The 227155-nt window shown below is 72.0% G+C and carries 203 protein-coding genes, 1 tRNA gene and 3 pseudogenes (2 of these 207 only partly in view); 94 read left to right on the top strand and 113 right to left on the bottom strand.

The features are described from left to right. From KY5_RS35250 to KY5_RS35215, 8 genes are all read left to right on the top strand, one after another. Positions 1-62 carry the final stretch of a helix-turn-helix transcriptional regulator gene (locus tag KY5_RS35250; protein WP_098246002.1) on the top strand. The gene continues 685 nt to the left of window position 1, outside the view, so the window shows 62 of its 747 coding nt (coding positions 686-747); the start codon falls outside the window, past its left edge; the stop codon is at positions 60-62. A gap of 70 nt (positions 63-132) precedes the next feature. Further along, a complete protein-coding gene (locus tag KY5_RS35245) occupies positions 133-1323 on the top strand; it encodes an NAD(P)/FAD-dependent oxidoreductase (protein ID WP_098246001.1) in 1191 nt (396 codons plus the stop codon). Next, the gene (locus KY5_RS35240; RefSeq protein WP_098246000.1) at positions 1320-1646 is read left to right on the top strand and encodes a (2Fe-2S)-binding protein; all 327 of its coding nucleotides are present in this window, start codon (positions 1320-1322) and stop codon (positions 1644-1646) included. The genes KY5_RS35245 and KY5_RS35240 overlap by 4 nt, the downstream gene beginning before the upstream one ends. Further along, positions 1627-3234, top strand: coding sequence for an NAD(P)/FAD-dependent oxidoreductase (locus KY5_RS35235; RefSeq protein ID WP_098245999.1), 1608 nt, complete (start codon positions 1627-1629; stop codon positions 3232-3234). Before KY5_RS35240 ends, KY5_RS35235 begins: the two co-directional genes overlap by 20 nt. Continuing rightward, on the top strand, positions 3231-4139 hold the full coding sequence (locus KY5_RS35230; RefSeq protein ID WP_098245998.1) for a dihydrodipicolinate synthase family protein: 909 nt from the start codon (positions 3231-3233) through the stop codon (positions 4137-4139). The genes KY5_RS35235 and KY5_RS35230 overlap by 4 nt, the downstream gene beginning before the upstream one ends. Positions 4140-4198: 59 nt before the next feature. After that, the gene (locus KY5_RS35225) at positions 4199-5203 is read left to right on the top strand and encodes a proline racemase family protein (protein WP_098245997.1); all 1005 of its coding nucleotides are present in this window, start codon (positions 4199-4201) and stop codon (positions 5201-5203) included. A gap of 130 nt (positions 5204-5333) precedes the next feature. Beyond that, positions 5334-6005 carry a GntR family transcriptional regulator gene (locus KY5_RS35220; protein WP_098247690.1) on the top strand — a complete coding sequence of 224 codons (672 nt, stop codon included), beginning with the start codon at positions 5334-5336 and terminating at the stop codon, positions 6003-6005. Positions 6006-6107: 102 nt separating this feature from the next. Continuing rightward, the gene (locus KY5_RS35215) at positions 6108-6494 is read left to right on the top strand and encodes a nuclear transport factor 2 family protein (protein WP_098245996.1); all 387 of its coding nucleotides are present in this window, start codon (positions 6108-6110) and stop codon (positions 6492-6494) included. Positions 6495-6528: 34 nt separating this feature from the next. Here KY5_RS35215 and KY5_RS35210 read toward each other — a convergent pair whose 3' ends face one another. Both KY5_RS35210 and KY5_RS35205 read right to left on the bottom strand, forming a co-directional pair. Next, positions 6529-6732, bottom strand: a complete 204-nt coding sequence (locus KY5_RS35210) for a heavy-metal-associated domain-containing protein (RefSeq protein ID WP_234363017.1) — start codon at positions 6730-6732, stop codon at positions 6529-6531. A 331-nt stretch (positions 6733-7063) separates the two neighbouring features. Next, positions 7064-7151: transfer RNA gene (locus KY5_RS35205), tRNA-Leu, on the bottom strand. Between the two features lie 138 nt (positions 7152-7289). Between KY5_RS35205 and KY5_RS35200 the strand changes: the two genes are divergently transcribed. Further along, on the top strand, positions 7290-8633 hold the full coding sequence (locus tag KY5_RS35200) for a DUF2254 domain-containing protein (RefSeq protein WP_098245994.1): 1344 nt from the start codon (positions 7290-7292) through the stop codon (positions 8631-8633). A gap of 10 nt (positions 8634-8643) precedes the next feature. Here KY5_RS35200 and KY5_RS35195 read toward each other — a convergent pair whose 3' ends face one another. From KY5_RS35195 to sucC, 3 genes are read right to left on the bottom strand one after another with little or no spacing between them, the layout of a single operon-like run. Next, a complete protein-coding gene (locus KY5_RS35195; RefSeq protein WP_098245993.1) occupies positions 8644-10203 on the bottom strand; it encodes an aldehyde dehydrogenase family protein in 1560 nt (519 codons plus the stop codon). A 43-nt stretch (positions 10204-10246) separates the two neighbouring features. Continuing rightward, positions 10247-11119: a succinate--CoA ligase subunit alpha gene (gene sucD / locus KY5_RS35190; RefSeq protein WP_098245992.1), complete on the bottom strand. Its 873-nt coding sequence runs from the start codon at positions 11117-11119 to the stop codon at positions 10247-10249. A gap of 12 nt (positions 11120-11131) precedes the next feature. Further along, positions 11132-12256, bottom strand: coding sequence for an ADP-forming succinate--CoA ligase subunit beta (gene sucC / locus KY5_RS35185; protein ID WP_098245991.1), 1125 nt, complete (start codon positions 12254-12256; stop codon positions 11132-11134). Positions 12257-12421: 165 nt separating this feature from the next. On the opposite strand from sucC, the gene KY5_RS35180 reads away from it, so the two are divergent. The 5 genes from KY5_RS35180 to KY5_RS35160 all read left to right on the top strand — a co-directional run bounded on the left by KY5_RS35180 (position 12422) and on the right by KY5_RS35160 (position 20396). After that, entirely contained in the window at positions 12422-14107 is a 1686-nt protein-coding gene (locus tag KY5_RS35180; protein ID WP_098245990.1) for a thiamine pyrophosphate-binding protein, read from the top strand. Between the two features lie 15 nt (positions 14108-14122). After that, positions 14123-15352, top strand: coding sequence for a formyl-CoA transferase (frc, locus tag KY5_RS35175; RefSeq protein WP_098245989.1), 1230 nt, complete (start codon positions 14123-14125; stop codon positions 15350-15352). A gap of 3 nt (positions 15353-15355) precedes the next feature. Further along, the gene (locus KY5_RS35170; RefSeq protein ID WP_098247689.1) at positions 15356-17509 is read left to right on the top strand and encodes an acetate--CoA ligase family protein; all 2154 of its coding nucleotides are present in this window, start codon (positions 15356-15358) and stop codon (positions 17507-17509) included. Positions 17510-17626: 117 nt separating this feature from the next. Next, positions 17627-19015 (top strand): OFA family MFS transporter, encoded by a 1389-nt coding sequence (locus KY5_RS35165; RefSeq protein ID WP_098245988.1) that lies wholly within the window; start codon positions 17627-17629, stop codon positions 19013-19015. A 1-nt stretch (position 19016) separates the two neighbouring features. Further along, positions 19017-20396 (top strand): OFA family MFS transporter, encoded by a 1380-nt coding sequence (locus tag KY5_RS35160; RefSeq protein ID WP_098245987.1) that lies wholly within the window; start codon positions 19017-19019, stop codon positions 20394-20396. A gap of 68 nt (positions 20397-20464) precedes the next feature. Here the strand turns inward: KY5_RS35160 and KY5_RS35155 are convergent, their stop codons facing one another. From KY5_RS35155 to KY5_RS35060, 21 genes are all read right to left on the bottom strand, one after another. Continuing rightward, positions 20465-21529 (bottom strand): sugar phosphate isomerase/epimerase family protein, encoded by a 1065-nt coding sequence (locus KY5_RS35155; protein ID WP_098245986.1) that lies wholly within the window; start codon positions 21527-21529, stop codon positions 20465-20467. Positions 21530-21665: 136 nt separating this feature from the next. Next, positions 21666-23042, bottom strand: a complete 1377-nt coding sequence (locus KY5_RS35150) for a nucleotide pyrophosphatase/phosphodiesterase family protein (RefSeq protein ID WP_098245985.1) — start codon at positions 23040-23042, stop codon at positions 21666-21668. Beyond that, the gene (gene eboE, locus KY5_RS35145; protein WP_098245984.1) at positions 23039-24208 is read right to left on the bottom strand and encodes a metabolite traffic protein EboE; all 1170 of its coding nucleotides are present in this window, start codon (positions 24206-24208) and stop codon (positions 23039-23041) included. The genes KY5_RS35150 and eboE overlap by 4 nt, the downstream gene beginning before the upstream one ends. A 3-nt stretch (positions 24209-24211) precedes the next feature. Beyond that, a complete protein-coding gene (locus tag KY5_RS35140; RefSeq protein ID WP_098245983.1) occupies positions 24212-25060 on the bottom strand; it encodes a TatD family hydrolase in 849 nt (282 codons plus the stop codon). A gap of 8 nt (positions 25061-25068) precedes the next feature. Next, entirely contained in the window at positions 25069-25764 is a 696-nt protein-coding gene (locus KY5_RS35135) for an EboA domain-containing protein (RefSeq protein ID WP_098247688.1), read from the bottom strand. After that, positions 25728-26687: a sugar phosphate isomerase/epimerase family protein gene (locus tag KY5_RS35130; RefSeq protein WP_098245982.1), complete on the bottom strand. Its 960-nt coding sequence runs from the start codon at positions 26685-26687 to the stop codon at positions 25728-25730. The genes KY5_RS35135 and KY5_RS35130 overlap by 37 nt, the downstream gene beginning before the upstream one ends. Beyond that, on the bottom strand, positions 26684-27724 hold the full coding sequence (locus KY5_RS35125; RefSeq protein WP_098245981.1) for an SCO3242 family prenyltransferase: 1041 nt from the start codon (positions 27722-27724) through the stop codon (positions 26684-26686). Before KY5_RS35125 ends, KY5_RS35130 begins: the two co-directional genes overlap by 4 nt. Next, positions 27721-28866: an inositol-3-phosphate synthase gene (locus KY5_RS35120; RefSeq protein WP_199843375.1), complete on the bottom strand. Its 1146-nt coding sequence runs from the start codon at positions 28864-28866 to the stop codon at positions 27721-27723. The genes KY5_RS35125 and KY5_RS35120 overlap by 4 nt, the downstream gene beginning before the upstream one ends. Before the next feature lie 186 nt (positions 28867-29052). After that, the gene (locus KY5_RS35115; protein ID WP_098245980.1) at positions 29053-30447 is read right to left on the bottom strand and encodes a ThuA domain-containing protein; all 1395 of its coding nucleotides are present in this window, start codon (positions 30445-30447) and stop codon (positions 29053-29055) included. A gap of 16 nt (positions 30448-30463) precedes the next feature. Further along, entirely contained in the window at positions 30464-32929 is a 2466-nt protein-coding gene (locus tag KY5_RS35110; protein WP_098245979.1) for a PQQ-dependent sugar dehydrogenase, read from the bottom strand. Between the two features lie 181 nt (positions 32930-33110). Beyond that, entirely contained in the window at positions 33111-34109 is a 999-nt protein-coding gene (locus tag KY5_RS35105; protein ID WP_098245978.1) for a sugar phosphate isomerase/epimerase family protein, read from the bottom strand. Between the two features lie 58 nt (positions 34110-34167). Beyond that, complete coding sequence (locus KY5_RS35100) at positions 34168-35394, bottom strand: Gfo/Idh/MocA family protein (RefSeq protein ID WP_098245977.1); 1227 nt, start codon at positions 35392-35394, stop codon at positions 34168-34170. Positions 35395-35442: 48 nt separating this feature from the next. Continuing rightward, a complete protein-coding gene (locus KY5_RS35095) occupies positions 35443-36483 on the bottom strand; it encodes a substrate-binding domain-containing protein (RefSeq protein ID WP_098245976.1) in 1041 nt (346 codons plus the stop codon). A gap of 16 nt (positions 36484-36499) precedes the next feature. After that, positions 36500-37519: an ABC transporter permease gene (locus KY5_RS35090; protein WP_098245975.1), complete on the bottom strand. Its 1020-nt coding sequence runs from the start codon at positions 37517-37519 to the stop codon at positions 36500-36502. Next, positions 37516-39057, bottom strand: coding sequence for a sugar ABC transporter ATP-binding protein (locus KY5_RS35085; protein ID WP_098245974.1), 1542 nt, complete (start codon positions 39055-39057; stop codon positions 37516-37518). Before KY5_RS35085 ends, KY5_RS35090 begins: the two co-directional genes overlap by 4 nt. A 187-nt stretch (positions 39058-39244) precedes the next feature. Beyond that, positions 39245-40426: an ROK family transcriptional regulator gene (locus KY5_RS35080; protein ID WP_098245973.1), complete on the bottom strand. Its 1182-nt coding sequence runs from the start codon at positions 40424-40426 to the stop codon at positions 39245-39247. 176 nt (positions 40427-40602) lie between these two features. After that, positions 40603-41199 carry a GNAT family N-acetyltransferase gene (locus tag KY5_RS35075; protein WP_098245972.1) on the bottom strand — a complete coding sequence of 199 codons (597 nt, stop codon included), beginning with the start codon at positions 41197-41199 and terminating at the stop codon, positions 40603-40605. A 49-nt stretch (positions 41200-41248) separates the two neighbouring features. Continuing rightward, positions 41249-41926, bottom strand: coding sequence for a GntR family transcriptional regulator (locus KY5_RS35070; RefSeq protein ID WP_098245971.1), 678 nt, complete (start codon positions 41924-41926; stop codon positions 41249-41251). 94 nt (positions 41927-42020) lie between these two features. Then, the gene (locus KY5_RS35065) at positions 42021-42968 is read right to left on the bottom strand and encodes a beta-ketoacyl-ACP synthase III (protein ID WP_098245970.1); all 948 of its coding nucleotides are present in this window, start codon (positions 42966-42968) and stop codon (positions 42021-42023) included. A 125-nt stretch (positions 42969-43093) separates the two neighbouring features. After that, the gene (locus tag KY5_RS43305; protein WP_418952841.1) at positions 43094-43228 is read right to left on the bottom strand and encodes an MFS transporter small subunit; all 135 of its coding nucleotides are present in this window, start codon (positions 43226-43228) and stop codon (positions 43094-43096) included. Further along, entirely contained in the window at positions 43197-44534 is a 1338-nt protein-coding gene (locus KY5_RS35060; protein ID WP_098245969.1) for an OFA family MFS transporter, read from the bottom strand. The genes KY5_RS43305 and KY5_RS35060 overlap by 32 nt, the downstream gene beginning before the upstream one ends. A gap of 235 nt (positions 44535-44769) precedes the next feature. Here KY5_RS35060 and KY5_RS35055 point away from each other — a divergent pair, with 235 nt between their 5' ends. From KY5_RS35055 to fdhD, 5 genes are read left to right on the top strand one after another with little or no spacing between them, the layout of a single operon-like run. Further along, a complete protein-coding gene (locus KY5_RS35055; protein WP_098245968.1) occupies positions 44770-45741 on the top strand; it encodes a 2-dehydropantoate 2-reductase in 972 nt (323 codons plus the stop codon). Between the two features lie 19 nt (positions 45742-45760). Next, positions 45761-47683 (top strand): molybdopterin oxidoreductase family protein, encoded by a 1923-nt coding sequence (locus KY5_RS35050; protein WP_098247686.1) that lies wholly within the window; start codon positions 45761-45763, stop codon positions 47681-47683. Between the two features lie 13 nt (positions 47684-47696). Next, complete coding sequence (locus KY5_RS35045; protein WP_098245967.1) at positions 47697-49682, top strand: NADH-ubiquinone oxidoreductase-F iron-sulfur binding region domain-containing protein; 1986 nt, start codon at positions 47697-47699, stop codon at positions 49680-49682. Beyond that, positions 49679-50539 carry a 2Fe-2S iron-sulfur cluster-binding protein gene (locus tag KY5_RS35040; protein ID WP_098245966.1) on the top strand — a complete coding sequence of 287 codons (861 nt, stop codon included), beginning with the start codon at positions 49679-49681 and terminating at the stop codon, positions 50537-50539. The genes KY5_RS35045 and KY5_RS35040 overlap by 4 nt, the downstream gene beginning before the upstream one ends. Before the next feature lie 7 nt (positions 50540-50546). Next, entirely contained in the window at positions 50547-51395 is an 849-nt protein-coding gene (fdhD, locus tag KY5_RS35035; protein WP_098245965.1) for a formate dehydrogenase accessory sulfurtransferase FdhD, read from the top strand. A 75-nt stretch (positions 51396-51470) separates the two neighbouring features. Here the strand turns inward: fdhD and KY5_RS35030 are convergent, their stop codons facing one another. Continuing rightward, positions 51471-51932: a MarR family winged helix-turn-helix transcriptional regulator gene (locus KY5_RS35030; protein WP_098245964.1), complete on the bottom strand. Its 462-nt coding sequence runs from the start codon at positions 51930-51932 to the stop codon at positions 51471-51473. A 103-nt stretch (positions 51933-52035) separates the two neighbouring features. On the opposite strand from KY5_RS35030, the gene KY5_RS35025 reads away from it, so the two are divergent. From KY5_RS35025 to KY5_RS35015, 3 genes are all read left to right on the top strand, one after another. Continuing rightward, positions 52036-52959: a quinone oxidoreductase family protein gene (locus KY5_RS35025; RefSeq protein ID WP_098247685.1), complete on the top strand. Its 924-nt coding sequence runs from the start codon at positions 52036-52038 to the stop codon at positions 52957-52959. Between the two features lie 141 nt (positions 52960-53100). Next, positions 53101-54981: a sialidase family protein gene (locus KY5_RS35020; protein ID WP_098245963.1), complete on the top strand. Its 1881-nt coding sequence runs from the start codon at positions 53101-53103 to the stop codon at positions 54979-54981. Between the two features lie 10 nt (positions 54982-54991). Further along, the gene (locus tag KY5_RS35015; RefSeq protein ID WP_234363015.1) at positions 54992-56242 is read left to right on the top strand and encodes a DUF4185 domain-containing protein; all 1251 of its coding nucleotides are present in this window, start codon (positions 54992-54994) and stop codon (positions 56240-56242) included. On the opposite strand, the gene KY5_RS35010 is transcribed toward KY5_RS35015, so the two are convergent. Continuing rightward, complete coding sequence (locus tag KY5_RS35010) at positions 56181-57233, bottom strand: bile acid:sodium symporter family protein (protein ID WP_098245962.1); 1053 nt, start codon at positions 57231-57233, stop codon at positions 56181-56183. The two genes, KY5_RS35015 and KY5_RS35010, sit on opposite strands and share 62 nt — an antisense overlap. Before the next feature lie 127 nt (positions 57234-57360). Between KY5_RS35010 and KY5_RS35005 the strand changes: the two genes are divergently transcribed. After that, on the top strand, positions 57361-58245 hold the full coding sequence (locus KY5_RS35005) for a LysR substrate-binding domain-containing protein (protein ID WP_098245961.1): 885 nt from the start codon (positions 57361-57363) through the stop codon (positions 58243-58245). An 83-nt stretch (positions 58246-58328) separates the two neighbouring features. On the opposite strand, the gene KY5_RS35000 is transcribed toward KY5_RS35005, so the two are convergent. Beyond that, positions 58329-59315 (bottom strand): Lrp/AsnC family transcriptional regulator, encoded by a 987-nt coding sequence (locus KY5_RS35000; RefSeq protein WP_098245960.1) that lies wholly within the window; start codon positions 59313-59315, stop codon positions 58329-58331. Between the two features lie 124 nt (positions 59316-59439). Here KY5_RS35000 and KY5_RS34995 point away from each other — a divergent pair, with 124 nt between their 5' ends. After that, positions 59440-60936: an MFS transporter gene (locus KY5_RS34995; RefSeq protein ID WP_098245959.1), complete on the top strand. Its 1497-nt coding sequence runs from the start codon at positions 59440-59442 to the stop codon at positions 60934-60936. Between the two features lie 112 nt (positions 60937-61048). Further along, positions 61049-61246, top strand: a complete 198-nt coding sequence (locus tag KY5_RS34990) for a DUF2304 domain-containing protein (protein ID WP_098245958.1) — start codon at positions 61049-61051, stop codon at positions 61244-61246. A 4-nt stretch (positions 61247-61250) separates the two neighbouring features. On the opposite strand, the gene KY5_RS34985 is transcribed toward KY5_RS34990, so the two are convergent. Continuing rightward, on the bottom strand, positions 61251-61862 hold the full coding sequence (locus KY5_RS34985) for a hypothetical protein (protein WP_234363014.1): 612 nt from the start codon (positions 61860-61862) through the stop codon (positions 61251-61253). Between the two features lie 302 nt (positions 61863-62164). Between KY5_RS34985 and KY5_RS34980 the strand changes: the two genes are divergently transcribed. The 5 genes and pseudogenes from KY5_RS34980 to KY5_RS43295 all read left to right on the top strand — a co-directional run bounded on the left by KY5_RS34980 (position 62165) and on the right by KY5_RS43295 (position 68904). Next, positions 62165-63964: an AMP-dependent synthetase/ligase gene (locus tag KY5_RS34980; RefSeq protein ID WP_199843681.1), complete on the top strand. Its 1800-nt coding sequence runs from the start codon at positions 62165-62167 to the stop codon at positions 63962-63964. A 116-nt stretch (positions 63965-64080) separates the two neighbouring features. Continuing rightward, positions 64081-65349: an ABC transporter substrate-binding protein gene (locus tag KY5_RS34975; RefSeq protein WP_098245956.1), complete on the top strand. Its 1269-nt coding sequence runs from the start codon at positions 64081-64083 to the stop codon at positions 65347-65349. A gap of 55 nt (positions 65350-65404) precedes the next feature. Further along, the gene (locus KY5_RS34970) at positions 65405-68116 is read left to right on the top strand and encodes an ABC transporter permease subunit (RefSeq protein WP_098245955.1); all 2712 of its coding nucleotides are present in this window, start codon (positions 65405-65407) and stop codon (positions 68114-68116) included. A gap of 86 nt (positions 68117-68202) precedes the next feature. Further along, positions 68203-68613 (top strand): annotated as a pseudogene (locus tag KY5_RS43300) (ATP-binding cassette domain-containing protein); the annotation flags it as partial. After that, entirely contained in the window at positions 68611-68904 is a 294-nt protein-coding gene (locus tag KY5_RS43295; protein ID WP_418952888.1) for a hypothetical protein, read from the top strand. The pseudogene KY5_RS43300 and the gene KY5_RS43295, both read left to right, overlap by 3 nt. Before the next feature lie 13 nt (positions 68905-68917). Here the strand turns inward: KY5_RS43295 and KY5_RS34960 are convergent, their stop codons facing one another. The 7 genes from KY5_RS34960 to pqqA form a co-directional block, all read right to left on the bottom strand. Further along, positions 68918-70030 (bottom strand): PQQ-dependent sugar dehydrogenase, encoded by a 1113-nt coding sequence (locus tag KY5_RS34960; RefSeq protein ID WP_098245953.1) that lies wholly within the window; start codon positions 70028-70030, stop codon positions 68918-68920. A gap of 1 nt (position 70031) precedes the next feature. Continuing rightward, the gene (locus KY5_RS34955) at positions 70032-71072 is read right to left on the bottom strand and encodes a chitinase (RefSeq protein WP_234363012.1); all 1041 of its coding nucleotides are present in this window, start codon (positions 71070-71072) and stop codon (positions 70032-70034) included. Between the two features lie 90 nt (positions 71073-71162). Beyond that, positions 71163-72278 carry a pyrroloquinoline quinone biosynthesis protein PqqE gene (gene pqqE / locus KY5_RS34950; protein WP_234363011.1) on the bottom strand — a complete coding sequence of 372 codons (1116 nt, stop codon included), beginning with the start codon at positions 72276-72278 and terminating at the stop codon, positions 71163-71165. After that, positions 72275-72553 (bottom strand): pyrroloquinoline quinone biosynthesis peptide chaperone PqqD, encoded by a 279-nt coding sequence (gene pqqD, locus KY5_RS42795; RefSeq protein ID WP_234363010.1) that lies wholly within the window; start codon positions 72551-72553, stop codon positions 72275-72277. The genes pqqE and pqqD overlap by 4 nt, the downstream gene beginning before the upstream one ends. After that, entirely contained in the window at positions 72550-73260 is a 711-nt protein-coding gene (pqqC, locus tag KY5_RS34945) for a pyrroloquinoline-quinone synthase PqqC (RefSeq protein ID WP_234363009.1), read from the bottom strand. The genes pqqD and pqqC overlap by 4 nt, the downstream gene beginning before the upstream one ends. After that, entirely contained in the window at positions 73257-74165 is a 909-nt protein-coding gene (gene pqqB / locus KY5_RS34940) for a pyrroloquinoline quinone biosynthesis protein PqqB (RefSeq protein WP_098245951.1), read from the bottom strand. Before pqqB ends, pqqC begins: the two co-directional genes overlap by 4 nt. A 10-nt stretch (positions 74166-74175) precedes the next feature. Further along, positions 74176-74316 carry a pyrroloquinoline quinone precursor peptide PqqA gene (gene pqqA / locus KY5_RS34935; protein ID WP_098245950.1) on the bottom strand — a complete coding sequence of 47 codons (141 nt, stop codon included), beginning with the start codon at positions 74314-74316 and terminating at the stop codon, positions 74176-74178. 325 nt (positions 74317-74641) lie between these two features. Between pqqA and KY5_RS34930 the strand changes: the two genes are divergently transcribed. Further along, complete coding sequence (locus tag KY5_RS34930; RefSeq protein ID WP_098247680.1) at positions 74642-75433, top strand: aldo/keto reductase; 792 nt, start codon at positions 74642-74644, stop codon at positions 75431-75433. Between the two features lie 61 nt (positions 75434-75494). On the opposite strand, the gene KY5_RS34925 is transcribed toward KY5_RS34930, so the two are convergent. The 5 genes and pseudogenes from KY5_RS34925 to KY5_RS42320 all read right to left on the bottom strand — a co-directional run bounded on the left by KY5_RS34925 (position 75495) and on the right by KY5_RS42320 (position 84033). Beyond that, complete coding sequence (locus KY5_RS34925; protein ID WP_098245949.1) at positions 75495-79835, bottom strand: tetratricopeptide repeat protein; 4341 nt, start codon at positions 79833-79835, stop codon at positions 75495-75497. Continuing rightward, a complete protein-coding gene (locus KY5_RS34920; protein WP_098245948.1) occupies positions 79825-80889 on the bottom strand; it encodes an AAA family ATPase in 1065 nt (354 codons plus the stop codon). The genes KY5_RS34925 and KY5_RS34920 overlap by 11 nt, the downstream gene beginning before the upstream one ends. Beyond that, positions 80882-82609: a trypsin-like peptidase domain-containing protein gene (locus tag KY5_RS34915; RefSeq protein WP_159072672.1), complete on the bottom strand. Its 1728-nt coding sequence runs from the start codon at positions 82607-82609 to the stop codon at positions 80882-80884. Before KY5_RS34915 ends, KY5_RS34920 begins: the two co-directional genes overlap by 8 nt. A gap of 8 nt (positions 82610-82617) precedes the next feature. Further along, positions 82618-82992: a CU044_2847 family protein gene (locus KY5_RS34910; RefSeq protein WP_324965837.1), complete on the bottom strand. Its 375-nt coding sequence runs from the start codon at positions 82990-82992 to the stop codon at positions 82618-82620. 105 nt (positions 82993-83097) lie between these two features. After that, positions 83098-84033, bottom strand: a pseudogene (locus tag KY5_RS42320) (class I SAM-dependent methyltransferase). A gap of 231 nt (positions 84034-84264) precedes the next feature. On the opposite strand from KY5_RS42320, the gene KY5_RS34900 reads away from it, so the two are divergent. Together KY5_RS34900 and KY5_RS34895 are read left to right on the top strand one after the other, a co-directional pair. After that, positions 84265-84837 (top strand): TetR/AcrR family transcriptional regulator, encoded by a 573-nt coding sequence (locus KY5_RS34900; RefSeq protein WP_098245945.1) that lies wholly within the window; start codon positions 84265-84267, stop codon positions 84835-84837. 58 nt (positions 84838-84895) lie between these two features. Continuing rightward, the gene (locus tag KY5_RS34895) at positions 84896-86095 is read left to right on the top strand and encodes a GDSL-type esterase/lipase family protein (RefSeq protein WP_098245944.1); all 1200 of its coding nucleotides are present in this window, start codon (positions 84896-84898) and stop codon (positions 86093-86095) included. Positions 86096-86104: 9 nt separating this feature from the next. On the opposite strand, the gene KY5_RS34890 is transcribed toward KY5_RS34895, so the two are convergent. Beyond that, positions 86105-86848, bottom strand: coding sequence for a class I SAM-dependent methyltransferase (locus KY5_RS34890; protein ID WP_098245943.1), 744 nt, complete (start codon positions 86846-86848; stop codon positions 86105-86107). 5 nt (positions 86849-86853) lie between these two features. Next, on the bottom strand, positions 86854-87159 hold the full coding sequence (locus KY5_RS34885; RefSeq protein ID WP_098245942.1) for a 4a-hydroxytetrahydrobiopterin dehydratase: 306 nt from the start codon (positions 87157-87159) through the stop codon (positions 86854-86856). 118 nt (positions 87160-87277) lie between these two features. Between KY5_RS34885 and KY5_RS34880 the strand changes: the two genes are divergently transcribed. Then, a complete protein-coding gene (locus KY5_RS34880) occupies positions 87278-88120 on the top strand; it encodes a helix-turn-helix domain-containing protein (protein WP_098245941.1) in 843 nt (280 codons plus the stop codon). On the opposite strand, the gene KY5_RS34875 is transcribed toward KY5_RS34880, so the two are convergent. Further along, the gene (locus KY5_RS34875) at positions 88117-88539 is read right to left on the bottom strand and encodes a hypothetical protein (protein WP_098245940.1); all 423 of its coding nucleotides are present in this window, start codon (positions 88537-88539) and stop codon (positions 88117-88119) included. The genes KY5_RS34880 and KY5_RS34875 overlap by 4 nt on opposite strands. A 128-nt stretch (positions 88540-88667) precedes the next feature. On the opposite strand from KY5_RS34875, the gene KY5_RS34870 reads away from it, so the two are divergent. From KY5_RS34870 to narI, 4 genes are read left to right on the top strand one after another with little or no spacing between them, the layout of a single operon-like run. Then, a complete protein-coding gene (locus KY5_RS34870) occupies positions 88668-92459 on the top strand; it encodes a nitrate reductase subunit alpha (RefSeq protein ID WP_418952840.1) in 3792 nt (1263 codons plus the stop codon). After that, on the top strand, positions 92459-94114 hold the full coding sequence (narH, locus tag KY5_RS34865; RefSeq protein ID WP_234363008.1) for a nitrate reductase subunit beta: 1656 nt from the start codon (positions 92459-92461) through the stop codon (positions 94112-94114). Before KY5_RS34870 ends, narH begins: the two co-directional genes overlap by 1 nt. Continuing rightward, complete coding sequence (gene narJ / locus KY5_RS34860; protein ID WP_098245937.1) at positions 94111-94707, top strand: nitrate reductase molybdenum cofactor assembly chaperone; 597 nt, start codon at positions 94111-94113, stop codon at positions 94705-94707. Before narH ends, narJ begins: the two co-directional genes overlap by 4 nt. Then, complete coding sequence (gene narI, locus KY5_RS34855) at positions 94704-95429, top strand: respiratory nitrate reductase subunit gamma (protein ID WP_098245936.1); 726 nt, start codon at positions 94704-94706, stop codon at positions 95427-95429. Before narJ ends, narI begins: the two co-directional genes overlap by 4 nt. Positions 95430-95477: 48 nt before the next feature. Here the strand turns inward: narI and dnaK are convergent, their stop codons facing one another. Beyond that, entirely contained in the window at positions 95478-97331 is a 1854-nt protein-coding gene (gene dnaK, locus KY5_RS34850) for a molecular chaperone DnaK (protein ID WP_098245935.1), read from the bottom strand. A 149-nt stretch (positions 97332-97480) separates the two neighbouring features. Further along, positions 97481-97906, bottom strand: a complete 426-nt coding sequence (locus tag KY5_RS34845) for an OsmC family protein (RefSeq protein ID WP_055555944.1) — start codon at positions 97904-97906, stop codon at positions 97481-97483. Between the two features lie 318 nt (positions 97907-98224). On the opposite strand from KY5_RS34845, the gene KY5_RS34840 reads away from it, so the two are divergent. Next, positions 98225-99850, top strand: coding sequence for a DUF6345 domain-containing protein (locus tag KY5_RS34840; RefSeq protein WP_234363007.1), 1626 nt, complete (start codon positions 98225-98227; stop codon positions 99848-99850). A gap of 22 nt (positions 99851-99872) precedes the next feature. Here KY5_RS34840 and KY5_RS34835 read toward each other — a convergent pair whose 3' ends face one another. The 3 genes from KY5_RS34835 to KY5_RS34825 form a co-directional block, all read right to left on the bottom strand. After that, positions 99873-101264, bottom strand: a complete 1392-nt coding sequence (locus tag KY5_RS34835; protein ID WP_098245934.1) for an amino acid permease — start codon at positions 101262-101264, stop codon at positions 99873-99875. Positions 101265-101348: 84 nt separating this feature from the next. After that, a complete protein-coding gene (locus KY5_RS34830; RefSeq protein WP_098245933.1) occupies positions 101349-103565 on the bottom strand; it encodes a phage holin family protein in 2217 nt (738 codons plus the stop codon). Positions 103566-104193: 628 nt separating this feature from the next. Further along, on the bottom strand, positions 104194-104598 hold the full coding sequence (locus KY5_RS34825) for a hypothetical protein (protein ID WP_098247678.1): 405 nt from the start codon (positions 104596-104598) through the stop codon (positions 104194-104196). A 158-nt stretch (positions 104599-104756) separates the two neighbouring features. On the opposite strand from KY5_RS34825, the gene KY5_RS34820 reads away from it, so the two are divergent. Together KY5_RS34820 and KY5_RS34815 are read left to right on the top strand one after the other, a co-directional pair. Further along, positions 104757-105533, top strand: a complete 777-nt coding sequence (locus tag KY5_RS34820) for an MBL fold metallo-hydrolase (protein WP_098245932.1) — start codon at positions 104757-104759, stop codon at positions 105531-105533. Continuing rightward, the gene (locus KY5_RS34815; RefSeq protein WP_098245931.1) at positions 105533-106147 is read left to right on the top strand and encodes a DedA family protein; all 615 of its coding nucleotides are present in this window, start codon (positions 105533-105535) and stop codon (positions 106145-106147) included. Before KY5_RS34820 ends, KY5_RS34815 begins: the two co-directional genes overlap by 1 nt. Before the next feature lie 62 nt (positions 106148-106209). Here the strand turns inward: KY5_RS34815 and KY5_RS34810 are convergent, their stop codons facing one another. Continuing rightward, complete coding sequence (locus KY5_RS34810) at positions 106210-107298, bottom strand: MBL fold metallo-hydrolase (protein ID WP_098247677.1); 1089 nt, start codon at positions 107296-107298, stop codon at positions 106210-106212. Between the two features lie 26 nt (positions 107299-107324). Beyond that, positions 107325-108572 (bottom strand): aminotransferase class I/II-fold pyridoxal phosphate-dependent enzyme, encoded by a 1248-nt coding sequence (locus KY5_RS34805; protein ID WP_098245930.1) that lies wholly within the window; start codon positions 108570-108572, stop codon positions 107325-107327. Positions 108573-108816: 244 nt separating this feature from the next. Here KY5_RS34805 and KY5_RS34800 point away from each other — a divergent pair, with 244 nt between their 5' ends. Further along, positions 108817-109473, top strand: coding sequence for a DedA family protein (locus KY5_RS34800; protein WP_098245929.1), 657 nt, complete (start codon positions 108817-108819; stop codon positions 109471-109473). Positions 109474-109588: 115 nt separating this feature from the next. Here KY5_RS34800 and KY5_RS34795 read toward each other — a convergent pair whose 3' ends face one another. Further along, the gene (locus KY5_RS34795; RefSeq protein ID WP_098245928.1) at positions 109589-110425 is read right to left on the bottom strand and encodes an RNA polymerase sigma factor SigF; all 837 of its coding nucleotides are present in this window, start codon (positions 110423-110425) and stop codon (positions 109589-109591) included. A gap of 612 nt (positions 110426-111037) precedes the next feature. Here KY5_RS34795 and KY5_RS34790 point away from each other — a divergent pair. The 3 genes from KY5_RS34790 to KY5_RS34780 all read left to right on the top strand — a co-directional run bounded on the left by KY5_RS34790 (position 111038) and on the right by KY5_RS34780 (position 114245). Then, a complete protein-coding gene (locus KY5_RS34790; RefSeq protein WP_098245927.1) occupies positions 111038-111478 on the top strand; it encodes a CBS domain-containing protein in 441 nt (146 codons plus the stop codon). 92 nt (positions 111479-111570) lie between these two features. After that, the gene (locus KY5_RS34785; RefSeq protein ID WP_098245926.1) at positions 111571-112125 is read left to right on the top strand and encodes a type 1 glutamine amidotransferase domain-containing protein; all 555 of its coding nucleotides are present in this window, start codon (positions 111571-111573) and stop codon (positions 112123-112125) included. Next, positions 112122-114245: a catalase gene (locus KY5_RS34780; protein ID WP_098245925.1), complete on the top strand. Its 2124-nt coding sequence runs from the start codon at positions 112122-112124 to the stop codon at positions 114243-114245. The genes KY5_RS34785 and KY5_RS34780 overlap by 4 nt, the downstream gene beginning before the upstream one ends. Positions 114246-114293: 48 nt before the next feature. Here the strand turns inward: KY5_RS34780 and KY5_RS34775 are convergent, their stop codons facing one another. The 3 genes from KY5_RS34775 to KY5_RS34765 all read right to left on the bottom strand — a co-directional run bounded on the left by KY5_RS34775 (position 114294) and on the right by KY5_RS34765 (position 116924). Continuing rightward, on the bottom strand, positions 114294-114896 hold the full coding sequence (locus tag KY5_RS34775) for a TIGR03086 family metal-binding protein (RefSeq protein ID WP_098247676.1): 603 nt from the start codon (positions 114894-114896) through the stop codon (positions 114294-114296). A 74-nt stretch (positions 114897-114970) separates the two neighbouring features. Next, the gene (locus tag KY5_RS34770) at positions 114971-115204 is read right to left on the bottom strand and encodes a DUF6158 family protein (protein WP_418952839.1); all 234 of its coding nucleotides are present in this window, start codon (positions 115202-115204) and stop codon (positions 114971-114973) included. A 100-nt stretch (positions 115205-115304) separates the two neighbouring features. Then, positions 115305-116924 (bottom strand): ABC-F family ATP-binding cassette domain-containing protein, encoded by a 1620-nt coding sequence (locus KY5_RS34765; protein WP_098245923.1) that lies wholly within the window; start codon positions 116922-116924, stop codon positions 115305-115307. A gap of 137 nt (positions 116925-117061) precedes the next feature. Between KY5_RS34765 and KY5_RS34760 the strand changes: the two genes are divergently transcribed. The 3 genes from KY5_RS34760 to KY5_RS34750 all read left to right on the top strand — a co-directional run bounded on the left by KY5_RS34760 (position 117062) and on the right by KY5_RS34750 (position 119733). Further along, a complete protein-coding gene (locus KY5_RS34760) occupies positions 117062-118600 on the top strand; it encodes a bifunctional phosphatase PAP2/diacylglycerol kinase family protein (protein ID WP_098245922.1) in 1539 nt (512 codons plus the stop codon). An 89-nt stretch (positions 118601-118689) separates the two neighbouring features. Further along, on the top strand, positions 118690-119520 hold the full coding sequence (locus KY5_RS34755; RefSeq protein WP_098245921.1) for a class I SAM-dependent methyltransferase: 831 nt from the start codon (positions 118690-118692) through the stop codon (positions 119518-119520). A 42-nt stretch (positions 119521-119562) separates the two neighbouring features. Beyond that, positions 119563-119733 (top strand): hydrophobic protein, encoded by a 171-nt coding sequence (locus KY5_RS34750; RefSeq protein ID WP_098245920.1) that lies wholly within the window; start codon positions 119563-119565, stop codon positions 119731-119733. Between the two features lie 54 nt (positions 119734-119787). On the opposite strand, the gene KY5_RS34745 is transcribed toward KY5_RS34750, so the two are convergent. The 11 genes from KY5_RS34745 to ligD all read right to left on the bottom strand — a co-directional run bounded on the left by KY5_RS34745 (position 119788) and on the right by ligD (position 126263). Beyond that, entirely contained in the window at positions 119788-120051 is a 264-nt protein-coding gene (locus tag KY5_RS34745) for a gas vesicle protein K (RefSeq protein ID WP_098247675.1), read from the bottom strand. A gap of 53 nt (positions 120052-120104) precedes the next feature. Next, a complete protein-coding gene (locus KY5_RS34740; protein WP_098245919.1) occupies positions 120105-120293 on the bottom strand; it encodes a gas vesicle protein in 189 nt (62 codons plus the stop codon). After that, the gene (locus KY5_RS34735) at positions 120290-121132 is read right to left on the bottom strand and encodes a GvpL/GvpF family gas vesicle protein (protein WP_234363005.1); all 843 of its coding nucleotides are present in this window, start codon (positions 121130-121132) and stop codon (positions 120290-120292) included. Before KY5_RS34735 ends, KY5_RS34740 begins: the two co-directional genes overlap by 4 nt. Next, the gene (locus KY5_RS34730) at positions 121113-121535 is read right to left on the bottom strand and encodes a gas vesicle protein (RefSeq protein WP_098245918.1); all 423 of its coding nucleotides are present in this window, start codon (positions 121533-121535) and stop codon (positions 121113-121115) included. The genes KY5_RS34735 and KY5_RS34730 overlap by 20 nt, the downstream gene beginning before the upstream one ends. Continuing rightward, positions 121532-122695 (bottom strand): SRPBCC family protein, encoded by a 1164-nt coding sequence (locus KY5_RS34725; RefSeq protein ID WP_098245917.1) that lies wholly within the window; start codon positions 122693-122695, stop codon positions 121532-121534. Before KY5_RS34725 ends, KY5_RS34730 begins: the two co-directional genes overlap by 4 nt. After that, entirely contained in the window at positions 122688-123407 is a 720-nt protein-coding gene (locus KY5_RS34720; protein WP_098245916.1) for a DNA primase, read from the bottom strand. The genes KY5_RS34725 and KY5_RS34720 overlap by 8 nt, the downstream gene beginning before the upstream one ends. A gap of 1 nt (position 123408) precedes the next feature. Then, the gene (locus tag KY5_RS34715) at positions 123409-123648 is read right to left on the bottom strand and encodes a gas vesicle protein GvpG (RefSeq protein ID WP_098245915.1); all 240 of its coding nucleotides are present in this window, start codon (positions 123646-123648) and stop codon (positions 123409-123411) included. Positions 123649-123652: 4 nt separating this feature from the next. Continuing rightward, positions 123653-124393: a GvpL/GvpF family gas vesicle protein gene (locus tag KY5_RS34710; RefSeq protein ID WP_098245914.1), complete on the bottom strand. Its 741-nt coding sequence runs from the start codon at positions 124391-124393 to the stop codon at positions 123653-123655. Then, on the bottom strand, positions 124390-124815 hold the full coding sequence (locus KY5_RS34705; RefSeq protein ID WP_098245913.1) for a gas vesicle structural protein GvpA: 426 nt from the start codon (positions 124813-124815) through the stop codon (positions 124390-124392). Before KY5_RS34705 ends, KY5_RS34710 begins: the two co-directional genes overlap by 4 nt. 113 nt (positions 124816-124928) lie before the next feature. Continuing rightward, on the bottom strand, positions 124929-125255 hold the full coding sequence (locus KY5_RS34700) for a gas vesicle protein (RefSeq protein WP_098245912.1): 327 nt from the start codon (positions 125253-125255) through the stop codon (positions 124929-124931). Between the two features lie 66 nt (positions 125256-125321). After that, positions 125322-126263 (bottom strand): non-homologous end-joining DNA ligase, encoded by a 942-nt coding sequence (gene ligD / locus KY5_RS34695; protein ID WP_098245911.1) that lies wholly within the window; start codon positions 126261-126263, stop codon positions 125322-125324. Between the two features lie 181 nt (positions 126264-126444). Here ligD and KY5_RS34690 point away from each other — a divergent pair, with 181 nt between their 5' ends. After that, positions 126445-127005, top strand: coding sequence for a hypothetical protein (locus tag KY5_RS34690; RefSeq protein WP_159072670.1), 561 nt, complete (start codon positions 126445-126447; stop codon positions 127003-127005). 6 nt (positions 127006-127011) lie between these two features. Here KY5_RS34690 and KY5_RS34685 read toward each other — a convergent pair whose 3' ends face one another. Continuing rightward, positions 127012-128862: a transketolase gene (locus KY5_RS34685; RefSeq protein ID WP_098245909.1), complete on the bottom strand. Its 1851-nt coding sequence runs from the start codon at positions 128860-128862 to the stop codon at positions 127012-127014. Positions 128863-128918: 56 nt separating this feature from the next. Next, positions 128919-130241, bottom strand: a complete 1323-nt coding sequence (locus tag KY5_RS34680) for an NAD(P)/FAD-dependent oxidoreductase (RefSeq protein WP_098245908.1) — start codon at positions 130239-130241, stop codon at positions 128919-128921. Between the two features lie 308 nt (positions 130242-130549). Between KY5_RS34680 and KY5_RS34675 the strand changes: the two genes are divergently transcribed. Together KY5_RS34675 and KY5_RS34670 are read left to right on the top strand one after the other, a co-directional pair. After that, positions 130550-131644 (top strand): enolase C-terminal domain-like protein, encoded by a 1095-nt coding sequence (locus tag KY5_RS34675; RefSeq protein WP_098245907.1) that lies wholly within the window; start codon positions 130550-130552, stop codon positions 131642-131644. A 28-nt stretch (positions 131645-131672) separates the two neighbouring features. After that, the gene (locus KY5_RS34670; RefSeq protein WP_098245906.1) at positions 131673-132230 is read left to right on the top strand and encodes a hypothetical protein; all 558 of its coding nucleotides are present in this window, start codon (positions 131673-131675) and stop codon (positions 132228-132230) included. Positions 132231-132279: 49 nt separating this feature from the next. On the opposite strand, the gene KY5_RS34665 is transcribed toward KY5_RS34670, so the two are convergent. Further along, positions 132280-132654 (bottom strand): phage holin family protein, encoded by a 375-nt coding sequence (locus KY5_RS34665; protein WP_098245905.1) that lies wholly within the window; start codon positions 132652-132654, stop codon positions 132280-132282. A 170-nt stretch (positions 132655-132824) separates the two neighbouring features. Between KY5_RS34665 and KY5_RS43290 the strand changes: the two genes are divergently transcribed. The 5 genes from KY5_RS43290 (at position 132825) to KY5_RS34645 (ending at position 137083) form a co-directional block, all read left to right on the top strand. Then, positions 132825-132902 (top strand): 50S ribosomal protein bL37, encoded by a 78-nt coding sequence (locus KY5_RS43290; RefSeq protein ID WP_370443954.1) that lies wholly within the window; start codon positions 132825-132827, stop codon positions 132900-132902. A gap of 195 nt (positions 132903-133097) precedes the next feature. Next, the gene (locus tag KY5_RS34660; RefSeq protein ID WP_098245904.1) at positions 133098-133454 is read left to right on the top strand and encodes a VOC family protein; all 357 of its coding nucleotides are present in this window, start codon (positions 133098-133100) and stop codon (positions 133452-133454) included. A gap of 55 nt (positions 133455-133509) precedes the next feature. After that, positions 133510-134208, top strand: a complete 699-nt coding sequence (locus tag KY5_RS34655; protein ID WP_234363004.1) for a GntR family transcriptional regulator — start codon at positions 133510-133512, stop codon at positions 134206-134208. A gap of 192 nt (positions 134209-134400) precedes the next feature. Next, the gene (locus tag KY5_RS34650; RefSeq protein ID WP_098245902.1) at positions 134401-135696 is read left to right on the top strand and encodes an amidohydrolase family protein; all 1296 of its coding nucleotides are present in this window, start codon (positions 134401-134403) and stop codon (positions 135694-135696) included. Between the two features lie 88 nt (positions 135697-135784). After that, complete coding sequence (locus tag KY5_RS34645; RefSeq protein WP_098245901.1) at positions 135785-137083, top strand: amidohydrolase family protein; 1299 nt, start codon at positions 135785-135787, stop codon at positions 137081-137083. Positions 137084-137137: 54 nt separating this feature from the next. Here KY5_RS34645 and KY5_RS34640 read toward each other — a convergent pair whose 3' ends face one another. From KY5_RS34640 to KY5_RS34585, 12 genes are all read right to left on the bottom strand, one after another. Beyond that, positions 137138-139111: a DUF5107 domain-containing protein gene (locus KY5_RS34640; RefSeq protein ID WP_199843373.1), complete on the bottom strand. Its 1974-nt coding sequence runs from the start codon at positions 139109-139111 to the stop codon at positions 137138-137140. Positions 139112-139151: 40 nt separating this feature from the next. Beyond that, positions 139152-140048 (bottom strand): arginase family protein, encoded by an 897-nt coding sequence (locus KY5_RS34635; protein ID WP_098245900.1) that lies wholly within the window; start codon positions 140046-140048, stop codon positions 139152-139154. A 33-nt stretch (positions 140049-140081) separates the two neighbouring features. Then, positions 140082-140627, bottom strand: a complete 546-nt coding sequence (locus KY5_RS34630; RefSeq protein ID WP_098245899.1) for a GNAT family N-acetyltransferase — start codon at positions 140625-140627, stop codon at positions 140082-140084. Between the two features lie 43 nt (positions 140628-140670). Then, on the bottom strand, positions 140671-141156 hold the full coding sequence (locus KY5_RS34625; RefSeq protein ID WP_159072669.1) for an RICIN domain-containing protein: 486 nt from the start codon (positions 141154-141156) through the stop codon (positions 140671-140673). A gap of 114 nt (positions 141157-141270) precedes the next feature. After that, complete coding sequence (locus KY5_RS34620) at positions 141271-141591, bottom strand: hypothetical protein (protein ID WP_234363261.1); 321 nt, start codon at positions 141589-141591, stop codon at positions 141271-141273. Between the two features lie 2 nt (positions 141592-141593). After that, entirely contained in the window at positions 141594-141839 is a 246-nt protein-coding gene (locus tag KY5_RS34615; protein WP_098247671.1) for a DUF1049 domain-containing protein, read from the bottom strand. Between the two features lie 121 nt (positions 141840-141960). Further along, the gene (locus KY5_RS34610) at positions 141961-143730 is read right to left on the bottom strand and encodes a CocE/NonD family hydrolase (RefSeq protein WP_234363003.1); all 1770 of its coding nucleotides are present in this window, start codon (positions 143728-143730) and stop codon (positions 141961-141963) included. A gap of 184 nt (positions 143731-143914) precedes the next feature. Further along, positions 143915-144859 carry a S66 peptidase family protein gene (locus tag KY5_RS34605; protein WP_098245896.1) on the bottom strand — a complete coding sequence of 315 codons (945 nt, stop codon included), beginning with the start codon at positions 144857-144859 and terminating at the stop codon, positions 143915-143917. Further along, on the bottom strand, positions 144856-146841 hold the full coding sequence (locus KY5_RS34600; RefSeq protein WP_098247670.1) for a prolyl oligopeptidase family serine peptidase: 1986 nt from the start codon (positions 146839-146841) through the stop codon (positions 144856-144858). Before KY5_RS34600 ends, KY5_RS34605 begins: the two co-directional genes overlap by 4 nt. A gap of 26 nt (positions 146842-146867) precedes the next feature. Continuing rightward, positions 146868-148226, bottom strand: coding sequence for a M20/M25/M40 family metallo-hydrolase (locus KY5_RS34595; RefSeq protein WP_098245895.1), 1359 nt, complete (start codon positions 148224-148226; stop codon positions 146868-146870). After that, positions 148219-149052, bottom strand: coding sequence for a M55 family metallopeptidase (locus KY5_RS34590; protein ID WP_098245894.1), 834 nt, complete (start codon positions 149050-149052; stop codon positions 148219-148221). The genes KY5_RS34595 and KY5_RS34590 overlap by 8 nt, the downstream gene beginning before the upstream one ends. 66 nt (positions 149053-149118) lie before the next feature. Then, the gene (locus tag KY5_RS34585; protein WP_098245893.1) at positions 149119-149388 is read right to left on the bottom strand and encodes a hypothetical protein; all 270 of its coding nucleotides are present in this window, start codon (positions 149386-149388) and stop codon (positions 149119-149121) included. Positions 149389-149627: 239 nt separating this feature from the next. On the opposite strand from KY5_RS34585, the gene KY5_RS34580 reads away from it, so the two are divergent. Continuing rightward, a complete protein-coding gene (locus tag KY5_RS34580; protein WP_098245892.1) occupies positions 149628-150782 on the top strand; it encodes an agmatine deiminase family protein in 1155 nt (384 codons plus the stop codon). Positions 150783-150818: 36 nt separating this feature from the next. Here the strand turns inward: KY5_RS34580 and KY5_RS34575 are convergent, their stop codons facing one another. Both KY5_RS34575 and KY5_RS34570 read right to left on the bottom strand, forming a co-directional pair. Next, entirely contained in the window at positions 150819-151250 is a 432-nt protein-coding gene (locus tag KY5_RS34575) for a PPOX class F420-dependent oxidoreductase (RefSeq protein WP_098245891.1), read from the bottom strand. A 2-nt stretch (positions 151251-151252) separates the two neighbouring features. After that, complete coding sequence (locus KY5_RS34570) at positions 151253-152167, bottom strand: NAD(P)-binding domain-containing protein (RefSeq protein ID WP_199843679.1); 915 nt, start codon at positions 152165-152167, stop codon at positions 151253-151255. Positions 152168-152250: 83 nt separating this feature from the next. Between KY5_RS34570 and KY5_RS34565 the strand changes: the two genes are divergently transcribed. Next, positions 152251-152610 carry a MerR family transcriptional regulator gene (locus tag KY5_RS34565; protein ID WP_098245889.1) on the top strand — a complete coding sequence of 120 codons (360 nt, stop codon included), beginning with the start codon at positions 152251-152253 and terminating at the stop codon, positions 152608-152610. Between the two features lie 87 nt (positions 152611-152697). After that, entirely contained in the window at positions 152698-153534 is an 837-nt protein-coding gene (locus tag KY5_RS34560) for an NAD(P)H-dependent oxidoreductase (protein ID WP_098245888.1), read from the top strand. Here the strand turns inward: KY5_RS34560 and KY5_RS34555 are convergent. Further along, positions 153520-154497 (bottom strand): kinase, encoded by a 978-nt coding sequence (locus tag KY5_RS34555; protein WP_234363260.1) that lies wholly within the window; start codon positions 154495-154497, stop codon positions 153520-153522. The genes KY5_RS34560 and KY5_RS34555 overlap by 15 nt on opposite strands. A 166-nt stretch (positions 154498-154663) precedes the next feature. Between KY5_RS34555 and KY5_RS34550 the strand changes: the two genes are divergently transcribed. The 6 genes from KY5_RS34550 to KY5_RS34525 all read left to right on the top strand — a co-directional run bounded on the left by KY5_RS34550 (position 154664) and on the right by KY5_RS34525 (position 160706). Then, complete coding sequence (locus KY5_RS34550; protein ID WP_098245886.1) at positions 154664-155656, top strand: pyridoxal-phosphate dependent enzyme; 993 nt, start codon at positions 154664-154666, stop codon at positions 155654-155656. Between the two features lie 50 nt (positions 155657-155706). Further along, complete coding sequence (locus KY5_RS34545) at positions 155707-156546, top strand: Rossmann-like domain-containing protein (RefSeq protein ID WP_098245885.1); 840 nt, start codon at positions 155707-155709, stop codon at positions 156544-156546. Further along, positions 156543-157811, top strand: a complete 1269-nt coding sequence (locus tag KY5_RS34540) for an MFS transporter (protein ID WP_234363002.1) — start codon at positions 156543-156545, stop codon at positions 157809-157811. The genes KY5_RS34545 and KY5_RS34540 overlap by 4 nt, the downstream gene beginning before the upstream one ends. A gap of 86 nt (positions 157812-157897) precedes the next feature. Continuing rightward, positions 157898-158917, top strand: a complete 1020-nt coding sequence (locus KY5_RS34535; RefSeq protein WP_098247668.1) for a FecCD family ABC transporter permease — start codon at positions 157898-157900, stop codon at positions 158915-158917. A gap of 1 nt (position 158918) precedes the next feature. Next, complete coding sequence (locus KY5_RS34530; protein ID WP_098245884.1) at positions 158919-159692, top strand: ABC transporter ATP-binding protein; 774 nt, start codon at positions 158919-158921, stop codon at positions 159690-159692. Between the two features lie 15 nt (positions 159693-159707). Beyond that, the gene (locus KY5_RS34525; RefSeq protein ID WP_098245883.1) at positions 159708-160706 is read left to right on the top strand and encodes an ABC transporter substrate-binding protein; all 999 of its coding nucleotides are present in this window, start codon (positions 159708-159710) and stop codon (positions 160704-160706) included. 1 nt (position 160707) lies between these two features. On the opposite strand, the gene KY5_RS34520 is transcribed toward KY5_RS34525, so the two are convergent. Then, positions 160708-161565 (bottom strand): SMP-30/gluconolactonase/LRE family protein, encoded by an 858-nt coding sequence (locus KY5_RS34520; RefSeq protein ID WP_098245882.1) that lies wholly within the window; start codon positions 161563-161565, stop codon positions 160708-160710. Beyond that, complete coding sequence (locus KY5_RS34515) at positions 161565-162332, bottom strand: IclR family transcriptional regulator (protein WP_098247667.1); 768 nt, start codon at positions 162330-162332, stop codon at positions 161565-161567. Before KY5_RS34515 ends, KY5_RS34520 begins: the two co-directional genes overlap by 1 nt. 218 nt (positions 162333-162550) lie before the next feature. On the opposite strand from KY5_RS34515, the gene KY5_RS34510 reads away from it, so the two are divergent. The 6 genes from KY5_RS34510 to mmsB all read left to right on the top strand — a co-directional run bounded on the left by KY5_RS34510 (position 162551) and on the right by mmsB (position 169779). Next, positions 162551-163729, top strand: a complete 1179-nt coding sequence (locus KY5_RS34510; RefSeq protein ID WP_098245881.1) for a mandelate racemase/muconate lactonizing enzyme family protein — start codon at positions 162551-162553, stop codon at positions 163727-163729. Next, positions 163726-164739, top strand: a complete 1014-nt coding sequence (locus tag KY5_RS34505; protein WP_098247666.1) for a zinc-dependent alcohol dehydrogenase — start codon at positions 163726-163728, stop codon at positions 164737-164739. The genes KY5_RS34510 and KY5_RS34505 overlap by 4 nt, the downstream gene beginning before the upstream one ends. 147 nt (positions 164740-164886) lie before the next feature. After that, entirely contained in the window at positions 164887-165855 is a 969-nt protein-coding gene (locus KY5_RS34500; protein WP_098245880.1) for a hypothetical protein, read from the top strand. Between the two features lie 3 nt (positions 165856-165858). Next, positions 165859-166968: a multiple monosaccharide ABC transporter substrate-binding protein gene (chvE, locus tag KY5_RS34495; protein ID WP_098245879.1), complete on the top strand. Its 1110-nt coding sequence runs from the start codon at positions 165859-165861 to the stop codon at positions 166966-166968. Further along, positions 166965-168530, top strand: a complete 1566-nt coding sequence (gene mmsA, locus KY5_RS34490; protein ID WP_199843371.1) for a multiple monosaccharide ABC transporter ATP-binding protein — start codon at positions 166965-166967, stop codon at positions 168528-168530. The genes chvE and mmsA overlap by 4 nt, the downstream gene beginning before the upstream one ends. 7 nt (positions 168531-168537) lie before the next feature. Then, positions 168538-169779, top strand: coding sequence for a multiple monosaccharide ABC transporter permease (gene mmsB / locus KY5_RS34485; RefSeq protein WP_234363001.1), 1242 nt, complete (start codon positions 168538-168540; stop codon positions 169777-169779). Positions 169780-170040: 261 nt separating this feature from the next. Here the strand turns inward: mmsB and KY5_RS34480 are convergent, their stop codons facing one another. After that, positions 170041-171075, bottom strand: a complete 1035-nt coding sequence (locus KY5_RS34480) for a methyltransferase (protein WP_234363258.1) — start codon at positions 171073-171075, stop codon at positions 170041-170043. Positions 171076-171318: 243 nt separating this feature from the next. Between KY5_RS34480 and nadE the strand changes: the two genes are divergently transcribed. After that, complete coding sequence (gene nadE, locus KY5_RS34475) at positions 171319-172155, top strand: ammonia-dependent NAD(+) synthetase (protein WP_098245878.1); 837 nt, start codon at positions 171319-171321, stop codon at positions 172153-172155. Between the two features lie 25 nt (positions 172156-172180). On the opposite strand, the gene KY5_RS34470 is transcribed toward nadE, so the two are convergent. The 7 genes from KY5_RS34470 to KY5_RS34440 form a co-directional block, all read right to left on the bottom strand. Further along, the gene (locus KY5_RS34470; RefSeq protein WP_098245877.1) at positions 172181-172609 is read right to left on the bottom strand and encodes a YybH family protein; all 429 of its coding nucleotides are present in this window, start codon (positions 172607-172609) and stop codon (positions 172181-172183) included. A gap of 88 nt (positions 172610-172697) precedes the next feature. Continuing rightward, positions 172698-173420 carry a class I SAM-dependent methyltransferase gene (locus KY5_RS34465; protein WP_098245876.1) on the bottom strand — a complete coding sequence of 241 codons (723 nt, stop codon included), beginning with the start codon at positions 173418-173420 and terminating at the stop codon, positions 172698-172700. Between the two features lie 132 nt (positions 173421-173552). Then, the gene (locus tag KY5_RS34460; protein WP_098245875.1) at positions 173553-176036 is read right to left on the bottom strand and encodes a SpoIIE family protein phosphatase; all 2484 of its coding nucleotides are present in this window, start codon (positions 176034-176036) and stop codon (positions 173553-173555) included. A 141-nt stretch (positions 176037-176177) separates the two neighbouring features. Then, a complete protein-coding gene (locus tag KY5_RS34455; protein ID WP_199843369.1) occupies positions 176178-178613 on the bottom strand; it encodes an MFS transporter in 2436 nt (811 codons plus the stop codon). Between the two features lie 203 nt (positions 178614-178816). After that, entirely contained in the window at positions 178817-179260 is a 444-nt protein-coding gene (locus tag KY5_RS34450) for an SRPBCC family protein (RefSeq protein ID WP_098245874.1), read from the bottom strand. A gap of 97 nt (positions 179261-179357) precedes the next feature. Further along, positions 179358-180605 (bottom strand): SLC13 family permease, encoded by a 1248-nt coding sequence (locus KY5_RS34445; protein ID WP_098245873.1) that lies wholly within the window; start codon positions 180603-180605, stop codon positions 179358-179360. A gap of 91 nt (positions 180606-180696) precedes the next feature. Next, the gene (locus tag KY5_RS34440) at positions 180697-180885 is read right to left on the bottom strand and encodes an antitoxin (protein ID WP_098245872.1); all 189 of its coding nucleotides are present in this window, start codon (positions 180883-180885) and stop codon (positions 180697-180699) included. Between the two features lie 128 nt (positions 180886-181013). Between KY5_RS34440 and KY5_RS34435 the strand changes: the two are divergent. Further along, a pseudogene (locus KY5_RS34435) lies at positions 181014-181232 on the top strand (aminoglycoside 6'-N-acetyltransferase); the annotation flags it as partial. Between the two features lie 38 nt (positions 181233-181270). Further along, positions 181271-181669, top strand: coding sequence for a RidA family protein (locus KY5_RS34430; RefSeq protein ID WP_098245870.1), 399 nt, complete (start codon positions 181271-181273; stop codon positions 181667-181669). 21 nt (positions 181670-181690) lie between these two features. Here the strand turns inward: KY5_RS34430 and KY5_RS34425 are convergent, their stop codons facing one another. After that, entirely contained in the window at positions 181691-182260 is a 570-nt protein-coding gene (locus KY5_RS34425) for an adenylosuccinate lyase (protein ID WP_098245869.1), read from the bottom strand. A 618-nt stretch (positions 182261-182878) separates the two neighbouring features. Between KY5_RS34425 and KY5_RS34420 the strand changes: the two genes are divergently transcribed. The 9 genes from KY5_RS34420 (at position 182879) to pssA (ending at position 193756) form a co-directional block, all read left to right on the top strand. Then, positions 182879-184660, top strand: coding sequence for a 3-hydroxyacyl-CoA dehydrogenase family protein (locus KY5_RS34420; RefSeq protein WP_098245868.1), 1782 nt, complete (start codon positions 182879-182881; stop codon positions 184658-184660). Positions 184661-184754: 94 nt separating this feature from the next. Further along, the gene (locus KY5_RS34415; RefSeq protein WP_199843367.1) at positions 184755-185579 is read left to right on the top strand and encodes a TetR family transcriptional regulator; all 825 of its coding nucleotides are present in this window, start codon (positions 184755-184757) and stop codon (positions 185577-185579) included. A gap of 390 nt (positions 185580-185969) precedes the next feature. Then, positions 185970-187313, top strand: coding sequence for a crotonyl-CoA carboxylase/reductase (ccrA, locus tag KY5_RS34410; protein WP_098245866.1), 1344 nt, complete (start codon positions 185970-185972; stop codon positions 187311-187313). 22 nt (positions 187314-187335) lie between these two features. After that, positions 187336-189384: a protein meaA gene (locus tag KY5_RS34405; RefSeq protein WP_098245865.1), complete on the top strand. Its 2049-nt coding sequence runs from the start codon at positions 187336-187338 to the stop codon at positions 189382-189384. After that, positions 189381-190346 carry an HpcH/HpaI aldolase/citrate lyase family protein gene (locus KY5_RS34400; RefSeq protein WP_098245864.1) on the top strand — a complete coding sequence of 322 codons (966 nt, stop codon included), beginning with the start codon at positions 189381-189383 and terminating at the stop codon, positions 190344-190346. The genes KY5_RS34405 and KY5_RS34400 overlap by 4 nt, the downstream gene beginning before the upstream one ends. 6 nt (positions 190347-190352) lie before the next feature. After that, the gene (locus KY5_RS34395) at positions 190353-190880 is read left to right on the top strand and encodes a MaoC family dehydratase (RefSeq protein ID WP_098245863.1); all 528 of its coding nucleotides are present in this window, start codon (positions 190353-190355) and stop codon (positions 190878-190880) included. Positions 190881-190882: 2 nt separating this feature from the next. Then, positions 190883-192088 (top strand): acyl-CoA dehydrogenase family protein, encoded by a 1206-nt coding sequence (locus KY5_RS34390; RefSeq protein ID WP_098245862.1) that lies wholly within the window; start codon positions 190883-190885, stop codon positions 192086-192088. 170 nt (positions 192089-192258) lie between these two features. Further along, on the top strand, positions 192259-192915 hold the full coding sequence (locus tag KY5_RS34385) for a phosphatidylserine decarboxylase (protein WP_055555195.1): 657 nt from the start codon (positions 192259-192261) through the stop codon (positions 192913-192915). Further along, positions 192902-193756 (top strand): CDP-diacylglycerol--serine O-phosphatidyltransferase, encoded by an 855-nt coding sequence (gene pssA, locus KY5_RS34380; protein WP_079043980.1) that lies wholly within the window; start codon positions 192902-192904, stop codon positions 193754-193756. Before KY5_RS34385 ends, pssA begins: the two co-directional genes overlap by 14 nt. Positions 193757-193839: 83 nt before the next feature. Here pssA and KY5_RS34375 read toward each other — a convergent pair whose 3' ends face one another. Together KY5_RS34375 and KY5_RS34370 are read right to left on the bottom strand one after the other, a co-directional pair. Next, complete coding sequence (locus tag KY5_RS34375) at positions 193840-194871, bottom strand: zinc-binding dehydrogenase (protein WP_098245861.1); 1032 nt, start codon at positions 194869-194871, stop codon at positions 193840-193842. Next, complete coding sequence (locus KY5_RS34370) at positions 194868-196046, bottom strand: LLM class flavin-dependent oxidoreductase (RefSeq protein WP_098245860.1); 1179 nt, start codon at positions 196044-196046, stop codon at positions 194868-194870. The genes KY5_RS34375 and KY5_RS34370 overlap by 4 nt, the downstream gene beginning before the upstream one ends. A 108-nt stretch (positions 196047-196154) precedes the next feature. Between KY5_RS34370 and KY5_RS34365 the strand changes: the two genes are divergently transcribed. Further along, positions 196155-196982, top strand: coding sequence for a PaaX family transcriptional regulator C-terminal domain-containing protein (locus KY5_RS34365; protein ID WP_098245859.1), 828 nt, complete (start codon positions 196155-196157; stop codon positions 196980-196982). Here KY5_RS34365 and KY5_RS34360 read toward each other — a convergent pair. The 3 genes from KY5_RS34360 to KY5_RS34350 form a co-directional block, all read right to left on the bottom strand. After that, positions 196979-197734: a DUF4239 domain-containing protein gene (locus KY5_RS34360; protein WP_098245858.1), complete on the bottom strand. Its 756-nt coding sequence runs from the start codon at positions 197732-197734 to the stop codon at positions 196979-196981. The genes KY5_RS34365 and KY5_RS34360 overlap by 4 nt on opposite strands. Continuing rightward, positions 197731-198336: a hypothetical protein gene (locus tag KY5_RS34355; protein ID WP_098245857.1), complete on the bottom strand. Its 606-nt coding sequence runs from the start codon at positions 198334-198336 to the stop codon at positions 197731-197733. Before KY5_RS34355 ends, KY5_RS34360 begins: the two co-directional genes overlap by 4 nt. Before the next feature lie 152 nt (positions 198337-198488). Then, entirely contained in the window at positions 198489-199658 is a 1170-nt protein-coding gene (locus KY5_RS34350) for a glycerate kinase (RefSeq protein WP_098245856.1), read from the bottom strand. 157 nt (positions 199659-199815) lie between these two features. Between KY5_RS34350 and KY5_RS34345 the strand changes: the two genes are divergently transcribed. The 7 genes from KY5_RS34345 (at position 199816) to KY5_RS34315 (ending at position 210714) form a co-directional block, all read left to right on the top strand. Beyond that, positions 199816-201540: a BCCT family transporter gene (locus KY5_RS34345; protein ID WP_098245855.1), complete on the top strand. Its 1725-nt coding sequence runs from the start codon at positions 199816-199818 to the stop codon at positions 201538-201540. Positions 201541-201650: 110 nt separating this feature from the next. After that, positions 201651-202721 carry an ADP-ribosylglycohydrolase family protein gene (locus KY5_RS34340; RefSeq protein ID WP_098245854.1) on the top strand — a complete coding sequence of 357 codons (1071 nt, stop codon included), beginning with the start codon at positions 201651-201653 and terminating at the stop codon, positions 202719-202721. Between the two features lie 4 nt (positions 202722-202725). Beyond that, positions 202726-203130 (top strand): CU044_2847 family protein, encoded by a 405-nt coding sequence (locus KY5_RS34335; RefSeq protein WP_098245853.1) that lies wholly within the window; start codon positions 202726-202728, stop codon positions 203128-203130. 2 nt (positions 203131-203132) lie between these two features. Continuing rightward, on the top strand, positions 203133-205364 hold the full coding sequence (locus tag KY5_RS34330; protein ID WP_098245852.1) for a trypsin-like peptidase domain-containing protein: 2232 nt from the start codon (positions 203133-203135) through the stop codon (positions 205362-205364). Further along, positions 205361-206359: an AAA family ATPase gene (locus KY5_RS34325; protein WP_098245851.1), complete on the top strand. Its 999-nt coding sequence runs from the start codon at positions 205361-205363 to the stop codon at positions 206357-206359. The genes KY5_RS34330 and KY5_RS34325 overlap by 4 nt, the downstream gene beginning before the upstream one ends. Before the next feature lie 2 nt (positions 206360-206361). Then, entirely contained in the window at positions 206362-210186 is a 3825-nt protein-coding gene (locus KY5_RS34320) for an SAV_2336 N-terminal domain-related protein (RefSeq protein WP_098245850.1), read from the top strand. Positions 210187-210213: 27 nt separating this feature from the next. Then, positions 210214-210714: an NUDIX domain-containing protein gene (locus KY5_RS34315; RefSeq protein ID WP_098245849.1), complete on the top strand. Its 501-nt coding sequence runs from the start codon at positions 210214-210216 to the stop codon at positions 210712-210714. 18 nt (positions 210715-210732) lie between these two features. On the opposite strand, the gene KY5_RS34310 is transcribed toward KY5_RS34315, so the two are convergent. The 5 genes from KY5_RS34310 to KY5_RS34290 all read right to left on the bottom strand — a co-directional run bounded on the left by KY5_RS34310 (position 210733) and on the right by KY5_RS34290 (position 217676). Beyond that, positions 210733-211233 carry a methylated-DNA--[protein]-cysteine S-methyltransferase gene (locus KY5_RS34310; protein WP_098245848.1) on the bottom strand — a complete coding sequence of 167 codons (501 nt, stop codon included), beginning with the start codon at positions 211231-211233 and terminating at the stop codon, positions 210733-210735. A 27-nt stretch (positions 211234-211260) separates the two neighbouring features. Next, positions 211261-212760, bottom strand: coding sequence for an AlkA N-terminal domain-containing protein (locus tag KY5_RS34305; protein WP_098245847.1), 1500 nt, complete (start codon positions 212758-212760; stop codon positions 211261-211263). Between the two features lie 78 nt (positions 212761-212838). Then, entirely contained in the window at positions 212839-214248 is a 1410-nt protein-coding gene (locus tag KY5_RS34300; RefSeq protein WP_098247661.1) for a phytoene desaturase family protein, read from the bottom strand. 639 nt (positions 214249-214887) lie between these two features. Then, positions 214888-215715, bottom strand: a complete 828-nt coding sequence (locus tag KY5_RS34295; protein ID WP_098245846.1) for an inositol monophosphatase family protein — start codon at positions 215713-215715, stop codon at positions 214888-214890. Positions 215716-215834: 119 nt separating this feature from the next. Beyond that, entirely contained in the window at positions 215835-217676 is a 1842-nt protein-coding gene (locus tag KY5_RS34290; protein ID WP_098245845.1) for a gamma-glutamyltransferase family protein, read from the bottom strand. Positions 217677-217810: 134 nt separating this feature from the next. Here KY5_RS34290 and KY5_RS34285 point away from each other — a divergent pair, with 134 nt between their 5' ends. Further along, positions 217811-218875 carry a lipoate--protein ligase family protein gene (locus tag KY5_RS34285; RefSeq protein ID WP_098245844.1) on the top strand — a complete coding sequence of 355 codons (1065 nt, stop codon included), beginning with the start codon at positions 217811-217813 and terminating at the stop codon, positions 218873-218875. On the opposite strand, the gene KY5_RS34280 is transcribed toward KY5_RS34285, so the two are convergent. The 3 genes from KY5_RS34280 to KY5_RS34270 are packed head-to-tail and all read right to left on the bottom strand — an operon-like array spanning position 218841 to position 221485. Beyond that, positions 218841-219599, bottom strand: coding sequence for a DUF4232 domain-containing protein (locus KY5_RS34280; protein WP_098245843.1), 759 nt, complete (start codon positions 219597-219599; stop codon positions 218841-218843). The genes KY5_RS34285 and KY5_RS34280 overlap by 35 nt on opposite strands. Positions 219600-219650: 51 nt before the next feature. Further along, positions 219651-220319, bottom strand: coding sequence for a response regulator (locus KY5_RS34275; protein WP_098245842.1), 669 nt, complete (start codon positions 220317-220319; stop codon positions 219651-219653). Then, positions 220316-221485: a sensor histidine kinase gene (locus tag KY5_RS34270; RefSeq protein ID WP_098245841.1), complete on the bottom strand. Its 1170-nt coding sequence runs from the start codon at positions 221483-221485 to the stop codon at positions 220316-220318. The genes KY5_RS34275 and KY5_RS34270 overlap by 4 nt, the downstream gene beginning before the upstream one ends. Positions 221486-221724: 239 nt before the next feature. Between KY5_RS34270 and KY5_RS34265 the strand changes: the two genes are divergently transcribed. Next, entirely contained in the window at positions 221725-222633 is a 909-nt protein-coding gene (locus KY5_RS34265; RefSeq protein ID WP_098245840.1) for a class I SAM-dependent methyltransferase, read from the top strand. A 10-nt stretch (positions 222634-222643) separates the two neighbouring features. Here KY5_RS34265 and KY5_RS34260 read toward each other — a convergent pair whose 3' ends face one another. Both KY5_RS34260 and KY5_RS34255 read right to left on the bottom strand, forming a co-directional pair. Further along, a complete protein-coding gene (locus tag KY5_RS34260) occupies positions 222644-223642 on the bottom strand; it encodes a TIGR03842 family LLM class F420-dependent oxidoreductase (protein WP_098245839.1) in 999 nt (332 codons plus the stop codon). 118 nt (positions 223643-223760) lie between these two features. Next, positions 223761-224222 (bottom strand): hypothetical protein, encoded by a 462-nt coding sequence (locus KY5_RS34255; protein ID WP_098245838.1) that lies wholly within the window; start codon positions 224220-224222, stop codon positions 223761-223763. A gap of 118 nt (positions 224223-224340) precedes the next feature. On the opposite strand from KY5_RS34255, the gene KY5_RS34250 reads away from it, so the two are divergent. Beyond that, positions 224341-225243 (top strand): alpha/beta fold hydrolase, encoded by a 903-nt coding sequence (locus KY5_RS34250; protein WP_098245837.1) that lies wholly within the window; start codon positions 224341-224343, stop codon positions 225241-225243. A gap of 62 nt (positions 225244-225305) precedes the next feature. Here the strand turns inward: KY5_RS34250 and KY5_RS34245 are convergent, their stop codons facing one another. Both KY5_RS34245 and KY5_RS34240 read right to left on the bottom strand, forming a co-directional pair. Continuing rightward, complete coding sequence (locus tag KY5_RS34245) at positions 225306-226430, bottom strand: alpha/beta hydrolase (protein WP_098245836.1); 1125 nt, start codon at positions 226428-226430, stop codon at positions 225306-225308. Next, positions 226427-227155, bottom strand: partial view of a thioester reductase domain-containing protein gene (locus KY5_RS34240; RefSeq protein WP_098245835.1) — the final stretch only. The gene runs 1677 nt beyond the window's last position; the window shows 729 of its 2406 coding nt (coding positions 1678-2406); its start codon lies off the right edge, out of view; it ends in the stop codon at positions 226427-226429. Before KY5_RS34240 ends, KY5_RS34245 begins: the two co-directional genes overlap by 4 nt.

Below are 227155 nucleotides of genomic sequence, written 5' to 3'. Positions count from 1 at the left end.
TCATCGACGTCTTCCGCCGCGCATTCGGCTACACCCCGGGCGCGCATCAGCGGCGCGACTGATCGGCAAGCGCCAACTTCCATCCGTGCACGACCACTTGGCAGCCTCTGTGCCATGTGAAATATTACTGCCGTGCTCACGAGAACCCCCTCGGAACGCCCAGACCTGATCGTCGTCGGCGCGGGCGTAGTCGGCGCCGCCTGCGCCCACTACGCCGTCCGTTCCGGCCTGAACGTCACCGTGATCGACCGCGGCCCCGTCGCGGGCGGCACCACGGGTGCGGGCGAGGGCAACCTCCTCGTATCCGACAAGGAACCCGGCCCGGAACTCGAACTCGCCCTGCTTTCCGCCCAGTTGTGGCGCGAGCTGGCGAAGGAACTTCCGGCCGCGGTCGAGTACGAGACGAAGGGCGGCGTCGTCGTCGCGTCGACCGAGGCGGACCTGTCGGCACTGCGCGACTTCGCCGCGAGCCAGGCAGGGGCAGGCGTCGAGACGTACGAGGTACCGCACGATCGCCTCGCCGACCTCGAACCGCACCTCGCCCCCGACCTCGCGGGCGGCATCCACTACCCGCAGGACGCCCAGGTCCAACCCGCCCTCGCCGCAGCACACTTGCTCCGGACCGCGGCGGATCCACAGCAGGGAAGCGGACGGCTGACGCTGCGGCTCGGCGAAGAGGTCACCGACGTCCTCAAGGGCCCCCGCGGCGAGATACGCGGCGTGCGCACCCCCGCGGGCGACCTCCTCGCGCCCCACGTGGTGAACGCGGCGGGCACCTGGGGCGGACAGGTCGCCCGCCTGGCGGGAGTCGGCCTGCCGGTCCTGCCCCGGCGCGGATTCGTCCTGGTCACCGAGCCGTTGCCCCGTGTCGTACGGCACAAGGTGTACTCCGCCGACTACGTCGCCGACGTGGCGAGCGGCTCCGCGGCCTTGCAGACCTCCGCCGTGGTGGAGGGCACCCCGGCAGGTCCCGTACTGATCGGGGCGAGCCGTGAACGCGTCGGTTTCGACCGGACGTTGTCGGTGGAGGTGCTGCGGCGCCTCGCCGCACAGGCGACCCGGCTGTTCCCCGCCCTCGCGGAGGTGCGGGCGATCAGGACGTACGCGGGGTTCCGCCCCTACCTCCCCGACCACCTCCCGGCGATCGGCCCCGACCCGCGCGTCCCCGGCCTCTTCCACGCCTGCGGCCACGAAGGCGCGGGTATCGGCCTGGCCCCGGCGACGGGCCTGCTCGTCGCCGCACAACTGACGTCCCGACAACTCCCCATGGACACAGCCCCCTTCGCCCCAGAACGCTTCACCGAGGAGTCGGCCACGGCATGAGCATCCAACCCGAGCGGACCCCCGCCGACCTGGTGGGCGCCGCGACCGACTCCGCCTTCGAGTTCACCTTCGACGGGCGCACGCTCACCGCCCTGCCGGGGCAGTCCATCGCCGCCGCGCTCTGGTCCGCCGGGATCTTGTCCTGGCGCACCACCCGCGTCGGCGGCCGCCCGCGCGGCGCGTTCTGCGGCATCGGGCAGTGCTACGACTGCCTGGCCACCGTCAACGGCCGCCCCAACAGAAGGGCTTGCCTGGTCACCGCACGCCCCGGCGACGCGATCACCACCCAGGAAGGACACGGCCATGCCGGGCTCGACACCTGACGCTTCCGCGGCCCGTGAGGCCCGCGCGGTGTCCGATCCGTACGACGTGGCGGTCATCGGCGCGGGACCGGCGGGCCTCGCGGGTGCCGTCACCGCCGCCGAACTCGGCTTGTCAGTGGCCTTGTTGGACGCATCGCCAGGACCGGGCGGCCAGTTCTACCGGCACCCGCACCCCGCGACGGGCGCGGCGCGCCCCGAGGCTCTGCACCACGACTGGCCCGCCTTCGCCGCGCTGCGCGACCGCCTGAACTCCCGCGAGGTGGACCGCTTCTTCCAGCACCACGTCTGGACGGTGACGCGCGAGTCCGAGACCGAGTGGACGGTGCACGCCCTCACCGGAGAAGACGGCGCCGACAGCGCGGACGGCGACGACCGGCAGCCGGTGACCGTACGCGCTCGTGCCGTCCTCCTCGCGACCGGCGCGTACGAGCGCCAACTCCCCTTCCCCGGCTGGACCTTGCCGGGCGTGGTCGGCGCGGGCGGCGCCCAGGCGATGCTCAAGTCCGGCCTCGCCCTGCCCGGTCGGCGCATCGTCGTCGCGGGCAGCGGCCCGCTCCTGCTCGCCGCGGCCTCCTCGCTCACCGCCGCGGGCGCGCACGTTCCTGAGGTGATCGAGGCGTCCGGCTATCTCGGCTACGCCAGGAATCCCGCCGTACTCGCCGCCAATCCAGGCAAGTTGGCGGAAGCGGCACTCCACGGCAGCGCCCTCCTTCGCCACCGGGTCCGGCTTCGCACCCGCAGCGCGGTGATCGAGGCACACGGCACGGACAGGGTGGAGGCGGTGACGGTCGCACGGCTCGACCGCGACTGGCGTCCGGTGCCGGGCACGGCGCGCCACGTCCCTTGTGACGCCCTGGCGGTGGGCCACGGCCTGGTCCCGCGGATCGAGACGGCGACCGCCCTGGGCTGCGCCACGCGTCGTACCGCCGACGGCACGCACGCCCTCGCCCTCAGCCCGCTCCAGGAAACATCCCTGCGAGGCATGTGGGCCGCAGGCGAGGCGGGCGGCGTCGGCGGTGTCCAACTGGCTTTCACAGAGGGAGCTTTGGCAGCCCTCGCGATCTCCGCACGCTTGACGGGCCGCCGCCCCGCAGCACGCGGCGGCGGCCCCGGCGCCCACTCCTCGCTGCCCGGCATCGGCGCCCTCCGCACCCTGCGCCGCCGCCGTGACCGCATGCGCGCCTTCGCCGAGGCGATGGCACGCGCGCACGCGCCCGGCCCGGGCTGGACGGAGTGGCTCACGGACGAGACGGACGTGTGCCGCTGCGAGGAGGTGCCGGCCGGCCGCGTGCGCGAGGCGGTCACCGAGTACGGCGCGCGCGACACCCGCACCGTCAAGCTCCTCACCAGGGCGGGCATGGGCTGGTGCCAGGGCCGCATGTGCGACGCGGCGGTGACCTGCCTGGCCGCCACCCCGACCGCTCCCCCGCCGCCACCGCCCCGGCTCCCCCTGGCCACCCCGATCCCGCTCGGCACGCTCGCTTCCCTGCCCGCACCGGACGCCACGGCTCCGGACGCCACTGCCCCGCACGCCACCACTACTCCGGACATCACCGTCCCGGACGCCACAGAAGGGCACGCCTCATGACCTCTGCCACCTGGACCACGGACCGACCCTGGCGCGGCATCATGGTCGCCACCGCGCTGCCCCTGCGCGACGACCTCTCCGTCGACCACGACGCGTACGCCGAGCACGTACGCCACCTCATCGCGAACGGCTGCGACGGGGTCGTGCCCAACGGCTCCCTCGGCGAGTACCAGACCCTCACCCCCGACGAGCGCGCCCGCGTGGTCCGTACCGCAGTCGACGCGGCGGGCGACGGCGCCCGCGTGATGCCGGGCGTCTCCGCCTACGGCAGCGCGGAGTCCCGCCGCTGGGCCGAGCAGGCCGCAGAGGCGGGCTGCGGCTCCGTACTCCTGCTGCCGCCGAACGCGTACCGCGCCGACGACGACGCCGTGCGCGCCCACTACGCCGAGGTCGCCCGCGCCGGGCTGCCCGTGGTCGCGTACAACAACCCGCTCGACACGAAGGTCGACCTGGTCCCCTCCCTGCTCGCCCAACTCCACACCGAGGGCTCCGTGGTGGCGGTGAAGGAGTTCAGCGGCGATGTGCGCAGGGCGTACGAGATCGCCGAACTCGCCCCGGATCTCGACCTGTTGATCGGGGCGGACGACGTCCTGCTGGAACTGGCCGTCGCGGGCGCGGTCGGCTGGATCGCCGGCTACCCGAACGCCTTCCCCGCCACCTGCGCCGAGCTCTACCACGCGGCCTGCGCCGGGGACCTGGACACGGCACTCCCCCTGTACCGCGCGCTGCACCCGCTCCTGCGCCAGGACTCCAAGACGGAGTTCGTGCAGTCCATCAAGCTGTCGATGGACATCGTGGGCCTGCGCGGCGGCCCGACCCGTCCGCCGCGCACGCCGCTGACGGGCCAGGTCGAGTCGCTGGTCCGCGCGGCCACCGAAAAGGCGCGAGCGGCGGGCCACCACTGAGCGGCAGCTCCCCGCCGAGTACCGGTTGCACCAACCCCCCACCTTCCGAAGGGAGTTCCATGCGCACCCGGCACGTCTTCCACGCCGTCGACTCACACACCGAGGGCATGCCCACGCGGGTGATCACCGGGGGCGTCGGGGTGATCCCCGGCGCCACGATGGCCGAACGCAGGCTGCACTTCATCGAGCACATGGACGCGCTGCGGACCCTCCTGATGTACGAGCCCCGGGGCCACTCCGCGATGAGCGGGGCGATCCTCCAGCCCCCGACCCGCCCCGACGCCGACTACGGCGTCCTCTACATCGAGGTGTCCGGGCTGCTCCCGATGTGCGGCCACGGCACGATCGGCGTGGCCACCGTCCTGGTGGAGACCGGCATGGTCCAGGTCACCGAGCCGGTCACCACGGTCCGCCTGGACACGCCCGCGGGACTGGTCTCCGTCGACGTGGACGTCCTGGACGGCGCGGCGAGGTCCGTCACCCTCACCAACGTCCCGGCCTTCAGCGTCGCCCTGGACCGCAAGGTCGACGTCCCGGGCCACGGCACGGTGACGTACGACCTGGCCTTCGGCGGGAACTTCTACGCGTTCGTGCACCTCGACGCGCTGGGGCTGCCGTTCGACCGCGAGCGCAAGGACGACCTGCTCGCGGCGGGCCTCGCCGTGATGGCGGCGATCAACGACTCACCGGACCGCCCCGTCCACCCCGAACAACCGGAGATAGCGGGCGTGAAACACGTCTACCTGGCCGCCCCCGGCTCGGACGCGCACCGCTCGCGCCACGCCATGGCCATCCACCCGGGCTGGTTCGACCGCTCCCCGTGCGGCACGGGCACCTCGGCCCGGATGGCGCAGTTGCACGCCCGCGGCGAACTCCCCCTGAACCGCGACTTCGTCAACGAGTCGTTCATCGGGACGGAGTTCACGGGCCGACTGATCGAGGAGACGACGGTGGCCGGACTCCCCGCGGTCGTCCCGCAGATCACCGGCAGGGCGTGGATCACCGGCACCGCCCAGTACTTCCTGGACCCGGACGACCCGTTCCCGGCGGGCTTCCGCCTCTGACCGGCGCATATCACTTCCCGCCCGAGGGGCCCAACTGACAACGTCACATTGTACTTTGGTGATCCGCAACGACTCCGCGACGAGCCCGGGGCCGGTGGGCGAGCACGGCGGGAACACCGGAGGGGACACCATGGGGCACCTGAAGCAGAAGAACCTCATCACCACCAGGGAGCGGCTGCGCGACCAGGTCGCCCACGCCCTGCGCGCCGCCCTGATCTCCGGAGAGCTGCGCCCCGGCGAGATCTACTCGGCGCCCGGTCTCGCCGAGGACTTCGGCATCTCGGCGACGCCGGTGCGCGAGGCGATGCTCGACCTGGCCCGCGAGGGCCTGGTCGAGCCCGTCCGCAACAAGGGCTTCCGGGTCACGGAGGTCAACGAACGCGACCTCGACCAGTTCACCGAGATCCGCGGCCTGATCGAGATCCCCATGATCGGCCGGATCACCCGCACCGCCGCCCGCGAGGACCTGGAGGTGCTGCGCCCGATCGCCGAGGAGATCGTCCGCGCCGCCCGCGACCACGACCTCATCGGCTATCTGGAGGCCGACCGGCGCTTCCACCTCTCGCTCCTGGCCCTCTCGGGCAACGACCGCCTGGTCGAAACGGTCGGCGACCTCCGCAAGCGCTCCCGCCTCTACGGCCTCACGACCCTGGACGAACGCGACCAGCTGACCCCGTCCGCCGAGGAGCACATCGAACTCCTCGACCTGATGCTGGCGGGCGACGCGGCGGGCGCGGAGCGGTGCATGGCGCGGCACTTGGGACATGTGCGGTCGCTGTGGGCACAGGACGGCACCGCCTGAGACGTCGGCGTCCGGTGTGGTTGCAGGGCCTCCCCGCGCCTGATTGACTGACCGCGTCGTACACATACCCCCTGGGAGTACCTAGATCGCTCAAGGAGCATCATGGACGCCACGATCACGGCCGACCCGCGAGCCTTCCTCGAGAAGCTCTACAACGACTTCCAGAACGAGATCTTCAGCGAAGAGGACGCGGGCGAGGTCATCGACCGCTACTACGCGCCCGGCTTCCTCCAGGTGAGCGACGGAATCGTGATCGACAGGGACCGCCTCATCAAGCACATCCGCCCGGTGAAGAAGAGCGTCGCGGGCGGCAGTTACGAAGTCCTCGAGGCCCTCGTGGACGGCAACCGCCTCGCGGCCCGCTTCGTGATCCGCGCCGTCACCAAGCAGGGCAAGGAGACGGAGAACGACGTGCACATGTTCTGCGAGATGACGGACGACGGCAGGTTCCTCCGCATCGACCAGATCACGCGCAGCATCAAGGGCTGACGCCCCTCAGTCGCACCCCCTCAATCCCAACCCCTCACACACGACCCGCCAACTCGTATCCGATGTCATCAAGAACCTGCCGAACCACGCCCTCCTCGAGCTCACGCTCGGAGCGGACGGCCACGCGACTGCCCTGAACATCGACGTTCACGTCACGCACCCCCTCAAGCCCGACGAGCACCTCGGTCACGGAAGCGGCACAGTGCCCGCAGACCATGCCCTCGACGAGGTAGGTCACGGTGACGCCCCCTGTCGCGGGGGCTTCACCGTGGGGAGTCGCAGGGAAGGCCATGAGCTACTCCTGTCGTAGACGCCTCGGTTCACCACATCGACTTAATACCCTCTAGGGGTATCTAGGCAACCCCACGCGACACCTGAGTACGCGGGTAAGCGGGTAAGCGGGTAAGCGGGTAAGCATCTCGATGTCCGCGATGCGCTTGGCGCACTCGGCACTGACAGGCTTCTCGGGCTCCGACGCCGAGTCGACTTGGACATCCACGCACCCCAAGACCGCCAAAACGCCAGCGAGTGCTGACCGAAGATCGGTCAGCACTCGCTGGTGTACTGCATGGTGTCCGAGGGGGGACTTGAACCCCCACGCCCGATAAAGGGCACTAGCACCTCAAGCTAGCGCGTCTGCCATTCCGCCACCCGGACTAGGTGTCTGCCGCCCTGGGGTGTTCCCCGCGGCGACATGGACAACAATACCAAGGTTTCGGAGTGCCTTTCACCTGCGTATCCGCCCTCGGCCGTGGGATGCGCGGCGGCCCGCGTCACCCCGCCTAGAGTCTCACCATGAGTGACGGGTTGATTACCGGTATGGCCGGGGCGCTGGACGGCGTGAAGGTGCGGCGGCCCCGCGTCCTGTCCCCGCTGCGCGAGCATCTGCGGGACACCATGTGGTTCGCGCCGACGGCGGGGCTCGTGGGGATCATGATCCTTTGGCTGCTCGCGGCGGAGCTGGACACGCAGCTCGTGGACGCGCTGCGAGCCGACGAGGACTACGACACGATCAAGGACCTGATCGGCATCGCGGACGACGCGAAGACGGTGATCAGCACCATCGGCAGCGCGATGATGACCTTCATCGGTGTCGTCTTCAGCATCTCGCTGGTGGCCGTACAGATGGCCAGTGGCCAGTTCAGCCCCCGTGTGGTGCGGCTCTACGTCCGGTCGCGGATCACCAAGGCCACCCTGACGGTCTTCATGGCGACGTTCCTGTTCTCCCTCCTGACGCTGACGTCGTTCGACAGCGAGCAGGATCCACGGCTCGTGACGACCGTGCCGCTGGTCGAGTCGATCGTGGCGATGGTCATGGTGCTCCTGAGCCTGCTGCTGTTCGTGGCCTACGTGAACGGGACGGTCCGGATGATGCGGATCGGCTTCGTCATCGACCGGATCGCCCGCGAGTCGTTCCGGGTCGCGGCGAAACAGCCGACCGATCTGCCCGTGGGCACCGAACAGCTCGGTCCAGAGACGGCGCGGATCACCCACCACGGCAGGGCGGGCGTGCTGCGCGACGTGAACATCGCGCGGACCGTGCGTGCCGCCCGGCGCCAGGGCGTCGTCCTGCGGCTGATCCCCCGGATCGGCGACTTCGTGGTGCCGGGGACCCCTGTCTTCACGGTGCACGGGGGCGCGGCACCCTCGCGGCGCGCCCTCGGCTACACCGTTTCCGTCGGAGTGGAGCGGACCTTCCACCAGGACCTCGCCTTCGGTCTGCGCCAGCTGTCCGACATCGCGCTGCGCGCCCTGTCACCCGCGGTGAACGATCCGACCACCGCCGTACAGGCCCTGGACCGCATCGTGCAGTTCCTCGCGGCGATCGCCCCTCACCCGCTGGGCGCGCTCGGTCACCGCGACCGGCGCGGGGAGATGCGCCTCGTCCAGTCGGTGCCGGACTGGACGGCCCTCGTCGATCTCGGATTCGCCGAGATCAGAGGGTGCGCGGTCGGCAATCCGCAGGTGACGCGGCGCATGGTGGCGGGCCTCGACGACCTGCTGCTGCTCGCCCCCGCCGAGCGACGCGAGCCACTGCTGCGCCATCGGGAGCTCCTCGCACAGGCCGTCGAGCGCTCGGTCCCGGAAGCCGCGGACCGCGCGTTCGCGCTCCTGCCCGACCGTCAGGGCATCGGCTGAGCTCTGTACGTCACGCCATGAGGTGGTAGCCCGGGAAGTTCCCCGGCGCCCGCTCCCCCGCCGAGCCCTGTGTGACCGCGCGCACCAGCAGCTCGCCGCCGACGAAGGCACCGCGCCAGGACGCGCCGAAGCCGCCGAAGAGCTCATCGCGGTCACCGCGCGAGCGCGGCTTCCCCCTGCCCGTCTTGAACGCCCGGATCTGGGGCGCGAGGCGTTCGTAGGTCGCCGGGTCGTCGGTGGAGAGCGTGGCGACGAGCGCCCCGTTCGACGCGTTCATGGCGGCGAGCAGCTCGGCCTCCGTGTCGACCAGGACGATCGTGTCGACCGGCCCGAACGGCTCCGCGTGGTGCAGCGGGGAGGACGGTGGTGGGTTGAGGAGGGTGACGGGGTGGACGTACGCGCCGGTGTCCTGTCCCGGCAGGAAACGGCCGTGCGTCGTATCACCGCGGTGCAGCGGGACGGCACCCCGGTCGACGGCCTCGGTGACCTGGTCGGTGAGTTCCTTGGCCTTGGCCGCGTTGATGAGCGGCCCGAAGTCGAGGTCGGGGAAGTCGTCGTCGGGCCGGGCCACGGCGAGCGGATGCCCCACCCGTACGGTGCGGACCGCCGGGAGGTACGCCCCGAGGAACTCGTCGAACAGCGCGCGCTGCACGACGAAGCGCGGGTAGGCGGTGCAGCGCTGCTTGCCGTAGTCGAAGAGCTTGGGGACGACGGCGCCGAACGCGTCCCAGTCGCTGTAGTTCCAGATGCCCCAGGTGTTGAGCCCTTCCTGTTCGAGAATGTGTCGCTTGCCGAGGTCGGCGACGGCCGTGGCCACCGCCGCGCCCGTGTCACGGCCGCCGACGAAGGAGACGCAGCCGATCTCGGGCGCGCGGACGAGTGCTTCGGACAGCTCGCCGCCGCTGCCGCTGACGAGGGTGAGGGGCACTCCTTCGCGAACGGCGAGGGCGCACGCGAGGGTGAGGCAGGCGACGCCGCCGTCGGTCGGGGTCTTGGCGATGACCGCGTTCCCTGCCAATGCCTGTACCAGCATGGTGTGAACGAGCACGCTCATCGGATAGTTCCAGCTCGCGATGTTCGAGACGGGCCCGTCGAGCGGGGCCCTGCCCTCGACCATGGAATCGATGCCGTCGACGTACCACCGCACGCCGTCGATGGCCCGGTCGACGTCGGCCTGAGCGAGGCGCCACGTCTTGCCGATCTCCCAGACGAGGAGCAGCGCGAGCAACTCCCGGTGCCGGGTGAGGGAGTCGAGGGTCGCCGCGACGCGGGCGCGCCGTTCCGGCAGGGCGATGTGGCGCCAGGCGCGGTGCTGGTCGAGTGCGGCGCGTACGGCGTGCCGGGCCGTGTCGGCGTCGAGCCGCGGCGGGCCCGCGATGGGGCTGCCGTCGACGGGGCTGGTGGCGGGCAGGGGCCTGCCGTCGGCCTGCCAGGTGCCGTTCCAGAGGTTCAGGACGCGGTCGTCGCGGAACGCCTCGGGCGCCGTCGCGAGACAGCGCTGCCAGGCGTCGGTCCAGGCGGTGCCTGCTTTGCGGACGAGTGCGTCGCGGGACGTGCTGCGGGATGTCATCTGGTGGTCTCCGCTCACGGTGCACAGTCGGGGCGGGAAGGAATCACAGGAGGCCGAGCACCAACCGCGCCGTCTCGGTCGGGGTGTCGCCCACGCGTACGCCGACGGCCTCAAGGGCGGCCTTCTTGGCCTGTGCGGTGCCGGAGGAGCCGGAGACGATCGCGCCCGCGTGGCCCATCGTCTTGCCTTCTGGCGCGGTGAACCCGGCGATGTAGGCGACGACGGGCTTGGTGACGGATTCCTTGATGTACGCGGCGGCGCGTTCCTCGGCGTCGCCGCCGATCTCGCCGATGAGGACGATCAGTTCGGTGTCGGGGTCGTCTTCGAAGGCGGCGAGGCAGTCGATGTGCGTGGTGCCGATGACGGGGTCGCCGCCGATGCCGACGCAGGTGGAGAAGCCGATGTCGCGCAGCTCGTACATGAGTTGGTAGGTGAGCGTCCCGGACTTGGAGACGAGGCCGACGCGGCCCGCCTTGGTGATGTCGGCGGGGATGATGCCCGCGTTGGACTGGCCGGGCGTGATCAGACCGGGACAGTTGGGCCCGATGACGCGGGTGCCGCGCTCCTTCGCGTACGAGAGGAAGGCGACGGAGTCGTGGACGGGGACGCCCTCGGTGATGACAACGGCGAGCCCGATGCCCGCCTCGGCGGCCTCGACGACGGCCGCCTTGGTGAAGGCCGGCGGCACGAAGACGACCGTGACATCGGCCCCCGTGGCGTCGATGCCGTCGCGCACGGAGCCGAAGACGGGCACGGCGCGGTCGTCGAAGTCGACGCTGCGGCCCGCCTTGCGGGGGTTGACGCCGCCGACCACGTCGGTGCCCGCGGCGAGCATGCGGCGGGTGTGCTTCATGCCCTCGGCACCGGTCATGCCCTGGACGAGGACCTTGCTCTCCTTGGTGAGGTGGATCGCCATGACGGTCCTTCCCTAGTGGGCGCGTTCGGCGGCGCGCCGTGCGGCGCCGTCCATCGTGGTGGCCTGCTGGACGAGGGGGTGGGCGCGGGCATTGAGGATGGCGCGGCCGCGCGCCGCGTTGTTGCCGTCGAGACGGACGACGAGGGGTTTGGTCAGCCGTACCGATTCCAGCGCCTGGACGATGCCGTCGGCGACGGCGTCGCAGGCGGTGATGCCGCCGAAGACGTTCACGAGGACGGAGGCGACCGAGGGGTCGGAGAGGATGACCGCGAGGCCGTCGGCCATGACCTGCGCCGAGGCGCCCCCTCCTATGTCGAGGAAGTTGGCGGGGCGGGCGCCGCAGCCCGCGACGACGTCGAGGGTCGACATGACGAGCCCTGCGCCGTTGCCGATGATGCCGACGTCGCCGTCGAGCTTCACGTAGGTGAGCCCCTTGGCGGCCGCCGAGGCTTCCAGTTCCTCGTCGTACGTCTCGCGCTGCGCTCCCCAACGTTCCTGCCGGAAGCGCGCGTTGTCATCGAGGGTGATCTTGCCGTCGAGGGCGACGATCTCCCCGTGAGGGGTCCTTACGAGCGGATTGACCTCCACCAGGAGGGCGTCTTCACGGACCAGAACGCGCCAGAGTTTGACCAGAGTGTCCGCTGTGTCGGCAGGGAGCCCTGCGGCGGCCGCGATCTCGGCGGCCTTCGCCCGCGTGACTCCTTCCACCGGGTCGACCGCCAGGCGCGCCACGGCCTCGGGGCGCCGGGCCGCCACGTCCTCGATCTCCATGCCGCCCTCGGCCGAGGCGATCGCGAGGAAGCGCCCCGCCGCGCGGTCCAGCACGTAGGAGACGTAGAACTCGGCTTCGATGTCGACGGGTCGGGCCACCATCACCGAGCGCACGGTGTGGCCCTTGATGTCCATGCCGAGGATCTGCCGTGCCGTGATGTGGGCGGCCGCGGGGTCCGCGGCGAGCTTCACGCCGCCTGCTTTTCCGCGCCCGCCGGTCTTGACCTGGGCCTTCACGACGACGCGACCGCCGAGGCGGGTCGCGGCGGTGCGGGCTCCCTCGGCCGTGTCGACGACCTCGGCGCATGGCACCACGATGCCGTGTTCTTCGAAGAGTTGCCTTGCCTGGTGCTCGAACAGGTCCATTTCGGCTCCTGACTGAAAGTGCCGCACGCCCCCTGGACACCACTCACCGGATGCGGGATAACAAGCTTCATACAGTATTCGTCGACTGTATGCAATCTGCCGCGAGAGCACTCCACCAGCGTGCGAGCGCACTCCAACTCCCCTACGAAGGGACAGGACTTCGACATGCCCGACGACAACAGCCAGGACCACATCTCCGGTGGACACCTGGTCGCCAAAGCACTCAAAGCGGAGGGCGTGGAGGTCATCTACACCCTCTGCGGCGGCCACATCATCGACATCTACGACGGCTGCGTCGACGAGGGCATCGACGTCGTCGACGTACGCCACGAACAGGTCGCCGCCCACGCGGCCGACGGCTACGCGCGCATCACGGGCAAGCCGGGCTGTGCGGTGGTGACGGCGGGCCCCGGCACGACCGACGCCGTCACCGGTGTCGCCAACGCCTTCCGCGCCGAGTCCCCCATGCTCCTGATCGGCGGTCAAGGGGCCCACACCCAGCACAAGATGGGCTCCCTCCAGGACCTGCCGCACGTCGACATGATGACGCCGATCACCAAGTTCGCGGCGACCGTGCCGGACACGGCACGCGCGGCGGACATGGTGTCGATGGCCTTCCGCGAGTGCTACCACGGCGCTCCTGGGCCGTCCTTCCTGGAGATACCCCGCGACGTCCTGGACGCCAAGGTGCCCGTCGACAAGGCCCGTGTCCCCCAGGCCGGGCAGTACCGCGCGTCGACCCGCTCGGCGGGCGACCCCGAGGCCGTGGAGAAGCTCGCCGACCTCCTCGTCCACGCGGAGAAGCCCGCGATCCTGCTCGGCAGCCAGGTGTGGACGACTCGCGGCACCGCATCCGCCGTCGACCTCGTCCGCACCCTCAACGTGCCCGCGTACATGAACGGTGCGGGGCGCGGCACGCTGCCGCCCGGGGACCCGCACCACTTCCAGCTCTCGCGGCGCTACGCCTTCTCCAATGCCGACCTGATCGTCATCGTCGGCACCCCCTTCGACTTCCGCATGGGATACGGAAAGCGGCTCTCTCCGGACGCCACCGTCGTCCAGATCGACCTCGACTACCGCACCGTGGGCAAGAACAGGGACATCGACCTCGGCATCGTCGGAGACGCCGGGCTCATCCTGAAGTCGGTGACCGAGGCCGCCTCGGGGCGCCTCAACGGAGGGGCGTCCCGGCGCAAGGAGTGGCTCGACGAGCTGCGCGCCGCCGAACAGATCGCCATCGAGAAGCGGCTCCCGAGCCTGCGCTCCGACGCCTCGCCCATCCACCCGTACCGCCTGGTGAGCGAAATCAACGACTTCCTTACCGAAGACTCGATCTACATCGGCGACGGCGGCGACATCGTCACCTTCTCCGGACAGGTCGTCCAGCCCAAGTCGCCGGGGCACTGGATGGACCCGGGACCGCTCGGCACGCTCGGCGTCGGCATCCCCTTCGTGCTCGCCGCGAAGCAGGCACGGCCCGACAAGGAAGTGGTGGCCCTCTTCGGAGACGGCGCCTTCAGCCTCACCGGCTGGGACTTCGAGACCCTGGTGCGCTACAACCTGCCCTTCGTCGGGATCGTCGGCAACAACTCCTCCATGAACCAGATCCGTTACGGCCAGAAGGCCAAGTACGGCGAGCAGCGCGAGCGCGTCGGCAACACCCTCGGCGACGTCCACTACGACAAATTCGCCCAGATGCTGGGCGGCCACGGCGAAGAGGTCCGCGACCCCGCCGACATCGGCCCCGCGCTGCGCCGCGCGCGCGAGTCCGGCAAGCCCTCGCTGATCAACGTCTGGGTCGACCCGGACGCGTACGCCCCCGGAACCATGAACCAGACCATGTACAAGTGAGGAGCCCTGACGGCCATGACCAAGGCTCTTGAAGGCATTCGCGTCCTCGACATGACGCACGTCCAGTCCGGCCCCTCGGCCACCCAGCTGCTCGCCTGGCTCGGCGCGGACGTGGTGAAGCTGGAGGCACCGTCCGGTGACATCACGCGCAAACAGCTGCGCGACCTCCCCGACGTCGACTCGCTGTACTTCACGATGCTCAACTGCAACAAGCGGAGCATCACCCTCAACACCAAGACCGAACGCGGCAAGGATCTCCTCACCGAGCTGATCCGGCGCTCCGACGTGATGGTCGAGAACTTCGGCCCGGGTGCCGTGGACCGGATGGGCTTCACCTGGGACCGCATCCAGGAGATCAACCCGCGCATCGTCTACGCCTCGATCAAGGGCTTCGGAGAGGGCCCCTACACGAAGTTCAAGGCCTACGAAGTGGTCGCCCAGGCGATGGGCGGCTCCATGTCGACGACGGGCTTCGAGGACGGTCCGCCGCTGGCCACCGGCGCCCAGATCGGTGACTCCGGAACGGGCATCCACGCGGTCGCCGGCATCCTCGCCGCCCTCTTCCAGCGCGAGCACACCGGGCGTGGGCAGCGCGTGAACGTGGCCATGCAGCACGCCGTCCTCAACCTGTGCCGGGTCAAGCTGCGCGACCAGCAGCGGCTCGCGCACGGACCGCTCGCGGAGTATCCGAACGAGGACTTCGGCGACGAGGTCCCGCGCTCCGGCAACGCCTCCGGCGGCGGGCAGCCCGGATGGGCCGTCAAGTGCGCTCCGGGCGGCCCCAACGACTACGTGTACGTCATCGTGCAGCCGGTGGGCTGGCAGCCGATCACCGAGCTGATCGGGCGTCCGGAGCTGTCGGACGACCCCGACTGGGCGACTCCGGAGGCACGCCTGCCCAAGCTCGGCAAGATGTTCCAGCTGATCGAGGAGTGGTCCTCGACGCTGCCCAAGTGGGACGTCCTGGAGCGGCTCAACGCCCACAACATCCCCTGCGGTCCGATCCTCTCCACCAGGGAGATCATCGAGGACGCCTCGCTGGTCGCCAACGAGATGGTCGTCGAGGTCCCCCACGCCGAACGCGGCACGTTCACCACCGTCGGCTCCCCGCTGAAGCTCTCCGACTCCCCCGTGGACGTGGTCAGTTCGCCGCTGCTCGGCGAGCACAACGCGGAGGTGTTCATCGGGGAGCTCGGCCTCGGCCACGAGGAACTGCGCCTGCTCAAGTCGAACGGAGTGATCTGAGTGATGGCCGAAGACCGCGTACTACGGGTGCGCACGCTCCTCGACTCGGTGCGCGCCGAGGGACGCACGTCCCTGACGGCGCCCGAGGGCAAGGTGATCGCGGACGCCTACGGAATCGCCGTACCCGGCGAGGAGCTGGCGACCGACGTCGAGGAGGCCGTGGCACACGCCGCCCGCTTCGGCGGGCCGGTCGTCATGAAGATCGTCTCCCCGGACATCCTGCACAAGACCGACGCGGGCGGCGTGGTGGTCGGTGTGGAGGGCGCCGCCGACGTGCGGGCGGCCTTCTGCCGGATCGTCGAGAACGCCCGCGCGTACGCCCCACAGGCCAGTCTCGAGGGCGTACAGGTGCAGGAGCTCCTGCCGAGCGGCCCATCGGCTCAGGAAGTCATCGTCGGGGCGGTGACGGACCCCACCTTCGGGAAGGTCGTCGCCTTCGGACTCGGCGGTGTCCTGGTGGAGGTCCTCAAGGACGTCACGTTCCGCCTCGCGCCCCTCGACGCCGACGAGGCCCTCTCGATGCTCGACTCGATCCGCGCCGCGGAGGTCCTGCGAGGGGTGCGCGGCGCGCGACCGGTGGACCGCTGGGCGATCGCCGAACAGATCCGCCGGGTCTCCCAACTGGTCACCGACTTCCCCGAGATCGCCGAGGTGGACCTCAACCCGGTGATCGCCACTCCGGAGAGCGCGATCGCGGCGGACATCCGGATCATCCTCTCCGAAGGGGCCCCGAAACCCCGGCGCACCTACACGCGCGAGCAGATGCTCGCCTCCATGCGCCGCCTGATGCAGCCGCGCTCCGTCGCCGTCATCGGCGCCTCCAACGAACAGGGCAAGATCGGCAATTCGGTGATGCGCAACCTCATCGACGGCGGCTTCTCCGGAGAGATCCATCCGGTGAACCCCAGGGCCGATGACATCTTGGGCCGCAAGGCGTACAAGAGTGTCACGGACGTTCCCGGTGAGGTGGATGTGGCGGTCTTCGCGATCCCCGCCAAGTTCGTGGCCTCGGCCCTGGAAGAAGTGGGCCGCAAGGGCATCCCTAACGCGGTGCTGATCCCCTCGGGTTTCGCGGAGACGGGTGAACACGCCCTCCAGGACGAGATCGTGGCGATCGGCGAGCGGCACGGGGTGCGGCTGCTCGGCCCGAACATCTACGGCTACTACTCGACGTGGCACGACCTGTGCGCCACGTTCTGCACGCCCTACGACGTGAAGGGCGGGGTCGCCCTGACCAGCCAGTCGGGCGGCATCGGGATGGCCATCCTCGGTTTCGCGCGCGCTACGAAGACGGGTGTTTCCGCGATCGTCGGGCTCGGCAACAAGTCGGACCTGGACGAGGACGACCTGCTCACCTGGTTCGGCGAGGACCCCAACACCCAGTGCATCGCGATGCACCTGGAGGACCTCAAGGACGGCCGCGCCTTCGTGGAGGCCGCCCGGGCGACCGTTCCGAAGAAGCCGGTCGTGGTCCTCAAGGCAGGGCGCACGGCGGCGGGCGCGAAGGCCGCGGGGTCGCACACGGGGGCCCTCGCGGGCGACGACGCCGTGTACGACGACATCCTGAGGCAGGCGGGCGTGATCCGGGCGCCCGGACTCAACGAGATGCTCGAGTACGCGCGCGCGTTGCCGGTCCTGCCCACTCCCCGGGGCGACAACGTCGTCATCATCACGGGCGCGGGCGGCTCGGGCGTGCTGCTCTCCGACGCGGTGACCGACAACGGTCTGCGGCTGATGGACATCCCGGAGGACCTGGACGCGGCCTTCAAGGCGTTCATCCCCCCGTTCGGGGCCGCGGGCAACCCCGTGGACATCACCGGGGGCGAGCCCCCCTCGACGTACGAGGCGACGATCAGGCTCGGCCTGGAGGATCCGCGCATCCACGCGCTGGTCCTCGGCTACTGGCACACGATCGTCACCCCTCCCATGGTCTTCGCCGAGCTCACGGCCCGCGTGATCGCGGAGTTCCGCGAGCGCGGCATCGAAAAGCCCGTGGTGGCGTCCCTGGCGGGCGACGTCGAGGTGGAGGAGGCCTGCCAGTACCTCTTCGAGCGGGGCGTCGTGGCGTACCCGTACACGACGGAGAAGCCGGTCGCCGCGCTCGGCGCGAAGTACCGGTGGGCCAGGGCCGCGGGGTTGTCGGGGGGCGATCGATGAGGTGACCGGTGCGAGGTCGGCCGACGGTGCGCGTCGGCCGGCCCGGGTCCCATGCGCGCACGAAGGAACGGACAGGGGGCGCTGGCCGGCTCATTCGACGCAAGGGGTACGACAGACATGACAACCACCGACCTCACGACGCCCCTCCCCTACAGGGAGGTGACGGACCGCAACGGCCGCCTGTACCGGATCGGCGAGAGCGACCGGGACATCATGGGACGACCACGATGGACCATGGTGCTCTTCCCATGGATGGGCATGATGGGCATCAGCTCGTCGGAGTACGCGTTCACCTCCGCCGAGGACACCCTGCACGACGCGCATCTGTGGAGCAGCGGGCACATCTTCTGGCTGATGGGCGTGTGGGTCTTCTTCCAGGCCGCCGTGGCCTTCCCCGCGGGACAGCTGCGGGAGAGCGGGCGGCTGCCCGCACGGTACGCGATGCTCCTCGGAGCGCTCGGCACGGTCCTCGGCTACGTCTCGCTCGCCTATGCGCCGCAGGTGACCTTCGCCTACGTCGGATTCGGCATGTTCAGCGGCATCGGCGCCGGTCTGGTCTACGCGACCTGCGTGAACATGGTCGGCAAGTGGTACCCCGAGCGCAAGGGCGGCAAGACCGGCATGGTCAACGGCGGCTTCGCCTATGGCTCCGTGCCCTTCGTCTTCCTCTTCACCTCGTACATGGACCTGAGCAACTACCAGGGCGTGCTGGTGTCCGTGGGCGTCCTGTGCGCGCTGGTCGTGGCCGTCGCGGGATGGTTCTTCAAGGACCCGCCCAAGGGGTGGTGGCCCGCGCACGTCGACCCCTTGAAGGTGTCGGAGGACCCTCGCATCCGGCGGGCCCTCGAGAAGAACCCACCCGCCGTCAAGCAGTACACTCCCAAGGAGGCCGCCCACACCCCTGTGCTCTGGATGATGTGGTTCTGTCTGCTCTGCACGGCGGGGATCAACATCTTCGGGATCGCCTTCCAGGTGCCGTTCGGCAAGGACATGGGGTTCGCGGGCGGAATCGTGGCCACGGCGATGTCCTTGAAGGCGATCGTCAACGGCACGGGGCGCGGTGTGATCGGCTGGATCTCCGATCGCTACGGCCGCCGCAACACCCTCGTCATCGTCTGCGTCGTCCTGGGCTGCGCCCAGTTCGGCGTGCTGATCTCCGGGTCCATGGGGAGCATGCCGTTCTTCCTCTTCTGCTCCATGGTCTCCGGCTTCGGCGGCGGGGCGATCTTCCCTCTGTTCGCGGCCATGACGGCCGACTACTTCGGTGAGAACAACAACGCCACCAACTACGGAATGGTCTACAGCTCGAAGTTGATCTCGGGCCTTGTCGGCTCCGGCATGGGTGCCGTGGTGGTCAACGCCTGGGACTACGAAGGCGCGTTCGTGATCGCCGGCTCCATCGGCCTCGCCTCGGCCGTACTCGCACTCTTCCTGAAATCGCCGGGCAGGCCCCGGGCCCGGCACATCGCACCCAACCCGCACCCGATCGGTGAGGAGATGGCTTGACATGACGGCGGAGCCCATCGCCGCACGACACGCGTCGGCAGACCCCGACGCGACGTACAGAGAAGTCACGGACGCGCGCGGTCGCGTCTACCGCATCGGCGAGAGCGACCGGGAGATCCTCGGCCGCCCGCGCTGGACCATGGTGGCGCTGCCCTGGGCGGCCATGCTCGCCATCAGCGTCTTCGAGTACGCCTTCGGAGCGGCCGAGAACACCCTCTCCGCGGCCCACCACTGGACGTCGTCGAACACCTTCTGGGTGCTCAGCGTCTGGATCTTCTTCCAGGCCGCGGTCTCCTTCCCCGCGGGCAAGCTGCGCGAGAAGGGCATCCTGACCAGCAGAGCGGCGATGCTGACGGGCTCGGTCCTCTCGCTGCTCGGCTTCGTCAGCCTCAGTCACGCGCCGAACGTGGCGACGGCCATGGCGGGCTTCGGCCTGCTGGGCGGCGTCGGATCGGGGCTGATCTATTCGACCTGCGTGAACATGGTCGGCAAGTGGTATCCGGAGCGGCGCGGCGGCAAGACGGGCTTCGTCAACGGCGCCTTCGCCTACGGGGCGGTGCCCTTCATCTTCCTGTTCTCGTACGGCTTCGACACGTCCAACTACCGGACCGTGCTCGACCTCGTCGGCCTCTACGTGCTCGCCGTGACCCTGGTGGCGGGCCTCTTCTTCAAGGACCCGCCGAAGAACTGGTGGCCCGCCGAAGTCGACCCGCTACGGCTCGACGGTGACGCGCGCACAGCCGTGGCACTGGCCAAGAACCCGCCCGCCGCACGGCAGTTCACTCCAGGAGAGGCCCTGCGCACCGGAGTGGTCCCCCTCATGTGGGTGTGCATGCTGTGCTGCGCGGGCGTCTCGATCTTCGGGATCTCCTTCCAGGTGCCGTTCGCGAAGGAGATGGGCTTCGGCCCGCTCATCGCGGCGTCGTCGATGGGCGTGATGTCGGTGATCAACGGCACGGGGCGCGGCGTGGTCGGCTGGCTCTCCGACCGGCTCGGCAGGCAGCGCACCCTCACGTACGTGTGTCTGGTGCTCGCGGTGGCGCAGTTCGGCGTGCTGTGGGCGGGCGAGATGGGCAACCAGCCGCTGTTCCTGTTCTTCGCCTTCCTCTCCGGCTTCTCCGGGGGCGCGTTCTATCCGCTGTTCGCGGCACTCGTACCGGACTACTTCGGAGAGAACAACAACGCCTCCAACTACGGCATGGTCTACAGCGCGAAGCTGGTCTCCGGCCTGTTCGGCGGCGGCTTGGGCGCCATGGTCGTGGACTCCTGGGGGTACGTCGGCGCCTATACGACGGCCGGCGTGGTGTCACTGGTCGCGGCGGGCCTCTCCTTGCTGCTGCGGCAACCGGGAGCGCCACGCGCGCGTGGCGCGCTGGCCTAGCGGCCGCGCTCCCCGGTACCGGATGGGGCCCTTCCACCGCGTGGCGGAAGGGCCCCATCCGTGTGCGGTCAGTCGCCGCAGCGCCCGGTGCGCAGCGCGTGCAGGTGCGCGCTCGACTTGCGGGCGAAGGCGTAGGACTCGGCCGGGTTGTCGTGTTCGGTCTGCCAGTGGTGGTAGCGGCGGCCGTGAGGAGTGCGGGCGGTCACCTTCGACAGGAACTTCTTGTAGTCGATGTCGCCGTCCCCGACGTCCGACATGCGGTAGCCGTCGCGGGTGGTCTCGTCACGGACGCCGTCCTTGACGTGGAACAGCGGATAGCGGTGCGGCTGCTTGAGCACGTAGTCGAGCGGTTCGAAGGGGGCCGGGGTGCCGTCGGGTCGCTTGCCGAAGCGGAACTGGGCGCAGAAGGCCCAGTAGATGTCCATCTCCAGGTACACGGCGTCGGGGTCGGTCTCGGCGAGCAGCACGTCGTAGAGGCGGACGTTCGGCTTGTCGGTGGCGAAGGAGAACTCCTCGGCGTGGTTGTGCTGGTAGAACTTCATGCCCCGCTTGCGTGCCGCTTCGCCATAGGTGTTGAAGTCCTCGGCCGCGCGCTTCCATCCGTCGACGGTCGAGCCGTAGCGGAAGGGCCCCGACGCGGTGCCGATGTGCTTGAGGCCGAGCGCCTCGGCGTCGTCGAGGACCTTGGTCAGGTTCTGCGCGAAGGTGTACGCGTTGGGGTTGTTGTCGTCGTAGTAACCGACGTGCGAGCCGATGGGGTGCAGTCCGTGGTCGCGGGCCAGCCGCTTGAGCTGGGCGAGGGTGATGGCCCCCGCGGAGCCCTGGGTGTATCCGGCGAACTCGATCTCGTCGTATCCGTACTTCTCCAACTCGGCGAAGACCGGGGCGAATCCGGCGGTGGAGACCTTGTCGCGGAGGCTGTAGAGCTGGATGCCGAGGCGGCCGGGCGGCAGGACGGGGCGGCCGCGGCCCTTGCCCGCCGCCGCGTCCGCCGCGGTGTCCGCGGCGGCGGCCGGTGTGGCGGTCGCGCCGATCAGGGCGGCGGCGGTGGCTCCCGCGGCCACGCCGAGCATGCCGCGTCGGCTCAGTCTCTGGGCGATTTCGGGGTCGGCGGACAGGGGATTGCGGCTCATGCGGTCTCCCGGGGTCACATCAGGGATGGGTTCGAAGGAGGGATCAGGGATCACTCGGGGTCGGACCCTGATGGCAAGGTCCGAGCCGTCTGGTTCAGTGGAGATCAAGCAGATTCAGCGGCGCGGGCCTTCGAGCTCAGTGCAGGCCCGCGAGCTGGAGCAACAGCGATTTCACTTCGGTGGCCGCGACACGGCCGCCAACGGCGCGGGGGGTGGAGCACAGAATGAGCGGACTGTTGTCCTCGCTCGTGGGGAGGCGGCCATGGCTGCCGCGAATAGGTGACGGGTCCAGCGGCACGACCGCCATGCGGTAGCGCATGCCGAGCTTCTTGCGGGCCAGCGCGCTCGCGGCCTTCACGCGGACGTAGGGGTCCTCGGGGTCCATGAAGAGCTCGACGGGGTCGTAGCCGGGTTTGCGGTGGATCTCGACGAGCTGCGCGAAGTCGGGCGCGCGGGCGTCGTCGAGCCAGTAGTAGTACGTGAACCAGGCATCCGGATCCGCGACGGCGACGAGTTCACCGGAGCGCGGATGGTCCAGGTGGTGTGCCTTCTTGCCTTCGTCGTCGAGGAGTTGCTCGATGCCGGGGAGACCTTCGAGGGCGGCGCGGGTGGCGTCGAGGTCCTCCGGTCGCCGCACGTAGACGTGGGCGATCTGGTGGTCGGCGACGGCGAAGGCGCGGGACGCCATCGGATCGAGGTACTCCATGCCGTCCTGGGTGTGGACCTCGAGCAGGCCCGCGCGGCGCAGTGCGCGGTTGATGTCGACGGGCCTGTTCACCCGCGTGATGCCGTACTCGGACAGCGCGACGACCGTGCGGCCCTCGGCCTCGGCGTCGTCGAGCAGCGGGGCGAGGGCCGCGTCCAGGTCGGCCGCCGCTTGATGGGAGCGCGGGTCGTCGGGGCCGAAGCGCTGCAGGTCGTAGTCGAGGTGGGGGAGGTAGCTCAGGGCCAGGTCGGGGTGGCGCGTGGCGAGGATGTGGCGGGTGGCGTCGATGATCCAGCGGCTGGACACGAGGTCGGCGCCGGGTCCCCAGAAATGGAAGAGAGGGAAGGTACCGAGCTTGTCGGTGAGTTCGTCGTGCAGGGCCGGGGGCCGGGTGTAGCAGTCGGGTTCCTTGCGGCCGTCGGCGTAGTAGACGGGGCGGGGCGTGACGGTGAAGTCGGTGTCGGCGCCCATCGCGTACCACCAGCAGATGTTGGCGACGGTGTAACCGGGGTGCGCGCGGCGGGCGGCGTCCCACAGCTTGTCGCCCGCGACCAGGCCGTTGTGCTGACGCCACAGGAGGACGTCGCCGAGTTCGCGGAAGTACCAGCCGTTGCCGACGATGCCGTGTTCGGCGGGGGTGGTGCCGGTGAGGAACGTGGACTGGGCCGCGCAGGTGACGGCGGGCAGGACGGTGTCGAGCCGGGCTCTGGCGCCGGACCGGCCGAGGGCCTTGAGGCGCGGCATGTGGTCGAGGAGGCGCGGGGTGAGGCCGACGACGTCCAGGACCAGCAAGGGGGTTGGGGTCATGGCAGTTCCTTCAGGCCGAGGTCCGTGAGGAGGTCACGGGCGAGGGTCAGTTCCGCGGCGATGCCCTCGGCGAGCTGCGGGCGGCCACGCGGGCGCAGTGCGGGCGGCAGCGCCTGCCAGGTATAGGTCTCGACCTCGAGATGACGGGTGAGTGGACGCGGGCCACCGACGAGGCGGGTCAGGGTGTCCTGGAGCACGGGGAGAGTGGAGGTGAGCGGCTCGGCGGGGGCCGCGTGCAGGGGGACGTGGAAGTGCGCGCGCCACGGGCCGGTGTCGGGCAGGGCCTGGTCGGTGAGGGCTTCGCCGAGGTCGTCGGTGCCGCGCAGCCCGGTGCCGTTGACGGTGCGGGTCTGGTGCAGGAAGCGGGGTTCGTCGAAGGCGGCGAGGGCCTCGCGCACGGCGGGGAGATGGGGGTGTTCGGCGTGCAGGGCGGCGGAGAGCTGCGATTTGACGACGGGGATGCCCGCGGCGGTCAGGGCGTCGAGGGCGGTCCTCGGGTCCTCGAAGGAGGTGGCGAGGTGACAGGTGTCCACACAGATGCCGATGCGGTCGTGGCCGACCGCGGTGAGGGGGGCGATCGCGTCGGCGGTCGTCTCGACGGTGCAGCCGGGCTCCGGTTCGAGGCCGATGCGGATGGAGCGTCCGGTCAACTCGGCGAGTGCGTCCAGGCGTTGGGCGAGTGCGGTGAGAGCGGCCCGGGCGGCTTCGGCCCGGGCGCTGTCGAAGGGGGTGCGCCACGCGATGGGGAGCGTGGAGATGGTCCCCTCGGTGACGTCGTCGGGGAGCAGGGTCGCGAGGAGCCGCGCCAGGTCGGTGGTGTGGGCCAGGCGCTCCGGGTCGGTCCAGTCCGGCTTGTACACGCGGTACTTGACCTCTTCGGCGCCGAAGCCCTCATAGGGAAAGCCGTTGAGCGTGACGACTTCGAGGCCGCGCCGGTCGAGCTCGGTGCGCAGTCCGCGCAGCGCCGCGGGGTCGGTGGTCAGGGCGCGCGCGGCGTCCTTGGCGAGCCACAGGCCGATGCCGAGCCGGTCCCTGCCGAGGCGTCTGCGCACCGGCTCGCAGTGGTCGCGGAGTTGGGCGACGACGCCGTCGAGGGTCTCCGCGGGGTGCACGTTGGTGCAGTACGCGAGGTGGACGGTGGAGCCGTCGGGGTGCCGGAAGCGCATGGCTCACGCCCCGCCGCGCAGGATGGAGTTGCCCTCGTGGGTGGCCTCCGTACCGGCGACGTCCAGGACGAGGCGGCCGCTGAGCCCGTAGAAGGCGACCGGGTTGCGCCAGAGCACGAGATCGACGTCGTCCTCGTCGTACCCGGCGGCCAGCATCGCGTCGGCGACCTTGCGGGTCTTGAGGGGGTCGCTCTTTCCCCAGTCGGCGGCCGAGTTGACCAGGACCTTCTCCGGGCCGACGTCCCGCAGGATCGCGATCATCCGTTCTTCGTCCATCTTGGTGTCGGGATAGACGGAGAAGCCGAGCCAGCAGCCGCTGTCCTTGGCCTCCTTGACCGTGGTCTCGTTGAGGTGGTCGATCAGGACGCGTTCCAGCGGCAGAGCGGACTCACGGACGACGTCGATCGTGCGGCGCAGCCCCGCGAGCTTGTCGCGGTGCGGGGTGTGCACGAGCGCGGGCAGTTCGTGGTCGGCGGCCAGTTGCAGTTGGGCGGCGAGCGCGGTGTCCTCGGCGGGCGTCATGGAGTCGTAGCCGATCTCGCCCACGGCGACGACGTTGTCCTTGACGAGATAGCGGGGCAGCGCGGCGAGGACGGGGGTGCAGCGGGGGTCGTTCGCCTCCTTGGGGTTGAGCGCGATCGTGCAGTGGTGGGCGATTCCGTACTGGGCGGCACGGAAGGGTTCCCAGCCGAGGAGGGAGTCGAAGTAGTCGAAGAAGGAGGCGGGCGAGGTGCGGGGCTGGCCGAGCCAGAAGGCGGGCTCCACGACCGCGCGGACACCCGAGGCGTACATCGCCTGATAGTCGTCGGTGGTGCGGGAGGTCATGTGGATATGGGGGTCGAAGATGCGCATGGGCACTCCTACTCCTCGCCGGGCGAGGGGGCCGTGGGGGCGGTCAGGGCGAGGACGCGGTGCAGGTCGCCGGGGACGGGACGGCCCGCTGCGGTGCGTTCGTTCGCGTAGTCGCCGAGCATCCGGGCCAGTTCGGCGTCGCCGTGGGCACGGCGCGCGAGATCGGTGACGGCCTCCACGGGGACGCCGGTGAACAGGCACTTGAGGACGGCGTGCCGCCAGTCGTGCGGGGAGAGGTGCTCGGCGGCGTAGGGGCCGACGGCCGCGGCGACCAGGCGGGTGTCATTGGCGCGCAGGGCATCCTCGACCAGGGGCAGGGCTTCGGGGCCCGGCACCAGATGGGGCAGGGAGTGCAGGACGGCACGGCGTTCGGCCGCGGTGCCCTGGGCGTAGACGCGGGTCAGGGTCTCCGGGTCGGCGGCGGCCGTGTGCAGGAGGAGGACGCGGGCTGCGTCGGCGTGGTCGGGGCCGCAGCGGCGTCCGGCTTCGGCGAACCTCAGCTCCCACGTGGGCACGTCGCCCTCCGCCGAAAGTCCCTGCCCGGGCGCCCGGGAGGCGGTGGCCGCGGCGCCCGCCTCGGCGGTGGCCTGGTCGAGCCAGGCGCGGGCGGCCCCGCCGAGATGGGATTCGAGGCGGGTGCGGAGGGCGGCGATCCCGGTGGTGTCGGTCACGGGGTTCCTCCTTCGGCGACGCGGCGCAGGAATTCGATCGAGTGCGCGGCGAGTTGGGGTCCCGCGTGGGAGTGACGGGGCAGTTCGACGACGGTCAGGCCCTGGTATCCGGTGGCTGCCAGCGCTTCGAGGACGGGCGGGAAGTCGATCTCGCCGTCGCCGAAGGGCAGGTGTTCGTGGACGCCGCGGCGCATGTCCTCGATCTGGACGTGCCGCAGCCAGGGCGCGGCGGCCTTGACGCAGTCGGCGGGAGGGAGTGGTTCGAGGCACTGACAGTGGCCGATGTCGAGAGTGAGCCCGAGGAGTTCGGGGTCGCCGAGGGCGTGACGGAGGTGGTGGAAGTCGGCGAGTGAGGAGAGGAGATGGCCGGGCTCGGGCTCGACCGCGAGCGGAACACCGGCGCCGGACGCGGCGTCCAGAACCGGATCGAGGGCGTCGGCGAGGCGTTTCCACGCGGTGTCGTCGTCCGTGCCCTCGGGGGTGATGCCGCTGAAGCAGTGCACGGCGTGGGCGCCCAGGTCTGCGGCGACCCGGACGGCCCGGATGAGCAGCCTGACCCGGTCGGCGCGCCGTTCCGGATCGGGGTCGAGAAGGGAGGGGCCGTGTTTGCGGCGCGGGTCGAGGACGTAGCGGGCACCGGTCTCGACGGTGGCGGTGAGACCGAGCTGGTCGAGCCTGCGGGCCACGTGCCGGGTGCGGGTGGCGAGATCGGGATCGAGGGGGTCGAGGTGCATGTGGTCGAGGGTCAGTCCGACCCCCGCGTAGCCGAGGTCGGCGAGGAGACCGAGGGCGTCGTCGAGGCGGAGGTCGGTGAGTCCGTTGGTGCCGTAGCCGAAGCGGAGTCCGCCTGGCGGCGGGCTGTCGCCGGATGCGCGACCGACGGGTATGGCGCCATCGCCGGGTATCGCGCCACCGCCGGGTGCGGCGTCCGGCGGCCGGGAGTCGGATTCGCTCATGTCACGCTCACCTTCCGTGCGAACTTCCGGGCCGCGGGGGCGAGTGCGGCGGTCACGAGGGCGGTTCCCGCGGCGCCCGCGCGGGCGGCCAGGGCGGCCTGCAACGGGATCATGGCGCGGATTCCGCCGCCGACGGCTCGTTGGGTGAGAGGAGGTGAGGGATTGAGGACGGCGTGGAACAAGGGCTTGGCCACGGTGCCGACGTACGCGGCGGTGAGAGCGCCGCGCAGGGCACGCTGAGCGGTGCCTCGCTCGGCGCTTCCGGCGGTGACCGCTGCCGAGGAGACGGCGCTCGACAGGTTCGGACCGCTCGACAGGTTCGGACCGCTCAGCCCGGTCGGAGCGTTCGACGTGGCGCGCAGGCTCGGCGAGCCGGGGGTCGGGGATCGGCCCACTCGATGGGCCAGCACCGTGGTCGCCGCGAGGGCCGCGAGGGGCGCAGCCGTGGAGCCGCCCTGGGCCTCGCGGCGGGAGACCGCGGTGACGGCCAGGGTGTGGGCGGCAAGCACCCCGGCGGACGACAGCGCGGCAGACGGCACACCGCCGCCGCCCACACCACGCCTCACGCCGGCGGTGGCGCCGGCGCCACCGCTCGTAGCCACCGCCCCCAACACCAGATCGAGCCCTCGTGCCGCCGCCATGGCCACCGGACCCGCGGGGGTGTGCTTGAGGCCCAGGTCGTAGGCCCAGACCGTGCCCGCAAGAGCGGCGGCCGTGGTCAGGGCGGGGCGGCCTGCGCTGGAGGCCAGGGTCAGGCCCGTCGCCGTGAGGGCCGTCGCCGCGGCGAGGGCGGCGGGTGGGGTGATGCGGCCCGAGGGCAGGGGGCGTTCAGGGCGTTCGACGGCGTCGTCCGCCCGGTCCGCCCAGTCGTTGAGGGCCATGCCCGCTTCGTACAGACACAGGGAGGAGGCGATGGCGAGGAGGGTGCGGTGGTTGGGGTGCAGGCCGGTGGCCGCCGCACCGGCGAGGGCGTCGCCGGGGACGGTGAACAGGGCCGGGAGGCGCAGGAGTTCGGCCCAGTCGCGCGGGGTACTCATCGGGTCTCCCGCAGGCGCTGCGCGAGGTCGAGCAGTTGGCCGTACTGCTCGCCGAGGGCGGCGGGCGAGCCGTCGTCCGGGTCCTTGAAGTAGAAGGCGAGGGAGGGGAGAGGACCGCGCAGGCCGCGTTCGTGGGCGCGGGAGGTGAGGCGGGCCAGGTCCAGGATCAGGGGGGCGGCGAGCGCCGAGTCGCAGCCCTGCCAGGTGGTCTGCAGGACCATGCGGGTGCCGAGGAAGCCGTCGAAGGCGATGTGGTCCCAGGCCGTCTTCCAGTCGCCGAGCGAGGGCACGTCGTCGATGTGGACCGCGCCCTCGGGGGTGGTGCCGAGGGTGTCGGCGAGGACGCGTTCCTTGCCCGCGTTCTTCGCGGCGGCGGCGGCCGGGTCGGCGAGGGCGGCGCCGTCGCCGCCGCCGAGGAGGTTGGTGCCGGACCAGGCCCGTACGGCCAGCGCGCGCTGGGCGAACATCGGGCCGAGCACGGAGCGCAGCAGGGTCTGTCCCGTCTTGCCGTCACGGCCCGCGTGGGGCAGGGCGGAGGCGCGGGTGGCCTCGGCGAGAGAGGGGTGGTGCAGACCGGACGAGGGGGTGAAGTTCACGTAGGGACAACCGGCCCGGAGTGCGGCCGCGGCGTAGAGGGAGCTGGCGGGCAGGCGTGGGTCGCCGTCGGCGGGGAGGGGTTCCGTCGAGGCGACGTTCACCACGACCGCGCGGGCCAGGCCCCGGCGGCGTACGAAGCCGCGCAGGTCCGCGGCGAAGGAGTCGATCAGCTCGTCGTCGGTGCGGGTGTCGCCGGGCAGGGGGCCGCCGGGGCGTATCTCGGCGTCGGCGGCGGTCAGTTCGGCGCGGACCGCGGAGGGGAGGTCGTAGGGCAGGACGCCGCCCGCGGCCAGTTCCTCGGCGCGTTTGGGCAGGGGGCAGCTCGTGGTGTCGTGGCCGCCGAAGACGAGCGAGGACAACGTTGGCAGTCCGCAGTCCGTGAAGGGAGGCGTCTCGGTGACCATGCCGGTCGGCGCGTGCAGTCCGGCCGCCAGTGCCGCGCAGCCCGCGACGGTCGTGGTCGCGACCGAGCCGCGCGCACCGATGAGCCAGACCCCGACCAGTGGCGTCCCGACGGAAGAAGTAGAGAGCGCGGTTGTGGACACGGCTGCCTCCTGCCATGGCTCAAAGAACAGACGAACTGACGAACAGGCGAACGACGGAACTGAGGATCATCGGAGCAATGGAGCGATGGAATCATGGGGTCGCGATGGCGCGGCTATGGAGCGGCTATGGAGCCGCTATGGAGCAAGACGGCGGGCGGAGGTCCGGCGTCCTCCGCCCGCCGCCGTCTAGCGACCCGCGCCCGAGGTGGTCGGTGCGGGTGGACCGAAGTGGCGCGCGGGCAGGTCCTTCAGCCGGATGTCGCGGAAGGAGACCTCGTCGGCGTCACCGTGGTTCTGGATGCCGATGTGCCCCTGGCGCAGGCTGCGCGCCGGATCGGAGTTGGTGAAATCGTTGATCTTCACGCCGTTGAGATAGACACGAAGGCGCTCGCCCTCGACACGGATCTCGTAGGTGTTCCACTCCCCCGGCGGGTTGAGGGCCTTGTCCCGCTTCTTCAGGTCGGCGGACTTGAAGCCGTAGACGGAGCCCGTGGTCTTCTCGGGGACGTCGGTGGCGTCGATCTGGATCTCGTAGCCCTTGTCGACGGCGGACCAGGGGTCGTCGGAGGGCGGGAACCCCACGAAGATTCCGGAGTTGTCGTCACCGGCCATCCGCCAGTCGAGCTTGAGGGAGTACGAGCCGAGCTCACGCCGGTCGTACCAGAGCATGCCCATCCCGCCGGTGGTCGTCAGCGTCCCGTCCTCCTCCTTCAGCGCGAAGGAGCCGGGGCCCGCCTGTTTCCACCCCGCGAGGGAGGCCGCCGTGCCGTCGAAGATCGGCGTGTAGCCCTTCTCCGGGCGGCAGTCGGCCTGGGCGGCGCCGACCGCCCAGCGGATTCCGCCGAGCAGGTGCCGACGGAAGGCCGGTTCGGCGTAGGACTCCTTGGTGTGGCCGCCGCCCGTGTAGAAGGAGCGGCCGCCCTGGTAGTCGCCCTGGCACCAGGCGATGGGGTGGTCTCCCGCCATGGTGCCGCCGGTGTACGACGACTCGTCGAGCGAGGCGAGGACGCGGGCCTTGCCCCGGGGGTTGGCGCGGTAGTTGTACCACTCGTCGGTGCGGTCCCAGCTGGCCGTGCCCAGGTGGGCCGTGGCCGGGTGCGCGTGGTCCTCCACCCGCACCTTCGCGGGCTGGATCGCGGGGTGCGACTGGAAGTACGCGCCCGCGAGCCCCCCGTAGAAGGGCCAGTCGTACTCGGTGTCGGCGGCCGCGTGCACGCCGACGTAGGCGCCGCCGCCCCGGATGTACTTCTCGAACGCCGTCTGCTGCTCGGCGTTCAGCACGTCACCGGTGGTGGACAGCCAGACCACGGCGTCGTAGCGCGCGAGGTTCTTGGCCGTGAAGGCGCCCGCGTCCTCGGTCGCGTCGACGGCGAAGCCGTTCGCGGCACCGAGTTCCTTGACGGTCGCGACGCCGGTGGGGATCGAGTCGTGCCGGAATCCCGCGGTCTTGGAGAAGACCAGGACCCGCTCCCCCGCCTTGCCGCCGTCCGGTCCGGGTCGTGAGGCCGCCGGGCCCGAGGCGCACCCGATGAGGAGTGCGGCCGCCGCGGTCGCGGTCATGAGTCGTGCGCGTCTGCGCATGGTGCTCGCCCCTTCCTCAGCTGGTGGTGAAGGTGAAGTCGTCCACGTCGTAGAGCGCTCCGGTGCCCGAGCCCTTGAAGACGAGGAACAGGGTGGTGGTCGTCTTGGGCGGCTTGGAGAGGGCGGTGCTGACGTCCGCGTACGTCTCCCACGAGCCGGTCGGCGCGACCTTCGCGCTGCCCAGGAGCCTGCCGCCGACCGAGCCGCTGCGGACCTCCAGGGTGCCGCCGGAACCGGCGGACGCGACGCGCGCGGTCAGCTTGGTGGCGTTGCCGAGGACGTACGGCTTGAACGAGACCCAGTCGCCGTTGTGGATGTCGCCGACGGTCTTGCCGCCGTGCGCCGGGGCGTGGTTCACGATCGAGACGCCCTTGGAGTCGCCGTAGTGCTCGCCCTGGCGGTGCTTGGGCTGGACGACGTTCTGGTCGTGGGTGGTCAGCGCGGGCTGGCCGTTGGCGCCCTTGTCGGTGTACTCGGCGTCGAAGACCCCGAAGATGTTGGCGTTCGGGTCGTGCTCACCGTCGGCCGAGGTCTGGATGGTGCCCGAGCAGCCGTTCGCGGAGGTCACCGGGTGGCCGTGGCTGTCGTGGCCGAGGATGTGCGTGACCTTGACCTTGGCGCAGTCGATCGCGCCGTCCTCCGGATCGGTCACCTTCACCTTGAAGGGCACCTTGTCGCCGAAGGTGAACAGTTGCCCGTCGGCGGGGAGTTCGAGGGTCACCTTGGGCGCGGTGTTGCCGACGGTGAGGTGCGCGCTCGCCGAACCGGTGCGCCCGGTGGAGTCCTTGACGGTCACGGTCGCCGTGTAGACGCCGTTCTTCTTGTACGTGTACGTGGGGTTCTGCTGGGTCGACTTGCCGCCGTCGCCGAAGTCCCAGGCGTAGGTGAGCGTCCCGCCCTCGGCGTCCGTGGCCTTGGCGGTGAACTGGGTCCGCAACGGAGCCTGACCACTCGTCTTGGACGCGCCGGCCTCGACGACCGGGGAGTGGCCCTCGGTGGCGTTCTCGATGCGGTAGAGGCCGGAGTTCTCGTCGCCGCCGAACCAGGCGGTGCCGTAGTCCAGGACGTAGAGCGCGCCGTCGGGGCCGAACTCCATGTCCATGACCTGGGTGCCGGTCCACGGGAACGGGTTGATCTTCGAGACGGTGCCGTCCGCGCCCTGCTCGATGCGCTTGATCCAGCGCCTGCCGAACTCGCCCGCGAAGAAGTCGCCGTCGTACGCCTCGGGGAACTTCACCGGGGAGGTGTTCGCGGCGTCGTAGCGGTAGACGGGTCCGCCCATCGGGGACTCGGACCCCGAGCCGAACTCGGGGAGGGATCCGCCGTCGTACGGAATCCATGCCTCCTGCGCGGGCGGCAAGTCGGTCAGGCCCGTGTTGTGCCGGGAATCGTTCTTCGGCGCCGCGCAGTCGAAGGCGGCGCCGGAGGTCTTCGTCGCGAAGTCGTAGTCGACGTAGGCGTCGTTCTTGCCGGTGCAGAACGGCCAGCCGAAGTTGCCCGCCTTGGTCACGCGGGCGAACTCGACCTGTCCGGCGGGTCCGCGCTTGGGGTCGGCCGCGCCCGCGTCGGGCCCGTAGTCACCGACGTAGACGATGCCCGTCGGCTTGTCGACGCTCATCCGGAAGGGGTTGCGGAAGCCCATCGCGTAGATCTCGGGGCGGGTCTTCTCGGTGCCCTTGGCGAAGAGGTTGCCGTCCGGCACGGTGTAGGAGCCGTCGTCGGCGACCTTGACGCGCAGGATCTTGCCGCGCAGGTCGTTGGTGTTGCCCGCGCTGCGCCGCGCGTCGAAGGCGGGGTTGCGGTCGGCGCGCTCGTCGATGGGCGTGAAGCCGTCGGAGGCGAAGGGGTTGGAGTCGTCGCCGGTCGAGAGGTAGAGGTTGCCGTCCTTGTCGAAGTCGATGTCACCGCCGACGTGGCAGCAGGTGCCTCGGCTCGCGGGGACGTCGAGGACCTTCTTCTCGCTGGCGTTGTCGAGCGTGCCGTCGGCCTTCAGGACGAAGCGGGAGAGGCGGTTGACGCCGTCGAACTTCTTGAAGTCCTCGGCGGTGCCGTTCTCGGGGGCGTCGCCCGCGGGGGTGTCGAGCGGCGGCGCGTAATAGAGGTAGATCGCGCGGTTCTCGCTGAACTTCGGGTCGAGGCCGACGCCTTGGAGGCCCTCTTCGTCGTGCGAGTAGACCGGTATCTTGCCCGCGACCTTGGTGTTGCCCGCGGCGTCGGTGAGGCGCAGCGTGCCGTCGCGCGAGGTGTGCAGGACCGAGCGGTCGGGGAGCACGGTGAGCGTCATGGGCTCGCCCGTCTCCGGCGCGCCCTTGGCCAGGGTGACCTGCTGGAAGTCCTCGGCGACGGGGGCGGCGGCCGTCGAGGACGGGTCCGCTGGGACGGCACCCGCCTGCGGTACGGCGATGGCCAGTGAGGCGCCGGTGAGCAGCGTGCCGGTGGCCAGGGCGAGGGCTTTGTGGAGTCTCAGGCGTTTCCTGTGCACGGGGGTTCCTCCGGATGGGGGCGGGTGTCGTGCGGTGCTCCGTGCGCCGGGGTGCGCCGTCACCCCGGAGTCCTATGTCCTGTACATCCCAAGGACGGTAGCGAGCTTTGTCCTTGGCCGAAAGCCTTTGCACAGGAGTGGAGTTGAGCTTCTTCCTGGAGCAGGACAAAGTGGGGGCGAGCTACCGGTTGAACGCCGCGTCGAACGACGCGGTCGGCGGCTCGAAGTCGAACGCCTTCAAACGCTTGAGCGCCTCGGGCGCGCCCTGGAGGCGGTCCATGCCCGCGTCCTCCCACTCCACCGAGACCGGGCCGTCGTACGCGATGGAACGCAGCATGCGGAAGACGTCCTCCCACGGCACGTCCCCGTGCCCGGCCGACACGAAGTCCCATCCCCTGCGCGGGTCGCCCCACGGCAGATGGGACCCGAGCCTGCCGTTGCGGCCGTCCAGGCGGCGCCGGGCCTCCTTGCAGTCCACGTGGTAGATCCGGTCGCGGAAGTCGTAGAGGAAGCCGACCGGGTCGAGGTCCTGCCACACGAAGTGCGAGGGGTCGAAGTTCAGGCCGAAGGCGGCACGGTGGCCCACCGCCTCGAGGGCCTTGTGCGTGGTCCAGTAGTCGTACGCGATCTCGGACGGATGCACCTCGTGGGCGAAGCGCACGCCCTCCGCGTCGAAGACGTCCAGGATCGGGTTCCAGCGCTCGGCGAAGTCCTCGTAGCCGCGCTCGATCATGGACTCGGGGGCCGGTGGGAACATCGCGACCAGGTGCCAGATCGCCGATCCCGTGAAGCCGACGACGGTGTCGACGCCGAAGGCCGCCGCGGCCCGCGCGGTGTTCTCGATCTCGGCGGCGGCCCGCTGCCGCACGCCCTCCCCCTCGCCGTCCCCCCAGATGCGGTCGGGCAGGATCGCCCGGTGGCGCTCGTCGATGATCGCGTCGCAGACCGCCTGACCCACCAAGTGGTTGGAGATCGCCCAGCATTTGAGGCCGTACTTGTCGAGCAGGGCGTGCCTGCCCGCGAGGTAGCCGGGGTCTGCCAGCGCCTTGTCGACCTCGAAGTGGTCGCCCCAGCAGGCGAGTTCGAGGCCGTCGTAGCCGAAGTCGCTGGCGAGCGCGCAGACCTCTTCGAGCGGCAGGTCGGCCCACTGGCCGGTGAAGAGCGTGAACCTACGGGGCATGACGGGGCCTCCTCGGGCGGGGATCTGCGGACTGCTCAGGCGTCGATCGGCTGACTGCTCAAGCGGGGATCTGCGTGTACACGGAGTTCTTCGCGGCGCTCTCCTCCACGGCCGCGAGCACCCGCTGCACGGAGAGCCCGTCGGTGAACGAGGGCTCGGCCTCGGCTCCGGTGGCGATGGCGTGCAGCAGGTCGCGGGCCTGGTGCACGAAGGTGTGCTCGTAGCCGAGTCCGTGACCCGGCGGCCACCACGCCTCCAGGTAGGGATGGTCGGGCTCGGTCACCAGGATCCGGCGGAAGCCCGCCGACGCCGCGGGCTCGGTGTGGTCGTGGAAGGACAGTTCGTTGAGCCGCTCCAGGTCGAACGCCAACGAGCCGTGAGATCCGTTGAGTTCGAGTCGCAGCGCGTTCTTGCGCCCGGTGGCGAAGCGGGTCGCCTCGAAGCTGGCGAGCGCGCCGGAGGGGAAGCGGCCGGTGAAGACGGCGGCGTCGTCCACCGTGACGGCACCGAGCCGGGCGCCGCCCGCGGTGCCGCCCGCCACCGTGAGCCCACCGGAGGCGCCCGCCCCCTCGTCCGCGTCCGCCACAAGCGGCCGTTCCCGCACGAACGTCTCCGTGAGCGCCGAGACCCCGGCCACCTGCTCCCCCGCCAGATACTGCGCGAGGTCCACGATGTGCGCCCCCAGGTCACCGAGCGCCCCGGAGCCCGCGCGCTCCTTGAGCAGCCGCCAGGTGAGCGGGAACTCCGGGTCCACCAGCCAGTCCTGAAGGTACGTCAGGCGTACGTGGCGCAACGCGCCGAGGCGACCCTCGGCGACCATCCTGCGGGCCAGCGCGAGGGCGGGCACCCGCCGGTAGTTGAAGCCGACCATGGCCACCTGCCCCCGCGCGCGGGCCCGCCCCGCGGCCTCGGCCATGGCCTCGGCCTCCTCGACGGTGTTCGCCAGGGGCTTCTCGCACAGCACGTGCTTGCCCGCTTCGAGGGCGGCCACCGCGATCTCCGCATGGCTGTCGCCCGGCGTGCAGATGTCGACGATGTCGACGTCGTCCCGGGCGATCAGGGCGCGCCAGTCGGTCTCCGCCGCCGCCCAGCCAAGACGGTCGGCGGCGGCGCGCACCGCGCCGCCGTCACGGCCGCAGACGGCCGAGAGCACCGGTTCGACGGGCAGGTCGAAGACGCGCCCGACGGTGCGCCAGCCCTGGGAGTGGGCGGCGCCCATGAACGCGTAGCCGACCATGCCCACCCCCAACGGCCGCTTCCCCGCCTCGGGTTCCGTCTCACGCATGCGGTACTCCTCCTCGTCGACGCTCGGTGCGGGCTGCTAACGGGCACATCACTTGAAGCCGGTGGGCATGTACTGCTCGACGTTGTCCTTGTCGACCACGGCCGAGTAGCAGGTGACGAAGGACGGGATCTCGAACTCCGCCATGCCGCTCACGCCCTTGCCCTGCCCGAGTGCGCGCGCCAGGTCGATCGCCGACGCGGCCATCGTGGGCGGGTAGAGGACGGTGGCCTTCAGGACGCCGTCGTCGGCCTCGATGGCCTGGAAGGCGGAGAGCGCGCCCGCGCCCCCGACCATCAGGAAGTCGTCGCGGCCCGCCTGCTCGATGGCGCGCAGGGCGCCCACGCCCTGGTCGTCGTCGTGGTTCCACAGCGCGTCGAAGTTCTTCTGCGCCTGGAGGAGTTGGGACATCTTCTGCTGGCCCGACTCGACGGTGAAGTCGGCGGCCTGCCTGGCGACCTTCTTGATGTTCGGGTAGTTCTTCAGCGCGTCGTCGAAGCCCTTGCTGCGCTGCTTGGTCAGCTCCAGGTTGTCCAGGCCCGCGAGCTCCACGACGCGGGCGTTCTTCTTGTCCTTGAGCTTCTCGCCGATGTAGTGCCCGGCACTCAGGCCCATGCCGTAGTTGTCGCCGCCGATCCAGCAGCGGTAGGCCTGCGGGGAGGCGAAGACGCGGTCGAGGTTGACGACGGGGATGCCCGCCTTCATCGCCTTCAGGCCGACCTGGGTGAGCGCCTTGCCGTCGGCGGGCAGGATCACCAGGACGTCGACCTTCTTGTTGATCAGCGTCTCGACCTGGCCGATCTGGGCCGCGGTGTCGTTGGAACCCTCGGTGGACTCCAAGGTGACGTCCGCGTACTTCTTCGCCCGCTCCTTGGCGTTGTCGTTGATGGCGTTGAGCCAGCCGTGGTCGGCCTGCGGGCCCGCGAAGCCGATGGTGACCTCCTTGCCCGGCTTCTCGTCGGCGACCTGCTGCTCCTTGTTCCCGCTGTCCTCGTCCTTGGACTCGTTGCTGGTGCAGCCCGCGAGGAGCGCTCCGCCCGACAGGGCGGCGGCTCCGAAGAGGAGCCCTCTGCGGCTCGTGGTGGTTGGCATGGGTGAACCCCTCAGCTCAGGAAGTGTGGGCCGTACGACGTTGGACGAGCACCGCGGCGACGATGATCGCGCCCTTGGCGATCTGCTGGGTCGCGGTCTCCAGGTTGTTGAGCGCGAAGATGTTCTGGATCGTGGTGAAGATCAGCACGCCGAGCACGGATCCGGTGATGGTCCCCCGGCCGCCGCTGAGCAGCGTGCCGCCGATGATCGCCGCGGCGATGGCGTCGAGTTCGTAGAGGTTGCCGTTGGTGTTCTGTCCCGAGCCGGACAGGACGATCAGCAGGAAGGCGGCGATGCCGCAGCACAGGCCGGAGAGCAGATACAGGTAGAGCCGCTGCCTGCGGACGTCGATGCCCGCGAGGCGCGCGGCTTCCGCGTTGCCGCCGACCGCGACGGAGCGCCGTCCGAAGGTGGTGCGGTTCAGGAGCAGCCAGCCGACGACCGTGACGGCCGCGAAGACGAGGACGAGCGGCGGGATGCCGAGGACGTACGACTCGCGCAGGCCGAGGTCCAACACCCCGTCGACGGTGACCATCTGGGTCTTGCCGTCGGTGATCTGGAGGGCCAGGCCGCGGCCCGAGGCCAGCATGGCGAGGGTCGCGATGAACGGCACGATCCCGCCGTACGCGATGAGCAACCCGTTCACCAGGCCGCACCCCATGCCGACGATCACGGCCGTGAACAGGATGCCCGCGAAGCCGTACTCCTGGGTGGCCACCGTCGTCGCCCACACCGACGCCAGCGCGACGATCGCGCCGACCGACAGGTCGATGCCGCCGGAGATGATCACGAACGTCATGCCGACGGTGACGACGCCGATGACGGATGCCTGGGTGAGGACGAGTTGGACGTTGTCCGTGTCGAGGAACGAGTCCGGCTGGGTGATCCCGCCGATCACGACAAGGACGGCGAGCACACCGAGCAGCGAGAGCGTGCGCACGTCGAAGCGGACCAGCTTGGTGCGCCACGGCCTTCCGCCGTCGGCGGGGGCGCTCTTGCGGGTGGCGGCCTCGGCCGCCGGGGCTGGCTGGGTCATGCCGCCGGGCTCCCTTCGAGTACAAGGTCGAGTACGCGGTGTTCGTCGAGGTCACGGGCGGGCGCGGTGTGCACGACGCGGCCCTCGCGGAGCACCAGGACACGGTCGGCGAGGCCGAGCACCTCGGGCACCTCGCTGGAGACCATGAGTACGGCGAGGCCCTCGTCGGCGAGGCGGCGGATCACCGCGTAGAGCTCGGCGCGGGCCCCGACGTCGACGCCGCGGGTCGGCTCGTCGAGCAGCAGGACGCGGCAGCCGCGCAGCAGCCAGCGGGCCAGGACGGCCTTTTGCTGATTGCCGCCTGACAGGGTGCGCACGGGGACAGAGGGATCGTCGGGGCGCAGGGAGAGCTCCCGTGTGGCGGTGTGCGCCGCCTCGCGTTCGCCGCCCCGGTCGAGCCAACCACCGCGCGAGAAGCGGGACATGGAGGAGACCGACACGTTGCGGGTGACGGACTCCAGCATGAGCAGGGCCTGCGCCTTGCGCTCCTCGGGGGCGAGCCCGAGCCCCGCACGGACGGCGGAGCGGACGCTGCCGGGTCGCAACACCCGTTCTTCTACTGCTACTTGGCCCGAGCTCGGCTTGCGTGCGCCGTAGATCGTCTCCAGGATCTCGGAGCGCCCCGAGCCGACGAGTCCGGCGAGGCCCACGATCTCGCCGGGGCAGAGGTCGAGGTCGAGGGACGCGAACTCGCCGTGCCGCGACAGGCCGCGCACCGTCAACACCGGTTCGGGCAGGCCCGGTTGGCCGTCCTGACGGTGGGGGCTCTCGTCCGCCCGCTCCGGGAAGACGTACTCGACGTTGCGGCCCGTCATCATCGCCACGACGTCCTTGGTCGGCGTGCTCTTGGCGGGCAGGCCGCCCGCGACGGCGCGCCCGTCCTTGAGGACGGTGACCCGGTCGCCGATGCGGCGGATCTCCTCCAGGCGGTGGGAGATGTAGACGACGGCGACGCCGTCCGCCGTGAGGGCGGTGACGATGCGGAAGAGGTTGTCGACCTCGTCGGGGTCGAGGGCGGCGGACGGCTCGTCCATGACGATGAGGCGCACCTCGTGGGAGAGGGCGCGAGCCATCGAGACGATCTGCTGCTGGGCGGCGGACAGCTCGCCCACGAGCCTCCCCGGGTCGATCTCACCATGCCCAAGTCGCTTCAGAAGCGCGGCAGTTGAGTCCCTGGCGACACGGCCGCGCACCACGAATCCGGCGGAGGTCGGCTCGTGCCCCAGGTACACGTTCTCGGCGACGGAGAGCCCTTCCACCAGATCGAGCTCCTGGTAGATGGTGGCGATGCCGAGCCGCATGGCCGCGATCGGCGAACGCAGCGTGGTGCGCTCGCCGCGCCAGGTGATCTCTCCGTCGTCGGGCTGGTGGGCGCCCGCGAGGACCTTGATGAGGGTGGACTTCCCGGCGCCGTTCTGGCCGAGGAGGCAGTGCACTTCGCCCGCCAGGACCTGGAGGTCGACGCCGTCGAGGGCGCGGACTCCGGGAAACGACTTGGTGATGCCGGACATGGTGAGCAGCGGTGGTTCTGGTGCCATGACGTTCCCCTAGGCAGGTGCGTGCGTGCCGGTCTCAGGGCAGGGCGGAGCAGAGCGCTGTGCTGGGTGGGGCGATTCCGGGCACGGCGCGGCCGCGCGCGTACCGGTGCTGGTGGGGTGGTGCCGCGTGCGCGAGGTGCGGGTGCGTACGCGAGGTGCGGGTGCGTACCGGCCGGGCCCGGGAGGGTCAGGCCGGGGAGAACAGGTGGTCGCTGATGAGCCGGGCGCCGCCGATGACTCCGGCGGTCGGCCCCAACTCGCCCAGGACGATGGGAAGGTTGCCGGTCGCCAGGGGCAGCGACTGGCGGTAGACCTGGGTGCGGATCGCGGCGAGCAGCGTGTGGCCGAGGCCGGTCACCCCGCCGCCGATCACCACGAGGCCGGGGTTGAAGAAGCTGACGAGTCCCGCGATGACCTGCCCGGTGCGGTTGCCGCCCGCCCGGATGAGGTCGAGCGCGGTGGCGTCGCCCGCGGCGGCGGCCGCCGCGACGTCGACGGCGCTGAGCCGCCCCGCCTCGTCGAGCCGCGTGGCGAGCTCCGCCGAACGCCCCTCCCTGGCCGCCTCCTCGGCGTCGCGGGCGAGTGCCGCGCCGCTGAAGTAGGCCTCCAGACAGCCCTTGTTGCCGCAGGCGCAGGGGCGGCCGTCCGGTTCGGCCTGGATGTGGCCGATGTCGCCCGCGCTGCCCGTCGTACCTCGGTAGACCTCACCGCCGACGACGATGCCGCAGCCGATGCCCGTGCCGATCTTGACGCAGAGGAAGTCGCCCACGGAGCGTGCGACGCCCGCGTGCTGCTCCCCCATCGCCATGAGGTTCACGTCGTTGTCGACCATGACGGGGCAGCCGAGGTCCTGGCTGAGGGCCTCGCGTACGGGGAAGCCGTCCCACCCCGGCATGATCGGCGGGGCGACCGGTACGCCCTCGGGGAAGCGCACGGGGCCCGGAACACCGATCCCGGCGCCGTCGAACCCCTCCGCGAGCCCGGTGGCCTTCAGCTTGGCCGCCATGGCGAGGACCTGCTCGAAGACCGCGACCGGGCCTTCGCGCACGTCCATGGGCTGGTTGATGTGCCCGAGCACCTCCAGCTCGGCGTTGGTGACCGCGACGTCGATCGAGGTCGCGCCGATGTCCACGCCGAGGAAGCGGAGGGCGGGGGCCAGGCGGATGTTGTGGGAGCGGCGGCCGCCGCGCGAGGCGGCGAGTCCGTCGGCGACCACGAGTCCGGTCTCCAGGAGCCTGTCGACCTCGACGGCCAGCTTGGACCGTGAGAGATCGACCTGATCGCCCAGCTGGGCACGGGAGTTGGGACCCCCGTCACGCAGCAGCCGCAACAACCGCGCCTGGTGCGCGTTGGCGGGTCGAGCCGTCATACGTCTCACGCGCCCCTCCCGCCTCTTCGGGCTGCCAGTTCCGCGCCCTCGGACAACGCCGTTGTCTTCGGGCCTCTTTCAAGCTTTCGAGGGGAACGTAGCAGTGCCTGCCGGGGGTGGGAAGAAGTTGCGCGGGAATTACCCATGACTTTCTCCAGTCACAGGACAAAGGTGCGTTACCTCGGCTCGCGGAGCATGCACCACGTGCGCGGGCCGTTGTCGGGCAGGGTGATCTCCGCGGTGACGGCGAAGCCGAGCCGCCGGTAGAACGCCACGTTGCGTTCGGTCGACGTCTCCAGGAAGGCGGGGTACCCCGCCTTGTCGGCCGCCTCGATGCCGGGTCCGATCACGGCGCGGCCCAGCCCCTGGCCCTGTGCGTCGGGGTCCACGCCGACCGTGGCGAGGAACCACGCGGGGCGCCTGGGACGCAGCGGACGCAGCGCCCGGTCGGCCGCGTCGAACCACGCCTTGCGGGCGCCCGCCAGCTCACCGATCAGCGGGCCGACGGCGGCGAATCCGGGGGCCGGGTCGCGGTCCGGGGTGGTCCAGACGGCGACGGCCCGACCCGCCCCCGCGACCCAGACGCGCCCGTAGACCATCCCGACGCGGGTGAGGAAGAGCTCCTGGAAGCGGCGGACGCGCTCCTCGTGGTCGTCGGCGTCGACCACGTGCCGGGTGAAGGGGTAGTCGGCGAAGGCCCGGCCGAGCGTCCTGACGGCCGTCGGCACGTCTTCGCTGATCGCGGGCCGTATGCGGTTGTTCGTAGCGCTCATGTCGTCTCTCCCACCACTGTCGCCGACACTGTCCTGGCGCGACCGGAGCTCAGCCCTTGTCGCGCTGGTGGTACGTCTTGCGCGTGTGCTCCGTGTGGGCGCGCATGATGGCGGTGGCCCGCTGTTCGTCGCGCTCGGCGATCGCCGCGATCAGTTCACGGTGCTCGATCCAGGACTGGCTGCCGCGCTGGCGGGCCACCGGCGTGTAGTACCAGCGCACCCTGCGGTCCACCTGCCCGGCGAGTTCGGCGAGGACGACGTTGCCCGCGAGCTCCATCACCTTGGCGTGGAAGGCCGCGTTGAGCGTCACCACCTGGTCCACGTCGCCGTCGGCGACGGCCTGTTCGCCCCGGGTGCAGAGCTCGTCGAGCGCGGTGATGCCCGCGGTGCCGGTGTTCGCGGCGGCGAGCCGGGCGGCCTCGGCCTCCAGGAGCGTACGGACCGTCAGGAGCTGGTCCGCCTCCTCCTCGGTCGGCTCGTGCACGAAGGCGCCCTGGGCGGGGCGCAGATCGACCCAGCCCTCGGTGTTGAGGCGTTGCAGCGCCTCGCGCACCGGCTGCCGGGAGACGCCCAGGTGTCCGGCGAGTTCGCTCTCGACGAGGTGCTGTCCCGGCTGGAGCGAGCGGGTCGTGATGAGTTCGAGCAGCGCCTCGTAGACCCGCTCCCTGAGCGGCCCGGGGCGTTCGAGCCTGGGCACCGCTCCCTGCGGCAGTCCTGTGGACAACATCGCGGTCCCCTCCTCGACGATTGCCTTTTGTCTACAGTCTACGAGCTACAAGGGCCAGCGCCAGGGGGAGTTGAGCCCGTCACACGGACGCCCCTCAGGGGCAGCGCACGACCTGCCCCGCGTACGACAGGTTGCCGCCGAAGCCGAAGAGCAGCACCGGGTCGCCCGAGCTGAGCTCGCCGCGCTCCACCAGCTTGGACAGGGCCATGGGGATGCTCGCCGCCGAGGTGTTCCCGGAGTCGACGACATCGCGCGCGACGACGGCGTTCACGGCGCCGATGCGCTCCGCGAGCGGCTCGATGATGCGCAGGTTCGCCTGGTGCAGGACGACGCCCGCGAGGTCGGCGGGGGTGAGCCCGGCCTTCTCGCAGGCCGCGCGGGCGAGCGGCGGCAGCTGCGTCGTGGCCCAGCGGTAGACGCTCTGGCCCTCCTGGGCGAAGCGCGGCGGGGTGCCCTCGATGCGCACGGCATTGCCCATCTCGGGCACTGAGCCCCACAGGACGGCTCCGATGCCGGGCTCCTCGCCGGGTCCGCACGCCTCGACCACCGCGGCGCCCGCCCCGTCGCCGGTCAGGACGCAGGTGGTGCGGTCCGTCCAGTCGGTGACCTGGGACATCTTGTCCGCGCCGATGACCAGGGCGCGGGTCGCCGCCCCGGCCCGCAGCGTGTGGTCGGCGGTGGCCAGGGCGTGCGTGAAGCCCGCGCAGACCACGTTGAGGTCCATGGCGGAGGGCGAGGGGATGCCGAGCCGCGCGGAGACCCTGGCCGCCATGTTCGGTGACCTGTCGATGGCCGTGGAGGTGGCGACCAGGACCAGGTCGATGGCGTCGGGCGTCAGGCCCGCGGCGGCCAGGGCCTTGCCGGCCGCGTGCGCGGCCAGCTCGTCGACCGGCTCCTCGGGGCCCGCGACGTGGCGGGTGCGGATGCCCACCCGGGAGCGGATCCACTCGTCGCTGGTGTCGACCACTCCTGCCAGGTCCGCGTTGGTGAGCACCTTGGCGGGCTGGTAGTGGCCGACGGCGACGATGCGCGAGCCGTGCATGTACGGGTCCCCTTATGTATTGCCGGAGCTGCGGGATCCTCCAGTCTGCTCAGCGACTCGCGAGTAACGGGGTACGTAATGTGACAGGAAAGGCGCGCCTCGTTTGGATGCTTCTCATCATCGTGTCACCCGGTGAACAGCTGGGTGGCCTTGTGTACGAGCTCGTAAAGGCCGTAGGCGAGCGGAATACCCACCCAAAGCCACGCGAAAAGGGTCAGTGCGCGACGGCTACGGGGCGGTGCGCTTGGCGGCGTGGTCATCGTCGGTGTCCTCCTTCGGGGCGGGCACGTGGTGGCGGGGGTGGACGGGCCTGACGAGTTCGTTGGCGACGAAGCCCACGACGAGCAGGCCGATCATGATCGTGAAGGAGAGTCCGTAGAGCGCGGAGCCGTGTTTGCCCGCCTCTTCCTGGTGGTCGGCCACGCGGTTCACGATCAGCGGCCCGAGGACCCCCGCCGTGGACCAGGCGGTGAGCAGCCTGCCGTGGATGGCACCGACCTGGTAGGTGCCGAAGAGGTCCTTCAGGTAGGCGGGGACGGTCGCGAAGCCGCCTCCGTAGAAGGAGAGGATCACCAGCGCGCAGACGACGAACAACGGTTTCGAGGCGTCCCCGAACTGGGCGATCAGGAGGTACATGAGCGCGCCGACGCCGAGGTAGACGCGGTAGATGTTCTTGCGGCCGATCAGGTCGGACGCCGAGGACCAGCCGATGCGTCCCGCCATGTTGGCCGCGGAGAGCAGGGCCACGAAGCCGGCCGCGGCGGAGACGGACACCGGCGTCGAGGTGTCCGCGAAGAAGTCCGTGATCATCGGGGCGGCCTTCTCCAGGATGCCGATGCCCGCGGTCACGTTCATGCACAGCACCACCCACAGGCACCAGAACTGCGGGGTGCGCACGGCGGAGCGGGCCGAGACCTGCGGCCCGTCGAGCACCCCGGGCACGCCGGGCCCGCGCGCGCCCTCCGTGCGCGGGACGCGCACCAGGAACACGCCGAGCGACATGAAGACGGCGTACGTCAGGCCGTGCACCAGGAACGCGAGCGCGATGCCGTGTCCGTCCGTGCCGAAGGAGTCCAGCATCCGCGCCGACCACGGCGAGGCGATGAGCGCGCCGCCGCCGAAACCCATGATCGCGATGCCGGTGGCCATGCCGGGACGGTCGGGGAACCACTTGATCAGGGTGGAGACCGGGGAGATGTAGCCGATGCCGAGGCCGATCCCGCCGACGAAGCCGTAGCCGAACACGATCAGCCAGTACTGGCCTGTCGCGGCGCCGAGCGCGGCGAGCAGGAAGCCGGAGGAGAAGCAGACGAGTGCGACGGACATCGCCCAGCGCGGTCCGTTGCGCTCGACGAGCGTGCCGCCGAAGGCGGCGGACAGGCCCAGCATGACGATGCCGAGCTGGAAGGGCAGCGCGCTCTGGGTGCCGCTGAGGTCGAGGGCGGATTCGAGGGGCGGCTTGAAGACGCTCCAGGCGTACGCCTGGCCGATGGAGAGATGGACCGAGAGGGCGGCGGGCGGCACGAGCCAGCGGCTCCAGCCGGGGGGTGCGACGGGGGGCCTCATGATCCCGAACGGTAGAAACCGACGGCGGAGTTGGGAAGAGGTCGCACGGGGCGGGTCGGCGGCGGGCCATCTCGCGCGCCACCCCTTGCCGCCCCAACTTCCATACTGTAGACAATATTCCGTCGACGTTTTCTCCATACGTTCCTCGTTCCGTCGCCTGTTCCGTCTCCTGTTCCGTTCCTCGTTCCCTCCCACGTTCCGTTCCTCGGCCCTCAACCGAATGGAGCGCCCCACCGTGAAAGTCGCAGTCCTCGGTGCCGGTGCGATCGGCGCCTACGTCGGAGCCGCGCTGCACCGCGCTGGTGCCGACGTCCATCTCGTGGCCCGTGGCCCCCACTTGGCGGCCATGAGGCAGCACGGCGTACGCGTCCTCAGCCCGCGCGGCGACTTCACCGCGCGGGCCCACGCCACCGACGATCCGGCCGGCATCGGGCCCGTCGACTTCGTCTTCCTCGGCCTCAAGGCCAACTCGTACGCGGCGTGCGGGCCGCTGATCGAGCCCCTGCTCCACGAGTCGACCGCGGTGATCGCCGCGCAGAACGGCATCCCCTGGTGGTACTTCCACCGGCACGGCGGACCGCACGACGGCCACCGCGTCGAGAGCGTCGACCCGGGCGGCGCGGTCAGCGCCGTGCTCGCGCCCGAACGGGCCGTCGGCTGTGTGGTCTACGCGGCCACCGAGCTCGAAGGTCCGGGCGTCGTACGCCACTTGGAGGGCACGCGGTTCTCCATCGGCGAGCCGGACCGCTCCCGCTCCGCGCGCTGCGCGGCCTTCAGCGAGGCCATGGTGGCGGGCGGCCTCAAGTGCCCGGTCGAACCCGAACTCCGCGGCGACATCTGGATCAAGCTGCTCGGCAACATCTCCTTCAACCCGATCAGCGCGCTCGCCCGCGCCACCATGCGCGAGATGTGCCTGCACGGCGGCACCCGGCGGGTCATCGAGATCATGATGAACGAGACGCTCGCGGTGGCCGCCGCCCTCGGCTGCGAGCCCGACATCTCCGTGGAGCGGCGCCTCGCGGGCGCCGAACGCGTCGGCGACCACCGCACCTCCACCCTCCAGGACCTGGAGCGCGGCAAGCCCCTGGAACTCGACGTCCTGCTCGCCGCCGTCGTGGAGCTCGCGGACATCACCGGTGTCCCCGTGCCGACGCTGCGCACCGTGCACGCCATCTCGGACCTGCTCGCATCGAGGGCCGCCGCATGAGCCCGTGGAGGACCGCCGCATGAGCAAGAAACGTGACCGCGCCCCCAAGACGTACACCCGGCTCACCCACCCGCTCGTCCGCGACTCCCGCGACGCGCCCTTCCGCCGGGCCACCTGGGACGAGGCGCTGGACCGCGCGGCCGAAGGACTCGGCGCGGCGCGCGGCGCCTTCGGGATGTTCTCCTGCGCCCGCGCGACCAACGAGATGAACTACGTGGCGCAGAAGTTCGCCCGGGTCGTCATGGGCACCAACAACGTCGACTCCTGCAACCGCACCTGTCACGCGCCGAGCGTCGCGGGTCTCTCCTCGGCCTTCGGTTCGGGCGGCGGGACCTCGTCGTACGAAGAGGTCGAGCACACGGACCTCATCGTGATGTGGGGTTCCAACGCCCGCTTCGCGCACCCGATCTTCTTCCAGCACGTGCTGCGCGGCATCAGGAACGGCGCGCGGATGTACGCGGTCGACCCGCGCCGCACCAAAACCGCCGAGTGGGCCGAGAGCTGGCTCGGTCTGAACGTCGGCACGGACATCCCGATGGCGCACGCGATCGGCCGCGAGATCATCCACGCGGGCCTCGCCAACCGCGCGTTCATCGAGCGGGCGACGACGGGCTTCGACCGGTACGCGGCCCTGGTCGAGCCGTGGACGCTCTCCCTCGCCGAGAAGGTGACGGGCGTCCCCGCCGCCGCGATAAGGGAGTTGGCGCACGCCTACGCGCGGGCCGAGCGGGCCCAGCTGTGCTGGACGCTCGGCATCACCGAGCACCACAACGGCACGGACAACGTGCGCGCCCTGATCAACCTGTCGCTCCTGACCGGCCACGTGGGCCGCTTCGGCTCGGGCCTCCAGCCGCTGCGCGGGCAGAACAACGTGCAGGGCGGCGGCGACATGGGCGCCATCCCCAACCGCCTGCCCGGCTTCCAGGACATCCTCGACCCCGAAGCCCGGCTGAAGTTCGAGTCGGCCTGGGACACCGTCATCCAGCCCCGCTACGGCCTGACCCTCACGGAGATGTTCGAGGCGATGGAGGAGGGCACGCTCAAGGCCGTCTACTGCGTCGGCGAGAACCCCGCGCAGTCGGAGGCCGACAGCGAGCAGGCGGTGCGCCGGATGCGGGCCCTGGACTTCCTCGTCGTGCAGGACATCTTCCTGACCAAGACCGCCGAGCTGGCGGACGTCGTGCTGCCCGCGACCGCCGGGTGGGCGGAGACCGACGGCACGACGACCAACAGCGAGCGGCGGGTGCAGCGGGTGCGCAAGGCCGTGCGGCCGCCGGGCGAGGCCCGCGAGGACATCGACATCATCTGCGATCTCGCCGGGCGCCTCGGCCACCCGTGGAAGTACGCGGACGCGCAAGCCGTCTGGGACGAGCTGCGGTCCGTCTCGCCGGATCACTACGGCATGACGTACGACCGTCTTGCGGAGCTCCAGGGCATCCAGTGGCCCTGCCCCGACATCGACGGGGTCGAACCGACGTACCTGCACGGCAGGTTGTGGGAGTCCGACCCGGAACGGCGCGGCACGCCCGCCCCGTTCGGGATCGTCGAACACGACCCGCCGGTCGACCTGACCGACGAGTCGTACCCGATCCGGCTGACCACGGGGCGGCGCCTGGATTCGTACAACACCGGTGTGCAGAGCGGGAGTTTCGCCTCTCCGCTGCGGCGCGGCGAGTACGTCGAGCTGTGCCCGGAGGACGCCGAGCGGTACGGCGTCGTGGTGGGCGAGGAGGTCAGGGTCTCCTCGCGGCGCGGCACGGTCACGGCCCCCGTCTGGGTCGACCCCGGTCTGCGCCCCGGGCTCGCCTTCATGACCATGCACTTTCCCGACGAGGTCGACACCAACCAGCTGACGATCGAGTCGAACTGCCCGATCGCGGGGACGGCGGAGTTCAAGGCCGCGGCGATCCGGATCGACAAGCTGCCCGCGTCCGTGGTGTGAGGTGAGGTGACGTATGGATCTGCGCTTCGGTGACAGCAAGCCGACGGACGAGGAGCGGGCGGCGGTCGACGCGGTGCTCGGGCCGCCGGATTCCTCGTGGGAAGGCGCCGACGAGCGCAGCGAAGCGGATCTGCGCTGGGCGCGGGGTGGCCGTGCGGCGCGGGAGCGGCGGGATCTGCTGCTGCCGGGGCTGCACGCGCTCAACGACCGGGTGGGGTGGATCAGCGAGGGCGGCCTCGACTACGTGTGCAGGCGGCTGACGGTTCCTCCCGCCGAGGGCTATGGGGTGGCCACGTTCTACTCCATGTTCTCGGTGCGGCCGAGGCCGCGCACGGTCGTACGGGTGTGCACGGATCTCGCCTGCGGCGGCGCGGAGTTGTGCGGGGAGGTCTCCGACCGGTTGGCGTCCACGTCCGGGGTCGCGGTGGAGGCCAGCCCCTGTCTGGGGCTGTGCGAGCGGGCGCCTGCGGCGTTGGTGGTGCGGGCGGGACCGATGTCATCACCGGCTCCGCCGAGTTCGTCCTCAAGCGCCGGACGGGCTGAAGATCCCACCGGACCGAATTCAGCCCGTCCGGCACTTGAGGACGAGCGCGGAGCGCGATCAGCCCCTCCGGCGTTTGAGGAGCGGGGTCCGGGGCGGAGCCCCGGGGACAGCAACCCCGTGGCCGCTCAAGCAGTCGTCGCTCCCGCCACCCCCGACACGATCACCGCCACAGCCACCGCCCCCGAGACCGCCCCCGCAGAGCCCCCCGCAGCGTTGGCCGTCCCCCAGGCGGGACACCCCGGCCTGATCCTCCTCGACCGCATCGGCACCGTCGACCCGTCGTCCCTGGACGACTACCGCACCCACGGCGGCTACACCGCCCTGCGCCGCGCCTTGGCCATCGGCCCCGCCGACGTCATCCGCGAGGTCACGGAGTCCGGACTCGTGGGACGAGGCGGCGCCGCGTTCCCCACGGGCAGGAAGTGGGGGGCCACCGCCGCGCAGCCCGACCACCCGCACTACCTCGTCTGCAACGCCGACGAGTCCGAGCCCGGCACCTTCAAGGACCGGGTGATCATGGAGGGCGATCCGTACGCGCTGATCGAGGCGATGACCATCGCCGGGTACGCGGTCGGCGCCCACCTCGGCTACCTCTACCTGCGCGGCGAGTACCCGCGCGCCCTGCACCGCCTGGAGCACGCCGTCGCACAGGCACGCGCGCGTGGGCTGCTCGGCGACGACGTCCTGGGGCAGGGGTACGCCTTCGACATCGAGATCAGGCGGGGCGCGGGTGCCTACATCTGCGGCGAGGAGACCGCCCTGTTCAACTCCATCGAGGGGTACAGAGGCGAGCCGCGCGCCAAGCCGCCCTTCCCCGTGGAGAAGGGCTTGTTCGGCAAGCCCACCGCCGAGAACAACGTGGAGACCCTCGTCAACGTCCTGCCGATCCTCACCATGGGCGCCGAGGCGTACGCCGCGATCGGCACGGAGAAGTCCACCGGGCCCAAGCTCTTCTGCGTGGCGGGGAGCGTCGAACGGCCAGGCGTCTACGAACTGCCCTTCGGCGCCACCCTCGGCGAGCTCCTGGACCTCGCGGGAAAGCCCGACAACCTGCGCGCGGTCCTGCTCGGCGGGGCGGCCGGTGGCTTCGTGCGGCCCGACGAGCTGGACATTCCCCTCACCTTCGAGGGGACGCGGGACGCCGGGACCACGCTCGGCTCCGGCGTGGTGCTCGCCCTCGACGACACCGTGCCGCTCCCCCGCGTCCTGCTGCGCATCGCGGAGTTCTTCCGCGACGAGTCGTGCGGCCAGTGCGTGCCGTGCCGGGTCGGCACCGTCCGCCAGGAGGAGGCCCTGCACCGCATCGCCGGACGGACCGGTGCGGCCGCCGCCGACGACATCGCGCTGCTCCGCGACGTGGGGCGGGCCATGCGGGACGCCTCGATCTGCGGTCTCGGCCAGACCGCGTGGAACGCCGTGGAATCCGCCATCGACCGCTTGGGGGCGTACGAATGACCGCGATCCCGCTCCAACCGCCGCGCCGTCTGGTGGAGTTCACCCTGGACGGCCAGGAGGCCAGGGTCCCGGAGGGGGCCACGATCCTCGACGCCTGCCGCGCCGCGGGCAAGGACGTGCCCACCCTCTGCGAGGGCGACACCCTCACCCCGAAGAACGCCTGCCGGGTCTGCGTCGTGGAGGTGGCGGGCGCCCGCACCCTCGCCCCGGCCTGTTCCCGCAGGGCGGAGCCCGGCATGGACGTGCGCACGGACACCGAGCGCACCCGGCACAGCCGCAGGATCGTCCTCGAACTCCTCGCCTCGTCCGTCGACATGTCGACGACGCCGAAGGTCGCGGGCTGGCTGAAGGAGTACGAGGCGAAGCCCGAGCGGTTCGGCGCCGACGCGGCCCGCGTGAACGAGGAGCCCCGGGTCGACAACGACCTGTACGTACGGGACTACGACAAGTGCATCCTCTGCTACAAGTGCGTCGACGCCTGCGGCGAGCAGTGGCAGAACACCTTCGCGATCGCGGTGGCGGGCCGCGGCTTCGACGCCCGCATCGCCGTCGAGCACGACGCGCCGCTGACCGACTCGGCGTGCGTGTACTGCGGCAACTGCATCGAGGTCTGCCCCACGGGTGCCCTCACCTTCACGTCGGAGTTCGACATGCGGGCCGCCGGCACCTGGGACGAAGCCGCGCAGACCGAGACGACCACGGTGTGCGCCTACTGCGGAGTCGGCTGCAACCTGACGCTGCACGTGCAGGACAATGAGATCGTGAAGGTCACGTCGCCGCACGACAATCCGGTGACCCACGGCAACCTCTGCATCAAGGGCCGCTTCGGCTACCAGCACGTACAGAACCGGGACTGATCAAGACATGGGACGAGTCACGGCGCGACGCAAGGTGATCCGGATCAGGGACGGGCACGTCTCGGAGCGCCCCGACACCCTGGTCGCCGAGGAACCCCTGGAGATCCGGCTGAACGGCAAGCCGCTCGCCATCACCATGCGCACGCCGGGTGACGACTTCGCGCTCGCGGCGGGCTTCCTGGTGAGCGAGGGCGTGCTCGGCTCCGCCGAGGAGCTGCAGTCGATCGTCTACTGCGCGGGGGCGACCGAGGACGGATCGAACACCTACAACGTGGTGGACGTGCGGACGGCGCCCGGCGTCGTCCTGCCCGACATCACCCTCGAACGCAACGTGTACACCACCTCGTCCTGCGGCCTGTGCGGCAAGGCGAGCCTGGACGCGGTGCGCACCACGGCGCGCTTCCCGATCTCCGACACTCCCCCGGTCAGGATCGACGTCGAGCTGCTCGCGAGCCTCCCCGACCGGCTGCGCGCGTCCCAGCGCGTCTTCGACAAGACCGGAGGGCTGCACGCGGCGGCGCTCTTCTCCGAAGAGGGCGAGCTGCTCGACCTGCGGGAGGACGTGGGGCGGCACAACGCCGTCGACAAGCTGGTCGGCCGCGCGCTGCGGGAGGGGCGGCTCCCGCTGTCCCGGACGGTCCTGCTGGTCTCCGGACGCGCCTCCTTCGAGCTCGCGCAGAAGGCGGTGATGGCGGGCATCCCGGTGCTCGCCGCGGTCTCCGCGCCGTCCTCGCTCGCCGTCGACCTGGCCGCCGAGACGGGCCTCACGCTGGTCGGCTTCCTGCGCGGCTCCTCCATGAACGTGTACGCGGGCGAGCACCGCGTCGCCCTGCGGGCCGCGGCCTCCCAGGGCTGACCCGGGCTTTCCGCCGCACGGCGGCGGGGTCCCGACCGGCGGGGAGCGCCCCCTGCGCCGGTCGGGCCCACTGCCCTAGGCCCTGTCGTCCCGGCCTTCGTCGACACCCGAGATCCTGGTCAGCATCGCCAGGAACCGCTCGCGCTCGGCCGCCGAGAGCGGTGCGAGGAGGTCGTCGTTGGCGCGCTCGGCCGCCGCCGCACAGCGCGTCACGAGCCGCCTCCCCCCGTCCGTGATGGTGATCGCGTTCTTGCGCCGGTCGGTGGGGTCGGGCGCGCGGTCGACGAGCCCCTCGGCCTGGAGGTCGTTGATGACGCCGACCACGTCCTTGGGGTCGAGCGAGACGCTGCGGCCCAGCTCGGCCTGGGCGACGGGGCCGAGGTCCGCGACGGCGGAGAGCACCACGTGGTGCCACATCTTCAGCCCCTCCCGGGCCAGCGCGTCGGCGACCAGGCCACGGCCACGGGCCGCCGCGCGGCCGAGCAGCCAGCTGGGCAGGGTGCGGATGGTGCTGGGTGCGGGCGGTGTCGTGGGCATGGGGGAAGCCTAGCCGAGAATCATTGGACATCCCAACGATAGGTGCCCTAAGGTCAAGCATCGTTGGAGCTCCCAACGATCCCGTCCCTTGGAGGTGGTGCCGATGCGTCGCGTCCGGTACGAGCACAGCGGTGGTCCCGAGGTCCTGTTCATGGAAGAGGCCCCCGTCCCCGAGCCCGGCCCCGGCGAGCTCCTCGTGCGCGTCGAGGCGGTCGGCGTGACGCTCCCCGTCGTACGCAAGGTCCGCGAGCCCCGCGATCCGATCGTGCTCGGCGGGGAGGTCGCCGGTGCCGTGGTCGCGCTCGGCGAGGGCGTCACCGGGTACGCGCCGGGCGACCGCGTCACCGGTCTGGTCTTCGGGCACGGGTACGCGGATTTCGCCCTCCTGCACACCGCGATGGCCTCCCCCGTCCCCGCGGGGGCGAGCGCCGTGGAGGCGGTCGCCCTGGTGCGGTCGGGCCTCGTCGCGTACGGCGCGCTCGACGCGGCCCGCCCCGAGCCCGGCGAGTCCGCGCTCGTCACGGCGGCCGCCAGCGGGGTGGGCCATCTCGCCCTGCAACTCGCCAGCTCGAGAGGCGCGGCGCGCGTCGTGGCCGCCGTGTCCTGCCCCGGCAAGGCGGACTTCGTGCGCGGGCTCGGTGCCGACGAGGTCGTCACGTACGGAGAAGAGACGTGGGGCGAGCCCGTCGACTACGTCCTGGACGCGGTCGGCGGCGACCTGCTCACGCCCGCCGTCACCTCCCTCGCCCCGCACGGCCGGCTGGTCGCCTACAGCTCGGGCGGCGGGACCGTGGCGGCGTACGACCTGCTCGTCGGCGCCAAGTCGGTCATCGGCTTCCAGATGGCGCTCGTCGCGCGCGGGAAGCCTCGGGTGTACGAGACGTGGCGGCGCGAACTGTGGCGGCTGTTCGCGGCCGGGGAGCTGCGGCCCGCCGCGCACGCGGAGTTCCCCCTCGCGGACGCGGCACGGGCGCACGAGGTCATCGAGGCGCGGAGCAATCGGGGCAAGGTCGTCCTGATCCCCTGACGCACGCTTCTTGTGGGGTGCCGAAGCGCCCAAGTAGCGTCTGTGGCACGCACGTCGGACGTGGGATGTCAGGATGTCAGGTCACTCACTGTCCGACGTCACCGTCATGAGTCGCCATCGCCATGAAGGGCGGTCCGCACCATGCCATCGAGTCTCCGTGTACGCCTCAGATCGCTCCGTACCGCCGCCGCTGCCGTGACGGCGGTGGCCGTCGGAGCCCTGCTGCCCGCGCCCTCGGCGCAGGCCGCGCAGACGCCGCCGTTCGAGCAGCAGGTCCTGTTCAGGGCCTCCCAGGATCCCGGGTACGCCTGTTACCGCATTCCGGCCGTGGTGAAGACGACCAAGGGCACGCTCCTGGCCTTCGCCGAGGGGCGGGTCAACGACTGCAGCGACGCGGGTGACATAGACCTCGTGCTCAAGCGGTCCCACGACGGCGGCAGGACCTGGGGACCGCTCCAGGTGATCAACGAGGGCGCGGGCGACACGCACGGCAATCCGGCGCCGGTCGTGGACCGCGAGAGCGGCCGCGTGCTGCTCGCGGAGACGTACAACACCGGCCGCACGGACGGCAAGAACTGCGACGTGCCGTGCGACCGGACGCCCCACCTCCAGTACAGCGACGACGACGGGGCCAGCTGGTCGGCGCCGCGCGACCTGAGCGACGAGATCCTGCCCGCCGACTGGAACTCCTGGTACGCGACCGGGCCCGTGCACGGCATCCAGCTCACCCGCGGCAAGCACGCGGGGCGGCTCGCCTTCTCCGTCAACGCCGAGACGTGGAACGGCAGTCGGGTCACCGCCAACCACGCCGCGCTGATCATCAGCGACGACGGCGGGGACCACTGGCGGATCGGCGCGAAGGACTCGTACCCGATCGCCGACGACGGCACGTTCCGCCAGAAGCCGTCCGAGATGACCCTCACCGAGCGGCCCGACGGCGCGGTCTACGTCAGCGGCCGCGAGCAGGACGGCACCGACCTCGGCCACCGCACGCACGCGATCAGCTACGACGGCGGCTCCTCGTTCGCCGCCCCCTTCCGGGCCCTGCCCGACCTCTACACACCCCAAGTGCAGGGCTCCACGCTGTGGTTCGGCGGGCGCATGCTGCTGGCCTGCCCCGGCGACCCCGACCGGCGCCGCACCCTGCAGATCCGTTCGTCGTACGACGGCGGGCGCACCTGGGACAGCGTGGACCGGGGCACGACGGTGACCACGGACTGGTCCGGCTACTCGGACCTGGTGCGGGCCGACGGCGCGCACGTGGGCCTGATGTACGAGGGCGGCGCGGTCGACGCGCGCGACGAGATCCGCTTCGCGCGGTTCACCGAGGACTGGCTCAAGCCGCGCAGGGGCCAGGACCCGACGACCCGCGACCTGGCCGGGGGCGCCCGTCCCGCGGCGGTGCTCGGCGGGGCCGCCGAGACCGAGGGGCGGTTCGGCGGCGCGCTCGCCTTCGACGGCACGGACGACGCCGTGCGCCTGCCCTTCCGGCGCCAACTCCCGTTGGGGGCAAAGGACTTCACCGCCTCCCTGTGGTTCCGCTACTCCGCGACCACCGGTGAGCAGCCGCTGCTGTGGATGGGCGGCATAGGGACCAACCAGCCGCAGGTGTGGCTGCGCGGCGAGCCCGCGAGCAACCGCGTCACCGGGCTCATCACCACCCGGGACGGCGCCGCGCCCCCGAAGTCCGCCTCCGTGCGCACCACCGGCGCGTACAACGACGGCCAGTGGCACCACGTCGCGCTACGCCGGGGCGCCGGGCAGCTGACGCTCTTCCTGGACGGCACGGCGCTCAGCACCGCCGACGTGCCGGGCTCGGTCAGCCGCAACTCGCCCTTCGGCGTGCACGTCGGACAACGCATGGACAGCCGGGCCCACTTCACCGGCTCCATCGACGAAGTACGGGTCTACGACCGCGCGTTGAGCGACAGTGAGATGGACGCTCTGCGTACCGGCGACGCCCCTGTGACTCGGGACACCGTGGTCCGACTCCCCATGGACCGCGTGCGCGACAGCAACTAACGTCCCGGGCGTGTCCGCCCCAGAACGCCTCGCCCCGGGGCCGCGCAGGATCTGGCTGGTCCTGCTGCTCGCCCTGGCCTGCGCGGCCGTGCTGCTCATCGCCCTCCCTGACGAGGACAGGGAGGGCGGTGCGGCCTGCCGTCCGCGCACCGTGGCGTCCTGGTCCGCCGACGAGAAGGTCACCGGGGAGTTCGCGCGCTACGGCGACGACACGACCCGTACCGACGACTGGACCGGCGGTGACGGCACCCACTCGGTGCGCCTGCCGGACGGCCGGGTCCTGTGGCTGTTCTCCGACACCTTCCTCGGCCAGGTGCACGCGCCGCCCAACCCGGCGGGCCAGCCGCACACCTGGCGCGACACGAACACCCCGATGACCCGCAACTCGGCGGTCCTGATGTCCCGTTCGGGCACCCTGGAGGGCACCCTCGCCTCGCCCCTGTTCCCCGACCCGGCGCCCCAGCAGTGGCGCTGGCCGGTCGCGGCGCGGGTGGAGCCGCGCTCCCCCGGCTCGGACGAGCAGGTCGTCCGCGTCCTGCTGTGGACCCGGATGGCGAGTCAGGGCCCCTGGATCTACGGCGTGCCCCTCGCCACGGAGGTCGCCACGCTCTCGCTGCCCGACCTGCGCGTCGAGAACATCGTGAAGGTCTCCGACCAGCAGTCGGTGGCCGATCCGGAGAAGCGGGTCCTGTACGGCACGACGACGGTCGACGACGACGGCTGGACGTACGTCTTCGGCGGCACCGACGCCCAGGCCACCGCGCGCCCCACCTCGCACGCCTACGTGGCACGGGTCCCGCACGGCAGGCTCGCCGACGCCTCGGCGTGGGAGTACTGGGACGGGGACGGCTGGGGCTCGCAGGACACGCACCGGCCCGTGCTCGGGGACGGCAAGCGCAAGGGGGTGGGCAGCGCGTTCACCGTGGTGCGCGACGACGGGACGTACGTCCTGTTCACGATGGCCGCGGGCACCGAAGGCCTGACCGGCGTCACCTCGTACTGGGCCTGCTCCCCCACCGGACCCTGGCACGGGCCCGCCAAGGGCTTCCAGGCGCCGCTGCCCGACGACGGCGCGGCGCGCCAGGACACCGCCGCCTACAACCCGCAGGCCCACGCGGCGCTCGGCGGGGACGGCCGCATCACGCTCAGCTACGACGTCAACTGGCTGGACGCGACGCCCGCGAGCGCGCAGGCGAACATCAGCCGGAACGTGTCCCTGTACCGGCCGCGGTTCGTGACGCTGCGACTGGCGGCTCGCTGACGGACTCCGCCAGGCCGTGCTCCTCCGCGTCGCGCGAGCGGCGCTTGGCGATCACCGCGCAGACCATCAGCTGCATCTGGTGGAAGAGCATCAGCGGAAGCACGGCCAGCGACGCCTGCGCCCCGAACAGGACGCTCGCCATGGGCAGTCCCGCGGAGAGCGACTTCTTCGACCCTGCGAACTGGATCGCGATGCGGTCGCCCCGGGGGAAGCCGAGCCTCTTCGCCCCGTACCAGCTCAGCGCCAGCATCGCGGCGAGCAGCACCGCCTCGACGCCGAGCAGCGCGAGCAGCCGCAGCGGGGTCACCTGGTGCCAGACGCCCTCCACCATGCCCTGGCTGAACGCGGTGTAGACGACGAGCAGGATCGAGCCCCGGTCGACGTAACCGAGGACCTTCTTGTGCCGGGCCAGGAAGCCGCCGACCCAGCGGCGCAGCAACTGCCCGGCGACGAACGGCACCAGCAGTTGCAGCACAATCTTGCCGAGCGAGTGCGCCGAGAAGCCGCCGCCGCTGTTGCCGAGCAGCGCCGCCGCGAGCAGCGGGGTGAGCAGGATGCCCGCCAGCGAGGAGAAGGAGCCCGCGCAGATCGCGGCGGGCACGTTGCCGCGCGCGATGGAGGTGAAGGCGATGGACGACTGGATCGTCGAGGGCACCAGGGTGAGGAAGAGGAAGCCGCTGTAGAGCGCGGGCGTCAGGACGTGGGGCACGAGGCCCTTCGCCGCGAGCCCGAGCAGCGGGAAGGCGACGAACGTACAGACCAGGACCGTGAGGTGCAGCCGCCAGTGCTTGAGGCCGTCCATCGCCTCACGGGTGGACAGGCGCGCGCCGTAGAGGAAGAAGAGCAGCGCGACGGCGCCGGTCGACGCGCCGGACGCGACGTCGGCTGCGCCACCGCGGGCGGGGAGCAGGGCCGCGAGCCCCACGGTGCCGAGCAACGCCACGATGTAGGGATCGACCGGCATCCACGACGGCCACTTCAGGCGTTTCACGGTGCTCCATGCTCTTGGTGCGGGGGTGTGCCCGCACCATGATCCTCTCGATCGGCATGATCGGGAATCCCGTATACCGCTCTCACTGTCATCACGGAACGCGATAGCCGGGTCTAGGCTGTCCCCCGTGTACGACCCTTCGCAGCTCCGTACGTTCCTCGCGGTCGCCCAGACGCTCAGCTTCACCCAGGCCGCGCGCCGCCTCGGCCTGCGCCAGTCCACGGTGAGCCAGCACGTGCGCCGCCTGGAGGACGCCACAGGACGACAGCTCTTCACCCGCGACACCCACGCCGTGGAGCTGACCGAGGACGGCGAGGCGATGCTCGGCTTCGCCCGTCGCATCCTCGCCGCGCACGAGCAGGCGGCGGCGTTCTTCACCGGGACGCGGCTCGGCGGGCGGCTGCGGTTCGGCGCGTCCGAGGACTTCGTCCTCACCCACCTCACCGACATCCTGGAGTCCTTCCGGCACGACCACCCGGACGTCGACCTGGAACTGACCGTCGAACTCTCCGGCACGCTGCACGAGCGCCTCGACGCGGGCAAGCTCGACCTGGTGCTCGCCAAGCGCCGCCCGGAGGATCCGCGCGGCGAACTGGTCCGGCAGGACGACCTCGTGTGGATCGGCGGCGAACGGCTGCGCCTCGACCCCGAGCGCCCGGTGCCGCTGATCGTGTACCCGCCGCCCGGCATCACCCGCGCCCTCGCCTTCGAGGCCCTGGAGCGCAGCGGCCGCGCCTGGCGCGTGGCCTGCACGAGCGGCAGCCTCAACGGTCTGGTGGCGGCGGCCCGCGCGGGCCTCGGCGTGATGGCGCACTCCCGCGGTCTGATCCCACCGGGCCTGACCCGCGTCCCGGACCGCGCGGGCCTGCCCGAACTGGGCCGCGTCGACTTCGTCCTGCTGCACGGCGAACGCCGCGCGTCGGCACACGGCGCGGCGGACGCGCTGGCGAGGACGATCTTGGCGGGCGGGGATCGGGTCCACAGGGAGCGGCGCTACGGGGAACGGCGCTGAGGGGTGCCCCGTAAGGGGCGCGGGGAACTGCGCGACCAGCCACATCCGACCCGCGGAATCCGATCCCCCCCCCAAGAAAAGCACTACCGCAGCGGCCGCGGATACGTGAGCTCCTTCACCCTGCGCACGAGCGGCGCGGACTCCACGTGCCGAATCCCGTCGAGCGCCCCCAGCGTGCGACTGAGATAGCCGTAAAGCTCCCCCGTGTCCCTGGTGATCACGCTCGCCATCAGGTTCGAGGGCCCGGTGGTCGCGGAGACGTGCGCCACCTCCGGGTGCGCGGCCATCGCACGGCCCACCGTGTCGAGAGCGCCGGGGTCAACGGTGACCCAGAGCATCGCCGCGGTGCCGAAGCCGAAGCGCGCCGTGTCGTACTCCGTGTCGACGTACACCGCGCCGGTCTCCAGGAGGCGGGCGAGTCGGCGCTTGACCGAGGACTCGGAGCGCCCGGTGATCCGCTGGAGTTCGGGGTGGGTGACGCGGCCGTCGGCCTTGAGCGCGGCCACCAGGGGCTCGTCCTCGGGAGCGATCCGCGCGGAGCCCCGTTCACCGTCCACCGCGCAGGGGGCCGGGCGCACCGCGGCCACCTGCTCGGCGCTCAGCATGCCGTGCTTGCCGATCCAGCCGGTCCTGCCGCCGTAGAAGCGGTGCAGCAGTTGGTAGGCGGTGACCTCGATGATCTGCCGGGTGCGCAGGAGCTTGCCGAACACCAGGTCGTCGTAGTCGCTGGAGGTGCGGGGCAGCGTCATGCAGACCACCTCCGTACCCGCGGAGATGAGGTGCACCCAGGCGGTGTCGGGGCGCCGCGCCAGGGCCGCCGCGATGGCCTCGGCGCCGTCCGGCGCGCAGCGCAGCCGCAGCATCCACTGGTCCCTGCCGAGCAGTTGGGTGTCCCTGACCCCGACGATCCGCAGACCCGCGTGCGCGCACATGCGGCGGTAGCGGCGGGCGACGGTCTGGTCGGAGACGCCGAGGACGGTGGCCAGGCGACTGAAGGGGGCCCTGCCGTCCACCTCCAGGGCGTGCAGCAGCTTGAGATCGAGGTCGTCGAACGCCTCGGATTCCTTCATCGGACCGCACCTCAATGTCGAATTCAGTCACTCAGACGTCTCGTGGCACTGGGATCGCCCACCGCCGCCCCATCGTACGAGGGCAAGAGATCCATCGGACGACGTGGGGAAGAGGACAGAGACGATGCGTACATGGGGGCCGCTGACCGCGGTGTCTCTGGGGACGTTCATGCTGCTGCTCGACGTGACCATCGTGGTCGTGGCGCTGCCCGACATGGCTCGGGCGCTCGGCGCCTCGCTCGGCGATCTGCAGTGGGTCATCGACGGGTACGCGCTCGCGCTCGCCGCGCTGCTCCTGGGCGTCGGCGCGGCGGCCGACGTGCTCGGCAGAAGGCGGCTCAACATCATCGGCACCGGCGTCTTCGCCCTTGCCTCGCTCGGCTGCGGGCTCGCGTCCGACGCCGGTCTGCTGGTGGCGGCGCGCGCCGCGCAGGGGCTCGGGGCCGCCGCGATGTTCGCGACGACGCTGCCGCTGCTCGGCGCCGCCTACCAGGGCCGCGACCGGTCGGTCGCGCTCGGCGTGTGGGGCGCGGTGAGCGGGGCCGCGGCGGCGCTCGGCCCGATCGTGGGCGGGCTGCTCACCGAGGGGCCCGGCTGGCGCTGGATCTTCTTCGTGAACCTGCCGGTGAGCGTGGCGTCGATCTGGCTGACGCTGCGCGTGGTGCCCGAGTCGAAGGGCCCGGCGGGGCGCCGGATCGACTGGGCGGGCACGGCGTCCTTCGCGGTCTTCGCGGGGGCGGGGACGTACGGCGTGCTGCGCGGCGGCACGCACGGCTGGGCGTCGACGGCGGCCGCCGCGGCCTTCGCGGTCTCGGCGCTCGCGCTGGTCTGCTTCGTCCTGGTCGAACGGCGCGCGGCCCAGCCGCTCCTGGACCTGCGGCTGCTGCGCAAGCCCGCCTTCACCGGGGTCCTCGTCGGCGCGATCGGCTACAACGCGGCGGCGTTCGGCGTGATCCCCTACCTGTCCATCTGGTTGCAGACGGTGCTCGGCATGAGCCCGGTGCGCGGCAGTCTGGTGCTGCTCCCGCTGGCCGGGATGTCGTTCCTGGTGGCCGCGGTCGGCGGCCGGCTGTTGCACGGGGTCGCGCCGCGCCTGGTCATCGGCGTCGGGCTGCTCCTGATCGGCACGGGCGCGCTCTGCATGGCCGTGCTCGACGCCGACTCGTCCTGGACGTCACTGGTGGCGGGCCTGACGGTGACGGGTGTGGGCGCGGGCCTGGTCGCACCGGCCCTCGCGGGCGCCGCGCTCGCCGCGGTGCCGCCCGCGAACGCCGGGATGGCGGGCGGCGCGGTCAACACCTTCCGCCAGCTCGGCTACGCGGTCGGGGTCGCCCTCTTCGGCACGGTGCTCACCTCCCGCATGCAGGACTCGATCGGTCGCGAGGCGGCCCACACCGCGGCGGGCGGCGGCGCGTCGGCGCTGCACGGCACGGTCCCCGCGGACGCGGTCCGCTCGGCGTTCGCCTCGGGTCTGAACGGCGCCTCGCTGACGGCGGGCATCGCGGGTCTGGTCGCCGGGGTGCTGGTCCTCGTGATGGTCCGCACGCCACGGGACACGGCGGCCCCGGTCGCGGTGGCGACTCCCGAGCGGGCGCCGCGCGTCGAGGAACCCGTGCGGTGATCCCGGACGGTCGGCCCCGGGGGGACGGGACCGGGGCCGATCGCGGAGCGTAGCCACTCGATTGGCGGGCTGTGATCGTCGGGACTAGCATGGGAATCCGAGGTGAACCCGCATGTCCTCCCTTCATCTGCCGGTCATCCTGGTGCTGGCCGCCGCCGCGTTCTTCCTGTTCAGGAAGGGCGGCACCAAGCTCTCCCACGTACTCGTCTGCGCGGGGTTCGGCTTCTACCTGGCCGACACCGCTGCCGCGGCGAACGTACGGTCCGCGCTGGGCTCGGCCCTGTCCGCCGTCAGCGGCATCGTGGGCTGAGCCGTCAGCTGACGACCTGGTCCCCGTCGGGCACGTCCTCGACCGAGACGAGACCGGGTGCCGTACCGAGCCCCTCCGACACCGCGCGGGCGATCCCGTCCGGGTCGGGGACGGTCGGGACCGGAACCTGCTCCCCCTCGCCGTAGCTCTCGATCGCCTTCGCGAAGTAGCTCGGATGCCAGGCGCCGACGGCTCCCCTGACCTCGACCGAGGCCACGGCGCGGTCACCGACACGCCCCTTGAGCGCGGCCAGGATCTGATCGGAGCGCAGCTCGCCCGGCACCTGGAACAGGCTGGCGTGCGCGCCGACGAGGCCGCCCTCCCGCAGCCGCACGGTCACCGTGAGGCAACTGGTGACGCTCGGATAGGTGATGACGCCCCCGGGCGCGACCTCCTCGACCTGGCCTTCCGAGATCGTCGCCTTGTCGGGGGCCGCCACGCTGCTCGCCGCACGCGGCCCCGCGCCGACGCCCTCGTGGGCCTGGGCCGCGGGGCCGAGCCCGAGTTGCAGCGCCAGCAGCGCCGTCGGCAGGGCCACGGCGCACACGCCGGTGATCCTCCGTCCTCTCGTCGCGGCGGCTCGGCGCGCGGGGCGGGGCGGGTGGTGCGCTGGCATGGGTTCTCCTGAACAAGTAACCGGGTCGGGACGGTCGGGGTGCGATGATCGGGTCGAGAGGGGCGCGTACGTCTGCACGCTGCGTACAGATTCGGTGGAGATTACGGAACCGAAACTTACTCCAGGGTAAGCATTCTGTCCGACCCTTACCCTTGTGGCCGTATTTCACCGGCTGACCTGTGCTGATGGTCCGTACCGACGCCGTTTCGACCCCCTCCCGAAGGCAGGCGGGGTGGGGTACCGTCACGGCGCTGTGCGGAGCGCCACAAGGAGCATCATTGCGCGAGTTCACGAACCCTCCGATGGCGTCGGCGCCGCTGGTGGGCGGCCTTGCCGACGCCGTGTTCGACCATGCCGCCGAGGACCCGCTGCGCATCGCCCTCGGCCGCAAGACGGACGGGCAGTGGCACGACGTCACCTCCGGCGAATTCCGCGACGAGGTGCTCGCGCTGGCCAAGGGACTCATCGCGCAGGGCGTCAGGTTCGGGGACCGCGTCGCCATCATGTCCCGCACCCGCTACGAGTGGACGCTCTTCGACTTCGCGCTGTGGGCCATCGGCGCCCAGGTCGTGCCGATCTATCCGACGTCGTCGGCCGAGCAGGTCTTCTGGATGCTGCACGACGCGCAGGTGTCCGCCGCGATGGTCGAGCACGAGGACCACGCGATGACGATCGGCTCGGTGATCGACCGGCTTCCGCAGCTGCGCAGGCTCTGGCAGCTGGACGCGGACGCCGTCGGTGAACTGAACGGCGCGGGCCGGGACATCGACGACGACGTGGTCCACCGCCACCGGCGCGCGGTCACGCCCGACTCGATCGCGACGATCATCTACACCTCGGGCACCACGGGCCGCCCCAAGGGCTGTCTGATCTCGCACGCAAACTTCATGTTCGAGGCCGATGTGATGGTGGCGCGCTGGGAGCCGGTCTTCCACTCCAAGCGCGGCGACGAGGCCACGACCCTGCTCTTCCTGCCGCTCGCGCACGTCTTCGGGCGCATGGTGCAGATCGCGGCGGTGCGCGGCCGGGTCAAGATGGGGCACCAGCCGAACCTGAACGCGGCGGCGCTGCTGCCCGATCTGGCCGCGTTCCGGCCCTCGTTCATCCTGGCCGTGCCGTACATCTTCGAGAAGGTCTTCAACGCGGCGCGGCGCAAGGCGGAGGCGGCGGGCAAGGCGGGCGCGTTCGACAAGGCCGTGGAGTGCGCGGTGCGCTACGCCGAGGCCATGGAGGCCAGGGCGTTCGGCACGGGCTCGGGACCCTCGGCGTCGCTTCGCATGCAGCACCAGGTCTTCGACAAGCTCGTCTACTCCAAGGTGCGCGAGGCGATGGGCGGCCGGGTGCGGCACGCGATGTCGGGCGGCTCCGGCATGGACCGCAGGCTCGGGCTGTTCTTCGCGGGCGCGGGCGTGACGATCTACGAGGGGTACGGCCTGACCGAGTCGACGGCCGCCGCGACCGCCAACCCGCCCGAGCGCACCCGCTACGGCACGGTCGGCCTCGCCATCCCCGGCACCACCGTGCACATCGCCGACGACGGCGAGGTGTGGCTGCACGGCGGCAACGTCTTCCAGGGCTACCTGGGCGATCACAAGGCCACCGCGGCGAGCCTGCACGACGGCTGGCTCGCCACCGGTGACCTCGGCTCCCTCGACGAGGACGGCTATCTGACGATCACCGGGCGCAAGAAGGAGATCCTGGTGACCTCAGGCGGCAAGAGCGTGTCACCGGCCCAGCTGGAGGAGCGGGTGCGCGATCACCCGCTGGTCGCGCAGTGCATCGTCGTCGGCAACGACCGCCCCTACATCGCGGCGCTCGTCACGCTGGACGCGGAGGCCGTCGAGCACTGGCTCACCATGCGCCGCAAGCCGCTGCTCTCCCCCGGCGAGCTGGTGCGCGACCCGGATCTGGAGACCGAGGTGCGACGGGCCGTGGTGGCCGCCAACACCCTGGTCTCACAAGCCGAGTCGATCCGTACGTTCCGGATACTGGCGCACCAGTTCTCCGAGGAGCACGGGCTGCTCACCCCGTCCCTGAAGCTGAAGCGGAAGGCGATCGAGCAGGCGTACCTCACCGAGGTCGAGGCGCTGTACAAGACCTAGGCGCTCCACCGGCCCCGGTTTCTGACGGTTCATCAATTACCGACGCGCCAGTTATTGACGGTTCATCAGGTCGCACACAGAATCACCCTCACTTCGACGACGGAGGGGGCTCGACCGTGTCGCGATCGATCAGCGCCATCACCGCCACCGTGGCGGCCCTGCTGCTCGCCACCGCCTGCAACTCCGCCTCCAACAGCGGCGGTTCCGAGGGTGCGGGCGGCGGCAAGGGCGGCGGCTCCGTACGCGGGGTGACCGACGACTCCATCAAGGTGGGCGGCATCGTCTCCATGACGACCGCCAGCGGCTACAGCAAGAAGGACACCGACCTCGGCGCGAAGGCCCGCTTCGACCGCGCCAACGCGGAGGGCGGCGTGCACGGGCGGAAGATCGACTACCTGGGCGCGGAGGACGACGGCCAGGATCCCGGGAAGAACCTCGCCGCCGCCCGCAAACTCGTCCAGCGCGACAAGGTGTTCGCGATATCCCCGATGAGCTCGGTGACCTTCTCCGGCGCGGACTTCCTCCAGAAGCAGCGGGTGCCCACCTTCGGCTGGGGCACCATCCCGCCGTTCTGCGGCCCGAGTTACCTGTACGGATTCGGCGGCTGCATGGTGCCGATGCCCGGCGGCACGATCACCCAGAGCTGGCCCGAGGGCCTGAAGAAGGTCATGGGCGGCGCCGAGGGGAAGACCGTGGCGATCCTCGCCAACGACAACGACGCGGGCACGTTCGCCATCCGCACCTACCAACAGAGCTTCGCGGCCGCCGGGTACGAGGTGACGTACGCCAAGTCGACGGTGCCCGCGACGTCGGTGCCCAGCGACTGGTCGGCGTACACCAAGGAGATCCTGCGCTCGAACGGCGGGAAGGCACCCGACGCGGTCGTCTCCGTCATGCAGACCCCGTACAACATCGGCCTGTTCACCGCCGTCAAGCGCACCGGCTTCAAGGGCGTCCTCACCGACCCCACCGACTACGACCCCGGCCTGCTCGCCAAGAGCGCGACGAAGAAGGCCCTGGACGGGGTGCACGTGCTCCTCACCTTCCAGCCCTTCGAGCAGGACAGCGCGGACATGCGGCGGTTCAAGAAGGACATCGCGAAGGCCGCGGGCAAGAAGGTGCCGCTCAACATGCACATGATGACCGGCTACATGTCCGCCGACCTCTTCCTGGCCATCGCCGAGAAGGCGGGCAAGGACCTCGACGTCGAGTCCTTCCAGCGGGCGGCCGACGGCTTCTCCGACACCGACACCATGGTGGGCGACCGCCGACTGCCCAAGGGGCACAAGGAGTCGTTCGGGTGCGGCGCGCTCGTCCAGCTCAAGGGCAGCGCCTACACGGTCTCCTCGCCGTTCACGTGCTACGAGCCCATCCCCTTCACGTGACCCTCCCCTTCCGGCACCGCACATCCGGCTCTGCACACAAGGGGGTGCGTCACCCATGTCCGACCTGCTGGGGTTCGTCCTGAGCGGCCTCGTGTCCGGCGCCCTGTACGCCCTGCTCGCGACGGGACTCGTCCTGTCCTACTCCGCGTCCGGGCTCTTCAACTTCGCGCACGGCGCCACCGCCTACCTCTGCGCGCTCGCCTTCTACGAACTGCGCTCCGGCTTCGGCTGGCCCGCCGTGCCCACCGCGCTGCTGCTCGTCCTCGTGGTGGCCCCCGGGCTCGGCTGGGGCCTGGACCGGCTGATGTTCCGCAAGCTGGCGCGGGTCGGCGAGACCGCGCAGATCGTGGCGACGATCGGGCTGCTCGTCGCGCTGCCCGCGCTCGGCCTGTGGGTGGTGGAGCTCCTGGAGGGCGCGGGTGCCCCCGTCAAACCGGCCGAGAACCAGTTCGGCCTGCCGGGCGTCGGCCCGAGCCCCGCGAAGAGCTGGCAGCTGACGGACGGCGTCGGCATCGACTCCGACCAGCTGATCACCTGGGTGGCCACGGCGCTGGTCGCCGTCGCCCTGTGGGTGCTCATGCGGCACACCCCGCTCGGCCTCCGACTGCGGGCCGCCGTCGACAACCGCTCCCTGGTGGAGCTGCGCGGGATGAGCGCGGACCGGCTCTCCTCGGTGGCGTGGATGCTGTCGTCGGGGCTCGCCGGTCTCGCGGGCGTGCTCGCGACGCCCCTGCTCGGGCTCTCCTCGCACGACTTCACGCTGTTCCTCTTCGTCTCGGCGACCGCCGCCGTCCTCGGCCGCTTCCTGTCGGTCCCGCTGGCCTTCGCCGGTGGGCTCGGGCTCGGCGTGCTGCAGAACCTGGTCGCGGGCTACGCCGACTTCGCGGAGCGGATCACCGGGTTCCGTACGGCCGTCCCCTTCCTGATCCTGTTCGCCGGACTGCTGGTCATGACGCGGCGCAGCCGCACGGCGGGCACGGCGGCGGTGGACGCGCCGCCGATCGACTATCTCGCCGGGCGCTCGTGGACCCGCAGATGGGGACCGTGGGCGGTGGCGGCCGCGCTGCTCGCGCTCTCCTTCTACACGGTCACGACGCCCTTCTGGAGCGGCGTCCTCGCGCAGGGGCTCGCGATCTCGCTCGTCTTCGTCTCCTTCACCGTGGTGACCGGTCTCGGCGCGATGGTCTCGCTCGCGCAGGCCACGTTCGTGACGGGTGCGGCGCTGGTGGCCGGGCTCCTGATGAGCCACGGGTGGCCGTTCGCGGGCGCGGCCCTCGTCGGCACGTGCGCGGCGGCGCTGCTCGGCGCGCTCGTGGCACTGCCCGCGCTGCGGCTGGGCGGGCGCTCCCTCGCGCTCGCCACCCTGGCGCTCGCCTTCCTCGCCGACCAAGTCCTCTTCCAGCTGGGCTGGTTGAGGAACGGCGACACGGGCTGGGAGATCCCCCGGCCCGCCGTCGGGCCCGTCGACCTCTCGGACGACCGCGCGATGGGCGTGGCGATGGTCGTCCTCGTCACGGTCGCGGTCGCCGCGCTCGCCGCGCTGCGGAACTCGCCGTCGGGGCGGACCATGCTGGCGGTGCGGTCGGCGCCGGCGGCGGCGATGGCGTCGGGCGTCTCCGTCGTACGGACGAAGCTGCTCCTGTTCACGCTGTCGGCGGGGCTCGCGGGGTTCGGGGGCGTGATGTACGCGTCCTTCAACACCCGCATCACCGCTACGGACTTCACGGCGATGACGGGTCTCATCTGGCTGGCGGTGGCGGTCGCGGCGGGGGTGCGGAGGGCGCAGTTCGCGGTGGTGGCGGGGCTGGTCTTCGCGATCGTGCCGCACCTGGTCTCCGACTACGTGACGGAGTCCGTGCACGTGCCGGTGGTGCTCTTCGGGCTTGCGGGGCTGGCGCTGGCGAATGATCCGGACGGGTACTGTGCGGCGGTCTCGGTGCGGATGCATCGTCGTCGGGTGCAGAGAGCCCCCGGGGGCGGGCGTCGCACCTGGGGCTCCGCCCCAGACCCCGCTCCTCAAACGCCGGAGGGGCTGAATCATGCCCTCGCGCTCCACGGAATCCACGCCGGGTACGACGGCGCCCCCGTCCTCCACGGAGTGGACCTCACCGTCCGCCCCGGCGAGATCGTCGCCCTTCTCGGCCCCAACGGGGCGGGAAAATCCACCACTTGTCGCGTCGCGGCCGGGCTCATCAGGCCCGTCGAGGGACACGTGTACGTCGCGGGGCGCGATGTCACCCGGGAGGGGGCCGTGCTGCGGTCGCGGGCCGGTGTCCTCCTCGCCCCCGAGGGCCGGGGGATCTTCCCCTCCCTCACCATCGAGGAGAACCTCGCCCTCCACCTGAAGGACAAGGACGAACGCGACGCCGTGTACGAGCGGTTCGCGGGGCTCGCCGCGCGGCGCAAGGTCGTCGCGGGCTCCCTGTCCGGCGGCGAGCAGCAGATGCTCGCGCTCGCGCCGCTGCTCCAGCACCCGCCGACGGTCCTCGTCGCCGACGAGCCCTCGCTCGGCCTCGCGCCACGCGTGGTCGAGGAGGTCTTCCGACTGCTGGTCGAACTCCGCGACCAGGGAACGGCGTTGCTGTTGGTGGAGGAGAAGGCGGCCGAGATCCTCGGCGTCGCGGACACCGTGGCCTATCTGGCGCAGGGCCGCGTCTCCTGGTGCGGACCGCGCTCCGAGGTGCGGGCGGACCGGCTCACCGAGGCATATCTCGGCATGGCGGCGGGCGAGGGTCAGCGGACGACGAAGGGCGTGGCGCGGTCATGAGGGAGCGGGAGAAGCGGCAGTACGTCCTCGAAGCCTCGGGCGTCGGCGTCCGGTTCGGCGGGATCCACGCCCTCCGGGGCGTCGACCTCGCCGTGCGCCCCGGCGAGGTGTGCGGGCTCATCGGGCCCAACGGGGCAGGAAAGACCACCTTGTTCGACGTCCTCTCCGGCATCCGCCGCCCGGACGACGGGAGCGTCCTGCTCGACGGAGCCGATGTGACCCGCCGCTCCCCCGTGTGGCGCGCCCGGCACGGGATGCGCCGCACCTTCCAGCGGCAGCAGCTCTTCGGACAGCTCACCGTCGCCGACAATCTCGTCGTGGCACAGGAGTGGCGGGGCGGGGGTGGCGGGTTCGCCGCCGACCTGGTGGCCGCGCCCACCCGTCGTACGTACGAGAGGACGCGGCGCGAGCGGGCCGACGCGGTGCTGCGCGAGTGCGGGCTCGACGCGCTCGCCGGGGAGTACGCGGGCGCCCTGCCGGTCGGGCAGGCCCGCATGGTGGAGCTGGCCCGCGCGGTCGCGGACCCGCCCAGGGTGCTGCTCCTGGACGAGCCCGCGTCCGGTATGACGGGCGACGAGCGGGGCCAACTGGCGGCCGTCGTACGGCATCTCGCCGACGAGGAGGGCTGCGCGGTGCTGCTCGTCGAGCACAACGTGGCCTTCGTGATGGAGCTGTGCGCCCGGGTCGTCGTGCTCGACCTGGGCCGGGTCCTCGCGCACGGCACGGCGGCCGAGGTGCGCGCGGACCCGGAGGTGCGCGACGCCTACCTCGGGGCCGCCGCCCCGTGACGGGCCCGGGGGCCTAGCCGATCGGCACGCGGAAGATCGTGTCCGACCCTTCGGGCTGTCCGCCGTTGTTGTCGGCGTTGGTGGTGGACAGCCACAGCTCCTTGGCGCCCGGCACGGCGGTGACCGAACGCAGGCGCCCGTACTCGCCGATGTAGTACGCCTTCGGGGTGCCGACGTTCTCGTTGTCGGCGTTGGTCGGGATGCGCCACAGGCGCTTGCCCTTGAGCGCCGCCATGTAGACCGCCCCGTCGACGACCGCGACACCGCTCGGCGACGCCTCCGCGACGCCCCAGGTCCGCTTGGGGTTGGTCATGCCCGCGACGTCGCAGGTGCCCTCACAGGTGGGCCAGCCGTAGTTCTTCCCGGCCTTGATGAGGTTGAGCTCGTCCTTCTTGGAGTCGCCCAACTCCGCCTCCCACAGGCGCCCTTGCGCGTCGAAGGCGATACCTTGGGGGTTGCGGTGGCCGAGGCTGTACGCGTAGTTGCCGAAGGGGTTGCCGGGCGCGGGCTTCCCGTCCGTGGTCAGGCGCAGGATCTTGCCGTTGAGGGAGTTCTTGTCCTGGGCGAGCGGCTTGTCCTGGGCGTCGCCCGTGGTGGCGTACAGATAGCCGTCGGGGCCGAAGGCGAGGCGTCCGCCGTTGTGGTACTTGTTCTTCTTGATGCCCTTGAGCAGCACCTTGTAGCCGCTGACGGTCGTCCCGTCGTACGTCATGCGGGCGATGCGGTTGCCCTCGGACGAGGTGTGCATGACGTACACGTAGTGGTTCGTCGCCCAGTCGGGGTCGACGGCGAGGCCCATCAGCCCGCCCTCGCCGCCGGTGGTCTGCGACTCGGGGACGGTGCCGACCCGCTTGCGCTCCTTGCCGTCCTTGGATATCCGCCAGACCCCGAAGTCGTCGCGCTCGGTGACCAGGGCGCCGGATCCGTCGGGGAGCCAGGAAGTCCCCCAGGGGATGGTCCAACCGGTGGAGAGGGTGACGGGCGTGCCGGGCTCACCGGCCGCGGCGGTGGTGGAGGCACCCGCCGTCGCGGTGGTGGACGCACCCGCCGTCGCCGTGGTCACCGCACCGGCCACCAGCACGACGGCGGTCGCCAGCAGAACGGCTCGCTGCTTGCCGAGTTCCATCTCAACCTCCGTACTGGGCGACGATTTTGGTGAAGTCGTACGGCGACTGCGCGACGCCGCTGCACGCGTCGGCGTCACCGCCGGAGCCGCACGCGCGGTCGCGGTTGACGGACCAGAAGGAGTAGCGCGCGATGTGGTGCTGCTTGGCGTACGCGAGGATCGTCTTGAAGTCGGCCGTGGTGACGGTCTCGCCCGCCACGTCGGTCTTGCCGTTCATGGAGGACACACCGATGTGCCGGTAGGCGTCGGCGTCGCTGTAGCCGTAGGCGCTCTTGACCGCCTTCTTCAGGCCCTCCATGGCGCTGACGGACGCCTGGCCCATGGTGCCGCTGTGGCCGTCGAAGTCGAACGGCATGATCACCCAGGCGTCGTTGGCTAGCCCGGCCGCCGCGCCGCGCTTGATGAGGTCCTTGCCGGTGGCGTCGGGGCCGTTCGGCGTGGTGCCCATGGTCACGTAGGTGACGATGCCGGGGTTCTTCGCCTTGACGATCTTCAGGGCGTCCACGACGCGCTGGCGCACGGTGGCGTTGGAGAACTCGGTGTCCTCGATGTCGATGTCGAACACCTTCAGCTTGTAGGCGTCGATGACCTTCTGGTACGCCCCGGCGAGCGCGGCGGCGCCGGCACACTTCTCGCCGAGCTTGGCCCCGCTCCAACCGCCGACGGACACGACGATGTCGCCGCCCGCGCCCCTGATGGACTTGATGGCCGCCTCGTCGGAGCCGCCCTTCAGCGGACGGCTGCCGTCCCAGGCCGGGTCGCAGCCGCCGTCGGACAGGATGAAGGCGAGCGTGAACCACTTGACGCCGGTCGCGGCCATCACGTCGGTCGGCTTCTGCGGGTTTCCCCAGCCGAGGTATTCGTAGGGGGCGGCGTGGATCGTGCCGGACGCCCGAGCGGCGGGAGCGGGGGACGCCTGGGCGGACGGCTCGCCCGCCAGGGTCAGGGCCGCCGCGCCGGACAGCGCGGTGACGGCGGCAAGGGCGGCGGTCGTCGTGCGCGGACGGACCCGGGTACGGGAGCGGGGTGCGTGGAGTCTCACGTGGGGCTTACCTCTCTGCGGCAATGTCAGGAAACTTTCCTGACAGTCGGGGGACGTGCGAGGGCCCAAGGCCCTTGCGGACATGGGGAGTTACGTGAGTGCCGGTCCGGCGGTGTGCGTGCGGTAGACGTAATCGGGAGGCGCGTCGGCGGCGTCAGCCGCGTGCCCCGCCCCGTCGACCAGGGCGCGGACCATGGCGTGGTCGGGCGAGCGGTGACAGGCCGGGTCCGTGCGGGCGGCATCGCCGGTCAGGGCGTACGCCTGGCAGCGGCAGCCGCCGAAGTCGACGGCGCGCAGCTCGCAGCCCCGGCAGGTGTCACTCATCCACGCCTCGCCGCGATAGCGCGTGAACGCCTCCGACTCCCGCCAGATCCAGGACAGTTGACGGTCCCTGACGTTCGGCGCCGCGGCGCCGAGGAGATCGGCGGAGGCCGGACAGGGCAGCGCCCTGCCGTCCGGGGCGACGGTCAGCGAGAGCGCGCCCCAGCCGCCCATGCAGGGCTTCGCGACGCCGTCGACGTAGTCGGGCGCCACCCACACGATCTCCATGCGCCCTTCGAGCCGCTGCCGCCACCGCTCGACGCGCTCGCGGGCCCGCGCCACCTGCGCCCGGCCGGGGAGCAGCGCGTCGCGGTTGCGCAGCGCCCAGCCGTAGAATTGCGTGTTGGCCAGCTCAAGGCGGTCGGCGCCCCAGTCGAGACCGAGTTCCACGAGGGCGTCGAGCGCGTCGAGGTTGGCGCGGTGCAGCACGGCGTTGAGGCCGAGCGGCAGACCGGCGGCCCTGATCAGCCCGGCGGCCCGCTCCTTCGCCGCGGAGGCGCGTGCGCCCGCGATGCGCAGGGCGGCGGCCGGATCCGCGTGCTGCACGGACAGTTGGACGCTGTGCAGCCCGGCACCGACCAGCGCGTCGAGGCGGGCCCGGTGCAGACCGACGCCGCTGGTCACGAGCTGGGTGTGGATCTCCGCGGCGGTGGCGGCCGCGACGATCTCGGTGAGGTCGCGGCGCAGCAGGGGCTCCCCGCCCGAGAGATGGCTCTGCACGACACCGAGCGCGGCGGCCTGACGGAAGACGTCACCCCACTCGATGGCCGTCAACTCGTCTGCCTTGGCCGCTAGTTCGACGGGGTTGGAACAGTACGAGCAGCGCAGCGGGCAGGCGTGGGTGAGCTCGGCGAGGAGCGCCCAGGGCGGGTCGGGTTCGGTCACCGCAGCCACCCTTCGGCGCGCAACTGCTTCAGGAACGCGGGGACTTCGGCGGCGACCGGCGCGTCGGGGTGGCGGCGCGCCAGTTCCGCGACGATGGCGACGACATCGCGTGCGCCGTCGCACAGGGCCACGATGCTCCCGGCGGCGCCCCGCAGGACGACGACGCGCTCGGGCAGGACGAGGAGGTCCACGTCGCGCACCCGGTCGTGCCGGAGCAGCACGGAGCGGGAGAGCTCGGGACGCCAGTCGCCGCGTACGACGTCGTGGGTGCTCATGCGGCACCTCCGGACAGCGGCCCGACGGCGTTCCCTCGCTCGACGGCATCGAGCAGTGACCACAGGACGTCGCACTTGAACGCGAGGGCGGCGACGGCCCGATCCTGCTCCTCGGGGGTGCGGGCCCACTCCAGGACGAGGGCGAGCGCCTCCTGTCCGTCGCGAGCGCCCTGATCGACGCGCGTACGGAAGTAGGCGAGCCCTTCCGCGTCGATCCACGGGTAGTGCCGTTCGAAGGCGGCGATCCTGGTGCGCATCAGATCGGGCGCGGACAACTCCGTGAGGGAGGCGGCCACGGCGTCCAGCACGGGCCTGAGCCGACAGAAGTTGACGTACCCGTCGACCGCGAGCCGCACGCCGGGCAACACCCTTGAGGAGTCCAGGAGTTGTTCCCGCTTCAGTCCGGCCGCCTCACCGAGCCGCAGCCACCGCTCGATGCCGCCCTCGCCCTCGCGCTCCCCGTCGTGGTCCCTGATCCTGCGCAGCCAGCCGCGGCGCGGCGCCGGGTCGTCGAACTTCGCGAGGATCAGGGCGTCCTTGACGGGGATGTGCCGCTGGTAGTGGAACCGGTTGGCGATCCAGCGGCGCAGTTCCTCGCGCGTGAGCTCGCCCGCGTGCATGCGGACGTTGAAGGGGTGCCGGTCGTGGTAGCGCCCTGCGGAGACGGCGCGCAGCCGTTCCGTCAGCTCGTCCCCGTGACGTGTCACGGCTCGATCACCATCCCCTCCGATGCCACTTCGATGCCCCACTCGGCGAGGAGCTTGTGCTGCTCGGCGTGCGGGTCCCCGAGGGGGTTGGTGTTGTTGAGGTGGGTGTAGAGACAGCGCGCGGGGAGCTGCGAGAGGCGGTGGGCCGTGCCGGTGCGTCCCGCGATCGGGCGGTGCCCCATGGCGGTGGCGGTGCGGGCCGAGAAGCCGGACCGTACGGGCTCGTCGTCGTCCCAGAAGGTGCCGTCGACGAGCACGCAGTCGGCGGCCCGCGCCGCCCGCTCGAACGCGGCGCTCCACACCGCGAGGGCGGGGGCGTAGAGCACGGTCCTGCCGGTCGCGGACTCGTGGATGCGCAGGGCGACGGACCAGGTGCCCACGTCGGCGCCGGTGCCGGCGGCGTACCGGGGACGCTTGGCCGAAACCGGTACGGCGCGCAGCTGGATCCCCGCGCCGCCGGGGAGCGCCAGGCTCGCCTCGGCGGTCAGCTCGCGCCAGCGCACGCGCGTGTAGGGCTCCAGGAGGGCGTCGAGTCGCAGCCCGTCGCGCACCGCGCCGCGCACGGGTGCCGTGGCGATGACCTCGATGCCGTCGCGGGCCTCGCGCAGCCGGGCGAGGCCCAGGGTGTGGTCGAGCTCGGCGTCGGTGAGGACGACCCCGGCGACGGGGGTGCGCCGCGCGTCCTGGCCCGTGCCGGGGTTCAGGGCGGGGACCGACTCGATCTGGTCGGCGATGTCGGGGGTGGCGTTGACGAGGTACCAGCGCCCCTCCCCCGCGTGGACGGCGAGTGCGGCGTGCCGACGGCGGCGCTCCGGGTGGGCGCGCGCCCCGGTGCACCCGGGGCACGCGCAGTTCCACTGGGGCAGCCCGCCGCCCGCCGCGGTGCCGAGCACCTGCAGCAGCATGGCGGCGGGTCTACCGGTCGGCGAGGCGGTAGGCGGTGACTTCGAGGGCGGTGTCGACGATCGCGTACTCGGGACTCTGCCAGCCCGCGCTCCCGGCGTCGGACCGCTGGGCGGACTCCGGTGCGGACTTCTCCTGGTCGGTGCTGTGCATGTCGCTGCCTTTCCTGAAGAGGTGGGGTTTCAGGAGCAAGCCACTGGGACGCGGGCGGCGCAGGCGAGAGGTGCGTTCACATGAGTGTCCGGCGTTCAGTGACGTGCAACAGGGTCGCGGCATGACGGAGCACCGTCAATGGTCCGGACCGATCCGCTCCGGCACCCCTTCGATATCCGGCCATCACCCGGCTCTCACGCGGCCCTCACACCTCCAGGAATGCGACACCGCCTCTGATCGTTGACCATGGGAGTACCACCCGACGACTTAAGGATCGAAGCTCGTGAGCAAGACCCCCCCGATCATCCTGAACAACGGCGTCGAGATGCCCCAGCTCGGTTTCGGCGTCTGGCAGGTGCCGGACGACGAGGCCGAGAAGGCCGTCGCGACGGCGCTGGATGCCGGGTACCGCAGCATCGACACCGCGGCCATCTACGGCAACGAAGAGGGCACCGGCAGGGCCATCGCCGCCTCCGGCGTCGCCCGCGACGAGCTCTTCGTCACGACGAAGCTCTGGAACGGCGAGCAGGGTTACGACTCCACCCTCCGCGCCTTCGACGCGTCGCTGGAGAAGCTCGGCCTCGACCACGTGGACCTGTACCTGATCCACTGGCCGCTGCCCTCGAAGGACCTGTACGTCGACACGTACAAGGCGTTCGAGAAGATCCACGCCGACGGCCGCGCCAAGGCCATCGGCGTCTCGAACTTCCTGCCCGAGCACCTGGAGCGGCTGCTCGGCGAGACGTCGATCGTCCCGGCCGTCAACCAGATCGAGCTGCACCCGCACCTCCAGCAGCGCGCCTCCCGCGAGTACCACGCGGAGCAGGGCATCACCACCGAGGCGTGGTCGCCGCTCGGCCAGGGCAAGGGCCTCCTCGATGTCCCCGCGATCGTCGCGATCGCGCGCAAGCACGGGCGGACTCCCGCCCAGGTCGTGCTGCGCTGGCACATCCAGCTGGGCAACGTGGTGATCCCCAAGTCCGTGACCCCGTCGCGGATCAAGGAGAACATCGACGTCTTCGGCTTCGAGCTCGACCCCGAGGACATGGCGGCGATCTCGGCGCTGAACGAGGACCGGCGGCTCGGCCCCGACCCGGCGACGTTCGACGTGGCCTGACGGGCGCCTGCCTCTAGGACGTAGGCAAGACGTACTGGCTCGCTTGCGGTGGCCCTTCGGGTCAGTGCAAGCGGGCCAGGCGCGCTTGCAGGACTTCGACTTCCGAGCGGGTGGGGCCGAGGGCGGACGCGAGGTGGGCGAGGACGTGCCGCACCACGGTCGCCCCGGCCTCCGGACCGTCACTCCTGACGGCACTCGCGCGAGCCTCCTCGCAGATCTGGACGGCCTGCTCGACATGATCTGCTTCCAGGTAGGACTCCACGAGTCTGCCGAGCACGCGAAGAGTGTCGGGGTGGAAGAGCCCCTGAGTGTTCCACCGCGTCGTCAGCGCGTCACTGAGCTCGTAGAAGCCCTTCGACACCGTCTCCGGCTCCCGGGTGCGGATCCGGGTGAGCGCGAGCCCCTCCAGCGCGTGCAGGGTGTCGGGGTGGTCCTCACCCAACACCCGCGCCCGCCCGGCGTGGGCCAGCTCCCGCAGCTCCACGGACTGGCCCCCGCCCGCCGCCTCCGGTTCGCGCCAGTCCGCCAAGACCCCTTCGTACAGGGCGGTTTGCCTGCCCACGGCCCCGATGCCCGCATAGGCGGACGCGAGGGAGTCCGCGGCCCGGAGCGCGTCCGGGTGAGTCTTTCCGAGGACCCTTCTCCGCCTTTCCCACACCACTCCGAACAGGTCGACGGCCCGGTCCGCGCTCCCGTCGATGAGGTACATCTCGGCCAGCCGCTCCCCCGCGTCCAGAGCCCGCGGATGATCCGCCCCCAGCGCCGCGAGGCTTTCGGCGTACGCCTGCGCGCACGTCTCGACGGCCTCCCGCACCCTGCCCGCGGCCCTGTAGAGACCGGCCAGGTCCAACCGGGCGGAAACCGCCCGCGGGTGCCCGGCACCGAACACCCGGGACACACTCGCCACCACCCGCTCCAGTTCGGTCACCGCCCGGCCCGTGGCGCCCGCCGCCTCACACGCGAAGGCCAGGCCCGTGCGCACCTCCATCGTCTCCAGGGCATCGCCGCCCCAGACCCTGCGGCAGCCGGTCAGCGTCTCCTCGTACGTGTCCACGGCCTCGCCCGGACGCCCCGCCGCCACGTACGCGCCCGCGAGCCGGGACCGCAGCCGCAAGGTCTCGGGATGCTCGACTCCCAGGGAGACGGCCGCCGTCGTGTGGACGTCCTCCAGTTGCCGCACGGCCGACCGCGCATCACCCGCCGCGGCGTAGGCGTCGGCGAGCCGGGCGCGCAGCTCGAGCGCTTCGGGGTCCAGGTGCCTCCCCCTGGCGGCCACACACTCCATGGCGTCCTGGAGGAGGTCGATCGCGTCCCTCGCGCGCCGCGCGGCCAGGAAGGCTGCCGCCAGGGCCTTCATGGCCTCCACCGCCTCCGGCGACCGGCGCCCCGAAAGCCGTCGCCTGCACGACATCGCCCGGTCCAACATGCCGATGGCCGACTCCGACCGCCACTGGCTGATGAGGAATTCCCCCGCCGTGGTGAGCAGTTGAGCCAGCAAGGCGGTGTCGTCCTCGGGCCTGGCCCTCTCGCACAACCCCTCGACGAGCGGCACGAGCTGACGGCAGTACGGCCATTTCTCCGGGTCGTCCACAGGCGCAGGGAACGCGGCGATCAGGCAGCTGACGGCCCGGTGCCGGGCCGCGTCGACCTGGCCGGAGCCACGGAAGGGCAGAGTCTCGTCCGGCGTGAGGGCGATGGCTCCGAAGCGCCTCGGAACCGTGACCGTGGCCGCCGACGCGTCAAGATGCACCAGGCCGCGCTCCACCAGAACGTCCAGGAGGCGCGTCACGTCGTACGCCGGGTCCAGAACGGTCGGGAGCAGGCTGCGAGGAACGGCGCTGTCGCCCCACCAGGCAAGGGTCAGCAGGAGTTGAACGGCCGCCGGGTCGGCGATGCCGCGCAGTGACTCCTTGACCGCGTCCCCGATCGCGTCCGTCGGCGTCAGGTCCTCCGCCGACCCCGAGCCCTCCCCCTCGGGTTCCACCGGTTCGAGCGCTCCCCGCGCGAGGAGGGCGAGGTACTCGTCCACCGTCACCCCCGTCCCGGCGATCGCCTCGGCCGCCCGCACCACCGCCCTCGGCAGCCGCCCCAGCTCCTCGCACAGCCGCACGACCCCGGCGACCTCCCGGCCCGCGTGGACCTTGAACATCTGGGCCGCTTCCGACAGCGCGGGCACGCCGAGACCGAGCCGGAAGACGTCGTCCGGCCAGCCCTCCGCCTCCCGGCTGGTGATCAGGACGACGCCGCGGGTGCCCAGGCGCGACAGCAGCACACGCACGTCGTCAGGGCTCTCGACGCCGTCGAGCACGAGCGCCCAGCCGGTGTGCGAGCTCAGCCACTGAAGAGCCCACTCCCATCGGCCGCCCGCCGCGCGCGCGTCCCTCACGAACGGCTGGAGTACATCGGTCAGCTCCGAGAGCCCTTTGACCAGGGACGCGGGCGAGTCCGCGGTGACCCACCACACCGGGCGCTCCTGGTCCCGAGCGCCCCACCGCCCCGCCCACGCCCTCGCCAGCATGGTCTTGCCCACGCCCGCCACGCCGTGCAGGACGACCCGCTCCGCCCCGTGGAGGTCGGTGAACGTCCTGTCCAGGCCGTCGAGTTCATGCGCCCTGCCGATGAACGGGTCCACGGCGGAGATGTTGGAGAGCCCGGTCGGGGCCGTCACCGATCCGGGCGGTTCGAATGGCGCCTCCTCCGGGGGAAGCGGCTCCTCATCCCTCCTGGGCAATCTCACCGTCTCGTGATCCGGGACCTCCGCGGGCCGCTCCACCACCCGTATCGCCCGCCCTCTGAGCACCCCCAACGCCTCCTCGCTGACCAGCGCGAACGGCTGCCCCACCTCCCCGAGCCCCCGACTCCCCGCTCCCTCCGCTACCCCCACGACCGCCCGGAACGCCCGCGTCCCCGACCCCGCCCTCGCCTCGATCTCCGCGCCGAGGCGGCCGAGCAGCTCGGCGACCGCGAGCGACTCGGGGCGGGGCAGGGTCTCCAGGAGTGCGGCCCTGGCTCCCGGCACGAAGTCGTACAGGCCGCGTTCCGCGTCGACCGGTTCCAGGAGGCCGCTCAGGAGGACCTCCGCCAGGTCGCTGGGGCGCGAACCGGGCGTCACCCGTTGCTGGATGAGCCGCATCACCGGCAGTGCGGGGACGGAGAGCGCGACGTGGGCGGCCAGGTCCGCCGCCGTGGGGGATGCCGCCGTCTGGAAGCGCAGGATCCGCTCGGTGACCGGCAAGTCACCCTCGCTGGACAGGGGTTGGGCGTGCGGCGGGTGGGCGCGGCTGACGTACGTCACGGCCGTGTCCCTGCCCCGGTCGCCGGACGCGGTCACCAGGCCCGCCCAGTCAGCGAGCCACTCGGGGGCGAGTTCGAGGACCGGCACGGGGATCGCGTCGGGCGCGGGCAGGACGGCGCGGCCGTCGTGCGGGGTGAAGCGCAGTGCGGTGTTGGGGGCGCCCGCGCGGGAGGCGATGGCACGGCCCGGGACCGCGGGGGCCGCGGTCCTGCGCCAGAGGCGTTCGGGCAGCGGCTGGAGGATCGCGGTGGGGCCGCGCCCCGCCCACAGGTGCAGCGCGGGGTCCGCCCGGCCGCCCCACCAGTGCGGGCCCGAGCAGTCGCTGAGCACCAGGACGATCTGACGCCCCGTCGGGTCGACGAGCGCCGCCGGGTCAAGGGCGGGCCCCTCGGCGGAGATCCGGACGCCGACGCGCGACCCGACGTCCGCCAGCTGCCACACGCGTACGTCGCGGAAGGCGGCGGTGCGCTGCATCGCCTCGCGCAGTTCGCGGGCGAGCGGACGCCACACCGTCATCGCGGGGCCCGTGTCGACGACCAGGGCGAGGCTCAGGAGCCGGTCGGGGACCGGGACCATGACCGGGGCCCAGAGACGCAGGCCCGGGTGGCGCGCGGCGCGTGCGGCGGTGGCCTCCTCGTCCAGGGTGCGGCGGCGCCGGTCGGGGACGCGGCGCTTGAGCGGGCGCAGGGCGCGCTGGATGGCGAGTTCGTGGCGCAGGGCCTGCGGGGCGGGGACGAGGACGTCGTCGGCGTCGGTGCCGGGGCGCGGGGCGCCGTGCGGGACGTGCAGGGCCCGGCGCCCGGGGGCGGGGCGCGGACCGGCCTCGCTCTGCGGCTCCGCCGGGTCGGCGCGCTCCGCACCCTCGTCGCTCGCTCCGGGGCGCTCGCTCACGTCGGCGTAGGCCATCGAGCCCGTCACCGGAGCGTGGAACGTACCCTGCCGGAAGTCCACGTGGTCACCGCCGTACTGGCCCGACGGCGGAACCCCGGCACCACCGCCCTCCCCCACGGGCAGCCGCTCCGCCAGCCACAGCATCTCCGCCAGCTCCAGCGGGGTGACCGGCGGGCCGAGGGCGTCCAGCGCGTCCCTGAGCCGGTCAAGCGTCATCGTGCCGGGTCGCCTCGCCGCTCAGGTACGGCATCACCTGGTCCGCCAACTTCCTGACGTTCTCGGGCTCTTCGCTGAACGACGCGTGGTGGCACATGTAGATGGCGTTGAGGAGCTGGTCGTTGGCGAGGAGTCCGCCGCTGCGCCGTTCGAAGAAGCGGTCGATGATTTCCTGTGTACGCGGCGGGAGTTCGCCGTCCTCGCCGCACAGCACCGGGCCGAGGTGCTCGCGGACGATCGCGGTCAGCTCCGCCACGCTCGCGGGCTGTTTCAGGTCCACGGTCACGCAGCGCCGCAGGAACGCGGGCGGGAACTCGCGCTCGCCGTTGCTGGTCATGATGACGAGGGGGAAGGCACGGCAGGTGACGGTGCCGTCGCGGATCTCCACGCGGTCGGTGGTGCTGTCGGCCGTCATCACCTTGGCGGTGGGCGCGGCGCGGCGGGCCAGCTCGACGAGTTCGTAGGAGCCCTTCTCGAAGATGGTGAGGAGGTCGTTGGGCAGGTCGATGTCGCTCTTGTCGATCTCGTCGACGAGCAGCACGCGGGGCCGCTCGTAGGGGAGCAGCGCGGTGCCGAGGGGGCCGAGGCGCAGATAGTCGCCGATGTCGTCGCCGACCCCCGCGTCACCGTCGCCCCGGGCGCGTTCGGCGGCGTACAGGCGGGTCAGCGGGTCGTATTCGTAAAGGCCGTCGCGCAGGGCGACGCGGCTGGTGATCGGCCAGTGCAGGACCTTGCCGAGGCCCAGTTCGTGCGCCACCGCGTACGCGAGGGAGGACTTGCCGGTGCCGGGTGCGCCGGTCACCAGGAGCGGCCTGCGCAGGTACAGCGCGGCGTTGACCTGCCGGACCGCGTCCTCGCCCGGCCGGTAGCTGACGGCCGCGTGCGGGTTGCCGGAGTCGCCGGGCGGGACGGGCAGGGCGGGGCCGCCGGTGAAGGTGCGCCACGGGGGCGGGGCCGGGAGTGCCTCGATTCCTTCGTGCGGGATCCGGCTTCCGGTGTAGATCTGCCAGTGGGACGTCGCCGTCGCCCCGGCCGTCTCAGCCGTCTCAGACACGCTCCACGCTCCCTGTGGTCCGCATGGCCAGTGGTGGGTCGGGCTTGCGCTCCGGGTCGTCCCAGAACAGGGTCAGCCGGTGCCCGCAGTGCTCGGCGTCCCCCTTGTCGGGGGAGCGCGCCTCCTTGCGCAGCCGCATCACCTCGAACGGCAGCCGGTCCGGGTCGAGTGCGGCGACCGCCTCCGTGAGCCGGTCGAGGAACTTGTCGGGCGCGCAGTGGGCGTGGCCCTCGTCGCCGCAGTCGTGGCGCCGCCACAGCATGATCGGCACGCCGGTGTCGAGGGCGGCCGCGAGCCAGTCGCCCACGGGTGTCGCGGCGTACGCGAGGGCGCACACGTCGTCGTCGGCGTCCAGCCAGTCGTGGAACTCGTCGTAGCCGTAGGGCAGTCCGCACTCCACGCGCCGCGGCCTGGTCTCGCCGCGGGCCCGCACCGTCTCCCAGCGCCTGCGGGTGAGCCGCGAGACGGTGAGCGGCTTCAGCCGGTCCATGTGCCGGACCACGACCGGCACCGTGCGCAGCGGCCGGGGCCGCGCGGCGCCCGGCTCGTGGATCTGCCACTCCTCGTACGGCTCGCTCATCAGCCGTTCGGGCACCACGAACTCCACCATCCAGTCGAACTCGTGGACGCGGCAGATCTGTTCGGCGAGCAGCGCCTCCACCTTCGTCCGCAGTTGGCGTGGCCGGATCCTGAAGGGCCCCGCCCTGGCGACGGGCAGGCCGTCGACCACGGTGCAGACGGAGAGGTCGAGTCCGGCGCCCCGGGTCATCGACTCGGCGCGGAACATGACGGAACCGGTGGGTGCGGCGCCGATCGCCGCGCCGGTCGCCCGGCCCCCTTCGCACTGCTCGGGCATCCACCGCCGCAGCCACCCGCCGATGTCCACCCCGGGCGGCCCCGCCGCACGCAGCGAGTCGAGGAGCCGCACGAGCCGGTCCTCGCCGGTCAGTTCCTCGGCGACGTGACGGACCGCGTGCCAGACGGACCGGAAGGCGGGCAGCGGGCGGCGGAAGGTGGGAAAGGCCCGCCGGACGATCAGCTCCAGGTTCCCCGCGTCGATCCGTACGTCGCTCAGCAGCGCGCGCAGTTCGCGGCGCGGCGCGTCCGGCAGCCAGTCGAGCGGCAGGAGGTCGTCCAGCTCCTCCCAGTGGCGGCGGATGGTGTCGAGGGGCAGCATCCGTCCGATGTGACCGGCGGCGGTGTCCTCGAGCACGGCGTCGGTGAGGATGCCGACGACGAGATGGCTCTCCTGGTCGTAGACGGCGGCGCCGCTGAACCCCTCGGCGAGGCACTGGAGATGGGCCCGCTCCACGTCGATCTCCAGCCACTCCTGGCCTAGCAGCCGGTCCGCGCTGGTGCGCAGCGTGACGTGCGTCCCCACCTCGTCGTGGCCGAACGGGAAGCCGAGCGCGCGCAGTTCGGGGGCGGCGTGCCCCGGGCGCGGCCGCAGGACGTCGAGCGGGGCGAACGCGCACGGCGTCGCGTCGGGCGGCCGGTCGAGCGCGATCACGGCCAGGTCCCCGCGATCCCCCACGCGCCGCCAGTCCCCGACCCACGCCACGGTCCCGCGCAGCGCGTCGTCGAGTCCCGGCAGCGCCACGGAGACCTCGGCCAGGCCCTCGACGACGTGGGCGCAGGTGATCAGCCGCGCACCGTCGACCAGCACGCCCGCTCCTCTGGGAACGCCGTCGACCGTGCCGATCCGGGCACGCCAGTGCATGCCCGCCATTATTCGCCTTGGACCGCCCGTCCGGCGCCGTCCTGTCGGGTGCCGTCTCCCGGGGCCTGCGGCCTGGACCAGGTGAGCTTGACGGTCAGGTGTCCCTCGGCGGCGGTCTTGGCGATGACGGCACCCGCCACGGCGCTGAGCTTGACCCCGAATTCCAACTCGATGGCATCGGGGTCGAGTGCCCGGTCCCGGAAGGTCCGCAGCGCGGACATCGCGGCCCCGCGCACATTGCTCAACGCCGACTCGAAGCGCCCCTCGACCTCATGGATCCCGTCGTCCCCGCCACGCCGCGACACGGACCTGAACCCGGGGTCCCTGGAGTCCACTTCGACCACTACGGGTCCTTCGTCGGACTCCCACCGCATCAGCTCCATCACGCGACCGCACCCCTTCCTGCCGGAGACCTCCCGACGTTACGTCAACAGGAGTCCACACACCGGCAGTTGGGCGAATACGTGGGATGCGGGACGCGTGCCCGGCTAGCCCTGCTCCCGGTCCTTGACCGCCACATGCACCGTCTGCGCGAGCAGCAGGAACGCGTCGGGCCTGAGGAGGAGGCCGCCCGGGTCCGACGGGTCCAGGAGACGGTCGATGGTGGCCAGCTCGTCGGCGCCGAGGAGTTCCTCGTGCATCTCGCGGCGGCGGGCCAGTTCGTCCACGAGGTGCGCACGGACCTCGCGCGGGAGCGGGGCCGGTACGTCGAGCAGGAAGCTGCGGGTGGCCACGTGGCGCAGGCCCGCGGCGCCGAGGAGGGCGGGCCAGTCCTCCACGACGTCCTTCGTGCCCGGCAGGCTCGCGCGCATCCCGGCGAACCACTCCTCGTCCACCGCCTCCAGGCGGGACTGGAGGCCGGGCTTGCCGAAGCCGATGTCGCGGGGCAGGCTGCGGGCGTTCAGACCGCCCTCCAGGAGGGCGATCGCTCCGCCGGGGGCGAGCCGCTGCGCGAGGGCGGCGAGCGCGGCGCCCTGGTCGCCCACGTGGTGCAGGGACTTGCCCAGCCACATCAGGTCGGCGGGCGGCAACTGCCCCACGTCGTCCGGGAGTTACGCCCTCACCGCCTCGAACCGGTCCGCGACGCCGTCCCGTTCGGCGCGCGCACGCGCGCGCTCCAGGAGCGGCCCCTCGGGGTCGGCCGCGACGATCCGCGCCCCGGGGAAGGCGCCAGCCAGCAGGAAGGCCACGGCACCGGGGCCCGCGCCCACGTCGGCCACGAGCCCCGGCTCCGGCACCCACCCGCGCAGCCACGCGGCCACCTCGCCGTACATCGGCGCGGCGATCCTCGCGTACCGCTCCAGCTTGTCGCCCATCGCGGCCCAGTCGATGTCGGTCGTCTCGTGGGAGTGCCCGTGCCCGTGTGCGTGTCCGTGTCCGTGTCCGTGTCCGTGTCCGTGTCCGTGTCCGTGTCCGTGCGCCATGGTTCCTCGCCGCCTTCCTGTGGCGTGTTTGCCTGTGTGTCCGTCAGCAGTGCCAGCCTCCGCCCCTTTCCCCGTTTCTGACTACTCGCCTTGCCGTTCCAGCAAGTGACCGCCTCTCCGTCCACCTGAAGACTTACACCACTTGCCTAAAGACTTTAGGAACGTGCAATATAGCTATAGGCAGACGGACCACGTCGAAGAGAAGACCGCAGAGAAGGCGGAGGCAAGCTCATGGCACCACGCGCAGGACTGACCACGGACCGCCTGGTCAGAGCGGGCGCCGAGCTGGCCGACGAGGTCGGTTTCACGGAGGTGACCGTCTCCGCGCTCGCCCGGCGGTTCGACGTCAAGGTCGCGAGCCTGTACTCGCACGTGAGGAACTCCCACGACCTGAAGACCCGGATCGCCCTGCTCGCCCTGGCGGAACTGGCCGACCGGGGTTCCGCCGCCCTCGCGGGGCGCGCGGGCAAGGACGCGCTCACCGCCTTCGCGAACGTCTACCGCGACTACGCACGCGAGCACCCCGGCAGGTACGCCTCGACCCAGTACCGGCTCGACCCGGAGGCGGCCGCCGCGAGCGCGGGCGGCAGGCACGCGCAGATGACGCGGGCCATCCTGCGCGGCTACGACCTGGCCGAGCCGGATCAGACCCACGCGGTGCGGCTCCTGGGCAGCGTCTTCCACGGGTACGTCAGCCTGGAGCTCGCCGGCGGCTTCAGCCACAGCGCCCCGGACTCGCAGGAGTCCTGGTCGTGGGCCCTGAACCGGCTCGACGCCCTGCTCAGGACCTGGTCCGCACCCTGACGCCGCCCCGTTCGCGCCAGCACACCCTCCCAAACCACTTGATCAACAGGCTGAGGCAATGAACACCACCGCCCCCATCACCACTCCCCTCACCCCCGACCTCCTCCGCGGCCACCTCGACCTGGAGCACACCGCGCACGGCGTCCTGCCGCACCGGCTGCCCGCCCGCGCCCGTGCCCAGTGCGCCGACGGGCAGCTCGCCATGGTCGAGTCGCAGCCCTCCGGCGTACGCCTGGTCCTGCGGACCCGCGCCACCGTCATCGAGCTCGACGCGCTGGCGACCAAGCGCGTCTACCCGGGCGCCCCGCCCCGCCCCGACGGGCTCTACGACCTGATGGTCGACGGACGTCCGGCAGGCCAGGGCAGCGTCGCCGGCGGCAACACCCTCACCATCGACCTGAGCACCGGCACCGCCGACTACCGGCCGGGTCCCGTCGGCACCGTCCGCTTCGACGGGCTCGCCCCTGACGAGAAGGACGTCGAGATCTGGCTGCCGCACAACGAGACCACCGAGCTCGTCGCGCTGCGCACCGACGCGCCCGTCGGTCCCGTGCCGAACCGGGGCCGCAAGGTGTGGCTGCACCACGGCAGTTCGATCAGCCACGGCTCCGACGCCGCGAGCCCCAGCACCACCTGGCCCGCGCTCGCCGCCTCCCTCGGCGGCGTGGAGCTGATCAACCTCGGCCTGGGCGGCAGCGCGCTGCTCGACCCGTTCACCGCGCGCGCGATCCGGGACACCCCGGCCGACCTGCTCAGCGTCAAGCTCGGCATCAACGTGGTGAACGCCGACCTGATGCGGCTGCGCGCCTTCGGCCCCGCCGTGCACGGCTTCCTCGACACCGTGCGCGAAGGCCACCCGACCGCGCCGCTGCTCGTCGTCTCGCCCATCCTGTCCCCCATCCACGAGGACACCCCGGGCCCCTGTGCCATCGACGTCTCCGCGATCGCCGAGGGGCGGCTGCGCTTCCGGGCGACGGGCGATCCCGCGGAGGTCGCGAGCGGGAAGCTGACCCTCGGCGTCATCAGGGACGAGCTGGCCCGGATCGTACGGGAACGCGCCGCCGACGACCCGAACCTGTACTACCTCGACGGCCTCGAACTGTACGGCGAGGCCGACTTCGCCGAGCTGCCGCTGCCCGACGAGCTGCACCCGGACGCGGCCACGCACCGCCGCATCGGGGAGCGCTTCGCCGAGCGGGTGTTCGACGGCACGGGAGCCTTCACGGACCGGCGCGCCGCCACGGACCGGCGCGCCTGACCGAGCGCGTCAGCCGCCGCCCTTCCTGAACGCCAGCAGGGTGAACCACGGGTCGGGGCGCGGCACTTCCTGGTCGGGCAGTTCCGCGAGCCCCGCGGCGAACCGCTCGGCGAGCGGCCCTTCGGGGGCGATCTGGGTGAACCAGCCGCGGCGCAGGTCGTCCACCGTGGAGCGGGGCGAGCGGCCCTGCCCGTGGCCCCGGAACCGGGAGTGACCCGCGGGCGTGAGGCCGTGCGCGGCCGCGCACGCCTCGACGTCTTCGGCGCGGTCCACGGCGGGTCGTATCGGGCGGGGCGCGAGCACCGCGTCGATGTCGCTGCCCACGTCGTGCGACGTGGCCTTGTCGACAGTGGTGACGAGGGTCCCGCCGGGCCGCAGCACCCGCGCGCACTCGGCGACGACGGCCGACGTCTCCTCGGCGCCGGACAGCAGGTGCAGCAGCCACACCGTGCTGACGGCGTCGAACGTGCCGTCGGGGAAGGGGAGGCTGCGGCTGTCGCCGAGCACCACGGAGCCCGGCACCCGGCCCGCCGCCATCCGGGCCATCCGGTACGCCGCGTCGACCCCGGTCACCCGAAGGCCCGGCCGCGCGGCGAGGCGCCGCGTGACGAGGCCGGTGCCGCAGGCCACGTCCAGGAGGGTGGCGGTGTCCGGGGGCAGCAGGCCGACGACGGCGTCCGCCGCGGCCGCCGCGCGGGGCTCGCCGCCGCGCGACGCGTCGTAGCGGTCGGCCTCTTTGCTGTAGTCGAGCATCGACGTCATTCCGCGCCGTGGCCGGGCGCCAACGCCTCGACCCTGCGGGCGAGTTCGAAGTCGAGGTCGGTGAGCGCGCCGTTCGCGCTGTGCGTGTGCACGGACAGCGCGACGGTGTTGTACCCGAGCGTCAGGTCGGAATGGTGACCGAGCTCTTCCTGGGTCTGCGCGATGTGGACGACCAGGGCGGTCGCCGCGAAGTGCGAGCCGAGCCGGTACGAGCGGCCGATCCTGTCGCCGTCCAGCGACCAGCCCGGCAGCTCGGCGAGCCGGTCCTCGATCTCCTTCTGCGAAAGCGGTTCGGGGGTCATGAGCCACGCTTCCTTCCTGGTCGTCCGGGTCCGGCACGGCGGCAGGCCCGGGGTCCGCACGGCACGACGCACGTCCGCGGCTCACCTTGCCACACCCGCTTTCGATTACCGTCTAGGTATGACAACCGCCGCGTCCCTCAAGGGGAATGCCCGGGGCAGCGCCCGGGGGAACACGTCCGCAGTGGGCCCCCTGCTGCGCGGCTGGCGCGAGCGCCGCCGCGTCAGCCAGCTGGAACTGGCCCTGCGCGCCGATTCGTCGGCACGGCACATCAGCTTCGTGGAGACCGGCAGGTCGCGGCCGAGCGAGGAGTTCCTGCTCCGGCTCGCCGAGCACCTCGACGTACCGATGCGCGAGCGCAACTCCCTGCTCCTGTCCGCCGGTTACGCGCCGCGCTTCCGCGAGACCCCGCTGGACGACCCGTCGATGGGCGCGCTGCGCGAGAGCCTCGACCGGCTCCTGACCGGCTACGAGCCGTATCCGGCGCTGGTCGTCGACGCGACGTACGACGTGATCGCGGCGAACCGCGGTCTCGCCGCGCTGCTCGACGGCCTGCCCGAGCACCTCCTCGCGGCGCAGCCGCTGAACGCGATGCGGCTCACCCTCCACCCGGAGGGCCTCGCCCCGCGGATCCGCAATCTGCGGGAGTGGCGCGGGCACCTGCTGCACCAGATGGAGCGGCAGATCGCGCTGCAGCGCTCCGACGCGCTGCGTGCCGTGTACGACGAGGTGGCCGCCTATCCGGTGGCGGACCCGGGGGTCGACGCCTTCGACGCCGACACGGACGTGCCGTACTTCGCGCTGCCCCTGCGCGTCGAGCACGAGGGCCAGGTCCTCTCCTTCATCTCGTCCATCTCGACGTTCAACACCCCGATGGACGTGACGGTCGCCGAGCTGGCCATCGAGACACTGCTCCCGGCCGACCCGGCGACGTCGAAGTACCTCCAGTCGATGATGTCCTAGCGCCCGGCCCGCGTGGTGCGTAGCGCCGCGTACTGGAGCGCGGCGAAACCGCCGACCGTGACGGCCTGCAACGGGATCCACACGGCGCCCGCCGTGCCGGGCGAGAGCCAGATCGCGAGGGCGACGAAGCTGAGCACCGCCCAGGCCGCGTTCAGCTCGATCACCGCCCGGACGGGCAGGACCGGCGGACTCTTGCGCGCGGCGAGGAAGCCGACGCCCGCGGCGTACAGGGTCAGGAAGACGCCGAGGGTGAGCAGCAGCCCCGCGTCGACGCCGAGGAAGCGTCCGAGGGGTCCCGACGCGGCGGCGTAGGCGAGCCCGTTGCCCGCGGTCACGACCGCGTCGAGGGCGAGGAAGCGGCGCAGCATCGTCCGCGGGTCGGTGGTGCGGGCCAGGGCGGTGAGCTGGAACGCGGACATGGGGGATCAGCCTCCATACAGGGGAAGGGGCGGTTCCTGGTCCCGGATCCGGGCCGGAGTGCGCCGGACCGGATCCGGTGGGACCACTCTCCCGGGCTCGCTGCGGGTGGTCGATTACGTCACGGGTAATGCGGCGGCCCCCGCCCCTCCCCCACAACCCGTACGGCCGCTGCCGACAGGTGCTCGCTGTCACCCGCGCCTACGTTCGTGGGAAGGCAGACCTAGGGAGCTCCACGGTGACAGAGACGACCGAGCCCGCCGCCGCCCTGTTGCGGGCGGGCAAGTTCTTCCGGCGCGGCACCACCGCCCCCGACCTGCACAGCATCGGGCTCACCGGGGGCCGGGACGCGGACGCCTTCTACCGCGACCGGTGGAGCCACGACAAGGTCGTGAACTCCACGCACGGCGTGAACTGCACCGGCTCCTGCCGCTGGAAGGTGTACGTCAAGGACGGCATCATCACCTGGGAGACCCAGCAGACGGACTATCCGAGCGTGGGCCCCGACCGCCCCGAGTACGAGCCGCGCGGCTGCCCACGGGGCGCCGCGTTCTCCTGGTACACGTACTCCCCCACCCGCGTCCGCTACCCGTATCTGCGCGGCGTGCTCCTGGAGATGTACCGCGAGGCGAAGTCCCGGCTCGGGGATCCCGTCCTTGCCTGGGCCGACATCCAGGGCGACCCCGAACGCCGGGCGCGCTACCAGCGGGCGCGGGGCAAGGGCGGTCTGGTGCGGGCGACGTGGGACGAGGCCGTCGAGATCATCGCGGCCGCGCACGTCCACACCATCAAGACGTACGGCCCCGACCGCGTCGCGGGCTTCTCCCCCATCCCCGCGATGTCGATGGTGTCGCACGCGGCCGGCGCCCGCTTCATGGGGCTCATCGGCGCGCCGATGCTGTCGTTCTACGACTGGTACGCGGATCTCCCGGTGGCCTCGCCGCAGGTCTTCGGCGACCAGACCGACGTGCCGGAGTCCGGCGACTGGTGGGACGCCGCGTATCTGATGATGTGGGGCTCGAACGTCCCGGTGACGCGGACGCCCGACGCGCACTGGATGGCGGAGGCGCGCTACCGGGGCCAGAAGGTCGTGGTCGTCGCGCCCGACTACGCCGACAACGCCAAGTTCGCCGACGAGTGGCTGCATCCGCACCCGGGCACCGACGGGGCGCTCGCCATCGCGATGGGGCACGTGATCCTCAAGGAGTTCTTCGTCGACCGGCGGACGGACTTCTTCACGGACTACGTACGGAAGTTCACCGACCTGCCCTTCCTGGTGACGCTGACCGAGCGCGACGGGGCGTACGTCCCCTCGAAGTTCCTGCGCGCCACCGACCTCGGCGAGGACGGCGAGGGCGGCGAGTGGAAGACGGCCGTGCTCGACGAGAACACCGGGCGGCCCGCCGTCCCCAACGGCTCGCTCGGCTTCCGCTGGACCGAGTCGGGCAAGGGCAGGTGGAACCTCGAACTCGGCGACATCGAGCCGGTCCTGACCCTGCACGGCTCCGACGTCGCGGCGGGCACCGAGGTGCTGCTGCCGCGCTTCGACACCGAGGGCGGCACGCACGGACAGGGGCGCGGCGAGGTGGTGCGTCGCGGCGTTCCCGCCACGCGGCTCGGCGGGCAGGACGGACCGCTCGTCACGACGGTCTTCGACCTGCTGCTCGCGCAGTACGGCGTGGCGCGCGAGGGGCTGCCCGGCGAGTGGCCCGCGTCCTACGAGGACGCCGAAGCGCCCGGCACGCCCGCCTGGCAGGAGGCGCACACCTCCGTCCCCGCCGCAAAGTGCGTGAAGATCGCGCGGGAGTTCGCGCGGACGGCGGAGAAGTCACGCGGCCGCTGCATGATCCTGATGGGCGCGGGCACCAACCACTGGTTCCACTCCGAGACGATCTACCGCGCCTTCCTCGCGCTGCTCCAGCTCACCGGCTGTCAGGGCCGCAACGGCGGCGGCTGGGCGCACTACGTGGGGCAGGAGAAGTGCCGTCCTTCCACCGGCTGGGCGACGCTCGCGAGCGCCAACGACTGGAGCAGGCCGCCGCGCCAGATGATCGGCGCCGCGTACTGGTTCCTCAACACCGACCAGTGGCGCTACGACAAGTTCGCGGCGGACGTGCTCGCCTCGCCGCTTGGCGAGGGCCGGTTCACGGGCATGACGGGCGCCGACTGCCTGGCGCTCTCGGCACGCTCCGGCTGGATGCCGTCGTACCCGACGTTCGACCGCAACTCCCTCGACCTCGGCGACACCACGAGCGACCCGGTCGCCAACGTCGTGGACGAACTCAAGGCGGGCACCCTCAAGTTCGCCTGCGAGGACCCCGACGCGCCGGAGAACTGGCCGCGCGTCCTCACCCTGTGGCGCGCCAACCTCCTCGGCTCCTCCGCCAAGGGCGCCGAGTACTTCACCAAACACCTGCTCGGCACGCACTCCTCGCTGCGCGCCGAGGAAGCGGCCCCGCACGAGCGCCCCTCCACGGTGACGTGGCGTGCCGAGGCCCCCGAGGGCAAGCTGGACCTGCTCGTCTCGCTCGACTTCCGCCAGACCTCGTCGACGCTGCTCTCCGACGTGGTGCTCCCGGCCGCCACCTGGTACGAGAAGCACGACCTCTCGACCACGGACATGCACCCCTACGTGCACTCCTTCACCCCGGCCGTCGACCCGCCCTGGCAGGCCCGCACCGACTTCGACACCTTCCGCGTGATCGCCGACCGGCTGAGCGAACTCTCGGTCGACCACCTCGGCGTACGCAAGGACGTCGTCGCCACCGCGCTCCAGCACGACACAATCGGCGAGACCGCGCAGCCCGGCGGGGTCGTCCTGGACTGGCGCAAGGGCGAGTGCGAGGCGATCCCCGGCAGGACCATGCCGAACCTGGCGGTCGTGGAGCGCGACTACACCGCGATCGGCGCGAAGTTCGCCTCGCTCGGGCCGCTCGTGGAGAAGCTCGGGCTGCCGGTCAAGGGCATCTCCTTCCACCCCGACCAGGAGGTCGAGGAACTCAAGGAGCGCAACGGCGTCGTACGCGGCGGTCCCGCCGCAGGACGGCCCGCCCTGGACACCGCGGTGAAGGCGGCCAACACCATCCTCGCCCTGTCCGGCACGACCAACGGGCGCCTCGCCACACAGGGCTTCCACACCCTCGAGGCGCGCACGGGCCAGGAGATGGCGCACCTCGCCGCCGAGCACGAGGGCAAGCGCATCACGTACGCGGACACGCAGGCCGCCCCCGTCCCCGTGATCACCTCGCCGGAGTGGAGCGGCAGCGAGTCGGGCGGGCGCCGCTACACGGCCTTCACGCTCAACACCGAGCACCTCAAGCCCTGGCACACCCTCACCGGACGCCAGCACTTCTTCATCGACCACGACTGGATGCACGAACTGGGCGAGGCGATGCCTGTCTACCGGCCGCCCCTGGACATGAACCGGCTCTTCAACGAACCGCGCCTGGGGCCGGACGGCGAGAAGGAGGTGACGGTCCGTTACCTCACGCCGCACAACAAGTGGTCGATCCACTCCGAGTACCAGGACAACCTGTTCATGCTCTCGCTCTCGCGCGGCGGCCAGTGCATCTGGATGGCGCCGCAGGACGCCGAAGCGATCGGCGTCAGGGACAACGACTGGATCGAGGCGGTCAACAGGAACGGCGTGGTGGTGGCGCGCGCGATCGTCTCGCACCGGATGCCCGCGGGCACGGTCTACATGCACCACGCGCAGGAGCGCACGGTGAACGTCCCCAAGACGGAGACCACGGGAAAGCGCGGCGGCATCCACAACTCGCTGACCCGGCTCATCCTCAAACCGTCCCATCTCATCGGCGGTTACGCGCAGTTGTCGTGGGCGTTCAACTACCTGGGCCCGACGGGCAACCAGCGCGACGAGGTGACGGTCATCCGCCGCCGCAGCCAGGAGGTGCAGTACTGATGCCCCGTGGCGAAGCCACCCAACGACGTGTGATGGCGCAGATCGCGATGGTGATGAACCTCGACAAGTGCATCGGGTGTCACACCTGTTCGGTCACCTGCAAGCAGGCGTGGACCAACCGCGACGGCATGGAGTACGTCTGGTTCAACAACGTCGAGACCCGCCCTGGCCAGGGTTATCCGCGCCGCTACGAGGACCAGGAGAAGTGGCGCGGCGGCTGGGAGCTGAACAAGCGCGGCGCGCTCAAGCTGAAGAACGGCGGGCGGATCAAGTCCCTCCTGGAGATCTTCTCCAACCCCAAGCTGCCGGAGATCAAGGACTACTACGAGCCCTGGACGTACGAGTACAAGAACCTCACCGACGCCCCGCTCGGCGACGACTACCCGGTGGCCGAACCGCGCTCGCTGATCTCCGGCAAGCCGATAAAGATCGAGTGGTCGTCGAACTGGGACGACAACCTCGGCGGCGCCACCGAGCACGGCGACCTGGACCCGATGGTCGCCAAGACCCGCCAACAGGCCGCCGACAAAGTGAAGTTCACCTTCGAGCAGACCTTCATGTTCTATCTGCCGCGGATCTGCGAGCACTGTCTGAACCCGGCGTGCGTGGCGTCCTGCCCGTCCGGCGCGATGTACAAGCGCGAGGAGGACGGCATCGTCCTGGTCGACCAGGACCACTGCCGCGGCTGGCGCAAGTGCGTGACGGGCTGCCCGTACAAGAAGGTGTACTTCAACCACCGCACCGGCAAGGCCGAGAAGTGCACGATGTGCTATCCACGCGTCGAGGTGGGCCTGCCCACCGTCTGCTCGGAGACCTGCGTGGGGCGCCTGCGCTACCTCGGGGTGATCCTCTACGACCCCGACAAGGTGACGGCTGCGGCCTCGGAGCCGGACGAACACAAGTTGTACGAGGCCCAGTTGGGGGTCTTCCTCGATCCGGACGACCCCGAGGTGCGCAGGGACGCCGAGCGCTCGGGGATCTCCTACGACTGGCTGGAGGCGGCCCGCCGCTCCCCGGTGCACGCGCTGATCAGCACGTACAAGGTGGCGCTTCCGCTGCACCCGGAGTACCGCACGATGCCGATGGTCTGGTACATCCCGCCGCTCTCCCCCGTGGTGGACGCGCTGAGCGAGACCGGCCACGACGGCGAGGACCTGGACAACCTCTTCGGCGCGATCGACACCCTGCGCATCCCCCTCGAATACCTCGCGGAGATCTTCACGGCCGGTGACGTCGGCCCGGTGCGCTCCTCGCTCGAGAAGCTCGCGGCGATGCGGGCGCACATGCGGGCCATCAACCTCGGGGACACGCCCGACAGTTCGGTCGCCCATTCGGTGGGCATGTCGGCGCGGGAGATCGAGGAGATGTACCGGCTGCTCGCCATCGCCAAGTACGAGGACCGGTACGTCATCCCCACCGCCGCGGTCGGCGACGCCCGGCGCCTGGAGGAGTCGGCGCTGCCCGACTCGTGCAGCCTCGACTACGAGGACGGGCCCGGCATGGGCGGCGAGGGCCCCTTCGGGCAGGACTCGGGACGCAAGCAGCTGCCGCTGGTGACCATCGAGAACTTCCACGCGCTGCGGGCCCGGCAGACCGCCGACGAACAGCCGAGCGCGGCCGAGGAGGCCCACGCGGCCAGGGAGGACGACAAGTGACGCGCCACGCGGTGCTCTACCAGGCGGCGGCGCTCTGCCTGGCCTATCCGGACGACGAGTTCCGCGCGCGGCTTCCGCTGCTGAGGGCGGCGGCGCCCGCGGAGCTGACCTGCTTCCTGGACCACGCCGAGTCGACAGGGCAGCGCGAGCTTGCCGCGCACTACGTCCAGGTCTTCGACTTCAAGAACCGGCACAGCCTCTATCTGAGCTGGTGGCGGGACGGCGACACCCGGCGGCGCGGCATGGCCCTGGTGCGCTTCAAGGAGGTCTACCGCGAGCACGGCCTGGAGTTCAGCGGCGAGGAGCTGCCGGACTTCCTGCCCGCGGTCCTGGAGTTCTCCGCGCACGCGGGCCCGGTGCTGCTCACCGAGAACCGCAGCGGCATCGAACTCCTCCGCCTGGCCCTGACCGACTTCGGCACGCCGTACGCCGCCGTCCTCGACGCCGTCTGCGCCTCGCTGCCCGGACCCACGCCCAAGGACCGCGCGGAGGCGCTGGCCCTGGCCCGCTCGGGGCCGCCGCGCGAGGACGTCGGACTCGAACCGTTCGGCGGCATGGAACCCTTCGCACTCATCGGGGAGCGTCCCTCATGAACACGCTGCTGTGGGGCGCGCTCCCCTACGTCGCCTTCGTCCTGCTCGTCGCGGGCGTCGTCTGGCGCTACCGCTACGACAAGTTCGGCTGGACGACCCGCTCCTCGCAGGTCTACGAGTCCAAGCTCCTCAACATCGCCTCGCCGATGTTCCACTACGGCATCCTCTTCGTCCTCGTGGGCCACCTCATGGGCCTGTTCGTGCCGGAGTCGTGGACGGACAAGGTCGGCCTGACCGAGAGCGCCTACCACAAGCTGTCGCTGTGGGGCGGCACGGCGGCGGGCGCGCTCGCCGTGCTCGGCATCCTGATGCTGCTCTACCGGCGCCGCACCAAGGCGCCGGTCTTCCGCGCGACCACCGCCAACGACAAGCTGATGTACGTCGTGCTGCTCGCTGCGATCGTCATGGGCATGTGGGCCAAGCTCACCAACTCCGGCCTGGAGGAGGGCTACAACTACCGCGAGAGCATCGCGCCCTGGGCCCGCAGCCTGTTCACGCTCCAGCCGGACGTCGACCGGATGGTGGGCGTCCCGCTGACCTTCCAGATCCACGCGGTGATCGGGCTGCTGCTGTTCGCGCTGCTGCCCTTCACTCGGCTGATCCACATGTTCAGCGCGCCGGTTCAGTATCTCTTCCGGCCGTACGTGGTGTATCGGAGCCGGGACCCCAAGCGGGTCGGGGCCCGGCCTGATCGGAGGGGGTGGGAGCGGGCTGATTCGTGACGTCGACTGCGGGTCGTTCGTGGCTGAGCGCGCAGTTCCCCGCGCCCCTTACGGGGCCCTCTTGTCGTCCTCGTCCACGATCTCCGCGTCCACCACGCCCTCCTCAGCGGTGGACTCCGAGGGCGTCTGTTGGTCCGAGGCGCCCCCGCCGGAACTCGCGTACATCGCCTGACCCATCTTCTGGCTGACGGAGGCGAGCTTCTCGGCGCCGGTGCGCAGGGCCGCGGTGTCGTCCGGCCTGTTCTTGAGGAGCTCCTTCAACTCGGCGGCCGCCGCCTCCACTTCGCTCTTCGTGTCGGCGGGCACGCGCTCCTCGTTGTCGCGCAGGAACCGCTCGGTCTGGTAGACGAGCTGCTCCGCCTGGTTGCGGGTCTCCGCGGCCTCGCGGCGCCTGCGGTCCTCCTCCGCGTGCTCCTCGGCCTCGCGAACCATGCGGTTGATGTCGTCCTTGGGCAGCGCGGAACCGCCGGTCACCGTCATGCGCTGCTCGCGCCCGGTGGCCTCGTCCTTCGCGGACACGTGCATGATTCCGTTGGCGTCGATGTCGAAGGTGACCTCGATCTTGGGGACGCCGCGCGGGGCGGGCGGCAGTCCCGTGAGGTCGAAGACGCCGAGCTTCTTGTTGTACGCGGCGATCTCCCGCTCGCCCTGGAAGACCTGGATGCCCACCGAGGGCTGGTTGTCCTCGGCGGTCGAGAAGGTCTCCGAACGCTTGGTGGGGATCGTGGTGTTGCGCTCGATGAGCTTGGTCATGATGCCGCCCTTGGTCTCGATGCCGAGGGACAGCGGGGTCACGTCGAGCAGCAGCACGTCCTTCACGTCGCCGCGGATCACCCCGGCCTGGAGGGCCGCGCCGAGTGCCACCACCTCGTCGGGGTTGACGCCCTTGTGCGGGTCCTTGCCGGTGAGTTCCCTGACCAGTTCGCTCACCGCGGGCATGCGCGTGGAGCCGCCGACCAGGATCACGTGGTCGACCGCGGACAGCTTGATGCCCGCGTCCTTGACCGCCTGGTGGAAGGGCTGCTTGCAGCGGTCGAGCAAGTCCGCCGTGAGCTCCTGGAACTGAGCGCGCGTCAGCTTCTCGGCCAGGTGCAGCGGGCCCTCGGCGGACGCGGTGATGTAGGGCAGGTTGATGTCCGTCTCACTCGACGACGACAGCTCGATCTTCGCCTTCTCCGCGCCCTCGCGCAGGCGTTGGAGCGCCATCTTGTCCTTGGCGAGGTCCACGCCGTGCCCGTTCTTGAACTGCCGCACGAGGTGCTCGACGATCCGCTGGTCCCAGTCGTCGCCGCCGAGCTGGGTGTCGCCGTTGGTGGCCTTGACCTCGATGACGCCGTCACCCATCTCCAGGAGGGAGACGTCGAAGGTGCCGCCGCCGAGGTCGAAGACGAGCACGGTCTGGTCGTCGCCCTTGTCCAGGCCGTACGCGAGGGCCGCCGCCGTCGGCTCGTTGATGATGCGCAGGACGTTCAGGCCCGCGATCTCTCCGGCCTCCTTGGTGGCCTGGCGCTGGGTGTCGTCGAAGTACGCGGGCACGGTGACGACCGCGTCGGTGACGTCCTCCCCGAGGTAGGACTCGGCGTCCCGCTTGAGCTTCTGCAGGACGCGCGCGGACAGCTCCTGCGCGGTGTAGCGGGTGCCGTCCACGGAGCCGCTCTCCGGGAAGCGCCAACCGCTGTCGCCCATGTGGCGTTTGACGGAGCGCGCGGTCCGCTCCACGTTCGTGACCGCCTGTCGCTTGGCGACCTCGCCCACCAGGACGTCGCCGCTCTTCGCGAACGCGACGACCGAGGGCGTGGTGCGCGCCCCCTCCGCGTTGACGACGACGGTGGGCTCACCGCCCTCCAGCACGGCCACCACTGAGTTCGTCGTCCCGAGATCGATCCCGACCGCACGTGCCATGGTCCAGTCCCTTCCGCCGCGAGCCCAAGTCCCCCGTATCCAGGTCTACTCCGTCCTCCATCACAAAACTTGAGCGGGCTCTTGTCAACCCCCGGACATGACGATGCCGCCGCCCCATCGGGACGGCGGCACGGTCAACAGGAGTCGCGTCAGGCCAGCTTGGCCGAGAGCGTGATGGTCGTGCCCGTGAGCGCCTGGCTCACCGGGCAGTTGGCCTTGGCGTCCTCGGCGGCCGAGGTGAAGGCGGCCTCGTCGAGTCCCGGCACGGTGCCCTCGACGGTGAGGTGGATGCCGGTGATGCCGGTGCCCGGCTGGAAGGTCACGTCGGCGGACGTGGTGAGGCGGGTGGGCGGGGTGCCCGCGCCGGTGAGGCCGTGCGAGAGGGCCATGGAGAAGCAGCTGGAGTGCGCGGCCGCGATCAGCTCCTCCGGGCTGGTCTTGCCGTTCGCCTCCTCGGCGCGCGACGGCCAGGACACCGCCTGCTCCCCGATGCCGGAGGAGTCGAAGGTGACGGTGCCCGACCCCTCCGTCAGCGAGCCTTCCCAGACCGTGTGCGCGGAGCGCGTGGTTGCCACGATGCAGTTCCCTTCAGTGCGGTTCCGTGATCGGAAGTTCCGTGGGCACCATCCGATCACACTCCGGATGAAATCGGGCCGCGCGGGGCGCAGCAGCGGCCCGGGAGATGTTCGAGCGGGCAGCGCAGGTGCGCCTCGGCCGATACGAACAAGTTGTGTCGGCCGACGCGCCAAAGATGCCTCTGAGGTGCGAGAACAGGGGCGTGACAAGGGCTCAATGGCCGGAATGGCAACTGGGCAAAGGTCGTCGGCGGTGACACTTTGAGGCCCCCTCGCGCACGGAACGAGGAGATCCTCTCAGGGGGTATGGCCATGCGCATGAACTACTCGGACCGCGGTCCGTCTCCACTGGAACCGGAGAAGCCCGGTGCGGCGGGCGACCGCGACTCGACCTTCGGCTGGTGGGGTGCCTTCAGCATCCAGAAGTTCGTCAACCAGGCGACGCTCTACCACACGCACGAGGATGCCACCGGCTGGCTGGCGTACCTCCAGCAGTTCTACGACCGCAACTTCTGGTTCGCCGACGGCGGCGCGCAGGTGTGGGCGTACGAGGAGACGTACGACAACTGGCAGGACCGCTACGGCATGGACGCGGTGTGCGCCGTGTACCACTCCGGGCACGGCGGCATGGACGGCAACGGCGTCTTCTTCGCGCCACTCGGCGCCGTCTGGGACGGCCGCAGCGACGCGATCTCCAACCGGATGGCGCTCGGCAACGAGAAGGCCAACTACGTCTTCTGGTCGACCTGCGACTCGCTCAAGGTCACCGGCGGCCACTCCCCGATCCGCACCTGGGCCGGTCCCAACATCGGCTTCCGGATGATCTTCGGGTTCGAGACCACCAGCATCGACAGCGGCGACTACGGCAAGAAGTTCTGGGAGAAGTGGCGGGCCGGGCAGACGTACTGCGACGCGTGGCTGAACGCGAGCTGGGACATCTACCACGGCCAGGCGCCCTCCGTCGCCGCGGTCGGCACCACCCAGGCCGAGGCCGTCAACCGGCTCAACACCGAACGCAACTTCTACCGGGACCACGTGCCGGACACCTGGTACGCGTGGCGCTGGTACTACGCGCGCGAAGGCGTCAGGGAGCCGCTCACCCAGCTCCCGGGCCCGCAGCAGATCGTCCAGCTCGCGCCCCGCGACCCGAGCGCGGAACTGACCGACCTGGGCCGCCAGGCCGGGTTCCCGACGGCCGCGCTCCAGGAGGTGCAGGTCGAACGCCAGGGCGTCATCAACGCGACCTCCGGCGACCGCGTCATCTCCACCGCCCCCGGCGGCAACCGCTGGATCAAGCTCGCCGAGCCCAACCACCGCAACACCCAGCAACTGCCCACCGACCGGGCGATCGAGGCGGCGCGCGCCTTCGCCGAGCAGTACGCCGAGGGCGCCGAGCTCGTCGTCGACAGCGTGCACGACCTGATGCAGAACTCCGGCACCAAGGACGGCTCCGAGGTCGGGCGCCCGGTGTCCCTGCAGACGCACGTGACGTTCCGCCAGGTCTTCGACGGCGTGCCCGTCATCACGCCGGGGCGGGGCCTGATCCGGGTGGGCCTGGACAACGACGGCACCGTCGTCCAGTCGCAGATCGCCACGCGCAAGGCCACCGGCGTCACGCGCGAGCCGAGCACGGAGGTCTCACCGCCGCCGCCCAAGGGCGGCAAGGCGACGGCCGCGCCGCTGGAGCGCGACCCGCGCAAGGCGCTCGACGCGGCGCAGCGCAGGCTGCTCGCCGAGCTCGCGGCGGTCACCGCGGGCGAGAGCGTCCAGGGCGCGGCGCAGCAGCGTCAGCCCGAGGTCAAGGACGTGCCGGGCACGTTCGAGGTCGGCTACGAGGTGGAGGGCAACGAGGCGTACCCCGCGGCCCGCAAGCTGATCGAGATCGGCGAGCGGGACAGCATGTTCCGCACGCAGCGCTGGGTCGTCGCGCCGCTGGCGAGGTAGCCGCGACCACCGGCACCCGAGGTCAGCCGTTCGAGGTGGCGGCCCGCTGCTTGCGGGCCGCCATCCACGCGTAGACGAGCACGCCCACGAAGAGGAACAGCACGCCCTGGTAGACGGCCGCGTAGCCCGACCCGGCGACGAGCCACATCGCGAACGCGAACGCGACACCGGCGAGCACGGCGTCCCGCACCAGACGGCCGCGGTTGACGCGCTCGCGCTGTCCCGAGACCAGGAAGTAGATCTGCGCGGCGGTGGCGAGGAGATAGGGCACGGTCGCGGTGAACGTGGTGATCAGGACGAGCGACTCGAAGACGCCCGACGAGCCCGCCGTGTAGTTGTAGACGGTGAGCAGCGAGGCGAGGACGACGGTGACCAGGACGCCGACGGTCGGCACGCCGCGCTTCTTCCTGCCGAACGCGCTCGGGAAGAGCCCGTCCTTGGCGGCCGCGTACGGCGTCTGGGCGCTGAGCAGCGTCCAGCCGTTGAGGGCGCCGACCATCGAGATCAGCGCGGCGAAGGCGACCGCGGTGCCGCCCCAGGAGCCGCCGAACATGACGTCGACGGCGTCCGAGAAGGGCGCGGTGGACGTCATCAGCTTGTCGTGGGCGACCGTCCCGAACACGGCGAGGGTGCCGAGCAGATAGACGACGGCGGCGCCGAGGGTGCCGAGGATGGTGGCGCGCCCGACGTTGCGGCGCGGGTCGCGGACCTCGCCCGCGCTGACGGCCGCCGACTCGACGCCCAGGTAGGAGAAGAGCAGGATCGCGGCGGCCGCCGAAACCGCCCCCATCGGGCTGTCGTTGCTCGCCTGGAAGGGCCCGAGGTTGGCGCTGTCGAAGAAGAAGAGCCCGCCGATCGCGACGAGCAGCAGCGGCAGGAACTTCAGTACGGTCGCGACCAGTTGGACCGCGCCGACGTAGCGAGTACCCGCGAAGTTGGCCAGCGCGGGCAGGAGTTGCAGCACGAGGGCGGCCAGACAGGCGGACCACTTGTGGTCGTTGACGGGGATCAGGACGTCCAGGTATCCGACGGCCGCGACGGCGAGCGCCGCGTTCGACACCCAGGTGGTGATCCAGTACGACCAGGCGGCCAGGAAGCCCGCGAAGTCGCCGAAGGCCGCCCGCGCGTACACATAGGGCCCGCCGGTGCGCGGGTCACGTTCGGCGAGGCGTCCGAAGACCAGGGCCAGCGCGATGGCGCCCGCGGTCAGGACGGCGAAGGCGACCAGGCTGATGGTGCCGAACGGGGCGACGGAGGCCGGGAGCAGGAAGATGCCGCCGCCGATGATGTTGCCCATGACGAGGCAGGTGGCGATCGGAAGGCCGAAGCGCCGGGCGTGCCTGCTCTGCGCTTCCTGGCCTTCTCCCTGTTCGAGGGCCGGATCCGACTGCGGGGCGGTTCCGGTGTCGTGCATGGGGTGGTGCGCCTCTCGTCGTGCCGGGTCGCCCGGGATCGCCGAGCGGAAGCCATGGTCGGGCACGGCGGACGCTCCACCAAATCAGTGTGTTTTGTCCTGCACGGCGGTGTCGGCGGCCGCAAATGCTGTGCCGCCGGGGGCATTCCGCGGGGAATCGTCCACCGGAACCGCAGCCTCCGCGACGGCTTCGCACGCCGTGACCTGCGGGTTCTCCGCCCCTGCCGGGCGCACGTCGGCCACGGGCACCTCCGGCCCCAGGTCCTCGCCGAGCCAGCACCGCAGTACGTGGTGGACCTGCTCGGCGCCGACCAGCTCCTGCCCCGGCGCCACCGGCTCGGACAGCGCGAGCGGCGAGAGCAGGAACGGCCTGGCCTGCGCCCCGCCGAGGCCGCCGTGCGAGCCGACCTGCTCCTCGAAGGCGAGCACCTCGCCCTCCACCGGGTCGTACCAGGAGTTGACCATGATGTCGGCGGTGTGCGGAAAGCCGTCCGTGCGCCGCACGGCCTCCAGGGCGCCGGGCCCGAAGTCGGCGAGCGGCCCGAGGTCGGCGGGCTCCTCCGCCAGGTACACCTCGACGCCGCGCGCCCCGAGGACCACGGGACCGCGCTCCGCGCTGCGGACGAGCAGGAAGCCGATGCCGGGATGGTTGGCGAGCGTGGGCAGCAGCGCGGGATGCCGCCGGTCGATCTCCTCGCGGGTCATGCGGTGCGGCACGTCGGGGAAGGAGACCAGGCCGAGGTTGCCCGAGGCCAGCACGATCGGCTCGGCGCGGCGCGCGGGACGCCGCTCGTCGGCACCCTCCTCGACCGGGCGGCGCAGCGCGGCCCGCACGGTCGCCCTGGCCTCGGCGCCGCTGTGCGTGCGCGGCGCCCTGCGCGGCACGGGCAGCCCGCAGCCCGCCCGCACCAGGTCGCCGAGGGTCAGCCCGTACCGCGCGCGGAAGGTCTCGCCCGGGCTCTGCCCGTGGTCGGAGAGGAGCACGATCCGGTACGCGCGCGGGGCGTGCTCGGCGACCTGCGCGAGCAGCGCGAGCGAGCGGTCGAGGCGCGCGAGCACCTTCTCCACGTCGGGTCCCGTGGGCCCGGAGTGGTGCGCCACCTCGTCGTAGGCGACCAGGTCCGCGTAGACCGCGCTGCGCCCGGCGAGCATGTCCCCTATGACGGCGGCGACCACGACGTCCCGCTCGACGACGGTCGCGAAGGCGCGGATGAACGGATAGAGCCCGCCACGGCCGACGCGCGGCCGCCGCCGCTTGACGCGGGCCCGCGTCGACTCGCCGATCTCCCTGAAGACCTCGGCGACGAAGGAGAGCGCGGTGCGTACGGCGTTGGCGGGGTCGGAGAAGTACGCGAAGTACCCGGCCCGCGACCGGTTCTCCTTGCCTCGCCGCGCCGCGATGGACAGCACGAGGGCCAGTTGCTCGGCGCCGCCGCTGAAGAGGTTGCCGCGGCTCGCGCCGTCCACGGTGAGGAGGCCGCCGTCGCCGGTGCGCTCGATCGCGCGGCGCTGCAGCTCCGCGGCGGAGGCGGGCCGGTTGCTGACCATGACCTCGCCGGTGTCCTTCTCGTACCACCGGAAGGCGGGCACGTCGTGGTTGGAGCCGTGCAGGATGCCGAGCTGGCTGGCGCCGGTCTGGCTGGACCAGTCGGTGCGCCACGGGGTGAGCCGGTGCGTGGCGCCGCCCTTCCCCTCGCCCAGCCAGCCCGCGACGGTCGGCATGAGGCCCTTGTCGACCGCGTCGCGCAGGACGTCGTGGCCGACGCCGTCGAGCTGGATGAACACGGTGCCGGGCGTGACGGGCCCGCCGCTCCGCTCTTCGGCACGGTCGCTGCGCCGTCTGCGCCTGCGGTCGGCGAGCCGGTAGAGCCGTCGCCGGTAGGCGTCGTCGTCCCGGACGGCGAGCGCGCCGCCGGTGGCGGACGCGACGGCGGACATCACGGCGGCCACGACGACGGCGGTCTCCACGCCGACCTCGCCCCGCCCCTCGGGGATCAGCCGCAGGGCGACGAGCAGCAGGGACCCGTTGAGGAAGAAGGCGAGCAGCCCGAGAACCAGAGCGGGTACGAGGAGCAGCGCACGCACGAGGAGCGGCCACACCACGGCCGACAGCACGCCGAAGGCACCGGCGCCGAGGGCGGCGGTGACGGCGATGCGGGTGGCGCTGTCGCCGTCGTCGGACTGGAGCTTGAAGTCCGGCAGGATGCCGGCGAGTACGAGCATCGTCAGCGTGCTGACGGCCCATACGGCCACCACGCGCCAGAGCGTGCTGCCGACTCTGCGCCATCGCTCTTGCCCCACGCCGCGCCACCTCACGTTTCCACCCGAACCGGACACCACCCTCCCACACCCCCTCCCCCCACCAAGATCCCCGCCCCTCTCCACGGTCCCCCCACCCCGGCGCTCCACCACCCCGCCACCCCACTGCCCCGCCGCCCCACTGCCCCCTCCGACCAGCGCGCCCTCCGTTCCCCTCTCGGCCCCGTGGCTGCTTCCCTCCGGTTCGCCGCGCCCCTCCCATTCCCCGCCGCTCCGCGGCGCTTTTCCCCACCCGCCCGCCCCGTTGCGTACCTCGGCACCGTCGTCCCACTCTCCGCCGCTCCGCGGCGACCCCTCCGTGCGGGAGACCCGTCGCGGCGCGGCGGGGTGGCGGAGCGCCGACAGCAGCCACGGAGCGGGGGGGACGCTGCGGAGCGGCGGGTGGGAGTGGGCGGGGCCGAGGGGCATGACCGGGCGGGCGGGTGGGAGAGAGCGCCGCGGAGCGGCAGGGTATGGGGGGGCGGGACGAGCAGGAGGGCAGCAGCCGCGGGGCCGAGAGGGGGCGGCGCGGAGCGGCGGGGTGGGGGGCGAGGGGCATCACCGGGTGGGTGGGGAAAAGCGGTGCGGGGCGGTAGGGACGTGGGTGGGTGCGGGTGAGAGTCACGGCGCGTCAGCGCCCGTCGTACCCCGCCGTAGGCATGGAAAGCCGCCGATGCACATGCGCCTTCATCTCCGAGTCGTACGCAGGCTCCGCGAGCCCCGCCGTCTCGACCCGCACCCCCCTGCGCGCACACTCCGCGGTGAACTCGTCGGCGGAGCGCAGCGCCCGCTCGAGGACGCGTCGGCTCGGTACGACGAAGAGGTCCACGAGGCCCGCCTCGACGTCCCCCCACAGCACGGCGTGGTCGGCGCGCAGTCCCCGTACGACGAGTTCGCGCGTGACCACGTAACCCCGTTCGGCCGCCCACCGCGCGCACATCGCGTGCTGGCTGCGGGAGTCGACGAGGAAGGGGTCGGCCTCCAGCTCCTCCAGGGGCGTCAGGCTGGCGATCGCCGCGACCCGCACCACGGCGATGCCGGTGCCGGGAACGATTCCGGCGCCGATCCCGACGCCGACGCCGATGCCCGCGGCGTCTTCCATGGTGTCCCCCTCACCTCTGCTCACCTCTGCGTCAGCCATGGACACTACTCCTGGCCGTAGGCTCGGAGACAGTCGCACGAAGGAGGAACCGGGTGCCCGTCGAGGTCACATGGTGGGGCCACGCCACCTGCACGGTCGAGGACTCGGGCGTCCGCGTACTGACCGACCCCCTGTTCGCGCGCCGCCTGGCGCACCTGCGGCGCCGCAGGGGCGCACCGCCACCACCGGGCGCCGCCGTCGCCGACGTCGTGCTCCTTTCGCATCTGCACGCCGATCATCTGCACGTACCGTCGCTCGCGCGGCTCACGCCCGGCACGCGCGCGCTCATCCCGCGCGGGGCCGCGCGCTCGGTACCAGGACTGACCCGCAGACTGCCCCAACTGCGCTTCACCGAGGTCGCGCCGGGCGACGAGGTCCGCATCGCCGACCTCGTCGTCCGCGTGGTCCCCGCGCAGCACGACGGACGGCGACTGCCGCTCGGACCACACCTCTCCCCCGCACTGGGTTTCGTCGTGCACGGAGAGGCCCGCACCTACTTCGCCGGTGACACCGGCCTCTTCGACGACATGGCGGCAGAGGTCGGCGAGGTCGACGTGGCACTGCTGCCCGTCGGCGGCTGGGGCCCCTACCTCGGCCACGGCCACCTGAACCCCTCCCGCGCCGCCGAAGCACTCGCCCGGATCGCGCCCCGCAGCGCGATCCCGGTGCACTACGGCACGTACTGGCCGATCGGGATGGACGCCGTGCGCCCCCATGAGTTCCACGCGCCGGGCCAGGAGTTCGTGCGCCAGGCGGCCCGTCTCGCGCCGGAGGTGAGCGTGCACCGGCTGGCGCACGGCGAGCGGGTCCGGCCGGAGGTCGCCAAGTGATGTGGGCGGCGGCCTCCCATGTGACGCCGGAGAGCACGCAGCAGGCGGCGGGCTACCCCTCGCTGTTCCTGCTGGTGGTCATCGGTGCGCTGGTGCCCGTGGTGCCGACGGGCGCGCTGGTGAGTTCGGCGGCGGTGGTCGCCTTCCACCAGACCTCGCCGTTCTCGCTGCTGATCGTCTTCGGCGTCGCGGCGCTCGCGGCGTTCATCGGCGACATGGGTCTGTACTGGCTCGGGCGGCGCGGCATGCGGTCGAAGAACGGCTCGCGCTGGCTCGCGGCGATCCGCGACCGGGCGCCGGAGGAGCGGCTGCGGCAGGCGCAGGAGAAGCTCGACGACCACGGCGTCCTCGTCCTCGTGCTGTCCCGGCTCGTCCCCGCGGGCCGGATCCCGGTGATGCTGGCGTGCCTGATGGCGAAGATGCCGCTGCGCAGGTTCGCGCGCGGCAACGCGCCCGCGTGTCTGGCCTGGGCCGCGACGTACCAGCTGATCGGCATCCTGGGCGGCTCCCTGTTCAAGGAGCCGTGGCAGGGCGTCGCGCTGGCCATCGGCCTGACGGTCCTGATCAGCGTGGCGCCCGCGGTGTGGCGCAGGCTCCGGGGGCACACGGCCTAGCGCCAGGCTCTCCTGGCCCGGCGCCCCGGGCCAGCTCCGGGCCAGCCCCGGGCCAGGAGATCTCAGGCGGCGAGCACCCGCGACGCCCCCACCGGCAGGTCCCACAGGTCCTCGCGCGGCAGGCCCGCCTTCTCCCATGCCGTACGCACCCTGGTGAGCGGTTCGAGCACCGGCTCGGCGGAGAGCAGGAACGTGCCCCAGTGCATGGGGGCCATCCGCCGCGCCCCGAGGTCGGTGGCGGCGCGGACCGCCTCCTCCGGGTCGCAGTGCACGTCGCTGAGCCACCAGCGCGGGTCGTACGCGCCGATCGGCAGCAGCGCCAGGTCGATGCCGGGGTAGCGGGCACCGATCCGTTCGAACCAGTGGCCGTATCCGGTGTCGCCCGCGAAGTAGACCCGCTGCCCTCGCGCGTCGGTGAGCACCCAGCCGCCCCACAGCGTGCGGCACGTGTCGAGGAGGCTCCGCTTGGACCAGTGGTGCGCGGGCACGAAGTCGAAGCGCACTCCGCCCAGTTCGGCCCCCTCCCACCAGTCGAGTTCGGTGACCTCGCTGAAGCGGCGGCGGGTGAACCAGCGGCCGAGTCCCGCGGGCACGAAGACCGGGGTGTCCCTGGGGATTCTGCGCAGGGTCGGGGCGTCCAGGTGGTCGTAGTGGTTGTGGCTGATGACGACCGCGTCGACGCGCGGCAGGGCGCTCCAGGCGACACCCACCGGAGTGACCCGGGCCGGGGTGCCGAGGATCTTGCGGGACCAGACGGGGTCGGTGAGGACGGTGAGCCCGCCGACGCGCAGCACCCAACTGGCGTGTCCCGCCCAGGTGACGGCGACGGTGTCCGCGTCGACGCGCGGCAGCGGGCCGGGGTCGAAGGGCAGTCTCTGGATGTCCGCCAGCCCGTCGGGGCGCGGCCGCAGGGCGCCCTCGCGGGCGAAGCGCGCGAAGGCGCGGAGCCCTGGCAACGGGGCGGTCAGCCGGTCGGCGAACGACTTCGGCCACCGGCGGCTCCCGCCGGGCGCCCGCGGCGGGGAGGGCGTGTGCGGCGGGGACGGCGCGTGCGGCGGGGAGGCCACCTGCTGCTGGCTCCTCTGCACCTCTTGCGCCTGCTGCGCCTGCTGTGCCTGCTGCACTCGCTGCGCCTCTTGCGCCTGCTGCATCTGCTGCGTCTGTTGCGCCTGCTGGGTCACCGAGGAGGCTCCATTCGCTGGGCTTCTGCGCGGAGATCGTCGAAGGCCGATCCGAACCTGCTCAACGCCCGTTCCACATGCGGCAATTCCAGTGGGTCGGGTGCGGCGAGGGACGCCATGCGCTCGTCCGGTGTCGAACCGAGCAGCGGCCCCGTGGTCAGGCGTACGCGCAGGGCGTCGATCTCGTCGCCGAAGCGGTGGCCGCCGGGTGCGGGCATGCCGAGCCGGTCACCGAGGAAGTCCTCCAGGTCCTGCGCGTCGGCGACACCGCGCGCGGCGAGCGCGGGGCGCAGCGGGCCGAGGTCGGCGTAGAGGTGCCGACCCGCCTGCGGGGGCCTGGCCAGGGCACCCGCCGCGAGCACGGCGCGCTGCGCGGCGGCGGCCACGCGCGCGTGCAGGCGGACGGCCGAGGTGAGGCGATCGCCGATCTCGTCCGGCTCCCCGAGCGCGTACGCCGCGGCCGCGGCGGCCGGGCCCCCGGGCACGGCGCCGAGCGCCGCGAGGACGTCCAGGGTGCGGGCCCGCAGCGCGCTGCCCGCCGCGGTGGCGGGGAAGCGCGCCACGGCCGCGGGCAGCGCCGGGGGCAGGAAGGCGCCCGAGAGGTCGGAGAGGACCGTCACGCGCGCGTGGTCCATCTCCGCGGGTCCGATCAGGACGGTGTCGCGGGGCCGGTGCAGGGTGTCGCGCCACGTCTCGTCGCTGATCACGTGCAGACCCTCGTCGGCGGCCGCTTCGACGGCCTCGTGCAGCACTTCGGGAGGCGGCACGGTGGCGGTCGGGTCGTCGGCGACGGAGAGCACGAGGAGCCGGGGTCTGCCGCCCTCGGCGCGGACGCGGCGGACGGTCTCCAGGAGCGCGTACGGGTCGGGGACGCCGCCGCACTCCGCGGGGGTCGGCACGTGGTAGACCGCGCGGCCGAGCAGCCGCGCCTGGGGCGCCCACCAGGCCGGGCAGGGCCGGGGCAGCAGGACGTCGCCGCCGAGGGCCGCGGTCAGGGCGAGCAGCAGTGCGGGGGCGCCGGGGGCCGCGACGACGTGGTCGCGTTCGGCGGGCAGCCCGCGCCGGGACCAGTAGCCGCAGGCGGCGTCGAGGAGTACGGGGCCGCCGCCCGGGGGTTCGCCGTGGGACCTGCCCGCGGCGGCCGCGGCGGCCGCCGCCACTTCGGGCAGCACCGGAAGGCCCGGCTCCGGCGGGGGCGGCCCGTACCGGACGGGCCCGCGCCCTTCGGGGTCCGTCCGCCGCATGCGTACCTCCGTGCGCTCACGTGGCTTTCCGTCCCTTCGCGACTGTGCGTACCCAGGACCTGGCCGTACGAGCCCATCAGAGCGCGACCGCGACCCTCCCGCGCGCGCTCGCCCCCCGGCCGGGTGAGGGTCGGGCTCCTCCTTAAGGAGTGCGGCGGGCCGCCCGGCACTCGACGAAAGTCGGGGGTAAGTCGTGCCGATCGTGCGCAGCGCGGGGCGGGTCCCGATTCCTACGCTGGCTGTCATGAACGACGCGATCATCCATGCAGTCGAAGGCTTCGTCACCTCTCCGTGGGTGTACGTGGTGCTCTTCGGCATCGCCGCACTGGACGGCTTCTTCCCGGTGGTCCCCAGCGAGACGCTGGTGATCACCCTGGGAGTGTTCGCCGCCTCGACCGGCGATCCCCAGCTCGTGCTCGTGATCGTCGTGGCCGCGCTCGGCGCCTTCACGGGTGACCACATCTCCTATTGGATCGGGCGCGCGTCCGGACAGAAGATCTTCGCCAAACTCAAGCCGGAGAGCCGCAGCCGCAAGGCGTACGACCGGGTGGGCAAGATGCTGGAGGAGCGCGGCGGCCTCGTCCTCGTCGTCGCCCGCTACATCCCCGGCGGCCGCACGGCGGCGACGCTCACCACCGGCGCCACCGGCTTCCCGCGCCGCTCCTTCACCTTCTTCGACGCGATCGCCGCGTCGTCCTGGGCCATCTACTCGGCCTGCCTCGGCTACGTGGGCGGCGCCGCCTTCGAGGACACCCCGCTGTACGGTGTCGCGCTCGGCCTCGGCATCGCCTTCTCGGTCACCCTGCTGCACGAGGGCGTCCGCTGGCTCCGGCACCGCCGCGCCCCCAAGGCCGAGCCGCGGGAGGTGCCCGCCAAGGAGGAGACCCGGAACGCCGCCTGACGCGGCCGAAGCGCCCTTCGCACGACCCCATCGCACGCGTCGTCCAGCACGGCGGCGGCCCCCGTTGAGAAGGAGAACGGGGGCCGCCGCGCGTCGTGCGGCGGGGCCTCGCGCGTTACGCGGCGTCCCGCATCACCTGGTCGCGCAGCCGGTCGCAGCAGCGGCTGATCAGCCGCGAGACGTGCATCTGCGAGATGCCCATCTCGTCGGCGATGCTGCTCTGGGTCATGTCGCCGAAGAACCGCATGTAGAGGATGGTGCGTTCGCGCTCGGGCAACTGCGCGATGCGCGGCTTGACGGCCTCGCGGTCGATGACGACGTCGAGCGCGGGGTCGGGCCCGCCGAGGGCGTCGCTCAGCGAGTAGCCGTCCTCGCTGCCCGGGAGTTCCGCGTCGAGGGAGAGGGCGGTGAAGCTGTCGAGCGCCTCGAGCCCCGCCTTCGCGTCCTCCTCGCTCATCTGCGCGTGTTCGGCGATCTCGGCGATCGTCGGGGCGCGCCCCGAGACCGTCTGGGCGAGGTCCTGGCGGGCGAAGCGCACGCGGTTGCGCAGGTCCTGGACGCGGCGCGGCACGTGCAGGGTCCACATGTGGTCGCGGAAGTGCCGCTTGATCTCACCGGTGACGGTCGGTACGGCGTAGCTCTCGAACGCGGTGCCGCGGCGGGGGTCATAGCGGTCCACTGCCTTGACGAGCCCGAGGGCCGCGACCTGGCGCAGGTCGTCCAGGGACTCGCCCCGATTGCGGAAGCGCCCCGCGAGACGCTCGGACATGGGCAGCCAGACCTCGACGACTTCCTGGCGCAGGGTGTCCCGCTCGGGTCCGTCCTCCATCTCGACGAGCTGCTCGAAGGCGGCCGTGGTGTCCGGGGCGTCGTCGTGCGGATGCCGCTTGGTCCTGGCGGGGACGGTGGTCGCGTTCCTGGTCGCCGGGACGGTGGTCGTGTGGGATCGCATGGTGCGTCGCAACTCCCTCAATAGGTGCGTGCCTTGACTGGACGGTCACCGTGGGAGTTCGTGCACAAGTCGGAAAACGACGAGGCACACCCGGGGTTGACTCAACCGCCACTCCCACGGACGTGCCTCCTGTCCGAAGCACTCTCCTTCGCCTGCCCAGCACTTGTGCTGACAAACACCGCGAGGTTTCCTGCGGGTCCTGCCGGACGCCCGGAAGGGCGCCGAGGGCGGCCCCCAGCGGCCGGGCGCGACGGTGCCGCCCCGGTCATGCGCCCCGGAGCGGCACCGTGTGCTGCCGCGTCACGCGGCGTGGCGGGCGTGGCGGGCGTGACGCCGTGCACCGTCCGTCTCGTCCGGGTTCCGTGCGGGCGGCAGCAGCAACTCCTCGTACCGGCCGAGTGCCAGGACCACGCCCAGCATGACTGGTGGGATGCATACAGCGAGTACCGCCATGACCCCTGCCCTCCCAGCGTGTCGGGGGGTGTCGCGCACCGGGTCTCCCCCTCGGCACGCGGCAAACCTCCGCGGGTGCGGGCATAGCCCGGAGGCACAGGGGTACTGCGGGCGGGTGACGCTCAAGAACGAACGCACGCACGCAGGAAGGGCCATATCATGGCTGATTTCGTAAGGGACGTCATGACGACCGGTGTCGTGGCGGTACGTCCCGACGCCTCTCTCGTGGAAGCGGCGCAGCTCATGCGCGCGCAGGACATCGGCAACGTGCTCGTCGCCACGGAAGGCCAGATCCTCGGTGTGCTCACCGACCGGGACATCGCGCTGCGCGCCGTCGCCGACGGGGCCGACCCGCTGACGGTCAGCGCGCAGGCGGTCTGCACGCCCAACCCGGTGGTGGTGGCTCCCGACGACGCGGTACCGGCCGCGGTCGCGCTGATGCGCGACCACGCGGTGCGCAGGCTGCCCGTCGTGGAGAACGGCCGCCCGGTGGGCATGGTGAGCCTCGGCGATCTGGCGCTCACCCAGGACCCGACGTCCGCGCTCGCCGACATCAGCGGCGCGGATCCGGACCACCGGCCGGGGACCGGGCTGGTCTGAGGCGCGAGGCACCGGCGGGGTCGCCGCGCGAGAGGCGGCCGCGTCGGCCGTCCAGCACGTACAGAGAAAGGAAGTTGAACTTCACCATGGCTATGCGCATCGCATTCCTCGTGGCCCCCGAGGGCGTCGAGCAGATCGAACTGACCGACCCCTGGCAGGCCGTGGGCGACGCGGGCGGCGAGCCCGTCCTGGTGTCGACGGAACCGGGTCGGATACAGGCGTTCCACCACCTCGACAAGGCGGACACCTTCCCCGTCCAGCACGTGGTGGGCGACGTCAGGGCCGACATGTTCGACGGCCTCGTCCTGCCCGGCGGGGTGGCCAACCCGGACCAGCTGCGGACGGACCCGCAGGCCGTGGACTTCGCGAAGGAGTTCTTCGCCCTGGGCCTGCCGGTGGCGGCCATCTGTCACGCGCCGTGGACGCTCGTCGAGGCGGACGTCCTGCACGGCAGGACGCTGACCTCGTGGCCGAGCCTGCGCACCGACATCCGCAACGCGGGCGGAGAGTGGGTGGACGAACAGGTGAAGATCTGCGACGGCGGCCCCAACACGCTGATCACCAGCAGGAAACCGGACGACCTCAAGGCGTTCTGCGAGGCAGCCGTCGGCGAGTTCACCAAGGTCACGAAGCAGGCGACCCGATGACCGGCGACAGCGCCGGCACCGGCGCGGACGGCAAGCAGCGACAGCGCGACCGCTTCCGTGCCGAGGACCCGGCGACCGGACCGCTCACCACCGACCAGGGCGTCACCGTCGACCACACCGACGACTCGCTCGCCGCGGGCGAGCGCGGCCCCACCCTGCTCGAGGACTTCCACTTCCGGGAGAAGATCACCCGCTTCGACCACGAGAGGATCCCCGAGCGGGTCGTGCACGCGCGGGGCGCGGGCGCGTACGGCTACTTCGAACCGTACGAGTCCTGCGCCGCGTTCACCCGAGCGGCGTTCCTCCAGGATCCGTCGGTGCGTACGCCGGTCTTCGTGCGCTTCTCGACGGTGCAGGGGCCGCGCGGCTCCGCCGACACCGTGCGGGACGTGCGCGGCTTCGCCACCAAGTTCTATACGACGGAGGGCAACTACGACCTGGTGGGGAACAACTTCCCGGTCTTCTTCATCCAGGACGGCATCAAGTTCCCCGACTTCGTACACGCCGTGAAGCCGGAGCCGCACAACGACATCCCGACCGGCGCCTCCGCCCACGACACCCTCTGGGACTTCGTGTCGCTGCAGCCGGAGACGCTGCACACCATCATGTGGCTGATGTCGGACCGCTCGATCCCCCGCAGCTACCGGATGATGCAGGGCTTCGGCGTGCACACGTTCCGCTTCGTGGCGGCCGACGGGCGCGGCACGTTCGTCAAGTTCCACTGGAAGCCGAAGCTCGGGGTGCACTGTCTGACGTGGGACGAGGCCCAGGAGTGCCAGGGCCGCGACCCGGACTTCAACCGGCGCGACCTGTGGGACGCCATCGCGTCCGGCGACTTCCCCGAGTACGAGCTGGGCGTCCAACTGGTCCCCGAATCGGACGAGTTCGCCTTCGACTTCGATCTGCTCGACCCCACGAAGATCATCCCCGAGGAGCAGGTGCCGGTGCGGCCCATCGGCAGGATGGTGCTCGACCGCAATCCGGAGAACTTCTTCGCCGAGACGGAGCAGGTCGCCTTCCACACCGCGAACGTGGTGCCGGGCATCGACTTCACCAACGACCCGCTGCTGCAGGCCCGCAACTTCTCCTACCTGGACACCCAGCTGATCCGGCTCGGCGGGCCCAACTTCGCCCAGATCCCGGTGAACCGGCCCCTCGCACCGGTGCGCAACAACCAGCGCGACGGCTACCACCAGGGCGCGATCCACTCCGGGACGAACTACACGCCCAACTCCCTGGGCGGCGGCTGCCCCGCGCTCGCGGGACCGGACGAGCTGCGCGCGTTCACCCACCACACCGAACGCGTCGACGGCCAGAAGATCCGGCGGCGCAGCCCCAGCTTCCAGGACCACTACAGCCAGGCCGCGCTGTTCTGGAACAGCATGGCGGACTGGGAGAAGCAGCACATCGTGGCCGCCTTCCGCTTCGAGCTCGGCAAGGTGGGGGCGATGTCCGTGCGGGAGCGCACGGTGAGCGAACTCAACAAGGTCGACCACGAGTTGGCCGTCGAGGTGGGCACCGGGGTCGGCGTCCCCGTGCCGCCGGACAGCGAGGCGGGTTCGTACAAGCTCGCCTCGCCCGCGCTGAGCCTGCGCGGCCTCGGCGGCGATCACGGGATCCGCACCCGGCAGATCGCGGTTCTCGTCACGGACGGCGTGGACGCGGACCAAGTGGTCGCCGTGCGCGACGAGTTGACGTCACAGGGCGCCGTCGTCGAGGCCCTCGCACCGATGGACGGCACCGTCGGGGGCGCCGACGGACGGACGTACCAGGTGGACCGGGCCCTGCCCACCGTGGCCTCGGTCCTCTACGACGCGGTGCTGCTGCCGGGCGGCCCCACCGGCACGCCCGCCCTCGCGCACGACCCCGACGTCACACGTTTCGTGCGTGACGCCTACCGGCACGGCAAGCCCATCGGGGCGCTCGGCTCCGGCGTCGGCGTGCTGGGGTGCCTGCGCGCCGAGGGTCTGCGGATCGCCTCCGAGCAGGGGAACGTCGTGTCCGAACACGGCGTGGTGACCGACCCGACGCCGGGGGCCGACGTCACGTCGTTCGCGCACGCCTTCGTCCAGGCGATCGCCGCCCACCGCCACTGGGACCGGCCACCGCTCGGCAGCTGACGCGTCCGCGCCGACGCGGCCGCTGAGGCGTCCCCACGGAAGCGGGCGTCAGGCCCGGCGACCGAGGAGCCCCAGCAGCCGCGTCTGCGCGTCGGCGTCCCGCGGCTGCTCGACCGCGGGGGCGAAGAGCCCGCTCTTCGCCAACTCGGCCGCGTACGGCTCGACTTCGCGTACGGAGAAGTCGACGAGCGCGTCCGGCAGCGTCTCGTCGGCGCCGATCGCCCGGGAGAGGTCCCAGGCGTGCACCACGAGGTCGGTCGTCATCTGTCCGCAGTAGAACGCGGCGGAGGTGTCGCCGAAGGAGAGGTGCACGGTGCGGTCCAGGGCGCCCGCCTCGCGGAACGCGGCGCGGGACGCGGCGGCCGCGGTGTCCCAGGAGGCGACGGGGTCGGGGCCGAGCACGTCGCCGTCGAAGGCGTCACCGACCGAAGCGGTGGTGGCGCCTTCGCGGACGAGCGAGGGCACCCACAGCTGTTCGCCGGTGAGGTGGGCGACGAGGTCCCGCACGGTCCACTCCGTGCAGGGCGTCGGCGCGTCCCACTGGTCGGCGCGGACGGCGTGCACCCGGTCGGTGAAGAGGTCGAGGGCCTGTCCGTGCCGGTCGAGCAGCGCCGGATCGGCCGCCCCGCCCTGGTCGCTCGCGTCACCCATGCCGCTCGCGTTACTCGTGCCGCTCTCGCTACTCGTGCCGCCGGTGTCACCCGTGTCGTGCCGCTCGTCGTCCGTCATGAGTCGCCGTTTCCCCTCTCTCGCGCGCCCGCGCGCGTCCGCCCCGCCGCCACCGACCTGCGCGGATGGCGGCGCAGGTACTCGCCCTCCAGTGCCGCCATGCGTTCGTTGTGCGCCCGCAGGGCGTCGTTCGAACCGTGCAGCAGGGTGGTGTGGCGGGTGCGGTGGATCGTCTCCAGCTCCTTGATGAGCTCCTTGTCGTCAAGGCGCCCCGGGTCGACTCCGTTCATCGATCGCTCCGATCGCTCCGTCACGTCGCTCCTGCGCCCCGGGTACCCGATCGGGCCGTCCTACCCAGGATGCACCGCGCGCGGTCGGGGCGCTCCCGGGCTACCGCGCGCGCTCCACCCGTCGCTCGTCCCACACCGGCTCGGGGGTCTCCCTGACCTTGCCGTCGCTGCCGAAGACCAGGTACCGGTCGAAGGAGCGGGCGAACCAGCGGTCGTGGGTGACGGCGAGGACCGTGCCCTGGAACGCCTCGAGGCCGTCCTGGAGCGCCTCGGCCGACTCCAGGTCGAGGTTGTCGGTCGGCTCGTCCAGGAGCAGGGCCGTGCAGCCCTCCAGTTCCAGGAGGAGGATCTGGAAGCGGGCCTGCTGGCCGCCGGAGAGCCGCTCGAAGTTCTGCTCCGCCTGGGCCGTCAGCTCGTACCGCCGCAGGCGCGACATGGCGGCGCCCCGGTCCTGGGCGTGCTCGCGCCACAGGATGTCCAGGAGCGGGCGGCCGAGCAGCTCGGGGTGGGCGTGGGTCTGCGCGAAGTGGCCCGCCACGACGCGCGCGCCGAGCTTCCAGGCGCCGGTGTGCGCCACCTCGCCGCCGGCGAGCAGCCGCAGGAAGTGCGACTTGCCCGAGCCGTTCGAGCCGAGGACCGCGACCCGCTCGCCGTAGAAGACCTCAAGGTCGAAGGGTTTCATCAGCCCGGTGAGCTCCAGGCCCTGGCAGGTCACGGCGCGCACGCCGGTGCGGCCGCCCTGAAGTCGCATGGTGATGTCCTGCTCGCGCGGCGGCTCGGGCGGCGGTCCCGCCTCCTCGAACTTGCGCAGCCTGGTCTGGGCCGCCTGGTACCGCGAGGCGAGCTCGTGGCTGATCTCGGCGGCCTGGCGCAGGTTGCGGACCAGCTTCTTCAGCTGCTCGTGCTTCTCGTCCCAGCGCCTGCGCAGCTCCTCGAAGCGCGCGAAGCGCTCCTTGCGGGCCTCGTGGTAGGTCGCGAAGCCGCCGCCGTGCACCCAGGCGTCGGCGCCGCCGGGGCTCTGCTCGACGCTGACGATCTTCTCGGCGGCGCGGGCGAGCAGCTCCCTGTCGTGCGAGACGAACAGGACGGTCTTGCGGGTCTCCTTGAGCCGCTCCTCCAGCCAGCGCTTGCCGGGTACGTCGAGGTAGTTGTCCGGCTCGTCCAGGAGCAGGACCTCGTCGGAACCGCGCAGCAGCGACTCCAGGACGAGCCGCTTCTGCTCACCGCCGGAGAGCGTGCGGACCTCGCGGAACTGCGCCTTGTCGTAGGGCACGCCGAGCGCGGCCGTGGTGCAGATGTCCCACAGCGTCTCGGCCTCGTAGCCCTGGACCTCCGCCCAGTCCGAGAGCGCCTGGGCGTACTGGAGCTGGGCGGCCTCGTCGTCGACCGTCATGATCTTGTGCTCGGCCGCGTCCACGGCCTTCGCGGCCTCGCGGATGCGGGGTGTGGAGACGGAGACGAGCAGGTCGCGCACGGTGCTCTCGTCGCGCACCGAGCCGACGAACTGCGGCATCACACCGAGCCCGCCGCTGACGGTGACGCTGCCGCCGTGCGGCTGGAGCTCGCCGGAGATCAGGCGGAGCAGTGTGGTCTTGCCCGCGCCGTTCGCCCCGACCAGGGCGACCACCGCGCCCTCGCCGACCCGGAAGGAGACATCACCGAGCAGCGCCCGCCCGTCCGGCAAGTAGTACTCGAGGTGCGCGGCTTCCAGATGTCCCATGGCGGTGATTCTCCGGGTCCGGGCACCGCTCGGGCAAACCGTTTCCGCGCGGGGCCGCACCGGCTCGCCCGCCGCTCCCACCTGCGGGCGCGCGGACCGGTGGCCTGAATCGCGGTGCTTTGGGTACGCGAGGGTCCATGCGCCCTGACTACTCGGACGTCTCCGACCTCGACCTGTCCCCTTCCGCGACCGGGAACAGCCCGCTCAAGTCCCGGCTGGTCGGGTTCGACCGCCGCCTGTTCGAAGCGGTCGCCGCCCGGCACTGGCCGGGCGGCGACCGCGTGCTGCCCGGGCTCAGCCGGAGCGCCAACCACGGCGTGCTGTGGTTCGCCGTGGCCGCGGGCATCACCGCGACCCGCACCCCGCGGGCCCGGCGCGCCGCGCTGCGCGGTGTGGCCTCGCTGGCCCTCGCGTCGGCGACCATCAACACCCTGGGCAAGCGCTCGGTGCGCCGTCCCCGGCCGCTGCTCGACGCGGTACCGCTGATCAGGCAGCTCAAGCGGCAGCCGATCACCACGTCCTTCCCCTCGGGCCACTCGGCGTCCGCCGCCGCCTTCGCGACCGGCGTGGCGCTGGAGTCGCGGGCCTGGGGCGCGGCCGTCGCGCCGCTCGCGGCCGCCGTCGCGGCGTCCCGCGTCTACACCGGGGCGCACTTTCCGAGCGACGTCCTGGTGGGCGGGGCGCTCGGCGTCGGCGCGGCGTTCGCGGTGCGCGGCCTGGTGCCGACGCGGGCCCAGCTCGCGCCGCCGGGACGTCCCCGCGTGGAGGCTCCCGCCCTGCCGGGCGGCGCGGGCCTCGTCCTGGTCGCCAACGCCGGTGCGGGCACCGCGGACCGCGTCAAGTCGCTGCACGCCGCGCTGCCGGAAGCGGAAACCGTCATCGCCGAACCGGACGACCTGGTCGCCGAGTTGGGCAAGGCCGCGGCCCGTGCACGGGTCCTCGGCGTCTGCGGCGGCGACGGCACGGTCAACGCCGCGGCCACGGTCGCCCTCCAGCACGGGATACCCCTCGCGGTGCTGCCGGGCGGCACCCTCAACCACTTCGCGTACGACCTCGGGGTCGAGGACGCCCGCGACCTGTCGCGCGCGGTGGAGGCCGGGGAAGCGGTCGCCGTCGACGTGGGCCGCTTCAGGAGCGGGGCCGGGGACCCGGCCCAGGAGCAGCCCGTGGAGGGGTACTTCCTCAACACGTTCAGCCTGGGTGTGTACCCGGAGCTGGTGCGGCTGCGCGAGCGCTGGGGGCCCCGCGTCGGCGGCAAGCCCGCCTCCGTGCTCGCGGCGCTGAAGGTGCTGCGCTCCGACGAACGGCCGATGGTCGCCCAGTTCCGCGGCAAGGAGCGGGCGCTGTGGCTGCTCTTCGCGGGCAACTGCACGTACCACAGGCCGGGCTTCACCCCCGGTCGCCGGCTCGACCTGGCGGACGGGCTGCTCGACGTGCGGATCGTGCACGGCGGGCGCAGGCCGGGCACGCGGCTCCTCGCCGCCGCCCTGACGGGACCCGAGGTGCGCTCCCCCGCCCAGGCGGCCGCGCGGCTGCCCCGGCTGCGGGTGGACGGCCTCGGAGCGGGCACCGCGATCGCGTACGACGGCGAGGTGCGGCACGTCCACGGCTCGCTGCTCCTGGACAAGCTGCCGGAGGCGCTGACCGTCTACCGGCCGCTGTCGCCCGTCCGCTGACCGTCTGACCACATATTGATACGCGGGTCTCATCATTCGGCATGGCGGCGTACGGTTCCTGACACACGCACACCGAAGGAGCTGCCGCCATGCCGAAGGAGACCGCCGTCTACACGCACGGACACCACGAGTCCGTGCTGCGTTCGCACACCTGGCGCACCGCCGCCAACTCGGCCGCGTACCTCGTGGGTTCGCTGAAGCCGCACATGCGCGTCCTCGACATCGGCTGCGGCCCCGGCACCATCACCGCCGACCTGGCCGCGCTGGTCCCCGAGGGCCACGTCACGGGCGTGGACCACGCGCCGGGCATCCTGGACCAGGCACGCGCCACGGCCGCCGAACGCGGCCTGGACAACGTCGAGTTCGCGGTCGCCGACGTGCACGACCTGGACTATCCCGACGACAGCTTCTGCGTGGTCCACGCGCACCAGGTGCTCCAGCACGTGGGCGATCCGGTGCGGGCGCTGCGCGAGATGCGGCGGGTCTGCAAGCCGGGCGGCATCGTGGCCGTGCGCGACTCGGACTACGCGGCGATGACCTGGTACCCCGACATCCCGGCCATGGACGACTGGCTGGACCTCTACCGGCGCGTGGCCCGTGCGAACGGCGGCGAGCCCGACGCGGGGCGCCGTCTCAAGTCCTGGGCCCTGGAGGCCGGTTTCACGGACATCACCGCGACGGCCGCCACCTGGTGCTACGCCTCCGCGGACGAGCGCGCCTGGTGGAGCGGCCTGTGGGCGGACCGCACCCTCGCCTCCGCGTACGCCGAGCGCGCGGTGGAGAGCGGCCACGCGGACGGGGAACTCCTGCGGACCGTCTCCGACGCCTGGCGGGAGTGGGGCGAGCAGGACGACGCCTGGTTCGCGGTGCTGCACGGCGAGGTCCTCTGCCGGAAGGAGCGGCATCGACGGGACGCGTAGAACTGTCGTTTGGGGACACCCGGTCGGCAGGAGGTAGACACTATGGTTCCTATTCTGCTGGTCCTTCTGCTGGCCCTTCTCCTCTTCGGAGCGGGATTCGCCGTGAAGGTACTCTGGTGGATCGCCATCGCCGTGCTCGTCATCTGGCTGCTCGGCTTCCTGATGCGCAGCACGACCGCCACGGGGTCCAGGTCCCGTTGGTACAGGTGGTAGTCGGCACATGCGGTAACCACCCCCCGCCCAAGGGCTGTTGAGGCACGGAGCCCGTCAGTCCCTGGGCAGCAGGGGGCCCAGCGGCCCGAGGTCCAGATTCAGGTCCTCGGGCCGCAACCCGTACCGGTCCCTGAGCTCCGCCATCCGATCCTCCAGGAGCATCAGCGTGAGGCCGATGCGCTCCTCCTGGTCCTCGGTCAGATCACCGGTGTCGAAGCGGCGCACGGCCTGCCGCTCCATCAGCTGACGGAGGAGTTCGACGACGGTCAGGACCAGTTTCACCAGGTCCCGCTCCACGGTGTCGGGGTCGAGGTCCATGCGGTTGCGGCGATCGGCGGCCACGGTTGACTCCTTCGCTCCGTCTCCGGCCTTCACTCCAGCTCCGGCCAGGGCGACGGCACTTGTTCGTTCACCGAGCTGATCAGGGCGTTGAGATCGATGCGGACGAGGTCGACGTCCGCGATCCGCAGGGTGATGTCCCCCGCGATGACGACCCCACCGGCGAGCAGCCGGTCGAGCAGGTCCACCAGGGCGACTTCACGGCGCTCGACGACCGTCATGCGCCGTCCTCCCTTTCGATCTCGTCGCCGTTGGAATCGCCGCTGGAGTCGCCGGTGAAGGAGTACGCCGCCCAGGGCCCCGTCAGCTCCACCCGCAGACCCGTCGTGTCCCGCTCCTCGTCCTTCGTGCGGTCCACGAGCTCGACGAACTCCTCGGAGTGCGAACGGGGCACCAGATAGGCGGCGTTGAGGACGTTCCTGCCGGGCGCGCGGGACAGCGCGGAGTTCTGCGGGGCGTGCAGCCGCGCGTCGTCCGACCGCAGCGACAGCGTCTCGTGCAGCCGCCGCGCGAACCCCTCGGCACGCTCCCAGCCCGCCTCCCGCGCCGTACGCTGACTGCGCCGCTGCCGCAGATAGTCCCGCCCGGTACGGGGCTTGTCCCGCGCCGGTTCCCGCGGCCCTCCGCCCACCTCTCCCCCACTCCCGTCCTCGCTGTCCAGAAAGACCTTCACGCCCCACTCGACGCGTCCGTCGATCCGCTCCAGTACGTGCCGGAAGCGCTCCGAGCCGTCCTGCAACATGGCGCGCACGCCGCTGTCGTCCCGGAAGACGGTCGCGAGCCGCAGCGGCAGCGGGCAGGTGACGGTGGTGAGGGCCGCGATCACCCGCTGGTGGGCGCGGGCCGTCTCGGCGAGCCAGTCCAGGTCCTCCAGGTGCGCGCGCAGCGGCTCCGCCGCGAAGTCCCGCACCGGCACGGCACCGACCAGCGCGGTCAGCCCCTCGTGGGAGACCTGACGCGGCGGGACGCCGCCGACCCCGGTGAGGTCGGCGGCGAGGGGGGCGGTGAGCGGGTGGCACACCGCGTAGACGTAGCGCAGGTCATCGTTTGCGTCGCTCACGTGGCTCCTTCTCTGCGGACGACTTCTCGCGGGCGGACGACTTCTCGTCGGCGGACCGCTCCTTCTCCGCGGGCTCCAGGGAGCCCGGCTCCTCCAGTTGCTCGAGCTCCGCCACGCGACGCCGCAACTCGGCGTTCTCACGCGAGAGTTCGGCGCGGCGCGCCCCCGAGGAGAGCGCCGGGTCGTCCTCCCACCAGTCGATGCCCATCTCCTTGGCCTTGTCGATGGAGGCGACGATGAGGCGGAGCTTGATGGTGAGCAGTTCGATGTCGAGCAGGTTGATCTTGATGTCACCGGCGATGACGATGCCCTTGTCCAGGACGCGTTCGAGGATGTCGGCGAGGTTGGCGCCGCCGCCGTCACGTCCGTAGGGGTCGGGCAGCCGTCCGGGAGCCGCTGTCATCGGCGGCCCCGTCCGCCACCGCCGCTGCCGGCCTCGGCGTACTCGCGCTGCTCGTCCTCCTCGGCGTCGACCTCGTCCTCGGGCGCTTCCTCGGGCTCTTCCTCGTCTTCGTACTCGGACTCGGGCTCGGCCTCTTCTTCCGCCTCTTCTTCGTCCTCGTCCTCGTACTCGCCCTCCGGCTCGGTCTCCTCCTCGTCGAACTCGCCCTCGGGGTCCCGCTCCTCGTCCCGTTCCGCGTCGTCCTCCTCGTCGTACTCCTCTTCCGGCCCGGCCTGCTCGTCGTGCTCGCCCTCGGGCTCCTGCTCCTGCCCCTGCTGCTCCTCGTCGCCCTCTTCCTCCGCCACCGCGTCCTCGTGGCTGCGGACGACCTCGCCGTCGCGGATCTCGCCGCGCCAGCCGTCGCTCGCCTCGCCGCGCAGCGAGATGTGCCGGGCGAAGTGCTTGAGGTCCAGGCGGGCCCTGCGGCCCTGGGCGCGCCAGATGTTGCCCGTCTTCTCGAAGAGGCCCTTCGGGTAGTACTCGATGACGAGCAGCACCCGGGTGAGGTTCTCGGCGAGCGGGTGGAAGGTGACGACGCCCTTCGTGGTGCCCTTGCCACCCTCGGACGTCCAGGTGATGCGCTGGTCAGGCACCTGTTCGGTGGTGTGCGCCTTCCAGCTCCGGTTGGACCAGAAGACCTTGAGCTTCCAGTCGGAGTCCGTGTCGCTCGCCACGGTGGCGCCCTTGACGCCCTTGGCGAAGGTGGAGAACTCCTGGTACTGGGTCCACTGGTCGTACGCCTCGCGGAGGGGCACACCGACGTCGATGAACTCCATGATGACCGTCGGCTTCTGGCCCGCGCCGCCCTTCTTGCGCTTGCCGCCGAGGCTCTTGAAGGCGCCCTTCACGGAGTCCTTGAGGTGGCTGCCGCCCAGTTCGACCGCGCTGCGCACCGGGCCCTTGCCCTCGGCGACCTTGCGGCCCGCGTCGAGCGCCAGCTTGCCGAAGCCCGGGCTCTTTCCTTCCGCGATGTCGTTCAGCTTTCCGGTGGCGTCGCCGAGCCGGTGGCCGAGGCCGACGAGCGCGCGCTCCGCCTGGGCCATGAGGTAGGCCTGCGCCTCGTCCTTCAGGCGGTCGACGGCGGGGCCGCGCGCGATGTTGCTCAGGGGTGACTCAGCCATGGTCGCGGTCTCCCTTCGTCCTGCCGCCGCCCGTACGGGCCGACGACGCCGTTCCGCGGGCGGCGCCGCGGGCCGCCGCGGTCTTCTTCCTGGTGCCGCTCTGGGCGGACTTGGCGCCCTGGGACCGCTTCGCCGGGGGCTTCTTCGCGGCGGTCTTCGCAGCGGACTTGGCGGCGGGCTTCGAGGCGGACGTCTTCTTGGCCGGTGCCTTCCTGCGCCGCTGGGGCCGCTCGGACTCCTCCGCGTCCGCCTGCTCTTCTCCCTCCCCCTCTGCCTCTTCGCGCTCCGCGCGCCCCTCGTCCTCTTCGTGCTCGTCCCGGCCGCTGATCTTGCCCTTGGCGCTCTTGGCGCCCTTCGCGGCGCTCTTCGCGGTGTCCTCGGCCTCGTCGGGCACTACCCCGGAGAGGCGGTCCTGGACGCCCTGGGTACGGTCGTGCAGACGGTCGGCGAGACCTTCGAGCTGCCGGTTGACGAGCGAGCCCGTCGCGGCCTTGCCGACGCCCCGCAGGTCCTGGCGCAGCTGGTCGCCGATCTCCTTGAACTGCGGGTTGTTCTGCAGCTGTTGATTGACCAGGGCGCCCAGCGCCTTGGGGCTCAGATGCAGCTTCTTGCCCGCCACCATCGAGCCCACGGCGAACGCGAACTTCGCCTTCTTCGTACGTCCGAGCACATACCCCGCACCCACGGCGAGGCCCACTGCCAGTCGGTTCATCCTAGAAGTCCTGTCCTGTCCTGTGTTGCAGGCGGGCGAGGAGCTCGTCCTCGCACCGATCGAACTCGGCCTCGTCGATCTCGCCCGCCTCCAGGCGTTCTTCGAGGAGGGAGAGTTCGCGCCGGATGGCCGAGGGGTCGTAGTACTGCCGTTCGGCCTCGGTGACCACTTGTCTCAGCACCCAGAGGGAGCCGCGGGCCGGGGCCAGGGGCAGCAGGAGCAGTTCGCCGAGCAGTCCCATGGGGTCACTCCGCGGGGGCGGCGGGCCCCGGATCGACGAAGCTGTACGGGGGCAGCGGGCCGTGCACCCGCAGGTCCAGGTGCGGTTCCCTGGCGCGGAGTTCCTCCACCGCGGCGAGGAATCCGTCAGCGGACTTGCGGACCACGAGGAACGAGAGGTTGGCCAGCCAGCCGGTGCCCTCGGGGCCCGCGCCGACCGCTTCGGCGACCGGTTCGAGGGCGCGGCGCACCTCGATGCCGTCGCTCGCCTCGCGGGCCCGCACGGCGTTGGTGATCATCTCGCCGAGCTGCAGCTTCTCTTCGTAACTGCCGCCGCCCTGGCGCTGGTTGGCCTCCACCATGGCCCGCAGTTCCGGGTTCTCCGCGAGGACCTGGTGCAGCACGGCCTGTTCGTTGTGGGCGGCCTTCACGTTGTACTCGACCTTGCCGTCGAGGGTCTTGAGGCGCTCCTCGTAGTGGTCGGCCCGCTCCCCGAGGACGGCGACGACCGCGTCGTCGTCCGGTGCGAGGCTGCCGAAGCGCATCGGGAGCACAGCGCCCGCGGCGCCCGCCTCGGAGAGCACGTTCTGGTGCGCGAGCAGGTCGCGCCGCTTGGGCTTGAGGTCCTCGGGAGCGTCGCTGACGATGGCGGCGAGCTCTCCGTGGGTCAGCACGCGCACGGGGCAGGCCGGTTCGCCGATGCCCCCCATGCCCTCGGGCAGCGCCGGGTGCTTGCTGCCCGCGATGCCGTAGATGTAGGTGCTCACTCCTTCTCCTCCTTCCTGCGGGAGGTGGTGGAGCGCCGGGCGCGCGGGCGTTCCTCGCCCTGGCCCTCCTCGCGGGCCTGCTTGAAGGCGTCGGAGATGGTCTCCGCTGCGCCGGACAGCGCCCCCTTGGACTTGCCGCGGGCGCCGGACTCGGTCACCTCACCCACCAGGTCGGGCAGGCCGGGGCTCTTGTGCGGCCCGGACTCCAGGTCCAGGCGGTTGCACGCCTCGGCGAAGCGCAGATACGTGTCGACGCTCGCAACGACGACACGTATGTCGACCTTCAGGATCTCGATGCCGACGAGGGAGACGCGGACGAAGGCGTCGATGACCAGTCCTCGGTCGAGGATGAGCTCCACGACGTCGTACAGGCCACTGGAGCCGCCTCCGCCGCCGGACTGTTGTGCCGGGACAACGGTCATGCCGACCGATCCTCCTTGTCTTGGGGTGCTTCGGTACGTGTGCTTCTCGATACGTGTCTTCTGGTGTGCGTCTTCTCGGTACGTGTACGTCTTCTCGGTACGTGTGCGGCGGCCTACTGGCGGCCGGTGCCGCGCGGCTCGGAGCGTCCCCGCTCGTACCGGCGCAGCCGCCGGTAGCCGGTGAGTTCGCCGCGCGGGTCGAGCTGCACCTCGTAGCTCGCGAGCAGGCTCATGGTGTCGGGGACCCGGGCCAGTTCGAGCACCTCGATCTCCAACACCCAGCCCTCCTCGGTGCGTTCGAAGGACGACACCGACTCGGTCGTCATGCCGGTGAGTTCGGCGAGCTGGTCGCGCGCGTGTCGCAGCACGACCATGGGGCCGGGCAGCTCCTGCTCCGCGTCACGTTGTGCGTCCGTCGTCTTGCGTGGTGTGTTCGCCATGGCCACCTCCTGGTCCGGGTGACCCGCCGGGCCTTGGCCAAACCTCGTCGGTCCGGTGACGGCAGCTCAGTCGCGCAGCGCGCGCAGCTTGCGGCGGGCCGGGCCGAGGGCGCGCCCCGAGCGCGGGACGCCCGCCCACGGATCGGTGCGGGCCTGCTCGACGGCGTCCTCGATGTTCCAGCGGCGGGCGTGCGTCGCGGGGGCGTCGAGCTGCTCCCAGGCGAGCGGCACGGCGACCGGCGCGCCCGGCGCGGAGCGCACCGAGAAGGGGGCGACGGCGGTCTGCGCGTAGGCGTTGCGCTGCACGTCGAGGTAGAGCCGGTCGCCGCGCTCCTCTTTGCGTACGGCCGTGGTGAGCGCCTCGGGACGGGCGGCGGCGAGCGTCTCCGCGACGTCCTTCGCGAAGGCGCGCACGTCGTCGAAGTCGTGGTGGCCGTTGAGCGGCACGACGACGTGCAGCCCGCGCGAGCCCGTCGTCATCAGGGCGGACGGCAGGCCCACCTGGTCGAGGAGCTCGCCGAGCAGCAGGGCCGCGACACGCACGGCGCCGAAGTCGTCCTTGGCGGGGTCGAGGTCGAAGACGAGCCGGTCGGGGTGCTCGACGCGGCCGGTGCGCGAGAGCCAGCGGTGCAGGGTCAGACAGGCCTGGTCGGCGAGGAAGAGGAGCGTCGCGGTGTCGTCGCACACGATGTGCGTGACGGTGCCGCCCCGCTTGGCCACCTCGGCGCGGGTGATCCAGTCCGGGTAGTGGTCGGGGGTGTCCTTCTGCATGAAGCGGGGGCCCTCAAGGCCGTCGGGGTGGCGCTCCAGCATCAGGGGGCGGCCGCGCAGGTGCGGCAGCATGAAGGGGGCGACGGACCGGTAGTAGTCGAAGAGGTCGGCCTTCGTGTACTCCCGGCCGCCGTCCGCGCGGCCGTTGCCGTCCCCGGAGGCCGGGAAGAGGATCTTGTCCGGCCGGTTCAGCCGTACGGTGCGGCGCCCTGCCCGCACCTTCCGTACGTCGTCCATGGCATTCCCTTCGGGTCGGTGCGCTGTGGGGTTCGCCCGCTGGCCGGGGTGGTGTTCACCCTGGTGGGGAGGGTGGCTGGCACCACCCGGAAGTCGGGGGGCGGCGGGCGTGTGCCGGGGCGCCGCGGCCGGAAGGATCCGTGGTGTCCCACAGACCGCCGATCCGACCGCGAGGCCCGCCATGAACCCGCACCAGAACGCCGATCTTCACCACGCGCCCCGCCCCCGTCCCCGGCCGCTCCCGCACGCCAAGGAGACGCGGTTGCTGCCCCGCATGCTCCTCGGCCAGGACGAACCACCGGCCCCCACCGCCGTCAGGGCGGCCTTCGCGCTCTGGCTCACCGCGGTCGCCGCGGGCGCCTTCGAGACGGTGCTCGCTGTCATCCGCGCGGTGACCGAGGGCGACGGGTCCGGCGGCGGCATCGCGGGCGGCATCGCGCTGCGCATGGCCGTGTTCTCGGCGGCCGTCCTGGTCGCGGTGCGGATGCGCCGCGGCGCGAACTGGGCGCGTCTGACGCTGGCCGGTGGACTCGGCGTACTGGGCACGTTGTCCCTGGTGGTCGGCCCCGTCCAGTGGCTCGCCGACGGGCATGCGCCCGGTGACGTGTTCCGGGACCTGAACGCCCTCGACGTGCTGTTCGGCGCGAGCCGCGTGCTGCATCTGGCAGCGGTCCTCACGGCGGTGGCGCTGATGTTCCGCCCCGCCGCGAACGCCTGGTTCAGGGCGGCCCGACACGCCTGAGCCCTTTCATCGCACGACCCCCTGCTCCACGAGGAGCCGCGCGGCCGCCGCGATCGAGTCGGCGTCGATGCCCGCCGAGCGCAACTGCTCGGCGGGCGACGCGGAGCCCGGCATCGTCCGCACCGCGAGCCGCACCAGGCGCGGCACGGGACTGCCGTCGGTGAACGCGTCGAGCACCGCGTCCCCGATGCCGCCCTCGGGCCTGTGGTCCTCGACGGTGAGCAGACACCCGGTGCGCTCGGCCGCCTCGCGCAGGGTCCGCCGGTCGACGGGCTTGACCGAGTACAGGTCGATGACGCGGACCTGGATGCCCGCCGCGTCGAGCGCGTCCGCGGCGGCCAGCGCCTCGTGGACGGTCGCCCCCGCGGCGACGACGGTCAGCCGGTCCGCGTCGCTGGAGCGGAGCACCTTGGAGCCGCCGACGGGGAACTCCTCGCCGGGACCGTAGATGACGGGTGTGTCGCCGCGTGACGTGCGCAGATAGCGCACGCCTTCGAGCCCGGCCATCTCGGCCACGAGCCGCCCCGTCTGGTGGGCGTCGCAGGGGTACAGGACGGTGGAGCCGTGCACGGCGCGGAAGAGCGCCAGGTCCTCCAGGCCCATCTGGGAGGGGCCGTCCTGGCCGATGGCCACGCCCGCGTGCGAGCCGACCAGGTTGATGCCCGCGTCGCTGATCGCCGCCATGCGGACGAAGTCGTGGGCGCGGGTGAGGAACGCGGCGAACGTCGACGCGTACGGGACCCAGCCGCGTGCCGCCAACCCGACGGCTGCCGCGACGAGTTGCTGTTCGGCGATGTAGCACTCGAAGAAGCGGTCGGGGTGTTCCTTGGCGAAGTACTCGGCCCGGGTCGAGTCGCTGACCTCGCCGTCCAGGGCGACGACGTCGCCGCGCGCGGTGCCGAGTGCGGCGAGCGCCTGGCCGTAGGCGGTGCGGGTGGCGACGGTGTCGCCCAGCTCGTGGCGCGGCAGTTCCAGGTGTCCACTGCGCACGGCGTGCATCGTGCGCGCGGCGGCCGGTGCGCGGACCTCGACGCGGACGTCGCGCGCCCCGCCCAGCTCCTGGATCGCCGCCTCGGGGTCCCGCAGCGGCTTGCCGTGCAGGCCCTCGCGGTCCTCGGTGGCGGCGACGCCCTTGCCCTTGAGGGTGCGCGCGAGGATCACGGTGGGCTGGCCCGCCGTGGACGCGGCCTCGTCGTAGGCGCGGCCGATGTCGTCGATGTCGTGCCCGTCGATCTCGACGACGTGCCAGCCGGACGCGGCGAAGCGGTCGGCGTAGGCGTCGAGGCGCCATTCGTGGCGGGTCGGGCCGCGCTGGCCCAGGCGGTTGACGTCGACGATCGCGGTGAGGTTGTCGAGGTGTTCGTACCCGGCGTGTTCGGCCGCCTCCCAGACCGAGCCCTCGGCCAGTTCGCTGTCGCCGCACAGCACCCAGACGCGGTAGGGGATCCGGTCGAGCCGCTTGCCGGAGAGCGCCATGCCGACGCCGACGGGCAGCCCCTGTCCGAGCGACCCGGTGGCGACCTCGACCCAGGGCAGGGCCCGTGGCGTCGGGTGCCCTTCGAGCCTGCTGCCCTCCTTACGGAAGGTGAGGAGTTCCTCGTCGGTGAGGGCGCCCGCCGCCTTGTACGCGGCGTAGAGCAGCGGTGAGGCGTGCCCCTTGGAGAGGATGAACCGGTCGTTTCCGGGGTGGTCGGGCCGGTCGAAGTCGTAGGAGAAGTGGCGGCCGATGAGCACCGCCATCAGATCGGCGGCGGACATCGACGAGGTGGGGTGTCCGGAGCCCGCGGCGGCCGCGGCCCGGATGGAGTCGACGCGCAACTGCCGTGCCACGTCGGCGTGTTCACTGCTGCTGGTCATGCGGGGTCCTCCTTGCTGCGTGGGGTCTGGTGGCCGCTCGCGGTCGGCCCGGGCCCTCAGCCACCGCCAGAGCGGGGGCTCGGCACCTTGGGCACCTCGGGCGAACCGGTGTCCAGGGGCACGGTCCACGAGCGGACCAGGCCCAACTGCACGGCCTGGCGCGGCAGTACGGCGTCCAGGAGCCAGTCGGCGGCGACGCGCACGCGGTTGCCGGGCATCGCGGCCAGGTGATAGCCGCGCGTGACGGCCCCGGCGAGCGGCCCTGACAGCGGGACGCCGAGCGGGTTGGCGGCGGCCTGGGCGCCGCCGAGGTCGACGGTGAAGCCCAGGTCGCGGTGGCTGTAGGGGACGCGGGTCCCGCGGCCGAGCGAGGCCGCGACGTTGCGCCCCGCGGTGGCGCCCTGCCGCCAGGCGTGCTGCGCGGTCATGGGTGTGTACTGTCCGGGCCTGCGCGGGTCGGGCACGGCCGCGGCGTCCCCGCAGGCGAACACCTCCGGGTGTCCCGGCACGTTGAGGTAGGGGTCGACGCACAGCCTGCCCCGCTCGAGCGGCTGGTGCAGTCCCTCGACGAGCGGATCGGGCCGCACGCCGACGCACCAGGCGAGGGTGCGGGTGTCGACGAACTCCCCGTCGTCCAAGAGCACTCCGTCCGCGGTGGCCTCCTTCACGGAGGTCTTGGTGCGTACGTCGACGCCGCGCCGCCGCAGGACGCGGTCGGCGGTGACCGAAAGGCGCGGATCGAGTTCGGGCAGCACGCGCTCCGCGATGTCGAGCAGCAGCCAGCGGGGGCGCAGGCCGTGCCGGGGCGGCCGCGCGCGCGTCAGCGCGTCGGTGAACAGCTTTCCGTGCGCGGCGAGTTCGACGCCGGTGTAGCCCGCGCCGACGACCACGAACGTGCAGCGGGCCCGGCACGTCCCCGCGTCCCGCGCGGCGGCGGCGAGCTCCATCTGGCGGGTGATGTGGTCGCGCAGGTACAGCGCCTCGGGCATGCCGCGGAACCCGTGCGCGTGCTCGGCGACGCCCGGCACCGGCAGGAGCTTGTTCACACTGCCCACCGAGAGCACGAGCCGGTCGTACGCCAGCCGCCCGCGCGCCCCCTCCGGGTCGGTGTACGTCACCTCGCGCCGCTCCAGGTCGATGCCGTCGGCCTCGCCGAGTGCCAGGCGTACGCGCGGCAGCGTGCCGGTGAGCGAGACGGTGACGCGGCGCGGTTCCAGGACGCCCGCCGCGACGTGCGGCAGCAGCGGCAGGTAGAGGAAGTAGTCGGTCGGGTTGAGCAGGGTGATGTCCGCCCTGCCACGGGTCAGCCGGGACAGGGTGCGCGCGGTGCGGTAGCCGGCGAATCCGGCTCCGACGACGACTATGCGGGATCGGCTCACGGTGCGCCTCCGGCGATGGTCGGATCCGGCGGTGGTCGGGTCCGGTGCGGTCGGGTCCGGTGCGGTCGGAGCTTCCCGCGTGCCCCCGCGCGGCGGCCGCCAAACTCCGGGGTGGCGGAGACCGGAGCCGTTTGTCCCCGCGCGTCGGGGTTACCCGGAGCCGTATCCGCATCGGCAGGAGCAGCCGCGTCCCGTGGCACACCGCGAGCGGGACCACGACCCGGCACCACGCCCGCGCGGCAGACCGACCGGCACCGCCGACCGGCACACCGCGTGCGCACCGCGCACCGCGACCTGGGAAAGATCCGATGAAGGACGCAGTCTCCATCGAACGGCCCGCCGTCTCCGCCTACACCGTGCCCGCCGACGCGCCGGAGGCCGACGGCACCTTCGCCTGGGACGCCACGACCATCGTCGTCGTCGAGATCACCGCGGGCGACGCGACGGGCACGGGCTGGACCTATGCGCCCGCCTCCACTGCCGCTCTCGTGGACGAGCAGCTCGGCCCCGTCGTCACGGGACTCGACGCCCTCGACATCCCCGCCGCGCACGACGCGCTGACGAAGGCGGTCCGCAACACCGGACGCCCCGCCGCCGCCTGCGCGATCTCGGCGGTGGACATCGCCCTGTGGGACCTCAAGGCCCGCCTCGTCGAACTCCCCCTCGTACGCCTGCTCGGCGCGGCCCGCGACGAGGTCCCCGTCTACGGGAGCGGCGGCTTCACGACGTACCACGACACCCATCTCGCGGCGCAGCTGAACGGCTGGGTGCACGGCCAGCACATCCCCCGCGTCAAGATCAAGGTCGGTGAGGGCAGGGGCCGCGCGGCGGCCCGCGACGTGTCCCGGGTGCGTACCGCACGCCACGTCATCGGCCCCCGCGCCGAGTTGTACGTCGACGCCGACGGCGGCTACACGCGCAAGCAGGCGGTACGGGTGGGCAGGGCGCTCGCCGAGCACGGGGTCGGCTGGTTCGAGGAGCCGGTGGCGTCGGACGACCTGCGTGGACTCGCGCTGGTCAGGGACGCGCTGGCGTGCGACGTGGCGGCGGGCGAGTACGGCCACGACCTGCCCTACTTCGCGCGCATGATCCCCTCGGTGGACTGCCTCCAGGTCGACGCGACGCGGTGCGGCGGGCTCACCGAGTGGTTGCGCGCCGCCGCCCTCGCCCAGGCACACGGCCTGGAGGTCTCCGCGCACTGCGCGCCGCACGCGCACGCCGCGGTGGCCGCGTGCGTGCCGAACCTGCGGCACATCGAATGGTTCCACGACCACGTGCGGATCGAGTCGATGTTCTTCGCCGGGGCGCTCGACCCGACCGGCGGCGTCGTCCGTCCGGACGGCGGCATCGGGCACGGCCTCGAACTGCGCACGGGCGACGTGGAGGAATTCCGGGTCGCGTGAGCGCCCGCGCACCTGGCACGCTCCGCGCATGGAGAATCCGCGCGCCGAAAGCGCCGAAGTACTGCTCATCGGGGGCCGGTCGGGGGTCGGCAAGACGTCCGTCGGCTGGGAGGTCGCGGCCCGGCTCCGGGCCGCGGACATCGGCCACGCGCTGATCGAGGGAGACCTCCTCGACGTGGTCCACCCGGCACCGCCCGACGACCCGGACCGCTCGCGGATCACCGAGCGGAACCTGGCGGCGATCTGGTCCCACTACGCGGAGCTCGGCTGCCGTCGGCTCGTCTACACGAACACGGCGAGCGTGCTCGGCAGCGAGGAGGGACTCTTCACGCGGGCCCTGCGAGGGCCGCGCATCATCCGCGTCCTGCTCACGGCGACGGACGCGACGGTGGAACGGCGCCTGACGGCCCGCGAACAAGGCTCGGAACTCGAACAGCAGCTGCGCCGCAGCGAGTTCATGGCCCACCACTTGACCCGACACACCCCACCGGACGCGTACCGCGTCGCCACGGACGACCGCGACGTGAGCGACATCGCGGCGGAGGTGGTGAAAGCAACGGGCTGGCAAACCAACGGCGCCCCATAAGGGGCGCGGGGAACTGCGCGCCCAGCCCCCACGCTCCCGCACGATCCGATCACCGCTGTCGCTGCGGCGGCACAGTCGGCGGCGCGGAGGGCACAGGCGGCACAGGTGACGCCGCAGCCGAAGACGCAGGCGCGACGCTCCCACCCCTCGCGGCCCTCCGCAAAAGCACCGCACCGAGCCCGAGCAGCCCCGCCACGATCAGCGCGGCCGCCCAGTCGGGCAGTCCGAGCCCGATGACAAGGCCGACGGCCAGCGCCGACGCGGCGCCCGCGTAGAACGCGGCGGCACCGGCGGCGGCGTAGAGCGTGGCCGCGCGACGCTGCTTCCTGGTCGCCTCGCGGAGCGACTCCCGCAACTCCTCGCGGAGTTCGGCGCGGATCGTGCGGACCAGTTCGTCGGTCAGAGGTTTCTCGAGGCCAGTCATGGCGCCCGGGTACCCGGGGCCTTGGACGGGTAACGGTCCGAGACGTCGGCTGATGCCCACGAGGCGCGTGTGACGAAGGCCACGCCATGACGGGGTTTTCCCCGGGGTAGGCGGCGCGTGATCGCCCGGGTTCGCACCCGGGAAGCACCATCGGAACCACGGAGGTATCCATGTCCTCGAAGCGACGCCGCAAGAAGAAGGCCCGCCGCAAGAACGGCGCGAACCACGGCAGCCGTCCCCAGTCCTGAGGGCGGGCGTGACGGTCGGGGGCGGCACCGGACGGTGCCGCCCCCGACGGCCTTTCCGGACGCGGGAGTTGGCCCGGGAGGCGAGCCCGGAAGTCGGCGGGACGCAGTCGCCGATGCCGGTGGCGGGAGCACGGGCAATCATGAAATCGTTGCGGAGCCGGTGGGGCTGGTCGAAGAGGTGAGGGCGTTCCAATCATGGAGATCCTGGGAACCACGCTGCGGATCTGCGTCGAGGACCTGGAGTCCTCGGTCGTGTTCTACGAGCGGCTCGCGGGCGGCAAGGCCATGCGCTTCGAGCGCGGCGGCGTGTCCGTGGCCGCGGTGGGCTGCTTCCTGCTGATGAGCGGCCCCGAGGCGGAGCTCGAAGTGCTCCGCAAGGTGTCGGCGACCATCGCGGTGCAGGACGTGGACGAGGCGTACGCCGTCCTGAACGCCTCCGGCGCCCGCGTCATCGCGGGCCCGGTCCCGACCCCGGTCGGCCGCAATCTGATCGCGATGCACCCGGACGGCGCCGTCTTCGAGTACGTGGACCGCCGCGGCGGCACGGACTGACCCGTATCCTCCACGGCGGGGCAGGCTGCCCCTGACCGAACGGAGGACGGTGCACGTGGCGGGCAGCACGGCGGACGGTACGACGGGCAGTGCGGAACGGACGTCGTTGAGCGTCCAGGCACGCGAGGCCGTCCGGCAGCGCATCATCGACCGCCGCTACGCCCTGGGCGCGCGCCTGGTCGAGCGCGAGGTCGCCGAGGAGTTGCGGATGTCCCGCGTGCCGGTCCGCGAGGCGTTGCGCGCGCTGGTCGCCGAGGGCCTCCTCGAACTCCTGCCGCACAGCGGCGTACGGGTGCGCCGTCTGGAGCCCGCCGACGTACGGCATCTGTACGAGGTGTGGGAACCGCTCGCCGTCCAGGCGTCCAGGATCGCGGCGCGCCGGGTGGCGGAGAGCTCCCCGGCCGAGCCTCCGGGGCTCGCCGCGCTGCGGGCCACGCTCGACCACGCGGAGGCGGCGTCGCGGGCCGACGACGGTCCGCGCGAGACCGCCGCGCACACGGCTTTCCACGAGGGCATCGTGGCGCTCACCGGCAATCCCCTGCTCGTACGCACCATGGAACAGCTGAGCTGGCAGCTCCAGCTGCTCTTCGGGATGCGCGCGGAGCCGGACCACATGCGGTCCCAGCACCGCCTGGTCTACCGGCACATCGCGGCGGGCGACGAGGAGACGGCGGCGGCGAGCACGCTGCTGCACGTGCGGGACAGCCGGGCGGTGGCGCTGCGGGCGCTCTTCGAGGAGAGCGGGTCGGCCTGAGCGGCCGAGCGCCGCCCCACAGGGTCACCCCAATCCACTTCGGTATACCAACGACGGTTCCACCACCCACCCCTCCCGGTAATTACCCCGCAATATCCCGCAAGCTCCGCACCCGCCCTTGCAGGCACCTCACTCTTGGTATACAAACTGGCGGACGCCTCCCCTCCGCTCGCCCTCCCCAGGAGTCACCAGATGTGCGTTGAGAACACCCCGCCGCCCTCCTCCCGCCTCACCCGGCGCGGCATCCTCGCGGGCGCCGCGGCGCTGGCGGGCACCGCGGCGGCACTCTCGGCGACGCCGTCGGCGGCCGCGGAGAGGACGGAGGAGAGGCCGGAAGAGAGGACGGGGCGCCGCGGCGTCGGCGGGGACCTCGTCATCGAGGGCGGCACCCTGCTCGACCCCGCGACCGGCGAGGTCACCGAGGACGCGGTGGTCGTCATCGTCGGCGGCGTGGTCCGCGCGGCGGGCGCGCGCGGCAGGACCCGGGTGCCCGAGGGCACCGAGGTGCTCGACGCGCACGGCACGTGGGTCCTGCCCGGACTCGTCGAGGCGCACATCCACCTGAACACCGCCGCCGAGGCACGGGACGCCGTACGCAAGGGCGCGACCACCGCCCGCAGCGGTTCGACCAACTTCTACCAGGACATCGCCGTACGGGAGTTGGCCCGCCAGGTGCCCGAGCTCGCGCCCCGGCTGCGCGCCGCGGGCATCTTCGTCACGCCCGACCTCGGCGACACGGTCCTCGCCGACCCGGACCTGACCCCGCTCGCCGGGCTCAAGGAGGGCGTGCGCTCGCCCGAGGCCCTGCGCCGCGTCGTCGAGGTCAATCTCGCCCGGGGCGCCGACGTCATCAAGACCCGTGTGAACGAGCGCGCCGGGCTGCCCGAGCAGGACCCGCTCGCGCAGGTGTACGACCGCGAGCAGTTGTCCGCCGTCGTCGCGGCCGCCCGGCGCGGCGGCAAGGGCGTGCTCTGCCACAGCTACAGCGAGAAGGGCTGTCACGACGCCGTCATGGCGGGCATCCGGTCACTGGAGCACGGCGTGTTCGTCGGCGAGCGCACCCTGCGCGAGATGCGCCGCAGGGGCACGTACTTCACGCCGACGCTCACCGCCATCGCCGGGCTCGCCGAGTCCGACGACCCGGTGCTCGCCGAGCGCGGCCGCACCTATCTGCCGGTGCTCAAGCGCGCGGTGCGCGCCGCCCACGAGCTCGGGGTGCCGCTCGCCGCGGGCACGGACTCCTCCGGCGGCACGGTGGACCCGATCGGCGGCGAGGTGGAGCTGATGCGCGCGGCGGGCCTGCCCGCGCTCGACGCGATCCGCACGGCCACCACAGGTGCCGCGCGCCTCCTGGGCCTCCAGGGCACGGCAGGACGTCTCGCGCGCGGCTTCGCCGGTGACGCGGTCCTCCTCGACGGCGACCCGCTGGCCGATGTCTCGGTCCTCAAGAAGCCCGTCCGCGTGGTCCGCGCGGGCGTCCCGGTCTGACCCGGCCGCCTCCCGGCCGCCTCCCGTCCACATCTCGTCCCTTCCGCCCCTTCCGCCCCACCTCCGCCCGCACCCCGAAGGAGTCCCCATGACGCCACTGTCCCGCCGCGGCATGCTCGCCGGAGCCGCCGCCCTGGCCGGCACGGGAGCCGCCGCCTCGGCCGCGCCGTCCGCGGCGGCCGCGCCCGGCGCGCGCGACGACAAGCGCCGCAAGGCCGTGGTCTTCCGCGACGTGCGCCCCTTCGGCGCGCGGACACCCGTGGACCTGACGGTGGTCGACGGCAGGATCACCGGCGGCCGCGCGCCGCACGGCGCCGAGGTGGTCGACTGCGACGGGCGCGTCGCGCTGCCCTCGCTGGTGGACGCCCACATCCACCCGGACAAGACCACCTGGGGCGGGGACTGGGTGACGCGGAAGCCCGCGAGCGGCATCGCCGACTACGTCGCGCAGGACGTGGAGCTGTTCAAGAGCCAGCCCCGTCCGGTCGGCGAGCGCGCGTACGGCCTGATGGCGCACGCCGTGACCCGCGGCACCCGCGCGATGCGCGCCCACGTGGACGTGGCGCCCGCCTACGACCTGGCCGGCGTGGAGGGCGTCGACACGGCCCGCGACCGTCTGCGGCACGCGCTGGACGTACAGATCGTGGCGTTCCCGCAGCACGGCGTCGTACGGACCCCCGGCACGGCCGAGCTCCTCGAGGAGGCGGCCCGCTCGGGGCGGATCGACCTGGTCGGCGGCATCGACCCGATCAGCTTCGACCACGCCATGGACGAGCAGCTCGACCTGGTCTTCGGCCTCGCGGACCGGCACGGGGTGGGCGTCGACATCCACCTGCACGACCGGGACGAGAAGGGCACGAAGGTCCTGCGGGCCATCATCGACCGCACCCGCGCGCTCTCCCTGCGCGGCAAGGTCACGGTCAGCCACGTCTTCTGCCTGCCCAAGCTCGCCGACCGCGAACTGGCCGCCATGGCGGCCGACTTGGGCGATCTGGACATCTCCCTCACCACGGTGGCGCCCAGCGAGTCGCTGGTCCTGCCCATCGCGAAACTGCGCGAGCACGGGGTGCGGGTCGGGCTCGGTTCGGACGGCGTGCGCGACGCGTGGAGCCCGTTCGGCAACGCGGACATGCTGCACCGCACGCACCTGCTCGGCTGGGTCACCGATGTGCGCCTCGACGAGGAACTCGCGGACTGCTACCGCGTGGGCGCGCACGGCGGCTCCGACGTGATGGGCCTCGACCGCGCCGACCTGGAGCCGGGCGCCCCCGCCGACTTCGTCCTCGTCCGCGCCGAGTGCCTGCCGCAGGTCGTGGTGGACATGCCGCAGCGGGACATGGTGGTGCACGGCGGCCGCGTCGTGGCCAGGAACGGCAAGCTGGTGTAACTCGCACTGCCCGAAGAGCAGTTGGGGCCCGCCGACAGGCGGGCCCCTGCCGCCTCACTCCCCCGGCGGCCGCATCCGGAAGTCGTACCGCGCCGGTATCTCCTCGCCGGTCGCCGCGGCCCACAGCGCGCCCACGGTCTCCGCGCCCTCCCGCAGGTCGGCCGCCTCGAAGCCCGCTTCGAAGACGGCCCGCACGCCGTCCATGTCCCCCTCGGCGAAGAGCAGTTGGGCCTCGACGAGGCGGAACCTCCCCTCGTTCCGCGTCCGCGCGTGCAGCCGTTCCCACACCGCGCGGGCCGCCTCGGTCCGCCCCACCGCGAGCAGCGCGGCCATCGCCTCCCTGCCGAGCGCCGCGGTCGCGGCCGTCCAGAGCTCACCGTCGTCCCTGCGCTCCTCGCAGAGGTCGTCGAAGGCGGCCGCGTAGCTGTCGGCGGCCCGCTCCGCGTGCCCCTCGGCCTGGTCGGCGACGGCGAGGCAGCGCAGCAACGGCCAGCGGGACGGGGCGAGTTCGAGGCCGCGCTCCCAGCTGCGGACGGCCTGCGCCCGGTCGCCCGCGTGCCACTGCGCGATGCCGAGGTGGTACTCGGCCTGCGGCCGCGCGGGCGCGGTCTCCAGCATGTCGCGCCAGTGGGGCGAGACCAGGGTCGGGCCCGGCGGGGCGACGCGGCGGGGCTCGGGCACGGCCCCGGTGTGCAGCAGTTCGAGCCAGGGCGCCTGCTCGGGGCCGAGCGTCGACTCGGCGAAGGGCGTGCCCGGCATCTTGTACTCGGCGCGCAGCACTTCGAGCGCGCCCCAACCCGAGCCGGTGGCGAGCGACTCGCCGGGCTCGGTGTCGGCGCAGGTCAGCCACGCCTCGTAGGCGGCGTCGACGGCCTCGCGCGGCAGCGCTTCGGCGAGCCGCGCCTCGGCCTCGCCCCGGGCGCCAGCCCAGTCGCCGTGCACGAGGGAGGGGTCGGCGGACAGCGGTCCGTACGACTCCAGCCAGCTGAACTCGCTCTCGGCGTCGAGGCGTACGTGTTCGAGCTGGGTGCGCGCGAGGCCCGCCTGGATCTCGGCGTAGCCCGGGGTGCCCGGCTCGGTGAGCCACTCCTGCCAGCGCCTGCCGCCGGTGCCCGTGCCCCAGACGAAGAGCTTGCGGCCGCGCAGCCGGTCCGTCGAGGTCTGCGCGAGACCGTGCCCCTCGGCGTCGAGCGCGGCGATCCAGCGCCGGGTGCCGTCCGGCACGTCGTAGAAGTAGTCGGCGGGGTATTCGCTGCGCGCCGGATACGTCCGGTCGACGCCGTCGCACTCGGGCACCGGCACCCGGTCGAGGCCGCCCGCGTACGCGAACCGCCACGCCTCGTCGGCGGGCGCGAGCACCCTGCGCTCCTCGGGCACCGCGATGTTCGACCACCAGTAGACGGGCGCGGGCCGCTCGTGCGGATTGCGGATCCGCACGCCGACGTGCAGGAAGTCGGAGCCTTCGGGCAGCCACAGGTCCACCTGGAAGGGCAGGTCGCGCAGCCGCTCCCACTCCCACAGGCGCAGCATCTCGCCGCCGTCGGGGGCGGTCACGCGGGCGGCGTGCAGCGGCGCGCAGGACAGCGTGGTGTGCCCGGTGGCACCGATGTTCCACTCGATGCCGCCGGAGAACCAGGCGCCGTTGAGCGCGAAGGCGGCGGGCTGCAACACCGGGTTGCGGTAGAGGAGTTCGCGCCCGGCGGGCTTGTGGAAGAGGGAGTGGACGCGGCCGCCGTAGCCGGGCAGGACGGTGGCGCGCAGCCGGTCGTTCTCGATGACGAGCGTGTCGATCGGCGTCTCGGTCCGTTCCCGGCCGTATCCGTCGAGGAGCCGTACGGGCAGGATGCCGCGCAGCGGCTCGTAGCCGAGCTGGCGCGCCATGTCGCGCGGCAGCCCTTCCTTGGCACGCTCGTCCAGGGTGTGCACTTCGTCGAGCGGCCGCAGCGCGGGCAGGGGGTTCTCCGGACCCAACGGGGCGGCGGGCAGGGTCAGTACGTCACGGCGCACGGTGGTCTTCACGATCACCATGGAACACGTTCGACCGGGCGGCGACCAGGGGTTCTCCCGGTCAGGATTCCGCAAAGGCGGCCACGAGGAGGTCCGCGAGGAGGTCGCCCGCCGCGCCCGACGGGTCGAGGTCGGGGTCGTAGATGGTGAGGTTCAGGCCGACGCAGCGCGGCGAGTTCACCAACGGCCGCAGCAGCGCGAGGAGTTCGTCGGGGAACAGTCCACCGTCGTCGGGGCTGTCGACGGCGGGCATCACGGTCGGGTCGAGCACGTCGGCGTCCAGGTGCACCCAGAAGCCGTCGAGGACGGGCACTTCGAGGGTCTGCACGACGGCGCGGGCGACGGTGTCGGGGCCCCACTGCCTGATCTCGCCGACGGTGGCGTTGGAGATCTTCAGGTCCCTGAACTCGGCGCGGTCCTCGTCGTCGTCCCGCATCCCGAAGAGGCGTACGTCCTCGTCGCGCAGATAGGGCCGCAGCCCCTCGATGTCGGTGAGGTCGGCCTGGCCGCGCCCGGTGGCGAGGGCGAGTTCCTCGCCGCCCGCGGCGCCGACGCTCGGGGAGTTGCCGGTGTGCCGGAAGTCCGCGGAGCCGTCGACGGCCGCGATGCCGTACCGCCCCATGCGGCGCAGTGCGAGTGCCGCGCCGAGCTGGATGGAGCAGTCGCCGCCGAGCACGACGAGGAAGTCACCGGCGCGTACGTGGTGTTCGATCCGGTCGGCGAGCCGCACCGTGTAGGAGGCGATGGCGTCCGCGTTGAAGACGCCGTCGCCCTCCTGCCAGTCCCCCCTGTCGTAGCGCGGCGGCACCACGACCCCGCCCTCGAAGGCGCCGAGCCTGCGCAGGATCCCCCGCTCCCGCATGGCCCCGGCCAGCTTGTAGCAGCCGGGCACGGTGCCGGGGGCGGGTGGGCGCAGGCCCAGGTTGGAGGGGGCGTCGACGACCACGATGTTCCGCATGCGGCTCATCCTGCGGCACACGGCCTTGGGCCTTCAAGACCTTTCCGGCCCGGCGGTGACGGCCCAGCGTTCGTGGTCGCGCCAGGCCCCGTCGATGAAGAGGAAGTCCGGCGAGAAGCCTTCGAGGCGGAAGCCGCCGCGTCGGGCGAGCGCGAGGGAGGCGGCGTTGCCCGGCTGGATGTTGGCCTCCAGGCGGTGCAGGTCGAGGGGGCCGAAGGCGTACGCCTTGACGAGGTCGAGCCCCTCGGACATCAGACCGCGCCCCGCGGCGTGAGCGAACGCGCCGTATCCCAGGGCGCCGCAGCGGAACGCGCCCCGGACGATGTTGTTGATGTTGATGAAGCCGCCGATGGCGCCGCTGTCGCGCGCGCAGACCAGGAACCCGGCCTTCGTCGGGTCCTCGACGAGCACCCGGGCGTAGGCGCGATAGGCGTCGTCCCCGGACGGCGGAAAGAGCCAGGGCCTGTGCAGGTCCCGGCTCTCTCGCGCACGGGCGGTGAACTCGGCGGAGTCCGCCTGGGTGAAGTGGCGTATGCCCACGCGGGGGCCTGTGGCGAGGTAGTTTGCGCGGTCGGACATCCGGCCACGCTATCCGCAGCGGTCGGCCCTCACGCGCCGGGCGTCACGCGGGCGCGGGCACGTCCCAGCGCTGCCAGGCCACCTCCGCGCAGTTGCGCAGGTTGATCCCGGCGTGCTCGCTGGGGTCGCCGTCGTTCTGGATGCTCAGGCACTGGCCGTTGACCTGGGTGGTCAGATGCGAATTGGCCACGTCCCAGCGCTGGTTGGCCTGGCCGTGGCAGTCGCCGACGACCTGGGCGGGGGCGTTGGGCTCGCCGTTGCGCACGTCGAGGCAGTGCAGCTCCGCGCGGTTGCGCAGCGTCCTGCCCTGCCAGAACCAGAGCTGGTTGCCGGTGCCCCGGCAGCCCTGTACTTCCACGTTGTCGCCGTTGGAGGCCAGGCACTTGCCGTGCAGGCCGCTGTGGATCTCGAAGTCGCCCGCGATCGCCGCGGGTGCGTGCTCGGCCGCGTAGCCGGACTGCGTGGTGGCGAGGAGGGGCAGGGCAGCGAAGACGAGCGCGGCCATGCCGCGCATCAGGTTCTTTGTCACGGAGCAGGGTGTATCGGGCAAAGGGCAGGTTCCGGAATGCCAGCGAACCGGAACCCACCCGTCCGAGGGAAGGATTTCACCGCCGAAACGACACTGCTCGGGCGCCCTGACCGGCTACTTCTTCGGGCACCTCTCGCCGTTCTTCACGACGCCGATGGTGACGGGGCCGCCGTCGAGCCGCTGCCCCGCGGCCGGGGACTGGGTGCACACCTTCCAGCTCAGCGGCCACAGGACGTGCCGGTGGGCTCCGCCGATGTCGCGCACGTCGACGCGGGTGCGGTAGTCCAGGGTCGAGAAGACGTGCATCAGGCCCCGCCCTCTGAGCTCCGGCATCGGCGGGCCCGCGGCGGCCGCCGTGGTCACCGCCATCAGGGTCGCGGCGGCCGCGCCGCCCACGACCACGCCCGCGCGCCGCACCCGCGGCCCCACCGACATCCTCACTTGCGCCTCCGGACGAAGTAGGCCCCGCACAGGGCACCGATCAGTGCCGTGCCGAGCAGTGCCATCCACAGCGGCAGGGTCACTTCGGGGATCAGCAGGCGGATCTTGGTGCTGCGGGTGTTCTCGAAGATGAAGACCAGGGTGAGGACGGCGATCGCGGCGACGGCCACCCTGCCGGGCGTCATCAGCCCGCCGCCCGCGCCGCCGCTCTTGGAGCCACCCGTGGAGGTGTTGGGGCTCATGGTGTGGACCCTTCCGTCGGAGGTACGTCCGGCCTCCCCCGGCACCAGCATGGGCAGCTGGGCCGGGTTCGCGCGCGGTGGGCGTGTCTCCGGGGTGGGCCGGTGGGCCAAGCGGGTGACGTCAGTCGGTGACGACCGGCAGGTCCAGGACGCCGGTGTCCCCGGGCGCACTGGTCACCGTGACCGGCTTGACGCCCCTGTTCCCGCCGTACGCCCCGTCGCTCGCGGCCACCACGAACTGGAGCCTGTGCCCCTTCTCGTACCGGTGCACGACGCCCGGCAGCGAGACGGTGAACGGCTTGGTCACGTCCGGCACCCGCACCGGCGAGACGAGCCGGTGCACCAGGGTCTTCTTGCCGTCGGGCGCGACGTCGTAGAGCTTGGCGAAGAGGACCAGCTTGTCGGCCGCGTCGCCGGAGTGCTGCACGCGCTCGGTCTTCGGCGAGATCACCTCCAGGGTGGCCCTGGGCGCGCCCACCACGTCCACCGCGTCGGCGAAGGGCTCGGTCGTCCAGTCGAGGTAGGTGCCCCTGGTGTCGCGCGGCGCGGGGTCGGGCAGGCCGATGAGCCCGGCGAGGGAGGATTCGGAGTGGCTCGTGGGGATCAGCCAGTTGCGGTACTCACGGCTGCCGCGCGCCACCTTGGCGCGGTCGTCGACCAGCTTGCCGTCGCCGGAGAGGTACAGCTTGCGGCTCAACGCGGGGACCTTGGCGGCGGTCGCGTAGGTGCTGTCCGGGTCGCCGATCCAGTCGCGGTAGTAGGCGAAGGCGGGCCCGGTGTCGACGCCCTTCTTCTGCTGGAGGTAGCGGTCGAACCAAGCGAGGATGCGCTTGCCGACGTAGGAGGACTCCAAGTTGCCCTTGCTCAGGTCGAGTTCACCGGATGCCGGGTCCTTCATGCCGCCGCTGTGCCCCCAGGACTGCCAGATCATCTTGGCGGTGGTGCCCTGTTTCGTGAGCGTCTTGTACGTGGCCTCGGCCTCGTTGAGGTTGAAGAGGGTGTCGGCCTGGCCCTGCACGAGCAGCGTCGGCGCCTTCACCTTGCTCAGGTACGAGACCGGGGAGACGCTCCGCGCGTACTTCTGGAGGGCCTCGGTCCTGTCGGCCGGGTAGCGTCCCGAGTTGAGCGTGCGGATCGTCTCGCAGGCCCCGGTGGCGAAGTGCAGGCAGTCGAGGCGGTTGATGCGGGAGGGGTCGAGGCTCGGTTCGAGCAGCGGCTGGCCCTCGCCGATGAGGTAGAAGCCGTTCATCCACTGCCACTTGGCGGCGCCCGGCACGCTCCGGTCGGCGGCGTTGTTGGGGTCGAGCGAGTACGCGAGGTCGTTCCAGGTGATCATCGGGACGAGGGCGTCGACGCGGTGGTCCACGGCGGCGGTCGCCATCTGGACGGCCCCGCCGTATGAGCCGCCGAGCATGCCGACGCGCGGGTCGCCCTTGCCGTCGGAGGTCACGTAGTCGACCTCGGTGCCGTCGTCAGCGGACCGCTTCCCACCGAGGAAGTCGAGGAGGCCGGAGGCCGCCCTGCCGTCGATCTCGGGGTCGTCGAGGGTGATGAGGCAGCCAGACCTGCCGAAGCCGAGGCCCGAGTAGACGAGCCCGACGTAGCCGCGCTCGGCGAACGCCTTGCCGACCGCGGCGGTCGACCCGTCGGACTTGCTGCCGCCGAAGCCGTTGGTGGAGAGCACGGCGGGCGCGGGGTGCGCGGCGTCCACGCCCGCGGGCCGGTACAGATCGGCGTCGACCGTGCAGCTCCTGCCGCCCGCCTGCACGGTGAACTTCAGGGCGGTGACGGTGTACTGGCCCGTCGCGCCCGCCGGTGCGGGTGCGGCGACGGCGAGCGGCGCGGCGAGCGCGGCCGCTGCGGCGAGGGTCAGGGCACGGCGACGGGACAAGGAGACCTCCACGCTGAGGGCGGCCGACGACGGGCGGTCACCGGTGGCTACTGACCGGTCAGTACCGGCCGAAGTCATGCTGTGACACGTGTCAGGGGGAGGTCAACGACCGTGACAGCGGTTTCTGTCGGGAGATTCCGTGAAGGGCCGCCCCCGTGGTGAACGGGCGGGCCCTCGGCGCACGTCACACGAGCGCGGGCACGTCGAGCGTCAACGTCCGCGCGTCCGCGTCCAGTTCGCCCGGCACCCCGAACGGCACCGTCAGCGCCCCGTCGCAGTGCCCGAAGCCGAACTCCTCGACCACCGGCACGCCGAGCCCGCCGAGCCGGTCGGCGAAGAGCGCCCGCACCTCGTCGTACGGCTCGCACTCCTTCCAGGAGCCGAGCACGACGCCCGCGACGCCCGCCAGCCAGCGGGCGCGCAGGAGCTGGGTGAGGACGCGGTCCAGGCTGTACGCCTCTTCCCCGATGTCCTCGACGCACAGCAGGCCGCCGCGTGCGGAGGCGCGCGCGTGCGGGGTGCCGAGTTCGGCGGCGAGCAGCGACACGCAGCCGCCGAGCGTGACGCCCCGGGCCCGGCCGCCGACCAGCGCGCGAGCGCCGGGGGACGCGGCCCGGATCACCCGCGCCTCCTGCGGCGCGAACAGCGTCGTACGCAAGTGCTCCTGGGTCCGCGCGTTCTTGAGGAAGTCGAGCACGGCCGTCATGGGCCCGTGCAGCGTGGCGACGCCGAGCCGGTTGGCGAAGGCCTCGTGCAGCGGGGTGATGTCGCTGTAGCCGAGGAACACCTTCGGCCCGTGGCTCCGCGTCGCCGCCCGCATCGCGGACCAGTCGACGAGGTCGACCATCCGCTGGGCCCCGTACCCGCCCCTGGCACAGAACACCGCGGACACCGACGGATCGCACCAGGCCCGCGTCAGGTCCCCGGCACGGGCCGCGTCGGAGCCCGCGAGGTACGCGAACTCTGGGTGCCCGTCCAGGACATGGGGCATGACGACGGGGTCGAGGTCCCAGCCGCGCAGGATGTCGAGGCCCGTCTGGAGCGCGTCCTCGGGGACGGGGCCGCTGGGTGCCACGACGGCGACCCGCGCGCCGGGAACGAGGCGCGCGGGCCGGACGAGCGGTCTCACTTGGCGAGCTCCAGGGTCGGCACGCGCCCCGCCAGGTCGATCCTGAACACCTGCGCGTACAGGGAGAGTTCGGCCTCCAGGGCGCGGATCATGGTGTCGGCGCGACGGAAGCCGTGCCCCTCCCCCTCGAAGGCGATGTAGGCGTGCGGGATGCCGCGCCCCTCGATCCTGGCGAGGAACCGCTCGGACTGTCCGGGCGGGCAGATCACGTCGTCGAGCCCCTGGAGGAGCAGGAACGGCGCGGTGATCCGGTCGGCCTGGGTGACCGGCGAGCGCTCCGCGTACCGCCCCGGCACCTCGTCGAGCGGGCCCACGATGGAGTGCAGGTACTGCGACTCGAAGTCGTGGGTCTCCCCCGAACCGAACGCGGTGAGATCGAGGACGGGGTAGATGATCGTCCCGCAGGCGTAGACGTCGGTGCCGGTCAGCGAGGCCGCCGTGGTCCAGCCGCCCGCGCTGCCGCCGCGGATCGCGAGGCGGTCGCGGTCGGCGGTGCCCTCGTCGGCGAGGGCGAGGGCGACCGCCGCGCAGTCGTCGACGTCGACGATGCCCCACTGCTCGCGCAGCCGGTTGCGGTAGGCGCGCCCGTACCCGGTCGAGCCGCCGTAGTTGACCTCGGCGACGCCGATGCCGCGCGAGGTGAAGTAGGCGATGGCCAGGTCGAGCACGAGCGGCGAGCGGCTGGTGGGCCCGCCGTGCGCCCACACCACGTAGGGCGGCAGTTCGTCGTCGGGGGCGACGTGTCCTGGGTGGTGCGGCGGGTAGACGTGCGCGTGGATCTCGCGTCCGGCGGGGCCCGCGAAAGTGCGGATCCGCGGCTCCGGGTAGTACGTGGGGTCCACCGGGTCGTCGTGGGCGGCGCCGATCACGCGGGCGCGTCCCGTGCCGGTGTCCAGTTCCACCACTTCGTACGCGCTGCGCGGGCTCGCCGCGACGCCGACGACGCGGGAGCCGTGCGCGACGACGGTGGCCGCCCACTCCGTCCAGGGGCCCGCCGCGTCGACGACCTCGCCGGTCTCGGGGTCGAGTATGCCGAGCGCGGTGGCGCCCTTGCCGTGCACGACGGCGATCAGGCCGCTCTCCAGCGGCGCGAACCAGCTCAGGCCGATCATCCAGAGCGGCCCCGCGAACTCCTCCTGGCGCGGACAGAGCGCGTCGGCGCGTGCGCTGTCGTCGGGCGCCGCGCGGTACAGGTTCCACCAGCCGGTGCGGTCGCTGGAGAAGAGCAGCCGCCCGTCCTGCGCCCACTCCACCTGCGCGACGGACTCCTCGGGGCCGCCCGCGAACGTCCGCGCCGCGCCGAAGGTGCCGTCCTGCCGCACCTCGGCGAGCATCAGCTCGGTGCCGTCCCAGGGCATCCGCGGGTGGTCCCAGGCGAGCCAGGCCGCGTGGGAGCCGTCGGGCGAGAGGCGCGGCCCGGTGACGAACCGGTGCCGCCCGTCGGAGAGTTCACGCACCGCGTCCCGGTCGTCGGCCGCCGAGCCGTCGAGCGGCACCGCGGCGATGACGCGGCGCACGTCGGTGGGCGCGGGCCCGGTGAACTCCTCCAGGACGCACCACACTTCGCCCCGCTCCGCGCGCAGCACCGGATCGGCCCAGCGCAGCCCGCCGCCCACGGCGGAGAGCGGGGTGAGGGGGCGCGGTCCGGCGCCGGGCGTGTCGGGTTCGTACGCGTACAGACGCTGGTCGGCGAAGTTCACGAAGACCACGAGCGGGCCATCGGGGAGCTCGGTGCCCGCCCAGGGGCGGCCGCCGTACTCCACGACCCTGCTGCGCACGTTCCACGGCGCGGGCAGCACGGACTGCTCCGTGCCGTCGGGCAGCCGCCGCACGAGGGCCCGCCGTCCCGCCTCGACCGGCCGTGGCTCGGTCCACCACGCCTCGGCGCCGACGAATCCCGCGAACCCCGGCGCGCCGTCATGGGTGGCGGCGAGCTCGGCGTCGATGGGTGACGGCCATGATCCGTACGCCCGGGTCTGCATCATGTCCTTTACTTCCCCCATTTTTCCTAGGCCGTGCGCAGATAGCGGTCGAGGACACGGACGCCGAAGTGCAGCGCGTCGACGGGGACGCGTTCGTCGACTCCGTGGAAGAGCGCCTGGTAGTCGAAGTCCTCCGGTGTCCTCAGCGGCGAGAAGCCGTAGCCGGTGATGCCGAGCCTCGAGAACTGCTTGGCGTCCGTGCCGCCCGACATGCAGTACGGCACGACGTGTCCCTCGGGCGCGAACTCCTCGACGGCCGCGCGCATCTTCGCGTACGTCGGCGAGTCGACCGGCGCCTGCAGCGCCACCTCGCGGTGGTGGAACTCCCAGTCGACGTCAGGGCCCGTGAGCCGGTCAAGCGTGCTGCGGAACTCTTCCTCGCCGCCGGGCAGAAAGCGGCCGTCGACATAGGCCACCGCTTCCCCGGGGACCACATTCACCTTGTAACCCGACTGCAGCATCGTCGGGTTGGCGCTGTTGCGGACGGTCGGCTCGACGAGCGCGGCGGTCGGACCGAGCTTCTCGAGCAGTGCGTCCACGTCGAATCCGGGCGCCTCCGGGTCGGTCTCCAGGCCGTAGAGCGTGGCGAGTTCGACGAGCGAGGCGCGCACGGTCGGGGTGAGCCGCACCGGCCAGCGGTACTCCCCGATGCGGGTGACGGCGGCGGCGAGCCTGCTCACGGCGTTGGCCCGGTTGACCTTCGAGCCGTGGCCCGCGGTGCCGCGCGCGGTGAGCTTGAGCCAGCCGGTGCCGCGCTCGCCCGCCGCGATGGGGTAGATCCGGTTGCCACGCCCGTCGTGGAAGGTGAAGGCCCCCGACTCGCTGATGCCTTCCGTGCAGCCCTCGAAGAGCGCGGCGTGCCGGTCGGCGAGGAAGCCGGAGCCGTCCTCGGCACTGGCCTCCTCGTCGGCGGTGAAGGCGATCACGATGTCGCGCCTGGGCCGCACACCGGCGCGCGCCCACCCCCGTACGACGGAGAGGATCATCGCGTCCATGTTCTTCATGTCGATCGCGCCGCGGCCCCAGACGACGCCGTCGCGGACCTCCCCGGAGAAGGGGTCCACGCTCCAGTCGGCGGCCTCCGCGGGCACCACGTCCAGGTGGCCGTGGACGAGCAGCGCGTCGGCCGACGGGTCGGTGCCCTCGATGCGGGCGACGACGTTGGTGCGTCCCGGGGTGCGCTCCAGGAGGGTGGGGGCCAGGCCGACGTCGGCGAGACGCTCGGCGGCGTACTCGGCGGCGGGCCGTTCGCGGCAGTCGCCGCTGCCCCGGTTGGTGGTGTCGATGCGGATCAGGTCGGAGGTGAACGTCACGACCTCGTCGAGGGCGCGGGCGTCCACCGAGGGGTCGCTGTCCTGCTCCTGGGCCTGCTGCTGGTCAGCCATACTGCTCCTCCACGGCGGCAGAGGCGATCGTGGTAACCGCCTTGAAGGTACGGATCCCCTCGTACATCGTCTCGCTGACGTAGGCGACCTTGCGCTCCCCCGTACGGCGCACACCGGGTACCACGGTCGCCGCCATCGACAGGTGTTCCGCGTCGAACTCGACCTCCACGGTGAACGGCCCTTCGGCGGCCGGTGTCCCGCGTCCGGCGAGCGCGGCCGCCTCCTTCGCCGCCGCCCTGATGTCGGCGGCGGTGCGGGCCGGGGTGCGGCAGACCGCCGCGTACCGCGAGACGTGGTCCTTGACGGCGACCTTCAGCGCGCCGGGCGCGTAGCCGAGCGCGTCCTCGCAGGCCAGGTCGTCGCCGGTGACGAGCACGACGGGCACGCCGTACTCGGCGACGACGCGCGCGTTCAGGAGCCCCTCGCTGGCGCGCACGCCGTTGAGCCACACGCCGGTGATCTGGTTGGCCAGGTAGGTGTGCGCGAGGACGCCCTCCATGCCCGCGCCCGCGTGGTAGCCGATGAACGCGATGCCGTCCACGTCACCGTGCTGCACGCCCTCCACCATGGACAGCGACTTGTGCCGCCCGGTGAGCATCTCGGCCCGTTCGTCCAGCTCTTCGAGGAGCAGATTGCGCATGGTCCAGTGCGCCTCGTTGATGAGCACCTCGTCGACGCCGCCGTCGAAGAAGCCGAGCACGGCGGCGTTGACGTCCGAGGTGAACAGCGACCGGCACCGCTCCCATTGAGCGGTGCCGGGCAGCACGTCGGCCGGCCAGGTCACTCCCGTGGCGCCCTCCATGTCGGCGCTGATGAGGATCTTCATGGCGCCCCACCGTACTCGCCGCCGGATTCCCGGGCCACGGTCAGTTCGCGTGCCGGGCGATCAGGCTCAGCGCATCCATTCCGAGTAGAAGTTGGGGAGGCCGGGCTGGGGGTCGCTGACGCAGGTGGCCTCGTGGTACTGGGGGTTCAGTGCCAGGTCGCTCTGCATCTGGTCGTAGCAGGCCTGCCAGGAGTCGTACGACTCGCCGCCGACGGGCTGCCAGCCGTCGCCGGGCGGGGGGCCCGCGGCGAAGGCGGTGGAGCTGGTCAGCGGGATGGCGATCGCCGCCGCTCCGACGGCGAGACCGATACCGACACGGGTGCGCCAGGACTTCATGGTTGACTCCTTGCTCGTCGGCCCGTTCCGCGCTGGTCACACGCGGAAATGGGGCGAACCGACCGTTCCATCGTGACGCTTCGGGCTCGCCCCTCTCCAGAGACTCAGGGGCACCTCCGAGGCACGAACGGGCACAAAAGGAGTGTCCTGGCGTACGTCTTGAGCAAGCTTGTCCTGAGGCGCCCTCGCGCGCCGACGGCAGACTCGTCCCCCCCCCCTCACGATCATCGGAGTTCACCGTGCGCCGCTTCCTCCCCTCCCGCCGTTCCGCCCTGCGTACGACCGCCGGAATCGGCGCCGTCGTCCTGGGCGCCTCGGCCTGCGGCCCCGGCGACTCCGTGGCCGGTGCGAGCCCCGCGGGCGACGAGGACGCGGCGACCGAGGGACGCCGGATGGGCGCCGAGTGGGAGAGCCACGCGCGCACCTTCATGTCGTGGCCCGCCCTGGAGTCGGTGTGGGAGGACGACCTCCGCTACGTACGCGAGGACATCGCCCGCATCGCCCGTGCCGTCGCGGAGTACGAGTACGTCGTGATGATGGCGAGGCCCGACCAGCTGAAGGCCGCCCAGAAGGCGTGCGGACGCGACGTCGAGGTCATCCCGCTGGCCGTGGACGACCTGTGGGCCCGCGACACCGTGCCGGTGTTCGTGGAGGACGACGGCAAGGTCACCGGCATCGACTTCAACTTCAACGGGTGGGGCGACAAGCAGGAGCACGGCAACGACGGCCAGGTGGGCCGCAAGCTCCTGGCCGAGTACGACATCCCCCGCAAGAAGGCCCCGCTGGTCGCCGAGGGCGGCTCGTTCGAGACCGACGGCGAGGGCACGCTCCTGATCACCGAGAGCTCGATCGTCAACGACAACCGCAACCGCGGCAAGAGCCGGGACCAGATCGAGGACGAGCTCAAGCGGACGCTCGGGATCAAGAAGGTCATCTGGCTGGCCGGTGTGCGCGGGCAGGACATCACCGACGCGCACGTGGACAGCCTCGTACGCTTCACCGCGCCCGGCGTGGTGCTCCTGGACCGGGCGCACCCCGACACGCCCGCCGACTCCTGGTCGCGCGCCGCCGACCAGGCGAAGTCCGTGCTGAGCAAGGCGACCGACGCCAAGGGCAGGCCCTTCGAGATCATCGACCTGCCGCAGCCCGACCTGTACGAGATCACCGGCGAGGGCGACGACTTCGTGTCGACGTACGCCAACTTCTACGTCGCCAACGGCTCGGTGTTCCTCCCCGAGTTCGGCGACCGCAAGGCCGACAAGCGGGCGAAGAGCATGCTCCAGGAGCACTTCCCCAAGCGCGACGTGGTGCAGATCAACATCGACACCATCGCCTCCGGTGGCGGCGGCATCCACTGCTCCACGCACGACGAGCCGGGCAAGCCGGTCGACTGAGCAGAACGTTCCGCGTCATCGCTGGGGCGCGCGGCGTCAGCCGAGGCGAGCGCCGTAGACGTGGTCGACGGTCATCACCATGAGCACCCTGCGGTCGGCCACCATGACCGACCGGTACTCGTCCCAGTCCGGGTGCTCACCGGCGGCGCGGCGGTAGTAGTCCACCAGTGCGTCGACCTCGGCGCCGTGCGGGTCCCGAGAAGGTCCCGTCAGGGTGGCGACGCCCTCGGCGGTGGCCCACTCCTTGCCGCCGGGCCCCGTCACCTCCAGCGTGGCCCGGGGGTCCCTGCGCAGGTTCGCGGTCTTGGCCCGCCCCTCGGTCATCGAGACGTAGAGGACGCCCGCCTCCTCGTCGTAGAAGGGCGTGACGGGCGAGAGCTGCGGGCGGCCGTCGGACTTGATCGTGGCGAGCACGCCGAGCCTGCTCCCGGCGAGGAGGGCGCGCGGGCTGAAGGGTGTCGAGGTCATGGTCACTTCCCTGAGTGCGTGCGGATCCCTGAGTGCTTACGGAACTGTTCGATCAGCGCCGGATAGCCGCTGCCACCGTGCCCTTCGGCCACCGCCCGGTCGGCAAGGGCCTTGATGAACCTGGGGAGTTCGGCGTTCACTCCGAGGAACTCGCTCTCGTGGATGAGGTGTTCCATCGTGGCCAGATGGGTGTCGATGGCGGCGTCGTCGGCGGGGTACGCGCCGTCGTCGATCTGTCGCGCGTAGCCGGGCAACCAGTCGGCGACGGTTCCTATTCCCTGCGTGATGAAGGGGGCGAACGTCGTGGCGTCCACCCCTGCCGTGCCGAGCAGCGCGGCACCTTGCAGGAAGCCGTTGAGGATGCTCCACATCATGACGAGGCCCGCCGCGTCGTACAGGGAGGCGAGGCCGTGGTCGGCGCCGAGGAACGTCGTTCCCGCGCCGAGGGAGCCGAGGGCGGTCGCGTGCGGGTCGAAGGCCGACTTCGGCCCGCTCAGCAGGACGACGGCGTCCGCCGTGCCGATCGCGGCGGGTCCGGCCATGATCGCGCCGTCGAGGTAGTCGGCGCCCAGGTCACCGGCCCACGCGCCGCTGTCGCGGGCCTGGCTGGAGGTGCCCGAGGTCAGGTTCACCAGGGTGCGTCCCCGCAGGGCCGTGTCGTCGAGCGGGTCGAGGAGCGCGTGCACGGCGTCGTAGTCCGAGACGCAGACGACCACGAGCGGACTGGCCGCGACCGCTTCGGCGACCGATCCCGCGCTCTTCGCGCCGTCGGCGACGAGCCGTTCGGTCTTCGCCGTCGTCCGGTTCCATACGGTCGTGGGGTGTCCCGCGCGCAGGAACGCCCCGGCGAGTGCCTGGCCCATGAGGCCCAGGCCGATGACGGTCACCGGGGTCTGCTCGGTCTCGTGGTTCCGCATCATGCGCCCTTTCGTAGAGGGGTTGTCGGGCATGGCAGAATCGTCAACCTTCATACCGGTGTGAAGGTCAAGGGGGATGTGGCGTGCTGATCGGAGAACTGAGCAGACGGACCGGAGTGCACGCGCACCAACTGCGGTACTACGAGGCCCAGGGCCTGCTCACACCCGACCGGGGCAGCAACGGCTACCGCGACTACGGCGACGACGCCGTGCTGACCGTGCGGCAGATCAGGAGCCTGCTCGAAGCCGGTCTCTCGACGCAGGAGATCGCGTACATGCTGCCCTGCGCCGTGGGTTCGGGCCCGGACTTCTACTTCTGCCCCGACCTGCTCGACGTGCTCCGGGGGCGCCTGCGCGGGCTCGACGACACCATCGACACGCTGACCCGCTCGCGCGACGTCCTCCACGACTTCATCGAAGCGACCGAGCGGCGGGCGGCCTAGCTTCTCAGGGGTCATGGCCAGATCCTTGCGGACCATGTCCATCCGGCCGGTCGTCGCTGCGCGGGAGCCCCGCGCAGGATCGGGGGCATGAAGATTCTCTGGGTATTCGCCCATCCCGAACAGTGCTCCCTGAACGGCTCCCTGATGGCCGAGGGCCTGCGCACGCTGACCGGCCTCGGGCACGAGCACCGCGTCAGCGACCTGTACGCCATGGGCTGGAAGCCCGTCGTGGACGGCGAGGACTTCGGGGACGGCGCGCACGAGCGGCTCTTCGTGGGACGGGAACAGGAACGCGCCTACCGGGAAAGGCAGTTGAGCCGGGACATTCGCGCCGAACAGGAGAAGATCGCCTGGGCGGACACACTCGTCTTCCAGTTCCCGCTCTGGTGGTTCGGGCCGCCCGCGATCCTCAAGGGCTGGTTCGACCGCGTCCTGGTCCAGGGCTTCGGATTCGGCGTCGAGGGGCCGGACGGGCGGACCCTGCGGTACGGCGACGGGGGCCTCGCGGGCAAGCGCGCACTGATCGTCACCTCGGTCGGCGCCCGGGAGTCGGGCTTCGGCCCGCGCGGCATCCACGGGTCGATGGAGGAGGTGCTGTTCCCGCTGCTGCACGGCACGTTCTGGTACACCGGCATGGCCGCGCTCCCGCCGTTCGTGGTGTACGGCGCCGACCGGCTCACGGAGGCGGGCTTCTCGCGCACCACGGCGGCCCTGCGTGAACGCCTGCGCACCCTGGACACCACGGAGCCGCTGCCCTTTCGGCACGAGAACGGCGGGGAGTACGACGAGCATCTGGTGCTGCGCCCTGACATCGCGCCGGATCTCACGGGAGTCGCGGCGCACCGCGCGCGGGACGGCGAGATCCCGCCGGGCCCGCGCGAGCACGAGCGGGCGGGCGCCCTCGCGGGCTCACGTACGCGCTGAGTCCGAGGGGTCGCCCCCGGTGCGGAAACTCAAGGTCCGGTAGACCTGCACGCCCCCTCCCCCGCCACCGACCCCCGCGACCTCCTCGCACGCCTGGGCCGCCGCCGTGACGCGGCGCGTGTACGAGGGGTCCGTGGCGTCGAGCAGTACGCCCAGTGTCGTACCGCTGTGTCCGACGGCGACGCCCAGGCCGCCGACCTCGCGACAGATCGCCCGCATCGGCTCCAACGCGCGCTTGTGCCTGAGGCGTTGGTTCAGCAGCGCACTGCGGGTCGCGACCCTGCCGACCTCCGCGAGGTCGTGCGTGCGCACCGCGTCGGTGAGCCGTCCGAGCAGGTCGGCGTAGGCGCGCCGGTCGGCGGGCGTGAACGGTTTGGGGATGCGGTTGAAGTCCACGGTGTCGACCGAGCCACCCTCGTCGATGCCGACCACGGCCATGGCGGGCAGCGAGCCGAGGACTGCGCGGAGGCGCACGGTGCGGTGGTGGAAGGCGACGATCGCGGGGTAGAGCACGCCGTCGGTGGGTTCGATCCTGGAGAGCAGGCGCTCGATCCTGGCGGGCGGCATGGGAACGCCGAGGGCCCTGCCGACCGCCCGCGCGGTGGCGACGAGGTCGGCGGAGGAGCTGGCGAGCCCCTTGCCCTCGGGAATCACGCTGCTCACCGTGAGCACGCCGCCCCCTACCGGCCGCGCGCCCACCGGTGCCGCCTCCGCGATCATCCGGGCGAGCCCGAGCGCCTTGGTCTTGTGGTGCGGGCGGACCTCGATATCGCCGGACGCGGAGCCGGATCTGAAGGTCGCCATGGTCCAGCGGGCGACCGGCAGGGTCACGAGGAAGTCCCCGTCCCGCTCGGGCAGTTGCCCCTGGAGCAGTTCGCCGAAGGTGCCGAACGCGGTGCCCACTCCCGTTCGTACGGGGCCTCGGTCCGATCGGCGGGGCCGGGCCGGGGCCTCCTGGTACAGCGTCACGCGATTCCTCCCTCGTACGGCGATGCGCCGACCCTACACGGTCTTGACAATCATTTTCATCTAGTGTGATGCTCTCGGCGTCCCGGGGAGCGGCACACGCAGCGACGCCCTCCCCCAGGCACCTCCTGCCCTCACCACGTCCCTCTGGGGGATCTCCGTCATGCACGCGCACATCGCCGAAGCGGTGAAGAAGCCCGACCTCATATCCCTCGCGCCGGACCTGGCCTGCCTCCGCTTCGAGACCATGAAGATCTACTCGGCCCTCGGCGCCGTCCGGCAACTGCTCGAATCGGGCGCCGTCGAACCGGGCGACACCCTCGTCGACAGCTCCAGCGGCATCTACGCGCAGGCCCTCGCCCTGGCCTGCCACCGCTACGGAATGAAGTGCCACATCGTGGGCTCCACGACCGTGGACCGCTCCACCCGCGTCCAGTTGGAGATACTCGGCGCCACCCTCGAACAGGTCCCGCCGTCCCGGAACCTCCGCCTCGACCAGGAGCTGAGGGTGCGCAGGATCGCCGAGATCCTGGCCGACAACCCCTCGTACCACTGGATGCGGCAGTACCACGACGACATCCACTACACCGGCTACCGCGAGGTCGCCGACGCCATCGACCAGGACCTGCCCACCGGGCCGCTGGCACTGGTCGGCGGCGTGGGCTCGGGTGCGTCGACCGGCGCCCTCGCCACCTATCTGCGCGCGGCGGGCCGCGATGTCTCGCTCGTCGGCGTGCAGCCCTTCGGCAGCGTCACCTTCGGCTCCGAGCACGTCGCCGACCCGGACATGATCATCGCCGGGATCGGCAGCGCCATCGAGTTCCGCAACGTGCGGCACGAGCTGTACGACCGGGTGCACTGGGTCAACTTCGAGTGCGCCCTGTCCGGCGCGGTCGCGCTCCTGCGCACCAGCGGCATCTTCGCCGGGCTCTCGGCGGGCGCCGCCTACCTCGGCGCGCTGTGGGAGCGGCGCGGGGACGACTCGCGCACCTACGTCTTCATCGCGGCCGACACCGGTCACCGCTACGTCGAGAGCGCCTACGCCCGGCACGAACAGGCCCTGGACATCGACACGTTGAAGCCGCACGAGATCACCTCGCTCGACCAGCTGCGCCACCCCTGGTCCACCGCGCCGTGGCCCGCCACCGCCTCCTGACCCGCCGACCCGCCCCTCAAGACAGCACAGAGACCACAGAGAGCACCCACATGCCGCACTCCCCACCCCGGACCGTCGCCGAACTCACCGACGCCGTCCTCGCGGGCGCCCACGGCCCCGACCCCAGGGACCTGACGGTCACCAGCGCCTTCTGGCTGTACCACACGACCCGGCTGGCAGGCGGCGACGTCACGTACCACAACCACTACCTGCTGCTCCGCGTCGGCGACGCGTTCGGCGCCTGCTCCTTCGAGGCCGGTGAACTCTCCCCGGAGTTCTGCGAGAACGCCTCGGGGCATTCCCTGGACAAGCTCCTGCGTCATGAGTGCGCGCCCGTGCGGACCGCCGCGCTCGACGCCTACCTGGCCCGGGTCCGGCCGCACCGCGACGCCGACGACGCCGAGCGCGTGCTCCTGCCCACCGGTACGCCCGAGGTCAGGGCCGAGGCCCGGGACGCCGCGATCGCCGGTCTCCTCGACATCGCGCCCGGCGCGCGGGTCGCCCTGATCGGCGTCGTCAACCCCTTGGTCGCCGCGATACGGGAGCGGGGCGGCGTCTGCCTGCCCTGCGATCTGAACCTGCGCACGACCGCGTGGGGCGAGCCCGTCAGCGACGACATGACCGAGGTCATCGCGAGCGCCGACGCGGTGGTCGCCACCGGCATGACGCTCAGCAACGGCACCTTCGACCTGATCCTCGCGCACTGCGTCGAGCACGAGGTGCCGCTGGTCGTCTACGCCCAGAGCGGCAGCGCGGTGGCCCGCGCCTTCCTCGGCGCGGGCGTCACCGGACTCAACGCGGAACCGTTCACGTTCTCCCAGTTCAGCGCCGACCCCACGCCCATGTACCGGTACCGCGCCGACCTCGCCTCGAACGGAGCGGGTGCGTGAGCGTCGACGCCGTCAAGAACCCCGCGGGAAACGAAGCCGACGAGCCCCTGCCCGGCGATCTGCGCATGGCACGGACGCTGTGGCCCGTGCTCCTCGCCTCCGCCGTGGGCCTGCTGCCCTTCACCGTCTTCAGTACGTATCTGGTGCCCATCGCCGACGAGGCGGGCAGCGGCGTCGCCGCGATGGGCGGACTGCGCGGACTCGGCGGTCTGGCCGCCCTGTTGGTGGGTACCGCGCTCGCGCCGCTGATCGACCGGGTGCCCAGGCGGTGGGCGGTGGCGGGCGGACTCGCCGCGCTCGGGCTCTCCTCGGCGCTCGGCGCGAGCGGCGACTTCCTGCTGCTCGCCGTGTTCTGTCTGCTCGTCGGCGCCAGTACGTCCGTCCTGAACCCGGCGCTCACCGCCGCGGCCGCCGACCGCTTCGGCACCGGCAGGGCGGCGGGCCGTGCGGCGACCCTGGTGACCGCCACCCAGTCGATGACGGCGATGCTCGCGGCCCCGGTGATCGCGCTGCCCGCGCTGATCTGGGGCTGGCGGGGCGACCTGTTCGCGGTGACCGTGCTCTCGCTGCTGCTCGCGGTGGTGTTCGTGCTGCGCCGCGAGGACACCTCGGTCGCGGACGAGACCGCTTCCGGCGGTCAACGCCTGGGCTACATAGCCTCGTTCAGGGCTCTCGGCGCCGTGCGCGGCGTCGTACCGCTGCTCCTGATCGCGCTCCTGCGCACCGCCGTGTTCATGGGATACCTGTCGTATCTCGCGGCGTTCTACGAGGAGCGGTTCGACCTGGACGCCGGGCTCTTCGCGTTCGTCTGGACGCTGAGCGGCGCGTCGTTCTTCGTCAGCAACCTCCTCACCGGGCGGCTCACCAACGCGGCCGAGCCGCGCCTCGGCACCGAACGGCTGCTGTTCATCGGCCTGTTGGCGGCGCTCGTGTCCGTCGTGGGCTTCTACTTCACGCACTGGCTGCCGCTCGCCCTCGCGCTGACCTCGCTGCACGCGGCGAGCCACGCCGTCGTCGCGGCCTGCGCGGTGAGCCTGGTCGTACGGCGCTGCGGGCCTGGGCTGCGCGGTGCGGCGCTGGGCATCAACGCCGCGGGGATGAGCCTCGGCGTCTTCGTCGGCGCCGCGCTCGGCGGCGCGGGCCTCGGGCTCGCCGGATATCCGGGGGTCGCCGCGGTGTTCGGGGCGCTCGTCGTCGCCGCCGTCGGAGCGGCCGTGCTCGTGCTGCGCGCCGGTCCCGCCCGCAAGGAGGCGGAGGCCGCGTGAGCACGACCGTCGAAGCGCCCGCCCGGTCCGTCCCGCGCGTCGGACCTTCCGGCGTACGGGGCCGGCTGGCCTCCCCCGGGGCGCTCCTGCTGACCTGTGTCCTTCTCTTCCTGCTCCTGGCCGTCTCCGTCGTGGTGGCGATCGGGCTCGGTGCCGCGGTGGTCACCCCCGGCGAGACCGCCCGCTATCTGTGGGCCGCGCTCACCGGCGGCCGGATCGGCGCCGACGAGAGCACGACGTACCAGATCATCTGGCAGATCCGGACGCCGCGCGTACTCCTGGCCGCGCTTGTCGGGGCCGGTCTGAGCGCCGTCGGCGTGGCCATCCAGGCGATGGTCCGCAACGCGCTCGCCGACCCCTTCGTCCTCGGTGTCTCGTCGGGCGCGTCGGTGGGCGCCGTCGCGGTGACCGTCACCGGAGGGCTCGCCGCGCTCGGCGTGTACGCCGTGTCCGCGGGTGCCTTCGCCGGTGCGCTCGTCGCCTCCTTCCTCGTGTACGCCGCCTCGGCCAGCAGGGGCGCCCTCTCACCGCTGCGCCTGGTGCTCACGGGGGTCGCCCTGTCCCTCGGCTTCCAGGCCGTGATGAGCGTGATCATCTACTTCGCGCCCGACAGCGAGGCGACCGGCATGGTCCTGTACTGGACGATGGGCGGCTTCGGCGCTGCCAGTTGGGGCGCGCTGCCCGTCGTGTCCGCGGTGGTCCTGCTCGGGCTCGCCGTGCTGTACCGCCACGCCCGCTCCCTGGACGTCCTCTCGCTCGGCGACGAGACCGCCGCGAGCCTCGGTGTCAGCCCCGACCGGCAGCGCACGTCGCTGCTCGTCCTGGTGTCGCTGATCACCGGCGTGATGGTCGCCGTCAGCGGCGCCATCAGCTTCGTGGGGCTCGTCATGCCGCACCTGGTGCGGATGGTGGTCGGCACCACGCACGCGCGGGTGCTTGCCGTCGCGCCGCTGGTCGGCGCGGTGTTCATGGTCTGGGTCGATCTGCTGTCCCGGACGGTGGTCGCGCCGCGTGAACTGCCGCTCGGCGTCATCACCGCTCTCGTCGGGGTGCCGGTGTTCATCACGCTCATGCGCCGCAAGGGCCATGTCTTCGGGGGGCGTTGAGATGGACCTGCGCATCGAAGGGCTCGGTGTCGACATCGACGGGATGAGCCTGGTGCACGACCTCTCTCTCGACGTGCGCTGCGGCGAGGTGGTGGGCCTCGTAGGACCGAACGGCAGCGGCAAGTCCACAGCGCTGCGCTGCGTGTACCGCGCGCTGCGCCAGGACCGGGGCACCGTCCGGGTCGGTGACGACGACATCAGCCGTCTGCCGATGCGCCGCAGCGCGCAGTTCGTCGCCGCCATGACGCAGGACGGCGCCGTCGACCTGGACTTCACCGTCGAGGAGGTCGTCGCGCTCGGCCGTGCGCCGCACCAGCGGGGCAACCAGGCACTCGGCGAGCGTGAACGGGCCCTGTGCGTCCGGGCGATGGAGCGGCTCGGCATCCACCACCTGGCGGGGCGCGGCGTCCTCACCCTGTCCGGCGGGGAGCGCCAGCGCGTGCTGCTGGCCCGTGCGCTCGTCCAGGAGCCAAAGATCCTGGTGCTCGACGAGCCGACCAACCACCTCGACGTGCGCCACCAGGTCGAGGTCCTCTCCCACCTGCGCGGCGCGGCGCCCACCGTCCTGGTCGTGCTGCACGACCTGAACCTCGCGGCGGCCGCCTGCGACCGGCTCGGCGTGCTGTCACAGGGACGCCTCGTCGCGTCGGGGACGCCCGCGCAGGTCCTCACGGAGGAGCTGGTGGCCGAGGTGTTCGGCGTCCGGGCCACCGTCGTGCCGCATCCGCTGACGGGCGACCCGCAGCTTCTGTACTCCCTGCACTCCACCCCCTGAAAGGCACCGACTCCCATGCACCACACCCGATCCATCGCCCTGGGCTCCGCGCTCGCGGCCACCCTGGTCCTCAGCGGCTGCGGCGCCGACGTCGCGTCCGACGCCGACGCCGAGGGCTCGAAGACGACCACCGTGCAGCGCTGCGGCGAGGACGTCGCGTACAAGGTCCCTCAGCGCGCGGTGGCGTACGAGGGCGGCAGCGCCGACAAGCTGTTCAGCCTGGGCCTGACCGAGCACGTGCACGGATACGTGATGCCGCCCGCCAACCCGCCCGTGAGCGAGTCCCCCTGGGCGTCCGAGTACGCCAAGGTGAAGATGCTCGGCGACGACCTGCTCAACAAGGAACTCGTCGTCCAGGCCAAGTCCGACTTCGTCGTCGCGGGCTGGAACTCCGGCTTCAGCGACCAGCGCGGCATCACCCCGAAGATCCTGGACAAGCTCGGCATCCAGAGCTTCCTGCACACGGAGAGCTGCTTCAACTACCCGGGGTTCCCGCAGAAGGTCACCCCGTTCAACGCGCTCTACAGCGATCTGGAGCGGCTCGGGAAGATCTTCCAGGTCGAGAAGAGGGCGGACCGGGTCGTCGGCGACCTGAAGAAGCGCGTGGCGGCGGTGGCGGCGAAGGCGCCCAAGGGCGGCAGTCCCGTGCCGGTCTTCCTCTACGACTCCGGCACGGACAAGCCGTTCACGGCGGGCAGCCAGGTGCCGCCCAACGACATCATCAAGACGGCGGGGGGCAGGAACGTCTTCGACGGCCTCGACGAGCGCTGGACGCAGGTGAGTTGGGAGTCCGTGACCAAGGCCGAGCCCGAGGTCGTCATCATCTTCGACTACGGCGACAAGCCCGCGAAGGAGAAGATCGAGTTCCTGAAGAACTCCCCGCACACCAAGGAGCTGCCCGCCGTCAGGAAGAACAACTTCTTCGTCCTCGACTACAACGAGGGCATCAGCGGGCCGCGCGACATCGACGGCCTGGAGAAGTTCGGGAAGTACCTCCGAGAGCTCAAGGGCTGAGCTAGCCCGCGAAGGCGACGCCCGGCATGCCGCGGCCCGCGTCCGGCACGACCAGGACCGAGCCCGACAAGGGGTGCGGGCGGTCGAGCCCGGTGCGGGCCGTGGTGACGTAGAGGTCCCGCAGGTCCCGGCCGCCGAAGGCGCAGGCGGTGGGGCGGCGCACCGGAAGCGCGACGGCGTGGTCGAGCCGGCCGTCCGGGGCGTACGCGCGGACCTCGGCGCCGTCCCACAGCGCCACCCAGACGCGCCCCTCGGCGTCGACCGTGAGCCCGTCGGGGAAGCCCTCACCCTCCTCGATGGACGCGAACGGGCGGCGGTTCAGGGAGCGTTGGGAGTCAGGGTCGTAGTCGAAGACGTCGACGCGGCGGGTGGGGCTGTCGACGTAGTACATGAGCCGTCCGTCCGGGCTCCAGCCCGTGCCGTTGCTGACGGTGACCTCGCCGGGCTGTGCGGTGACGGTGCCGTCGGGGGCGACCCGGGCGAGGCCGCCGCCGCCCGGCGCCTCGTCGTAGCGCATCGTGCCCGCCCAGAGCGCGCCGTCGGGGGCGACCGCCGCGTCGTTGCCGCGCCTGCCGGGCACCGGGTCGCGCACCAGCCAGTCGAAGGACGCCCCTCCGGGGCCGTACAGGCCGACGCCGTCCCTGAGGTTGACCACCAGGCCGCCGCCCGCGCGCGGCTTGGCCGCGCCGACGTGCTGCTCCGTGGCCATGACCGTGCGCCTGCCGGTCGCGGGGGCATACGTGTGGACGCGGGAGGCGAGGATGTCGACCCAGACGAGGTGTCCGGCGGCGGGGTCCCAGGTGGGGCCCTCACCGAGCACGGCCTGCTCGCGCACCGCCACCTCGTACGCGCGGCCCATCACGCGCCCCGGTGGCCGAGGCGGACGGACAGGTCGGCGGCGCCCTTGACGGCGAGTCCGGCCAGTTCGCCCTCGCGCTCCTCGCTCCAGCGGATCATCGGTACGGAGATGGAGAGCGCCGCGACGACCCGGCCCGAGCGGTCCCGCACCGGCGCGGCCACACAGCTCACGTCCGGGTTGGACTCCTGGTGCTCGACCGCGACGCCGCGCTCCCTGATTCCGGTGAGCGCGGCGAGCAGCTCCGCCGGATCGGTGATGCTGGCCGGGGTCATCGCGGTGAACTCCCTTCCGCGCAGGCGCGATTCGAGCTGATCACCGGGGAGCGAGGCGAGCAGCATCTTGCCGACGGACGTGCAGTGCGCGGGCAGCCTGCGGCCCGCCGCGGAGACCATGCGCACGGCGTGCGTGGAGTCGACCTTGGCGATGTAGATGACGTCGGTGTCCTCCAGGACGGCGACGTGCACGGTCTCGTCGCAGGTCTCGGCGACCTCGCGGGCCACCTGCTGCCCCTCGGCCGCGAGGTCGAGCTGCTCCGCGTACCGGCTGCCGAGCTGGTAGGTGCGCACGCCCAGGCGGTAGCGGCCCGGCTGGTCGGGGATCTGGACGAGGTAGGAGCGGGCGGCCAGGGTGGTGAGCAGCTCGTGCACCGTGGTGCGCGGCAGCTGGAGCTTGCGGGTGACCTCGGGCGCGGAGAGCGTTCCCTCGCCCTCCAGGAACAGTTCGAGTATGTCCAGCGACCTGGTCACCGCGGGCACCAGTCGTCCCATGAGTTCGGCCTCTCCCACCCTGCGCGTCCGGAATACCGGCCGCTGATCGGTATGACGAACACAGGGTAGGCACGCGGCAGTTCGCGGCGCAATGGCCGTCGACGGTCCCTCCGGGCCGTTGTGCGCGACCCATTGACACCTTCCTGCCGCCGTGAATACCGTCACGCCACCATTTCGAACGTGTGACGAAATACCGAACAAGTCAAGGGACAACTGCCTTGCGCATTACGGGAATCAGCACGCACGTGGTCGGCACGCCCTGGCGCAATCTCACCTACGTCCAGGTGCACACCGACGAGGGTCTGACCGGTGTCGGCGAGACCCGCATGCTCGGCCGCACCGACGCGCTCATCGGCTACCTCCGCGAGGCGGAGGCCCACCACATCGCCGGATCCGATCCGTTCGCGATCGAGGATCTCGTGCGCAGGATGAAGTACGGCGACTACGGCAGGGCGGGCGAGATCGTCATGTCCGGCATCGCCGTGGTCGAGATGGCCTGCTGGGACATCAAGGGCAAGGCGCTCGGGGTGCCCGTGTGGCAGCTGCTCGGCGGCAAGGTCACCGACCGCGTGAAGGCGTACGCGAACGGCTGGTACACCACGGAGCGCACCCCCGAGGCGTACCACGAGGCCGCCCGCGGGGTCATGGAGCGCGGCTACCGGGCGCTGAAGATCGACCCCTTCGGGACGGGCCACTACGAGCTCGACCACGAACGGACCCGGTACGCCGTGTCGTTGATCGAGGCGGTGCGCGACGCGATCGGGCCCGACGCCGAGCTGATGCTGGAGATGCACGGCAGGTTCTCGCCCGCCACGGCGATCCGGCTCGCCCGCGACCTCGCGCCGTTCCGGCCCGCGTGGCTGGAGGAGCCGGTGCCGCCGGAGAACCTCAAGGCCCTGGAGAAGGTCGCGGCGCGGGTGGACATGCCGGTGGCGACGGGCGAGCGGATCCACGACCGGATCGAGTTCCGCGAACTGTTCGAGAGCCAGGCGGCCGACATCATCCAGCCCGACGTGGGCCACATCGGCGGCATCTGGGAGACCCGCAAGCTCGCGGCCACCGCCGAGACGCACTACCTGCTCGTCGCCCCGCACAACGTCGGCGGCCCGGTCCTGACCGCCGCCTCCCTCCACGTCGGCTTCACCGCACCGAACTTCAAGATCCTGGAGCACTTCAACGACTTCGCGGACGCCGACATCAAGAAGGTCGTCAAGGGCGCCCCCCGGGTCGACCCGGAGACGGGCTGCTTCGAGCTGTCGCACGCGCCAGGACTCGGCGTCGAGCTCGACGTCGACGCGGCGGCGGAGTTCCCGCAGCAGCAGGCGCGGTTCGACCTGTGGGCCGAGGGCTGGGAGAAGCGGGCGCCGGGCGGGGCGGCGGACGGGGGCGGGGAGTGAGCAGCCGCGCGATCGTCGTCGAGCGGCCGGGTGAACACCGGCTGGTCGACAGGGACATCCCCGCCCCGGGCCCCGGAGAGGTCCTCGTCCGGGTGGCCGCCGCGGGCATCTGCATGAGCGACCGCGAGGTGTACGACGGGCATCGCGACGCGGCGTACGTGCGCTACCCCGTGATCCCCGGCCACGAGTGGTCCGGGACCGTCGCGGCGGTCGGCGCGGGCGTCGATCCCGGGCTGCTCGGGCGCGGGATCGTCGCCGAGGGGTTCCGGGCGTGCGGTGTCTGCGAGCGGTGCCGGTGCGGGGAGACGAGCCTGTGCACCGGCGGGTACGCGGAGACCGGCTTCACCGAACCCGGCGCCTTCGCCGACCATCTGACCGTGCCCGCACGGCTGTTGCACCTCCTGCGCGACGACGCGGACCTGCGGGCCGCCGCCCTTCTGGAACCGGCCGCGGTCGTCGCGGCGGCGGTCCGGGCGGGGCGGCCGCGGGCCGGTGAGCGGATCGCCGTGGTCGGCGCGGGGACGCTCGGGCTGCTCGCGGTGCAGTTGCTCGCGGCCTACGGCCCCGGTGAGCTGGTGGTGGTCGATCCGCGCGGGGCGCGGGGTGCGCGGGCGCGGGAGTTCGGGGCGACCTCGGCGCTCTCCCCCGGCGAGGCCGAGTCCGCGCGGGGGGCCTTCGACCTCGTCGTGGAGACCGCGGGGGCGCCGACCACTGCCGCGTCGTCGTGTCTGCTCGCGCGCAGGGGCGGGCGGGTCGTGCTCACCGGGATGTTCACGGAGGAGGCCGTGGGGATCGATCCCGTGCATCTTTCTCTTAGTCAGCTGGAGGTGCGGTCCGTGTTCGGGGCGGCGTCCGCGGACTGGGCGGATGCGGTGCGGGCGTTCGGGGTGGGGCTCATCGATCCCGCGTCGCTGATCACGCATGAGTTTCCTCTGGAGCGGTTCGGGGAGGCGGTGGCTCTTGTCGGTGGGGGTGATCCCGCGACCGGGAAGGTGCTTTTGCGCCCTTGAACCGTGGGGTGCGGGCCGGTGGTGGCTGGTCGCGCAGTTCCCCGCACCCCCAAGCACCGCCCCCGCCGCGACCGCGCCTCCCGCGTCCCTCACTCACCCCTGCCCAATGAACCGAACGCAGTCCGACATCTCGAACAGAGGAGTGCCGTGCCCCCGCCCCCGACCGTCCGACGCCCCGGCGTCGCAGCCCTGACCCGTATCGGGCATCCCGTGCCCGCCATCGACCCCACCGACGCCTCGCCCCACGCTTTTCCCGACGGCGGCACCTGGCGCACCGAGATCCCCTCGGTGGAGGGGCCCGAAGCGCTCGGCGTCGTGCTCAAGGAGAGTGCGCGCCTCGACGTGCCCGTGCACCGGATCAGTCAGGGCAGCGGTGTCTGGATGCTCACCGATGCCGAGATCACCGAGATGGTGGAGTCCTGCGCCGAGCGGGACATCGAGCTCTGTCTGTTCACCGGGCCGCGCGGCACCTGGGACATCGGGGGCTCGACCCGCACCGAATCCGGTGGTGGCGGGCTCCGTGCCCGGGGCCACGACGCGCTCGCCGGGTGTGTCGAAGACGCCCTGCGCGCCGCCGAGTTGGGCGTGCGGTGCCTGCTCGTCGCCGATGAGGGCGTGCTGTGGACCCTGCACAGGATGCGCGCCGCGGGCGTACTGCCCGCCGACACCACGTTCAAGCTGTCCGCCCTGACGGGGCCGGTCAATCCCGCCTCGTACGCGGTGTACGAGCGGCTCGGCGCCGACTCCCTGAACGTGCCGTCCGATCTGACGTCGGATCACCTCACCGAGATCCGCCGGGTCAGCAGCGCCCCCATGGACCTGTACGTCGAGGCGCCCGACGACCTCGGCGGCTACGTCCGGATGTACGAGGTCGCCGAGCTGATCCGGCGCGGCGCACCGCTCTATGTGAAGTTCGGCCTCAGCAAGTCGCCCGGCATCTATCCCTACGGTGCCCACCTGCGCGAGCACACCCTCGCCACCGCCCGCGAGCGCGTGCGCCGCGGCCGCCTCGTCCTCGATCTGCTCGCCCGGCACGGCGCGGACGGCGGCATGTCGCCGCTCGGCTCGCGGAGCCCCGGCGAGCTGCCCCGATTCCCCACCCCGGAAGGGGACTGACCCATGCGCACCCGCACGCTCGCCCTCACCGCGACCGCCGCGGTACTCACCCTGTCGCTCACCGCCTGCGGCCAGGAGGCCAAGGGCGGCAGCCGCTACCGCCCCGCCGACGGCAAGGGCGGCACCATCGGACTCGCGATGCCCACCAAGGCGTCCGAGCGGTGGATAGCCGACGGCAGGAACATGGCGTCGCAGTTCAAGAAGGCCGGTTACGCGACCGACCTCCAGTACGGCGACGACAAGGTGGAGAACCAGGTCGCCCAGCTCGAAAACATGATCACCAAGGGGCACCGGCTCCTGGTGGTCGCCGCGATCGACGGCTCCGCGCTCACCGACGTGCTGCGGCGCGCGCACGACGCGGGCATCCCCGTGATCTCGTACGACCGTCTCGTCCTCGGCACCAAGAACGTCGACTACTACGCGTCGTTCGACAACGAGCGCGTGGGAAGGCTCCAAGGCCAGTACCTCGTCGACAAGTTGAAGCTCGGCAAGCCGGACGAGGACTCCGGGGACTCCTACTCCGTCGAGCTGTTCGCGGGCTCCCCCGACGACAACAACACCAAGTACTTCTGGAACGGCGCCATGAAGGTGCTGAAGCCGTACCTGGACAGCGGGCAGCTCGTCGTACGCAGCAAACAGACGCGGATGAACCAGGCGACCACGCTGCGCTGGGACGGCGGCACCGCGCAGAAGCGCATGGACGACCTGATCAGCAAGAGCTACGGCGAGCGGCGCGTCGACGCGGTCCTCTCGCCGTACGACGGGATCTCCATCGGCGTCATCTCGGCCCTCAAGAGCGCCGGTTACGGGACCAGGAGCGAGCCGCTGCCGGTCATCACCGGGCAGGACGCCGAGCTGGCGTCGGTGAAGTCGATCATCCGGGGCGAGCAGACGCAGACCGTCTTCAAGGACACCCGCAAGCTCGCCGCACAGACGGTGAAGATGGGCGACGCGGTCCTGACGGGCAAGAAGGTCGAGGTCAACAACACCACGGACTACGACAACGGCGAGAAGACCGTGCCCGCCTTCCTGCTCGAACCGGTCAGCGTCGACAAGAAGAACACCCGACTCCTCGTGGACGAGGGCTACTTCACCGCGGGGCAGCTCAGGTGAGCGCGCCGATCCTGGAGATGCGCGCCATCACCAAGACGTTCCCCGGCGTCACGGCGCTCTCCGACGTGCACCTGACCGTGCGGCCCGGGGAGATCCACGCGATCTGCGGGGAGAACGGCGCGGGCAAGTCGACGCTGATGAAGGTCCTCAGCGGCGTCCATCCGCACGGGAGTTACGACGGGGAGATCCTCTTCGAGGGCGAGCCGGTGGCCTTCAAGGACATCCGGGCCAGCGAGCGCCGGGGCATCGTGATCATCCATCAGGAGCTGGCACTCGTCCCCTACTTGTCGATCGCGGAGAACATCTTCCTCGGCAACGAGCAGGCGCGCGGCGGCTTCGTCGACTGGAACGGCACGCTGCGCAGGGCGGACGCGCTCCTGAAGCGGGTCGGCCTGCGCGAGAAGCCGCAGACGCCGGTCGCCGACATCGGCGTGGGCAAACAGCAGCTCGTGGAGATCGCCAAGGCCCTGTCGAAGGAGGTGCGGCTGCTCATCCTGGACGAGCCGACGGCCGCGCTCAACGACGACGACAGCGCGAAGCTGCTCGACCTCATCGTGGAACTGCGCGAGCAGGGCATCGCCTGCATCATCATCTCGCACAAGCTGAACGAGATCCGGGCCGTCACCGACGCGGTGACCATCCTGCGCGACGGGCGGACCATCGAGACCCTGACGGTCCGCGAATCCCCGGGCGCCCAGGCCGAGTTGTCGGAGGACCGCATCATCCGGGGCATGGTGGGGCGCGACCTCGACCACCGCTTCCCCGACCGTACGCCCTATGCGGGCGAGGACGCGGGCTCGCCCGCGCTGTCCGTGGCGGGCTGGACGGTGCGGCACCCGGTCGACCACCAGCGCACGGTCGTCGACGACGTGTCGCTCACCGTGCGGCGCGGCGAGATCGTCGGCATCGCGGGCCTGATGGGCGCGGGCCGCACCGAGCTCGCGATGTCCGTCTTCGGCCGCTCGTACGGCGTCTACGTCGCCGGGGAGGTGGCGGTCAACGGCCGCCGGGTGGTGACGCGGACTGTGCCCGCCGCGGTCGACGCGGGCATCGCGTACGTCACCGAGGACCGCAAGCGGTACGGGCTCAACCTGATCGACGACATCAACCGCAACATCTCGCTGGCCTCGCTGCCCGGCATGCGGCGCCGCGGCGTCGTGGACGGGCACCACGAACGCTCGGTCTCCGAGCGCTACCGCAAGACCATGAACATCAAGGCGCCCACCGTCTTCGAGGAGGTGGGCAGGCTCTCCGGCGGCAATCAGCAGAAGGTCGTCCTGAGCAAGTGGATCCACGCCGACCCCGAGGTCCTGATCCTCGACGAGCCGACGCGCGGCATCGACGTGGGCGCGAAGTACGAGATCTACACGGTCATCGACACGCTCGCCGCGCAGGGCAAGGCGGTCCTGTTCATCTCCTCCGAACTTCCCGAGCTGCTCGGGATGTGCGACCGGATCTACACGATGGCCGAGGGCCGCCTGACCGGTGAGGTCACGCGCGCGGAGGCCACCCAGGAACTCCTGATGCGCCACATGACCCAGACCAGAAGCACCAAGAGCTGAGGCCGCCATGACGACCACGACCACTCCCCCGGGCTCCTCCAGGGACGCGTCCGCCGCCCCGCCGCCCGCGCGGCGTTCGGCGGGCGCGCTGCTGCTGCGGAGCGTGCGCTCCAACATGCGCCAGTACGGCATGCTCATCGCCCTGGCGTTCATCGTCGTCCTCTTCCAGATCTGGACCGACGGCACGCTGCTGCTCCCGAACAACGTCTCCAACCTGATCCAGCAGAACGGCTACATCCTCATCCTGGCCATCGGCATGATGATCGTCATCATCGCGGGCCACATCGACCTCTCCGTGGGCTCGCTGGTCGCCTTCGTCGGCGCCGTGTCGGCGGTCATGATGGTCAAGCACGACATGCCCTGGGTGCTCGCCCTGGTCCTCTCGCTCCTGATCGGCGCGGTCGCGGGGGCCTGGCAGGGCTTCTTCATCGCCTACGTCGGCATCCCGTCCTTCATCGTGACGCTGGCCGGGATGCTGCTCTTCCGCGGACTCACCCAGATCGTCCTGGAGGGCCAGTCCCTCGCGCCGTTCCCCGAGGGCTTCCAGAACATCGCCAAGGGCTTCATCCCCGAGATGGGCCCCTACACCCAGTACCACAACCCGACGCTGGTCCTCGGCCTGCTCGCCGTCGCCTTCCTGCTGCTGCGTGAACGGCGCGACCGCAAGCGGCAGTTGGCCTACGAACTCGACGTCCTGCCGACCGGTCTGTGGGCGGCGAAGTGCGTGGCGATGACCGCGGCCGTGGTGGCGTTCACCCTCACCCTCGCCAGCTTCCACGGCGTGCCCGTCGTCATGCTCATCATGTGCGGCCTGCTCATCGCGCTCGGCTACGTCATGCGCAACGCCGTCATCGGCCGCCACGTGTACGCCCTCGGCGGCAACAAGGCCGCGGCGAAGCTGTCGGGCGTCAAGGACAAGCGGGTCACCTTCCTGGTCTTCGTGAACATGGGCGTCCTCGCGGCGCTCGCGGGCTGCGTGTACGCGGCACGCCTGAACGCGGGCACGCCGCAGGCCGGTCTCAACTTCGAACTGGAGGCGATCGCCGCCTCGTTCATCGGCGGCGCCTCGATGAGCGGCGGCGTCGGCACGGTGATGGGCGCGGTCATCGGCGGCCTCGTCCTCGGCGTCCTGAACAACGGCATGTCGCTGGTCGGCATCGGCACGGACTACCAGCAGGTCATCAAGGGGCTCGTGCTGCTCGCCGCGGTCGGCTTCGACGTCTGGAACAAGCGCAAGGCGGGCCGCTAGGGCCTTGTCCGGCGGATCAGGGCGCGCTCGGGTGGCGTCCACCGTCCGGTGCAGGCAAGCGGGGTCTGGTGCGTCCAGCTGCAAGGCGGAGGAGGGCGGCAACGCGGAGCATTGGCAACCGACGACAACGCCGGAGGGGGTACCTCCCTGCTCGAGCGGAGCCGAGAGCTTGGGGGAGGGCGTGCCAGACCCCGCGACAGCGCCATGATCCGCGGGGCGGGCCCTAGGGCCCGCCCCGCGGAGGGGGTGGCGGACGTCCCGTCAGGCGGCCGCCACCTCGATCATCGAGAGCGGGTTCGGCGCCCCCAGCGGCGTCACGGACACCACGGCGAGCCCGGCCCTGCCGCAGAGCTCGTCGAAGTCGGCGCGGGTGCGTTCCCTGCCGCCCAGGTTCACGAGCATGTTCAGATCGCTCAGGTACGCGAACCCCGGGGCCTCCGGATCGACGGCCTCGGGCAGGACGTGCTCCAGGATCAGCACCCGGCCATCGGGCGGCAGCACCGCGCGGCAGTTGCTCAGGATGGTCACCGCCCGCTCGTCCGACCAGTCGTGCACGATGCTCTTCAGGAGGTAGAGGTCGGCGCCCTCCGGGGCCGAGCGGAAGAAGTCCCCCGCCACCGTCGAACAGCGCTCGGTGAGCCCGTGCCGCTCCAGCGTCGCGGGGGCCTGTGCCACGCCCTCCTCGGTGTCGTAGATGATGCCCGTGAGGCCCGGGTGCTCCATGAGTACGGCGGAGAGCAGGGTGCCGTCGCCGCCGCCGATGTCGGCGATCGTGCGGAACCTGGCGAAGTCGAAGGCGCGGGGCAGCGTGGTGGCCGTCGCCCTGGTGCTCTGGCTCATCGCCGCGTTGAACCGGACGGACTCCTCGGGGTGCTCCCTGAGATGGCCGAAGAAGTCCGTTCCGAACACCGTGTCGAAGGTGGGCTCACCCGTCCTCACGGCCTCGTCGAGGTGCTCCCAGCCGCGCAGCATCGTCGGGTCGGCCATCGCGAGCACCAGGGCCGCGACGTTGCCGGGGCGTCCCGAGTCGAGCAGCGCGCCCACGGGCGTCACCGCGAAGGTGCCCGGCGCGCGCTCCTCCACCACGCCGAGGCCCGCGAGCGCGCGCAGCAGCCGGATCATGCCCTCGGGGCGGGCCCCGGCCTCGGCGGCGACCTCGGCGGCGGTCCGCTCCTTGTCGCCGATCAGCTCGACCACCCGCATCCGCGTGGCCGCGCGCAGCGTCTGCGCCGCCATGCTTCCGAAGACGAGCTGGACCAGTTGCCTGGGGTCCGCCCCGTCCCGCTCCCCCGCCACGCCCCCGGCATCCGCCGCTCCGGTTCCACCGTTCGCCACAGTCGTTCCCCTTCCGCTCCGGACGGTGCGCGGCGGCCGACACGGCTCGCCGTGCAAGTGAGGGAAGGCTAACTCTCCCGGCGGCCCCTACGGGGTCGCAATCGGCCTTGATCCGCCTGCGGCATAGAGTCGGGGTGCGAGTCCCGCCGCCCCTTCATCGGCGGGCCCCGCGTTCACCACCGCGACCGACCACGAGGAGCAGCCGTGACCGACCCGGCGTCCACCGCACTGCAGCAGGAGATCGCCAGGGATCTCCAGGTGTCCGCGAGCTTCGACCCGGAGCACGAGATCGAGCGCCGCGTCGCGTTCCTCACCGAGCGGCTGACCTCGACGGGGCTGCGCTCGCTGGTGCTCGGCATCAGCGGCGGGGTGGACTCCACGACCGCGGGGCGGCTGTGCCAGCTCGCCGTCGAGCGGGCCCGCACGGCAGGGCACGAGGCGACCTTCTACGCCATGCGCCTGCCCTACGGCGTCCAGGCCGACGAGAAGGACGCCCAGCTCGCGCTGGGCTTCATCGCCGCCGACCAGGTCCTGACCGTGGACGTGAAGGCCGCGAGCGACGCCGCGCTGGCGGCCGCGCTCGCCGGCGGGGTCGTCTTCAGGGACGAGCGCCACCAGGACTTCGTGCAGGGCAACATCAAGGCCAGGCAGCGGATGATCGCGCAGTACGCGGTCGCGGGCGCGCGGGACGGCCTGGTCGTGGGCACCGATCACGCGGCCGAGGCGGTGTCCGGGTTCTTCACGAAGTTCGGAGACGGCGCGGCCGACGTCGTGCCGCTGACCGGTCTGACCAAGCGCCGGGTGCGGGCGGTGGCCGACGCGCTCGGCGCCCCGGCCGAGCTGGTGTGGAAGGTCCCGACGGCGGACCTGGAGACGCTCGATCCCGGCAAGCCGGACGAGGACGCGCTCGGCGTGACGTACGACGAGATCGACGACTTCCTGGAGGGGAAGCCGGTGTCCGACACGGCGTTCCGGTCGATCGTCGGCCGCTACCGCCTCACCGACCACAAGCGCCGGCTGCCGATCGCGCCCACGGCCTGACCGCGCGCCGACGAGCGGTCCCCGCTCACTCCTCCGGCGGCAGCCAGACACGCAGGGTCTCCGGGTCGATCGGCAGCGAGATGTGCTCGTGCGTGATCAGCCACGTGCCGCTCACCCGGCGACAGCACACGGTCGACCGCACGAGCATCGAACTCCGCATCCCGTTCGTACGGGTCCCGGAGTCCAGGTGCAGCATGTGGGCGAACGCGACGTCGGCCCCGACCGCGAAGGTGAACTCCCGCGTCTCCAGCGTGATGGGCCCCTCATAGCCGTCGAACCACCGCACGAAGTTCTTGCGCACCTCGTCGTGCCCCGCGAACCGCATCGGCGGCACGACGTCGAAGTAGACGACGTCGGAGGCGAACAGCGGCATGAGCCGGTCGATGTCCTTCGCCTGCGCCGCATCGACACGGCTCTCCAGCAGCGCCCTGACCTCGATCTCGTCCCTGGTCATAGCGGCCTCCGTCCCTCGGTTCCCGGGGCGGCCCCGGTGGCTGCTCCCAGTGATCCGACGAGACAGGGGCCGGGAACGTCAGGCCCGCTCACTCCAGGCCGAGGACCAGCCACCACGACGGCAGTTCGATCCGCGTGCCGTCGGGCGTGAACTCGGTGGTGGTCAGCGGGAGTTCCCCCTCGGCAAGGACCGCGAGGCCCGCGGCCGCGACGTACTCCCGCACCGCGGCGTCCACGACCTCGGCGGGGGCGAGGCCGTGCGAGAAGACCGGCGCCAGCTTCGGCGGCGGGCCCGCGGGGCTCTGCGCCAGGCCCATGAGGACGGGCTTGGCGGCCTCGGACAGTTCGACGACGAAGGCTCTGCCGCGCTCCCCCACCAGGCGCGCGATGTTGTCGAGCAGCGGCTGCCTGTCGTCCGCGTCGCACTGGTGGAGCACGCCGCGCATGTAGACGTTCACGTCGCCCAGTTCCGCGTGCAGCTGCTCGGCGACGCTCCACTCGGCGATGTCGAGCTGCCGGAAGTCGGCCTGCCCCGCGGGGTCCGCCTGCCGGGCGTGCTCCAGCGCGGCGGCGGAGATGTCGACACCGAGGACGCGTGGATAGCGGTCGGCGAGGAACCGGGTCTGCGTGCCGTTGCCGCAGCCAAGATCGACGACGGGCAGCCCCGCGGCGGCCAGGTGCGGCTCGAAGAGAGCGAGGTGGAGTCCCGCGGTCAGCGCGGGCTCCGCGTCCCAGAACACGGCTCCCTCTTCGCCGGGCGCGTCGCTCCAGAACGATTCCCAGGCGGCCCGGTACTTACTCGTGACGCTCATGACCAGCTCCCCAGGGTGCGACGAGAGCCGTCGAACCGACGGCGAGATCGGTCTATCGCGCCCGGGGCGCGCGGACAAGGCACCCGCGCGATCCTTCACCGCTCGTTCGACGGGCGCGCGCCGGCCCGCGCGCTACCGCCGGGGCAGCGGCAGTTCGAACCAGACGGTCTTCCCCGCGTTCGTACGGCTCGTGCCCCACTCCTTGGCGAGCGCGCTGACGACCCGCAGGCCGCGCCCGAACTCGTCGCCGCCGCCCGCGCTCATGAGCGTCGGCAGCGCGTGGTCGTCGTCCTCGACCTCGCACATCAGCACGGCGGAACGGACCAGACGCAGTTCGAGCCGCTCGCTGCGGGCGTGGCGTACGACGTTGGTGACGAGCTCGCTGACGAGCAGCTCCGCGGTCTCGGCGAGCGCGCCGAGGGACCAGTCCCGCAGCTGTGCGCCGACCAGCTCGCGGGCCCTGCGCACCTCGCCGGGCCCGGTCTCGAGCCGCCAGTGCGCGATGTCCTCGGCGGCGATGCCGTTGAGCCTGGCCATCAGGAGCGCCACGTCGTCCTTGCGGCCGCCGCGGGTGTTGAGCGCCCGGATGATCGTGTCGCAGGCGTCGTCCATGGAGGCGGCGGGGTGCGCGGCGGACTCGGTGAGCGTGGCCAGGCCGACGCCGATGTCCTCGCCGCGGACCTCGACGAGCCCGTCGGTGCACATCAGCAGCCGGTCGCCGGGCTCGACCCTGACGCGTACGGATTCGAAGGGGACGCCGCCGACACCGATGGGCGCGCCCGTCGGCAGGTCGAGCAGCTCGCTGCGGCCGTCCGCCGCGCGCACCAGGACGGGCGGGATGTGCCCGGCGTTGGCGAGGATCAGCTCGCTCGCGATGGGGTCGTACACCGCGTAGAGGCAGGTCGCCAGGTAGTGCTCGCCGAGTCGCTGGGCGAGGTCGTCGAGGTTGCGCAGGAGCTGCTCGGGCGGCAGGTCGAGGGCGGCCATCGTCTGCACCGCCGTCCGCAACTGGCCCATCATCGCCGCCGAGTTCAGGCCGTGGCCCATCACGTCGCCGACGACGAGCGCGGTCCTGGACCCCGGGAGCTTCACGGAGTCGAACCAGTCGCCGCCGACCCGGCCGAGCAGCGTGCCCGGCAGATAGCGGGTGGCGATGTCGCCGCCGGGCATGCGGGGCTGGATGTGCGGCAGCATGCTGTCCTGGAGGGTGTCGGCGACGCTCTCCTGGTACGTGTACATGCGGGCGTTGTCGAGCACGAGGCCCGCGCGGGCCGCCAGTTCGGCGCCGGTGACGCGGTCCATGTCGTTGAAGACGGGGCGCTCCCGGTGGCGGAGCAGGATCATGAAGCCGAGCACCACGTTGCGCGCCTTGAGCGGGACGACGAGCATCGAGCGGTGGTTGATCAGCGGCCGGATGTCGCGCTTCTCGAACTGGGAGGCGATGGCATTGCCCATCTCCTCGGTGATGCGCGGCACGAGCACCGGGTCCCCGGAGGTCATGCACTGGAAGAACGGCGTGTGCGCGGGGAACGGCATGGACTCGCCGACCGGCACCACGTCGTCCCAGCGGCCCGGCTCGTCCGTGTGCTCCAGGGCGACCCGGTGCCACATCGTGGTCTCGTCCGGCACGCCGTCGGGGAACCCCTCGCCCGCGACGACCTGTTCCCGCAGGTAGGTGCCCGCGACGTCCGTGAAGCGCGGCACGACCGCCTTGCTGACCTCCACGATCGTCTGCGACAGGTCGAGCGAGGAGCCGATGCGCCCGCTGACCTCGTTCAGGAACTCCAGGCGCTCGCGCACGGCGGTGTACTCGATGTCGTCGCCCTCGTCGTCGGCCGTGGCCTCGGCGGCGGGCAGGCCGTGCGCCGCGGCCCACTCGGCCCGCTGCCTGCGCTCCTTGCGCTCGGCGCGCCGGGCCACGCCCCAGTCGGGGGTGACGGGCACCCGGTCGTGCTGGCTGAACTCCAGGACCGGATAGCCCAGTTCGAGGACCTGCGCGACGATGCGGGAGCTCTCGCCGACGCTCATGCTGGGCAGGATCTCGGGCAGCCGGTCGGCGAGCCGGTCCGCGCCGGGGAAGTCCGTGTGCAGGGCGAACCCGGGAGCGATGCTCCCCCACTGCCTGAAGGCCGCGCTCCCCTGGGTCCCGTCCTCCCGCGCACCCTGCTCGCCCTGGTCCTCCGGGCGGTGGGCGTCGGTCAGCGCGGCGGCGTCGGCGGCGAGCACGAGCAGCCGCTCGGGCCCGGGGCCGACCAGGGGGTACGCCCACCACAGCACGTCGAGACGGCGGGCGGAGCCGCCGTCCGGCTCGTCGAGCCGGGCGCGTCCTGCCGCCGGGTAGGAGATGCGTCCGTCGAGGGAGGTCTCCAGGTCGGGGCCGAGTCCGTCGTACTCCCCGTAGGGCGCCGCAGCGTCCGGTATGGCGCCGTGCACGGGGAGCAGGTCGCCCACGGGACGTCCTACGGCCGCCTCCTTGGCGTACCCGAAAAGGCGTCGCGCGCCGGTGCTCCAGTGGGAGACGAGACCGCTGCCGTCGACGACGACCACGGCCAGCGGGATGCGCCCGGCCATGGCACGCTGCGCCACAGGCCCGCTGCCCGGAGTGCCTTGTTCCATGGCCCTTGCCCCTTCCCGTGGCAGCGCAAGATCTGAGCCGCCACCAACCACCGTACGACCGGGGCAGGTTGCCGTGCGGCGCAATACGGGAATTGGCCGCGGACACGGCCTCCGGCGCACGCCCCCCGGCCCGCCCCGCGCTCAGTCCTCGTGCCCCAGCTGGAGGTCACGCTCGGTGCGGCCACCGCCGGCGACCTGCAGGACCGTGGCGACCGGCGGGTAACCCGCCGCGATGACGGTGTACTCGCCCGACGACAGGTCGACGAAGCGGAACGTGCCGTCCGCTCCCGTGGTCAGGGTGTCGACGACGTTGCCCGCGGCGTCGAGCAGCGTCACGCGCGCGTCCTCCACGGCCCGCCCGCCGCCGGCCCGTACGGTGCCCCGCAGCACGGCACCGCCCGCGAGCTCCACGTCCTGGCGGGTCTCCCTGGACGCCTGCACGGAGACGGGCAGCGCGGCGGGGCGGAAGGCGGGGGCGCTGGCCGCGAGGGTGTACTCGCCCGCCACCAACTCCGTGATCACATAGCTGCCTTCGCGCCCGCTGCGGGTGGTGGCGACGACCTCGCCGCGGACGTCGGTGAGGGTGACGGCGGCGTCCCTGACGGGCGTCCCGTCGGCGGTGACGACGGTTCCCGCGAGGCGGCCCGCGCCGCCGAGGACCACGTCGAGGTCGACGGGGCGCTCGCCGACGGTGACGGTGACGGCCTGCGGCTGGTGCCCGCCCGCGGCCGCGATGAGCACGAACGATCCCGATCCCGGCGTGGACAGGGCGTACCGGCCGTCCTCGCCGCTCGCGCCCCTGCCGATCTGTTGTCCCGCGACGTCGATGAGGGTCAGGGCCGCGCGGGGCACCACGGTGCCGTCGGGGTGCTGCACGGTGCCGCACACCGGGACGCCCGCGGTGTACGCCGCCGTACGGGCCTGAGGGATGGGCGCGGGCTCGGCGACGGGTGCGTTCTGGGAAGCTGCGCTGGACAACAGGGGTGTCTCCTTGAGGAAGAAGGCGATCAGCATGCCGAGGACGAGCACCGGCACCAGGTAGAGGAAGATCCGCGGCATCGCGTCGGCGTATGCCTGGATGTAGCCGTCGCGCAGCGGCGCGGGCAGCGCGTGGACGAGCTGCGGGGTGATGGACTCGGCGTCGGGCAGGGCCGCGCCCGCGTCCGCCGGGATCCGGTCGGCGAGCGCGTCGGCGAGCCGGTTGGCGAAGAGCGTGCCGAAGACGGCGGCTCCGACGCTGCCGCCGATCTGCCGGAAGTAGTTGTTGGCGCTGGTGGCGGTGCCGAGGTCCGCGGGCCCCACCGCGTTCTGCACGGCGAGGACCAGGACCGGCATGACCATGCCGATACCGGCGCCGAGCACGGCCATCCAGATGCTGTAGTGCAGCCGGGGCGTGTCGACTTCGAGGCGTGAGAGCAGCCACATGCCGACTACGGAGAGGGCGCCGCCGAGCACCGGGTAGATCTTGTAGCGCCCGGTGTGACTGATCAGCTGGCCGGAGATGATCGACGCGCCGACGATGCCGCCCATCATCGGCAGCATCAGGAGGCCCGACTCGGTCGCGCTGGCCCCGTCGACCATCTGCAGGAAGGTCGGCAGATAGCTGGCCGCTCCGAAGAGGGCGATGCCGACGACCATGCCCACCAGACCGGTGACGGCGAAGACCGGATCGCGGAACAGGCGCAGCGGAATGATCGGTTCTGCCGCGAAGCGCTCGGTGACGAGGAAGAGCAGCGTCGAGACGACGGCTCCCGCGCCGAGCCCCAGGATGACGCGGTCGCTCCAGGCGTACTCGGTGCCGCCCCAGCTGGTGAGCAGCACCAGACAGGTGGAGGCGGCGGCGAGCAGCAGCGCACCGAGGACGTCGAGCCTGCACCGCGCCGCGGGCTTGGGCAGCTTCAGGACCAGGCTGACGACGACGAGCGTGACCAGGCCGAAGGGCACGTTGAAGTAGAAGCACCAGCGCCAGGAGGCGTGGTCGGCGAAGAAGCCGCCGAGCAGCGGGCCCGCCACCGAGGCGAGGCCGAAGGAGGCGCCGATGAGGCCCATGTAGCGGCCGCGCTGCCGGGGCGGCACGATGTCGGCGATGATCGCCTGTACGCCGATCATGAGTCCGCCCGCGCCGACGCCCTGGAGGGCGCGGAACGCGATGAGCTGGTCCATGGTCCGCGACCAGCCCGCCAGCGCCGAGCCGATGACGAAGATGACGATCGCGAACTGGAAGACGCCCTTGCGGCCGAAGAGGTCGCCGAGCTTGCCGTAGATGGGCAGTCCGACGGTCGAGGTCAGCAGGTAGGCGGTGATCGCCCAGGACATCTTGTCCAGGCCGTGCAGCTCCCCGACGATCTTGGGGAGCGCGGTGGCGACGATCATCTGCTCCAGGGCGGCGAGCAGCAGGGCGAGCATCAGCCCGACGAAGACCATCCGGACCCGGCGGGGGCTGAGCCCGTGCGCCGCGGCTCCTGGAGCGGGGGGCGGCGGGGCCTGTGCCGCACCCCGCTCGGGAGGTGCGTCGGCCGTCCCGACGGCGTCCGTGCCGTCCCGCTCGACGGCCTTCACCAGCGTCGTCCCGCCCACGTACTGCTCCCCTCGTCGCGCTTGCGCCGCCCATTTCTCGCATTACGCGACAACTGGGAGCAAGCGCGACGAGTCGCCCTCTCGCCGGGCCTCACCGGCGTAACTGCCGGTCGGAGCCCTACGGCGTACAACGGAGCCGGAACGAAAACCACTCGAAACGGTGAGCGGGAGAACAACCCCGATGGGTCACGCGGGGGTTGGGGCTACTTCTCGACCTCGGCGGCGAGCTTGCCGAGCACGGTGTCGTAGATCCGCCCGAGGCCCTTGGGCGCGAACGTCTTCTCGAAGAAGCCGCCGATGCCGCCCGCGCCGTTCCACACGGTGGAGACGACCACGCGGGACTTGCCCTCGCCCGCCGGGGTCACGGTCCAGGTGGTGACCATCGAGGAGTTGCGGTCCTTCTCGACCAGTTCGCCGTCGTTCGGCTCGCTGACCTCCAGCAGGCAGTCCCTGATGCGCTTGCTGGTGGCCTGCAGCTTCCAGTGGACGAGGGTGCCCTCGCCGTCGCCGCCCTCGCGCACCTCGTACTCGCTGAAGTGGTCGGAAAGGACCTTCTCGCGCGTGCCGTTGTAGTCGGCCAGTGCGTCGAAGACATCGTCAGGCTGTGCCGCGATGATCCGCTCCGTGGTCGCCTCGACCTGCGCCATTGCACTTCCTCCAGCACTTGGTTTTTCGGGGAGTTCACGGAAAGCCAACCACCCTGCCCACCGGCCTCCCAAATCGGGTCCGTGCTCGACGGCGGGCTCAGACCGGCAGCAGCCGCAGGGACACCCAGAGCGCGAGGGTCGACAGGGTGAGGGCCGCGGGCGTGGTGAGGAGACCGAGGCGGGTGAACTCCCCGAGGTCGACGTCGTGTTCGTGCTGGTGCGCGATGCGCCGCCACAGGAGCGTGGCGAGGGAGCCCGCGTAGGTGAGGTTGGGTCCGATGTTCACGCCGATCAGTACGGCGAGGACGGCGCCGGGGCCGGACGGCGCGGCCAGCGGGACCAGGGCGAGGACCGCGGGCAGGTTGTTGATCAGGTTGGCGAGCAGCCCGGCGACGGCCGCGGTGCCGAGCAGGGCGGGCAGCGAGGCGCCGTCCGGCAGGACGTGGCCGAGCGCGTCGCCGAGGCCGTTGTCGACGACGGCCCTGACGACGACGCCGAGCGCCAGGACGAAGGCGAGGAAGGGCAGGGACGCCGAGCGCAGGATCGCCACCGGGGTCGTACGACCGCGTACCAGGGCCCGTACGCCGAGGACGAGCGCTCCGGCCGCCGCGGCCCAGGCCGGGTCGACGCCGACGGCCGAGGCGACGGCGAACCCGGCGAGCGTGGCGACGACGGTCACCAGGGCGAACAGCGGCATCTCGGGCGGCTCCGCCGTGTCGCCGCCGTCGACGGGCTCGTCGAGTTCCGCGGCGAAGAACCGCCGGAAGACGGCGTACTCGACGGCGATGGCGGCCAGCCAGGGCAGCGTCATGAGCAGGGCGAAGCGCGTGAAGCTCAGCCCCGTCGCGGTGAACGCGAGCAGGTTCGTCAGGTTCGACACGGGCAGCAGGAGCGACGCGGTGTTGGACAGATGGGCGCTCGCGTAGACGTGCGGCTTGGGCGGGGCGCCCATGCGGGCGGCCGTGGCGAAGACCACCGGGGTCAGCAGGACCACGGTGGCGTCCAGGCTCAGCGCCGCGGTGATCACCGAGGCGAGTCCGAAGACGGCGGTCAGGAGTCGGCGCGGGCGCCGTCGGGCCCAACGCGCCATCCATGTACCGCAGGCGTGGAAGAGTCCCTCGTCGGCGCAGAGCTTGGCGAGCACGAGGACGCCCGCGAGGAAGCCGATCACCGGGCCGAGCCGCGCGGCCTCGTCGCGCACGGCGTCGAGCGGGATCGCGCCGCTGAGGATCACGACACCGGCGGCGGGTACGGCGAAGGCCGCCTCCGGCCAGCGGAACGGCCGGACGACGGCGCAGACGAGGACCACGGCCAGGGCCGCGACGGACAGGGACTCCACGAGCATGGGTCAGATCATGCATCGGGGGCGGCGGCGCGGCGCGCGCCGCCCCCGATGTCCGCCCTAGAGGCTCCGCGTCACGACGGGAGGCTCCGCGTCACGACTGGGGCGGCTGGTCCTGGTCCCTGCCCAGCTGCTCCTTGAGCTTGTCCTGGGCCGTGTCCACCTGGGAGCTGTACTTGCCCTGGGTCTTGTCGTCGACGAAGTCGCCGGCCTTGTCGACGCCCTTCCCCGCCTGGTCCTCATGCCCCTTGAGCATCTGCTTGAGCTTGTCCATCACGGACATCGTCGGCCTCCTCGGTTCGAGCCGTCACCTTCAGCATGCGGGCTGATCGAAACTGCTGCATCCGCAGGCGCGGTCCCGGACACCATGCGGGAGTGGAACTCAACGGTGAGAAAGTACGGCTACGCCCCGTGCACGACGGCGAGGTCATCGGGGCGGTGCAGTACGAGGAGGAGGACGACCCGGAGTTCCGGCACGCGGGCATCGACATCTTCCTCACGGCGATCCGCAGCTACGGCAAGGCGGGGTTCAAGCCGGTCGGAATCATGCGGTCGTACGCCCGTGACCACGCGACCGGCGCGTGGCAGGACGCCTTGCTGACGGACCTGCTGGCCGAAGAGCTGATCTGACGGGTCGCGTTGTCACACCCGTGGTCCACCATGGGGCCATGAGCAGACTGACCCACATCCGCGCCCCCGAGGGCGTCGCCCCCGCCACCGCGTACACCCACGTCGTGATGGGCACGGGCCGATTCATCGCGATATCGGGGCAGTTGGCCCTGGACGAGGACGGCAAGCTGGTCGGCGAGGGTGACGCGGCGGTGCAGGCCCTGCGGGTGTTCGAGAACCTGCGGCGCTGCCTCGCCGCGGCGGGCGCGACGTTCGACGACGTCGTGAAGCTGACGTACTTCGTGACGGACATGGCGCACATGCCCGCGATCCGCGCCGCCAGGGACGCCTTCCTGGACCCCGGGCGACTCCCCGCGGCATCGGCGATGCAGGTGGGCGCGCTCGTCGCCCCCGAGTACCTGATGGAGATCGAGGCGTTCGCGGTGGTGGCCGAGTAGGCGCCGCGCCCACCCGGGCGCTCACTCCGGCAACCGCGCCAGCGCCGCCGAGGCCGCCGCCGCGAGCCGGGGGTGGGCCCGCGCCGCGGTCAGGACCGGTCTGGCCCGGGGATCACCGAGCGCGCCCAGGCCCTCCACGCAGGCGAGCGCGATCTTGCCGAACGGGTCGTGCGGGGCGAGGCGCCGCCGCAGCGTCGTGATGAGCGCGGGCGCCGACTCCGGGGCGCGCAGCTCCGTCAGGAGGCGCACCGGGTGGAGGGCATAGGCGACGCGGAGTTCGTTGGTCGCGAGGGCGGCCGCCGCGCGCGCCGTGCGGGGGTCGCCGAGCCGGGCGAGCGCGTACGCCGCCGCCGCGCAGCGCGGCGCGTCCCGGTGGTTGAGGAGCAGGACGAGCGCTTCGAAGGCCCGCCGGTCCCCGGCGACGCCGAGCCGGACCGCCGCCAACTCCCGCGTCCACAAGGGCTGTCCCGGCGAGACGAGCACCTCGGCGAGCTCGTCGAGGTCACCGGTCGCGACCAGCCGCTCATACTCCTTCGAGCCGCCCGCCTCGGCGCGTAAACGTTCCGTCACCGTCCGCAACTCCTCATCCATGGGCGCGAGCCTAGGGCCTGTCCGGCGGATCATGGCGCTGTCGCGGGGTCTGGCACGCACTCCCCCAAGCTCTCGGCTCCGCTCGAGCAGGGAGGCACCCCCTCCGGCGTTGTCGTCGGTTGCCAACTTCCCCAAGCTCTCGGCTCCGCTCGAGCAGGGGAGACCCCACTGCGTTGCCGCCCTCCTCCGCCTTGCAGCTGCACGCACCAGACCCCGCTCGCCCGCACCGGACGGTGGACGCCACCCGAGCGCGCCCTGACCCGCCGGACAGGCCCTAGCCGTCGATCCCCCGCGGCGACGTAGATCACAAACACTGAGGGCTGGCGCGCTCGTTACTCGCCGGTTAATCTCATGTGAGCGGGGCACACTCCCCGTAGCACCTCCTTTTCCCGCCGCGGCCTGGTGACGCAGCCGCAGTGGGCAGCTTGTCGGTTCGGTACGTCAGGTACCGCTGCACCACCCAGTACGACGCGGCTCCGGGACAGGGCCCGTCGGCTCCTCACCGGGCGTGCCCTCTTCGCCGCCCGGCCACGACACGCATCACTCTCCGCACGCCGTACGGCAGTTGCCGCCTGCGCGTGCGCCCCTCAGTCGTCACTCTCTTCCTGGAGTCCACGCATGGACACTCCCTTGAACACCGTCGCCGTCATCGGTCTTGGCACCATGGGCACCGGCATCGCCGAGGTCCTGGCCCGCGCGGGCCGCGAGGTCATCGGCATCGACATCAGCCAGGCGGCGGCCACCCGGGCGGTGGTGGCCCTGGAGACCTCGACGGCCCGCGCGGTGCGGCGCGAGCGCCTCACCGAGGAGGAGCGGCGCGGCATCCTGGCCCGCGTCCGCACCTTCACCGATCTGCAGGCCGCCGCCGACGCCGACCTGGTGATCGAGGTCGTCCCCGAGTCGTACGAGATCAAGCAGCGGATCGTCCGTGAACTCGACGCCGTGGTCCGCCCCGACACGATCATCGCGACCGGCACCAACGCGCTGTCCGTCACCCGGCTCGCCGCCGAGTCCGCCCGCCCCGAGCGGGTGCTCGGCCTGCACTTCTTCAACCCCGCGCCCGCGATGAAGCTCGTCGAGGTCGTCTCCTCCGTGCTGACCGCGCCCGCCGCCGTCGCCTCGGTCACCGACCTCGCGTACGCCCTGGGCAAGGAGCCCGTCGCGGTCGGCGACCGGCCCGGTTTCGTCGCCGACGGGCTGCTCTTCGGCTACCTCAACCAGGCCGCCGCGATGTACGAGGCGAAGTACGCGTCCCGCGAGGACATCGACGCCGCGATGAAGCTGGGCTGCGGCCTGCCGATGGGCCCGCTCGCGCTGCTCGACCTGATCGGCGTGGACACCGCCCGCACGGTCCTCGACGCCATGTACGCCGAGTCCCACGACCGCCTGCACGCCCCCGCGCCGATCCTCAAGCAGCTCAGCGAGGCGGGCCTGACCGGCCGCAAGTCGGGGCGCGGCTTTTACACGTACGCCGAGCCCGGCAGCACGGAGGTGGTGCGCGACGCGCTGACCCCGCAGGAGGACGAGCGACGCGTCCCGAGCCGTGCCGTCCGCGCGGTCGGGGTGGCGGGCTCCGGCACGATGGCGTCCGGCATCGCCGAGGTCTTCGCCAAGGCGGGGTACGACGTGGTGCTCGCCGCGCGCAGCGAGGAGAAGGCGCGGACCGCCAAGGCCCGCATCGGCACGTCCCTCGCCCGCTCGGTCGAGAAGGGGAGGATGTCCGCCGAGTCGGCGGCGGAGACCCTGGAGCGGATCACCCCGGCCGACTCGTACGAGGCGTTCGCCGACGTCGATCTGGCCCTGGAGGCCATCGCGGAGGACCTGGAGGTCAAGCAGCAGCTGTTCGCGACGCTGGACAAGGTCTGCAAGCCGGGCGCGATCCTGGCGACCACGACGTCCTCGCTGCCGGTCGTCGCCTGCGCCCGCGCCACCTCGCGCCCGCGCGACGTGATCGGCATGCACTTCTTCAACCCGGCGCCCGCGATGAAGCTGGTCGAGGTGGTCCGCACCGTGCTGACCGGGGACGACGTGCACGCCACCGTCCGCGAGGTCTGCACGGCGATCCGCAAGCACCCGGTGGACTGCGGCGACCGCGCGGGCTTCATCGTGAACGCGCTGCTCTTCCCGTACCTGAACAACGCGGTCAAGATGGTCCAGGAGCACTACGCCACCCTGGACGACATCGACGCCGCGATGAAGCTCGGCGGCGGCTACCCCATGGGCCCCTTCGAGCTCCTGGACGTGGTCGGCCTCGACGTCTCGCTCGCCATCGAGAAGGTCCTGCACCACGAGTTCCGCGACCCGGGCCTGGCCCCGGCGCCGCTGCTCGAACACCTGGTGGCCGCGGGCTGCCTCGGCCGCAAGACGGGTCGTGGCTTCCGCGAATATGCCCGGCGCTGAGCCGACCGAGGACCGCCTGGACTCTCCGACGGACTGGGGCGGGCTGCTCGAACCCTCGGGCGGCCCCCTCCCACACGAGCACCGTGCTGCGCATATGCAGTACGTTCGTGGCATGTCCAAGGCCGCCAAGTCCTCACGCAACGCCAGCCCCGACGCTCCGGAGAGCGCCGCGGGCAGCCGTGCCGCCGCCCAACGCCTCAAGATGCGCAGGGAGCTGGCTGCGGCGGCCATGGAACTCTTCGCGACCAAGGGGTACGAGGCGACGACGGTCGACGAGATCGCCGCCGCCGCGGGCGTCGCCCGCCGGACCTTCTTCCGGCACTTCCGCTCCAAGGAAGAGGCGATCTTCCCCGACCACGACGACACCCTGGTCCGCGCGGAGGCGGTGCTCAACGCCGCCCCGGCGCACGAGCATCCGCTCGACACGGTGTGCCGCGGCATCAAGGAAGTCATGAAGATGTACGCGGCCTCGCCCGCGGTCTCCGTGGAGCGCTACCGCCTCACCCGTGAGGTGCCCACGCTGCGCGAGCGCGAGATCGCCTCCGTGGCCCGCTACGAGCGGCTGTTCACGCGGTACCTGCTCGGCCACTTCGACGAGCAGGCGCACCACGACGGCAACGACGACCCGCTGCTCGCCGAGGTCGCCGCATCGGCGGTGGTCACCGCCCACAACCACGTCCTGCGCCGCTGGCTGCGGGCGGGCGGCCAGGGCGACCTGGAGAACCACCTGGACCACGCGTTCGGCATCGTCCGGCGCACCTTCGGCACCGGGATCGGCGCGGGCCGCTCGTCGGCACCGGCCACCACCCCGGCCACGGTGTCCGCGCAGGGCGAGGTGCTCGTCACCGTGGCCCGTACGGACGCGCCGCTCGACGAGGTCATGCGAACGATCGAGAAGGCACTCAGGGAGCACCCCTAGTCCGGGTTTGTCACGATTCGTCCTTGGGTTTCGAGGGGGCGCTACCGACCGGTAGCGCCCCCTCTCGCATGCCGCCACCCCCTCTGACCTGCACTGATCGATCATCGGTCAAAAACTCATGGCACTCAGTGCCTTGCCCGTTGGCACGTGGTGTCATACGTTGATGTTGTCCGGGCGGCCGGCGTGCAGAGAACTTCCGTACGTCGGCTGTCCCCTCAAGCCACGGCTTGTGCGCCCGGACGCCTGCGTCACAGGCACCTCTCGCGCCCCACCACGGCGCCGCCGAGCACCACCCTTCGCCGAACCGACGGCACACCTCCACCCAGCACCACCAGCACCCCGACGTAACCCTCAAGCAGCGTTCCCGCAGAGCGCTTCTTCGCCGGAGGCATCACCGTGAAGGAAATCCTGGACGCGATTCAGTCGCAGACCGCCACGTCTGCCGACTTCGCCGCTCTCCCCCTGCCCGACTCGTACCGCGCGATCACCGTGCACAAGGACGAGGCGGAGATGTTCGCGGGCCTGGACACCCGCGACAAGGACCCCCGCAAGTCCCTCCACCTGGACGACGTGCCGGTGCCCGAACTCGGCCCGGGCGAGGCCCTGGTGGCCGTCATGGCCTCCTCGGTCAACTACAACTCCGTGTGGACCTCGATCTTCGAGCCGCTGTCGACCTTCGGCTTCCTGGAGCGCTACGGCAGGGTCAGCGAGCTCACCAAGCGCCACGACCTGCCGTACCACGTCATCGGCTCCGACCTCGCGGGCGTCGTCCTGCGCACCGGCCCCGGCGTGAACGCCTGGAACCCGGGCGACGAGGTCGTCGCGCACTGCCTGAGCGTCGAGTTGGAGTCCAGCGACGGCCACAACGACACGATGCTCGACCCCGAGCAGCGCATCTGGGGCTTCGAGACGAACTTCGGCGGCCTCGCCGAGATCGCGCTCGTCAAGTCCAACCAGCTGATGCCCAAGCCGAACCACCTCAGCTGGGAGGAGGCCGCCGCTCCCGGCCTGGTCAACTCCACCGCGTACCGCCAGCTCGTGTCGCGCAACGGCGCGGGGATGAAGCAGGGCGACAACGTCCTGATCTGGGGCGCGAGCGGTGGACTCGGCTCCTACGCCACGCAGTTCGCGCTCGCGGGCGGCGCCAACCCGATCTGTGTCGTCTCCAGCCAGCAGAAGGCGGACATCTGCCGGGCGATGGGCGCCGAGGCGATCATCGACCGCAGCGCCGAGGGCTACCGGTTCTGGAAGGACGAGCGCACCCAGGACCCGAAGGAGTGGAAGCGCTTCGGCAAGCGCATCCGCGAGTTCACCGGCGGCGAGGACATCGACATCGTCTTCGAGCACCCGGGCCGCGAGACCTTCGGCGCCAGCGTCTACGTCACCCGCAAGGGCGGCACCATCACCACCTGCGCCTCCACTTCGGGCTACATGCACGAGTACGACAACCGCTACCTGTGGATGTCCCTCAAGCGCATCATCGGCTCCCACTTCGCCAACTACCGCGAGGCGTGGGAGGCCAACCGCCTGATCGCCAAGGGCAAGATCCACCCCACCCTCTCCAAGGTCTACTCGCTCGAAGAGACGGGGCAGGCGGCCCACGACGTCCACCGCAACGCCCACCAGGGCAAGGTCGGCGTCCTCGCGCTCGCGCCCGAGGAGGGCCTGGGCGTGCGCGACCCGGAGAAGCGGGCCCAGCACATCGACGCCATCAACCGTTTCCGCAACGTCTGAACCGAGCGAGGAGCAGCGGAACATGACAGAGCGTCAGAAGGATCGGCCGTGGCTCATGCGGACGTACGCCGGTCACTCCACGGCGGAGGCGTCCAACGAGCTGTACCGGCGCAACCTCGCCAAGGGGCAGACGGGCCTCTCGGTCGCGTTCGACCTGCCCACGCAGACCGGCTACGACCCCGACCACATCCTCGCCCGCGGCGAGGTCGGCCGGGTCGGCGTCCCGGTCTCGCACCTCGGTGACATGCGGCGGCTGTTCCAGGACATCCCCCTGGACCGGATGAACACCTCGATGACGATCAACGCCACCGCCATGTGGCTTCTGGCGCTCTACCAGGTGGTCGCGGAGGAGCAGGGCGCGGACATCACCCAGCTCCAGGGGACGACGCAGAACGACATCGTCAAGGAGTACCTCTCGCGCGGGACGCACGTCTTCCCGCCGGGGCCCTCCCTGCGCCTGACCACCGACATGATCACGTACACGGTGGCCCACATCCCCAAGTGGAACCCGATCAACATCTGCAGCTACCACCTCCAGGAGGCGGGGGCCACACCGGTCCAGGAGATCGCGTACGCGATGTCCACCGCCGTCGCGGTTCTCGATGCCGTACGCGACTCAGGGCAGGTCCCCGAGGAGAAGTTCGGGGACGTCGTGGCCCGCATCTCCTTCTTCGTGAACGCGGGTGTCCGCTTCATCGAGGAGATGTGCAAGATGCGGGCGTTCGGGCGGATCTGGGACCAGATCACGCGCGAGCGGTACGGCATCGAGAACCCGAAGCAGCGCCGGTTCCGCTACGGCGTGCAGGTCAACTCCCTCGGCCTGACCGAGGCCCAGCCGGAGAACAACGTCCAGCGCATCGTGCTCGAAATGCTGGCCGTCACGCTCTCCAAGGACGCACGCGCGCGTGCCGTGCAACTCCCGGCCTGGAACGAGGCGTTGGGGCTCCCCCGCCCCTGGGACCAGCAGTGGTCCCTGCGCATCCAGCAGGTCCTCGCGCACGAGAGCGACCTGCTGGAGTACGAGGACATCTTCGCGGGCTCGCACGTCATCGAGAAGAAGGTCGACGAGCTGGTCACCGACTCGCTCACCGAGATGGACCGGATCCAGGAGATGGGCGGCGCGATGGCCGCCGTCGAGTCCGGTTACCTCAAGTCCCAGCTCGTCTCCTCGCACGCCGAGCGCAGGGCCAGGATCGAGGCGGGCCACGAGAAGATCGTGGGCGTGAACGTGTACGAGTCGACCGAGCCCAACCCGCTCACCGCCGACCTGGACGCCGCGATCATGACGGTGGACCACGCCGTCGAGGCGAAGGTCGTGCGGGCCATCGGCGACTGGCGCACCACGCGTCAGGAGTCATCGGACCGCCAGGGCATGGGCGACCCGTACCACTTCCCGACCACCCAGCAGGCCCTCGACCGCCTCAAGGAGGCGGCCGCCGGTACGGAGAACCTCATGGAGGCCACCCTGGAGTGCGCCCGCGCCGGGGTCACGACCGGCGAGTGGTCCGAGGCCCTGCGCGAGGTGTTCGGCGAGTTCCGCGCCCCCACCGGCGTCTCCTCGGCGCCGGTCGCGGTGGCCGCCGAGGAGGGCACGCCGATGGCCGAGGTCCGGCGCAAGGTCGCCCTGACCGGTGAGGAACTCGGCGGCAAGCTCCGCCTCCTGGTCGGCAAGCCGGGCCTGGACGGCCACTCCAACGGCGCCGAACAGATCGCCGTGCGCGCCCGCGACGCCGGGTTCGAGGTGGTCTACCAGGGCATCCGGCTCACCCCGGAACAGATCGTGTCCGCCGCGCTCGCCGAGGACGTGCACTGCGTCGGCCTGTCGATCCTCTCCGGATCACACGCCGAGCTGGTGCCCGACGTCCTCGTCAGGATGCGCGAGGCGGGCGCCACCGACGTCCCCGTCATCGTCGGTGGCATCATCCCCAACGCCGACGCCGAAGACCTGAAGCGTGCGGGCGTGGCCGCCGTGTTCACGCCCAAGGACTTCGGCATCACGGAGATCATCGGTCGTATCGTCGACGAGATCCGGAAAGCGAACAAGCTCGACCCTCTGGAGGTCCCCGCATGACCGCGCCCATCAACCGCCTTCGCCCGCGTCGCTCCTGCCTCGCGGTACCGGGCTCGAATCCGCGCTTCCTGGAGAAGGCCCAGGGCCTCCCCGCCGACCAGGTCTTCCTGGACCTGGAGGACGCCTGCGCGCCGCTCGCCAAGCCCGAGGCCCGGCACACCATCGTGAAGTTCCTCAACGAGGGCGACTGGACGGGCAAGACGCGGGTGGTGCGCGTCAACGACTGGACCACCGAGTGGACGTACCGCGACGTCGTCACGGTCGTCGAGGGCGCGGGCCAGAACCTCGACTGCATCATGCTGCCGAAGGTGCAGACGGCCGACCAGGTCGTCGCGCTCGACCTGCTGCTCACCCAGATCGAGAAGACCATGGGCTTCGAGGTCGGCAAGATCGGCATCGAGGCGCAGATCGAGAACGCCCAGGGCCTCAACAACGTCAACGCGATCGCCGAGGCGTCCCAGCGCGTCGAGACGATCATCTTCGGCCCGGCCGACTTCATGGCGTCGATCAACATGAAGTCCCTCGTCGTCGGCGAGCAGCCGCCCGGCTACCCGGCCGACGCCTACCACTTCATCCTGATGAAGATCCTGATGGCCGCCCGCGCCAACAACCTCCAGGCGATCGACGGCCCCTACCTCCAGATCAAGAACGTCGACGGCTACCGCGAGGTCGCGAACCGCGCCGCGGCCCTCGGCTTCGACGGCAAGTGGGTCCTGCACCCCGGCCAGGTCGAGGCGGCCAACGAGGTCTTCTCGCCCTCGCAGGAGGACTTCGACCACGCCGAGCTGATCCTGGACGCGTACGAGTACTACACGTCCGAGGCGGGCGGCAAGAAGGGCTCGGCGATGCTCGGCGACGAGATGATCGACGAGGCGAGCCGGAAGATGGCGCTCGTCATCTCCGGCAAGGGCCGTGCGGCGGGCATGGAGCGCACGTCCACGTTCGAGGCTCCGGAGGCGTAAGACATCATGCAGTTCGGCCGCACCTACGAAGAGTTCACCGTCGGGGACGTCTACAAGCACTGGCCGGGAAAGACGGTCACCGAGTACGACGACCACCTCTTCTGTCTGCTCACCATGAACCACCACCCGCTCCACATGGACAACAACTATGCGGAGAAGACGACGGACTTCGGGAAGAACGTCGTCGTGGGCAACTACATCTACTCGCTGCTGCTCGGCATGTCCGTCCCCGACGTCTCCGGAAAGGCCATCGCCAACCTGGAGGTCGAGTCGCTCAAGCACGTGGCGCCGACCTTCCACGGCGACACGATCTACGGCGAGACGACCGTCCTGGACAAGACGCCTTCGAAGTCGAAGAGCGACCGGGGCATCGTCCACGTGGAGACGAAGGGCTACAAGCAGGACGGCACCCTGGTCTGCGTGTTCCGCCGCAAGGTGATGGTGCCCACCGAGACGTACATCAAGGAGCGCGGCGGCGAACAGCCCGGCCGCCCGGAGCTCAACGCCCCTTCGACGAGCACGGAGAAGAAGTAGCCATGAGCCGACTCGCGCAGACCGCAGGTCTCACCGACATCCAGCAGGAGATCCTGTCCACGGTCCGGGACTTCGTCGACAAGGAGATCATCCCTGTCGCGACCGATCTCGAGCACCGTGACGAGTACCCGCAGCAGATCGTGGACGGTCTCAAGGAGTTGGGCCTGTTCGGGCTCATGATCCCTGAGGAGTACGGCGGCCTGGGCGAGTCGCTGCTCACCTACGCCCTGTGCGTGGAGGAGATAGCGCGCGGCTGGATGTCGGTCTCCGGCATCATCAACACCCACTTCATCGTGGCCTACATGCTCAAGCAGCACGGCACGCAGGAGCAGAAGGAGACGTTCCTGCCGCGCATGGCGGCGGGCGAGGTGCGCGGCGCGTTCTCCATGTCGGAGCCGGGACTCGGCTCCGATGTGTCGGCGATCACATCGAAGGGCGTCAAGGACGGGGACGAGTACGTCCTCAACGGCCAGAAGATGTGGTTGACGAACGGCGGCACATCCACTTTGGTGGCCGTCCTGTGCCGAAGTGACGAAGGACACCCCGAGGGCACGGCGCCCCACAAGTCGATGACCACGTTCCTTGTCGAGAAGGAGCCCGGTTTCGGAGAGGTCCGACCAGGCCTCACCATCCCCGGCAAGATCGACAAGATGGGTTACAAGGGCGTCGACACGACCGAACTCATCATGGACGGGCTACGTATTCCGGCCAATCGCGTGCTCGGCGGGACCACGGGCCGAGGGTTTTACCAAATGATGGACGGCGTCGAAGTCGGCCGCGTCAATGTGGCGGCGCGTGGTTGCGGTGTCGCTCAGCGTGCATTTGAGCTCGGTGTCTCTTATGCCCAGCAACGTCACACTTTCGGCAAGGCGATCGCCCAGCACCAGGCGATTCAGTTCAAGCTGGCCGAGATGGCTACCAAGGTCGAGGCCGCCCATGCGATGATGGTCAATGCAGCACGCAAAAAGGACTCCGGGGAGCGAAACGACCTCGAAGCGGGGATGGCGAAGTACCTCGCCTCCGAGTACTGCAAGGAAGTCGTGGAGGACGCGTTCAGGATTCACGGCGGTTACGGCTTCTCGAAGGAGTACGAGATCGAGCGCCTCTACAGGGAGGCTCCGATGCTGTTGATCGGTGAAGGTACCGCCGAGATCCAGAAAATGATCATTGGTCGTCGACTGCTCGAAGAGTATCGATTCCAGGGCTAGATGCCCGGTTTGAGGGGTTTTCTTCGCGAAGAAGATCACACCCTGTCAACACTCTTCAGCCGTCGACTCGGCTTCCTGGCTTGCCCAGTTGTGCCTCGCAACCGATAGCATCCGGAGAAAGCCGCCGTCCCCCATTCACTGCGCGGCATCATCCGCTACGAAGGTCATCCATGCCCCACAGCCAAACCTCTGCACCACGCGACGGCATTCTTCAGGGACGCCTTGCTCGCGGAGCATCGCCGTGGCTCCTGCCGACCGTCGCCACCGCGGCACTCAGCCTCGCCCGCGCGCGCCGCTCCAAGGGCGCCGCGGCCGTCGCCGTACCCGCCACCGCGCTGGCGGCGGGCATGCTGTGGTTCTTCCGCGACCCCGAGCGCGAGATCGCTCAGGGCCGGGTCATCTCTCCCGCCGACGGCGTGGTGCAGAGCATCATGCCGTGGAAGGACGGGCGCACCCGCGTCGCCATCTTCATGAGCCCGCTGAACGTCCACGTCAACCGCGCGCCCCTCGCGGGCACGGTGACGTCCGTGGAGCACATCCCCGGCGGGTTCGTCCCGGCGTTCAACAAGGAGAGCGAGAACAACGAGCGCGTTGTCTGGCACTTCGACACCGAGCTCGGTGACATCGAGATGATCCAGATCGCGGGCGCGGTCGCGCGGCGCATCGTGCCTTACGTGCCGCAGGGGTCGAAGGTGGAGCAGGGCGAGCGGATCGGCCTGATCCGCTTCGGCTCCCGCGTCGACATCTACCTCCCCGAGGGTGTCGAGGTGGACGTCGAGGTCGGTCAGAAGACCGTGGCTGGGGTGACTCGCATTGACCGTGGTTGATCCTGAGACACAAGCGGGCTGGGTGCCCGAGGCCGCGGAGGACGAGGCCGACGAGGAGATGCCTCTCTCGCTGCGCCTCTCAATAGCGGACACCCTCACGCTCGGTAACGCCACGTGCGGGTTCATGGCGGTGTACTTCACCACCACGGGCATCCTCATCCCGCACCTGCAAGGCAGCAACGAGAGCGGCATGGCGCGGCACTCCGCCGCGACCGCCGTGATCCTGATGCTCTGCGCGGCCGTCTTCGACCTGTTCGACGGCCTCGTGGCGCGCAAGCTGCGGTCCTCGCCGATGGGCGCCGAGCTCGACAACCTGTCGGACCTGATCAGCTTCGGTCTGGCGCCCGCGTACTTCGTCCTCGTCTACGGCATGGTCGCCGACGACGCGCACCAGCGGGTGGCGGCGGTCGGCGCGATCGTCGTGCTGTTGGCGGTGGTGCTGCGGCTTGCGCGGTTCTCGTGCGTGACCGTGAAGGACGGCACCTTCCAGGGCATGCCATCGCCGTTCGGCGCGCTCACGGTCGTCTCGATCGTGCTCCTGGAGCTGCCCTTCGTGGCGACGCTCCTGGCGATCATCGGCACGGCCTGGCTCATGGTCAGCCGCGTCGAGTACCCGAAGCCGCGCGGTCCCCTCGCGGTGGCCATGCTCTCGTGGATCGTCGCGGCCATGGGGCTGCTCGCGGCCTGGGCGTTCGACGCTCCCGGCGGCCAGCTTCTCCTGCAGACGGGCTGCGCGCTCCAGGTCGTCCTCGGCGCGGTGATCCCCCTCTTCGCCACGGCTCGACGGTTGAACAACTTCCGCGACAACCGGCGTGAGGCGCGGGCGGCGCAGTTGCCGTAGCGGCGCTTTGGCAGTGCTTGTGGGGCCCGGACCGTATGGTCCGGGCCCCCTTTGCTTGCGTCTGTCGCCCTGCGGGCTCGTCCTCAAACGCCGGACGGGCTATCAACCACCAGTACCTTCACGTGGTCGTCCGGGTGGGTCAGGGTCTCCATCGCCGCCCCGACCTCCCCGAAGCCCACCTCACCCGTGATCAGCGCCGCCGCGTCCACCCTGCCGTCCGCGATCCGCTCCAGCGTGCGGGCGAACTCCTGCGGCGGGTACTCCATGCACATGGTCACCGTGATGTCCTTGCAGATGCCCACGGCGGGGCGGAAGACGTCCTCCGTCATGCAGGCGCCGATCAGCAGGACGTGGGTGGAGCGCGGGGCGCGGTGCAGGACCGTGTTCAGCATGCCCGGCCTGCCCGAGCACTCGTACACGGTGAGTGACTGGCCGGATCCACGCGCCGCGCGCCAGACGTCGAAGGGGTCGCGCAGCGCCGGGTCCACCACCGTGTGCGCCCCGAAGCGCGCTGCCAGCGCCCTGCGGCGCGGGGAGGGCTCCGATACGACGACGGGGGCGACGCCCCGCTCGACGAGCGCCGCCGTGGCGCCGAGGCCGATGGGGCCCGCTCCGATGACCAGGGCGCCCGTGCCGGGGGCCTGCGCCGCGCGGGCGACGTTGCCGAAGCCGACGGCGAGCGGCTCCGTGAGGGCCGCGACGCGCGGCGGCACGTGGTCGGGGACCGGGACGAGGGCGGCCTCCTGGAGCGTCATCCGCTCGCCGAAGCCACCGGGGAAGCGCGTCGAGTAGCCGATGGTGCGCAGGGTCCCCGAGGGGTCGAGGGCCCAGGGCAGGCCGACGACGACCTTGCCCTGCCACTCCCCCGGGCTCAGCACCCGCGCGCACAGCTCGTGGCCCATCACCAGGTCCTGCTCGGGGTCGAAGAGGAACGCCTGCGTACCCGAGTCCCGCCAGGCCGCGAGGAAGTCCTCGGTGTGCCGGACCGCCGAGAGGTCCGAACCGCAGATGCCGGTCGCCAGCGTCTCGGCGACGACCTGTCCCGGGCCCGGCGCCGGCGGCTCGGGGACCTCGGCTTCGACGAAGCGGCCCGCGCGCAGCACCGCCGCCCTCATCGCGCGTCCGTGACGGCGGCATCGACGGCCGCGCGCATCGCGCCGAGGAACCGCTCACTGTGCGCGCGGGCCCAGGCCATGGACTCCTCGCGGGCCCGGTTGGCGCCGGTGAAGTGCGGCACCACGTACTCGGCGAAGAGTTCGTAGCTGCGCCGCTTCGCCTCAGGGGTGCCGGTCGGCAGGTCGAGCAGGAGCAGGGTGCCGAAACCGCCGGAGGCTTCCGCGAGAGCCTCGATGCGGGCGATGGCGTCCGCCGGGGTGCCGATGGTGGCGACGCCGAAGACGGGGAAGCCCTCGCCGGTCCAGCGGTCGAGCGCGTCCTGCTCGGTGCGGCCCCACGGCAGCGTCGTGTCCGAGAGGCCCTCGAGATAGCGGACCAGGTCGAGGACGCCGTACGCGGCCTGGGCGCGGGCCTGCGCTGCGGTCTCCGCGAGGTGCATCGGCACCACGAGCCGCCAGGCGGCGCGGTCGGCGGTGTGGCCGTGCTCGGCGCAGGACTTCTCGTACGCGGCCCAGTTCCCGGTCAGCGCGGCGAGACCGGCGGGGGCGGCGGCCGCCAGCGAGAGCAGTCCGATGCCGTGCCGCCCCGCCTGCACGGCGCCCGAGGGCGAGACGGCGGAGGCGACCGCCAGCTCGACGCCCTCAGGGCCGTGGGAACGCAGCTGGAGGCGCGCCTCTGCCAGTTCGAACCAGTCCGTGCGCATCGTGACGGTCTCGCCGCGCAAGAGCCGCACGACGGCCTCCAGGGCCTCGGCCATCATGGCGCGCTGCCGCAGCGGGTCGATGCCCATCATGAAGGCGTCGGAGGCCAGCTGCCCCGGGCCCGCGCCCAGCATCACCCGCCCCATGGTCTGGTGGTCGAGCTGGCGGACGCGGTCCGCGAGGATCAGCGGGTGGTGGTAGGGCAGGGAGTTCACGCCCGTGCCGAGCCTGATCCGGCGCGTGTGCTCGGCCGCCGCCGCGATGAAGACCTCCGGCGACGCGATCGTCTCGTACCCGGCGGAGTGGTGCTCGCCGATCCACGCCTCGTCGAAGCCGAGGGCGTCGAGGTGGCGCACCAGGTCGAGGTCGCGGCGGAGCTGTAGCGCGGGGTGCGACGCGAGCCCGTGGTAGGGCGCCAGGAAGACGCCGAAGCGGGTGGGCGGGAGCGGGACGGGGCGACTCCGGTGATCCATGCGTACGCCTTCCGTGGGCGATGACATTGGACGTAATATCGAGCGCTCGAATTCTTACGTCCTATACCGGGGCGCCGAAGAGGTCAACAGGCAGACAGGCAGGGGACGTTGGAGAGGCCACGCACCCGTCGCCGCGCGGACGGCTCCCCCAGCGCGCGGACGCTGCTGCTCACGGTGCTCGGCGAGTACGTGCGCTACGCGGGCGACGCGCGCGTGTGGTCCCGTGCCGTCGTGGCCGCGCTCGGCGCCTGCGGGGTGGGTGAGACGGCGACCCGGCGGGCGATCACCCGGCTCGTCCAGGAGGGCTGGCTGCGTACGGAGTCGGTGGGGCGGTGGACCGCGCTCGTCCTGGAGCCGCGTCTGGTCGCGCTCCTCACGGCCTGGACGCACCGGCTCGAGCGCGCGGTCCTGGAGACGCCGTGGCACGGCGAGTGGCAGCAGTTGCTGCTGCGCGGTCCCGCGCACGGCCGGGCGCTTGTGGCGGAGCAGCTGGCCTTCGAGGGGTTCGGGCGGCTCGCGCCCGGTGGCTGGATCGCGGCGGACCCGGGGGGCGTGGGCGCTCTCAAGGAGCTGCTGCGGGAGCAGGGCCTGGCCGCGCGGGCCACGTGGCTGGTCTCGCGCGCCGACGACGACGGCGCGCTGGTGGCCCGCGCCTGGGACCTGGCGGCGGTGCGGGCCGCGCACGAGGAGTTCGTCGACCGTTTCGACGGGCTGCGTGCGGCGTCGGACGAGGAGGCGTTCGTGCTGCGCACCCGGCTCGTGCACGCGTGGCGCGGCACGTTCGAGCGGGACCCCCGGCTGCCCGGGGCGCTCCTGCCGCCCGGGTGGCCGGGGCTTGTGTCGACGAAGCTGTTCATCGACATGTGGCGCGCGCTGCGGGTCCCCGCCGACCGCTGCTGGCGGGAGCTGGCGCGGGACCCGTCGTCGGCGGGCTAGACGGTGAGCAGGTCCTGGAAGGCGCTCGTCGATTCCGTCACGGACCTGCCGAAGGGCGCGTCGAAGTTCCAGACGAGGAAGAGCAGGAAGGCGATCAGGGCGCTGAAGGTCCCCGCGAGCAGCAACTCCCGTGAGGAGCGCCTGATCTGCAACGTGAAGATCAGGCCGACGGTGACGATCGCCCCGGCGACGAGGCCGAACCAGACCACCCCGGGCAGCGTCGCCTCCGCGTTGTCGGCGCGGGCCCTGCGCGCCTCGTCGGCGGCGGCCACCTGGTCGAGCAGCGGCTGATAGGTCTGCGCCTCCAGGTCGTTGGCGGGCTCGCGCTCGGCGATGTCCTGGCGCAGGGTGTCGAGCAGTTCGGTGCCCCGGTCCGTCAGTTCGTGCTGTTCGATCATGCGCGGCCACTCCACGGCCGTCACGTGCCGCGTGTAGCGCCGTACGTCCTCCTGGATGCGGTCCTGGGTGGCGGCCGGGTAGATCTTGGCGCGGCTGCTGATCTCGTGCAGCGCCTGGGCCTCCTGGCGGGTGCCGTCCTCGGCGGCGCCGCGGGCCTCCCAGACGCCCGCGATGGCGAGTCCGAGGACGATCGCGTACACGACGCCGACCATCATCACCATGTACTCGATGACGTCCGGTGTCTGACTCGGGTCGTCGTCCTCGGGCACGCGGCGGTGCCTGAGGACGGTGACGGTCAGAACGACCGCGCAGGCCAGCGCCATGGCGATGGCGAGTACGAGCCATTCCGTCACGAAGATCCTCCGGAGTGGGAGTGGGAACGGGAAGCGGCGCCCGAGCGGGAGCCCGAGCGCGGCCGCAGCATGGCCGCGGCGAGGACGGCCGGGGTGGTGACGACCATCGTGGTGGTGACCACGGACCGTCCGACCGGGGGCTCGGGGCCTTCGGCGGGGCGGTAGTGCGGCGCGGGGAAGGAGGGGTCCGGTGGGGGCCCGGGCGCGGGTGGCTCGCGGGGCGGGGCGGACTCCAGGCGTACGGGGACGACGAGTTCCCGCACGCGGGGCGGGGCCGGGGCCTGGCTCGGTGCGGCGGGGCGGGCGGGGGACGGCGGCGCGGGGTGTGGTGGCCTGGCGGCGCGCGGCGCGGGGTCCCGCGGCGGCTCCTGCGGCGGTTCCTCGGGCGGCCGGGGGCCCGAGCGAGGCGCGGCGGGCCCCGGCGCGGGCGCGACGGTCACGGCGGCCTCGGCGACCGGCTCGTCCGGCCGGCAGATCTCCACGTGGCCGGTCAGGGCCACGCCGAGCGCCTCGACGTGCGCGGCGACGGACGCGCCGCCCACCGGGCACAGGGTCGTGGCGATGCCCAGGCCCCCGACGCCGAGGCCCGCCCACCCTGTCAAGATCGACTCCTCTTCACGTCCTGAAGAAACGATCAAGTCCCGGGTCGGATACGGGGGCTTCAGGACAGGCGTCGCGAAACGGCGGCGAGGCCCCGCCGGGGTGGGGCGGGGCCTCGCTGAACGGATGACTCGACGTATGGAAGAGCCGGAGGTCAGACCAGGAAGTCCCTGGCGATTCCCTCCGCCGCCGTCTCCAGGATGGGGCCCGCCTCCGCGATGCACCGCGCCACGTCGGGCTCGACGTCGGTGAGGGCGTAGGCGCGGCGGATGCCCGCCTTGCCGAGGACCTCGGGGGCCAGGGCCAGGCGGCCGCAGACCGCGACGACCTCGATGCCCGCGGCCCTGGCGGCCGCGGCCACTCCCGCGGGCGCCTTGCCGTGCAGCGTCTGCTCGTCGAGCGAGCCCTCGCCGGTGATGACGAGGGTGGCCCGCTCCAGGGCGGGCGCGAAGCCGAGCACGTCGAGCATGACCTCGATGCCGGGCCTGAAGCTCGCGCCGAGCCCGACGAGCGCGCCGTATCCGATGCCGCCCGCCGCTCCCGCGCCGGGCGACCGCGCGTACTCGGCGGCCTTGGGTCCGATCGCCTTCTCCAGGACCGTGGCGAAGTGCGCGAGGGCCGCGTCCAGGGCCGCGACGTCGCCGAGGGACGCGCCCTTCTGCGGGCCGTAGACGGCGGGCGCGCCCTTCGGGCCCGTCAGCGGGTTGTCGACGTCGCTGGCGAGGACGATCTCGACGTCCTTCAGGCGCGGGTCGAGGCCCGACAGATCGGCGCTGGCCAGTTCCTTCAGGGGGCCGCCGCCGGGCGCGACGGGCTCGCCGTCCCCGGTCAGGAAGCGCGCGCCGAGCGCGGCCAGCATGCCCGCGCCGCCGTCGGTCGTGGCGCTGCCGCCGACGCCGAAGACGATCGTGCGGGCGCCCGCGTCGAGGGCCGCGCGGAGCAGCTCTCCGGAGCCGTACGTCGTGGACGTGAGCGGCGCGAAGACGCCGTCGGGGAGCAGCTGGAGGCCGGACGCCTCGGCCATCTCCACCACGGCGGTGCCGTCCTTGAAGGCGTACGCGGCGGTCACCGCGGAGCCCAGCGGCCCGGTGACCCGTGCCTCGCGGCGCTCGAAGCCGCCCGCGACGGCCGCGGCGACCGTGCCGTCGCCGCCGTCGGCGACCGGCAGCGCCTCGACCGGCACGTTGGGGGCGATCCGGTGGAGCCCGGCCTTCACCCGCTCGGCGACCTGGACGGCCGTGAGCGAACCCTTGAACTTGTCCGCGGCGATGAGTACGTGCTGCGCCTGCCGCTCGTGTCCCGCCGTCCCTGCAGCGTCCGCCACCTTGCATTCCCCTTGCTTTCCGGGCCTTGCTCGCGTCAAGGCAGTCGCGCCGCTGCGACCATAACCGCAGGAGGGGCTCCCTGCCCATGGCCGCCCTCGGCGATGGACGGCGTGCCCAGGCGAAAAATGAGCCTTTGTCGCTCCATAGTGGTGCGTCATGAGCACGGAAATGATCGATCAGCCCCTCCCCGACGAGGGTCCGCCGGGCCCGCCGTCCACCGGCCAGGACTCCGCGGGCGGCTCGCCCTCGGACGGCACCCCTGACTACACCGTCATCGGCATCGGCGTGGTCGCCGTCCTCGCGGTGGTCGCCTGGGCGGCGATCGGCAAGAAGTCCTTCGAGAGCGCGTCGAGCACGGCGCTCGCCTGGGTCCTGGAGAACTTCGCCTGGCTCTTCGTGATCGCCGCGGACATCTTCCTCGTGCTGTGCGTGGTCATCGCGGTGAGCAGATTCGGGCGGATCAGGCTCGGCAAGGACGACGCGCGGCCCGAGTTCACCGACCTCGCGTGGATCGCGATGATGTTCAGCGCGGGCATGGGCATCGGCCTGATGTTCTACGGCGTCGGCGAGCCCCTCACCCACTATCTGAATCCGCCGCCGTCCAGCACCGCCGAGCCGCGCACCGGCGGCGCGGCGCGGACCGCGCTCGAGTACTCGTTCTTCCACTGGACCCTGACGCCCTGGGCGATCTACGGCATCGCGGGCCTCGCGCTCGCCTACGCCGGCTTCCGCAAGGGCCGCGGGAACCGTCTCAGCGCGGTCTTCGTGCCCCTGATCGGCGAGCGGCGCGCGGCGGGCTGGCCGGGCCGTCTCATCGACCTGCTCGCGCTCTTCGCCACCGTCTTCGGCACGGCGACCAGCCTCGGCGTGGGCGCCCTCCAGGTCGCCACCGGGCTCAACCTCACGACGGGCGCGGAGAATTCGACCACGCTCCAGCTCATCATCATCGTCTCGCTCGGCGCGGCCTTCGTGATCTCCGCGTTCTCCGGGGTGCACAAGGGCGTGAAGTGGCTCAGCACCCTCAACCTCGCGCTCGCCGCCTGTCTGATGCTGTTCGTCTTCGTGCTCGGACCGACCGTCTACATCCTGGACGCGATCCCGGCGAGCGTCGGCGGCTACCTCCACCAGCTCCTGCCGATGGCCTCGCGCACCGGCGCCTTCACCGACAGCAGCTGGCTCGGCGCGTGGACGATCTTCTACTGGGCGTGGTGGCTGTCGTGGGCGCCGTTCGTCGGCACGTTCATCGCGCGGATCTCCCACGGCCGTACGATCCGTGAGTTCCTGATCGGCGTGCTGCTGGTGCCGAGCGGTGCCACCGTCATCTGGTTCTGCGTGATGGGCGGTACGGGGATCCGGCTCGACTCCACCGGCAAGGTCGACATGGCCGAGAAGGTCAAGGAGGGCGCGGAGTCCTCGCTCTTCGCGATGCTGGACGCGCTGCCGCTCGGCACGATCACCTCGTGGGTCGCGATGATCCTCGTCATGACGTACTTCGTCACGAGCGCCGACTCGGCCTCCCTGGTCATGGGCTCCCTCAGCAGCCGCGGCTCCCTGCACCCGCCGACCTGGCTGGTCGTCACCTGGGGCGTACTGATGGCCGCGGTGGCCGCGGTGCTCCTGGTCGCGGGCGGCCTCAGCTCGCTCCAGAGCGCGACGATCCTGGTGGCCCTGCCGTTCGTCGTGGTGATGCTGACGCTGTGCTGGGCCCTGCTCAAGGAACTGCGCCAGGACCCCGGCGCGGGCCCCGCACGCGGCCACGCGCTGCACGGCCTGCGCGACGCGGTCCGCACGATGGTCGGCGACGCGATCACGGAACAGACCCCGGAACGGCATCCCCGGCTGCGCCGGATCGCCAGGTCTCGGAGCCAGGACGAGGACTGAGGCGGAGGCAGGCCCTGAGCGGGCCCGGGAGGGGCCCCGGGCCCGCTCCCGGGCCTCCGGCCTCAGGAGGAACCCGCGCGGAATCCGTGCGGATTCGGTAGACCGGAGACATGACCTCCACGAACCCGGCGGGACCGGGCCTCGCCGACCGCGTGCTCGGCGGATGGCTCGGGCGGATCGCGGGCAACATGCTCGGCAAACCGGTGGAGCGGGGTGACTACTGGACGCGCGAGCGCATCGACCGCTATCTGCGGAGCGCCGACGCCCTGCCGCTCACCGACTACCTTCCCGAACCACCCGTCGGCGGCGAGGAGTTCGCGCTGCGCCCGGAGTGGCGCAGGTGCGTGCGCGGCCGGATCCGCGGCAGCTGCCGGGACGACGACGTCGACTACGCGATCCTCGGCCTGCACCTCCTGGAGACCCACGGGAGCGCGTTCAGCACCGAGCAGGTCGGCGACCTGTGGCTGCTGCGCCTGCCGTACTTGCAGACGTTCACGGCGGAGCGCGCCGCGTACCGCAATCTCGCGGGCGGGCTGCGGCCGCCGCTCACCGCGACGTACGACAACCCCTATCAGGAGTACATCGGCGCCCTCATCCGCGCCGACGTCTTCGGCTGGACCTCGCCCGGCGACCCGCGCCGCGCCGCCTCGCTGGCCCGCCGCGACGCCGTGCTCTCCCACACGGGCAACGGGGTCTACGGCGCGATGTGGGCGGCCGCGCTGATCGCGGCGGCGTTCACCGCGGCCACGCCGCGCCGGGCCGTGGACACCGCGCTCACCGTGATCCCCGCGAGCTGCCGCCTCGCGCGCACCGTGCGGCGCGTGGCCTCGCTGCACGAGGCGGGCCTCGGCTGGGCCGACACGCTCGACACCGTGGGCGAGGAGACGGCGGGGCTCGGCTGGATCCACGTCGTGCCGAACGTCGCCGTGCTGACCGCCGGACTGCTCTACGGCGAGGGCGACTTCACCACGACCATCGCGCTCACGGTGCGCGGCGGCCTCGACACCGACTCCAACGGCGCCACGGCGGGCTCGGTGGCGGGCGTCCTGTGCGGGGCGGCGGCGATCCCCGCGCGGTGGACCGAGCCCCTCCAGGACCGCGTCAGCAGCGCGGTCTTCGGCTTCGACGGGGCCCGGATCAGCGAACTCGCGGCGCGTACCGTGGAATTGGCCGCACAATGATCCCATGCCTGAGTACCTGGAACTCGACCTGGCGGGAGCCGCGCTGCGCGTCGAGCTCGCCGACGTGGGGCAGGCGCCCGAATCCGGCTCCCTGCCGCCGGAGTTCGGCGTGCCCGAGCCCGTCTCCACCGGCCGCGGCCGGGGCGCGGCGCTCGCCGCCGGGGCGCTGCGGGCGACGCTGAGCCCGCTCGGCCCGCTCCTGGACGAGGTGCACGCCTCGGTGTCCCGGGCCGAGCGCCCGCCGGAGGAGTTCACGGTCGAGTTCGGCATCGAGGTGGGCAAGGACCTCAAGCTCGGCATCGTCGGGCTCAAGGGCTCGGCCACCATGACGGTGTCCGCCACCTGGCGGCGTACGGAAGGTCCTGGCGACGGAGCCGAAGGCCCGCACAGCGGCGCCGACGGGGCCTAGCCGTGGGCTGGTTCAAGGGGACGCGGAAGCCGCCCCCGGTGGTCGCGATCCTCGGGCGGCACGGCGACGCGGCCGTCGGCGCGGCCGCGCTCCTCTCCCCCGGCCGCGCCCTGACCTGCGCGCACGTGGTCAACGAAGCACTCGGGCGGGCCCCGTTGAGCGGGACGACGCCCTCGGGCGAGGTGCTCCAGGTGGGGTTCGCCCGGCGCACGGTCCGGATCAAGGCGCAGATCGAGGTGTGGGTGCCGCCCCGGCGCGGCGCCGGAGCCTGGCAGGGCGACCTGTGCGTACTCCAGCTCGCCGAGCCCGCGCCCACGGACGCCGATCCCGTCGTCTGGACGGACATGACGGAGGGCCAGTCGCTGCGCGCCTGGCACGGCTGCGGGGAGCCGATCACCTTCGCGGACACGGTCCTCAAGGTGCTCGACGACCAACTCGGCTATCTGGACGGCGCGTTGTCCGGAGCCGCGATCGGCCCCGGGTTCAGCGGCGGACCGCTGTGGACCGACTCGGGGGACAGCGTGGCCGGGCTCGTGGTCGGCCAACTCGGGCAGGGGGACGCCGCCGCGCACCCCGCTCACACCCTGCGGCGCACCTGGGCACTGCCCTGGCAGGCGGTGCGCGATCAGCTGTACGCGGCGGGGGCGGACGCCGTCGTGGCCGACTGCCGCACCCTGCGCGCCACCCCGCAGGACGACCCGCTCGGCGCCGAACTCACCGCACTGCTGCGCTCGTTGCTGCCGGACCCCGCCGCGCGCGCCGAACACGCGCGGCGACTCGCCGCCGAACTGGACCTCGCCGTGCCGCAGGACGGCTCGGCGCCCCGCGTCGAGGAACTCACCGCCGTCCTGCTCGCCCGGCACCGCGCCCTGCCCACCCTCAGCGAGTCCCTGCTCACCGCGGGACCCTACGGCGCACGTCCGGAGAGGCTCACGGCCCTGCTGGGCACCGGCCGCGCGGTCGAGGCGTCCGGACTGCTCTCCCTGGGTGAACACGCCTACCTGGAGAAGCAGTTGAGGAGCGTCGTCCTCGCCGACCCGACGCTGCCCGCCCGCGCGGCCCAGGAGGCGCTGCGCTATACCCCGCTGCCCTCCGCCCTGTGCACCGCGCGGCTGGCGCCCGATGCGCTCGGGCAGGTCATCGCGGACCTGGAGCAGTACCAGGACGGCGGCAGCGTGCCGGCGGGGACGCCTCGGGTGCCCGCGCTCGTGCACCTGGTCGAGTTCATCGCCGCGGCATCGGGCGACCCCGTCGGCGCCGGGCTGAGCCGCTGGAGCGAGCGGGTCTGCGACCGGCTCGGCGTGCACCCCGCGGCGCGCGACCAGCGCAGGGCCGACGCCGCGCACTGGGCGGGCGCGCGGGCGCCCCGGGTGACGCGGCTGCTCGCCCGGCTCACCAGGACCGAGCCGGAGGGCGAAGGCACGGGCCCAGGCATCGGCATGGGGACGGGCGCGGGCGCGGAGCGGGCGGAGCGCTACCGCTGTCGGCTGTGGCAGCAGCACGCGGACGGGTCTGTGCGCCGCCTGGACACCGCGGCGGGGGACGCGCCGCTCACTCCCGAGCAGGTCGGCGCCCTGATCCGCGAGGGCGCCGAGCGGTCGGGGGACGCCCTGCCCGCCGTGGACATCGAGGTGGACCGCGCCGGTCTGCACCTGCCCGTCGACGAATGGGACGCGGGCAGTCCCAACGAGTTCGTGCCGAGCCTGCCACTCGGTGCGTCCTTCCCGCTCACGCTGCGCTGCCCGGAGATGAGCCGCCGGGTGCCCCGGCGCGACGTGGAGCACCGCCGCCGCTGGGGCGACGGGCACGGCAGACCGCTGGTCATCGACCCGAGCTGCGCGGACGGGCGGCAGGTCGCCGCGCTGCTCAACTCCACCCACCGGGACGCCAACCACGTCGTCCTGCACGGCCCGCCCGCGCTCCGCGCCCAACTGCTCGACCTCTGCCTGGCCCTCGGCGTGCCCGTGGTGCTCTGGGACCGCGAGGCCGAGGGGCACGACCAGGCCGACCGCCTCGATCCCCTCGCGCCGACCGGGCGGCTGCACGAACTGCCCTTCCGCGTCCACCGGTTCAGGGCGGCCACGCTGCCGGACGCGACGGGGCTCAGGGCCCGCCCCTCCCTCGTGTGGGAGGACCTCGCCTGGCAGGACCGCGTGGGGTCCGAGCACGAGCCGAGACTGACGGACCCCGACGCGCCGCGCCCGCTTCCCGACGAAGGAGTACGCCGTTCATGACCGCACCCCAGGGACCCCGGGCGCCCCGGACACCCCCTCAGGACGACTGGCGGCTCTTCCGCGGCGACGGCGACGCCCGCCGCGTCGACTTCCCCGAGGCCCCGCCGTGGCGCCGCTTCACCCCCGCGGACGACGCGCCGCGCCCCCGCCCCTACCTGATCGGCCCCGACGAGTCCGAGGTGGTCAACGCCGCACTGCTGCTGCGCCGCCCGCTCCTGGTCACCGGCCATCCCGGCACCGGCAAGTCCTCCCTCGCGCACGCCATCGCCCACGAGCTGACCCTCGGCCGCGTGCTGACCTGGCCGGTCAACAGCCGCTCCACGCTGCGCGACGCCCTCTACGACTACGACGCGATCGGCCGCCTGAGGGAGTCCAACCTGCGCCGCGAGGAGGCCGGTTCCGACGACGACGCGCCGGGCGAGGGCCCGGACATCGGCTCGTACGTCCGGCTCGGCCCGCTCGGCACCGCCTTCGTCCCGGGCGAGCGGCCGCGCGTCCTGCTCGTCGACGAGCTCGACAAGGGCGACGTCGACCTGCCCAACGACCTCCTGACGGTCTTCGAGGAGGGCGAGTTCGAGATCCCCGAGCTGGCCAGGCTGCCCGAGGACCAGTCGCACGTCGACGTCCTCACCGCGGACCCCCGGGTACGGGCGCCCGTGACGCGGGGCAGGGTGCGCTGCTCCGAGTTCCCCGTGGTGGTCATCACCAGCAACGGCGAACGCGAGTTCCCGCCCGCGTTCCTGCGCCGCTGCGTACGGCTCGATCTCGCGGAGCCGGACGAGCAGCGCCTGCGCGACATCGTCGAAGCCCACCTCGGCGACGCGGCCCTCGACGGCGTCGACGACCTCCTGCGCGCCTTCCTGGGCCGCCGCGCCCCCGGCGAACTGGCCACCGACCAGCTCCTGAACGCCGTGTTCCTGCGCAAGGGCGGTCTCGACCTGCCCGCGGGGGCGCTGCTCGACGCGGTGCTCCACCGGCTCGGCGGGGCGGTCTAGGAGTGACGGCCGAGCGCCCCGACGTCGCCGCCCTGGTCGACCGGATCATCAGGGCGACCACCGCCGCAGGCACCCGACCCGAGCGGCTGCGCCAAGCACTCCGGGCCCTCACGGACAGCGGTGTCGAGCTCGCCCAGGAGGAACTGCTCGACGCGCTGTGGCTGGCGGGACGGCTGCCCGACGGCGCGTCGACGGCGCTGGCGCGGGCCGCGGGGGCGCTCGCACCGGCGGAGCGGACGGCCCACGAGGACGAGTGGCCGTCGCCGGACCTCGCGCCGGGGGCGTTCCCGCCGCTGCTCAGTAGGCCCGTGGCCTGGCGGCGCCGCACCCAGGAGCCGCCTCCGCAGCGGCAGTCCGACGCCGCCGAGCCGCCCGCGGACGCCGCCGCGCGGTCGGACTCGCGGGCCGACCCGAGTGCCGAGGACGCGTCCGACGCCGCCGCGCGCCCCGGCGCGTCCACCCCGCACCGCGAGGCAGCCCGGCGCTCCCCCCTCTACGGCGGCACCGCCCCCGGCCGCGCCCCGCACCACCGCACCCTGCCCGTCCGTCCCGTCCGCGCGCCCGGCACCCGTGCCCTCGGCTCCCGGCAGCTCCAACTGGGCCGCGCGCTGCGCCCGTTGAAGCAGACCGTGGCCGACCGTAGGCGCTGGGAGCTCGACGAGACGGCCACCGCGGACTCGACGGCCCACAGCGGACTCACCGACGCCGTGCTTCGCCCCGCCCGCGCGCGCTGGCTCGACCTGACGCTGCTCGTGGACGACGGCGCCTCCATGCTCCTGTGGCAGCGGCTCGCCACCGAGACGCGGCTGCTCCTGGAGCGCAGCGGCGCCTTCCGTGACGTACGCGTCCACGGCCTGGACACCCGCACCCCCGGCGCCCCGCTGCTCGGCCGCCGCCCCTTCACTCCCGGCACCGCCGTGCTGCCGCCCGCCACCGTGACCGACCCCGGCGGCAACACCCTGATCCTCGTGCTCAGCGACGGCGTCGGCGCGGCCTGGCGGGACGGCCGGATGCGCGAACTCCTCACGCAGTGGGGGAGGTTCGGTCCGACGGCCGTGCTGCACGCGCTGCCGCCGCACCTGTGGGACGGCTCGGGCATCCGCGCCGAACGCTGGCAGGTGACCACCCGGCGGCGCGGCGCGCCCAACCTCACCTGGGACGTGGCGGATCCTGTGCTGCCGCCCGGGCTCACCGCGTTCGACGGCGTTCCCGTCCCGGTGCTCGCGCCCGAGCCGGGGGCGGTCGGCGCGTGGGCGGGCCTGGTCGCGTCCCCCGGGGCGAGCGCGGTCCTGCCGCTCCTGACCGCGCCCTTCGAGCCGATCGGGGCGCCACCCACCGACCTGGACGCGGGAGGGCGGGTGCTGCGGTTCCGGGAGACGGCGTCCCCCGAGGCGTACCGCCTCGCCGCCCATCTCGCCGCCGTCGCCCCGGTGTCCGTACCGGTGATGCGTCTGGTGCAGGACGCCCTCGGCCCCGACGTGACGACCGGGCACTTGGCCGAGGTGTTCCTGAGCGGCCTGATGGGGCGCTGTGACGACGCCGTGGACCTCGCCCCGCGCCACCGGAGTTACGACGTCACGGCCGAGGCCCGCGACATCCTCCTGGGCACCGCGCCGGTCCGTGAACTCCTGCGCACCAGCCGGACGGTGACGGACCGTCTGGGCGAACTCGCGGGCCGCTCAGCCGACTTCCCCGCCTGGCTCGCCCACCCGGACGGCGCGGGACGGGCCGGGGACGGCACGCGGCCGTTCGGGTGGGTGGACGACCGGCTGATGCGGAGGCTGGGCGTGGGCGTCCCCCGGGACCGCCAGCCGCCCGGGCGGGACGACGATCCCGAGCTGCCCGGTTACGTCGACGCGCCGGGCTCCCCGTGGCTCTCGCTCCAACCCGTGAACCCCCGGTGGGCGGGCCCCTGGCGCCTGTTCGCCCGGCACGTCGGCGCGCGGTCCACCAGCGGGATGTTCCTGGGACGGCGCGCGGAGGGCGGCGTCGCGGCGCTCCGGCTCACCCGTCCGGGGTCCGTGCGCCGCGCCTCGCTGCCCCGGCAGGCCGAGGCGCTGCGCCTGCTCAGCTGCTCGTCGGTGCCCCGGATCGTGGACATGGACCCGGCGGTGCTGCCTTCCTGGCTCGCGACGGAACTCTGCCTGGTGGACGGGGTGCCCGCCACGCACCTCGAAACCCGTGCGCTGACCGGTGAACGGTACGACGATCCGGTGCGGTTCGCCCTGCTCGGCCAGCGGGTCGCCGGGATCCTCGCGGACGCCCACGTACGCGGGATCCTCCACGGCGACCTGGTGCCGCGCCGGGTGCTGCTGACCCCCGACGGCGTGTGCGTCACCGGCTGGTGCGTGCAGGAGCACGCCGACGGCGCCTTCCACGACGTCTCCAAGCTCGGTCTCGTCCTCCTGGAGGCCGCGGGCCACGGCCTGCCCGACTCCTTGACCGGCATCCTGCGGCGCTGCTCGTCGCCGCTGCTCGACGAGCGGCCCACGGCGGCCGAAGTCGTCGCGCACTTCCGGTCGTTCCTCGACGCACAGGCACCGCCGTCCGGCGCGGACGACGGCGCCGACGGCACGCTCGCCGTACCCATCGGACGCGACGAGCGGGGCTCCGACGTCGTACTGGACTTCCGCTCCATGGGCCCGCACGGCATCGTCCAGGGCACGGAGGCACAGTGGTCCACCGTCCTCGACGAGCTCGTCCGGGGCGTGGCCGAGCGGCACTCACCGGCAGCGGTGCAGTTCCACATGCTCGACTCGACCGAGCGGTACCTGCGTTCGACGGCGAGCGGCACGGTGCCGCACGTCAAGACGGCCGCCGACTCCCGCTCCCTTGAGCAGGCCCTCGACATCGAGCGCGGCCACCGGAGGGAGCTGCTCGCCGAGGCACAGGACGTGGGCCTCGCCCACCCGGCCCGGACCAGCCTGATCGTCGTCCGCACGGCGCAGGGGCTGCCGGGCGACGAGAGCTGGCTCGAAGACCTCGGCATCCACCTCCTGGTGCTCGACGGTCCCGAAAGAGGAGCGCTCGACCTCGACTTCCGCATCGACCTCACCGGCCGTGACCCGGTCCTCCACCACTCGCGGGCGCCCTCGTCGGGCATCACGTTCCGGCTGCCGCTCCCCCGGCGCGTCCCGCTGGAGGCGATGCTCACCGACGAGTTCAAGGTCGCCGTCTCGCAGGGCCGTGAGGGGCACCACGAGTCGGCGCTGATCTGGCTGGAGCGACTCGCCGCCCGGCAGCTCGAACACCTCGGCCGCGACCACCCTCAACTGCTGGCCACCCAGTACGAGATCGGCCACCTCCAGCTCGCGCTCGGCCTCTTGGAGGACGCCCTGCACTCGTTCTCCGCCTGCGCGTCGCGCCGCGCCGAGGTGCTCGGCAGGGAGCACCCCGACACCCTGACCGCACACCAGCAGTGCGCCTACGTGCTGTTCCGCACGGGCCGCCACGAGGAGGCGCACACGATCTACCGCACCGTCCTCGCCCTCTGGGAGAACGTGCGGGGCCACCACCACCCCGACACCCTGCTGTGCCGCCACAACCTGACCGTCACCCTCATCGCGATGCGCCGCTACGAGGAGGCCGTGTCCGAGGCCCGCGCCACCCGCACCAGCCGGGCGCTCATCCTCGGCGACGAGCACCCCGACACCCTGGCGAGCGGCCATGAACTGGCCGTCGCGCTCAGCGGCACGGGCCGCAGGGCCGAGGCACTCGACGTGGCCGACGCCGTCCACGCCGCGCGCGGGAGGGTCCTCGGCCCCGACCACCCCGACACGCTCGCGACCCTGCGCATCGGGACGGACCCCCGGCCGCCCGCGGGCTGACGGGAGCGCCCCGGCTACCCTTCCCCCGTGACCATCCAGGACTTCGCCACGTACATCGCAGGACTCCCGAGGGTGCTCGTCGGAGCCGCCGCGCTCTTCAGGGACACCGAGGGGCGGGTCCTGCTCGTCGAGCCCAACTACCGCGAGGGCTGGGCACTGCCGGGCGGCACCGTCGAGTCCGATACCGGGGAGACGCCCCGGCAGGGCGCCCGCAGGGAGAGCCTCGAGGAGATCGGGCTCGACGTCGAGCTCGGGCGGCTGCTCGCGGTGGACTGGGTGCCCGCGGGCAGCGAGGGGGTACGGCCGCCGCTGGTCGCCTATCTGTACGACGGCGGGGTGCTCGACGAGGAGCGGCTGAAGTCGATCCGGCTCCAGGAGGAGGAGCTGCTCTCCTGGCGCCTGGTGGACCGCGCCGACCTCGCGGAGCTGTTGCTCGGCGCGACCGCGCGCAGGGTCGCGATCGCGCTCGACGTCCTGGCGGAGGGCGGCGGCACGGCGGAGCTGGAGAACGGCTACCGGGTCGCCTGACCCCGCCCGCGCCACCGCTCAGAACAGGGCGTCGGCCCCGCCCCCCGTACCGCCCTCGAAGGCCAGCAGTTGACGCTTGCGGTCGAGCCCGCCGCCGTACCCCGTCAGGCTCCCGTCGGCGCCGACGACCCGGTGGCAGGGCACGATCACGCCGATCGGGTTCTTGCCGTTGGCGAGGCCGACCGCGCGTGAGGCGTTGGGTTTGCCGAGGGCGTCGGCGAGTTGGCCGTACGAGCGGGTCTCGCCGTACGGGATCCGCTGGAGCTCGCGCCACACGGTCCGCTGGAACGGCGTGCCGTCCAGGCACAGCGGCAGGTCGAACTCGGTCAGCTCACCGGCGAAGTAGGCCGCGAGCTGGCTGATCGTCTCGCCGAACGGTGCCGTGTCGCGGTCGCCGAAGGACTCCTCCGGCGGGCGGTGGCGCTGTTCGGTCATGTAGAGGCCGCTGAGGACGCCGTCGGTGGCGACGAGCGTGAGCGGCCCGTAGGGGCTGTCGATGACGGTGTGCAGGCGTTCCATGGTGGCGTCCCTTGCGGTGTGCGTGCCTTACGCGGGGATGAAGTTGATCGGGTGGTCGTCGATGGCCCACAGGTACTGGACCGCGTACGCCCGCCAGGGCCGCCAGGCCGCCGCGCGCACGGTGAGCGCGGCAGGCGTGTGCGGCAGGCCCAACTCCTGTGCGGCGCGCCGGATCCCGAGGTCGGAGGGGAGGAAGGCGTCCGGGTCGCCGAGGGCCCGCAGGGCGATCACCTCGATCGTCCAGGGACCGAACCCGGGCAGCTCGGCGAGGCGGGCCCTCGCCTCCTCCCAGTCGCTCTCGGCGCCGAGCTTGAGGCGTCCTTCGGCGAGGTGGCTCACCAGCGTGGTCAGGGTGGTGCGGCGGCTGCGGGGCAGGGCGAGCGCGTCGGGGTCGAGTGCGGCGAGCTGCTCCGGGGTGGGGAAGAGGTGGGTGAGGCCGCCCTCCGGGTCCTCGACGGGCGTGCCGTGCGCGGTGACGAGGCGGGCCGCGTGGGTACGGGCCGCGGCCGTGGAGACCTGTTGGCCGAGCACGGCGCGCACCGCGAACTCCGCCTCGTCGACGGTGCCGGGCACGCGCCGCCCCGGCGCCTTGTCGACGAGGGGCGCGAGCACCGGATCGCTCCTCAACTGGCCGTCCACGGCCGCCGGGTCGGCGTCCAGGTCGAGCATGCGGCGGCAGCGGCTGATGGCGATGGTGAGGTCGCGCAGGTCGGTGAGGCTGAGGCGGCAGCCGATGTGGTCGGGGTGCGGGGTGAGCGCGACGATGCCGTGTCCGAAGGGGAGGTCGAGGGTGCGCCGGTAGGCGCCGTCGCGCCATTCCTCGACGCCGGGCACGCCGGTCGCGATGAGGTGTCCGAAGAGGTTGTCGGGGTTGAGCGGCTTGCGGAACGGCAGCCGCAGCGAGAGGACACCGGGGGCGCCTGCCGACGCGGGCGGGGCCGCGCCCGCCGGGGACGCGGTGCGCTTCGGCGCCCGGGCGCGCAGCTCGCCGGGGGCGAGTGCGAAGACCTCGCGCACGGTGTCGTTGAAGGTGCGGATCGAGGCGAACCCGGCGGCGAAGGCGATCTCCGCCATGGGCAGCGCGGTCGTCTCGATGAGGAGCCGCGCGGTCTGCGCGCGCTGGGCGCGGGCGAGCGCGAGCGGTCCCGCACCGAGCTCGGCGCGCAGTTGGCGCTCGACCTGGCGCGCGCTGTAGCCGAGCCGGGAAGCGAGACCGGGGACGCCGTCGCGGTCGACGACGCCGTCACCGATGAGCCGCATGGCGCGGGCCACCAGGTCGGCCCGCTGGTTCCACTCGGGCGAGCCGGGGCTGCTGTCGGGGCGGCACCGCTTGCAGGCCCGGAATCCGGCCTGCTGGCAGGCGGCGGCGCTCGGGTAGAAGGTCATGTTCTCGGGCTTGGGCGGCACGACCGGGCAGCTGGGGCGGCAGTAGATCCGGGTGGTGGTGACGGCCGTGAAGAACCATCCGTCGAAGCGGGCGTCCTTCGACTGAACAGCGCGCACGCAGCGTTCGGTGTCGGTGTGCATGTCCTCAAGGATGGTCGATGCCCGCCGCCCGGGCTGGCGAGAATCCGACATCAACCTCGCGCGACCTGCACCACGGGCTCATGCACTCCTGAGCCGCCGCCACACCGCCTTCGCCGCGTTGTGCCCGGACATCCCGTGCACCCCGGGGCCCGGCGGGGTCGCCGACGAGCAGATGAAGACGGCGGGGTGCGGGGTGCTGTACGGGAACAGGGAGAGCTTGGGCCGCAGCAGCAGCTGGAGTCCGCTGGCGGCTCCGCAGGCGATGTCGCCGCCCACGTAGTTCGCGTTGCGCGCGGCCAGCTCGGGCGGGCCCGCCGTGGCGCGGGCCAGGACGCGGTCGCGGAAGCCGGGCGCGAAGCGTTCCAGCTGCCGCTCGATCGCGTCGGTCAGGTCACCGTCCCAGCCGTTGGGGACGTGGCCGTACGCCCAGAAGACGTGCTTGCCCGCCGGGGCGCGGCCGGGGTCGACGACGCTGGGCTGCACCGTGATCAGGAACGGCGCGTCGGGGGCGCGCCCCTCGCGCGAGGCGGCGTGTAGCGCGGCGCCGATCTCCTTGCTGCTCGCGCCGACCTGGACGGTCCCCGCGGTCCTCGGCTCCTGCGCGGTCCAGGGCACGGGCCCGTCGAGCGCGTAGTCGATCTTGAAGGCGCTGGCTCCGTACCGGTATCCCTGGTAGGCGCGGCCGAGCCCGGCGATCCTGGCGAGCGCGGTGGGTGAGGTGTCGAAGACGTACGCGCGGGCGGGCGGCAGGTCGTCCAGGCGCTTGACCTCGTAGTCCGTGTGGACGGTGCCGCCGAGGTCCTTCAGGTACGCGGTGAGCGCGTCGGAGATGGACTGGGAGCCGCCGCGCGCGACGGGCCAGCCCCGGGCGTGCGCGGCAAGGGCGAAGACCAGGCCGACGCCGCCGGTGATGATGCCGTCGAGGGGCGCGATGACATGGGCGACCAGACCGGCGAAGAGCGCGCGGGCGCGGTCGTCGCGGAAGCGCCGCATCAGCCAGGTCGAGGGCGGCAGTCCCACGAGCCCGAACCGGGCGAGCGTGACGGGGTCCCGTGGCAGGGAGGTCAGCGGCAGCGACATGAAGTCCCGCAGGAGGTCGTCCCACGGGCCGAGGAAGGGCTCCACCAGGCGTCGGTACGCTCCCGCGTCGCGCGGCCCGAACGAGGCGGCGGTCTCGGCGACGGAGCGGGACAGCACGGCGGCGGTCCCGTCGAGAAAGGGGTGCGCCATCGGCAGCGGGGGCTGCAGCCACTCCAGGCCGTACCGGTCGAGCGGCATGGCGCGGAACGCAGGGGAGTTGATGCCGAGGGGGTGGGCGGCGGAGCAGGGGTCGTGCCGGAATCCGGGCAGCGTCAGCTCTTCGGTGCGCGCCCCGCCGCCCACCGTGTCCCTGGCCTCGAAGACGGCCACGGAGAAGCCTCGGCGGGCCAGCTCGACGGCAGCGGTGAGCCCGTTCGGTCCCGCCCCCACGACGACGGCATCAAGCATCGACGGCACCTTCGGACTCCTTCGTCAGCCGATGGCCACTGCCGCCCAGGATAGGCCGGGACGCCTTCGCCGCCGTCGGCGCGGTGCGGCGGGCCGACAGCGGTGCGCGGGCGCACCCGCCGGGAGACTCGGGCGAGGCCCACCGGGGGGCTCGGGCCGGACCCGCCGAGATCCGGACCGGAGCCACCGGGCCCCGGGGCGAGGCCGCTCCGATACAGGCTGCCCTCGGCACGGTGCCGCAGGCAGCAGCCGTGTACGGGCGTGCCCGCCGGGAAGCTCGGGCGAGGCCCACCGGGATCCGGCCGGGGGCCGCCGAGACCCGGACCGGACCCACCGGAACCCGGGGCGAAACCGCTCTCGTTCAGGCTGCCCTCGGCACGGTGCCGTAAGACAGCGCCCGTGTACGGACGCGCCCGCCAGGAGGCTCAGGCGAGGCCCACCAGGACGCTCGGACCAGGCCCACCGGAATACGGCCGAGGCCCGCCGAGATCCGGACCAGACCCACCGGGACGCGGTCGAGGCCATCCGGACGCGGGCCGGACCCGCCAGGATCCAGACCTCGCCCGCCGGGACACGTGCCGAGCCCGCAAGGATTCAGGCAGGGCCCACCAGCGAGTTCAAGCGACCGCGCAAGGCCGCTCAGGCCGAACCCCCGAGGAGCTCCACCACCCGGCGGGCCGTCGCCGCGTCGCGTGCGGCGGTGAACGGCAGCGCGTTCCCGCCGCCTATGCGGAACGGCTCTCCCGTCAGGGTCAGGTCGGTGCCGCCGGCCTCGGCGACGAGCAGCAGCCCCGCCGCGTGGTCCCAGGCCAGCTCCCAGGAGAAGGCGACGGCGTCCAACTCGCCCTTGGCGATGGCGAGGTACTCGAGCCCCGCGGAGCCGCACGGCCTCGGCCGCACGCCCTCGGTGCGCAGGCCGCTCAGCGCCCGCTTCTGGTCGTCGGTGGTGAAGTCCGGGTGCGAGGTGGCCACTTCGATGTCGGCACCCGGCGCGGGCGAGCCCGCCACCAGCGGCTTCCCGTCGAGCGTGGCGCCCTTGCCCCGGATGGCGACGGCGAACTCGTCGAGCGCCGGAGCGTACGTCCACGAAGCCTGGACCTCGCCGTCGACCGCGAGGGCGACGAGCATGCAGAAGCCGGGGTCGCCGTTCACGAACTGGCGCGTCCCGTCGACCGGGTCGACTATCCACACCGGAGCGGCGCCGCGTATCGCCTCGTACCTCGACGGGTCCGCGTGCACCGCCTCCTCGCCGACCACGACCGATCCCGGCAGCAGCGCGAGGAGGTCGGCGGTCAGCTGCTCCTCGGCGCGGCGGTCGGCGACGGTCACCACGTCGTGCGGCCCGGACTTCTCGACCACGTCGCCCTCGGCGAGCTGCCGGAACCGGGGCATAACCTCGGCCGCGGCAGCCTTGCGGAGGGCCTCTTCAACGCCGTGCACGCCGTGCACCAGAAACTTTTCGATCATGCGTCCATGAGAGCACGCCCCACTGACATCCCGTACGCCCCACCTGAACGCCCCCTTACCTCACGGTGAACCTCCCGTGCCGCCCCGCGCCGCCCGCCGCGCGCCGCCCGCCCACTCTCTCACCGCCCCACGGCGTACCCCTGCATCCCGCGAGGATTGGCCCCCGCGGAGAGGACACCGGTCCGTGGGTCGCGCGCCACCGCGCACAGCCGCCCCTCCGACCACGGCCCGCCCACCGTCACCTCGTGCCCCCGCCGCCGCAGCTCCGCCACCACCTCGGGGTCCATCCGCGATTCGACGGTGAGGCTGCCCGCCCGCATCTCGCGCGGGTGGAAGGAGCCGGGGAAGGCGTCGGTGTGCCAGTTGGGGGCGTCGATCGCGCCTTGCAGGTCCAGGCCGCCCCGTACGGCGTCCCGCAGCGCCACACCCAGGAAGAAGTGCACCTGCCACTGGTCCTGCTGGTCGCCGCCCGGCGTGCCGAAGGCCAGCACGGGCACCCCGTCCTTGAGCGCGAGGGACGGGGTGAGCGTGGTCCGGGGCCGCCGCCCCGGAGTGAGCGAGTTGGGCAGCCCTTCCTCGAGCCACGCCATCTGCAACCGGGTCCCCAGCGGGAAGCCGAGCTCGGGGACGACGGGGTTGGACTGCAGCCAGCCGCCGCTGGGCGTGGCCGAGAGCATGTTGCCCCAGCGGTCGACGATGTCGAGGTGGCAGGTGTCGCCGCGGGTCCCGCCGTCGCCCGCCACGGTCGGCTCGCCCGCCCCCGCCGCCGCGACGCCCCCCGCCGCGTCGGCGTGCGGCCGCTCCCCCGCAGCCACCGCGCGCGCGTGCGCCGACAGCCGGGGCTCGCGCCCGCCGGGGCTGCCGGGGCGCAGCTCGTAGGACGCCTTCTCGCCGATGAGCCGCCGCCGCAGGGCGTTGTACGCGCCCGAGAGCAGCTCACCGACGGGCACCTCATCGGCGCCGCCCCCGGCGTCCCCGTACCAGGCCTCCCGGTCGGCCATCGCCAACTTGCAGCCCTCGACCAGGAGATGGACGTACTCGGCGGAGCCGTACGCGGGCAGCTCGGCCACCTCGCGGGGCAGCAGGGCGAACTGCTGGAGGAGGGCGGGGCCCTGGCTCCACGCGCCCGCCTTGCACAGGGTCCAGCCGTTCCAGTCGTAGGTGACCGGGGCCTCGTACCGCGCGGACCAGTCGCGCAGGTCGTCGGCCGTGAGCGTGCCCGTGTGCCGTCGGCCGCTGGTGTCCATGGTGGGCCGCCCCGCCTGCCGCACCAGCGCTTCGGCGATGAAGCCGGTGCGCCACACCTCGCGCGCGGCGTCGATCTCCGCTACGCGGCCGCCCCCCGAGGCCGCCGCCTTCTCCCGCGCCTCGGCTATGAGCCGCCGCCAGGTGGCCGCGAGCGCCGGGTTGCGCAACAGCTCGCCGGTGCGCGGCGGTTCACCGTCCGGCAGGTACACCTCGGCGGAGGTGGGCCACTCCCGCTCGAAGAGTTCCCGCACCGTCTCCACGGTCTCCACGACGCGCTCCACGGGCGCGTGCCCGTCCGCCGCGTAACCGATGGCGTACGTGAGCACGTCGGCCAGCGACTTCGTGCCGTGGTCGCGCAGGAGCAGCAGCCACGCGTCGAAGGCGCCGGGCACCGCGGCGGCGAGGGGTCCCGTGCCCGGCACCAGGTCGAGCCCCAGGGAGCGGTAGTGCGCCACGGTGGCTCCGGCGGGCGCGGGCCCCTGGCCGCAGAGCACGCGCACCTCGCCGTCCGCGGGCGCGAGGACGATCGGCACCTCGCCCGCGGGACCGTTGAGGTGCGGCTCGACCACGTGCAGCACGAACCCCGCGGCGACGGCGGCGTCGAAGGCGTTGCCACCGTCCTCCAGGACGGCCATCGCGGACTGGGAGGCGAGCCAGTGGGTGGACGACACCATGCCGAAGGTGCCCTGAAGGGTGGGACGCGTCGTGAACATGATCCGCAGGCTAGCGCCGGTGGTGACGCGCCCGCCCGAAGATCACCGGCGCCGAATCGGACACACTTGACGTAAAGAAGAATTCGGAACGGCCACGACAGGCCGGACCGACCCATGGGCATGGAGGAAGCACGGTGCACGGTGAGTACAAGGTCCCCGGCGGCAAGCTCGTCGTAGTGGATCTGGACGTCGACGGCGGCGAGTTGCGGCACACGCGCGTGGCCGGTGACTTCTTCCTCGAACCCGACGAGGCGCTCGACGCGATCAACGGCGCCCTCGACGGCGCCCCCGCCGACACGGACACCGCGGGCCTCGCCGCGCGCATCGACACCGCGCTGCCCGAGGGCACCGTGATGTACGGCCTGACGTCGGAGGGCATCGGCATCGCGGTGCGCCGCGCCCTCGCGCACGCCACGGACTGGACCGACTACGACTGGCAGCTCGTCCACGAGGGCCCGCAGGCGCCCACCCTGCACATGGCCCTGGACGAGGTGCTCACCCAGGAGGTCGCGGCGGGGAGGCGCCCGCCGACGCTGCGCGTGTGGGAGTGGGGCGCCCCTTCGGTGATCATCGGCAGCTTCCAGTCGCTCGCCAACGAGGTCGACCCTGAGGGCGCGGCCCGCCACGGCATCGACGTCGTCCGCAGGATCTCCGGCGGCGGCGCGATGTTCGTGGAGCCGGGGAACACGATCACGTACTCCCTCTCGGTGCCCGACGCCCTCGTCCAGGGGCTGTCGTTCCAGGACAGCTACGCCTATCTCGACGACTGGGTGCTCGGCGCCCTCGCCGACATGGGCATCAAGGCGTGGTACCAGCCGCTGAACGACATCGCGACGGACGCGGGGAAGATCGCGGGTGCCGCGCAGAAGCGCATGGTGGGGCCCGGCGGCGGCCCCGGCGCGGTCCTGCACCACGTGACCATGTCGTACGACATCGACGCGGACAAGATGCTGGAGGTCCTGCGCATCGGCAAGGAGAAGCTGTCCGACAAGGGGACCAAGAGCGCCAAGAAGCGCGTGGACCCGCTGCGCCGCCAGACCGGGCTGCCGCGCGAGTCGGTCATCGAGCGGATGATCGACTCCTTCCGAGGGCGGTACGGCCTGACGGACGGCGGGGTCACCGAGGAGGAGCTGGCGCGGGCGCGCGAGCTGGCCAGGACGAAGTTCAGCTCGCCGGAGTGGACGGCGCGGGTGCCGTAGGCCGGGCGCCCCGGCTCCGAGGCTCTTCGTCCGACGGGCTGCGCTGCCAGGCGGTCGTGCCGAGCATGCCCGTCTCACCGATGTCGAGGCCGCCGTCCGGCTGGATGGTCTGCCGGGCCGCGCCCTTGCCGGTGCCGATCTCCACGTAGACGCCGCTGCCCTCCAGGGTGGCGGCGTCGACGGCCGAGTACCGCCAGACCAGCGAGGTGTACGCGGATTCGCCCGGCTTCAGCGTGACGCGGCGCGGCCCGGGGTCGTCCATGGTGGTGACCGGCTCGGTGCCCTTGAGCACGTTCACGCGGAACAATTGCTTGTCCACGCCGCGGACGCGAATGTCCGGGTAGCCGTTGATCCGCCGCACGCCCTTGCCGCAGTTGGTCACGGTCACCGACATCGCGCGCAGGCCCATCGTGGCGCTCACCATGCCCGGCGACATCGTCACGCCGGACTCCGGGCAGCGCGGGGTGCCGGCGGACGGCGCGTCGGCGGGGGAACGACCGTCGGGGCCGAGCGCGACGTCGCCGGGCGCGCCCGGCGCGGAACGGGTCGGCTGGGAAGGGGTCGCCTCGGACGGGGTCGCGTCGGAAGGGGTCGCCTCCGTCCTCGGCTCGCGCTCCGGGTTCGCCTCGCGGTCCAGCTCCGCGGAGAGCCCGCAACCGGCCACGAGCAGCGCGGTCGCCGACAGCGCCAGGGCCTGTCTGAGTGGTCTCGGTATGACGGTCACGCGCAGATCATGCCACGCCCCTCCATCCCGTCCCCTATGAGCCGATTCGGCCTAGAGATCGACGCTCCGGGCCGCCACCAGGCCCGACTCGTAGGCGAACACGACCAGTTGGGCCCGGTCGCGCGCGCCGAGCTTGGTCATCGCACGGCTCACGTGCGTCTTCGCCGTGAACGGGCTGATGACCATGTGCGCGGCGATCTCCTCGTTCGTCAGCCCGCGGGCGACCAGCGCGGTCACCTCGCGCTCGCGGCGGGTGAGGGTCTCGAGTCCCGGCGCGCTGGTCCGGTCGGGGGGCCGGGACACGAACTCGCCGATCAGGCTGCGCGTCACCGACGGCGAGAGCAACGCCTCGCCGCGCGCGACGACGTCGATGCCGTGCAGCAGATCGGCGGGCTCGGTGTCCTTGAGCAGGAACCCGCTGGCCCCGGCGCGCAGCGCGTCGAAGACGTACTCGTCGTGGCCGTAGTTGGTGAGGATCACCACGCGCACGGCGGCCAGGCGCGGCTCGGCGACGATCCTGCGGGTCGCCTCGATGCCGGTCATCACGGGCATCTGCACGTCGATGAGCGCGACGTCGGGCACCGTGTCCCGTACGACGGCGACGCCTTCCGCGCCGTCGGCTCCCTCCCCCACCACCTCGATGCCGTCCTCGGCGTCGAGCAGGGCCCTGAACCCGGCGCGCATGAGCGCCTGGTCGTCGACGAGCACGACACGGATCACTGCGCCGCCCCCTTGAGGCGCCGCGCTTCCAGCAGCGCGCCGCCCCCTTCGGCCTCTTGCCCTCGCGCGTGCGGCACCGCGTCGAGCGGCAGTTCGGCCCGCACCGCGAACCCGCCCTCCGCGCGCGGCCCCACCCGCAGCACGCCGCCCAGCGCCGCGACCCGCTCACGCATCCCCGTCAGGCCGGTGCCCTCCACCGGCGGACGCGCCGCGTCACCGGCCCCGTCGTCCACCACGCGTATAACCAACTCCCTTTCCCCGTAGCCGAGGCGCACCCGCACCGACGCGGAACCTCCCGCATGGCGCGCCGCGTTGGTCAGGCACTCCTGCACGATGCGGTAGGCGGCCCTGTCCACCTCGGGCGAGAGGGGCCGCTCGCGCCCTGTCACCGTCAGCTCGACCGCGAGCCCCGCCGAACGGGCCCGCTCCACGAGCAGCGCGGGGCTTCCGGTGGGCTCGTCGGTGCGCAACACCTCCAGCGTCGAGCGCAGTTCACGCATCGCCTCGCCGCTCGCCTCCTCGATGGCGAGCAGCGCGGGCGGTATCTCCTCGCCGCGCTTGCGCGCCAGGTGCACGGCGACGCCCGCCTGCAGCTTGATGATCGAGATGCTGTGCGTGAGCGAGTCGTGCAGCTCGCGCGCGATCCGCAGACGCTCCTCGCCCGCCCTGCGCAGCGCCGCCTCCTCGCGGGTCCGCTCGGCCTCCAGGGCGCGCTCCTCGGTCTGGCGCAGATACGCCTGCCAGGTCTTGCCCGCGATGCCCGTGGCCAGTGCGCACACGAACCACCCGGCGAGCAGCAGCGTCCGCTCGACGATGCCGGGGTCCCCCGGGGCGGCCGCGTAGAACCCCGTGAGGAACACCGCGCTCGCGCCGAGGCCCACGCCGCGATGCCCCCGGTGGGCGGCCGCGTGCACGGCGCCGAGCACCGGGAAGGCGGCCGTCGTGGTGGGCTCGGCGTGCAGCACCAGGGCGGTGAGGCAGGCCGTGGTGACGGCGAGCACCGTACGCGGCAGGGCCCGGTGGGCGACGAGCGCGAGGGAGCCGACCGCCATCAGGGCGTAGTCGACCGCGTCCACCCCGCCCGCGTACGCCGAGGCGAGCAGCACGATCGCGGTCACGACGACCGCGAACGCCGCGTCGGCGGACCGCTTCTGCCACGCGGGCATCTCGTGGGCGCTTCCCGTCCCGTGGGCGTCCCGCGCCCCGACCCCCCTCATGCTCCGCACCCTAGCCTCCGCCACCGACAACGGCGTCCCCCGCACGGACCGCTCGCCCGCTACTCCCAGGGGAGTAGTCCCGGCGCCGCGGGGCCCCGGTGAGGTAGATCCAACTCCCTTCCCCCGTACGACGACCGGGGACGTGCGGCACGGCGAGCATCGGTACCCGGACGACCGAGGGAGACACCATGAAGACCAGCACTGGCCCCAGCACCACCAGCACCGGCGCCAACGCCCGTCAGGAAGAGATCTGGAACGGTCCGCTCGGCCACCACTGGGCCGAACAGCAGGACCGCTACGACGCGATGACCTCCGCCCTCAACGACCACCTCTTCGAGGCCGCGGCCATCCGCAACGGCGACCGCGTCCTGGACATCGGCTGCGGCGCGGGCACGGTCACGCGCATGGCCGCCCGGCTCGCCGGGCTCGGTCACGCGGTCGGCGTCGACATCTCGGCGCCGCTCCTGGAGCGCGCCAGGTCCAGGGCGAAGGCCGAGCGCGTCAGGAACGTCGCGTTCGAACGCGCCGACGCGCAGACGCACCCCTTTCCCGTCGCCGGGTACGACGTGGCGATCAGCCGGGGCGGCGTGATGTTCTTCGCCGATCACGCCGCCGCCTTCGACAACATCGCCCGCGGGTTGATCCCCGGCGGCCGCCTCGTCTTCGTCTGTCCGCAGCCCGCGGGTTCCGGCGCCGAGGAGTCCCGGACGCTCGGCCTCCTCTCGAAGCTGCTCGGCGAAGGGGAGGAGGGAGGGGGAGAGCAAGGGGGAAAGCAAGGGGGCCGCACGAGCGCAGGCCACAGCACCGACACCTCCGCCGCCCACACCGCCATGGCCTCCCTCTCCGACCCCGACCACATCCGCGCGTCCCTGGCCTCCTACGACGACGTGACCGTGACCCCGCTGCCCGTCGAGACCCACTGGGGCCGGACCCCCGCCGACGCGGTCGACTTCCTCCTGTCCCGCACCCCGGGCCGCACCGTCACCCCCGCCACGCGCACCGCCCTGGAGGACGCGCTGCTCCCCCACGCGACCCCGGCGGGCGTGCGGATGAAGGCCGCGGTGTGGCTGGTGACGGCCCTGCGTCCGCACTCCTGACCGGCACCGGTCAGGCGAACGCGGGGACGACGTGCGTGCCGTACGCGTCGATGACGCCCTCCCGCGCGTCGTGCATGGCGTACAGCGCGAACTGGTCGACCCCCAGGTCCCGCAGCTCCCGCAGCCGTTCGATGTGCGCCTCGACGGGTCCGACCAGGCAGAACCGGTCGACGATCTCGTCGGGCACGAAGGCGGTGTCGGGGTTGCCCGTCCGTCCGTGGTGGCTGTAGTCGTAGCCCTCGCGGGCCTTGATGTACTCGGTGAGGGCCTCGGGCACCATCGAGGAGTGCTCGCCGTACTTGGCGACGAGGTCGGCGACGTGGTTGCCGACCATGCCGCCGAACCAGCGGCACTGCTCGCGGGCGTGCGCGAGGTCGTCGCCGACGTAGGCGGGCGCGGCGACACAGATCTTCACGGCGGCCGGATCGCGCCCCGCCTCGGCCGCCGCGTCCCGCACGGCCTTGACCATCCACTCGGTGAGGTAGGGGTCGGCGAGCTGCAGGATGAACCCGTCGGCCTTCTGCCCGGCGAGCGCCAGCGCCTTGGGTCCGTACGCCGCCATCCACACCGGCAGCTTCCCCTCGCGCACCCACGGCAGCCGCAGCGTCTGCCCGCCGACGTCCGCCGAGCGCCCCTCGCCGAGGTCGCGGATGACGTCGATGGCCTCGCCGAGCCGGGCCAGGGTGTTGGGCTTGCGCCCGGCCACGCGCATCGCGGAGTCGCCGCGCCCGATGCCGCAGACGGTGCGGTTGCCGTACATGTCGTTGAGGGTGGCGAAGGTGGACGCGGTGACTTCCCAGGTCCTGGTCCCGGGATTGGTGACCATGGGGCCCACGATCAGCCGCTCGGTGTGTTCGAGGATGCGGCTGTAGATGACGAACGGCTCCTGCCAGAGCACCGCGGAGTCGAACGTCCAGCCGTAGCGGAAGCCGTTGCGTTCCGCGCGTCGCATGAGTCCGACGACCGCGGAAGCGGGCGGGTCGGTCTGCAGCACAAGTCCGAAATCCACGGCAGGACCTCCTGGTTCAGGTACTGATCTCGCGCTCTCCCGTGCGGTGCGACGCCTCGGCGAGCGCCCGCGGGAGGGACGATCCTGGACCCGTTCCCGAACCGTGGCAAGAGGGCCTCTACGCGCGCCCACCTCCTGCGGCGGGATCGCGCGGCCACTGCGAGCGGCCGGAGAGGAAGGAGCGGACCGCCGCCCGTGTCGCCTCCGCGTCGAAGCGCGCGGTCTCCCACAGGGCCGAGCGCATCGTGCCCCGGTCACGATACGAGCGCATGACGCGCAGATGGTCGTGGCGCGCCACGAAACCCTTCAGGTCCTTCTCCTCGCGCCACACCGAGACCGAACCCGACCGGGGGCGGCGGACGTCGGGGTCCACCCACAGCCAGAGGCCGACGGCACCGGTGACCTCGGGCCAGGACTTGCGCAGCGCCGCCCCGGCGATGTTGACGCCGAGGGCGGTCCAGGGGCGGTGCGGGGTGAACTCGGTGACGCTGACGACGGCCGCGCCGGTCACGTTCTTCTCGTGCGCGGTCTCCGCCGCCGGTCCCGACGTCCATGGCGCGAACCAGATGGTGGACGGCATGGCGTTCCCCTCATGAGCGCTGGGGCCCGTGGCCCCTCGGACGGAACAACATCTAAAAGCACGGACGATCGTGCTAATATACCACGCTCCTGCTACCGCCGACCGAGGAGTACTGGACATGGACCCCACCGCGGCAGTTGTGAGTACGACCCTCAACACCGTCTCCCGCGTCTCGGGGCGGCTCGCGGGCACCGGCGCCTACGCCCTGTTCCACATGCCGCTGGCCCGCAGCAAGATGCGCTCGTCGGAGCGCGAGCTGTTCGAGGCGGCGCACCTCGGGCGCGTCCGCGTCAACGGCAAGTCCGCGGTGACCTACCGGTGGGGCACCGGGGAGCGCCCCGTCCTGCTCGTGCACGGCTGGCAGTCGCGCGGCTCGCGCTTCAGCGACTTCATCTCCGGCCTGCTCGACCGGGGCTACAGCGTCGTCACCTTCGACGCGCCGGGACACGGCGACGGCACGGGCCGCAGCACCACCATCATCGAATACCAGAAGATCCTCACCGAACTCCACGACCAGTACGGCACGTTCGAGGCCCTCATCGCGCACTCCCTCGGCGCGCTCGGCTCGTTCCACGCGCTCACCAAGGGCGTGGAGGCGGAGCGGATCGTGGCCATCAGCGGGGTCTGCGACTTCGAGTACCTGGTCGACGAGTACGTCTCCGAGCTCAAGCTCCGCCCGTCCCTGAAGGACGAGTTGCTCGTCCGGATCGGCAAGGACCTCTTCCCCGGCGTGCCCGCCGACCGCATGCCGTTCTCCGTCAGGTACGCCACCGAGGTCATCACGGCACCGGTCCTCGTGGTGCACGACGAGGACGACGCCCGGATCGGGGTCGGGCAGGGGCGGGCGATCGCCGCGGCCTTCGGCGACCGGGCGCGGCTGGTCACCACCCAGGGGCTCGGGCACCGCAAGATCCTCGGCGACCCCGAAGTGGTGCGCGCCGTACTGGACTTCGTGGAGCACGGGCCCGGCGCGAGCGACCGTCCCGAGGACCGGGCCGACGCGGTCCCCGCGGTGGACTGAGCCGGGACCCGGGTGCGCGGGAACCCCGGCGGCCCCGGCGGCGCCGGGGTTCCCGCGCACCCTCACACCCGCTCGCCGAGGAACTCCAGGATGTGCCCGAACACGTCGAGCGCGGCGCCCCTGCCGACGAAGGCGTCGAAGTGGCCGTACCCGGGGATCTCCGCGTACCGCACGTCCAACTGCGGCTGCCGGGAGGCGAGTACCTCGTGGCAGAGCTTCTGCGAGTCCAGCCACATCCCGTTCTCGCTGCCGGAGATCAGCAGCACCGGGCAGTCGATCCTGCCCGCCGCGTCCAGGGCGTTCTCCGGGAGCGCGCGGTAGCGGTGGTCGTCCTGGTTCCAGCGCACCACGCTGCGGGCCAGGCTGACGCGGCGCAGGTGCGGCAGGATCCACAGCGGCGCGGGGCCGAGCAGCTCGGCGAGGCGGTCGTGGGTGGCGTCCGACAGGTTGTCGTGCACGTAGAGCGAAGCGCCCACGCCCCAGGCCGAGTTGCACAGGATCTGGCAGGTGGGGTCGGGGCAGTCCGCACCTCGGGAGGCGAGGGCGAACAGCGCGGTGTACCGCGACCGGAAGCCGACCTTGCGGAAGTCCACCGGGATGTGGTCGAAGCGGGAGCGGAACAGCTCACCGGCCACGGTCATCTTCAGCGACGTGCGCCCGGCGAGCTTGGGCGTCAGGAACACGCCCTGCGCGACGACGCCCGCGAGGCCCGGCACCAGGCCCGCGGTCATGCTCATCGACAGGGAGAGCGCGCCGATGCAGTGCGCCACCGCGAACAGCGGCCGCCCGTCGAGGCGTTGTCTGATGTACGACACGGCGGCGGGGATGTCGTACAGGGCGACGTCGTCGTACGTGTACCGGCGGCCGGTCTCGTTGTACGGCAGGCGGCAGCTTCCCCGCCAGTCGAGCAGCCACGGTTCGTACCCCTCGTCGAGCAGCGCCTCGACGAGGTTGCGGGTCTCGGGCTGCACGAACATGTCGGACGAGGCGGTGTGCCCGTGCAGCAGGAGCACCGCGGGGCGATCCTGATGGCCCCTGCTGACGCGGGTGAGGCCGATGCGGGTGCCGTCGCCCGCGTGGAAGGGGATCTCCTCGACGGTGGCGCCGTCGAGACGTGCGTACAGCGGCCGCAGGGTGGCGGTGCGCCTCGGGGTGGGTCGCCGGGTGGTGGTGCGTCGGGTGGTCATCGGGTGCGCTCCGTCGGTGTCGTGGTCCCGCGCAGGTCGAGCAGGTCGGCGCCGACGCGGGCGAACGGGCCGAGCAGTCCGCGGCCGATCTCCAGGCCGAACCAGGCGAGCCAGGTCAGTTTGGCGACGCGCTTCTCCTGGCCCGAAAGGCGCGGGTCGACCCGGATGCCGTCGACCTGGTCGCGCACGTAGCTGTCGGAGGGCACCACGACCTCACCGGCCAGCGTCGCGGGCTGGTCGACTCGTCCGAGCCGTACGCTCAGCGCGCGTGTCTGGCGCCACAGGTCACGCCGCGCCCTGGCGAACTTCCGTCCCTCCAGCCACCATTCGCGCCCGTCGGCGTCGCGCAGGCGCAGCCGGTAGCGCAGCAGCGGGTGGCGCATGCCGTGCTCCAGCGGGATGCCCTCCTCGGGGCGGACCCACACGTCGCCGTGCTCCACCACGAGGGGCGCCGGGTGCAGCAGCGGGCAGGAGAGCTCGCCCCTGACGTCCACGCGGCGCTCGCGCACCAGTTGGTACATGCTCGCGATCGACAGGGTGAGCGCCAGGGTGCACCTGCTGTCGGCGCTCCCGCCGACCGGTCCGAGCGCCCCCTCCATCGTCTCGGGGAACCACAGGTAGGGCGGGTCGGACCGGTCGGGCAGCCGGGCCAGGCCGTCCCGCGCGAGCCGCTCGAACGCCTCGGTCTGCTCCCGCATGCCGTACCGCGCGGCGGGCGGCAGCTT

The organism is Streptomyces formicae, assembly GCF_002556545.1.
GTDB classification, from domain to species: Bacteria; Actinomycetota; Actinomycetes; order Streptomycetales; family Streptomycetaceae; genus Streptomyces; species Streptomyces formicae_A.
The sequence above is the reverse complement of the archived record's forward strand: the minus strand, read 5'-3'. Positions and strand labels throughout refer to the sequence as shown.

Excerpts from the sequence above, each read along its gene's own strand:
- KY5_RS35125 (WP_098245981.1), bottom strand. The coding sequence starts at position 27,724 with ATGAGTACCCCGCGCGACTGGGCCGAACTCCTGCGCCTCCCGGCCCTG.
- KY5_RS35065 (WP_098245970.1), bottom strand. The coding sequence starts at position 42,968 with ATGCACGGCTCGCGCATCGTCGCCGTCGGCCACTACCAGCCCGCCAAG.
- KY5_RS34720 (WP_098245916.1), bottom strand. The coding sequence starts at position 123,407 with ATGAACCGACTGGCAGTGGGCCTCGCCGTGGGTGCGGGGTATGTGCTC.
- KY5_RS35080 (WP_098245973.1), bottom strand. The coding sequence starts at position 40,426 with ATGACGGCTCGACCCGCCAACGCGCACCAGGCGCGGTTGTTGCGGCTG.
- KY5_RS34420 (WP_098245868.1), top strand. The coding sequence starts at position 182,879 with ATGGACACTCCCTTGAACACCGTCGCCGTCATCGGTCTTGGCACCATG.
- KY5_RS34615 (WP_098247671.1), bottom strand. The coding sequence starts at position 141,839 with ATGAGCCCCAACACCTCCACGGGTGGCTCCAAGAGCGGCGGCGCGGGC.
- KY5_RS34805 (WP_098245930.1), bottom strand. The coding sequence starts at position 108,572 with ATGCGGCGGACGGACCCCGAAGGGCGCGGGCCCGTCCGGTACGGGCCG.
- KY5_RS35060 (WP_098245969.1), bottom strand. The coding sequence starts at position 44,534 with ATGAGGCCCCCCGTCGCACCCCCCGGCTGGAGCCGCTGGCTCGTGCCG.
- KY5_RS34685 (WP_098245909.1), bottom strand. The coding sequence starts at position 128,862 with ATGACCAGCAGCAGTGAACACGCCGACGTGGCACGGCAGTTGCGCGTC.
- KY5_RS43290 (WP_370443954.1), top strand. The coding sequence starts at position 132,825 with ATGTCCTCGAAGCGACGCCGCAAGAAGAAGGCCCGCCGCAAGAACGGC.
- narH (WP_234363008.1), top strand. The coding sequence starts at position 92,459 with ATGCCCCGTGGCGAAGCCACCCAACGACGTGTGATGGCGCAGATCGCG.
- KY5_RS34690 (WP_159072670.1), top strand. The coding sequence starts at position 126,445 with ATGAACCCGCACCAGAACGCCGATCTTCACCACGCGCCCCGCCCCCGT.
- KY5_RS34785 (WP_098245926.1), top strand. The coding sequence starts at position 111,571 with ATGCGCATCGCATTCCTCGTGGCCCCCGAGGGCGTCGAGCAGATCGAA.
- fdhD (WP_098245965.1), top strand. The coding sequence starts at position 50,547 with ATGGGACGAGTCACGGCGCGACGCAAGGTGATCCGGATCAGGGACGGG.
- KY5_RS35000 (WP_098245960.1), bottom strand. The coding sequence starts at position 59,315 with ATGAAGGAATCCGAGGCGTTCGACGACCTCGATCTCAAGCTGCTGCAC.
- KY5_RS34370 (WP_098245860.1), bottom strand. The coding sequence starts at position 196,046 with ATGGATCACCGGAGTCGCCCCGTCCCGCTCCCGCCCACCCGCTTCGGC.
- KY5_RS35085 (WP_098245974.1), bottom strand. The coding sequence starts at position 39,057 with ATGGCACCAGAACCACCGCTGCTCACCATGTCCGGCATCACCAAGTCG.
- chvE (WP_098245879.1), top strand. The coding sequence starts at position 165,859 with ATGCGCACCCGCACGCTCGCCCTCACCGCGACCGCCGCGGTACTCACC.
- KY5_RS35160 (WP_098245987.1), top strand. The coding sequence starts at position 19,017 with ATGACGGCGGAGCCCATCGCCGCACGACACGCGTCGGCAGACCCCGAC.
- KY5_RS34880 (WP_098245941.1), top strand. The coding sequence starts at position 87,278 with ATGACAACCGCCGCGTCCCTCAAGGGGAATGCCCGGGGCAGCGCCCGG.
- KY5_RS34395 (WP_098245863.1), top strand. The coding sequence starts at position 190,353 with ATGCAGTTCGGCCGCACCTACGAAGAGTTCACCGTCGGGGACGTCTAC.
- KY5_RS35155 (WP_098245986.1), bottom strand. The coding sequence starts at position 21,529 with ATGAGCCGCAATCCCCTGTCCGCCGACCCCGAAATCGCCCAGAGACTG.
- KY5_RS34345 (WP_098245855.1), top strand. The coding sequence starts at position 199,816 with ATGAGCACGGAAATGATCGATCAGCCCCTCCCCGACGAGGGTCCGCCG.
- KY5_RS34265 (WP_098245840.1), top strand. The coding sequence starts at position 221,725 with ATGAAGACCAGCACTGGCCCCAGCACCACCAGCACCGGCGCCAACGCC.
- KY5_RS34545 (WP_098245885.1), top strand. The coding sequence starts at position 155,707 with ATGCCGCACTCCCCACCCCGGACCGTCGCCGAACTCACCGACGCCGTC.
- KY5_RS35200 (WP_098245994.1), top strand. The coding sequence starts at position 7,290 with ATGAGTGACGGGTTGATTACCGGTATGGCCGGGGCGCTGGACGGCGTG.
- KY5_RS35230 (WP_098245998.1), top strand. The coding sequence starts at position 3,231 with ATGACCTCTGCCACCTGGACCACGGACCGACCCTGGCGCGGCATCATG.
- KY5_RS35240 (WP_098246000.1), top strand. The coding sequence starts at position 1,320 with ATGAGCATCCAACCCGAGCGGACCCCCGCCGACCTGGTGGGCGCCGCG.
- KY5_RS34800 (WP_098245929.1), top strand. The coding sequence starts at position 108,817 with ATGAACGACGCGATCATCCATGCAGTCGAAGGCTTCGTCACCTCTCCG.
- KY5_RS34405 (WP_098245865.1), top strand. The coding sequence starts at position 187,336 with ATGACAGAGCGTCAGAAGGATCGGCCGTGGCTCATGCGGACGTACGCC.
- KY5_RS34765 (WP_098245923.1), bottom strand. The coding sequence starts at position 116,924 with ATGGGACATCTGGAAGCCGCGCACCTCGAGTACTACTTGCCGGACGGG.
- KY5_RS35030 (WP_098245964.1), bottom strand. The coding sequence starts at position 51,932 with ATGCCCACGACACCGCCCGCACCCAGCACCATCCGCACCCTGCCCAGC.
- KY5_RS34670 (WP_098245906.1), top strand. The coding sequence starts at position 131,673 with ATGGAGAATCCGCGCGCCGAAAGCGCCGAAGTACTGCTCATCGGGGGC.
- KY5_RS35150 (WP_098245985.1), bottom strand. The coding sequence starts at position 23,042 with ATGACCCCAACCCCCTTGCTGGTCCTGGACGTCGTCGGCCTCACCCCG.
- KY5_RS34640 (WP_199843373.1), bottom strand. The coding sequence starts at position 139,111 with ATGGTGATCGTGAAGACCACCGTGCGCCGTGACGTACTGACCCTGCCC.
- KY5_RS34795 (WP_098245928.1), bottom strand. The coding sequence starts at position 110,425 with ATGCGATCCCACACGACCACCGTCCCGGCGACCAGGAACGCGACCACC.
- KY5_RS34430 (WP_098245870.1), top strand. The coding sequence starts at position 181,271 with ATGAGCAGACTGACCCACATCCGCGCCCCCGAGGGCGTCGCCCCCGCC.
- KY5_RS34810 (WP_098247677.1), bottom strand. The coding sequence starts at position 107,298 with ATGCAGCAGGCGCAAGAGGCGCAGCGAGTGCAGCAGGCACAGCAGGCG.
- KY5_RS34340 (WP_098245854.1), top strand. The coding sequence starts at position 201,651 with ATGACCTCCACGAACCCGGCGGGACCGGGCCTCGCCGACCGCGTGCTC.
- KY5_RS35090 (WP_098245975.1), bottom strand. The coding sequence starts at position 37,519 with ATGACCCAGCCAGCCCCGGCGGCCGAGGCCGCCACCCGCAAGAGCGCC.
- sucD (WP_098245992.1), bottom strand. The coding sequence starts at position 11,119 with ATGGCGATCCACCTCACCAAGGAGAGCAAGGTCCTCGTCCAGGGCATG.
- KY5_RS34645 (WP_098245901.1), top strand. The coding sequence starts at position 135,785 with ATGACGCCACTGTCCCGCCGCGGCATGCTCGCCGGAGCCGCCGCCCTG.
- KY5_RS34550 (WP_098245886.1), top strand. The coding sequence starts at position 154,664 with ATGCACGCGCACATCGCCGAAGCGGTGAAGAAGCCCGACCTCATATCC.
- KY5_RS34300 (WP_098247661.1), bottom strand. The coding sequence starts at position 214,248 with ATGCTTGATGCCGTCGTCGTGGGGGCGGGACCGAACGGGCTCACCGCT.
- dnaK (WP_098245935.1), bottom strand. The coding sequence starts at position 97,331 with ATGGCACGTGCGGTCGGGATCGATCTCGGGACGACGAACTCAGTGGTG.
- KY5_RS34840 (WP_234363007.1), top strand. The coding sequence starts at position 98,225 with ATGAACTACTCGGACCGCGGTCCGTCTCCACTGGAACCGGAGAAGCCC.
- KY5_RS34515 (WP_098247667.1), bottom strand. The coding sequence starts at position 162,332 with ATGGGACGACTGGTGCCCGCGGTGACCAGGTCGCTGGACATACTCGAA.
- KY5_RS34910 (WP_324965837.1), bottom strand. The coding sequence starts at position 82,992 with ATGGAGCTGATGCGGTGGGAGTCCGACGAAGGACCCGTAGTGGTCGAA.
- KY5_RS34960 (WP_098245953.1), bottom strand. The coding sequence starts at position 70,030 with ATGGAACTCGGCAAGCAGCGAGCCGTTCTGCTGGCGACCGCCGTCGTG.
- KY5_RS34990 (WP_098245958.1), top strand. The coding sequence starts at position 61,049 with ATGTCCTCCCTTCATCTGCCGGTCATCCTGGTGCTGGCCGCCGCCGCG.
- KY5_RS34445 (WP_098245873.1), bottom strand. The coding sequence starts at position 180,605 with ATGCTCGTGGAGTCCCTGTCCGTCGCGGCCCTGGCCGTGGTCCTCGTC.
- KY5_RS34775 (WP_098247676.1), bottom strand. The coding sequence starts at position 114,896 with ATGGGTGACGCGAGCGACCAGGGCGGGGCGGCCGATCCGGCGCTGCTC.
- KY5_RS34325 (WP_098245851.1), top strand. The coding sequence starts at position 205,361 with ATGACCGCACCCCAGGGACCCCGGGCGCCCCGGACACCCCCTCAGGAC.
- ligD (WP_098245911.1), bottom strand. The coding sequence starts at position 126,263 with ATGGACGACGTACGGAAGGTGCGGGCAGGGCGCCGCACCGTACGGCTG.
- KY5_RS34780 (WP_098245925.1), top strand. The coding sequence starts at position 112,122 with ATGACCGGCGACAGCGCCGGCACCGGCGCGGACGGCAAGCAGCGACAG.
- KY5_RS34970 (WP_098245955.1), top strand. The coding sequence starts at position 65,405 with ATGTCCGACCTGCTGGGGTTCGTCCTGAGCGGCCTCGTGTCCGGCGCC.
- KY5_RS34255 (WP_098245838.1), bottom strand. The coding sequence starts at position 224,222 with ATGCCGTCCACCATCTGGTTCGCGCCATGGACGTCGGGACCGGCGGCG.
- KY5_RS34415 (WP_199843367.1), top strand. The coding sequence starts at position 184,755 with ATGCAGTACGTTCGTGGCATGTCCAAGGCCGCCAAGTCCTCACGCAAC.
- KY5_RS34705 (WP_098245913.1), bottom strand. The coding sequence starts at position 124,815 with ATGACCGTTGTCCCGGCACAACAGTCCGGCGGCGGAGGCGGCTCCAGT.
- KY5_RS34870 (WP_418952840.1), top strand. The coding sequence starts at position 88,668 with ATGCGGCGGCCCCCGCCCCTCCCCCACAACCCGTACGGCCGCTGCCGA.
- KY5_RS34675 (WP_098245907.1), top strand. The coding sequence starts at position 130,550 with ATGAAGGACGCAGTCTCCATCGAACGGCCCGCCGTCTCCGCCTACACC.
- pqqD (WP_234363010.1), bottom strand. The coding sequence starts at position 72,553 with ATGAGCACCCACGACGTCGTACGCGGCGACTGGCGTCCCGAGCTCTCC.
- KY5_RS34530 (WP_098245884.1), top strand. The coding sequence starts at position 158,919 with ATGGACCTGCGCATCGAAGGGCTCGGTGTCGACATCGACGGGATGAGC.
- KY5_RS34305 (WP_098245847.1), bottom strand. The coding sequence starts at position 212,760 with ATGCACACCGACACCGAACGCTGCGTGCGCGCTGTTCAGTCGAAGGAC.
- KY5_RS35050 (WP_098247686.1), top strand. The coding sequence starts at position 45,761 with ATGAGCAAGAAACGTGACCGCGCCCCCAAGACGTACACCCGGCTCACC.
- KY5_RS34440 (WP_098245872.1), bottom strand. The coding sequence starts at position 180,885 with ATGTCCGTGATGGACAAGCTCAAGCAGATGCTCAAGGGGCATGAGGAC.
- KY5_RS35170 (WP_098247689.1), top strand. The coding sequence starts at position 15,356 with ATGGCCGAAGACCGCGTACTACGGGTGCGCACGCTCCTCGACTCGGTG.
- KY5_RS34600 (WP_098247670.1), bottom strand. The coding sequence starts at position 146,841 with ATGCAGACCCGGGCGTACGGATCATGGCCGTCACCCATCGACGCCGAG.
- frc (WP_098245989.1), top strand. The coding sequence starts at position 14,123 with ATGACCAAGGCTCTTGAAGGCATTCGCGTCCTCGACATGACGCACGTC.
- KY5_RS35095 (WP_098245976.1), bottom strand. The coding sequence starts at position 36,483 with ATGCCAACCACCACGAGCCGCAGAGGGCTCCTCTTCGGAGCCGCCGCC.
- KY5_RS34400 (WP_098245864.1), top strand. The coding sequence starts at position 189,381 with ATGACCGCGCCCATCAACCGCCTTCGCCCGCGTCGCTCCTGCCTCGCG.
- KY5_RS34665 (WP_098245905.1), bottom strand. The coding sequence starts at position 132,654 with ATGACTGGCCTCGAGAAACCTCTGACCGACGAACTGGTCCGCACGATC.
- KY5_RS34560 (WP_098245888.1), top strand. The coding sequence starts at position 152,698 with ATGAAGATTCTCTGGGTATTCGCCCATCCCGAACAGTGCTCCCTGAAC.
- KY5_RS35165 (WP_098245988.1), top strand. The coding sequence starts at position 17,627 with ATGACAACCACCGACCTCACGACGCCCCTCCCCTACAGGGAGGTGACG.
- KY5_RS34815 (WP_098245931.1), top strand. The coding sequence starts at position 105,533 with ATGTGGGCGGCGGCCTCCCATGTGACGCCGGAGAGCACGCAGCAGGCG.
- KY5_RS35215 (WP_098245996.1), top strand. The coding sequence starts at position 6,108 with ATGGACGCCACGATCACGGCCGACCCGCGAGCCTTCCTCGAGAAGCTC.
- KY5_RS35075 (WP_098245972.1), bottom strand. The coding sequence starts at position 41,199 with ATGAGCGCTACGAACAACCGCATACGGCCCGCGATCAGCGAAGACGTG.
- KY5_RS35235 (WP_098245999.1), top strand. The coding sequence starts at position 1,627 with ATGCCGGGCTCGACACCTGACGCTTCCGCGGCCCGTGAGGCCCGCGCG.
- KY5_RS35140 (WP_098245983.1), bottom strand. The coding sequence starts at position 25,060 with ATGCGCATCTTCGACCCCCATATCCACATGACCTCCCGCACCACCGAC.
- KY5_RS34425 (WP_098245869.1), bottom strand. The coding sequence starts at position 182,260 with ATGGATGAGGAGTTGCGGACGGTGACGGAACGTTTACGCGCCGAGGCG.
- KY5_RS34925 (WP_098245949.1), bottom strand. The coding sequence starts at position 79,835 with ATGACGCTTGACCGGCTCAGGGACGCGCTGGACGCCCTCGGCCCGCCG.
- KY5_RS34980 (WP_199843681.1), top strand. The coding sequence starts at position 62,165 with ATGGCGTCGGCGCCGCTGGTGGGCGGCCTTGCCGACGCCGTGTTCGAC.
- KY5_RS34885 (WP_098245942.1), bottom strand. The coding sequence starts at position 87,159 with ATGACCCCCGAACCGCTTTCGCAGAAGGAGATCGAGGACCGGCTCGCC.
- KY5_RS35195 (WP_098245993.1), bottom strand. The coding sequence starts at position 10,203 with ATGACATCCCGCAGCACGTCCCGCGACGCACTCGTCCGCAAAGCAGGC.
- KY5_RS34770 (WP_418952839.1), bottom strand. The coding sequence starts at position 115,204 with ATGAACGGAGTCGACCCGGGGCGCCTTGACGACAAGGAGCTCATCAAG.
- narI (WP_098245936.1), top strand. The coding sequence starts at position 94,704 with ATGAACACGCTGCTGTGGGGCGCGCTCCCCTACGTCGCCTTCGTCCTG.
- KY5_RS43305 (WP_418952841.1), bottom strand. The coding sequence starts at position 43,228 with ATGACCACGCCGCCAAGCGCACCGCCCCGTAGCCGTCGCGCACTGACC.
- KY5_RS34750 (WP_098245920.1), top strand. The coding sequence starts at position 119,563 with ATGGTTCCTATTCTGCTGGTCCTTCTGCTGGCCCTTCTCCTCTTCGGA.
- KY5_RS43295 (WP_418952888.1), top strand. The coding sequence starts at position 68,611 with ATGGTGGAGCTGGCCCGCGCGGTCGCGGACCCGCCCAGGGTGCTGCTC.
- KY5_RS35115 (WP_098245980.1), bottom strand. The coding sequence starts at position 30,447 with ATGCGCAGACGCGCACGACTCATGACCGCGACCGCGGCGGCCGCACTC.
- KY5_RS35025 (WP_098247685.1), top strand. The coding sequence starts at position 52,036 with ATGCGTCGCGTCCGGTACGAGCACAGCGGTGGTCCCGAGGTCCTGTTC.
- pqqA (WP_098245950.1), bottom strand. The coding sequence starts at position 74,316 with ATGCACAGCACCGACCAGGAGAAGTCCGCACCGGAGTCCGCCCAGCGG.
- KY5_RS34995 (WP_098245959.1), top strand. The coding sequence starts at position 59,440 with ATGCGTACATGGGGGCCGCTGACCGCGGTGTCTCTGGGGACGTTCATG.
- KY5_RS34755 (WP_098245921.1), top strand. The coding sequence starts at position 118,690 with ATGCCGAAGGAGACCGCCGTCTACACGCACGGACACCACGAGTCCGTG.
- KY5_RS34790 (WP_098245927.1), top strand. The coding sequence starts at position 111,038 with ATGGCTGATTTCGTAAGGGACGTCATGACGACCGGTGTCGTGGCGGTA.
- KY5_RS34335 (WP_098245853.1), top strand. The coding sequence starts at position 202,726 with ATGCCTGAGTACCTGGAACTCGACCTGGCGGGAGCCGCGCTGCGCGTC.
- KY5_RS34700 (WP_098245912.1), bottom strand. The coding sequence starts at position 125,255 with ATGGCGAACACACCACGCAAGACGACGGACGCACAACGTGACGCGGAG.
- KY5_RS35130 (WP_098245982.1), bottom strand. The coding sequence starts at position 26,687 with ATGAGCGAATCCGACTCCCGGCCGCCGGACGCCGCACCCGGCGGTGGC.
- KY5_RS34985 (WP_234363014.1), bottom strand. The coding sequence starts at position 61,862 with ATGCCAGCGCACCACCCGCCCCGCCCCGCGCGCCGAGCCGCCGCGACG.
- KY5_RS34310 (WP_098245848.1), bottom strand. The coding sequence starts at position 211,233 with ATGGAACGCCTGCACACCGTCATCGACAGCCCCTACGGGCCGCTCACG.
- KY5_RS34895 (WP_098245944.1), top strand. The coding sequence starts at position 84,896 with ATGAACACCACCGCCCCCATCACCACTCCCCTCACCCCCGACCTCCTC.
- KY5_RS34465 (WP_098245876.1), bottom strand. The coding sequence starts at position 173,420 with ATGAGCGTCACGAGTAAGTACCGGGCCGCCTGGGAATCGTTCTGGAGC.
- KY5_RS34295 (WP_098245846.1), bottom strand. The coding sequence starts at position 215,715 with ATGATCGAAAAGTTTCTGGTGCACGGCGTGCACGGCGTTGAAGAGGCC.
- KY5_RS35020 (WP_098245963.1), top strand. The coding sequence starts at position 53,101 with ATGCCATCGAGTCTCCGTGTACGCCTCAGATCGCTCCGTACCGCCGCC.
- KY5_RS35100 (WP_098245977.1), bottom strand. The coding sequence starts at position 35,394 with ATGCGTGAGACGGAACCCGAGGCGGGGAAGCGGCCGTTGGGGGTGGGC.
- KY5_RS34745 (WP_098247675.1), bottom strand. The coding sequence starts at position 120,051 with ATGGACCTCGACCCCGACACCGTGGAGCGGGACCTGGTGAAACTGGTC.
- KY5_RS34650 (WP_098245902.1), top strand. The coding sequence starts at position 134,401 with ATGTGCGTTGAGAACACCCCGCCGCCCTCCTCCCGCCTCACCCGGCGC.
- KY5_RS35225 (WP_098245997.1), top strand. The coding sequence starts at position 4,199 with ATGCGCACCCGGCACGTCTTCCACGCCGTCGACTCACACACCGAGGGC.
- KY5_RS34525 (WP_098245883.1), top strand. The coding sequence starts at position 159,708 with ATGCACCACACCCGATCCATCGCCCTGGGCTCCGCGCTCGCGGCCACC.
- KY5_RS34620 (WP_234363261.1), bottom strand. The coding sequence starts at position 141,591 with ATGTCGGTGGGGCCGCGGGTGCGGCGCGCGGGCGTGGTCGTGGGCGGC.
- KY5_RS34390 (WP_098245862.1), top strand. The coding sequence starts at position 190,883 with ATGAGCCGACTCGCGCAGACCGCAGGTCTCACCGACATCCAGCAGGAG.
- KY5_RS34590 (WP_098245894.1), bottom strand. The coding sequence starts at position 149,052 with ATGAAGATCCTCATCAGCGCCGACATGGAGGGCGCCACGGGAGTGACC.
- mmsB (WP_234363001.1), top strand. The coding sequence starts at position 168,538 with ATGACGACCACGACCACTCCCCCGGGCTCCTCCAGGGACGCGTCCGCC.
- KY5_RS34760 (WP_098245922.1), top strand. The coding sequence starts at position 117,062 with ATGCGCCCTGACTACTCGGACGTCTCCGACCTCGACCTGTCCCCTTCC.
- KY5_RS35105 (WP_098245978.1), bottom strand. The coding sequence starts at position 34,109 with ATGCCCCGTAGGTTCACGCTCTTCACCGGCCAGTGGGCCGACCTGCCG.
- KY5_RS34915 (WP_159072672.1), bottom strand. The coding sequence starts at position 82,609 with ATGCACTGGCGTGCCCGGATCGGCACGGTCGACGGCGTTCCCAGAGGA.
- KY5_RS34575 (WP_098245891.1), bottom strand. The coding sequence starts at position 151,250 with ATGACCTCGACACCCTTCAGCCCGCGCGCCCTCCTCGCCGGGAGCAGG.
- KY5_RS34570 (WP_199843679.1), bottom strand. The coding sequence starts at position 152,167 with ATGCGGAACCACGAGACCGAGCAGACCCCGGTGACCGTCATCGGCCTG.
- KY5_RS34660 (WP_098245904.1), top strand. The coding sequence starts at position 133,098 with ATGGAGATCCTGGGAACCACGCTGCGGATCTGCGTCGAGGACCTGGAG.
- KY5_RS34585 (WP_098245893.1), bottom strand. The coding sequence starts at position 149,388 with ATGAAGTCCTGGCGCACCCGTGTCGGTATCGGTCTCGCCGTCGGAGCG.
- KY5_RS34290 (WP_098245845.1), bottom strand. The coding sequence starts at position 217,676 with ATGTTCACGACGCGTCCCACCCTTCAGGGCACCTTCGGCATGGTGTCG.
- KY5_RS34875 (WP_098245940.1), bottom strand. The coding sequence starts at position 88,539 with ATGTCCGCGTTCCAGCTCACCGCCCTGGCCCGCACCACCGACCCGCGG.
- KY5_RS34470 (WP_098245877.1), bottom strand. The coding sequence starts at position 172,609 with ATGACCAGGGACGAGATCGAGGTCAGGGCGCTGCTGGAGAGCCGTGTC.
- KY5_RS35180 (WP_098245990.1), top strand. The coding sequence starts at position 12,422 with ATGCCCGACGACAACAGCCAGGACCACATCTCCGGTGGACACCTGGTC.
- sucC (WP_098245991.1), bottom strand. The coding sequence starts at position 12,256 with ATGGACCTGTTCGAGCACCAGGCAAGGCAACTCTTCGAAGAACACGGC.
- KY5_RS34245 (WP_098245836.1), bottom strand. The coding sequence starts at position 226,430 with ATGACCACCCGACGCACCACCACCCGGCGACCCACCCCGAGGCGCACC.
- pqqB (WP_098245951.1), bottom strand. The coding sequence starts at position 74,165 with ATGCTGCTGCAGGTGCTCGGCACCGCGGCGGGCGGCGGGCTGCCCCAG.
- KY5_RS34630 (WP_098245899.1), bottom strand. The coding sequence starts at position 140,627 with ATGTCCGACCGCGCAAACTACCTCGCCACAGGCCCCCGCGTGGGCATA.
- KY5_RS35220 (WP_098247690.1), top strand. The coding sequence starts at position 5,334 with ATGGGGCACCTGAAGCAGAAGAACCTCATCACCACCAGGGAGCGGCTG.
- eboE (WP_098245984.1), bottom strand. The coding sequence starts at position 24,208 with ATGCGCTTCCGGCACCCCGACGGCTCCACCGTCCACCTCGCGTACTGC.
- KY5_RS34375 (WP_098245861.1), bottom strand. The coding sequence starts at position 194,871 with ATGAGGGCGGCGGTGCTGCGCGCGGGCCGCTTCGTCGAAGCCGAGGTC.
- KY5_RS35045 (WP_098245967.1), top strand. The coding sequence starts at position 47,697 with ATGGATCTGCGCTTCGGTGACAGCAAGCCGACGGACGAGGAGCGGGCG.
- KY5_RS34520 (WP_098245882.1), bottom strand. The coding sequence starts at position 161,565 with ATGGGCCGCGCGTACGAGGTGGCGGTGCGCGAGCAGGCCGTGCTCGGT.
- KY5_RS34740 (WP_098245919.1), bottom strand. The coding sequence starts at position 120,293 with ATGACGGTCGTCGAGCGCCGTGAAGTCGCCCTGGTGGACCTGCTCGAC.
- KY5_RS34890 (WP_098245943.1), bottom strand. The coding sequence starts at position 86,848 with ATGCTCGACTACAGCAAAGAGGCCGACCGCTACGACGCGTCGCGCGGC.
- KY5_RS34250 (WP_098245837.1), top strand. The coding sequence starts at position 224,341 with ATGGACCCCACCGCGGCAGTTGTGAGTACGACCCTCAACACCGTCTCC.
- KY5_RS34900 (WP_098245945.1), top strand. The coding sequence starts at position 84,265 with ATGGCACCACGCGCAGGACTGACCACGGACCGCCTGGTCAGAGCGGGC.
- KY5_RS34460 (WP_098245875.1), bottom strand. The coding sequence starts at position 176,036 with ATGGAACAAGGCACTCCGGGCAGCGGGCCTGTGGCGCAGCGTGCCATG.
- KY5_RS34725 (WP_098245917.1), bottom strand. The coding sequence starts at position 122,695 with ATGGCTGAGTCACCCCTGAGCAACATCGCGCGCGGCCCCGCCGTCGAC.
- KY5_RS34715 (WP_098245915.1), bottom strand. The coding sequence starts at position 123,648 with ATGGGACTGCTCGGCGAACTGCTCCTGCTGCCCCTGGCCCCGGCCCGC.
- KY5_RS35040 (WP_098245966.1), top strand. The coding sequence starts at position 49,679 with ATGACCGCGATCCCGCTCCAACCGCCGCGCCGTCTGGTGGAGTTCACC.
- KY5_RS35070 (WP_098245971.1), bottom strand. The coding sequence starts at position 41,926 with ATGTTGTCCACAGGACTGCCGCAGGGAGCGGTGCCCAGGCTCGAACGC.
- KY5_RS34730 (WP_098245918.1), bottom strand. The coding sequence starts at position 121,535 with ATGACAGCGGCTCCCGGACGGCTGCCCGACCCCTACGGACGTGACGGC.
- KY5_RS34450 (WP_098245874.1), bottom strand. The coding sequence starts at position 179,260 with ATGGCGCAGGTCGAGGCGACCACGGAGCGGATCATCGCGGCACAGCCT.
- KY5_RS34385 (WP_055555195.1), top strand. The coding sequence starts at position 192,259 with ATGCCCCACAGCCAAACCTCTGCACCACGCGACGGCATTCTTCAGGGA.
- KY5_RS34635 (WP_098245900.1), bottom strand. The coding sequence starts at position 140,048 with ATGCGGAACATCGTGGTCGTCGACGCCCCCTCCAACCTGGGCCTGCGC.
- KY5_RS34270 (WP_098245841.1), bottom strand. The coding sequence starts at position 221,485 with ATGCCCGCGTGGCAGAAGCGGTCCGCCGACGCGGCGTTCGCGGTCGTC.
- KY5_RS34930 (WP_098247680.1), top strand. The coding sequence starts at position 74,642 with ATGCCCCAGCTCGGTTTCGGCGTCTGGCAGGTGCCGGACGACGAGGCC.
- KY5_RS34835 (WP_098245934.1), bottom strand. The coding sequence starts at position 101,264 with ATGCACGACACCGGAACCGCCCCGCAGTCGGATCCGGCCCTCGAACAG.
- KY5_RS34595 (WP_098245895.1), bottom strand. The coding sequence starts at position 148,226 with ATGGCTGACCAGCAGCAGGCCCAGGAGCAGGACAGCGACCCCTCGGTG.